Source organism: Providencia sp. wls1916 (assembly GCF_009706585.1).
Taxonomy (GTDB): Bacteria; Pseudomonadota; Gammaproteobacteria; order Enterobacterales; family Enterobacteriaceae; genus Providencia; species Providencia lanzhouensis.
In genome coordinates, this window is record NZ_WLUL01000023.1 from 1 (window position 1) to 230686 (window position 230686).

At 42.2% G+C, this 230686-nt stretch carries 225 protein-coding genes, 7 tRNA genes, 1 other RNA gene, 2 pseudogenes, 1 riboswitch and 1 other annotated feature (1 of these 237 cut by a window edge); of the genes and pseudogenes, 99 read left to right on the forward strand and 136 right to left on the reverse strand.

Annotated elements, in window-relative coordinates:
* Positions 1–917, reverse strand: a 917-nt coding sequence (locus GKR61_RS16265; RefSeq protein ID WP_154599984.1) for a YbgA family protein, incomplete at its 3' end; no start/stop codon positions are given.
* A 554-nt stretch (positions 918–1471) separates the two neighbouring features.
* On the opposite strand from GKR61_RS16265, the gene GKR61_RS16270 reads away from it, so the two are divergent.
* The 5 genes from GKR61_RS16270 (at position 1472) to GKR61_RS16290 (ending at position 7712) form a co-directional block, all read left to right on the forward strand.
* Positions 1472–4390, forward strand: coding sequence for a xanthine dehydrogenase family protein molybdopterin-binding subunit (locus GKR61_RS16270; RefSeq protein WP_154599985.1), 2919 nt, complete (start codon positions 1472–1474; stop codon positions 4388–4390).
* Positions 4387–4953, forward strand: coding sequence for a (2Fe-2S)-binding protein (locus GKR61_RS16275; RefSeq protein WP_036953454.1), 567 nt, complete (start codon positions 4387–4389; stop codon positions 4951–4953). The genes GKR61_RS16270 and GKR61_RS16275 overlap by 4 nt, the downstream gene beginning before the upstream one ends.
* Before the next feature lie 11 nt (positions 4954–4964).
* Positions 4965–6284: a cytochrome c gene (locus tag GKR61_RS16280; protein ID WP_108479000.1), complete on the forward strand. Its 1320-nt coding sequence runs from the start codon at positions 4965–4967 to the stop codon at positions 6282–6284.
* A 322-nt stretch (positions 6285–6606) separates the two neighbouring features.
* Complete coding sequence (locus GKR61_RS16285) at positions 6607–7053, forward strand: DUF3290 domain-containing protein (protein WP_036953459.1); 447 nt, start codon at positions 6607–6609, stop codon at positions 7051–7053.
* Between the two features lie 8 nt (positions 7054–7061).
* Complete coding sequence (locus tag GKR61_RS16290; protein WP_036953461.1) at positions 7062–7712, forward strand: DUF421 domain-containing protein; 651 nt, start codon at positions 7062–7064, stop codon at positions 7710–7712.
* A 57-nt stretch (positions 7713–7769) separates the two neighbouring features.
* On the opposite strand, the gene GKR61_RS16295 is transcribed toward GKR61_RS16290, so the two are convergent.
* On the reverse strand, positions 7770–8018 hold the full coding sequence (locus GKR61_RS16295) for an Arm DNA-binding domain-containing protein (RefSeq protein ID WP_108479001.1): 249 nt from the start codon (positions 8016–8018) through the stop codon (positions 7770–7772).
* 132 nt (positions 8019–8150) lie between these two features.
* Between GKR61_RS16295 and ttcA the strand changes: the two genes are divergently transcribed.
* Complete coding sequence (gene ttcA / locus GKR61_RS16300) at positions 8151–9092, forward strand: tRNA 2-thiocytidine(32) synthetase TtcA (protein WP_262362058.1); 942 nt, start codon at positions 8151–8153, stop codon at positions 9090–9092.
* A 267-nt stretch (positions 9093–9359) separates the two neighbouring features.
* Here the strand turns inward: ttcA and zntB are convergent, their stop codons facing one another.
* Both zntB and GKR61_RS16310 read right to left on the reverse strand, forming a co-directional pair.
* A complete protein-coding gene (gene zntB / locus GKR61_RS16305; RefSeq protein ID WP_036953465.1) occupies positions 9360–10343 on the reverse strand; it encodes a zinc transporter ZntB in 984 nt (327 codons plus the stop codon).
* Between the two features lie 361 nt (positions 10344–10704).
* Positions 10705–12327, reverse strand: coding sequence for a peptide ABC transporter substrate-binding protein (locus tag GKR61_RS16310; protein WP_154599986.1), 1623 nt, complete (start codon positions 12325–12327; stop codon positions 10705–10707).
* A 460-nt stretch (positions 12328–12787) separates the two neighbouring features.
* Here GKR61_RS16310 and tpx point away from each other — a divergent pair, with 460 nt between their 5' ends.
* Positions 12788–13288: a thiol peroxidase gene (tpx, locus tag GKR61_RS16315; protein WP_036953469.1), complete on the forward strand. Its 501-nt coding sequence runs from the start codon at positions 12788–12790 to the stop codon at positions 13286–13288.
* An 87-nt stretch (positions 13289–13375) separates the two neighbouring features.
* Here tpx and GKR61_RS16320 read toward each other — a convergent pair whose 3' ends face one another.
* The 8 genes from GKR61_RS16320 to pspA all read right to left on the reverse strand — a co-directional run bounded on the left by GKR61_RS16320 (position 13376) and on the right by pspA (position 20122).
* A complete protein-coding gene (locus tag GKR61_RS16320) occupies positions 13376–13750 on the reverse strand; it encodes a hypothetical protein (RefSeq protein WP_036953471.1) in 375 nt (124 codons plus the stop codon).
* 273 nt (positions 13751–14023) lie between these two features.
* Positions 14024–14455, reverse strand: a complete 432-nt coding sequence (locus tag GKR61_RS16325; RefSeq protein WP_230083173.1) for a hypothetical protein — start codon at positions 14453–14455, stop codon at positions 14024–14026.
* A 1-nt stretch (position 14456) separates the two neighbouring features.
* Positions 14457–16022, reverse strand: coding sequence for a transcriptional regulator TyrR (tyrR, locus tag GKR61_RS16330; protein WP_036953551.1), 1566 nt, complete (start codon positions 16020–16022; stop codon positions 14457–14459).
* A 231-nt stretch (positions 16023–16253) separates the two neighbouring features.
* On the reverse strand, positions 16254–17309 hold the full coding sequence (locus GKR61_RS16335; protein ID WP_036953473.1) for a YcjF family protein: 1056 nt from the start codon (positions 17307–17309) through the stop codon (positions 16254–16256).
* Complete coding sequence (locus tag GKR61_RS16340; RefSeq protein WP_036953475.1) at positions 17306–18703, reverse strand: YcjX family protein; 1398 nt, start codon at positions 18701–18703, stop codon at positions 17306–17308. Before GKR61_RS16340 ends, GKR61_RS16335 begins: the two co-directional genes overlap by 4 nt.
* 92 nt (positions 18704–18795) lie before the next feature.
* Positions 18796–19152: an envelope stress response membrane protein PspC gene (pspC, locus tag GKR61_RS16345; RefSeq protein WP_036953477.1), complete on the reverse strand. Its 357-nt coding sequence runs from the start codon at positions 19150–19152 to the stop codon at positions 18796–18798.
* Positions 19152–19382, reverse strand: a complete 231-nt coding sequence (gene pspB / locus GKR61_RS16350) for an envelope stress response membrane protein PspB (RefSeq protein WP_036953478.1) — start codon at positions 19380–19382, stop codon at positions 19152–19154. Before pspB ends, pspC begins: the two co-directional genes overlap by 1 nt.
* A 74-nt stretch (positions 19383–19456) precedes the next feature.
* Positions 19457–20122 carry a phage shock protein PspA gene (pspA, locus tag GKR61_RS16355; RefSeq protein ID WP_006660058.1) on the reverse strand — a complete coding sequence of 222 codons (666 nt, stop codon included), beginning with the start codon at positions 20120–20122 and terminating at the stop codon, positions 19457–19459.
* Between the two features lie 285 nt (positions 20123–20407).
* On the opposite strand from pspA, the gene pspF reads away from it, so the two are divergent.
* The 6 genes from pspF to sapF all read left to right on the forward strand — a co-directional run bounded on the left by pspF (position 20408) and on the right by sapF (position 27104).
* Positions 20408–21409: a phage shock protein operon transcriptional activator gene (gene pspF / locus GKR61_RS16360; protein WP_154599987.1), complete on the forward strand. Its 1002-nt coding sequence runs from the start codon at positions 20408–20410 to the stop codon at positions 21407–21409.
* Between the two features lie 372 nt (positions 21410–21781).
* Entirely contained in the window at positions 21782–23467 is a 1686-nt protein-coding gene (sapA, locus tag GKR61_RS16365; RefSeq protein ID WP_036953483.1) for an ABC transporter substrate-binding protein SapA, read from the forward strand.
* Positions 23464–24429, forward strand: coding sequence for a putrescine export ABC transporter permease SapB (gene sapB, locus GKR61_RS16370; RefSeq protein WP_036953485.1), 966 nt, complete (start codon positions 23464–23466; stop codon positions 24427–24429). The genes sapA and sapB overlap by 4 nt, the downstream gene beginning before the upstream one ends.
* Positions 24416–25306: a putrescine export ABC transporter permease SapC gene (gene sapC, locus GKR61_RS16375; RefSeq protein WP_108479008.1), complete on the forward strand. Its 891-nt coding sequence runs from the start codon at positions 24416–24418 to the stop codon at positions 25304–25306. Before sapB ends, sapC begins: the two co-directional genes overlap by 14 nt.
* The gene (gene sapD / locus GKR61_RS16380; protein WP_154639907.1) at positions 25306–26301 is read left to right on the forward strand and encodes a putrescine export ABC transporter ATP-binding protein SapD; all 996 of its coding nucleotides are present in this window, start codon (positions 25306–25308) and stop codon (positions 26299–26301) included. The genes sapC and sapD overlap by 1 nt, the downstream gene beginning before the upstream one ends.
* A complete protein-coding gene (gene sapF / locus GKR61_RS16385) occupies positions 26301–27104 on the forward strand; it encodes a putrescine export ABC transporter ATP-binding protein SapF (RefSeq protein WP_036953493.1) in 804 nt (267 codons plus the stop codon). Before sapD ends, sapF begins: the two co-directional genes overlap by 1 nt.
* A 49-nt stretch (positions 27105–27153) precedes the next feature.
* Here the strand turns inward: sapF and GKR61_RS16390 are convergent, their stop codons facing one another.
* Positions 27154–28020, reverse strand: a complete 867-nt coding sequence (locus tag GKR61_RS16390; protein WP_036953496.1) for a DUF817 domain-containing protein — start codon at positions 28018–28020, stop codon at positions 27154–27156.
* Positions 28021–28310: 290 nt separating this feature from the next.
* Between GKR61_RS16390 and gstA the strand changes: the two genes are divergently transcribed.
* Entirely contained in the window at positions 28311–28925 is a 615-nt protein-coding gene (gstA, locus tag GKR61_RS16395) for a glutathione transferase GstA (protein ID WP_036953499.1), read from the forward strand.
* Between the two features lie 86 nt (positions 28926–29011).
* Here gstA and pdxY read toward each other — a convergent pair whose 3' ends face one another.
* From pdxY to anmK, 4 genes are all read right to left on the reverse strand, one after another.
* The gene (gene pdxY, locus GKR61_RS16400) at positions 29012–29875 is read right to left on the reverse strand and encodes a pyridoxal kinase PdxY (protein WP_154599988.1); all 864 of its coding nucleotides are present in this window, start codon (positions 29873–29875) and stop codon (positions 29012–29014) included.
* A gap of 111 nt (positions 29876–29986) precedes the next feature.
* Complete coding sequence (gene tyrS / locus GKR61_RS16405; protein WP_036953505.1) at positions 29987–31261, reverse strand: tyrosine--tRNA ligase; 1275 nt, start codon at positions 31259–31261, stop codon at positions 29987–29989.
* A 160-nt stretch (positions 31262–31421) separates the two neighbouring features.
* On the reverse strand, positions 31422–32075 hold the full coding sequence (gene pdxH, locus GKR61_RS16410) for a pyridoxamine 5'-phosphate oxidase (protein WP_036953508.1): 654 nt from the start codon (positions 32073–32075) through the stop codon (positions 31422–31424).
* Positions 32076–32095: 20 nt separating this feature from the next.
* Positions 32096–33220, reverse strand: a complete 1125-nt coding sequence (anmK, locus tag GKR61_RS16415; RefSeq protein ID WP_230082496.1) for an anhydro-N-acetylmuramic acid kinase — start codon at positions 33218–33220, stop codon at positions 32096–32098.
* Positions 33221–33745: 525 nt separating this feature from the next.
* Between anmK and GKR61_RS16420 the strand changes: the two genes are divergently transcribed.
* A complete protein-coding gene (locus GKR61_RS16420) occupies positions 33746–34213 on the forward strand; it encodes a glycine zipper 2TM domain-containing protein (protein ID WP_036953512.1) in 468 nt (155 codons plus the stop codon).
* Between the two features lie 455 nt (positions 34214–34668).
* On the opposite strand, the gene slyA is transcribed toward GKR61_RS16420, so the two are convergent.
* On the reverse strand, positions 34669–35103 hold the full coding sequence (gene slyA, locus GKR61_RS16425) for a transcriptional regulator SlyA (protein ID WP_036953515.1): 435 nt from the start codon (positions 35101–35103) through the stop codon (positions 34669–34671).
* Between the two features lie 507 nt (positions 35104–35610).
* Positions 35611–35850 carry a DUF1289 domain-containing protein gene (locus tag GKR61_RS16430; RefSeq protein WP_036953518.1) on the reverse strand — a complete coding sequence of 80 codons (240 nt, stop codon included), beginning with the start codon at positions 35848–35850 and terminating at the stop codon, positions 35611–35613.
* A gap of 184 nt (positions 35851–36034) precedes the next feature.
* Between GKR61_RS16430 and gloA the strand changes: the two genes are divergently transcribed.
* Positions 36035–36442 carry a lactoylglutathione lyase gene (gloA, locus tag GKR61_RS16435; RefSeq protein WP_036953521.1) on the forward strand — a complete coding sequence of 136 codons (408 nt, stop codon included), beginning with the start codon at positions 36035–36037 and terminating at the stop codon, positions 36440–36442.
* 128 nt (positions 36443–36570) lie between these two features.
* Positions 36571–37215, forward strand: coding sequence for a ribonuclease T (rnt, locus tag GKR61_RS16440; RefSeq protein ID WP_036953524.1), 645 nt, complete (start codon positions 36571–36573; stop codon positions 37213–37215).
* A gap of 90 nt (positions 37216–37305) precedes the next feature.
* Here the strand turns inward: rnt and GKR61_RS16445 are convergent, their stop codons facing one another.
* The gene (locus GKR61_RS16445; RefSeq protein WP_036953526.1) at positions 37306–37653 is read right to left on the reverse strand and encodes a Grx4 family monothiol glutaredoxin; all 348 of its coding nucleotides are present in this window, start codon (positions 37651–37653) and stop codon (positions 37306–37308) included.
* 599 nt (positions 37654–38252) lie between these two features.
* On the opposite strand from GKR61_RS16445, the gene sodB reads away from it, so the two are divergent.
* Entirely contained in the window at positions 38253–38831 is a 579-nt protein-coding gene (gene sodB / locus GKR61_RS16450; RefSeq protein WP_036953529.1) for a superoxide dismutase [Fe], read from the forward strand.
* A gap of 88 nt (positions 38832–38919) precedes the next feature.
* Here sodB and cydH read toward each other — a convergent pair whose 3' ends face one another.
* Positions 38920–39003 (reverse strand): cytochrome bd-I oxidase subunit CydH, encoded by an 84-nt coding sequence (gene cydH / locus GKR61_RS18060; RefSeq protein WP_108479009.1) that lies wholly within the window; start codon positions 39001–39003, stop codon positions 38920–38922.
* A gap of 267 nt (positions 39004–39270) precedes the next feature.
* On the opposite strand from cydH, the gene purR reads away from it, so the two are divergent.
* Positions 39271–40296, forward strand: a complete 1026-nt coding sequence (gene purR, locus GKR61_RS16460; RefSeq protein ID WP_006660078.1) for an HTH-type transcriptional repressor PurR — start codon at positions 39271–39273, stop codon at positions 40294–40296.
* A 15-nt stretch (positions 40297–40311) separates the two neighbouring features.
* Here the strand turns inward: purR and punR are convergent, their stop codons facing one another.
* Positions 40312–41217 (reverse strand): DNA-binding transcriptional activator PunR, encoded by a 906-nt coding sequence (gene punR, locus GKR61_RS16465; protein ID WP_154639908.1) that lies wholly within the window; start codon positions 41215–41217, stop codon positions 40312–40314.
* Positions 41218–41339: 122 nt separating this feature from the next.
* Here punR and punC point away from each other — a divergent pair, with 122 nt between their 5' ends.
* From punC to GKR61_RS16480, 3 genes are all read left to right on the forward strand, one after another.
* Positions 41340–42563, forward strand: coding sequence for a purine nucleoside transporter PunC (gene punC / locus GKR61_RS16470; RefSeq protein ID WP_036953535.1), 1224 nt, complete (start codon positions 41340–41342; stop codon positions 42561–42563).
* Between the two features lie 173 nt (positions 42564–42736).
* Positions 42737–43492, forward strand: coding sequence for a helix-turn-helix transcriptional regulator (locus tag GKR61_RS16475; protein ID WP_036953538.1), 756 nt, complete (start codon positions 42737–42739; stop codon positions 43490–43492).
* 24 nt (positions 43493–43516) lie between these two features.
* Positions 43517–43789 (forward strand): putative quinol monooxygenase, encoded by a 273-nt coding sequence (locus GKR61_RS16480; protein ID WP_036953541.1) that lies wholly within the window; start codon positions 43517–43519, stop codon positions 43787–43789.
* A gap of 81 nt (positions 43790–43870) precedes the next feature.
* Here GKR61_RS16480 and GKR61_RS16485 read toward each other — a convergent pair whose 3' ends face one another.
* Positions 43871–44548 (reverse strand): riboflavin synthase subunit alpha, encoded by a 678-nt coding sequence (locus GKR61_RS16485; protein WP_154599989.1) that lies wholly within the window; start codon positions 44546–44548, stop codon positions 43871–43873.
* 282 nt (positions 44549–44830) lie between these two features.
* Here GKR61_RS16485 and GKR61_RS16490 point away from each other — a divergent pair, with 282 nt between their 5' ends.
* The 6 genes from GKR61_RS16490 to GKR61_RS16515 all read left to right on the forward strand — a co-directional run bounded on the left by GKR61_RS16490 (position 44831) and on the right by GKR61_RS16515 (position 49233).
* Positions 44831–46204, forward strand: coding sequence for an MATE family efflux transporter (locus GKR61_RS16490; protein ID WP_036953546.1), 1374 nt, complete (start codon positions 44831–44833; stop codon positions 46202–46204).
* A 159-nt stretch (positions 46205–46363) separates the two neighbouring features.
* A tRNA-Val gene (locus GKR61_RS16495) sits at positions 46364–46440 on the forward strand.
* A gap of 41 nt (positions 46441–46481) precedes the next feature.
* Positions 46482–46558 (forward strand) — tRNA-Val (locus GKR61_RS16500).
* A gap of 42 nt (positions 46559–46600) precedes the next feature.
* A tRNA-Val gene (locus tag GKR61_RS16505) sits at positions 46601–46677 on the forward strand.
* 448 nt (positions 46678–47125) lie between these two features.
* Positions 47126–48538: a pyruvate kinase PykF gene (pykF, locus tag GKR61_RS16510; RefSeq protein WP_036950412.1), complete on the forward strand. Its 1413-nt coding sequence runs from the start codon at positions 47126–47128 to the stop codon at positions 48536–48538.
* 458 nt (positions 48539–48996) lie between these two features.
* Complete coding sequence (locus tag GKR61_RS16515; RefSeq protein WP_004263789.1) at positions 48997–49233, forward strand: major outer membrane lipoprotein; 237 nt, start codon at positions 48997–48999, stop codon at positions 49231–49233.
* Between the two features lie 107 nt (positions 49234–49340).
* Here the strand turns inward: GKR61_RS16515 and GKR61_RS16520 are convergent, their stop codons facing one another.
* The 9 genes from GKR61_RS16520 to ydiJ all read right to left on the reverse strand — a co-directional run bounded on the left by GKR61_RS16520 (position 49341) and on the right by ydiJ (position 60190).
* The gene (locus GKR61_RS16520) at positions 49341–50396 is read right to left on the reverse strand and encodes a L,D-transpeptidase family protein (protein WP_036950414.1); all 1056 of its coding nucleotides are present in this window, start codon (positions 50394–50396) and stop codon (positions 49341–49343) included.
* A gap of 250 nt (positions 50397–50646) precedes the next feature.
* Entirely contained in the window at positions 50647–51063 is a 417-nt protein-coding gene (gene sufE, locus GKR61_RS16525; protein ID WP_154599990.1) for a cysteine desulfuration protein SufE, read from the reverse strand.
* A 72-nt stretch (positions 51064–51135) separates the two neighbouring features.
* A complete protein-coding gene (gene sufS, locus GKR61_RS16530; protein WP_036950418.1) occupies positions 51136–52374 on the reverse strand; it encodes a cysteine desulfurase SufS in 1239 nt (412 codons plus the stop codon).
* Positions 52375–52378: 4 nt separating this feature from the next.
* On the reverse strand, positions 52379–53686 hold the full coding sequence (sufD, locus tag GKR61_RS16535; protein ID WP_154639909.1) for a Fe-S cluster assembly protein SufD: 1308 nt from the start codon (positions 53684–53686) through the stop codon (positions 52379–52381).
* Positions 53661–54407, reverse strand: coding sequence for a Fe-S cluster assembly ATPase SufC (gene sufC, locus GKR61_RS16540; RefSeq protein WP_036950422.1), 747 nt, complete (start codon positions 54405–54407; stop codon positions 53661–53663). The genes sufD and sufC overlap by 26 nt, the downstream gene beginning before the upstream one ends.
* A gap of 45 nt (positions 54408–54452) precedes the next feature.
* A complete protein-coding gene (gene sufB, locus GKR61_RS16545) occupies positions 54453–55952 on the reverse strand; it encodes a Fe-S cluster assembly protein SufB (protein ID WP_036950424.1) in 1500 nt (499 codons plus the stop codon).
* A gap of 16 nt (positions 55953–55968) precedes the next feature.
* Complete coding sequence (gene sufA / locus GKR61_RS16550; RefSeq protein ID WP_036950521.1) at positions 55969–56337, reverse strand: Fe-S cluster assembly scaffold SufA; 369 nt, start codon at positions 56335–56337, stop codon at positions 55969–55971.
* 383 nt (positions 56338–56720) lie between these two features.
* On the reverse strand, positions 56721–57137 hold the full coding sequence (locus GKR61_RS16555) for a hotdog fold thioesterase (RefSeq protein ID WP_036950426.1): 417 nt from the start codon (positions 57135–57137) through the stop codon (positions 56721–56723).
* Complete coding sequence (gene ydiJ, locus GKR61_RS16560) at positions 57134–60190, reverse strand: D-2-hydroxyglutarate dehydrogenase YdiJ (protein WP_154639910.1); 3057 nt, start codon at positions 60188–60190, stop codon at positions 57134–57136. Before ydiJ ends, GKR61_RS16555 begins: the two co-directional genes overlap by 4 nt.
* Positions 60191–60444: 254 nt before the next feature.
* On the opposite strand from ydiJ, the gene ydiK reads away from it, so the two are divergent.
* Together ydiK and rprA are read left to right on the forward strand one after the other, a co-directional pair.
* Positions 60445–61560, forward strand: coding sequence for an AI-2E family transporter YdiK (gene ydiK / locus GKR61_RS16565; protein WP_154639911.1), 1116 nt, complete (start codon positions 60445–60447; stop codon positions 61558–61560).
* Between the two features lie 233 nt (positions 61561–61793).
* An RNA gene (gene rprA / locus GKR61_RS16570) (antisense sRNA RprA) lies at positions 61794–61903 on the forward strand.
* A gap of 341 nt (positions 61904–62244) precedes the next feature.
* Here rprA and ppsA read toward each other — a convergent pair.
* Positions 62245–64623, reverse strand: coding sequence for a phosphoenolpyruvate synthase (gene ppsA / locus GKR61_RS16575; protein WP_108479015.1), 2379 nt, complete (start codon positions 64621–64623; stop codon positions 62245–62247).
* A 281-nt stretch (positions 64624–64904) separates the two neighbouring features.
* Here ppsA and ppsR point away from each other — a divergent pair, with 281 nt between their 5' ends.
* The 4 genes from ppsR to GKR61_RS16595 all read left to right on the forward strand — a co-directional run bounded on the left by ppsR (position 64905) and on the right by GKR61_RS16595 (position 70193).
* Entirely contained in the window at positions 64905–65747 is an 843-nt protein-coding gene (ppsR, locus tag GKR61_RS16580; protein WP_036950523.1) for a posphoenolpyruvate synthetase regulatory kinase/phosphorylase PpsR, read from the forward strand.
* 136 nt (positions 65748–65883) lie between these two features.
* Entirely contained in the window at positions 65884–66933 is a 1050-nt protein-coding gene (locus tag GKR61_RS16585) for a 3-deoxy-7-phosphoheptulonate synthase (RefSeq protein ID WP_154599993.1), read from the forward strand.
* 271 nt (positions 66934–67204) lie between these two features.
* A complete protein-coding gene (locus GKR61_RS16590; RefSeq protein ID WP_154639912.1) occupies positions 67205–69331 on the forward strand; it encodes a TonB-dependent receptor domain-containing protein in 2127 nt (708 codons plus the stop codon).
* 490 nt (positions 69332–69821) lie between these two features.
* Positions 69822–70193, forward strand: a complete 372-nt coding sequence (locus GKR61_RS16595) for a helix-turn-helix domain-containing protein (RefSeq protein WP_006813273.1) — start codon at positions 69822–69824, stop codon at positions 70191–70193.
* A gap of 83 nt (positions 70194–70276) precedes the next feature.
* Here GKR61_RS16595 and GKR61_RS16600 read toward each other — a convergent pair whose 3' ends face one another.
* The 11 genes from GKR61_RS16600 to btuC all read right to left on the reverse strand — a co-directional run bounded on the left by GKR61_RS16600 (position 70277) and on the right by btuC (position 81323).
* Entirely contained in the window at positions 70277–71293 is a 1017-nt protein-coding gene (locus tag GKR61_RS16600; RefSeq protein WP_036950440.1) for a lipoate--protein ligase A, read from the reverse strand.
* A gap of 74 nt (positions 71294–71367) precedes the next feature.
* Positions 71368–71853, reverse strand: a complete 486-nt coding sequence (locus GKR61_RS16605; protein WP_036950443.1) for a C40 family peptidase — start codon at positions 71851–71853, stop codon at positions 71368–71370.
* A 142-nt stretch (positions 71854–71995) separates the two neighbouring features.
* Positions 71996–72403, reverse strand: a complete 408-nt coding sequence (arnF, locus tag GKR61_RS16610) for a 4-amino-4-deoxy-L-arabinose-phosphoundecaprenol flippase subunit ArnF (RefSeq protein WP_036950445.1) — start codon at positions 72401–72403, stop codon at positions 71996–71998.
* Positions 72400–72747, reverse strand: a complete 348-nt coding sequence (arnE, locus tag GKR61_RS16615) for a 4-amino-4-deoxy-L-arabinose-phosphoundecaprenol flippase subunit ArnE (protein WP_036950448.1) — start codon at positions 72745–72747, stop codon at positions 72400–72402. Before arnE ends, arnF begins: the two co-directional genes overlap by 4 nt.
* On the reverse strand, positions 72744–74402 hold the full coding sequence (gene arnT, locus GKR61_RS16620; protein WP_036950450.1) for a lipid IV(A) 4-amino-4-deoxy-L-arabinosyltransferase: 1659 nt from the start codon (positions 74400–74402) through the stop codon (positions 72744–72746). The genes arnE and arnT overlap by 4 nt, the downstream gene beginning before the upstream one ends.
* Before the next feature lie 7 nt (positions 74403–74409).
* On the reverse strand, positions 74410–75303 hold the full coding sequence (arnD, locus tag GKR61_RS16625; RefSeq protein WP_154600263.1) for a 4-deoxy-4-formamido-L-arabinose-phosphoundecaprenol deformylase: 894 nt from the start codon (positions 75301–75303) through the stop codon (positions 74410–74412).
* Complete coding sequence (gene arnA, locus GKR61_RS16630; protein WP_108479020.1) at positions 75303–77288, reverse strand: bifunctional UDP-4-amino-4-deoxy-L-arabinose formyltransferase/UDP-glucuronic acid oxidase ArnA; 1986 nt, start codon at positions 77286–77288, stop codon at positions 75303–75305. The genes arnD and arnA overlap by 1 nt, the downstream gene beginning before the upstream one ends.
* Entirely contained in the window at positions 77288–78280 is a 993-nt protein-coding gene (gene arnC / locus GKR61_RS16635; RefSeq protein ID WP_036950457.1) for an undecaprenyl-phosphate 4-deoxy-4-formamido-L-arabinose transferase, read from the reverse strand. The genes arnA and arnC overlap by 1 nt, the downstream gene beginning before the upstream one ends.
* Positions 78280–79425, reverse strand: coding sequence for a UDP-4-amino-4-deoxy-L-arabinose aminotransferase (arnB, locus tag GKR61_RS16640; RefSeq protein ID WP_036950459.1), 1146 nt, complete (start codon positions 79423–79425; stop codon positions 78280–78282). The genes arnC and arnB overlap by 1 nt, the downstream gene beginning before the upstream one ends.
* A 124-nt stretch (positions 79426–79549) precedes the next feature.
* Positions 79550–80317 carry a vitamin B12 ABC transporter ATP-binding protein BtuD gene (locus GKR61_RS16645; protein ID WP_036950460.1) on the reverse strand — a complete coding sequence of 256 codons (768 nt, stop codon included), beginning with the start codon at positions 80315–80317 and terminating at the stop codon, positions 79550–79552.
* Between the two features lies 1 nt (position 80318).
* Positions 80319–81323 (reverse strand): vitamin B12 ABC transporter permease BtuC, encoded by a 1005-nt coding sequence (gene btuC, locus GKR61_RS16650; protein ID WP_154600264.1) that lies wholly within the window; start codon positions 81321–81323, stop codon positions 80319–80321.
* A gap of 141 nt (positions 81324–81464) precedes the next feature.
* On the opposite strand from btuC, the gene GKR61_RS16655 reads away from it, so the two are divergent.
* On the forward strand, positions 81465–82622 hold the full coding sequence (locus GKR61_RS16655) for a Rho GTPase-activating protein (protein WP_036950464.1): 1158 nt from the start codon (positions 81465–81467) through the stop codon (positions 82620–82622).
* A gap of 75 nt (positions 82623–82697) precedes the next feature.
* Here GKR61_RS16655 and ihfA read toward each other — a convergent pair whose 3' ends face one another.
* The 13 genes from ihfA to GKR61_RS16720 all read right to left on the reverse strand — a co-directional run bounded on the left by ihfA (position 82698) and on the right by GKR61_RS16720 (position 92812).
* Entirely contained in the window at positions 82698–82994 is a 297-nt protein-coding gene (gene ihfA / locus GKR61_RS16660; RefSeq protein WP_004263721.1) for an integration host factor subunit alpha, read from the reverse strand.
* 4 nt (positions 82995–82998) lie between these two features.
* Entirely contained in the window at positions 82999–85386 is a 2388-nt protein-coding gene (gene pheT / locus GKR61_RS16665) for a phenylalanine--tRNA ligase subunit beta (protein WP_036950467.1), read from the reverse strand.
* 14 nt (positions 85387–85400) lie between these two features.
* On the reverse strand, positions 85401–86384 hold the full coding sequence (pheS, locus tag GKR61_RS16670) for a phenylalanine--tRNA ligase subunit alpha (RefSeq protein ID WP_036950469.1): 984 nt from the start codon (positions 86382–86384) through the stop codon (positions 85401–85403).
* Between the two features lie 118 nt (positions 86385–86502).
* Positions 86503–86633: a sequence feature (Phe leader region), on the reverse strand.
* Positions 86583–86627 carry a pheST operon leader peptide PheM gene (pheM, locus tag GKR61_RS16675; protein ID WP_126437459.1) on the reverse strand — a complete coding sequence of 15 codons (45 nt, stop codon included), beginning with the start codon at positions 86625–86627 and terminating at the stop codon, positions 86583–86585. (Overlaps the previous feature by 45 nt.)
* Positions 86634–86753: 120 nt before the next feature.
* Positions 86754–87110, reverse strand: coding sequence for a 50S ribosomal protein L20 (gene rplT, locus GKR61_RS16680; protein ID WP_006659451.1), 357 nt, complete (start codon positions 87108–87110; stop codon positions 86754–86756).
* Positions 87111–87154: 44 nt separating this feature from the next.
* Positions 87155–87352 carry a 50S ribosomal protein L35 gene (gene rpmI, locus GKR61_RS16685; protein WP_004263702.1) on the reverse strand — a complete coding sequence of 66 codons (198 nt, stop codon included), beginning with the start codon at positions 87350–87352 and terminating at the stop codon, positions 87155–87157.
* A 93-nt stretch (positions 87353–87445) separates the two neighbouring features.
* Positions 87446–87985, reverse strand: a complete 540-nt coding sequence (gene infC / locus GKR61_RS16690) for a translation initiation factor IF-3 (RefSeq protein WP_071992133.1) — start codon at positions 87983–87985, stop codon at positions 87446–87448.
* Positions 87986–88272: 287 nt separating this feature from the next.
* Positions 88273–88812, reverse strand: a complete 540-nt coding sequence (gene infC / locus GKR61_RS16695; protein WP_071992134.1) for a translation initiation factor IF-3 — start codon at positions 88810–88812, stop codon at positions 88273–88275.
* A 3-nt stretch (positions 88813–88815) separates the two neighbouring features.
* Positions 88816–90744: a threonine--tRNA ligase gene (gene thrS, locus GKR61_RS16700; protein WP_036950480.1), complete on the reverse strand. Its 1929-nt coding sequence runs from the start codon at positions 90742–90744 to the stop codon at positions 88816–88818.
* A gap of 284 nt (positions 90745–91028) precedes the next feature.
* Entirely contained in the window at positions 91029–91184 is a 156-nt protein-coding gene (locus GKR61_RS16705) for a hypothetical protein (protein ID WP_154600265.1), read from the reverse strand.
* A 121-nt stretch (positions 91185–91305) separates the two neighbouring features.
* On the reverse strand, positions 91306–91668 hold the full coding sequence (locus tag GKR61_RS16710) for a hypothetical protein (RefSeq protein WP_036950482.1): 363 nt from the start codon (positions 91666–91668) through the stop codon (positions 91306–91308).
* A 182-nt stretch (positions 91669–91850) separates the two neighbouring features.
* Positions 91851–92300 carry a methyltransferase family protein gene (locus tag GKR61_RS16715; RefSeq protein ID WP_036950484.1) on the reverse strand — a complete coding sequence of 150 codons (450 nt, stop codon included), beginning with the start codon at positions 92298–92300 and terminating at the stop codon, positions 91851–91853.
* 113 nt (positions 92301–92413) lie between these two features.
* Positions 92414–92812 (reverse strand): hypothetical protein, encoded by a 399-nt coding sequence (locus GKR61_RS16720; RefSeq protein WP_036950486.1) that lies wholly within the window; start codon positions 92810–92812, stop codon positions 92414–92416.
* Positions 92813–93355: 543 nt separating this feature from the next.
* Here GKR61_RS16720 and GKR61_RS16725 point away from each other — a divergent pair.
* Positions 93356–94060, forward strand: a complete 705-nt coding sequence (locus GKR61_RS16725; protein WP_036950488.1) for a MarC family NAAT transporter — start codon at positions 93356–93358, stop codon at positions 94058–94060.
* Here GKR61_RS16725 and GKR61_RS16730 read toward each other — a convergent pair.
* On the reverse strand, positions 94054–94713 hold the full coding sequence (locus tag GKR61_RS16730) for a transglycosylase SLT domain-containing protein (protein ID WP_036950490.1): 660 nt from the start codon (positions 94711–94713) through the stop codon (positions 94054–94056). The two genes, GKR61_RS16725 and GKR61_RS16730, sit on opposite strands and share 7 nt — an antisense overlap.
* A 369-nt stretch (positions 94714–95082) precedes the next feature.
* Between GKR61_RS16730 and GKR61_RS16735 the strand changes: the two genes are divergently transcribed.
* From GKR61_RS16735 to GKR61_RS16755, 5 genes are all read left to right on the forward strand, one after another.
* Entirely contained in the window at positions 95083–95994 is a 912-nt protein-coding gene (locus tag GKR61_RS16735) for a metal ABC transporter substrate-binding protein (RefSeq protein WP_108479028.1), read from the forward strand.
* Positions 95995–96885 carry a manganese/iron ABC transporter ATP-binding protein gene (locus GKR61_RS16740; RefSeq protein ID WP_036950494.1) on the forward strand — a complete coding sequence of 297 codons (891 nt, stop codon included), beginning with the start codon at positions 95995–95997 and terminating at the stop codon, positions 96883–96885.
* Complete coding sequence (locus GKR61_RS16745; protein WP_108479029.1) at positions 96882–97772, forward strand: metal ABC transporter permease; 891 nt, start codon at positions 96882–96884, stop codon at positions 97770–97772. The genes GKR61_RS16740 and GKR61_RS16745 overlap by 4 nt, the downstream gene beginning before the upstream one ends.
* On the forward strand, positions 97765–98631 hold the full coding sequence (locus GKR61_RS16750) for a metal ABC transporter permease (protein ID WP_154600266.1): 867 nt from the start codon (positions 97765–97767) through the stop codon (positions 98629–98631). The genes GKR61_RS16745 and GKR61_RS16750 overlap by 8 nt, the downstream gene beginning before the upstream one ends.
* A 435-nt stretch (positions 98632–99066) precedes the next feature.
* Positions 99067–99936, forward strand: coding sequence for a fructosamine kinase family protein (locus GKR61_RS16755; protein ID WP_036950500.1), 870 nt, complete (start codon positions 99067–99069; stop codon positions 99934–99936).
* A gap of 134 nt (positions 99937–100070) precedes the next feature.
* Here the strand turns inward: GKR61_RS16755 and GKR61_RS16760 are convergent, their stop codons facing one another.
* Positions 100071–100610: a YniB family protein gene (locus tag GKR61_RS16760; protein ID WP_154600267.1), complete on the reverse strand. Its 540-nt coding sequence runs from the start codon at positions 100608–100610 to the stop codon at positions 100071–100073.
* A gap of 301 nt (positions 100611–100911) precedes the next feature.
* On the opposite strand from GKR61_RS16760, the gene hxpB reads away from it, so the two are divergent.
* From hxpB to GKR61_RS16785, 5 genes are all read left to right on the forward strand, one after another.
* Positions 100912–101577 (forward strand): hexitol phosphatase HxpB, encoded by a 666-nt coding sequence (gene hxpB / locus GKR61_RS16765; RefSeq protein ID WP_036950504.1) that lies wholly within the window; start codon positions 100912–100914, stop codon positions 101575–101577.
* Positions 101578–101768: 191 nt separating this feature from the next.
* The gene (locus GKR61_RS16770; protein ID WP_036950506.1) at positions 101769–102359 is read left to right on the forward strand and encodes a metal-dependent hydrolase; all 591 of its coding nucleotides are present in this window, start codon (positions 101769–101771) and stop codon (positions 102357–102359) included.
* A gap of 166 nt (positions 102360–102525) precedes the next feature.
* The gene (locus GKR61_RS16775; RefSeq protein ID WP_154639913.1) at positions 102526–103917 is read left to right on the forward strand and encodes an L-cystine transporter; all 1392 of its coding nucleotides are present in this window, start codon (positions 102526–102528) and stop codon (positions 103915–103917) included.
* 283 nt (positions 103918–104200) lie between these two features.
* Positions 104201–104590, forward strand: a complete 390-nt coding sequence (locus tag GKR61_RS16780) for a YkgJ family cysteine cluster protein (protein ID WP_036950513.1) — start codon at positions 104201–104203, stop codon at positions 104588–104590.
* Positions 104591–104802: 212 nt separating this feature from the next.
* Positions 104803–105111, forward strand: a complete 309-nt coding sequence (locus tag GKR61_RS16785; RefSeq protein WP_036950515.1) for a hypothetical protein — start codon at positions 104803–104805, stop codon at positions 105109–105111.
* A 154-nt stretch (positions 105112–105265) separates the two neighbouring features.
* Here the strand turns inward: GKR61_RS16785 and GKR61_RS16790 are convergent, their stop codons facing one another.
* Positions 105266–105589 carry an AzlD domain-containing protein gene (locus tag GKR61_RS16790; protein WP_080675622.1) on the reverse strand — a complete coding sequence of 108 codons (324 nt, stop codon included), beginning with the start codon at positions 105587–105589 and terminating at the stop codon, positions 105266–105268.
* Positions 105586–106260, reverse strand: a complete 675-nt coding sequence (locus GKR61_RS16795; RefSeq protein ID WP_154600269.1) for an AzlC family ABC transporter permease — start codon at positions 106258–106260, stop codon at positions 105586–105588. The genes GKR61_RS16790 and GKR61_RS16795 overlap by 4 nt, the downstream gene beginning before the upstream one ends.
* Before the next feature lie 71 nt (positions 106261–106331).
* On the opposite strand from GKR61_RS16795, the gene GKR61_RS16800 reads away from it, so the two are divergent.
* Positions 106332–106901, forward strand: a complete 570-nt coding sequence (locus GKR61_RS16800; RefSeq protein ID WP_036950519.1) for a helix-turn-helix domain-containing protein — start codon at positions 106332–106334, stop codon at positions 106899–106901.
* A 27-nt stretch (positions 106902–106928) separates the two neighbouring features.
* The gene (locus tag GKR61_RS16805) at positions 106929–107105 is read left to right on the forward strand and encodes a DUF2526 family protein (protein WP_108479034.1); all 177 of its coding nucleotides are present in this window, start codon (positions 106929–106931) and stop codon (positions 107103–107105) included.
* Between the two features lie 160 nt (positions 107106–107265).
* Here GKR61_RS16805 and GKR61_RS16810 read toward each other — a convergent pair whose 3' ends face one another.
* From GKR61_RS16810 to crcB, 3 genes are all read right to left on the reverse strand, one after another.
* Positions 107266–108450, reverse strand: a complete 1185-nt coding sequence (locus tag GKR61_RS16810) for a M20 family metallopeptidase (protein WP_154600270.1) — start codon at positions 108448–108450, stop codon at positions 107266–107268.
* An 80-nt stretch (positions 108451–108530) separates the two neighbouring features.
* Complete coding sequence (locus GKR61_RS16815; protein WP_036983683.1) at positions 108531–109754, reverse strand: hypothetical protein; 1224 nt, start codon at positions 109752–109754, stop codon at positions 108531–108533.
* Between the two features lie 596 nt (positions 109755–110350).
* Positions 110351–110731 carry a fluoride efflux transporter CrcB gene (gene crcB, locus GKR61_RS16820; protein WP_006659423.1) on the reverse strand — a complete coding sequence of 127 codons (381 nt, stop codon included), beginning with the start codon at positions 110729–110731 and terminating at the stop codon, positions 110351–110353.
* 108 nt (positions 110732–110839) lie between these two features.
* Positions 110840–110909: riboswitch (Fluoride riboswitch) on the reverse strand.
* 144 nt (positions 110910–111053) lie between these two features.
* On the opposite strand from crcB, the gene fetA reads away from it, so the two are divergent.
* The gene (gene fetA, locus GKR61_RS16825; RefSeq protein WP_108479036.1) at positions 111054–111707 is read left to right on the forward strand and encodes an iron efflux ABC transporter ATP-binding subunit FetA; all 654 of its coding nucleotides are present in this window, start codon (positions 111054–111056) and stop codon (positions 111705–111707) included.
* Between the two features lie 9 nt (positions 111708–111716).
* Entirely contained in the window at positions 111717–112502 is a 786-nt protein-coding gene (gene fetB / locus GKR61_RS16830; protein WP_036953670.1) for an iron efflux ABC transporter permease subunit FetB, read from the forward strand.
* Positions 112503–112558: 56 nt separating this feature from the next.
* Here fetB and GKR61_RS16835 read toward each other — a convergent pair whose 3' ends face one another.
* On the reverse strand, positions 112559–113608 hold the full coding sequence (locus tag GKR61_RS16835) for a LacI family DNA-binding transcriptional regulator (protein ID WP_036953673.1): 1050 nt from the start codon (positions 113606–113608) through the stop codon (positions 112559–112561).
* A 238-nt stretch (positions 113609–113846) separates the two neighbouring features.
* On the opposite strand from GKR61_RS16835, the gene GKR61_RS16840 reads away from it, so the two are divergent.
* From GKR61_RS16840 to GKR61_RS16850, 3 genes are all read left to right on the forward strand, one after another.
* Complete coding sequence (locus tag GKR61_RS16840; protein ID WP_036953676.1) at positions 113847–114575, forward strand: SDR family oxidoreductase; 729 nt, start codon at positions 113847–113849, stop codon at positions 114573–114575.
* Between the two features lie 36 nt (positions 114576–114611).
* A complete protein-coding gene (locus GKR61_RS16845) occupies positions 114612–116234 on the forward strand; it encodes an FGGY-family carbohydrate kinase (protein ID WP_036953679.1) in 1623 nt (540 codons plus the stop codon).
* 578 nt (positions 116235–116812) lie between these two features.
* Complete coding sequence (locus GKR61_RS16850; protein ID WP_036953682.1) at positions 116813–117100, forward strand: hypothetical protein; 288 nt, start codon at positions 116813–116815, stop codon at positions 117098–117100.
* Positions 117101–117153: 53 nt separating this feature from the next.
* On the opposite strand, the gene GKR61_RS16855 is transcribed toward GKR61_RS16850, so the two are convergent.
* Together GKR61_RS16855 and GKR61_RS16860 are read right to left on the reverse strand one after the other, a co-directional pair.
* Complete coding sequence (locus GKR61_RS16855) at positions 117154–118047, reverse strand: endonuclease/exonuclease/phosphatase family protein (RefSeq protein WP_036953685.1); 894 nt, start codon at positions 118045–118047, stop codon at positions 117154–117156.
* A gap of 222 nt (positions 118048–118269) precedes the next feature.
* Positions 118270–119304: a LacI family DNA-binding transcriptional regulator gene (locus GKR61_RS16860; RefSeq protein WP_154600272.1), complete on the reverse strand. Its 1035-nt coding sequence runs from the start codon at positions 119302–119304 to the stop codon at positions 118270–118272.
* 236 nt (positions 119305–119540) lie between these two features.
* Here GKR61_RS16860 and GKR61_RS16865 point away from each other — a divergent pair, with 236 nt between their 5' ends.
* The 3 genes from GKR61_RS16865 to GKR61_RS16875 are packed head-to-tail and all read left to right on the forward strand — an operon-like array spanning position 119541 to position 121563.
* Positions 119541–119987 (forward strand): PTS sugar transporter subunit IIA, encoded by a 447-nt coding sequence (locus GKR61_RS16865; RefSeq protein WP_036953691.1) that lies wholly within the window; start codon positions 119541–119543, stop codon positions 119985–119987.
* A gap of 20 nt (positions 119988–120007) precedes the next feature.
* On the forward strand, positions 120008–120295 hold the full coding sequence (locus GKR61_RS16870; RefSeq protein WP_006659412.1) for a PTS sugar transporter subunit IIB: 288 nt from the start codon (positions 120008–120010) through the stop codon (positions 120293–120295).
* Between the two features lie 11 nt (positions 120296–120306).
* Positions 120307–121563 (forward strand): PTS ascorbate transporter subunit IIC, encoded by a 1257-nt coding sequence (locus GKR61_RS16875; RefSeq protein ID WP_006659411.1) that lies wholly within the window; start codon positions 120307–120309, stop codon positions 121561–121563.
* A 59-nt stretch (positions 121564–121622) separates the two neighbouring features.
* Here the strand turns inward: GKR61_RS16875 and GKR61_RS16880 are convergent, their stop codons facing one another.
* Positions 121623–122429, reverse strand: coding sequence for a bestrophin-like domain (locus tag GKR61_RS16880; protein ID WP_036953694.1), 807 nt, complete (start codon positions 122427–122429; stop codon positions 121623–121625).
* 253 nt (positions 122430–122682) lie between these two features.
* Positions 122683–123453, reverse strand: coding sequence for a type I methionyl aminopeptidase (map, locus tag GKR61_RS16885; RefSeq protein ID WP_036953699.1), 771 nt, complete (start codon positions 123451–123453; stop codon positions 122683–122685).
* Between the two features lie 300 nt (positions 123454–123753).
* Between map and GKR61_RS16890 the strand changes: the two genes are divergently transcribed.
* Positions 123754–124173 carry a hypothetical protein gene (locus GKR61_RS16890; RefSeq protein ID WP_154600273.1) on the forward strand — a complete coding sequence of 140 codons (420 nt, stop codon included), beginning with the start codon at positions 123754–123756 and terminating at the stop codon, positions 124171–124173.
* A gap of 68 nt (positions 124174–124241) precedes the next feature.
* Here GKR61_RS16890 and GKR61_RS16895 read toward each other — a convergent pair whose 3' ends face one another.
* From GKR61_RS16895 to GKR61_RS16970, 16 genes and pseudogenes are all read right to left on the reverse strand, one after another.
* Positions 124242–125444, reverse strand: a complete 1203-nt coding sequence (locus GKR61_RS16895; RefSeq protein WP_036953711.1) for a nicotinamide mononucleotide deamidase-related protein YfaY — start codon at positions 125442–125444, stop codon at positions 124242–124244.
* Between the two features lie 131 nt (positions 125445–125575).
* On the reverse strand, positions 125576–126775 hold the full coding sequence (gene fabV / locus GKR61_RS16900; RefSeq protein WP_036953705.1) for an enoyl-ACP reductase FabV: 1200 nt from the start codon (positions 126773–126775) through the stop codon (positions 125576–125578).
* Between the two features lie 98 nt (positions 126776–126873).
* Complete coding sequence (locus tag GKR61_RS16905; protein WP_036953708.1) at positions 126874–127032, reverse strand: hypothetical protein; 159 nt, start codon at positions 127030–127032, stop codon at positions 126874–126876.
* A 242-nt stretch (positions 127033–127274) separates the two neighbouring features.
* Positions 127275–127361 (reverse strand) — tRNA-Leu (locus GKR61_RS16910).
* A gap of 105 nt (positions 127362–127466) precedes the next feature.
* Positions 127467–127553: transfer RNA gene (locus GKR61_RS16915), tRNA-Leu, on the reverse strand.
* 7 nt (positions 127554–127560) lie between these two features.
* Positions 127561–127634, reverse strand: a tRNA-Cys gene (locus GKR61_RS16920).
* A 25-nt stretch (positions 127635–127659) separates the two neighbouring features.
* Positions 127660–127735: transfer RNA gene (locus GKR61_RS16925), tRNA-Gly, on the reverse strand.
* 164 nt (positions 127736–127899) lie between these two features.
* Positions 127900–128448 (reverse strand): CDP-diacylglycerol--glycerol-3-phosphate 3-phosphatidyltransferase, encoded by a 549-nt coding sequence (gene pgsA / locus GKR61_RS16930; RefSeq protein WP_006657588.1) that lies wholly within the window; start codon positions 128446–128448, stop codon positions 127900–127902.
* Between the two features lie 56 nt (positions 128449–128504).
* Positions 128505–130337 (reverse strand): annotated as a pseudogene (uvrC, locus tag GKR61_RS16935) (excinuclease ABC subunit UvrC).
* A complete protein-coding gene (locus GKR61_RS16940) occupies positions 130304–130990 on the reverse strand; it encodes a LuxR C-terminal-related transcriptional regulator (RefSeq protein WP_036951262.1) in 687 nt (228 codons plus the stop codon). The pseudogene uvrC and the gene GKR61_RS16940 overlap by 34 nt, the downstream one beginning before the upstream one ends.
* Positions 130991–131219: 229 nt before the next feature.
* Positions 131220–132452, reverse strand: a complete 1233-nt coding sequence (gene pepT, locus GKR61_RS16945; protein ID WP_154600274.1) for a peptidase T — start codon at positions 132450–132452, stop codon at positions 131220–131222.
* A 16-nt stretch (positions 132453–132468) separates the two neighbouring features.
* On the reverse strand, positions 132469–134022 hold the full coding sequence (locus GKR61_RS16950) for an AbgT family transporter (protein WP_154639914.1): 1554 nt from the start codon (positions 134020–134022) through the stop codon (positions 132469–132471).
* A 292-nt stretch (positions 134023–134314) separates the two neighbouring features.
* Positions 134315–134722, reverse strand: coding sequence for a phosphate-starvation-inducible protein PsiE (gene psiE / locus GKR61_RS16955; RefSeq protein WP_187129826.1), 408 nt, complete (start codon positions 134720–134722; stop codon positions 134315–134317).
* Between the two features lie 223 nt (positions 134723–134945).
* On the reverse strand, positions 134946–135356 hold the full coding sequence (locus tag GKR61_RS16960; RefSeq protein WP_036951268.1) for a GFA family protein: 411 nt from the start codon (positions 135354–135356) through the stop codon (positions 134946–134948).
* Between the two features lie 61 nt (positions 135357–135417).
* Positions 135418–136947 (reverse strand): DUF3999 family protein, encoded by a 1530-nt coding sequence (locus GKR61_RS16965; protein WP_230083174.1) that lies wholly within the window; start codon positions 136945–136947, stop codon positions 135418–135420.
* Between the two features lie 2 nt (positions 136948–136949).
* Positions 136950–139706 (reverse strand): DUF2339 domain-containing protein, encoded by a 2757-nt coding sequence (locus tag GKR61_RS16970; protein ID WP_336426641.1) that lies wholly within the window; start codon positions 139704–139706, stop codon positions 136950–136952.
* 507 nt (positions 139707–140213) lie between these two features.
* Here GKR61_RS16970 and GKR61_RS16975 point away from each other — a divergent pair.
* Positions 140214–141137 (forward strand): AEC family transporter, encoded by a 924-nt coding sequence (locus GKR61_RS16975; RefSeq protein ID WP_036951272.1) that lies wholly within the window; start codon positions 140214–140216, stop codon positions 141135–141137.
* A gap of 176 nt (positions 141138–141313) precedes the next feature.
* On the forward strand, positions 141314–142291 hold the full coding sequence (gene glpX, locus GKR61_RS16980; RefSeq protein ID WP_272537374.1) for a class II fructose-bisphosphatase: 978 nt from the start codon (positions 141314–141316) through the stop codon (positions 142289–142291).
* Between the two features lie 79 nt (positions 142292–142370).
* On the opposite strand, the gene dtpA is transcribed toward glpX, so the two are convergent.
* Positions 142371–143840: a dipeptide/tripeptide permease DtpA gene (dtpA, locus tag GKR61_RS16985; protein ID WP_272537369.1), complete on the reverse strand. Its 1470-nt coding sequence runs from the start codon at positions 143838–143840 to the stop codon at positions 142371–142373.
* Positions 143841–144860: 1020 nt separating this feature from the next.
* On the opposite strand from dtpA, the gene GKR61_RS16990 reads away from it, so the two are divergent.
* Positions 144861–145922 (forward strand): tetratricopeptide repeat protein, encoded by a 1062-nt coding sequence (locus tag GKR61_RS16990; protein ID WP_036951279.1) that lies wholly within the window; start codon positions 144861–144863, stop codon positions 145920–145922.
* Positions 145923–145964: 42 nt separating this feature from the next.
* Here GKR61_RS16990 and GKR61_RS16995 read toward each other — a convergent pair whose 3' ends face one another.
* The 4 genes from GKR61_RS16995 to GKR61_RS17870 form a co-directional block, all read right to left on the reverse strand.
* Positions 145965–146447, reverse strand: a complete 483-nt coding sequence (locus GKR61_RS16995) for a glutathione peroxidase (protein ID WP_154600278.1) — start codon at positions 146445–146447, stop codon at positions 145965–145967.
* 24 nt (positions 146448–146471) lie between these two features.
* Positions 146472–147023: a helix-turn-helix transcriptional regulator gene (locus GKR61_RS17000; RefSeq protein WP_036951284.1), complete on the reverse strand. Its 552-nt coding sequence runs from the start codon at positions 147021–147023 to the stop codon at positions 146472–146474.
* 608 nt (positions 147024–147631) lie between these two features.
* Positions 147632–148636: a Rieske 2Fe-2S domain-containing protein gene (locus tag GKR61_RS17865; protein ID WP_195848400.1), complete on the reverse strand. Its 1005-nt coding sequence runs from the start codon at positions 148634–148636 to the stop codon at positions 147632–147634.
* The gene (locus GKR61_RS17870; RefSeq protein WP_272534316.1) at positions 148633–149571 is read right to left on the reverse strand and encodes a GNAT family N-acetyltransferase; all 939 of its coding nucleotides are present in this window, start codon (positions 149569–149571) and stop codon (positions 148633–148635) included. Before GKR61_RS17870 ends, GKR61_RS17865 begins: the two co-directional genes overlap by 4 nt.
* On the opposite strand from GKR61_RS17870, the gene GKR61_RS17990 reads away from it, so the two are divergent.
* Positions 149560–149766, forward strand: a complete 207-nt coding sequence (locus GKR61_RS17990; RefSeq protein WP_230083175.1) for a hypothetical protein — start codon at positions 149560–149562, stop codon at positions 149764–149766. The two genes, GKR61_RS17870 and GKR61_RS17990, sit on opposite strands and share 12 nt — an antisense overlap.
* Positions 149767–149768: 2 nt before the next feature.
* Here the strand turns inward: GKR61_RS17990 and GKR61_RS17015 are convergent, their stop codons facing one another.
* From GKR61_RS17015 to dpiB, 3 genes are all read right to left on the reverse strand, one after another.
* Positions 149769–150923, reverse strand: a complete 1155-nt coding sequence (locus GKR61_RS17015; protein WP_108479050.1) for an ATP-grasp domain-containing protein — start codon at positions 150921–150923, stop codon at positions 149769–149771.
* Positions 150924–150987: 64 nt separating this feature from the next.
* Positions 150988–151668 (reverse strand): two-component response regulator DpiA, encoded by a 681-nt coding sequence (dpiA, locus tag GKR61_RS17020; protein WP_036951294.1) that lies wholly within the window; start codon positions 151666–151668, stop codon positions 150988–150990.
* On the reverse strand, positions 151661–153298 hold the full coding sequence (gene dpiB / locus GKR61_RS17025; RefSeq protein ID WP_108479051.1) for a sensor histidine kinase DpiB: 1638 nt from the start codon (positions 153296–153298) through the stop codon (positions 151661–151663). Before dpiB ends, dpiA begins: the two co-directional genes overlap by 8 nt.
* A gap of 371 nt (positions 153299–153669) precedes the next feature.
* Here dpiB and citC point away from each other — a divergent pair, with 371 nt between their 5' ends.
* The 8 genes and pseudogenes from citC to GKR61_RS17065 all read left to right on the forward strand — a co-directional run bounded on the left by citC (position 153670) and on the right by GKR61_RS17065 (position 161738).
* Positions 153670–154722, forward strand: a complete 1053-nt coding sequence (gene citC, locus GKR61_RS17030) for a [citrate (pro-3S)-lyase] ligase (RefSeq protein WP_036951299.1) — start codon at positions 153670–153672, stop codon at positions 154720–154722.
* An 18-nt stretch (positions 154723–154740) separates the two neighbouring features.
* Positions 154741–155037, forward strand: coding sequence for a citrate lyase acyl carrier protein (gene citD / locus GKR61_RS17995; protein ID WP_036951301.1), 297 nt, complete (start codon positions 154741–154743; stop codon positions 155035–155037).
* Positions 155037–155933 carry a citrate (pro-3S)-lyase subunit beta gene (gene citE, locus GKR61_RS17040; RefSeq protein WP_006657569.1) on the forward strand — a complete coding sequence of 299 codons (897 nt, stop codon included), beginning with the start codon at positions 155037–155039 and terminating at the stop codon, positions 155931–155933. The genes citD and citE overlap by 1 nt, the downstream gene beginning before the upstream one ends.
* 11 nt (positions 155934–155944) lie before the next feature.
* Entirely contained in the window at positions 155945–157471 is a 1527-nt protein-coding gene (gene citF / locus GKR61_RS17045) for a citrate lyase subunit alpha (RefSeq protein WP_108479053.1), read from the forward strand.
* 3 nt (positions 157472–157474) lie between these two features.
* On the forward strand, positions 157475–158020 hold the full coding sequence (gene citX, locus GKR61_RS17050) for a citrate lyase holo-[acyl-carrier protein] synthase (protein ID WP_154600281.1): 546 nt from the start codon (positions 157475–157477) through the stop codon (positions 158018–158020).
* Positions 158001–158894 (forward strand): triphosphoribosyl-dephospho-CoA synthase CitG, encoded by an 894-nt coding sequence (gene citG / locus GKR61_RS17055; RefSeq protein ID WP_154600282.1) that lies wholly within the window; start codon positions 158001–158003, stop codon positions 158892–158894. The genes citX and citG overlap by 20 nt, the downstream gene beginning before the upstream one ends.
* Positions 158895–159164: 270 nt before the next feature.
* A pseudogene (locus tag GKR61_RS17060) lies at positions 159165–160599 on the forward strand (anion permease).
* An 83-nt stretch (positions 160600–160682) separates the two neighbouring features.
* Positions 160683–161738, forward strand: coding sequence for a 4-oxalomesaconate tautomerase (locus GKR61_RS17065; RefSeq protein ID WP_154600283.1), 1056 nt, complete (start codon positions 160683–160685; stop codon positions 161736–161738).
* A gap of 48 nt (positions 161739–161786) precedes the next feature.
* On the opposite strand, the gene GKR61_RS17070 is transcribed toward GKR61_RS17065, so the two are convergent.
* The 4 genes from GKR61_RS17070 to GKR61_RS17085 all read right to left on the reverse strand — a co-directional run bounded on the left by GKR61_RS17070 (position 161787) and on the right by GKR61_RS17085 (position 166300).
* Positions 161787–162920, reverse strand: coding sequence for an AAA family ATPase (locus GKR61_RS17070; RefSeq protein WP_036951316.1), 1134 nt, complete (start codon positions 162918–162920; stop codon positions 161787–161789).
* Positions 162917–163627: an RNA ligase family protein gene (locus tag GKR61_RS17075; RefSeq protein ID WP_036951319.1), complete on the reverse strand. Its 711-nt coding sequence runs from the start codon at positions 163625–163627 to the stop codon at positions 162917–162919. Before GKR61_RS17075 ends, GKR61_RS17070 begins: the two co-directional genes overlap by 4 nt.
* Positions 163628–163845: 218 nt before the next feature.
* Complete coding sequence (locus GKR61_RS17080) at positions 163846–164667, reverse strand: VanW family protein (protein ID WP_154600284.1); 822 nt, start codon at positions 164665–164667, stop codon at positions 163846–163848.
* A 316-nt stretch (positions 164668–164983) separates the two neighbouring features.
* On the reverse strand, positions 164984–166300 hold the full coding sequence (locus GKR61_RS17085; RefSeq protein ID WP_336426642.1) for a CitMHS family transporter: 1317 nt from the start codon (positions 166298–166300) through the stop codon (positions 164984–164986).
* Between the two features lie 608 nt (positions 166301–166908).
* On the opposite strand from GKR61_RS17085, the gene GKR61_RS17090 reads away from it, so the two are divergent.
* Positions 166909–168000, forward strand: a complete 1092-nt coding sequence (locus tag GKR61_RS17090; protein ID WP_154600285.1) for an NADH:flavin oxidoreductase/NADH oxidase — start codon at positions 166909–166911, stop codon at positions 167998–168000.
* Positions 168001–168090: 90 nt separating this feature from the next.
* On the opposite strand, the gene GKR61_RS17095 is transcribed toward GKR61_RS17090, so the two are convergent.
* Together GKR61_RS17095 and GKR61_RS17100 are read right to left on the reverse strand one after the other, a co-directional pair.
* Positions 168091–168411, reverse strand: coding sequence for a lipoprotein (locus GKR61_RS17095; RefSeq protein WP_036951331.1), 321 nt, complete (start codon positions 168409–168411; stop codon positions 168091–168093).
* Between the two features lie 274 nt (positions 168412–168685).
* On the reverse strand, positions 168686–170158 hold the full coding sequence (locus GKR61_RS17100) for an anion permease (protein WP_036951333.1): 1473 nt from the start codon (positions 170156–170158) through the stop codon (positions 168686–168688).
* 697 nt (positions 170159–170855) lie between these two features.
* Here GKR61_RS17100 and cutA point away from each other — a divergent pair.
* Both cutA and GKR61_RS17110 read left to right on the forward strand, forming a co-directional pair.
* The gene (gene cutA / locus GKR61_RS17105) at positions 170856–171203 is read left to right on the forward strand and encodes a divalent-cation tolerance protein CutA (RefSeq protein ID WP_036951336.1); all 348 of its coding nucleotides are present in this window, start codon (positions 170856–170858) and stop codon (positions 171201–171203) included.
* Positions 171204–171561: 358 nt separating this feature from the next.
* Entirely contained in the window at positions 171562–171909 is a 348-nt protein-coding gene (locus GKR61_RS17110) for a carboxymuconolactone decarboxylase family protein (RefSeq protein WP_036951341.1), read from the forward strand.
* Positions 171910–171954: 45 nt separating this feature from the next.
* Here the strand turns inward: GKR61_RS17110 and betA are convergent, their stop codons facing one another.
* From betA to betI, 3 genes are read right to left on the reverse strand one after another with little or no spacing between them, the layout of a single operon-like run.
* Positions 171955–173622 (reverse strand): choline dehydrogenase, encoded by a 1668-nt coding sequence (gene betA, locus GKR61_RS17115; RefSeq protein ID WP_154639916.1) that lies wholly within the window; start codon positions 173620–173622, stop codon positions 171955–171957.
* Between the two features lie 33 nt (positions 173623–173655).
* A complete protein-coding gene (betB, locus tag GKR61_RS17120; protein ID WP_154600287.1) occupies positions 173656–175134 on the reverse strand; it encodes a betaine-aldehyde dehydrogenase in 1479 nt (492 codons plus the stop codon).
* A gap of 21 nt (positions 175135–175155) precedes the next feature.
* On the reverse strand, positions 175156–175758 hold the full coding sequence (gene betI / locus GKR61_RS17125; protein ID WP_036951954.1) for a transcriptional regulator BetI: 603 nt from the start codon (positions 175756–175758) through the stop codon (positions 175156–175158).
* 209 nt (positions 175759–175967) lie between these two features.
* Here betI and GKR61_RS17130 point away from each other — a divergent pair, with 209 nt between their 5' ends.
* The gene (locus tag GKR61_RS17130) at positions 175968–178010 is read left to right on the forward strand and encodes a choline transporter (RefSeq protein ID WP_154600288.1); all 2043 of its coding nucleotides are present in this window, start codon (positions 175968–175970) and stop codon (positions 178008–178010) included.
* Positions 178011–178084: 74 nt separating this feature from the next.
* On the opposite strand, the gene GKR61_RS18000 is transcribed toward GKR61_RS17130, so the two are convergent.
* Positions 178085–178447, reverse strand: a complete 363-nt coding sequence (locus GKR61_RS18000; protein WP_230083176.1) for a hypothetical protein — start codon at positions 178445–178447, stop codon at positions 178085–178087.
* Positions 178448–178751: 304 nt separating this feature from the next.
* On the opposite strand from GKR61_RS18000, the gene GKR61_RS17140 reads away from it, so the two are divergent.
* Entirely contained in the window at positions 178752–179192 is a 441-nt protein-coding gene (locus GKR61_RS17140) for a GNAT family N-acetyltransferase (RefSeq protein ID WP_036951356.1), read from the forward strand.
* Between the two features lie 252 nt (positions 179193–179444).
* Here GKR61_RS17140 and GKR61_RS17145 read toward each other — a convergent pair whose 3' ends face one another.
* Both GKR61_RS17145 and GKR61_RS17150 read right to left on the reverse strand, forming a co-directional pair.
* Entirely contained in the window at positions 179445–180161 is a 717-nt protein-coding gene (locus GKR61_RS17145; RefSeq protein ID WP_036951358.1) for an RNA polymerase sigma factor FliA, read from the reverse strand.
* 392 nt (positions 180162–180553) lie between these two features.
* Entirely contained in the window at positions 180554–181708 is a 1155-nt protein-coding gene (locus tag GKR61_RS17150) for a FliC/FljB family flagellin (RefSeq protein WP_108479067.1), read from the reverse strand.
* A gap of 476 nt (positions 181709–182184) precedes the next feature.
* On the opposite strand from GKR61_RS17150, the gene fliD reads away from it, so the two are divergent.
* Genes fliD through fliT form a run of 3 tightly spaced genes read left to right on the forward strand, consistent with a single transcriptional unit; the run spans position 182185 to position 184403 of the window.
* Positions 182185–183621 (forward strand): flagellar filament capping protein FliD, encoded by a 1437-nt coding sequence (gene fliD, locus GKR61_RS17155; RefSeq protein WP_154600290.1) that lies wholly within the window; start codon positions 182185–182187, stop codon positions 183619–183621.
* Positions 183622–183625: 4 nt separating this feature from the next.
* Positions 183626–184024, forward strand: a complete 399-nt coding sequence (gene fliS / locus GKR61_RS17160; protein ID WP_006657543.1) for a flagellar export chaperone FliS — start codon at positions 183626–183628, stop codon at positions 184022–184024.
* A complete protein-coding gene (gene fliT, locus GKR61_RS17165; RefSeq protein ID WP_036951364.1) occupies positions 184014–184403 on the forward strand; it encodes a flagellar protein FliT in 390 nt (129 codons plus the stop codon). The genes fliS and fliT overlap by 11 nt, the downstream gene beginning before the upstream one ends.
* 129 nt (positions 184404–184532) lie before the next feature.
* Here the strand turns inward: fliT and def are convergent, their stop codons facing one another.
* Complete coding sequence (gene def / locus GKR61_RS17170) at positions 184533–185039, reverse strand: peptide deformylase (RefSeq protein WP_036951367.1); 507 nt, start codon at positions 185037–185039, stop codon at positions 184533–184535.
* A gap of 563 nt (positions 185040–185602) precedes the next feature.
* On the opposite strand from def, the gene GKR61_RS17175 reads away from it, so the two are divergent.
* The 3 genes from GKR61_RS17175 (at position 185603) to GKR61_RS17185 (ending at position 188231) form a co-directional block, all read left to right on the forward strand.
* Positions 185603–186085: a DUF4822 domain-containing protein gene (locus GKR61_RS17175; protein WP_154600291.1), complete on the forward strand. Its 483-nt coding sequence runs from the start codon at positions 185603–185605 to the stop codon at positions 186083–186085.
* Positions 186086–186371: 286 nt separating this feature from the next.
* The gene (locus GKR61_RS17785; protein WP_230083177.1) at positions 186372–187508 is read left to right on the forward strand and encodes a YadA C-terminal domain-containing protein; all 1137 of its coding nucleotides are present in this window, start codon (positions 186372–186374) and stop codon (positions 187506–187508) included.
* A 258-nt stretch (positions 187509–187766) separates the two neighbouring features.
* Positions 187767–188231 (forward strand): DUF1097 domain-containing protein, encoded by a 465-nt coding sequence (locus GKR61_RS17185; protein ID WP_270103941.1) that lies wholly within the window; start codon positions 187767–187769, stop codon positions 188229–188231.
* Positions 188232–188326: 95 nt separating this feature from the next.
* Here the strand turns inward: GKR61_RS17185 and GKR61_RS17190 are convergent, their stop codons facing one another.
* The 4 genes from GKR61_RS17190 to fliE all read right to left on the reverse strand — a co-directional run bounded on the left by GKR61_RS17190 (position 188327) and on the right by fliE (position 190083).
* A complete protein-coding gene (locus GKR61_RS17190; RefSeq protein ID WP_154600292.1) occupies positions 188327–188686 on the reverse strand; it encodes a hypothetical protein in 360 nt (119 codons plus the stop codon).
* 10 nt (positions 188687–188696) lie between these two features.
* A complete protein-coding gene (locus GKR61_RS17195) occupies positions 188697–189110 on the reverse strand; it encodes a hypothetical protein (protein ID WP_036951373.1) in 414 nt (137 codons plus the stop codon).
* 24 nt (positions 189111–189134) lie between these two features.
* Entirely contained in the window at positions 189135–189554 is a 420-nt protein-coding gene (locus tag GKR61_RS17200) for a hypothetical protein (RefSeq protein WP_154637410.1), read from the reverse strand.
* Between the two features lie 217 nt (positions 189555–189771).
* Positions 189772–190083: a flagellar hook-basal body complex protein FliE gene (gene fliE, locus GKR61_RS17205; protein WP_036951378.1), complete on the reverse strand. Its 312-nt coding sequence runs from the start codon at positions 190081–190083 to the stop codon at positions 189772–189774.
* 250 nt (positions 190084–190333) lie between these two features.
* Between fliE and fliF the strand changes: the two genes are divergently transcribed.
* From fliF to fliR, 13 genes are all read left to right on the forward strand, one after another.
* Positions 190334–192025, forward strand: a complete 1692-nt coding sequence (gene fliF, locus GKR61_RS17210) for a flagellar basal-body MS-ring/collar protein FliF (protein WP_154639917.1) — start codon at positions 190334–190336, stop codon at positions 192023–192025.
* The gene (gene fliG / locus GKR61_RS17215; RefSeq protein ID WP_006657530.1) at positions 192022–193014 is read left to right on the forward strand and encodes a flagellar motor switch protein FliG; all 993 of its coding nucleotides are present in this window, start codon (positions 192022–192024) and stop codon (positions 193012–193014) included. Before fliF ends, fliG begins: the two co-directional genes overlap by 4 nt.
* On the forward strand, positions 193007–193738 hold the full coding sequence (gene fliH / locus GKR61_RS17220; RefSeq protein WP_036951383.1) for a flagellar assembly protein FliH: 732 nt from the start codon (positions 193007–193009) through the stop codon (positions 193736–193738). Before fliG ends, fliH begins: the two co-directional genes overlap by 8 nt.
* Entirely contained in the window at positions 193735–195099 is a 1365-nt protein-coding gene (gene fliI, locus GKR61_RS17225; RefSeq protein ID WP_036951385.1) for a flagellar protein export ATPase FliI, read from the forward strand. Before fliH ends, fliI begins: the two co-directional genes overlap by 4 nt.
* Before the next feature lie 11 nt (positions 195100–195110).
* The gene (gene fliJ, locus GKR61_RS17230) at positions 195111–195554 is read left to right on the forward strand and encodes a flagellar export protein FliJ (protein WP_036951388.1); all 444 of its coding nucleotides are present in this window, start codon (positions 195111–195113) and stop codon (positions 195552–195554) included.
* Positions 195555–196970 (forward strand): flagellar hook-length control protein FliK, encoded by a 1416-nt coding sequence (locus GKR61_RS17235; protein WP_036951390.1) that lies wholly within the window; start codon positions 195555–195557, stop codon positions 196968–196970.
* A gap of 162 nt (positions 196971–197132) precedes the next feature.
* A complete protein-coding gene (fliL, locus tag GKR61_RS17240) occupies positions 197133–197618 on the forward strand; it encodes a flagellar basal body-associated protein FliL (protein WP_036951392.1) in 486 nt (161 codons plus the stop codon).
* A 5-nt stretch (positions 197619–197623) separates the two neighbouring features.
* Positions 197624–198631, forward strand: a complete 1008-nt coding sequence (gene fliM / locus GKR61_RS17245; RefSeq protein ID WP_036951396.1) for a flagellar motor switch protein FliM — start codon at positions 197624–197626, stop codon at positions 198629–198631.
* Positions 198624–199040 carry a flagellar motor switch protein FliN gene (gene fliN / locus GKR61_RS17250; RefSeq protein WP_036951399.1) on the forward strand — a complete coding sequence of 139 codons (417 nt, stop codon included), beginning with the start codon at positions 198624–198626 and terminating at the stop codon, positions 199038–199040. Before fliM ends, fliN begins: the two co-directional genes overlap by 8 nt.
* Before the next feature lie 2 nt (positions 199041–199042).
* Positions 199043–199540: a flagellar biosynthetic protein FliO gene (gene fliO / locus GKR61_RS17255; protein WP_036951402.1), complete on the forward strand. Its 498-nt coding sequence runs from the start codon at positions 199043–199045 to the stop codon at positions 199538–199540.
* 12 nt (positions 199541–199552) lie between these two features.
* Positions 199553–200296: a flagellar type III secretion system pore protein FliP gene (gene fliP, locus GKR61_RS17260; RefSeq protein ID WP_154639918.1), complete on the forward strand. Its 744-nt coding sequence runs from the start codon at positions 199553–199555 to the stop codon at positions 200294–200296.
* A gap of 8 nt (positions 200297–200304) precedes the next feature.
* Positions 200305–200574: a flagellar biosynthesis protein FliQ gene (gene fliQ / locus GKR61_RS17265; RefSeq protein ID WP_036951410.1), complete on the forward strand. Its 270-nt coding sequence runs from the start codon at positions 200305–200307 to the stop codon at positions 200572–200574.
* A gap of 2 nt (positions 200575–200576) precedes the next feature.
* Positions 200577–201356 (forward strand): flagellar biosynthetic protein FliR, encoded by a 780-nt coding sequence (gene fliR / locus GKR61_RS17270; protein WP_036951417.1) that lies wholly within the window; start codon positions 200577–200579, stop codon positions 201354–201356.
* A gap of 67 nt (positions 201357–201423) precedes the next feature.
* On the opposite strand, the gene GKR61_RS18005 is transcribed toward fliR, so the two are convergent.
* On the reverse strand, positions 201424–201567 hold the full coding sequence (locus tag GKR61_RS18005) for a hypothetical protein (RefSeq protein WP_195848038.1): 144 nt from the start codon (positions 201565–201567) through the stop codon (positions 201424–201426).
* Positions 201568–201779: 212 nt separating this feature from the next.
* On the opposite strand from GKR61_RS18005, the gene GKR61_RS17275 reads away from it, so the two are divergent.
* Complete coding sequence (locus tag GKR61_RS17275; RefSeq protein ID WP_154600294.1) at positions 201780–202025, forward strand: hypothetical protein; 246 nt, start codon at positions 201780–201782, stop codon at positions 202023–202025.
* 184 nt (positions 202026–202209) lie between these two features.
* Here the strand turns inward: GKR61_RS17275 and GKR61_RS17280 are convergent, their stop codons facing one another.
* The 12 genes from GKR61_RS17280 to flgB form a co-directional block, all read right to left on the reverse strand.
* The gene (locus tag GKR61_RS17280) at positions 202210–202461 is read right to left on the reverse strand and encodes a helix-turn-helix domain-containing protein (protein WP_154600295.1); all 252 of its coding nucleotides are present in this window, start codon (positions 202459–202461) and stop codon (positions 202210–202212) included.
* Between the two features lie 572 nt (positions 202462–203033).
* Entirely contained in the window at positions 203034–203969 is a 936-nt protein-coding gene (flgL, locus tag GKR61_RS17285; RefSeq protein ID WP_036951436.1) for a flagellar hook-associated protein FlgL, read from the reverse strand.
* 49 nt (positions 203970–204018) lie between these two features.
* Positions 204019–205659: a flagellar hook-associated protein FlgK gene (gene flgK, locus GKR61_RS17290; RefSeq protein ID WP_036951438.1), complete on the reverse strand. Its 1641-nt coding sequence runs from the start codon at positions 205657–205659 to the stop codon at positions 204019–204021.
* A gap of 139 nt (positions 205660–205798) precedes the next feature.
* On the reverse strand, positions 205799–206779 hold the full coding sequence (gene flgJ / locus GKR61_RS17295; protein WP_036951441.1) for a flagellar assembly peptidoglycan hydrolase FlgJ: 981 nt from the start codon (positions 206777–206779) through the stop codon (positions 205799–205801).
* A complete protein-coding gene (locus GKR61_RS17300) occupies positions 206779–207894 on the reverse strand; it encodes a flagellar basal body P-ring protein FlgI (RefSeq protein ID WP_036951445.1) in 1116 nt (371 codons plus the stop codon). Before GKR61_RS17300 ends, flgJ begins: the two co-directional genes overlap by 1 nt.
* A 35-nt stretch (positions 207895–207929) precedes the next feature.
* Complete coding sequence (locus GKR61_RS17305) at positions 207930–208664, reverse strand: flagellar basal body L-ring protein FlgH (protein ID WP_036951448.1); 735 nt, start codon at positions 208662–208664, stop codon at positions 207930–207932.
* Between the two features lie 80 nt (positions 208665–208744).
* On the reverse strand, positions 208745–209527 hold the full coding sequence (flgG, locus tag GKR61_RS17310) for a flagellar basal-body rod protein FlgG (protein ID WP_006657513.1): 783 nt from the start codon (positions 209525–209527) through the stop codon (positions 208745–208747).
* A 47-nt stretch (positions 209528–209574) separates the two neighbouring features.
* A complete protein-coding gene (locus GKR61_RS17315; RefSeq protein ID WP_154639919.1) occupies positions 209575–210330 on the reverse strand; it encodes a flagellar basal body rod protein FlgF in 756 nt (251 codons plus the stop codon).
* Positions 210331–210345: 15 nt separating this feature from the next.
* The gene (gene flgE / locus GKR61_RS17320) at positions 210346–211614 is read right to left on the reverse strand and encodes a flagellar hook protein FlgE (protein WP_036951452.1); all 1269 of its coding nucleotides are present in this window, start codon (positions 211612–211614) and stop codon (positions 210346–210348) included.
* Positions 211615–211659: 45 nt separating this feature from the next.
* Positions 211660–212526 carry a flagellar hook assembly protein FlgD gene (locus GKR61_RS17325; RefSeq protein WP_036951454.1) on the reverse strand — a complete coding sequence of 289 codons (867 nt, stop codon included), beginning with the start codon at positions 212524–212526 and terminating at the stop codon, positions 211660–211662.
* A gap of 12 nt (positions 212527–212538) precedes the next feature.
* Positions 212539–212943 (reverse strand): flagellar basal body rod protein FlgC, encoded by a 405-nt coding sequence (gene flgC / locus GKR61_RS17330; RefSeq protein ID WP_036951457.1) that lies wholly within the window; start codon positions 212941–212943, stop codon positions 212539–212541.
* A 5-nt stretch (positions 212944–212948) separates the two neighbouring features.
* The gene (gene flgB, locus GKR61_RS17335) at positions 212949–213362 is read right to left on the reverse strand and encodes a flagellar basal body rod protein FlgB (RefSeq protein ID WP_006657508.1); all 414 of its coding nucleotides are present in this window, start codon (positions 213360–213362) and stop codon (positions 212949–212951) included.
* A 240-nt stretch (positions 213363–213602) separates the two neighbouring features.
* Here flgB and flgA point away from each other — a divergent pair, with 240 nt between their 5' ends.
* The 3 genes from flgA to GKR61_RS17350 all read left to right on the forward strand — a co-directional run bounded on the left by flgA (position 213603) and on the right by GKR61_RS17350 (position 215275).
* Positions 213603–214274: a flagellar basal body P-ring formation chaperone FlgA gene (gene flgA, locus GKR61_RS17340; RefSeq protein ID WP_036951461.1), complete on the forward strand. Its 672-nt coding sequence runs from the start codon at positions 213603–213605 to the stop codon at positions 214272–214274.
* A 246-nt stretch (positions 214275–214520) separates the two neighbouring features.
* Entirely contained in the window at positions 214521–214823 is a 303-nt protein-coding gene (flgM, locus tag GKR61_RS17345; RefSeq protein WP_036951464.1) for a flagellar biosynthesis anti-sigma factor FlgM, read from the forward strand.
* Positions 214824–214834: 11 nt separating this feature from the next.
* Entirely contained in the window at positions 214835–215275 is a 441-nt protein-coding gene (locus GKR61_RS17350) for a flagella synthesis protein FlgN (RefSeq protein WP_036951468.1), read from the forward strand.
* Between the two features lie 75 nt (positions 215276–215350).
* Here the strand turns inward: GKR61_RS17350 and GKR61_RS17355 are convergent, their stop codons facing one another.
* The 3 genes from GKR61_RS17355 to flhB form a co-directional block, all read right to left on the reverse strand.
* A complete protein-coding gene (locus tag GKR61_RS17355) occupies positions 215351–215488 on the reverse strand; it encodes a hypothetical protein (RefSeq protein WP_154600296.1) in 138 nt (45 codons plus the stop codon).
* Between the two features lie 257 nt (positions 215489–215745).
* Positions 215746–217842: a flagellar biosynthesis protein FlhA gene (flhA, locus tag GKR61_RS17360; RefSeq protein WP_154639920.1), complete on the reverse strand. Its 2097-nt coding sequence runs from the start codon at positions 217840–217842 to the stop codon at positions 215746–215748.
* Positions 217835–218986 carry a flagellar biosynthesis protein FlhB gene (flhB, locus tag GKR61_RS17365; RefSeq protein ID WP_036951475.1) on the reverse strand — a complete coding sequence of 384 codons (1152 nt, stop codon included), beginning with the start codon at positions 218984–218986 and terminating at the stop codon, positions 217835–217837. The genes flhA and flhB overlap by 8 nt, the downstream gene beginning before the upstream one ends.
* A 284-nt stretch (positions 218987–219270) precedes the next feature.
* Here flhB and yajD point away from each other — a divergent pair, with 284 nt between their 5' ends.
* A complete protein-coding gene (gene yajD, locus GKR61_RS17370; protein WP_006657500.1) occupies positions 219271–219618 on the forward strand; it encodes an HNH nuclease YajD in 348 nt (115 codons plus the stop codon).
* Between the two features lie 153 nt (positions 219619–219771).
* Positions 219772–219966, forward strand: a complete 195-nt coding sequence (locus GKR61_RS18065) for a CcdB family protein (protein WP_154600297.1) — start codon at positions 219772–219774, stop codon at positions 219964–219966.
* Positions 219967–220123: 157 nt separating this feature from the next.
* On the opposite strand, the gene GKR61_RS17380 is transcribed toward GKR61_RS18065, so the two are convergent.
* From GKR61_RS17380 to motA, 10 genes are all read right to left on the reverse strand, one after another.
* Positions 220124–220768, reverse strand: coding sequence for a protein phosphatase CheZ (locus GKR61_RS17380; RefSeq protein ID WP_036951478.1), 645 nt, complete (start codon positions 220766–220768; stop codon positions 220124–220126).
* A gap of 24 nt (positions 220769–220792) precedes the next feature.
* The gene (gene cheY, locus GKR61_RS17385) at positions 220793–221185 is read right to left on the reverse strand and encodes a chemotaxis response regulator CheY (RefSeq protein ID WP_036951481.1); all 393 of its coding nucleotides are present in this window, start codon (positions 221183–221185) and stop codon (positions 220793–220795) included.
* A 42-nt stretch (positions 221186–221227) separates the two neighbouring features.
* On the reverse strand, positions 221228–222295 hold the full coding sequence (locus tag GKR61_RS17390; protein WP_154639921.1) for a protein-glutamate methylesterase/protein-glutamine glutaminase: 1068 nt from the start codon (positions 222293–222295) through the stop codon (positions 221228–221230).
* Entirely contained in the window at positions 222292–223131 is an 840-nt protein-coding gene (locus tag GKR61_RS17395) for a CheR family methyltransferase (RefSeq protein WP_036951486.1), read from the reverse strand. The genes GKR61_RS17390 and GKR61_RS17395 overlap by 4 nt, the downstream gene beginning before the upstream one ends.
* A 158-nt stretch (positions 223132–223289) precedes the next feature.
* The gene (locus GKR61_RS17400) at positions 223290–224855 is read right to left on the reverse strand and encodes a methyl-accepting chemotaxis protein (RefSeq protein WP_154639922.1); all 1566 of its coding nucleotides are present in this window, start codon (positions 224853–224855) and stop codon (positions 223290–223292) included.
* A gap of 112 nt (positions 224856–224967) precedes the next feature.
* A complete protein-coding gene (locus GKR61_RS17405; protein WP_036951493.1) occupies positions 224968–226653 on the reverse strand; it encodes a methyl-accepting chemotaxis protein in 1686 nt (561 codons plus the stop codon).
* Between the two features lie 120 nt (positions 226654–226773).
* A complete protein-coding gene (gene cheW / locus GKR61_RS17410; protein WP_006662059.1) occupies positions 226774–227271 on the reverse strand; it encodes a chemotaxis protein CheW in 498 nt (165 codons plus the stop codon).
* A gap of 16 nt (positions 227272–227287) precedes the next feature.
* Complete coding sequence (cheA, locus tag GKR61_RS17415) at positions 227288–229498, reverse strand: chemotaxis protein CheA (protein WP_036951496.1); 2211 nt, start codon at positions 229496–229498, stop codon at positions 227288–227290.
* A gap of 92 nt (positions 229499–229590) precedes the next feature.
* Positions 229591–230526, reverse strand: coding sequence for a flagellar motor protein MotB (gene motB / locus GKR61_RS17420; RefSeq protein ID WP_036951498.1), 936 nt, complete (start codon positions 230524–230526; stop codon positions 229591–229593).
* 6 nt (positions 230527–230532) lie between these two features.
* A protein-coding gene (motA, locus tag GKR61_RS17425; protein ID WP_036951501.1) for a flagellar motor stator protein MotA crosses the window boundary here: on the reverse strand, positions 230533–230686 show its end. Its footprint extends 734 nt past the window's final position; the window shows 154 of its 888 coding nt (coding positions 735–888); the start codon falls outside the window, past its right edge — the gene reads right to left on this strand; it ends in the stop codon at positions 230533–230535.

The window sequence follows — 230686 nt, forward strand, 5'->3', positions numbered from 1 at the left end:
TCAGATAAATAGTGCGTAATTAATGTTAATGGAGCCAATAAAGGCTGTGTTCCTTGGCGGTATTCGAGGATTAACTTACTCAATGCTTGCCTTTGGTTTGATGTCAGATAACGTTTAAAGTAACCTTGGATATGCATAAGCACATTAGTGTGATTGCGCCTAGTCGCTTGGTGTTGTAATAAATTCATAAACTTATTTCGATACTCATCAAAATAAGAATCGATTGAATCCCATTCATTGTTACTAGCAACAAAACGACCAAGTTCTCGATAAAGAGGCTGTGAATGCGCCAATAAAAGGAGCTTATATCGAGTATGAAAGTCGATTAATGAGTGCCGATTGAAGGAGTTTTTCTTTAGTTCATTTAGCTCATGAAGAGCAAATACCCGTATAATAAAATTTTCTCGAATATGAGGATCGCTTAACCTGCCATCTTCCTCAACAGGCAACCAAGGCATTACTTTGAGTAATTGTTCAGTAAAAAGCCCAATTCCAGACTTTTTATTACCATTGCCAACTGAATCATATACTCGAACCCTTTCCAAGCCACAGCTAGGTGAGTTTTTACATACAATATAACCACTTAAATTTAAAAGCCCACTCAAATAAGTGGTCGAAAACTGAAGCATCTCTTCAGTTAAATCGCCTTCACGACCATCGCTGAACTTGAGTCTAACGCTATTTTCGTCAGATTTAACTAGCCTCAATGCAGGTCTAGGTGTTGGTAAACCAATCGCCATTTCCGGGCATGCTTGTTGGTATTCGAAATAATCTGATAACTCATCTACAGCAAAGTGAAAGCGCTTATGACCACCATCAAATCTAACGCTATCACCCAATAAGCATGAGCTAATACCTACTGTGATTTTTTTACCTGATGTATTGCTCTTATCGCTAGAGGTAAGAATATTAACCATCATTGCACCTTATATAAAATCACTTATATACAAAATTGATTTATAGTAATAATTGGAATTCATATTAGTAACATTGCACTTTATTTACTAGCTTTATAAACCACGACTCTATACTCTAATAAAATAAACAAAAAATCTCACAAATCTGAGGTTTTTAAGCTACCGACGTTGTAGTCACTCTTATCACAATATCGACATAATCATATGCTTTATATAATAAAATACATATTGATTTAATTATTCATTAATAAGAATTACTATCATTTAAATAAATTACATTCTAATAAAACTCAGTTATTTTATTCAATACTGTCATATTAAGATGACCCCAACAGTATTATTCACTTTCTTGTCTAAATCCCTTTACTCGTTCTTGATATATCAATACAGATACCCATACTATTTATGTAACTTACTGAGCTATCTGATATTAGCCATCAAATTGCGAACAAATTAAATCGAAATAAAACAATCTTATAATGCGTGGCTAAAAAATATTATTGACTTCCATTGCTCATAATAAAAACCCTAAAAATATAATCAGGGAGCACACTATGTCGGGTCATATTTCTAGACGTAACTTCATCAAACTAGGCACTATTGCAGGCATTGCAGTGATGGTGGGTAAGCTCCCTTTTGCGATAGCAATGGAGCTAGATTCTGACTCTCCATCAACCGATTGGATAGGTCAAAATGGTAAAGCACGCTTTCGTTGGGATGGTGTTGAAAAGGTCACCGGCCGTAAAAATTTTGCTCGTGATTACCGCGCTAAAGACATTCCTGGTTGGCCTAAAAAACAAAGCTATGCCTTTATGTTAAAAGCAACAGAAGCAGATAAAACCTTTGAAGGCATTGATATTTCAATGTTAGGTCCAAATTTACAGCCTGATAAAGTTGTTTTACAAGAAGACCTTATCCGTGATGGCTTAAATATTCCTCAAGACACCAGTATGGGAAAAGGCTTCTATGGCACCAATATTTTAGTGCCTCTAGGGGACACTCCACCGATTATTGGCCACCCTGTTGCCATCTTGATTTATCATGATTTCGATAAATACAGCACAGCACAGCGTATGTTACGTTTTGCGACAAACACCGTAAAATATGGAATGGTGACTGGACCAAAACCGCCCGCTAACTATGGTGCAGCGCGATATGTACGTATCGGTGGTGATACACCACTTTCACCTTCTATCTTTTCCCCTTATCAAGATTCAGGTATTAAAGGTGGGTTCGATGGCAATACACCTGTTTGGCCGCCATATGACCCCAAACATGCCATTTCTATTCCACCAGTGATCCGTAAAGATCGTGGTGGTGGTTTTATTCAAGCCCTTCATCAGGCAGAAAAAAGCCCTGATAAACAAGAAAAAGCAATGGATTACGCACGGCAAATTGAACAAGAAATCGCTGCAGCTCGCCAGAATCCCGATAAATTTGTGATTGAGCGCCATGGTTTTTCACAATCCATTGACCCTTGCGCAATGGAGCCTGATAACTGTAATACTTGGTATGACGCACAAACCAAAACACTGCATATTTTAACCGCGACACAGTCTCCTGCAGGAGTCGTCAACGCCGCTGCTGAGTTATCGAAGCACAACAAACATTTTTCTGTCGAGAACATTGTGTTATTAACAGGTTCTACCGTCGGTTATGGCTCAAAAGACTATTCGGTTTTTCCTTTCTATTCGATGGTCGCCAGTTTCTATGCTGATGGCTTACCTGTTCGTATGGCAAATGACCGCTATGAACAATTCCAAATGGGAATGAAACGCCACTCTATTGAGATGGATGTCACCATTATCGGTGATAAAAAAACGGGCAAATTTGATGTATTAAAAGGTACTTATAACTGTAATGGTGGTGGTCGTGAAAACCTCTCGGTTGCCGTATCACACGTTGCGGTACGTGGTGCCCAATCTATTTATTATTTCCCAAAATCTGACCTCACCGCTCTCGCCATGGCCACCCCGGCTGTCGAAGCAGGCTCAATGCGTGGCTTTGGTTCCTTACAGTCGATGGCAGTCACTGAATTGATGGTCGATGAAATCGCTCATAACCTCAATATTGACCCAATAGAACTGCGCCGCCGTAATGCCATATTAGAAGGTTATCCGAATACACAAGGTGGTGTAATCGCTGGTGACCCTCGCAATGTCGAAATGTTAAATCTTGCGGAAAAACACCCGATTTGGGTCGATCGTGAAAAAAATAAAGTCGATTATGAAGCAAAAAACCCCGGTAAGTTATACGGCGTTGGCTTTGCGCAAGTGCAGCAAGTTTATGGTTCTAGCGGTGTTCCAACGATTCTTTCTCTTGAATTTGATGCGAATGGCAAGCTAACAATGCGCCATTGTATGCAAGAGATTGGTACCGGTGGTACAACCGCACAACAAGTTATGGTATGGCAAGCACTCAGCAAAGCCCCTGATGTGGTTGAATTTGGGGTAACTGAATTTGCAGAACTACCACTCAAAACCAGTTGGGCAGATCAGAAAAAACAAGATGAACTGTCAAAAACTGATCCCTATTGGACACCTGCGCTGATCCCTGACATGAGTTCATCGAGCGGTGTTTATTACATTGGATTTGGTACACGCCAAGCGGGTCATTTTTTATTAGAAAATACCCTATGGCCTGCGGCCAAAAGCATTTGGAGTGAAGGTCCAGGCGGAGGAGCATTCAATGGCTTAAATGTTGAATTTGCAGATATTCGTGTCGGATCTGATGGTATTGGCGGTGGTGGGATGAAGCCCATTCCTTTTGACATTTTAGCCAAAAGAGCCCATGAGATGGGGCTAATCACCGGAGTTGCTGTTCACGGCTATTCAAGCTGGCAGTGGGCTCGCGCAGAGTTCGATATTCCAACTGTAGGATTGAAAAATCTCCCTCTCGATGCAATATCCGTTCGTTATGGCGAGGGTGCTCCACAAGAACTGAAAAAGCAGATGACAACTGGCGGTTACCATTTTATTAAACGTAAAATTGCCTATTACCCACCAACACAACGCGCAAAAGCTGACCCAACTACGGTCACACCAGCTTCCTGCCTCGTCGAGCTCAACGTCAATACTATGACGGGTGAGGTCGATATCATGCGCCACCATATGATTATGGATCCCGGTACAATGATTGTCCCTGAATTGGTTTCAGGCCAAATTCAAGGAGGTACCGCGATGGGTATTGGTCACGCATTGATGGAAGAATTGCCACTGTATGAAGATGGGCCAGGTAATGGAACATGGAACTTTAATCGCTATGTTCTGCCACGCGCAAAAGATGTTGCGGTTTGGCAACAAACCATTGATTACTTACCTCCCCTATCAGAAACTTCGCCACCAAAAGGCATGGCAGAACTGGGAATGATCCCTATCTTACCTGCGACGAGTAACGCATTAACCCATGCGACAGGTAAGCGTTTCTATGAATTCCCTATCACGGTAGATAAAATTAAAAAGGCACTCTCATGAAAATCAACCATGCCGTTCCGATTATTGAGCGCAAGCCACTAACACTGACCATTAACGGCCAGAAAATTGGTCCTATTGATGTCCCTGTTGGGATGCCAATGATTGAGTTTTTACATGAATACCTTGACCTCACAGGCACCCACTTTGGTTGCGGGCAAGGGATCTGCCATGCTTGCACCATTATGGAAATTCAGCCCGATGGCTCAACGGTTGAAAGCCGTACCTGTATCTTTGGTGCCCATTATTTCAACAATAAAAATATTGTTACCATCGAAGGGCAAGCCAAACTGGATGAACAAGGCAAAGTTGTTGAATTAACGCCAATTCAACAAGCTTTTATCGAAAACTTTTCGTTCCAGTGTGGCTATTGTGCCCCCGGTTTCGTCACGGGTGCGACGGTATTTCTTGATAAACTGAAGAAAAACCCAGTGAAACGAGACCAACTCGAACATGCGATTGAAGAAGCCCTCAATGAGCATATTTGCCGTTGTACAGGCTATGTTCGCTATTATGAAGCAGTGAGGAAAGTCGCTCTAGACACTCCTGGCTGCGTGATCGACTAGGGAGAAACCTCATGGCTAAATCCAGCTCTCTACGTAAAAGCATTTATATTATTATCTTATTATTCATCATATTAATGCTTGCGATCCTATTTGGTGCTTTTCGTACCTCCAGTATCGGTCCTGATTTAGATAAACCGCTGACCTCAGAAGAAGTCGCCAAATTGCTGCCAAGAGGGCAAGAGTTGGCAACTGCTGGTGATTGCTTTGGTTGCCACTCATTACCTGAAGGGCCATTGGCTGCGGGTGGGCGTGCCATCGGAACCCCTTTTGGTACCATTTATTCCACAAATATCACGCCTGATAAGCAATTTGGTATCGGTAACTATACCCGTGCTGATTTCCATCGTGCTTTGAAAGACGGAATTGGTAAAGAAAGAGGTAATCTCTACCCTGCCATGCCGTTTGTATTTACCCATATGACGACATCGGATGATATTGATGCCCTGTATGCTTATGTGATGTCACTTCCGCCAATCAATGTGCCAAACAAAGAAAATACAGGTGTATTTGTCCTACCCGTTCGCCCATTTATGAACTTCTGGACTTTACTTAATTTCCCTAAACAAAATGCGCCTCATGACCCACAACGTTCTGCCGAGTGGAACCGAGGAGCTTATATTGTTGAAGGTCTAGCACACTGTGGCGCTTGTCACTCACCACGTAATTTAATGATGGGTGTCGAGTTTTCACGGTCACTTCAAGGAGGTGAAGAAGCCGGTTTAGCCATCCCTGATATTACAGCCGAAGCGCTTTCCAAACATGGGTACGATACCGCCTCTTTGCGCCAATTCCTGCTTACAGGGAATGCCCCGCAAGGCTCTGCATTTGCAGATATGAGTACAGTGACTCATTTTTCTACTAGCCAGATGAATAAAAGCGATGTTAATGACATGGCAATTTATTTAATGACGGATAAACAAGGAAAAATACTTGGAGCCGACACTCCGCCAGCTCCATTGCCTGAGGCAAACTCACCAGACGTGGGTAATGTAAGTCAAATCATGGAAACGGGTCGGTTAATGTATATGTCTACCTGCGCAGGTTGCCACGGGATCACCGGAGAAGGAGTCCCTAATGGCATTCCAGCGTTAAAAGGTAATGCCATCTTAGCTATGGACAGCCCCGAAACCTTTATCAGTGTAGTGTTAACGGGTATTCCAACCACCACTTTCCCTAATGGGCAGCGTATGTATGCTATGCCAAGCTTTGCCGATGATTTAACGCCACAAGAAATGGCAGATTTAATATCATGGGCGCGCGCCGAATGGGGGGGGCAAGGTAAACCTGTCACTGCCGAACAAGTTGAAAAACTGAAAAAGGCGGCTCAGTAATCGCTCATCGCTTCTCTTCAAATGACTTATTTATTGAAGGGAAGCGACATTATTATTTTCATTACGATATTTGAATAAAATCTCCATTAATATTTTTGTTATCTAAAAACCTATCTTGAATTAATCCCACAAGCAGGTTTTCAAAATGCTTCCTTTGATAAATACTGAAACCATCGACAATTTTTAACTTCAACATAAAAATCAATGACAGATCTTGGGTAATGACTGACAACTCAAAATTAGATTTTAATATCAGAGCTAAAATGCGAATAAGTCACTATAATAAAGATGGATATAGTGAACAATCAGGAATGATTTTTATATGAATTTTTATGGGATAGATTACTTGCAAGCGCAGTCTAATATAAATGATTATTTTAAATATATTATTATTTTTGGCACTTTATTTGCTTTAATCGTTTTTTTCATCCTATATATGCGTCACCGCCTACAAACTAAATATCGGGATTTAACGATTATCGCCTTCTTATTTTTACTCTTCATTTCAGGCATTCAGTATCAAGATTATACCGATAGTCAAAATATACACTCAAAATCATCCCAAATGGTTAATTTCGTAAGGTTATTATCAAAAGAAAAAGGGGTTGATATAAATTCTATATTTTCTAACTCGGTACAATTATCCGATGGCATCATCATTAAAATTGATGACCGTTATTACCGTATTCATTTAAGCGTAGATCAACAAACTTACAGCTTAGAAAAAGTTTGGTTAACAAATCCCGAAATTAAAATCATAAAAAAATAAGGCATAAAATGATTATTTATACACCTATTATTATAAAGCTTGGATTAGGGATCCTATGCCTGATTGTTCAAATAAACCTCATGGGCAAAGGAAATTTAGCCCCTTCATCCGCAATGGATCAAGTTCAAAACTATGTTCTAGGCGGTATTATTGGTGGTGTCATTTACAATGAATCAATAACAGTACTGCAATTTATACTCGTGTTAATCATATGGACTTTACTTGTTTTTGCCCTTAAATTTTTAAAAGAGAATAATCCCTTTATTAAACGAATTATTGACGGCAAACCTATAACCTTGGTACATAATGGCAGCGTTAACGTTAAAGAATGTCTAAAAAACGGTGTTTCCGCTAATGATTTGATGTTCAAACTAAGATCAAATGGCATATACGAAATAGAGCAACTAAAACGCGTTGTTCTCGAACAAAATGGGCAATTGACTATTATCCAAAGTGGCGATGAGAATATACGTTATCCAATTATCGTCGATGGCTTAGCTAACCATGACTTACTCGAAATCATCGGCAAAGACATTGAGTGGTTAGAAGACAATATTTCGAAACAAGGTTTTAATAAAATCAGTGAAGTATATTTAGGTGAGTATTTGTCTGGTAGGATTAATTTATATGGATATGAAAGAAAGAATAACGCAGATTAAGTTAGATTCGCACCTTGTATAGCACTAACAGAACAGTTACCGCTTTTGGTATTTGGGTCATGCCCTGAAACCAAAATTGCTCGAAGCCTTGTCTTGTGGCTGTTTCATTGATAAATCAGGATATTGCCCTATTATCATCCTACTTAACTTACCTTCAAATCGGTAAGAGTATGACCATGAGATAGAACCTTTTTTGCTTACTAGTATCGAAAGCCCCCTACCATCTGCTATCATTACCGGCTTAGAGATTTCTTTACCATGAATGTTTTTTAGCTTTTTGTCTGTGAGTTTATTAATTTCTGACATATCAGTCTTATCCAATGTCTAGAATCTTATACAAAGTCTTATACACGAGTCAGTATAAGACTGGGTTAATTCAGAAACAACGAGAACGACAAAAAACAAAAAAGCATATATATTTCAAAAATTTAAATAGCAATCAGAAACAAGAAAGAACAACCGAGAATGACGACTAATAAAGAACAATACAACTTAAACAAACTCCAAAAAAGAATCCGCCGTGATGTTGGGCAAGCCATCGCCGATTTTAATATGATCGAAGAAGGCGACCGTATCATGGTCTGCCTGTCTGGGGGGAAAGATAGCTATACTCTGCTGTCTATTTTGCAAAGCCTGCAAAAAAGTGCCCCAATTTCATTCTCTTTGGTCGCTGTTAACTTAGACCAAAAACAACCAGGCTTCCCTGAACACATCTTGCCAGCTTACTTAGACGAACTCGGTGTTGAGTATAAAATTGTCGAAGAAAACACCTATGGCATCGTAAAAGAAAAAATTCCTGAAGGAAAAACCACCTGTTCCCTGTGCTCTCGTTTACGTCGCGGCATCTTATATCGCACGGCGACAGAGTTAGGTGCGACCAAAATAGCGCTCGGTCATCACCGTGATGATATTTTACAGACCCTATTTTTAAACATGTTCTACGGCGGTAAATTAAAAGGTATGCCACCAAAATTGATGAGTGACGATGGCAAACACATTGTTATCCGCCCTCTCGCCTATTGCCGCGAAAAAGATATTGAGCGTTTTGCTGAAGCAAAAGGATTCCCTATCATCCCTTGTAACTTATGTGGATCCCAGCCGAATTTACAGCGCCAAGTCATTAAAGAGATGCTACGCGATTGGGATAAACGTTACCCAGGGCGCATTGAAACTATGTTTAGAGCGACTCAGAACGTTGTATCATCTCACCTATGTGATACTGAACTATTTGATTTTAAAAACATTTCACATGGTGATGCCGTGATCAATGGTGGTGATATGGCTTTTGACCGTGAAGAATTGCCTGCTCAGCCAATGATTGATGAAGATGATCAACCAGACTACAGTGCTGACCGCTTAGATGTGATTGAAGTTAAGTAAGATAATAAAAATTGGTCCGCTACCTCTGGGCAAACTCAGGGGTGGCATCAGATTTTATGCAAAAAAAAGCCGATGTAAAATACATCGGCATTACAGTGGTCAATTATTCTGTATAAGAACTCAATATGAGAAAAACTACAATTATGGAGCACAACGTTCATCGCTCAACGTTGCATTCACCTGCGGGAGTAATATTGCCTTAAAACCCTATACCCTTTATTGATTTATCTCAAACTAGCACCCATTATCCAGAACAATTCACCTTTCTTATAGCCATCGACTTCTTTTTAACCACCAAAATACCGTAGCAATTAAGCAGGCGAGTAATAAACAGAACGCACTAAAGGCAAACTTGAATTCATTTCCAGGGATACCCCCTAAGTTCACACCAAATAAACCGGTTAAAAATGTGGTTGGTAAAAATATCATCGCCATTAATGACATGGTATAGATTCGACGATTCATCATTTCCGTCATCATATTCGTAATTTCATCAGACATAATGGCGGTACGTGCAATAAAACCATCTAAATCTTCAATACAGCGCCCTAATCTATCTGATATTTCTTGTAAACGACGTCTGTCGTTATCATCTAGCCATAATAATTTTTCAGCGGTTAATCGAGAAAACATATCCCGCTGCGGTGCCATATAACGGCGCACGACAATAATTTGTTTACGCAGTAAGGCTAATTCCCCACGCTCAGGAATTTCGCCATGTAATATCAAATCTTCCATTTCAATAAGACGTTCGTGAAGAGAGTCGGTGAAATCACTAATTTCATCGGTCATTGCATCCGTGACATCGGCAAGCCATTCACCGGTACTCTGCGCACCGACGCCTTGTTTAAGATCATCAATAACAGAATCTAATGAGTGAACACGTCGGTGACGGCATGAAACAATCAAGCGGCTATTCATAAAGATACGAAATGCCACCAATTGCTCTGGGCGCTGCCCTGCGGTGTTATTCAGGGTTTGTAGTGTCAGCAGAACGCCATCACCAATACGCACCATCCGCATACGATTCATTTTACCCGTCAATGATGACTTCACTTGGTCATTAAACAAATCAGTCTGTTGGATCCAGCTAGACGTCTCTTTATTTTTATAATCGTAATGCAGCCAAAATGGAGATTGCTGTGTTGCAGTGGCATTTAAATCGATAGGAAGAACACCGCCATCTCCATCTAACTGAAAGGCATGAACGGGGTTAGAGTGTTGAAATTGCGATCCATAGGTCGACGCCATGCAATTATCTCCTTAAATTGAAAAGTAAGGTATTTTTAGTTGATTAAAGGGAATATTGCAATGATTTCAATAACAAAATCAAAATACAAAGTTTAAGTAGGTGTTAAGCAAAGGAAAATAAAAGCATAAAAATAAGATGTTATGCAAGATTTATAGCCCAATGAAATTTCTCAATTTTTGCTAGAGAGATCCCATTTGATTGACACAAATTAGCAATAAAACCGCAAAGTTTTTTCCTATTATTAGCGCTGTAGTGTTTATTCCTTTTTGGTCCTCCTTCTGACTCTCCAGTGGAAGGAGTTTTTTTATTTTGGGTCTCCCAAAATTTAGCCAGCACACCTGCACTGGCTAAATTTCATTCTTAATGCTTAATCATATAGAAGCTATGGCTGTATGCCACATCCTCTGGATTTTCAATCGGATAACCTTTTAACCACGGTTTAATCAAACGCGCATTCGTATATTGATAGATTGGTGCAATTGGTGCTTCTTTTGCAATAATGGCTTCCGCTTGGTTGTAATACACATTACGCTGCGCATCATTCGTTTCAATGCTAGCTGAAGTCATTAGTGCGTCATATTGCGGATTATTAAACTTAGGAATATTGCCACTGTGTTGAGAAGTTAGCAGTGATAAGAATGTAGATGGCTCATTAAAATCACCAATCCAAGAAGCACGGATTACATCAAAATTTCCGGTGTTACGGCTATCAATATATGTTTTCCACTCTTGGTTAACTAACTTAACTTGCACCCCGAGTTTTTTCTTCCACATGGAAGCAATCGCAATAGCAATTTTTTGATGGTTTTCCGAGCTGTTATACAGCAACGTTAATTCCAAAGGATGCGCTTCACTGTACCCAGCCTGCTTTAATAACGTTTTGGCTTGTTGGTCTAACTCTTTTTGTTTATGAGTCTGATACAGCCCTTTTTCCGGCTTAAAACCTGCCGTCACATCAGGTGTAAAATAATTAGCGGGTTTTTCCCCTGTCCCTAAGACTTTGCTAGCAATCAATTGGCGGTCAATTGCCATTGATAATGCCTGTCGAACCCTGACATCATTGGTCGGCGCGCGCTGGGTATTAAATGCGTAGTAATAGGTACCGAGTTGATCCGGCGTAAAAACTTCGTTAGGAATATCTTGTAATAATTTTTGATAGCGCTGCTTAGGAAAGGATTCCGTGATATCTAAATCCCCAGCCAAATAACGATTAGTCGCGTGAGATTCTTGGTTGATAGGGACAAAAGTCACTTTGGTGATCACCGTATTTTTATGATCCCAATAGTGCGGATTTGGTGTTAATACGATTTTCTCATTAACAACACGGTCATTAAGTTCAAATGCACCATTTCCAACTAAATTACCGACTTTAATCCAGTCTGTGCCATATTGTTCAACGGTTCCGCGATGAACAGGAAATAAGCTGAAGTTTGCGGTTAATGACGGGAAATAAGGAACTGGCTTATTTAACACAATTTTCAGCGTGTGTTTATCGACAGCTTCCACCCCTAACTGTTCTGGTGGCAACTTACCATCGATAATATCCTGCGCATTATTAATTCCCGCTAATGCTGCAAACCAAGCAAATGGCGAAGTATTGGCTGGCGTGACTAAACGACGCCAACTATAAACGAAATCGTCAGCGGTAACAGGCTCACCATTCGACCATGCCGCTTCAGGGCGTAACTGAAAAATCCAAGTTCGATTGTCATCAGTGTGCCAATTTAGTGCGACACCCGGTATCGGCTTTCCATGATTATCTTGATTAACTAGGCCTTCAAACAAATCACGCATCACTTGAGCTTCAGTCAACCCAACAGATTTTATCGGATCTAATGATGCTGGCTCATCTTTCAGATGGCGTACAACTTCTTGATTTTCAGCTAAAACAGTACCAGCAGGAACCGTCGCACTGATAACCGGTGTAGAAAGGAAAAGTGATGAAATGAATACAGCTAAAGAGGTCAATGAACGTTTATGCATATTATTATTTCTATCTATTAATCAAAAAGAGGATCGCTCAGCGTTATTCGCTAAGCTTTGATGAATTAACCCATTACAAACTGCTAAATTGATATTTGACATGCCAAGGCATTAGCCGTGATAGGCGAATAACTCATTGACTTGATTGTCAGTTTAAAATTAGCTTTCACTTCATCATATAACAAGTAAAACACGGCACAAAGCGCTCTTTTTATCGTGTTGAATATGGTATTTTAGGATGATACATAATAAAAAACATAAACTCTTAATAGGGCTTATTACTTGTATAATGCAGCGTAACCTTCTTACTTATCATGCCGAGAAGGCAACAATGCAATTCGATCAATAATAGGATTTAAAAACAGAAATCTCAGAATGTGAAACTGGTAATAATTTGATTTTAAAAATCATTTAATATTTTCATCTTCTGTAACTCAACCTATAAACGGGAGAAAAACACATGTCACAGACAGTAAAACTCAAAGGCAATAGCATTTCACTTGCAGGTACTTTTTTACAAGCTGGCTCACAAGCTAAACCTTTCACTTTAGTTGCTAAAGATTTAAGTGAAGCAACCTTAGAAACATTCCAAGGCAAACGCAAAGTTCTGAATATTTTCCCTAGCGTAGATACCGGTGTTTGCGCCGCTTCTGTGCGTAAATTCAATCAATTAGCCAACGGTTTAGACAACACTGTTGTGTTATGTATCTCTGCTGACTTACCTTTTGCTCAAGCTCGTTTTTGTGGTGCAGAAGGCTTAGACAATGTGGTGACATTATCTTCATTCCGTAGTGATTTTGCCCAAGATTACGGCGTTGAAATGACCACCGGTCCATTAAAAGGTTTAACGGCTCGTTCCGTCGTTGTATTAGATGAGAATGACAAAGTGATTTACAGCCAATTAGTGCCTGAAATTACTGAAGAACCTGATTATGACAATGCGCTAAATAGCCTGAAATAATCGTATATTATGAAGAACCACAATCACCGATGCTTTCGGTGATTGTGGCTTCATTTGATAGGGGGTGAGGGGTTATCAATCATGCTTTTAATCAACATAAGCCCAAAATAGTGGTTTATGATTTTTCGCATTGACCACATTTGTAAAAATCATATTTCCTTTCATCATACTCACTAACGAATGCGACAACGTGCTTAATATCCGTTGAGCCTGCTCTTGGGTCACAGGGCAACAAGACGTGAGAATATCAATAATCAAATCCCTTGGTTTAACGCCATTTTTGACTAATACATCCCACGTAAAACGATTTTTTTTCGCTAAATAATTCGCAGCTGCCTTGTTCATTAAATAAAGTTCTGCGGCAGTATTTGCGGATTCAAACATATCACCTTGGTAGTGACATTTAGACATATATTCACGTAGCTTGAAATTGACAATAAAATTAATCGTAAATTGTTCCATTGCAACTCCTTAAAGGTATAAAACCCGCGTTGCTAATATTAATAATCAATGCACAACTTAAGCATTTTTTTATCGTTAATTTAAAAATTGAAGCTTTGCTCACCATTTTTATAGCAGAAAAAACAACCAATCCGCAATGATCAGGACGTCGTTTTACGATGAAAAATATGTAAATTTAGTTTAATCGAGTAAGCTCACTCCATTCTTTTAACTGATTTTGAATGAGTGAGCTTATTTATCTGGCATGTTTCATTGGAACTAACTGAATGGGCGTTAGTCAGGAAAATATCTTATTTCGAGCGAAGTGCCTTTATTATTTTGAATAAATTGGAGGTACGTTTCTCCCCCTGGAAAACTTTGCTCAATTTCTAGTTTTTTGTCCCCACTCCATCGATAAATAATAGACGGACAGTTATCATCCGAGCAAATCACTTCTTTGTTTTTGTTTGGTTCTAACTTAGCTTCTAAAAACTTTTTATCATCACCAAGCAGATTACGATATTCTTGATAAGCACTTAGTAGCGAGCTATTAGGGAAATGACACTGAGTTAATGCGCCATTTTCATACACATCTTCCATGGATTGCTCTGCATTTTTACAGAGTTTATCAATCAACTTATTATTCGGCTTTTCTTGTGCAACAGCACTAATACTCACACTCATTAATACGCTAAGTAGACCCAATTTAAACAGCTTTTTCATCATGTTAATCTTGCTCTTTCTTGGCACTGAGCCCGTATTCTCGCAATTTGTTCGCAATAGCGGTATGAGAAATATCTAAACGTTTAGCCAATTTACGCGTACTCGGATAATCACGATATAATCTCGCCAACACCGAGGCTTCATAGCGTTTGGTTATTTCATCCAGTGACCCATTTAATGTATCTAAAGCAATCGCAGGTGCGTTAACTGCATCAGGAAGTTGAATATCATCAACATCCAGAATATTGCCACTAAATTGCGACAGCCCCTGATATAACGCATTGCGTAATTGTCTAACATTACCCGGCCAATAATAAGAATTGAGTGATTCAATTAATGCCGGTGAAATTTTTGGCTCATCAATGTTCAATTCTTTGGCAAAATTAGACACAAAGACTTTCGTGAGCGGTTTAATATCTTCGCTTCGTTCTCTTAATGGTGGGATCGTGAGAGTTATAACATTCAAACGGTAATAGAGATCTTCACGGAATTTTTTCTGTTCCACTAGCTCAGGTAGATTCTTCTGTGTCGCACAAATCACGCGTACATTGACTTTGACCTCATGTTCTTCGCCAACACGCCTGAAAGTTCCATCGTTCAGAAAACGTAATAGTTTAATTTGCATTTGAGGGGACATTTCAGCAATTTCATCCAGCAAAACGGTACCGCCATTAGCTTGCTCAAAAAAGCCTTTTTTCCCTTCAACCGCATTTGGATAAGCCCCTGCTGCATAACCAAATAACTCACTTTCAACGACATCATCAGGCATTGAAGCGCAGTTCAATCCTAAAAATGGCGCATTACCACGAGCACTGTGTAAATGGCAGGCTTTTGCCAGAATGTCTTTACCCGTTCCAGTTTCCCCGACAAGCAGCAACGGTTCATCCAGCATAGCAACACGTTTAGCTCGCTCAACGACTTGGATCATCGCAGGACTGACCGCCACAATCTGGCTAAATCCACGGTTTTCAATATCAACTTCAGCCACTTGCTTACGTTGATTTTCAAGAATTGCCACGGATTTGAGTAAGATCACCGCACCTGTACAGTGAGATTTCCCATCTTCATCGGCGAGAATAATTGGTGTGACCTGCATTAAATAATCGCTGCCTTTGACCGAAATGCGTTCGGTGTAAGGTTCTGGTGACTCACGTTCAAACCAGCGGTGTAAACCATGGTTAGGGATTAACTGGGAGAAGGATTTCTGTTTGATTTTAGTTTCATCAACCCCAAAAAGTTGCAAGCTCATTGGGTTAACCAGCTCAATATTCAGTTTATTATCAATGGATAAAACTGGCTCAGGGAACGAATTCAGTAAAGCCCACACTGCTTTATGCTCACGTTCGGATGGCATAAAGTAGATACGACGAACATCAATTACCCCGTTTATGCGGCGGATCTCTGCCATTAGCGTACTGAAAACCTGAAAGTCTACAGGTGCAAAGTTCAGGTAAATTCGACGTTGAGCTGAAATTTCAATGCCTTTTAAGTCAATGTTTTGTAGAACTAAAAGATCAAGTAATTCACGCGTTAAACCGATACGGTCTTGGCAGGTCACTTCGAGGCGCATGATGAAACCTTTTGTAGAGAACATAATTACTCATATTTTAGCGTTAAACAGGACAGTAATACAGAGCCGTGTCACATATTGTTGACACTCGTCTAGTTTCTAATAAATATCAGCAGCATTTCTTTCTTTAATATGAGGATTGTTGATTAATTCGACAGGGTATTACCCTTTTAGACATGACTGGCAGAATGATTAAAACTGTCAACTCATCCTGCCAGTCAAATTTACAGCTTATGGATTTTCTTTTTTTGAGGGAATGGCATTTTTCAGCTGGCCAATTAATTGACGGCGAAAATCACCCAATTTCGGTTTGTCTTCTATCCAAGGTAATGGACGGCATAGCTCCATCGCCTTAATGCCTAATCGAGCGGTCAGAAGCCCAGCGCCGATTCCTTGTGCCGCGCGTGTCGACAACCGTGCGGTAATATCCTGAGATAACCAATCCATCCCGACTTCACGAATAAGTTCAGAAGCGCCAGCAAATGCAATATTAATCAGCACCATACGGAATAAGCGGATCCGACTATAGTAGCCCAGTTCGATGCCATAAATGGCTGCAATGCGGTTGATTAAACGAATGTTGCGCCACGCGATAAATGCCATGTCAACAATCGCCAATGGGCTGACCGCTATCATCAAGGCAGATTCTGCTGATGAACGGCTGATCTCTTTACGCGCTTGCTCATCCAGGATCGGTTGAACTAATTTACTATACAGTTCAATAACCTCGCGGTCATTATGCGAATCATGAACCGTGGCTTGCCAGCTTTGTATCGCAGGATGTTGCATCGGTAATGCAGATTGTTTGGCGAGCTTTTCACAGAATGCTTTACCCTGCCCCATGCCGTGGCTATGAAGCAATTCACGTGCAAAATCACGCTCCTCTGCACGTTCTCTGAGCCGATACAAGCGACGCCATTCGCCGATGACTGAACCCACACCAGCGACCACAATTAACCCCCCCGCTGCTGCGGTGCCTAACGCTGTCCAGTCTTGGGTTATCCATGATTGATGGATCCAAAGCCCTAATTGAGCGACAACGCTCACCCCAAAAATGCCTGCGGCAGCACCAACTAGCTTGCGCCAGAAACTGCGTTTAGGTTTTAAGGCCTCGTTGATAAGACTTTCAACTTCGCCATCTTGGCTATCTTGTTCTTCTTGTATATCAACCGGCACAAATTTTTCAAACGCTTTCTCATCAAAGGTTTGCGCTTGTTTTAATGGCTCCATGGCTGGCTTATCGGCTTTAGCGGCAAAGTCTACGCGCTGTTTTAGAGGTTCACTCATTTCAGTTTATCTCCTAACAAAAATTCCAAAGCACTGTCCATGCGAATATGTGGCAACGGTTGATCTAACGGTGTTGGCCGAGGGCGGAAATTTTCAAATTGAAAGCCTTGCTGTTGCCAAAACTGTTCATTAGGTAAACGCTTAGGGACATCCCCTGGGTAGAACGTTAAGGGTTGCCCATCGCTAAGTCGCTCACCTTTTAAAGCAGGTAATTTTTCACCCTTGTAGTCCACAATACCGCTTTCCGTCGCTTGAATAGACGCCAGCCCTACACAGTCCATGCTGATCCCTTCAAATGCTGCATTTTGCCAAGCATCTTGGACTAACTGCTGCAATAATGAGACTAAGTTTGCATGTTGATCGGGTGTGACGTGATCCGATTTACTGGCGGCAAAAAGTAGCTTATCAATACATGGAGAAAACATGCGTCTGAGCAATGTGCGTTTTCCATAATGAAAGCTGCGCATTAACTGCGTTAGCGCCATTCGCATATCATTGAAGGCGTCTGCGCCACTATTTAAAGGCTGCAAACAATCCACCAGCACAATTTGTCGGTCAAAACGCTGGAAATGATCCTTATAAAACCCTTTCACCACATGGTCACAGTAGTATTGATAGCGACGCTGTAATGCGCCGATATTGGTGTTTTTATCCGCTTGCGTTAACTGTTTTTCACCATATTTTTCGATGTTTGGCCATGGAAAGAATTGTAATGCAGGCGCTCCAGCTAACTCTCCAGGTAAAACAAATCTACCAGGTTGAATAAAGTGCTGTCCTTGTTGCTTACATTCATGCAGATATGCGGTGTAAGCATTGGAAATTTCAGCTAAGAGATTTTCATCGACAGGAGCTAATGGATCACATTTTTGGCAAAGTTGTAGCCATTCATTCGCGAGCTCCCCACGCTTACCTTTAAGTAGCACTTTCATTTGGCTAGACCATGTTAAATAATTCAGATCTAGCATCGGTAAGTCCAGTAGCCACTCCCCCGGGTAATCGACAATTTCTAAGTACAGGGAGGAGTTATCGACAAAATGGCGAACAAACGAATCATTTGAACGGTAATGAATTTTCAAGCGAATTTCGCTCACTCCACGGGTAGGCGTCGGCCATTGCGGCGGGTCGCCATAAAGCGATGCAATTCCTTCATCATAAGCGAAACGCGGAATTGACATATCGCGCTGTGGAATGCGTTTTACCCCTAGGATCCGTTTATCTCTCGCCGCTGAAAATAGCGGAAGGCGCGCCCCCGTGGTGGTGTTAAGAAGTTGGTTAACGAGAGAAGTGATGAATGCGGTTTTTCCACTGCGACTTAATCCAGTGACAGCAAGCCTTACATGGCGGTCAACGCTACGGTTCATTAAGTCAGTTAATTCATTTTGTAGCCGTTTCATAATGCTCCTAGTTCTCGCTCTCCCAATAAAAATATAAAGGGAATACAGTCATTAAACTCTATTCCCATTTATGTGATGGTGCAAATCAGTTGTTATAGATGACGAAACTTGCTGTTCACGGCATAAGTGTCCGAAGTGACATAGCGCTCCATTTGGCGCAGTTTCATTTCCCCAGCTTGTAGCTGAGCATCAATTTGGTTTAATAGTGTTGTCACTTCTGGTCCAATATCCTGTTCGCTTCGGTAACCGCTTGGCGCAGCTTCCACAAAGAAACACATCACCACATAGACAATCAAGGTCAATCCAAAACTCATAAACAGGGCAAGTACAGCTAATGCTCTGACCAAAGCAACCGGTAACTCTAAATATTCAGCGAGACCGGAACAAACACCACCAAAAACACGTTTATCCGTTAAGCGATATAACTTGCGGTTGCGTAGATTAGTCATTATTTTTGCCTCCAATTTGGGTGCTCGGCATCTAAAATATCTTCCAGCGTTTTGATGCGCTGCTGCATACGCGATGACTGCTCTGCCAATTGCATCAAACGCTGCACTTCATTTTCAGTAAGCTGACTTCCCTGCCCATTATTTTTCTTACTATAATGGAGCCACAACCAAATCGGCAGAACAAAAATGACAAAAATGATTAATACGAGAGACAGTAAAACGTAGCCCATCACATTTCCTTATTTATGGTTATTTAGCCTAGCGCACTGGCGCAATGAAATCACTGCGCCTTGCGTGTTGAATATTATTCGTCTTTATTGATTTTAGCTTTAAGCGCGGCTAACTGTGCACTAATTTCATCATCCGCTTTTAACTCAGCAAATTGCTGTTCTAAAGAGCGTTGTTTACCAATACCGTAGCTTTGCGCTTCGCCTTCCATATGGTCAATGCGACGTTCAAACTGTTCAAAACGCGCCATTGCTTCATCCAGTTTACCACTGTCTAACTGGCGACGAACATTACGGCTTGATTGTGCCGCTTCTAAACGTACGGTCATTGATTGCTGTTTTGCACGCGTTTCTTGCAGTTTATTTTCTAATTCCGTGATTTCGCCTTTTAAGCGAGTCAGCGTTTCATCAACAATAATCAGTTCATGTTTTAGCGTATCGACCATGGCACTGACTTTTTGTTTTTCAATCAATGCTGCGCGAGCTAAATCTTCTTTATCTTTGATTAATGCCAGTTCCGCTTTTTCTTGCCATTCGGCAATCTGTTTTTCGCCCATTTCGACGCGGCGCTCTAAACTTTTTTTCTCAGCTAAGGTACGTGCTGAGGTGGAACGGATTTCCACTAACATGTCTTCCATTTCCTGAATCATCAGGCGGATCATTTTCTGCGGATCTTCAGCTTTATCAAGCAGTGAAGCAATGTTGGCATTAATGATGTCGGCAAAACGTGAAAAAATACCCATAATTTATATCCTCTTGATGGATGTTATCTTTCTGTAGAGCCTCAACCCGATGTTGGCGTCCAACCAATACGTGATGCTCCATGAATATAAAATTGAAATTATTAAACCGATAATTATTTCAATCAAAATCTTTTACAACTCTAAGATAGCAATTGGCGTGCCAACTTTTTCAGAATGGCATAACCAACTAATAAATAACAAAAATATTATTTCGATACCTATCGACGGTTATTTGTACTATAGTTAACTATAGGTAAAATCAACCAAAACTTGGTAAAAATAACCATGAAAGAGACTAACAATACTATTCTTGGTGTATCGAGTAATTTCCTTGATGTCCTAGAACGTGCTTCCGAACTTGCTAAGCTAAATAAACCTGTCCTTGTTATTGGCGAACGAGGAACAGGTAAAGAGTTAATCGCGGATCGCCTTCACTATCTATCTCCCCGCTGGCAAGAGCCTTTTATCTCCTTAAATTGCAGCGGACTCAATGAGAACTTGCTGGATTCTGAATTATTTGGACATGAAGCAGGATCGTTTACCGGGGCCCAGAAACGCCATCAAGGTCGCTTTGAACGTGCAGATAAAGGCACATTGTTCCTTGATGAACTGGCAACCGCGCCGATGTCTGTACAAGAAAAACTGTTACGTGTGATTGAATATGGCGAATTAGAGCGTGTAGGCGGAAGTCAGTCATTAAAAGTCGATGTTCGTTTGGTCTGTGCCACTAACGCCAACCTTCCAGAATTGGCTCGCCAAGGACTTTTTCGCGCTGACCTGCTAGATAGAATTGCCTTTGAAGTGATTCGCATGCCGTCATTACGTGAACGTGTTCCTGACATTCTGTTATTGGCTGAGCACTTTGCCATTGGTATGGTACGTGAGCTAAAGCGTGATTATTTCACTGGGTTTTCTGACAACGCCCAGCAGACACTGATGCACTATTCTTGGCCAGGTAATATTCGCGAACTGAAAAATGTTGTCGAGCGTTCAGTTTATCGGCATGGGGAAAGTGACTTACCAGTGGATACGATTATTTTAGATCCCTTTGGTGAGAAACTAGCAGAGCTTCATGAGATACCCGCAGCATCATCAGAAAACTCCAAATTAGCACCCGTTTTTCCCTTTGACTTACGACAATGGCAATTAGAATCGGAAAAACAATATGTTGAAGAGGCGCTACGCCAAGCCAATTTTAATCAGCGTAAAGCAGCTCAATGCCTATCACTGAGCTATGACCAATTTCGAGGATTAATTAAAAAACATCATATTAGCTTGGAAAGCTGATTTTTATGCAAAAAAAAGCCAGCACCCGAGCTGGCTATATAACTAAAACACTGAAAGCAATAAAACACTGGAAGCAATGTGAGCAATGTCATGCCTTGTCTGCTAAAGCTAAGCACTCAAGAGACTGAGTTAATGATAATAGTTATTAGTATCATTTGTAAAGCATTTTAATGCGATTATTTCTCATTAAGATTAAATTAAAAATAATAGTAACCATTACAATTAGATATAACCTTATTGATTCTCATTTACAGTTAAAAATCTTCACTACCCACAGCGCTGTGTACAAAATATCACCACAAATTTTGCTTATACCCTGTTACCCTATTTTTACGCTACAATAAGGCAATTCAGGTCAACGATATTAGCTCTATGCGCCTTTTAACTCTTTGGTTTTTATTTACTGTTTCTCTTTCAACATTGGCAGAGCAAACAGACATAAGCTACAAAGACACCATTGCCAATGATGTCCCAGCCGATATTCGCCAAAATGGCTTTATTTACTGCGTCAATGGCATTGTCACCACATTTAACCCACAACTCGCCAGTAGCGGGTTAATTATTGATCCCCTAGGCGCACAACTGTATGACCGCTTACTGGATGTTGACCCCTTTACATATCGCCTGATCCCAGAGTTGGCTTCCCGCTGGGAAGTTTTAGATAATGGTGCGACCTATCGGCTACATCTGAGAAAGGACGTTAAGTTTCAAACCACACCTTGGTTTACACCAACGCGTAATATGAATGCAGATGATGTGGTATTCAGTTTTTCCCGCATGTTTGAAACCAGCAATCCTTACCATTTCATTAATGGCGGGCGCTACCCCTATTTTGACAGTTTGCAATTTGCGAGCAGCGTCGAAAGTATTAAAAAACTGAATAACTACACCGTTGAGTTTCGATTAAAATCCCCAGATGCCTCATTTTTATGGCACTTGGCGACTCACTACGCGCCCGTTTTATCTGCCGAATATGCGGATGAGCTTTCGGCTAGCAATCGCCAAGAGATGATTGATTGGCGCCCTGTAGGTACTGGACCATTCTATTTTGATGATTACCAAGCTGGACAGTTTGTCCGTTTATTGCGTAATAAAGATTACTGGAAAGGTGAACCACGCATGGAAGAAGTGGTGGTGGATATGGGAGCGGGTGGTACAGGACGCATTTCTAAGCTGCTCACTGGTGAGTGCGATGTCCTCGCCTACCCAGCCGCAAGTCAGTTAAAAGTGCTACGTGATGACCCTCGCCTGCGTATTTCCATGCGTTCGGGAATGAATATTGCGTATCTTGCGTTTAATACAAGCAAGCCGCCTCTCGACCAACTCAAGGTTCGCCAAGCAATTTCTTATGCCATTAATAATGAGCGACTCATGCAGTCCATTTATTATGGTACCGCAGAGACGGCATCATCGATTCTCCCTCGTGCATCTTGGGCATTTGATAATCAAACAAAAATAACCGATTACAACCCTGAACTTGCCAAACAAATGCTGCAGGAAATGGGGTTAGAAAAATTAAAATTGGAATTATGGGTCCCTGTCTCCTCTCAGTCTTACAACCCTAGCCCATTGAAAATGGCGGAATTAATTCAAGCAGACCTAGCCCAAGTAGGTATCGTCATGAGTATCCGTTCGGTGGAAGGTCGCTTCCAAGAAAATCAATTAATGGATCGCTCCCATGACATGACATTAGCGGGCTGGACAACGGACAGTAATGACCCTGATAGTTTCTTCCGCCCACTGCTCAGTTGCGCTGCCATTGGCTCACAAACCAACTTAAGCCATTGGTGTGATTCTAAATTTGATGACGTTTTGCATAAAGCATTACTGACACAAGAGCTGGCAGACCGCATTGATTACTATCATCAAGCACAACAAATTCTCGCGGAAGAACTGCCTATATTGCCATTAGCTTACTCGCTGCGTTTACAAGCTTATCGTTTTGATATGAAAGGATTGGTGATCAGCGCGTTCGGCAATACTTCATTTGCTGGCGTTTATCGCGAAATGCAGGAGCCGAAAAAAGCACCACCTCGGCAGCAGGAGCCGCAACTATGATCATCTACTCACTGAGACGATTTCTGCTATTGCTGGTGACGGTCTTCTTTTTATCACTGGTCAGTTTCAGCTTAAGCTACTTCACGCCCAATGCGCCTCTTAGCGGTGCATCACTCATTGATGCATATATCTTCTATTTTGATGGCTTACTGCATTTCGATTTCGGCGTCTCTAGCATTAACGGAGAACCTATCACCGACCAACTAAAAGACACATTCCCTGCCACCATGGAATTGTGTATTCTCGCCTTTTTATTTGCGTTGTTTGTCGGGATCCCGCTAGGGATGATTGCCTCATTTTGGCGAAACAAACCCGTTGATATTGCGATCAGCACTTTCGCCCTATTGGGCTTTTCCGTGCCTGTATTCGTTTTAGCGTTAATACTAACCCTATTTTTCTCGCTTCACTTAGGATGGCTGCCCGTTTCTGGGCGAATCGACCTACTTTATAACCTAAAGCCAGTAACAGGCTTTGCCCTTGTGGATGCGTGGCTTTCGGATTCGCCATACCGTAAAGATATGATTATCAATGTGTTAGAACATATGATCCTGCCAGTACTCACACTCGCCTTAGCGCCAACCACAGAAGTCATTCGCTTAGTCCGTATTAGTACGGATGAAGTGGCTAGCAGTAACTATGTTAAAGCCGCTGCTACTCGTGGGCTTTCTCGCTTTAAAATTATTCGCCGCCATATTTTTCATAACGCAATACCGCCAATTATCCCGAAATTGGGGCTACAATTCTCCACGATGCTAACATTAACCATGGTGACAGAATTAGTATTTAACTGGCCGGGATTAGGTCGCTGGTTGGTCACTGCAATCCGTCAAGGAGACTACTCAGCGATTTCTGCTGGCGTGATGTTAATTGGCGCATTGGTGATCACCGTGAACGTGTTATCCGATATTTTAGGCGCAATGATGGACCCGTTAAAACATAAGGATTGGTATGTCCTCAGATAATTTTTATCGTGAACAGAAAATGCCATCCCCGACACGGGTGGTGTGGAATATTTTCTCCTCCGACATACTGGCAATGATCGGCTTTTTTGGGGTGATTTTTTTAATCGTCCTCTGTTTTGCGGGCCCTTATTTAGCACCTTATGCCATCGACCAACAATTTTTAGGTTACCAAATTACGCCACCATCATGGTCACACTATGGTGAAGTGGCTTTCTTCTTTGGTACGGATGATTTAGGACGTGATATTTTAAGCCGTCTCTTAATTGGTACTAAATCCACATTCGGCTCAGCCTTGTTGGTCACTGCGATTGCGACACTAATCGGCTTAGTGTTAGGTTGCCTTGCGGGTATGACCCGTGGACTCAAATCCGCTGTCTTTAACCACGTTTTGGATACCTTGCTATCGATTCCTTCTCTACTATTGGCGATCATCGTGGTAGCATTTATGGGTGCCAGCTTAACCAATGCGATGCTTGCGATTTGCCTCGCGCTGATCCCCCGTATGGTGCGTACTATCTATGTTGCCGTGCATGATGAGCTAGATAAAGAGTACATCGTGGCGGCACGTTTAGATGGCGCATCAAACATCTTTATTTTGTGGTACACGGTACTGCCAAATATCACCCCTATTTTGGTCACTGAATTAACCCGCGCCCTCTCCATTGCAATTTTGGATATTGCGGCATTAGGCTTTTTAGATTTAGGGGCGCAACTCCCATCATCTGAATGGGGGGCGATGCTAGGCGATACGTTAGAGTTGATTTATGTGGCACCGTGGACAGTCATTTTGCCCGGCGTTGCGATTATGTCGAGTGTCTTATTTGTGAACTTACTGGGTGATGGACTGCACCGAGCGATTAATTCGGGGGTGGAATAATGCCATTACTTGATATTCGTAATTTAACTATTGAGTTTATGACAGCTAATGGTCCCGTCAAAGCCATTGACCGTGTCTCCATGACCTTATCTGAAGGAGAAGTTCGTGGCTTAGTGGGTGAATCTGGGTCAGGTAAAAGCTTAATTGCTAAAGCCATTTGTGGGATCACCAAAGATAATATCCGCGTGACTGCTGACCGTTTTCGCTTCCAAGACATTGACCTATTAAAACTCAGTCCACGTAAGCGTCGTCGCCTGATTGGTCATAATATTTCGATGATTTTCCAAGAACCGCAATCCTGTCTTGATCCTGCTGCCGATATAGGAAAACAGCTGATTCAATCTATCCCAGGCTGGACATACAAAGGGCGTTGGTGGCAGCGTTTTAATTGGCGAAAACGCCGCGCAATTGAATTATTGCACCGTGTGGGTATCAAAGATCACAAAGACATTATGCATAGTTATCCGTACGAGCTGACGGATGGTGAATGCCAAAAAGTGATGATCGCCATTGCGATTGCCAATCAGCCTCGCTTGTTGATTGCGGATGAGCCCACCAACGCGATGGAATCCACCACGCAGGCACAAATTTTCCGTTTATTAGATAAATTAAATCAAAACAATAATATGGGAATTTTGCTGATCAGCCACGATATGGAAATGATGTCTAAATTGGTTGACCGAATTAATGTCCTGTATTGCGGTCAGACTGTAGAAAGTGCCACACCGAATGATATTTTGCAGCGCCCCCGCCATCCTTATACTCAGGCACTGATTCGCTCTATTCCTGATTTTGAAAGCCCGATCCCTCATAAAGGTCGTTTAAATACACTCCCAGGAGCTATCCCTTCATTGGAGCACTTACCGATTGGCTGCCGTTTGGGACCCCGTTGCCCTTACGCACAACGAACCTGTATTGATGCACCACCACTACGCAGCATTAAGGGGCATCTGGTTGCCTGTCATTATCCATTGAATACCGAGGAACAACCCTAATGGAAACGTTACTTGAGGTACGTAACCTGACAAAAACGTTCCGTTTTCGTGAAGGGTTATTTCGTCGCCATGAATTACAAGCCGTCAAGCCGCTGAGTTTCAACCTACAAGCAGGGCAAACTTTAGCCATCATCGGCGCTAATGGTTCAGGGAAATCCACGCTTGCTCGTATGTTGTCTGGGGTAACGGAGCCTTCTGGCGGAGAGATTTTGATCCGTGGCCAACGGTTAAATTTTGGGGATTATAGCTACCGAAGCCAACGTATTCGCATGATATTTCAGGATCCAAGTACTTCATTAAACCCGCGCCAGCGTATTGGTCAAACCCTGGAATTGCCCTTAAAACTGAATACTAACCTTACTGGTATTGAGCGGGAAAGACGCATTATCCAGACATTACGCCAAGTAGGATTACTGGCCGATCACGCAGAATATTACCCACACATGCTAGCATCGGGTCAAAAACAACGGATCGCCCTCGCCCGCGCGTTAATTCTGCAACCAGAAATTATCGTGGCTGATGAAGCACTTGCCTCGCTAGATATGTCGATGCGTTCGCAGATAATCAACTTAATGCTCGATTTACAAGCTAAGCAAGATATCGCTTATATTTACGTCACCCAACATTTAGGCATGATGAAGCATATAAGTGACAAAATGCTCGTGATGGATAAAGGCGAAGTCGTTGAGCGAGGAAATACAGCGGAAGTTTTAGCGGCTCCGCTTCATGACGTGACGCGTCGTCTGATTGAAAGCCATTTTGGGGAGCCATTATCCATTGATGCGTGGCGACAAGATTTGTAATGTTCAAAAGACGGGGAAATAGTCTCCGTCTTTAACAAAAAGTTCGTGGCTAGCGCGCTATGGATACACAACTTTTTATGTGTTTGAGATGCACCACAATCGTGAAAGTCACGATCACCAGTAACGACCATGCCCCCCATTTCCCCGCATGTACCATTGACCATGCTCCGATTTGATTCGGATATTGCCAAACACCAAAGAACGTTCCGAAGTTTTCCGCCAGCCAAATAAAGAACCCTATCAGCATAAATGCAAGCAATAGCGGCATTTTACGTTCTTTATCTAATGGGGTATAAAACACCACACTGCGAGCATACAAACCAAATATAAACGCCGTTAAGTACCAGCGATAATCATCAATATAGTGATGGCTGAAAAAGTTAATATAAATGGCTAAAGCCACTAATGTCGCCATCCAATAAGGTGGATAATGTTCAATTCTGACATTAAAAAAACGCCATGATTGGATGATATAGCTACCAACTGCCGCATACATAAACCCAGTAAACAGTGGAACTCCCCAAAGTTTGGTATACGCCTCATCAGGATATTGCCATGAACCAATTGTCGCAGAGGTTTTGAATAACTCCATCATAAAGCCCACTAAATGGAATACACAAATGGCTTTTAGCTCATCCCACGTTTCTAACTTTGACCATACTAAAAATGCTTGAAAAGAGACTGCGAAAATCAGCAAAACATCATATCGAGGAATACCTAGAATCCCTTTCGCTGGCACTAGGAATAAAGCCAAAAAGAAGAATCCAGCAAACAGACAAGAACGAGCGTTAATTAAACCAAAAAACCAAAATTCCAGAATAAAGCGTTTTAATCCTTTACTACTATTCGGTTTATGAGCCATTAAGATGGCATCTAGCTTGGTTAAGTAATTAAGATTGTTAAAAATGGATGCCATTTTGACAGCTCATAAAATGTGACTAAGGATTGAGAGAATAGCTCAATGAGAGACAAAATTATAACAGAACCCTCTCAGAGACCTCTCCTGTAACATTCTTAATTTTAATGAATTATCAATTAAATAGATAATTCCCCAAAGAAATACTCGTCTATCGTAAGCTTGCCATATATTAGTGTGATTTTAGATATTGAGAGCCATCCCGCATCCTTTGGCAATTCTCTTTTTAAATCTGGTGTATACTTGGAAGAACAATAACGATGACCATTCTATGACTTAGGAGTTTTATGATGAAATTGTATTACGCTCCCGGTGCCTGCTCACTTTCTCCTCATATCATTCTGCGTGAAGCAGGATTAGATTTCAGTATTGTTCGTGTTAACTTAAAAGAGAAAATCACAGAAACGGGTGAAAACTTCTTAGAAATTAACCCTAAAGGTCAAGTTCCTACTCTTGTTTTAGATGATGATGAGCAATTAACTGAAGGCGCTGTGATTGTCCAATATATTGCAGATCAAAACCCAAATAGAAACTTGATTGCCCTGCCTGGTTCAATGAAGCGCTACCATCAGCTAGAAGCACTAAACTTCATTTCTACTGAGTTGCATAAGAATTTTGGCCCATTATTTGCGCCAAATACCCCTGAAGAATATAAAGATGTTGTTCGCGCAAATTTACTGAAAAAATTCCAGTATGTGAATGATATTCTGAAAAATCAGCCTTATTTTGTCGCTAAAAGTGATTTCTGTGTTGCTGATGCGTATCTGTTTACCGTCACCAACTGGACTCGTTTAGTTGGCGTTGATATCAGCGCATTAAGCCATCTGAATGAATATTGTGAGAAGATTGCGAAGCGTCCAAAAGTACAAGAAGCATTAGAAGCAGAAGGGTTACTGAAAAAGTAATCTATTGTATGAAATGCATTTACAAAAACAGCGCCATTCGGCGCTGTTTTTTATTACTATATTTAATAAGTTACTACTATGCTCAATCAGTCTAACTGAGTAGAGCAGAATTTATGTTGGGGGCTAACCATCAAATCTTGGGCTGCAACTAACTGAAGTTCATACTCACCCATTTCTTTGGTTTTCAGCATGACTTCATAGACTGCTGCGGCAACATGCTCTAAGCCTTTATCGAGGGGCTCACCTTTTAAGATATTGACCAACATTAAACCACTCGTTAAGTCGCCGACTCCCACAGGCTGTTTTTCACCAAAATCCACTAATGGGCGACTAACATGCCAACTGTGTTCCGCAGTGACTAAGATCATTTCAAATCGGTCTGCACGATAGCCAGCACGGCTTAAATGCTTAACTAATACAGTTTTAGGGCCTTGCTGACATAATTGACGTGCCGCTTGAACCGCTTGCTCTACCGTCGTGATTTTTTCATTCGCTAAAGTTTCTAACTCTAATAAGTTAGGTGCAATCACATCACTCGCCGCTAACGCTTGTTGGCAAAGAAACTCAGCGACACCTGGTGCAACGATGCATCCCTTCTCTGGATGTCCCATCACTGGGTCACAAAAATAGAGTGCCTGCGGATTCGCCGCTTTGACTTTTTGGACAATCGCTAGAATATCATTACCTTGCTCAGCAGAACCAATATAACCACTTAACACGGCATCACAGATTGCCAGTTTATGGATTTTTGCTAATCCTTCGACAATATCTGTCAAATGCTGAGCTGGAAATACTGAGCCCGTCCATTGTGGATACTGAGTATGGTTGGAGAATTGCACTGTATTAAGTGGCCACACATCTACGCCCATACGGCACATAGGGAATGCAGCAGCACTGTTTCCTGCATGGCCGAAAACAACATGGGATTGAATTGATAATACGCTTTTCATTGGAAACCCAGAGAATTGTTATGTCGAATGAAGAGAAATCAGTGAGTAGCCATTTGCCAATATGAATAGCCCGGAGATTTCCGGGCTATATATTACAAAGGTTCGTCAGAGCTATTTCCAGTTAACTAAGCAGTCATTTTTCTTACCGCGGCGGATAAGTGTATAACGACCAAATAAACGGTCAGCATCAGTGAATACATACATTGGTTCAGTTTGTTTCTGACCATTCACAGATACTGCATTTGAGCTGATTGCCGTTCTTGCTTGACCACGAGAAGGTACCAGTTCTGAATCAACTAATGCTTGCTGGAGATCTGCACCATCTTCTAGGGTGATGCACGGCATACCGTCTTGAGCTAACTGTTCAAAGTCAGCTTCAGTTAAATCAGATACTGCGCCAGAGAACAAACTTTCAGTAATGCGTTTTGCAGCCGCGAGACCCGCTTCACCGTGAACTAATTTAGTTACTTCTTCTGCTAATACATACTGTGCACGAGGCGCTTTACCGCTATTTTTATCTTCTTCTTCCAATGCGTCAATTTCACTTAATTCCATGAAAGTAAAGAATTTCAGGAAACGATAAACGTCAGCATCTGCTGTGTTAATCCAGAATTGGTAGAATTTATATTGGCTGGTTTTCTTCGGATCTAACCATACTGCACCACCTTCGGTTTTACCAAACTTGGTACCGTCTGTTTTGGTGATCAGTGGAACAGTTAAACCAAACACTTGGTTTTGATGCAGACGACGAGTTAAATCAATACCTGATGTAATGTTACCCCATTGGTCTGAACCACCAATTTGTAACTCAACACCCATTTCTTTATTCATGTTCGCAAAATCGTAACCTTGTAATAGGTTATAGGCGAATTCAGTGAAAGAGATACCTACATCATCGCGGTTTAAACGCTGTTTAACAGATTCACGGTTGATCATTTGGTTAACGGAGAAATGTTTACCAATATCACGTAAGAATGTCAGCACATCCATTTTGCCAAACCAATCATAGTTGTTAGCTAGGCGTGCACTGTTATCACCACAATCAAAACTAAGGAATGGTGAGACTTGGTTACGGATTTTTTCTACCCACTCTTGAACGGTTTCTGTGGTGTTTAATTTACGTTCAGTAGCTTTAAAGCTCGGGTCGCCAATAAGGCCCGTTGCGCCACCGACCAACGCCACAGGCTTGTGCCCGGCTAGTTGGAATCGTTTTAAACACAGCAAAGGAACCAGATGTCCCAAGTGCAAGCTATCGGCGGTAGGGTCGAAGCCACAATAGAGAGAGATAGGGCCCTGCGCCAGTCTCTCTGCTAACGCATCCTCATCCGTTACCTGGGCAACGAGGCCCCGCTCTTGCAATTGTTTAATCAGGTTATTGCTAGACATCAATGACTCCATCGGTTGAATTTTGTCTATCTATTTTAATGTAGAAAATTGACAAAATAAGGCTTAGCTCAAAGGCTCGCCAGTATGATTTGTCAATTTTCTTAAACGAGGCTATAGCATAAAGCGCATATCAATTAAGCGCCAGCTAAAAAACCATTTATTACGGGGCTAATCGGTCAATTACCCAGCCATCCGCTTCTCTTTGGTATAGAAAGCGGTCATGCAGGCGGTGAGCGCCACCTTGCCAAAATTCGACACTGTTAAAAACAACGCGATAGCCCCCCCAAAAACTCGGTAATGGAACCTCACCATTTTGAAATTTCTGCTTAAGCTCTAAAAATTTCCCTTCTAAGATTCCACGCGCCGAAATCCGTGAAGATTGAGCTGATGCCCAAGCGGCGATTTGGCTATCTTTTGGGCGGCTATGGAAATATTTCAGTACTTCAATCGGGCTTAAACGCTCAGCAACACCTGTAAAATGAACTTGGCGTTCCAATTGATACCATGGAAAATGCAAACTGATTTTATTGTTATGCTCTAAATGCTGTGCTTTACGGCTTCCCAAATTGGTATAAAAGACTAATCCGTTTTCATCGAAGTGCTTTAATAATACGATCCGTTGATAAGGCTGCCCTGTTTCATCAACTGTTGCCACACACATTGCTGTCGGGTCAGTTAATCGCGCTTCACAGGCTTGCTTTAACCAGCGCTCAAACAATGGAATAGGATCTGGCGTTAAATCTTTGCGTCTCAATCCACCTTTTGTATATTCACGTCGTACCGCAGCAAGATCGATCTCTTCAAGTTCGTTCATTTTACTGTCCTTTCAAGCGGTTATTTTATATCAACATTCGCGGGGTATATCGCACCTAATATACTGTCTCTGCTTGCGCCCGTTACTGATGCAAGGCTACCTGATAAGCCTGAAACTGTGCGAGCGGCAAGCCAAGCAAATGCCAGTGCTTCCATATCATCACCACTCAGCCCATATTTATCACTTGGCGCGACTTCAATCCCCGGCAGTAATGTTGCTAATCGCAACATTAAGAATTTATTTTGAGCGCCGCCGCCACAAACAATTAATCGCTCGCAGCCACCACATAACTTAACTTGATCCACTATAGATACGGCAGTCAATTCACACAATGTTGCTTGAACGTCTTCAGGAGATAGCAATTTAAAATGCGCCAAATGCTGCTCTAGCCATTGCATATTAAAATATTCACGCCCAGTACTTTTAGGAGCTGAACGTTTAAAATAGCTATCATTAAGCATCGCATTTAATAATGCCTGATTCACCGTTCCCGTTTTTGCCCATTCACCATCTTTATCATACGCTTGTTGCTTGTTACGCCAGACCCAAGTGTCCATTAACATATTACCAGGCCCTGTGTCATAGCCTTTTACATATGCATTTGGCAGCAATGCAGTAACATTAGCAATCCCGCCAATGTTAAGCACTATACGTTTTTCAGTCGGATGCCCTAATACGGCTAAATGAAATGCAGGAACTAGCGGAGCACCTTGTCCACCATAAGCCATGTCTCTGCGGCGAAAATCCCCCACAGTCGTTATTCCCGTTAATGCCGCTATGCGATTGTTATCACCAATCTGCATAGTAAATGGTGTTTCACTATCAGGTTCATGCCAAACCGTTTGCCCGTGACAACCAATCGCAATAATATCTTCGGGAGATAGACCCGTTTGATGAAGCAGCTGATTAATGGCATCGGCATATATTGTGCCAAGTTCTCTGTCTATTTTTCCCAATTCAGAAAGTGTTGTTTCTTGCCCTTGGCAAATATTGAGAATGCGCTTTTTCAGCTCAATCGGAAATGCGGCGCTCAAGCTAGCTTGCTCTGCAACAAACTTATCATTAATTGCAGCTAATACGACATCAACACCATCTAGGCTGGTTCCTGACATAACACCGATATAGCGACCCGATTTAATCATCATTATTCCCTTTAACGTGTCTATTCACTCGATGAGATAAACTAGGAAAGATTGTGCTTTTAGAGAAAAATTTGTCAACTGATCGATTCAATTTCTCGTAGCGCTTCGCAGGAATAATAAATAATTGATAGAAGAGATGAAAATAGTGAGCAAAATAGCAACAATGAGTCACTTTGCTATCTCTCATTTTTTTAAATTTGATTTATAATGGTTCATTCTGTAATTATCTGCTACACCTTAAGGTGAGTAGTTTTTATTACAGGTGAAAATCCCCTATTTAGCCTTTGCCATAAATTGATGTTCTAAAATAGTCAAAAAATAGATGATTCTTTAGCAAAGGGTGCCTTGAATTGGGATTTTGGGTGGAATTTGAGATATTTTACCTAGTGTTGATGAATTATTTAATTCAAAATTAGTAGTCTAGGCTCTGTTATCTAAAACAAATTTTTGATGTTGTTGTGCTTATGGTAAGAACAAATCTTCGATGCTACGTTACTGCCACGAACAGCAAGTCTCATAGGAGTTATTATGCTTAAGAAAGTTTTTGTAGGTGTTGCTGCGGTTGTTGCGTTATCTGGCTGTGTCAATACAAGTACGCTTTCTGGTGATACTATTTCAGCTCAAGATGCTAAACAAGTCCAAACTGTGACTTATGGTACCGTACTCAATGCACGCCCAGTTACCATTCAAGCGGGTGAAGATGGTAACGTAATTGGAGCAATTGGTGGTGCAGTTATCGGTGGTCTATTAGGCAATACCGTCGGTGGCGGTACTGGTAAAACGCTAGCAACAGCAGCTGGTGCAATCGCGGGTGGTTTAGCGGGTCAACAAGCACAAGGTGCCCTAAATAAAAGCCAAGGTGTGCAGCTTGAAATCCGTTTAGACAGTGGTAAAAACATTGTTGTGGTTCAGAAACAAGATCCTGCCGCTTTCCGTGTAGGTCAGCGTGTTATGATCGCAAACAGTGGAAATACAGTGACTGTGTCACCTCGATAATTTGACATAAGTTCAAGATAAAATGCGTTCACCGACTAATTAATCGATGAACGCATTTTTTATTTAAATCATAATTAGCGTTTTACTTTTTAGCTTATTAATAATGCTTTTTATCGAATCTGAGCTCTTTACTATCTTTTTGTCTATGAGTTCCATTGCGGGAATTTATTAAATTTTTGTGATTGATATCATTCAAGTAAAATGTAATTTATACAATTTGAATTCTCTATCTTTCTTGAGCCACATTTTTTATTCATATTTCTACACCCTAATATCCCATATATCTAAAAATTAACTCATAGTAGTGAAATACAAAGCCGCCTCACATAATAAAACCATGTAACTAGATAAAAGTACATATTATGTGAATGGTGGCTATAATTATTAGATTAATATATATTTATGCGAATTACATTCATAGAATGAAAAATCAATTATAAAATACAATTATTAGTCTATGAATCATTCTGTAAGCGTAGAATATTTTTCTCCAATCTTAGCAGTAATAAAGATAACTGACTTAGTTCATCATGACTAATATTACTTAAAATTTCTGTCCGAGTATTATTAATCACTTGATCAACCGTTTTGATGAAAGGCTCCGATTCCTCTGTGAGTTTGATTCTCTTAGCACGTCGGTCATTCGCACATGTATGACGAGAAATGAGCCTTTTTTCTTCTAATTGATCTAATGTTCTGACCAAGGAAGGTTGCTCAATACCAATTGCCTTTGCCAATTGAATCTGCGACTGCTCGGGCGGTAACTGGCTAATATTATGCAGTGTTACCCAATGTGTTTGCGTGAGTTTAAGTGGTTTGAGGCGATAGTCAATCAATGCTCGCCACATACGGACTACACGAGATAATTCAGTTCCAATTTGAGATTCCAATTTACCCTCCTTTATATAATTATAATGTCTAAAAAATATACCAAATACATATTATTTTTTGAATTATATATTAACTCCCTTTTATCTTTACAACCTTTTATTGAGCCAATACCTCATAAATACCTATATATAGTGAGCATCAATAAATCATTGAGTGATATACATCTTACTTTCCTCCATGATTTTTCATATAAAAACAATATAATCACTTAATAAGACAACCTATCAATTATCTTATTAATAAGAATAGCCTTACTCTTCTTTCGAATCTATCTATTTTAACCCTTATAGTAATTACAACTAACAATAAAAAATGCAATATCAAATAAACCCTTAAAAAACAAAGTAATATAGTTATTCTTAAAATTATGTCATTTACAGTTGATTTAAATGAACTTCATCATCATTTTGAATAAATAAAATTTTATTGAAATGTAACTATTGGAATTAATCTAAATGAATTAATTTTTGATTGAATTATCTTATTTTTAATAGTTTGATTATCAATCAAAATAGAGGTTGTTGAGGATCATTCATCTCTTCTTGAGCCACTTTCTTATTATTTAATCTTAAAAATCGCTGGCGACATAAACGGATGACATGACGTTTTTCTGCGTTAGTTAGCTGCAACCAACCAAAACGTTCATCTCGGGTTCGATAACAACCACGGCAATATCCCTGCTCGTTGGTCTGGCATATCCCACGGCAAGGGCTTGGAATATCAAAAAACTCAAGTTGTTCTGCCATCGTTAACCACCCGTAATATAAACATAAAATTATGATATACTCCCTCGAATTGAGTATAGCCATGATATGACTAAAAAATAAACCTCAATCGCTGTATTTAGTCATATTGCCACGTTATATTAATAGATAAATCGATTCGACTTTAAGCATTATTGCCTGAAGAATTTATAGGGAAACTACTATTATGCGCTTACTACATACCATGCTCCGTGTTACCGACATGCAACGCTCCGTTGATTTTTATACCAAAGTATTAGGTATGCGCTTACTGCGCACGAGCGAAAATACAGAATACAAATATTCTTTAGCGTTTGTCGGTTACAGCGATGAAAGTGAAGGTGCTGTTATCGAGTTAACTTATAACTGGGGCGTAACAGAATATGACTTAGGTAATGCTTATGGTCATATTGCATTAGGTGTTGATAATGTTGCTAAAACCTGTGAAGACATTCGTCAAGCAGGTGGAAATATCACTCGTGAAGCTGGTCCAGTCAAAGGTGGTACAACCGTTATTGCATTTGTTGAAGATCCAGATGGCTATAAAATTGAGCTCATCGAAAATAAAAGTGCGAGCAAAGGATTAGGAAATTAATCCCTCACATACATTTTATATTTTAGGTGGTGATAACCATCACCTAAAATATCTTCAGTATCTACCTGCAAAAATGCATTCCCTTTGGCATAATGAAAGCCAACCAGAAACTGTAAATTGAAAGCCTAATGTCTGAAAAAAATAACCCTAACTCACTGGTTAACCGCTTCCGGGGTTACTACCCTGTCGTTATAGATGTTGAAACTGGTGGGTTCAACCCTAAAACTGATGGTCTATTAGAGATAGCGGCCATTACACTCAAAATGGACAAAGATGGCTGGCTAGCCATTGATGAAACGCTGCATTTTCATGTAGAACCATTTGAAGGTGCGAATTTGGAGCCCTCTGCACTGGAGTTCACAGGCATTGACCCCACGAACCCCCTACGTGGTGCAGTGAGTGAATATGAAGCATTACATGCCATTTTTAAAACAATTCGAAAAGGTATGAAGAATACCGATTGCAATCGCGCGATCATGGTGGCTCATAACGCAAATTTTGATCACAGCTTTGTTATGAATGCGGCAGAACGCTCTGGGTTAAAACGTAACCCATTTCATCCCTTCGCAACCTTTGATACCGCCGCACTGAGTGGATTAGTTTTTGGACAAACCATTCTTGCAAAAGCTTGTGTCACCGCAGGTATTCCATTTGATGGCAAGCAAGCCCACGGTGCCCTATACGATACTAACCGTACCGCGCTATTATTTTGCGAGTTAGTCAATAAATGGAAAAAATTAGGTGGATGGCCACTACCTAGTGAGCCTCAATAACCTCGCCCCCTAAAAACAAAAAAACCGTATTAGTTTTAGGCTAATACGGTTTTCATCAATATAAGCATTAAAGCCTATTCAACCATTTAATTACTCAGTGATGGTTTCATCTGCTGGACGGTATTTGTCTGCAGTTTCTTTGATCAGAGCTTGTAATTCGCCGCGTTGGAACATCTCAACGATAATGTCACAACCGCCAACTAACTCACCATCAACCCATAACTGTGGGAATGTTGGCCAATTAGCATATTTTGGTAGCTCTGCACGAATATCTGGGTTTTGTAAAATATCAACGTAAGCAAAACGCTCACCGCAAGAAGACAGAGCTTGAACAGCTTGAGCAGAAAAACCGCAGCTAGGCAGTTTTGGAGAGCCTTTCATGTATAATAAGATTGGATTTTCTTTAACTTGGCGCTCAATTTTTTCGATAGTTGTCATTTTATATCCTAAAACGTGGGTGCTGATTTTGCAGTCACTGAGCCACTTTGAATCATTTGCAAGGCAACTCATTAGACAGAACACATTGACCGGTGTAATCGCCGGCATAGTCAAAACATCGCAAATTGTTCCGTGATTGTTTCATACAATATGCCAGTTTTATAAGGTGAATACTATAGCACTCCTATTTGCTGTACTCAAAAGGTGAAAAGCAAATAGCAACGTTTTCTTTTTACTATAAAAAATTCACTCTGGGTGTTTTTGCTGTGTAATCATGAGAGTTATTTGTTAATATATTAGCAAATTAATAACACTTGATGTATTTCCCTGCTCTTCAATGACAATAACGACACGCAGTGGAATAATTATTATGCAACTTACTAACAATTAAGGCATAAATAGCATCATGGAACAGGTTTTTTCTTACTGTAACCTGTATTCTGTTATGATAAATCATGACTTACAATGCGGCGCAATAGCTCACCACGGCTCGACGTCACTACACTAGAAGTAGATTAATTAATAGAAGTACATTTAATTTCGCTCATTTTACGAGCAAACACCCTAAACACTGAATAAAAGCAATCAAGGAGTACGCAATGTCTTTTGAATTACCAGCTCTACCTTATGCTAAAGATGCTTTAGAACCTCATATCTCTGCTGAAACCTTAGAATACCACTACGGTAAGCACCACAACACTTATGTTGTTAACCTGAATAACCTGATCAAAGGCACTAAATTTGAAGGTCTGTCTTTAGAAGAAATCATTAAAACTTCTGAAGCTGGCGTATTCAATAACGCGGCTCAAGTTTGGAACCACACTTTCTACTGGCACTGCTTGGCTCCAAATGCAGGTGGCGAGCCAACCGGTAAAGTTGCAGAAGCTATCAACAAAGCATTCGGTTCATTTGCTCAGTTCAAAGAGCAATTCACTGATGCCGCAGTTAAAAACTTCGGTGCAGGTTGGACTTGGTTAGTGAAAAAAGCAGATGGCAGCCTGGCTATCGTTAACACGTCTAACGCGGCAACACCAATTTCTGGTGACGATAAGCCAGTTCTGACTGTTGATATCTGGGAACACGCATACTACATCGACTACCGTAACGCACGTCCAAAATACTTAGAAAACTTCTGGGCGTTAGTTAACTGGAAATTTGTTGAAGAAAATCTGGCTTAATTTTAGTTCAGATCTAAAATGACTAAGGGCGAGTATAATACTCGCCCTTAATTATTTCTCATCCTTAGTAGATAGGATGGAAATGAAATCAGAAAATGTGCACAGCAAACAAAATAATTACAGCTAAAGAGCCAAACGCAGCTAGCAATCCATATTTAAAATCTGTATCCATGAGACCCTCTCATATAAAGAAATTGAATTATCAAATAACCATAAAATAAAAAGGTTATTTCAGTATACATGCACAAAAACGTAAAACCAGTGTCTATATCACATGTTATAACATCAATTATTTCTTTCGTTTTTGCGCTAGATCAGACAAAATCGACAACAAATCGCTAAATTATTGCCAGCAAAGGTACTATGCATCAATATGCAGGTAATTATTTAACTAGAATTATTTTAGAGACCAAGTTTTGGTTAGGAGTTTTTTCTTCTCATGGCAACAATTAAAGATGTGGCGAAACGTGCGGGCGTCTCTACCACAACCGTCTCCCATGTTATCAACAAGACGCGTTTTGTCGCTGATGATACAAAAACAGCCGTTTGGGCCGCCATCAAAGAGCTCAATTATTCTCCGAGTGCGGTTGCGCGTAGTTTAAAAGTCAACCACACCAAATCAATTGGTCTGTTGGCAACATCAAGTGAAGCCCCCTATTTCGCAGAAGTGATCGAGTCTGTCGAGAATAGTTGCTATGAGAAAGGCTATACTCTAATTTTATGTAACTCTCACAATAACTTAGGTAAGCAAAAAGCGTACTTGCAAATGTTGGCACAAAAACGTGTCGATGGGCTACTTGTGATGTGTTCAGAATACCCTGACACCTTGATAGGTATGTTGGAAGATTACCGAAATATCCCAATGGTCGTCATGGACTGGGGTACCTCTCGCGGGGATTTCACTGACAGTATTATTGATAACTCTTTCCACGGTGGTTACTTAGCGGGTCGTTACCTTATTGACCGTGGTCACCGTGAAATTGGCGTGATCCCTGGCTCTCTCGAAAGAAATACAGGTATTGGGCGTTTAACCGGCTTCAAAAAAGCCATGGAAGAAGCCAAAGTCACATTAAAAGATGAATGGATTGTTCAAGGGGATTTCGAGCCAGAATCAGGCTATAAAGCGATGATGCAGATCCTCAGTAACAAGCACCGCCCAACGGCAGTCTTCTGTGGTGGAGACATCATGGCGATGGGGGCAATCTGTGCGGCTGACGAGATGGGATTACGTGTCCCTCAAGATATTTCCATTATTGGTTATGATAACGTGCGTAATGCACGCTATTTCACGCCTGCATTAACCACAATCCACCAGCCAAAAGAGCGTTTAGGTCAAATGGCGTTTGCGATGTTGCTCGATCGTATTGTGAATAAACGCGAAGATGCGCAAACGATTGAAGTTCATCCGCGTTTAGTTGAGCGCCGTTCCGTGGCTGACGGTCCATTTATTGATTATCGCCGCTAAGTCTACCTCAGCACATCAGCTCGCAAACCACTCCGCGTTGAGCGTTTCGCTATCACCAAGATAGTCAAGAAGCCATCTCAACGCTGGAGATGTATCATTCTCAACCCACGTTAAGCAGCAAGGGCTTTCAGGAAACGGCTGTGCTAATTTCAGCTCAACAAGCTTGCCTTCTGCACACAATGGCGCTGCACGGTGCTCAGGAACCATTCCCACACACAGGCCATTTTCCAAACACGCTAAACCACTTTCCCAGTAAGGCACAACTAAGCGACGTTGGTTATCCAGCGCCCAAGTATCTCTTTTCGGTAAGCTTCTTGAGGTATCTTCTAAGCACAAACTTGGATATTCACGCATTTGATCATCTGTCAGTTTGCCCTGAATTTTTGCTAATGGGTGATCGGGGCTCGCAACACAACGCCATGACATAAAGCCCATATCACGGAAGCTATAGCGCTCTCCAATTGGTGAAGCACGGGTCGCTCCAATCGCAACATCCACACGTCCATCGGCTAAAGCACCCCAAACTCCATTAAACACTTCAGGGTGGATATACAGTTCAATATCAGGGAAATGACGATAAAAATCCAAAATCAGCTGTTCCGTACGCTGCGGTTTTACGATGCAATCAACAGCAATACTGAACTGTCCGCGCCATCCATTGGCGACTTGTTGGCATTGATGTCGAGTATCAATCATTTTTTTGATAACACTTCGACTTTCTTTAATAAAGATAGCCCCGGCTTCCGTCAATACCACATCACGGTGACGACGTTCGAATAGCGGAACTGCTAACCATTCTTCGACTTGTTTTACTGTGTAGCTGATCGCTGAAGGGACTCGATGCAGCTCATCCGCAGCACCACTAAAGCTTCCCGTTCGAGCAACTGCGTCTATGACTTCAAGTGCATGAGCTGACCACATTTTCTTTCCTTTCAAATTATTTGATAGCAGAGTCCAAATATTACCGTTTCACAACGTAAAAAAATAGCCTATACAATAAGATAACTATCAACATTATTTTAAATATAGATTAAGCAAAAACTATGACAAATACTGCGACAAAAAACTCCTCTGGATTTTTGATTTATCTTGCTGGCCTAAGCATGCTGGGGTTTTTAGCCATCGATATGTATCTGCCTGCCTTTGGTTCAATGCAAACAACCTTAAATACGACTGAAGGCGCTATCAGCGCATCATTAAGTATCTTTCTAGCGGGCTTCGCGTTTGCCCAGCTATTATGGGGACCCCTTTCAGATAAATTAGGACGCAAACCTATCCTCATTGTTGGGCTTTCGCTGTTCATTATTAGCTGTCTAGCAATGATTTGGGTCACCGATGCCACTCAGTTATTAATCCTTCGATTCTTGCAGGCTGTTGGCGTTTGTTCTGCTGCGGTTTTATGGCAGGCCCTCGTTATCGACCGCTATAACGAAGCTGATACCCAAAAAGTATTTGCCTCTATTATGCCTTTAGTGGCGCTTTCTCCTGCATTAGCGCCACTTTTAGGTGCCTGGGTGCTTGAACACAAAAACTGGGAATTTATCTTCATCGTGCTGATGATGGTGGGCGTTTTACTCCTGCTACCGACTTTGATGCTAAAAAAAGTGGCACCGAAAGTCATCGCAGAAGAAAACCAGCCACAAACCAAAGTTTCCTTTGCTACCTTGCTAAGCTCCCCTGTTTTCAGTGGTAACGTACTTGTGTACGCAGCATGTAGCGCTGGCTTTTTTGCATGGCTAACGGGTTCGCCGTTTATTCTACGCAATATGGGATTTAACCCTGCGGATATCGGCCTGAGTTATATTCCTCAAACACTGGCATTTATTGTCGGGGGATACGGCTGCCGCTTCGTATTAGCTAAAGTTCGCGCTGAAACGTTGTTCCCAATCTTGCTAGCAGGTTATGCCGTTAGTATGATTATTCTCTTTGTGATGGCGATTTATACGCAGCCAACATTAACCATGATTTTGGTTCCATTTTGCTTTATGGCAGCAATGAACGGAGCATCATACCCAATTGCAGTCGCCAAAGCCCTCAATACGTTCCCATCTGCTAGTGGTAAGGCTGCTGCACTACAAAATGCGTTACAGTTAGGGTTATGTTTCTTAGCCAGTTTATTAGTGTCTGCTCTTACATTTGACCCTTTACTCGCTACAACTGGTGTGATGGCATTTACTGTAATCCCAATGATTATAGGCTATTTCATGCAGCGTTGTGCCAGCAAATCCAATAATGCGATTAAGCACACTGAATATCAGCATGACTAATCGTTAGTTAACGTTATTTTTTGGCATCATAAAAATCAGTTCCGTTACTATTATTAATAACGGAACTGATTTTTAATAAATACGTTATTTGGTTAATATATCGTTTATAGAGTTAATTTTTTCCCTATAACACGCTATTATTAGCATATTCAATTATGACGTTTTGAAGAGCCATGCTGAAACAGTATTATCCTCCTGATGAATTAAAAGAATTTGTTAGTTCAGTTTTGATTATCAAGAAATTTACTGATGCTATTAAGATCTTCCCAGGCACAGGTGCTGAAATATGGGTTTCGACTGAAAATATCAGTATGTCGACTCACGAACATACATCCGTCAATCCATTTCAGTTAATCATCCCCAGAGTCAATATATTTACGGCTATCCCGAATAATGCCAGCGTGATGGTTCTACGTATTCGCCACGATGCCCTACGTTTTTTACTTCCCCAACGCACGTTAAATTATACGGATATCCCTACTCCGCTTAGCCAAGTTTGGAGTGATAACTGGTTTAAAGCATTGGCCAATTCTTCTTTTAAAGAGTTGAATTCGTGTTTTTATGTCACTAAAGCAACAAAAAAAAACCATTTTATTGACCAAGTTATCGATTCCCTTTATCGCAATCCAAATAAAAAAATTACCGAAATTGCCGATGATATTGGCTACAGCGCACGCTTAGTTCAAAAAGAGTTTTTAAAAGAATTTGGGATCACGCCAAAACGGTACCAGATCAATTGTCGCTTAGAGCAAGTGATGAAAACCATGGTAAAGGAACAAGATACTTATCGTTGGTTTGAAACGGGTTATTATGATCAATCCCACTTTTATCGCGATTTTAAGCGTTACTTTACCATGACACCGTCGGCGTTTTTAAAGTCAAATTATTCGCTTTTTTACAATACAAAAACAAAGTCTCCATTAAGATAGTTCTGAGTACATAAGGAGAATGGTATGAGTATTGTTGTATATGCCCAAATCACTACCGAAAAAAAGGACGGGTATTTAACGAAGAAAATCGTTAGCGAAATTGCCAAACGCAGCCGGATGGAAAAAGGATGTTTGCAGTATGACCTGATGGCAAAAGAAAATGGCTACATTGTGTTTGAAGAGTGGGAAAATGCACAAGCATTAGAAATGTATCAAAAAAGCGCTCATTTCAAACAACTTGTTGACGCGATTGAACGTGACAATGCCATTTTTTCGGTCAATTTTAGTGAGAAGTAATAGAATATTCCGGTGAATTTATTACCTACCGATTCAACAGATTATAGCTCTGCATAGAGCTATAATCTTATCAGGTCAAAACTAGATTGACGATTTTTCGCTATCTACTGAGTCATCACTCTCTTGTTTCTGCTTCAATAACATTTCTTGTTCTTTCTGATGCAAAACACGCTCAACAGTATCAACAATAGCTTGAGTTTGTGGGTCAATCTCAATGTTGACTTTATGACCCAGTCGTTTGCTACCCAGTGTTGTTCTCGCCAACGTTTCTGGGATCAAATGCACGCAGAAACGGTTGTTGATAACATCTCCGACCGTTAAGCTGATTCCATCAATCGCCACAAATCCCTTATGCAAGATATACTTCATCAAGGCTTTATCATAAATAGATAGCCAAACTTGATGATTATCTTCAGAGGTGAAAATCTTACTAATTTCTGCAGTGGTTACAATATGACCCGAAACCACATGTCCGCCAATTTCATCACCATATTTCGCAGCACGTTCAATATTAACCACATCCCCTTCTTTTAAGTCACCTAAATTAGTGAGGCGCAATGTTTCTTTGATTAAATCAAAGCTAACATTCTCCCCCTCAATTTTAGTCACCGTTAAACAGCAACCGTTATGCGCAACGGATGCGCCGGTTTCTAAACCCACTAATAATTCTGGCGTGAATTTCATGACATGAGTACGGAAATTAGCTCTTTCCGTGATTGAGATAATTGGAGCGGTTCCTTGAACAATGCCTGTAAACATAATGACTCTCAGTGCAGTGAATTAATGAACTCAGTTTACCTAAGAATTTTCAGAGATCTATCTTATTTGAGTGGTTATATTTATGCTGCCATCACAAAACATTTAAACGGTTTCTATACTAATCTGCTGTTTTATTATTCTTATCTATAACTATGTTGGATTGGTTACATAAAAGAGATAGAATAAGGGGTTAGCATTAACTATCTGATTTTTTAGTAAATCATAGATTTTCATTCCGCTTTTTTCTTTTTTTAATTCGAAACTTATTGTGAAGGTGTATGCGTGCAGAAATATATTACAGAAGCGCGTAGCTTGTTGGCTCTCGGTATCCCTATCTTCTTTGCCCAATTTTCCCAAACCGCCATGGGGTTTGTGGACACCATCATGGCGGGAAGTGTTAGCGAAATCGAAATGTCAGCTGTGGCTGTTGGTTTTTCTATTTGGTTGCCTGCTATTTTATTAGGGCAAGGTATTCTCATGGCGCTCACGCCAATCATCGCTCAAATGAACGGTTCAGGTCGCAGAAACCTAATTGGCGACCAAGTTCAACAAGGCTTGTGGCTAGCCTTTATTTTAGGCGTTAGTATCATGTTACTGTTATATAACAGTAAATTGATCATTAGCAACATGCCTCATATTGACCAAGAGTTAGCCGATAAATCGGTTCGTTTCCTACACGCGATTATGTGGGGAGCCCCAGGTTACCTATTTTATCAAGTGTACCGTAGCCAGTGTGAAGGGTTATCAAAAACCAAACCTGGCATGGTTATTGGTTTTCTTGGCTTGATGGTCAATATTCCAGTGAACTATATCTTCATTTATGGTCACTTTGGAGCACCTGCCTTAGGTGGTGTTGGTTGCGGCGTGGCGACAGCAACGGTGTATTGGGCAATGTGCCTGATGATGAGATGGTATGTTAAACACGCACCAAATCAGAGAGATATTCGCCCTGCTCAGCCATTAGGCGCACCAAATCCAGATATCCTGAAACGCATTATTGTGCTCGGAACACCGATTGGATTAGCGCTGTTTTTTGAGGTTACCCTGTTTGCGGTTGTTGCCCTATTGGTCGCTCCTTTAGGCGTTGTTGCGGTCGCGGGTCACCAAGTAGCGCTTAACTTTAGTTCTGTGATGTTTATGTTCCCATTATCAATGGGTATCGCTGTCACCATTCGAGTTGGCTATAACTTGGGACGTCAATCTACCGATGCCGCAAAAGTCTCTTCCTATACTGGTTTAGCGGTAGGATTAAGTTTAGCTTGCTTAACGGCCATCTTTACCAGTACGTTCCGCGAACCTATCGCCATGATGTATAACAAGAATCCTGAAGTAGTTGTTTTAGCATCTAGCTTGATGCTCTATGCAGCGCTTTATCAGCTTTCAGATTCTATTCAAGTCATTGGTGCTGGTGTGTTACGTGGGTATAAAGATACTCGCTCAATCTTCTTTATTACCTTTACAGCATATTGGATTCTAGGTTTACCGTCTGGCTATGTTTTGGCGTTAACCGACTTCATTACCGAACCGATGGGGCCAAAAGGTTTCTGGTTAGGATTTATTATCGGGCTCACCGCGGCGGCTATTGGTATGGCAACACGAATTTTGTGGATCCATCGCCAACCTGACAGTGTCGTTTTATTACGTTCAACGCGATAATTGGCGTAATTTTCAGCATTTTATGGTAAGGCGGTAAATGTTTTTCTGCGAATAGTTTTAAATACGAGCAAACTCTCGCAAAATTACATTTTCCCCTTGCCAGATTGACAGCAGAACGTTAATATTCGTCCCCGTCGTTAGAGCAGTAATAATTGATATGCGTCCGTAGCTCAGTTGGTTAGAGCACCACCTTGACATGGTGGGGGTCGGTAGTTCGAGTCTACTCGGACGCACCATTTAAATTCATCACTAGCGACAAACAAAGTTTCACCTCAGTGCGTCCGTAGCTCAGTTGGTTAGAGCACCACCTTGACATGGTGGGGGTCGGTAGTTCGAGTCTACTCGGACGCACCATTTGAATTTGTCATCAGTGACAAACCAAAGCTTCATCTCAGTGCGTCCGTAGCTCAGTTGGTTAGAGCACCACCTTGACATGGTGGGGGTCGGTAGTTCGAGTCTACTCGGACGCACCATTCTACTTATTCCGAATCATTATTTATCCTGAGCCCTACTTACCCTGATTAAAGTGCTTTTTTCAAATATCATATTTATCTTGATTGTGATTTTGTTTTCCCTTATTTTGTTGCGCAACCCACTTTCAACTGAAAATCTCGCTGTTGTTTGATCTTAATTACTTCTGCATCAAATTTAGCAAAATTTGATTTGTCTCACAGTTTGATGTTGTTTATAATAATCCCACAAGCTGAAAGGTTTCAACAAAGACAAATCAGCATGTTAGCTTTAATGAAAAATGTCATCTACACTATAATAAGAGTCAAAAAGTGACGTTTTTTAAATAACCAGATTTTGAATACCAGACTGTCGCCTATTCTTATAAATGAGTTGCGCAACATAGACTATCTTGCGCATTAAGCATCGGCGGCAATACCGATTTCCTTTATAACCATTAGATAGACTGCCATGAAAAAAACCAAAATTGTTTGTACCATCGGTCCAAAAACCGAATCAGAAGAGAAATTAACTCAGTTATTGGATGCAGGCATGAACGTCATGCGCCTTAACTTCTCCCACGGTGACTATGAAGAACACGGTCAACGTATCAACAACCTCCGCTCTGTCTGTGCAAAAACCGGTAAACAAGCAGCTATTCTGCTGGACACTAAAGGTCCAGAAATCCGCACCATGAAACTGGAAGGCGGCAATGATGTTTCTCTCGTTGCAGGTCAAACTTTCACTTTCACAACAGATACTTCCGTTATCGGCAACCAAGAACGCGTTGCAGTCACTTACCCTGGCTTAACCAAAGACCTGAAAGTGGGTGACACCGTTTTAGTGGATGATGGTTTAATCGGGATGACCGTAACCAACATCACTGCAACTGAAGTCATTTGCCAAGTATTAAACAATGGCGATCTTGGTGAGAAAAAAGGTGTTAACTTACCGGGCGTTTCTATTGGCTTACCTGCTCTGGCAGAAAAAGATAAAGAAGACCTCGTTTTCGGTTGCCAACAAGGTGTCGACTTTGTTGCCGCTTCATTTATCCGTAAACGTTCAGACGTTGAAGAAATTCGCGCTCACCTGAAAAAACACGGTGGCGAGAATATTCAAATCATCTCTAAAATCGAAAACCAAGAAGGTTTAAATAACTTCGACGAAATTCTTGAAGCCTCTGACGGTATCATGGTTGCTCGTGGTGACTTAGGGGTTGAAATCCCGGTAGAAGAAGTTATCTTCGCCCAAAAAATGATGATTGAAAAATGTGTTAAAGCTCGCAAAGTCGTTATCACTGCGACTCAAATGCTAGATTCAATGATCAAAAACCCACGCCCTACCCGCGCAGAAGCTGGTGACGTTGCAAACGCCATCTTAGACGGTACAGATGCTGTTATGCTGTCTGGAGAAAGTGCGAAAGGTAAGTATCCAGTTGAAGCTGTGACTATCATGGCAACTATCTGTGAACGTACTGACCGCGTTATGCCAACGCGTATTGAAAATCAAAAACCAACCCAGCGCTTACGTGTGACTGAAGCTGTCTGCCGTGGTGCCGTTGAAATGTCTGAAAAACTGGACGTGCCATTAATCGTTGTCGCAACTTATGGTGGTAAATCCGCAAAATCAGTACGTAAATACTTCCCTACCGCACCGATTCTGGCTCTGACAACTAACGAAGAAACTGCTCGCCAGTTACTGTTAGTGAAAGGCGTTATTCCGATGATCGTGGGTCCTTTCGAATCCACAGATGATTTCTATCGTGAAGGAAAACGTGCAGCGTTGGAAAGTGGTTTAGCGGTTGAAGGTGATGCCGTCGTGATGGTATCCGGAGCATTAGTACAAAGTGGTACAACAAATACCTCATCAGTACATGTTCTGTAGTTGTCTTGCATCACAGTTGTCCTGCATAATCTAGCGTGACATTAACCCTATTGCTTCACGGCAGTAGGGTTTTTTATTATCTGGAATAACTGAAATTTAGCAATCCGTGCGAAACATAATTTCAATAAGTTACGTTATGATCCGCGAAGATATAATTCACCCAGATTTTGATTACAAAGCATTTACAAAATAAATCATAAAACGATAACCATTCGCTCAAATTTCAAACTAAATAACCCTTAATTGAAATTTTTATTCGTTTTCACCCTGTTAAATATAAAGTATTTCTAGCAAAACTTTGAATTACGTACTAGCATAAGACTTAGTAAGTACCATACCCTAATTTACATTAGGTTGTTTTAAAGGGATAGAGGTAGCTTTAAGATAACGCTCTTAAGTCTATTTTTTGGTTACTTGCTTTTATATTTTCAAGATAAATCAATCTAGAGGGTAAAATAATGATTCGTACTAAAATTGTACTGGGCTCTATCGTATTAGCTTCAGCATTACTGGCGGGTTGTTCTAACAGCACTGAAGTGCAAAAGCTCTCTTCAGACGTGCAAACTCTGAACGGTAAAGTTGACCAACTGAGCAACGACGTTCAGTCTCTGCGTTCTGATGTACAAACTGCACAAGAAGAAGCAGCTCGTGCAAACCAACGTCTGGACAACCAAGTACGTACTTACAAAAAATAAGTCCGGCTTAATGTTATCTAGAAAAGCTTAATAGCTGAATTATTGTTGAGGGCCTATTTTATAGGCCCTTATTTTTTACTTCAAAACTCATTTAAGGTAGGCAGTCATTAGCTTTTAAATGACTGATATTTGGCAGGAATTGAAGACTTCACTTCTCCTTCAAACACAGGTTGTGGTTGAGTAATCGTGAATGGCGCAATTGGTTTTAATTGCTGATAATCGCGTTTCATCGATTCTGAATCATCCCCAACATTAACCCTTACTGGCAATCCTGAACGTCTAGACAACTCTGCTTGAACTTTTGCTTTATCAATGCCTGGGTTACTCGCTAAAAACGCTTGGAAATCTTCAGTCAGCTTGATTGGCATTGTCTGTGGGTCATCACTGTCTTTACGTGACAATGGCTGATGCACCTCAATGTAATAGCTACCATCTGGCTCTTTTGCATATTTAACTGGCTGATCGATAACTTGAACGCGCGTTCCTTTTGGTACGTTAGTAAACAGTGCTTTAATATCATCTGGGCGTAGACGAATACAGCCAGAGCTAACACGCATACCAATACCAAAATTGGCGTTAGTACCGTGGATCAAGTATTCACCACGACCATAAGACAGGCGTAAGGCATACAGCCCCATCGGGTTTTCTGGACCAGCAGGTACCACCGCCGGGAGTGTGATACCCTGCTGTGCATAATGTTTACGGATATTGGTGGTTGGTGTCCATGTAGGGTCTTTAATCAATTGGCTAATGGACGTCACCATTTCAGGTGTATCTCGTCCTAGCTGACCAATACCGATCGGATACACAGCCACTTTATGGCTATTTTCAGGGTAATAATAAAGACGCATTTCCGCTAAGTTAATCACGATACCGGTACGCGGTGTCGAAGGTAATAACATTTGAGCAGGAATAATCAGTGGCTTACCCACTTCAGGTAAATAAGGGTCTGTTCCAGGGTTCGCCTCTAACATCGCCAACAAACCAATCTGATAGTCGCTTGCTATAGCTTCCAGTGGGCGCCCATCGTTAGGCACCACATAGGTGATATTTTCCCCGATCAGGCGTGTGTTGTTATTGGGTAATGGATAATCTTTAGCCTGCGCTGGTGCCAGCACCGCACTCATGACAAACAGACTTACCGCCGTCAAAACTCTTTTCATACCTACTCCAAGGAAAATAAGATTCATTACAAAATTCAAACAATATCGCTCATAATAGCAACTATCTCGAATATCTTTAATACTTAATAAATATTTTAGTCTGCTAATAATTTGAATGTGAGCTAACTTTGTCTCGTCATTGTTAGTTTAGCAATAAAATACAGTGAGTTACTTAGGTATATTTTCTAGGATAAAAATAATAGGAAGAAAAGAAAAGTGTGGGAAATTCCGACAATTTCCCACTGAGTACTTAAAGAAGTTGGTGAGCTCGCGCTAAAATCGACTTAATCATGCCATTTAAACCTTGAGTCCGAGAAGGCGTAAGATGCTGCTCAAGCGCCAATTGCTGGAAAAAGTGTTTTACATCCACAGTAAGGATCTGTTCAGGTGTTTTTCCTTGAAAGAGAATAATCACAATCGCCACTAACCCTTTAACAATAGCGGCATCACTATCTCCGGCAAGAACAACATGACCATCCGGTTGTTTTTGCATATCAATCCACACTTGGCTTTGGCAACCTGCTATCAAGTTATCATCCACCTGTTGAGCTTCAGATAACGCAGGTAATCGCCCGCCCAGTTCAATCATATACAAATAGCGTTCTTCCCAATCTTGGCAACGTGCAAAATTGCGTAATAGCTTCGCTTCATCGGGTAATGCCGACATAATATTTCCTTCTCTCTATCTGCTACAATCTCTATTTGCTGCAATACGGTGACTTCGATATACCATCGGTATCTAGCCAAGTAATTGTTTAACACGCAGTAACGCATTATACAAAGCATCGATATCCTGCTTAGTCGTATAAACACCAATAGATGCCCGACACATCGCAGGAACTTGATAATGTTCCATTAATGGCATAGCACAGTGGTGCCCAGTACGAATAGCAATCCCATATCTATCCAGAAATGCCCCAACATCATAAGCATGATGTTCACCTAAATTAAAGGCTATCACGCCTTCACGTTGGTCATTCCCATATAAATGAAGGGAAGGCACTTGCTTAAGCAAATCCGTCGCATATTGCATCAATTGCTTTTCATACGTAAAAGTTTCGCTTAATCCTAACTCATTGAGATAGTCTAAAGCTGCGCCTAACCCAATGATACCACTAATATTTGGGGTGCCAGCTTCAAATCGCCATGGAATGTCCGCAAATGTGACTCCTTTTTTCAGGCTGACTTGGCGGATCATCGCCCCACCCCCTTCCCAAGGCGGCATTTTTTCAAGCAATGCCTTCTTGCCGTAGAGGATCCCAATACCGGTTGGTCCATATAGCTTATGGCCTGAACAAACATAAAAATCGCAATCTAGCGCTTGTACATCCACCTGTTGATGCATCGCCCCTTGTGCACCATCCACGAGGATGGTCAGCCTATTTCCATACCTCCCTGCAATTTCACGCGCTTGTGAAATCAATTTTTTCACCGGATTAACGGTACCAAGCACATTGGAAATATGAGTGAAACTGAAGAGTTTTGTACGCACATCGATGAGTTGTGCGAGCTGAGTGGCATCGAGGGTACCATCCTCAAGGATAGGCAGGATTCTGACTTCAAAGCCACGCTCTTGCGCCAACATAAACCAAGGAACAATGTTCGCATGGTGCTCCATTTCAGTGATAATAATATTATCACCTTGCTGGATAAACTGGCGCCCAAAGCTATTAGCAACAAGGTTAATCCCTTCCGTCGTCCCTTTGACAAACACTATCTCTTCAGGGGAGGCCGCATGCAAAAAATCCGCGGCTTTTTGGCGAACATTTTCCACCAGCGTGGTGGCATTCGCGCTTAACGTATGAACCCCACGGTGCACTGCCGCGTATTGATGCAACGTAAATTGACTCTCTGCATCCACAACCTGCTGAGGCTTTTGAGCACTCGCCGCACTATCTAAATAGACCAATGGATGGTTATTCACGGATTGCGCTAAGGCAGGAAAATCCTGCCTGACCGATTCAACATCAAATAACATCGGTTTACACCTCCGCTAAGCGTTGATGAATATTCGCCATCACGGCCTGTTTTAACCCATCGATGGTAATAGATTCGGTTAATTCAGCTGCGAATGCATTGATAATCATCTGTTTAGCAGCTTGACTATCAATCCCTCTAGAGCGTAGATAAAAGAGTTGCTCATCATCGATGCGCCCAACCGTTGCCCCATGACCACACTTCACGTCATCAGCATAGATCTCCAGTTGAGGCTTCGTGTCAATTTCCGCTTTTTCACCCAGTAACAGGGTATTGTTAGTCATTTGACCGTCTGTTTTCAGCGCGTTAGGGTCAACTTTGATCATCCCGTTGAATACCGCTTTGCTGCTATCCATGGCGATCACTTTATGCAGCTGTCGGCTATTACAATAACCCGCATTGTGTTCAAGATAGCTGCGTGTGTCGGCAATTTCATTACCTTGCGGCAACAACAGGCTGTTTAACTCGAATTCCGTATTTTCACCGTCAAGACGGCTACTTGTATGATGACGAGTTAGCCCTGCACCTAATAAAAAGCAGCTACTTTTCACTTGGCTATCACGCCCCACCACAATGTCATTATGAGCAAAGTGCTGCGCCTGTGGGTTTTCTGTCATCAGTTTGAAATGGGTAAACTGAGCGTTATCACCCACTTCAACCGTTAAACGCCCACCAGTAAGATGCGCTTGGTCATCTAAACTGACAAAGTGTTCAATCACTTGAGACTGGCTATTGTTCCCCAGAGTCAAATGATAGCGATATTGGCTCATGTTCATTGAGCTTGGATCATGGCTACCACTGGAGATATTCAGTAAATAGAGTGGCTTAGTCGCAACTTTATTGGCAGCTAACTGGATGATAAGCGGTTGAGCCGCTAGGCATTCCGTTAAATGTAAGAAAATCTCGCTGTTCACCGCATCTGGTAGCCAGTCTTGGCTATCGAGCAGAGAAACTTGAAATTCCCCCGTATCGACAGAGCTCAGTTCCGCATTGTAGCGCCCATCCACCAACACAACACGATAGGCATCGATAGCTAATGCGAGTGCGTCACTTAGCGGTGCCTGCTGTTCTTGTGAGCTAAAACGGTAGTGGGTATTTAACACGCTGTTTAACGGAGTATAGCGCCAGTCTTCATGACGAAAAGCGGGCAGCCCTACGTGTTTAGCAAGGCTCCAATGGGTTTGAGCGTGCTGAGATTTTCCACCTAATCCTTGCTCATATAGCGTTTCAAAACGGCGCATTGCCTGCTGATTTAAAGCATCAACCGCAGCGCGTTTTTCCGCTCTTTCACTGTTGGTCAATAAGCCAGCCATAGCCTTGCTCCTCCAGTTTTTTCGCTAAACTGAAATCACCGGATTTGATGATTTTTCCTTGATACAGGACGTGAACAAAATCAGGTTTTACATAGTCCAAAATTCGCTGATAGTGGGTCACGATAATAAATGAACGCTCTGGTGTACGTAGTGAATTCACGCCATTGGAGACGATTTTTAGCGCATCGATATCTAAACCCGAATCGGTTTCATCTAAAATACATAACTTAGGCTCTAACGCAGCCATCTGTAAAATGTCATTCCGTTTTTTCTCTCCACCGGAGAAACCTACGTTAACTGAACGAGTAAGCAGGTCTTGTGGCATATCCAACAATTCGATTTTATCTTCGATAAAATCTTGGAAATCAAAGCGGTCTAACGCCTCTTGCTGGCGATATTCGCGCACCGCATTCACTGACGTTTGCAGGAAAAATTGGTTACTCACACCCGGAATTTCAACCGGATATTGGAATGCAAGAAAAATCCCTTCACCCGCGCGTTCCTCTGGATCTAACTCAAGTAAATCCTTACCGTTGAATGTCACTTCACCACTATCAATTTGGTAATCTTCACGGCCTGCTAGGGTTGCGGACAAAGTACTTTTACCCGAACCGTTTGGTCCCATAATCGCATGAACTTCACCCGGTTTAATTTCCAGAGACAGCCCTTTTAAAATTTCATTACCTTCTACACTTACATGTAAATCTTTAATACTTAACATATCAACATGCCTTTAGCGCTCAAGCGCAACTAAACTCGGTTAGGATCAGCCCACACTGTGTTCTAAGCTGATAGCCAATAATTTTTGTGCCTCAACGGCAAACTCTAGTGGCAATTCTGAGAAAACATCTTTACAGAAGCCGTTAACAATCATTGAGATAGCGTCATCTTCGCTGATCCCACGTTGCAAGCAATAAAACAGCTGGTCTTCACCAATGCGCGACGTTGTCGCTTCATGTTCTAATTGCGCGGTATTGTTCTTCACTTCCACATACGGGAAGGTATGAGCGCCACATTGGGTACCAATCAGCATGGAGTCACATTGGGTAAAATTACGAGCGTTATGGGCACTCGGAAGTATTTTGACGAGCCCACGATAACTATTTTGGCTTTTACCTGCCGAAATCCCTTTTGAGATAATCGTTGAGCGGGTATTTTTGCCAATGTGGATCATTTTGGTGCCCGTATCCGCTTGTTGGTTACCGTTGGTCAGCGCGACAGAGAAAAATTCCCCAACAGAGTTATCCCCTTTTAAAATCACGCTTGGGTATTTCCACGTAATGGCAGAACCTGTTTCGGATTGTGTCCATGACATTTTGGAATTTTCCCCTTCGCACAGGGCACGCTTAGTCACGAAATTGAGAATTCCCCCCGTTTCGCTATCACCACCCGAGAACCAGTTTTGGACTGTCGAGTACTTCACTTCGGCATCTTTATGGATAATCACTTCCACAACAGCTGCGTGCAATTGATAGCTATCCCTCACTGGTGCTGAACACCCTTCGATGTAACTCACATAACTGCCTTCGTCGGCAATTAATATTGTGCGTTCAAATTGCCCTGTTTTTGCCGCATTAATACGGAAATAAGTCGATAACTCCATAGGGCAACGCACCCCTTTCGGGATGTAAACAAAAGTTCCGTCCGATGCCACGGCTGCATTCAGTGCAGCAAAAAAGTTATCGTGACTCGAGACGACGCTACCTAAATATTTTTGAACCAGCTCAGGGTATTCTTGAATAGCTTCGCTGAACGAGCAGAAAATGATCCCGTGCTTGGCTAAATCGCCACGGTAGGTTGTTGATACAGAAACGGAGTCAAAAATCGCATCTACCGCCACTTTACTGCCTTCACGGACAGGCACACCAAGCTGATTGAAGGCATCTTCCACTTCGCTCGTCAGGTAATTCGCTTCTTCCGCAGCGCCTGTTGATTGTGTCGCGCCTGGCTGTGAACCACAGGCATCATCACACGACCCGCAAGATGGCGCGGAATAATAGCTATAATCTTGGTAATCCAAATTTGGATAATGGGCTTTCAGCCAGTGTGGCTCTTCCATGCCTTTCCAGTGATTAAAGGCATCAAGACGAAATTGCAGCATCCACTCAGGTTCATTACGCTTCGCAGAAATAGCACGAACCACCTCTTCATTTAGCCCTTTTGCCATCTCATCGGTGGCAACTTGGGTAAAAAAGCCTTCTTTATAACGTTTTTCATCAAGCCAGCTTTGAACATCTTCGCCAACTTCTACATTGCTCTGAGACATAATCTAGCTTCACAAGTTAAACGCCGAAGCTTTCACCACACCCACAGGCATGTTGAGCTTTCGGGTTATTAAATTTAAAAATATGGTTAAGCCCTTCTTGGACATAATCCACTACCGTGCCATCAATGAATGGCATTGCTTTTTTAGGCACATACAAGTGTGCGCCATCGAGTTCAAACACTAAGTGGTCATCGGTTGGGTTTTCAATCATCTCGAAGACGTATCCAAAACCTGCACATCCCGACTGTTTCACGCCGAGGGATAGACCTTTACTATTCGGTGTTTGAAGAACTAACTTATTGATCTGTTTAGCGGCACTTGGGGTTAGGCTGACGCCCTGCCATGAATTTTCATCCAATGAAAATGTTTCTACACCACCAGTCATATTGACCTCACTTTTCTTATGGTTTTTCAGCCTGTTATCAGCGATTTCTTCTCTATATGACATGGTAATGATTACCCATATGACTTCAACCATTTGTTTTAAGAGGTTATAGCGATGAGAACGGTTTACTGACAGGATTTTAGTTTATGGAAATATCTAACCAATTAATAATTAAGAAATAAATCTCATTCATGATAATGTTTTTTATGTATTATTGAGTACATAAAAATAACACAAATTAATAAAGTGATATTCGGTTTAGTACCACATTCATTGAATGAGAATGAATAAATTAGATAAGTTATAAAGAATTGATATGAAAGATAAATATAGGATTGATACCCTCAAATAAACTGAGGGTATCAGAAGAAACAAACTGCTGATTATTCAAACAATACGGCAGTTGTTAAACGGGAGGTGCAACACAGTTGGTTTTTCTCGTTAAAAATTTCGATATTCCACACTTGCTGACGGCGCCCTAGATGAATCGGTTTGCATACACCTCTCACCACACCTTCTCGCGCTGCACGAATATGGTTTGCGTTAATTTCCACACCAACTACACGTTGATCACCTTCACTGCATAGGTAGCCTGCGATTGAACCTAAGGATTCAGCCAATACAACCGAAGCACCACCGTGTAGCAAACCAAAAGGCTGTTTGGTGCGATGGTCGACTGGCATGGTACCTTCAAGGTAGTCATCACCAAAGCCTGTAATTTCAATCCCTATATGGCCTAACATACAGCTTTCAGCCATTGCCGCCATTTGTTGCAAGTTAAATTGACGCTTCCAAATCATGAAACAATCTCCAGTAAGGCTTGAATTGGGTGTTTGATTGCCGTTTTTTCCATTCGTTTTACTTGGCTACGACAAGAATATCCCGAACTTAAGCAGCGTTCTAGGGGTAGTTTTTCTATCGCAGGTTTCCACGATAGATTGTAAATGCCTTTTGAATTCTCAAGGTTCGCGACTTCATGACCATAAGTTCCCGCCATTCCACAGCATCCAACACTCACATTAGTGAGTTTACGCCCGTAACGGGAAAACAGTGCAGCCCATTGGTTGGCGCTATTGGGTAATGCCGTTGATTCGGTACAGTGACCAAAGAGATACCAAGGCTGCTCATCAGTTCCGTCATTTTTGGTTTGTTCCGGTAATGAGATTAGCCATTCATGAGCCAGCATTACCGTAAATTGGCATTGCTCCTCACCTAAAATTTCATGATATTCATCGCGATAACACAGTACCAATGCAGGGTCGACACCCACCATCGGTAATTGCAGTTTAGCAACACGATTTAAAAAGTCTGATGTTTTACGTGCAGTTTTCGCAAAACGGCTTAAGAAACCTTTGATATGTTGTGCTTTGCCATTCGGTGAGAATGGGAGTAACACAGGCTTATAGCCTAACTTTTCGATCAGACGAACAAAATCCACCACCACTTTTGCATCATAGTAGCTAGTGAACGGGTCTTGCACCACGAGCACATGTTTTTCGCGCTGGCTAGCAGACATTCCTTCAAGTTGTTCTAATGTCAGGGAGGTCGCTGCATGCCCTGATAACTCCTGTTTCAGCGTCGGTTGAGAAAATAACGGTAAATCCACCATACCAATAGTGTGTTCGCTCAGTTTCTGAACCACCGTTTGACGCAAGAAGAAGTTAAAAACGCCCGGTGCTTTTGACATTAACGGAGCACTAGCTTCCACATTCGCCACAATATGGTCACGAACTGGTCGCAAGTAACGGCTATGATATAGCGCAAGAAATTTTGCCCGGAAAGACGGCACATCAATTTTAATGGGGCACTGAGTCGAGCACGCTTTACAGGCTAAACACCCAGACATTGACTCTTTTACTTCATGGGAGAAATCATAATCCCCTAGCTTCGCCCGCCATGAGTTACGCGTTTTTTCAATCAACCCACGTAACGATGGAGACTCGCTTCTCACGCCTTTTTCAATTTGCTCTGGTGTAACGCCCTGCTCCGCCAATAAACGCAGCCATTCTCGAACTAACGTTGCACGACCTTTCGGTGAATGCACGCGCTGGCGGCTAATTTTCATCGATGGGCACATTTGACTTTTTACATCAAAGTTGAAACAAAGCCCGTTGCCGTTACAATCCATCGCACCTCGGAACTCTTGGCGTATTTGAATTGGGATTTGACGATCGTATGTGCCGCGTTTGGTTGCATCCACCTGTTTCATTGGGGCATCGATACCCGCTGGTGGACAAATTTTTCCGGGGTTCAAACGGTTATAGGGATCAAATGCCGCCTTAATATTACGCAGCTCACCGTAAAGCACTTCACCAAAGAATTCTGGGCTATATTGCGCTCTGAAGCCTTTACCGTGTTCCCCCCACAGTAAGCCGCCATATTTTGCAGTCAAAGTAACAATTTCATCCGAAATTTGCTTCATTAACATTTCTTGCTGAGGGTCGCACATATCTAATGCTGGGCGAACGTGTAAAACACCTGCATCCACATGACCAAACATCCCATAATTTAGTTTATGGCTATCCAGTAGCGCTCTGAATTCCTCGATATAATCCGCAAGATGCTCCGGTGGTACACAGGTATCCTCAACAAATGGGATGGGTTTCGCGGCACCTTTGCTGTTACCCAATAATCCCACCGCTTTTTTGCGCATATTATAGATACGAGTAATATCAGCAAGGTCATGACAAACTTGGTAGCCAATCACGCCCGCTCGCTGACTCGCCATCAATTCATCAAGGCGCTGGCATAAGCTATCAGTCAAACGATTGATTTCATCTGCATCATCGCCACTAAACTCAACAATGTTCAGCCCAAGCATCTCTTTATTCGGTACATCGGTGATCAGCGATTTTACGGAGTGCCAAACAATATCTTCTTTCGCAAGATTCAAAACTTTCGAGTCGACAGTTTCTACCGAGAGTGCTTGCGCCTGCACCATAAATGGTGCGTTACGCAATGCGGATTCAAACGAATCATATTTGACGTTCACCAAACGGCGCACTTTCGGTAGCGGCGTAATATCCAACGTGGCTTCCGTAATAAACGCCAGCGAGCCTTCAGACCCTGTTAAAATTCGCGTTAAATCAAACTGAGTAAGGTCATCATTAAAAACATGGCGTAAGTCATAGCCCGTTAAAAATCGGTTTAGTTTTGGAAATTTTTCTTCAATTAACGGACGTTGCTCTAAGCAGCGTTCAAGTACAGTTTTATAGATACGCCCTTCGACTGAATCCTCTAACGCAATCGTTTGGGCGAGTTCGATAGGCATAGCGCGAGTATCAAGGCAAGCGCCACCCAAAACCATCGCTTTAACCCCTAAAACATGGTCTGACGTTTTGCCATACACTAATGATCCCTGCCCAGAAGCATCTGTGTTGATCATCCCGCCCAATGTCGCACGGTTACTTGTGGATAGCTCCGGAGAGAAAAAGTAGCCATACGGTTTTAGAAATTGGTTGAGTTGGTCTTTAATCACGCCAGCTTCAACTTTTGCCCATCCCTGTTCTGGGTTGATTTCTAAAATTCGATTCATATAGCGGGACATGTCCACTACAATCCCTTCGGTGAGTGATTGCCCATTAGTGCCCGTTCCCCCGCCGCGTGGCGTGAAACTTAATTCACGGTATTTGTCTTGCCCTGCGACGCGCGTAATGATTTGTACGTCAGCGCTGGAACGCGGGAAGATGACAGCTTGTGGTAATAGTTGGTAAATGCTGTTGTCAGTCGCCATGGATAAACGCTCAGCGTAGCTGGTGCCAGTATCACCAGTAAAACCTTGCTGTTGTAGCTCGTGCAGAAATTGGATAGCTAACTGACTAAGATGTGGTGCTTCAGATATACGCGGGATCATTATTAATCATGACTCTTGTTGTTGAGTAATCGCATTTGTCGTTATGTACTATCTTTAGTTTAAGTAGCACAATAGGCACAAGGTTTATTGGAGTGTTCCCTCGCAGCCTGTAAAGATAGCGCATCTGCCGGTGACATTGTCAGTAAAACCATATCACAATATCGTTTCTTTTAAGCATGAAAAATAATTACACTATTTTCACCTGTAAAAGCCCTAACCCCACAGAATTTTCATTTGTTAAGGATTGATCATTAATGGAAAAATCGCAAAAACGTTTGGATTTACCCAAACTCATCCTTGGACTGCTCTCCATTATCTTTATGATAGCGACCTGTTTTTGGGTCTTAAGCCCATTTATTTTAGGATTCGTATGGGCGGGGATGATGGTGATTGCTACTTGGCCAATTCTCTTACGACTACAAGCACGCCTATGGAATAAGCGCTGGCTTGCTTCGCTGACCATGGTTCTACTGATCTTCCTTCTTTTTGTTATTCCAACCAGTATTTTGATTGGCAGCATTATTCAAAACAGTGCGCCGCTTATCGAATTGGCGAAGTCACCGGCCAGTATCACCTTGCCGGATTTAGAGTGGCTGAATCAAGTGCCTATGGTCGGAGAGAAACTGTATTACGCTTGGCACAGTTTAGTAACAAGTGGTGGTAATGCGTTATTGGCTAAAGTACAACCTTATTTCGGTCAAGCCGCAGGATGGTTTGCAACGCAGGCCGTTAGTGCCAGCCGCTTCTTATTCCACCTCGTATTGATGCTGCTGTTTAGTGGGCTGCTCTATTATAAAGGCGAGCTGGTGACAATCGGTGTTCGTCACTTTGCTGTACGTCTTGCGGGCATCCGCGGCGATGCGGCTGTGGTACTTGCAGCACAATCTATTCGTGCAGTCGCACTTGGCGTAGTTGTTACTGCGTTAATTCAAGCCATTGTGGGTGGGGTTGGTCTTGCTCTATCGGGTATTAGCTATGCTGCCATTTTAACGGTCTTGATTTTTATCTGCTGTGTTGCACAACTTGGCCCACTATTAGTCATGGTACCTTCCGTTCTGTGGCTATTTTGGACGGGAGATACTACCTGGGCAATTATTCCCGGGGTTTGGGCGGCAGTGGTTGCCACTATGGATGGAGTGCTACGACCTTGGCTAATTAAAATGGGTGCAGATCTTCCTATGGTGCTTATTTTAGTGGGAGTTATCGGCGGTATCTTATCATTCGGTATGATTGGCTTATTCATTGGTCCTGTGGTGCTGGCTGTCTCGTATAGCCTGCTCAAAGCGTGGATGAATGAAGTGGCACCACCAAGTGAAAATTTAGAAGCCACCGAAAAATTCCTTGAAGAAGAATTCTTAATGAAGAAATAAATTTCATTTAATTCGAGAAAACATGTTTCATTTTGGACATGTTTTCTCGACTATCTATTCTCATTAATATTTAGAAACAATATTTAACACACTACTGTTAGTTTTTATCTTTAATTATGTTAATATTCTCCACATCGAATGAATAATCATTTGGGAACAATAAGTAATATGGTATTAAGAGTGTTCCGAGTGATTAACTTATTTAAACAGTTTAATATATCCCTGTTAATATCTCTTCGATAACGAATTAATAAGTTATGTTATTTAATTTCTAACGTAACTTACTTAACCAAATTGCTGTGTGTAGTCTTTGCCTGTCAGCCCATGATAGGCTTTTTTTTTTATCTCTATCTCCCCCACACTCCGCTTCTCTGTTGCATAGTTAATATAATATTCCAATTACTCTCTCTATACGTAATTACGCATAATTAGAGTAATGGATTTAATGGTTTTAATTATTTAATAACTTTTTATTTAACATTAATAATGAATCCATTTATGAGACTATAGTTTTATTTTGCTGAAAATCTGAATAATATATTATGAATATTTACGTAAATTAAACTTACATTGAGTTTAATTCTATCGCTGTAATAGGTTGTCTCTATATATAAACAAAGGTCGGCAAATAATAATTATTTACCGACCTTCTTATAATGAACAATCTAAAAATGAATAATTAAATTATTGATTTCCAGCGATTGTTAGCCAAGTGTGCACTACTGTGTCTGGGTTCAACGATAAGCTATCAATGCCCTCATCCACCAGCCATTGTGCAAAATCTTGGTGGTCTGATGGGCCTTGCCCACAAATACCGACATATTTGTTCTGACGCTTCGCAGCCTTAATTGCCATTGACAACATTGCCTTAACCGCATCATTACGTTCATCAAACAATTCAGATACAACACCAGAGTCTCTATCAAGACCGAGGGTTAACTGAGTCATGTCGTTAGAACCAATGGAGAAGCCATCGAAATGTTCAAGGAACTGATCAGCTAGCAGTGCGTTAGATGGGATTTCACACATCATAATCACTTTTAAGCCATTCTCACCACGTTTCAGGTCATGTTTTGCCAGCTCAGCAACCACCGACTCGGCTTGTGCTACTGTGCGAACAAACGGAATCATAACTTCAACGTTAGTCAGACCCATCTTATTACGAACGCGTTTAACGGCTTCACACTCCAGTGCAAAACATGCACGGAAGCTATCTGACACATAACGCCCCGCCCCACGGAAGCCCAACATAGGGTTCTCTTCCTTCGGCTCATATTTATCGCCACCAACGAGGTTGGCATACTCATTGGATTTAAAGTCAGATAAACGCACGATCACGCGTTTTGGCCAGAATGCTGCAGCGAGTGTTGAAATCCCTTCCGTCAGCTTGCTAACGTAGAATTCAACAGGGTCGTCATAGCCGACCATCATATTGCGGATTTCTGCTTGTAATTCTGGCGTCTGAGCATCGAACTCTAGCAGTGCTCTTGGGTGAACACCTATCATGCGGTTGATGATAAATTCGAGTCTCGCTAAGCCAACACCTTCGTTTGGTAAACACGCAAAATCAAATGCACGGTCTGGGTTACCGACGTTCATCATGATTTTGACGTTCAAATCAGGCATGTCGTTCACTTCTGAACTGTGGATTTCAAACGCCAATTTACCGTCATAAACAAAGCCAGTATCCCCTTCAGCACAAGAAATAGTGACATCTTGGTCTTCTTTCAGGCGTTCAGTTGCATCACCACAACCAACAACGGCAGGGATACCAAGCTCACGCGCGATGATCGCCGCATGGCAAGTACGACCGCCACGGTTTGTTACGATAGCAGCCGCTTTTTTCATGATAGGTTCCCAATCGGGGTCCGTCATGTCCGTCACTAATACGTCACCCGGCTGAATTCTATCCATCTCACTTAAGTTATGGATGACTTTAACCGAACCTGCGCCAATGCGATGACCGATTGCACGACCTTCAACTAAGACCTGCCCTTGGTCTTTCAGTTTATAACGCTCCATAACCTGTTGGTTAGAACGAACGGTTTCCGGACGCGCTTGAACAATATATAGACGACCATTATGACCATCTTTTGCCCATTCGATATCCATTGGACGACCGTAGTGTTTTTCGATCTGTAAAGCTTGACGAGCCAGCTCTTCCACTTCGTGATCGGCTAAAGAGAAACGATTGCGTAGTGCTTCTGGCACATCTTCAATCTTCACTTGTTTACCGTGCTCTTTACTGTCGGCATAGACCATCTGCAATTTTTTAGAGCCTAATGTACGACGTACAATCGCAGGCTTATTATTTTGCAGGGTTGGTTTATGGACATAGAACTCATCTGGGTTTACCGCGCCCTGTACCACCATCTCACCGAGACCATATGCGGAGGTAATAAACACGACTTGGTCAAAACCAGACTCAGTATCGATAGTAAACATAACGCCGGAAGAAGCGAGGTCAGAACGCACCATTCGTTGTACACCCGCAGATAACGCGACGCCACGATGGTCGTAGCCTTGGTGTACACGATAAGAAATAGCACGGTCATTAAACAGCGACGCAAATACATGTTTAATGGCAACCAATACCGCATCAATCCCTTGAACGTTGAGGAATGTCTCTTGCTGCCCAGCAAATGAGGCATCAGGCATATCTTCAGCGGTTGCTGATGAGCGAACAGCGAATGACGCTTCGGCTTCACCTTCAGATAATTGAAGGAAAGCTTCACGAATATCCTGCTCTAATGCTTGCGTCAATGGGGTATCAATCACCCATTGGCGGATCTGAGCACCGGCTGCCGCCAGTTGATTCACATCATCAATATCCGTTTCATCTAGCAGGTTGTAAATACGCTGGTTTACACCGCTCTGCTCCAGAAAATCATTAAACGCCTGTGCGGTTGTCGCAAAACCGTTTGGTACGGATACACCAAGATCGGACAAGTTGGTGATCATTTCACCGAGGGAAGCGTTTTTGCCTCCAACACGGTCAACATCGTTCATCCCTAATTGGTTATACCAAAGTACATTACACGGAGTAAGGCCATTTGTGGACATTGAAAGCGATCCTTTTATAGCAATTTAGTGACAGACAACAAATCGTAAAAAATCTCGTTGGCGAAAATTCGCCTCGCGAATAGACTAGCACAGACGTTATGGGAAGATGGACTGGTGAATCGTTCCATCAATTAATAAAATTTTTTTGTTCTAAAAATTGTTCAAAATTTGTCTATACTTCCCCCCATAAATGATTTTTAAATGTTTATTCACTTACAATATTTTCCAAAACTCAGAAAAAATACGATAAAAAGAAGCCAGTTATGAGCGAATTAAATTCTATGAGTAAAAATGCCAGCCAAGTTCAACGTACCGTTTTTTTCATCTCTGATGGCACCGCAATCACAGCTGAAACGTTAGGGCACGCCGTCTTATCTCAATTTCCATTATCCTTTATTTCTTACACTTTACCGTTTGTTACCACGCAAGCACGAGCGCTTGAAATTAAACAAAAAATTGACACTATTTATGCTGAAACAGCCCTTCGTCCACTGGTGTTTTATTCAATAATTTCCTCAGAAGTGAAAGAAATCATCACTCAAAGTGCAGGATTTTGTCAGGATATTGTGCAAAGTTTGGTCGCCCCAATACAGCGAGAAGTCGGGTTAGAACCGGAGCCAAAACTCAATCGTACTCACGGGTTATCCATGCAAAATATGAACCAATATGATGCCCGTATTGCAGCAATTGAATATACCCTCGCTCATGATGATGGCATTTCATTACGTAACCTTGAACAAGCTCAAGTAATCTTAATTGGCGTCTCTCGCTGCGGTAAAACACCAACAAGCTTATATTTAGCGATGCAATTTGGCATACAAGCCGCCAACTACCCATTCACTGCCGATGATATGGACAATTTACAGCTGCCTGCCGCATTACGTCCCTATACCCATAAACTTTTTGGTTTAACTATCAGCCCTGAACGCCTTGCCGCAATTCGTGAAGAACGCAGAGAAAATAGCCGTTACGCCTCGCTTCGCCAGTGTCGTATTGAAATTGCTGAAGTAGAAGCGCTATTTAGACAGAATAAAATCAATTACTTAAATACTACCAACTACTCTGTTGAAGAAATTTCAGCCAAAGTGATTGATACGATGGGATTACAGCGTCGTATTTTTTAGCAAAATAAAATATAAAAAATTATTCATTCAACCCAAGTTGGTGGTTTGAATTTGAGCCAGTTTCGTTTATTGTGACCTTAGTCACTAATACGGCTGTACAAAAAGGCTCAGCCGAGTAAAAGTTTTGAGAAACAAAATGCATAAAACAGATGAGTTACGAACTCAGCGAGTGGACAGTTTAATTACGCCACAAACACTCGCTGAGGAATTTCCGATATCCCAAGCAATCGCCGATAACGTGACAGCGTCACGTAAACGAATTGAAAAGATCCTATCAGGTGAAGACCCGCGTTTGCTGGTGATTGTAGGTCCTTGCTCTATTCATGACATTGATGCCGCAATTGAATACGCTAATAAGCTAAATACGTTACGCCAAAAATATCAAGATCGCTTAGAAATTGTCATGCGCACCTATTTTGAAAAACCGCGTACCGTTGTGGGCTGGAAAGGTTTAATTTCTGACCCGCACCTTGATAACTCATGCCAAGTGAACACCGGCATTCGTTTAGCGCGCAAGCTTTTGATTGAAGTTAATCAATTAGGATTAGCAACCGCTACTGAATTCCTCGACATGGTGACAGGACAATATATTGCGGACTTAATTAGCTGGGGAGCGATTGGCGCTCGTACCACCGAAAGCCAGATCCATCGTGAAATGGCATCAGCGCTCTCCTGCCCTGTTGGTTTTAAAAATGGTACCGATGGTAATATCAATATCGCTATTGATGCTATTCGTGCCGCCAAAGCGCAGCATATGTTTTTATCACCAGATAAGAGCGGGCAGATGACAATCTACCAAACCAGTGGTAACCCTCATGGGCATATCATTATGCGTGGTGGCAAGAAGCCTAACTATGAAGCGCAGTACATTTCACAAGCTTGTGAAAAATTAAATGAGTTTGGTTTAGCTGAGCATTTAGTGGTGGACTTCAGCCATGGTAACTGCCAGAAAATTCATCGTCGCCAATTAGATGTAGCGCAAGATATCGCTCAACAGATTAAGCAAGGCTCAACAGCAATTAGTGGTGTGATGGCAGAAAGCTTCTTAAAAGAAGGCAATCAAAAAATCTGTGCAGATCAGCCTCTAGTTTATGGTCAATCAATTACCGATCCATGTTTGGGTTGGGAGGACACTGAACAATTGATTGAAATACTGGCTGACGCAGTTAACTTCCGCTTTAAATAACCTTTTCATCCAAAAATGACACCTGCGCTTTAGCTTATTTTCAATCTAAAGCGCTTATTTTCATTTGCCCTCTAAATAACTCACTGCAAACACATTCATCTAAAGAAATAATTAACTATTTATTTTGAAAAACTCAGTATTATTAACTAAAAAATACTTGATGCCGCCATTTTATTATCGATAATGATTCTCGTTTTTAACTATAAGCCACCTCTGATATTTTTTATTATCTCGGTAGCCAGAATCATATTACTCAGGAAAGGATTTCCTAATGGCGTTTACATTGAGATCAGCATCAACTTCAGATGCTTCACACAGCAAAGTATTTTCTTTATCAACATTAGCCGTCGCCCTTGCTATGACTGGATTCAGTACCTTAGCCGCTAACGACGTGATCCACGTAACCACTACCCCTCTAAATAACGAAAAATTTGCCGTTGCCGAACAATTTGAGGTCATTGATACTACGGCACCAGAACAACAAACTGCCTCATCTGCTCTCGATTTGTTAAAGGGTCAAGCGGGCATTTTTGTGACTGGAGCAGGTAGTACCTATGGGCAGTCAGTGCAGATGCGAGGCTACGATTCACGTGGCGTAAAAATTATGGTGGATAATGTTCCCCAAGATTTTTATTCGGGCTTATTTGATGCCACCTTCATTGATCCATCATTGATCAGCAAAACTTACATTCATAAAGGCGCGTCTTCTGTACAACATGGAAGCGGCGCACTGGCTGGAACTATTTCCATCAAAACGTTAACGCCATCGGATATTCTTAAGCCCGACCGAAAATTTGGTGGTCGTTTATTCGGTGGAATGAATCGCAATGACCCCAGTTATCATGCGGGAGCCACGCTTTTAGGGCGTTTAGGTCCACTAGATGGCGTAATCAGTTACACCCAACGGAAAAAACAGCTAGCTGGATCGCCTGTTTCCAATAAGTATGACCATCGAGAATCAGTGCATAACTGGTTATTCAAAACAACGTGGTATGCGCTTCCCGCCTATTCTATCGGTTTGCATTACAAAGAATACCGCAATGATGCCATTGACTTAAAACAACCAGAAGTCATTGACACCCGTCAACCTAAATTTAAAAACTCCCCTCACCAGAGGGAAACCATACAAAAAGACATTATCATTGACCAAAATTTCACACCTAATAATCCATTGAATTGGCAGGCAAATTGGTCACTTTATTACACCAACCTTCATCTTTCACAATTAGATTTACAGAAAAAATCAAACATTTTTACGTCATACAGTTATGACACCGAAACGCGTAATCAATACACCTATGGAAGTCAGTTTTCTAATGACTTCTCCATTCATACGCCACGTTTAAGTCATCACGTTCAAAGCGGAGTTGATTATGTTCAGCAACATCAAGTGTCTAATGAATATGCTATAAGCTACCCCCCAGCCGAGATTTCGAATGCTTCTGCCTGGTTAATCGATGATGTAAGCTTAAAAAGCGTGCCTGTGACTTTGTCTGCGGGAACCCGTTTTACCCATTACAAAACTGCACGTGAAAATGTTGGCAAACAGCAGCACAATAATTGGTCATCGCGTTTTGCCGCTACCATCACACCAACGAGTTGGGTCAAATTACATTCATCCTATGCCGAAAGTTATCGTGCCCCACGTCTCTCTGAACTTTACAATAACTCTAACCATTTTACTGTTCCCCTACTCGGTCTTGTCTCTGATTTCCGCCCATCACCCGATTTAAAACCGGAGACAAATAAAACGGTTGAGGCTGGATTCACTTTCAGTTTTGATAATTTTGTTTTGCAGGGTGATGAACTGCAAATTGGCTCAACTTATTTCCATACAAAGTCAAAAAATCACATCGTGACCAGTGGTGATTTTAAGAAGGTCAGTGGAAACTGGTTCCCATCGCAAATATTCTTGGAGAATATTCCATCTGCGACGATATCCGGGTTTGATAGCCACATTCGATATTCAAATGAGTGGTTTGACTTCAATATCAACCACAATATCACTGACGGGCGAGAAAATGATACGCATTATTCCCTATCGGCCATTCGCCCTGAAACACTGATAATGCGTTTCAATGCACCAATTGCAAACAGTGACGTCAACGTGGGTTGGTCCGGTGAATTTACCGCAAAAACTAAATTCATGGGGAACTCACAATATCAATCATCGAACCAAAATACAGAGAACGGGTTAGATCGCAAACACCGTGAAGTGATTCAATATGCAGGTTATGGCGTACATGACTTTTACGTAAACTACAAAGCCGACCAATTTGTCAAAGGGCTAAATACCACCCTGACCCTGAAGAATGCGTTTGATAGAAACTATGTCTCTTCTATGGGCGTACCACAGGAAGGTCGTAATTTTTATTGGAATGTGAATTATCAGTGGTAATTAATAAGTAACTACATATTGAAATCAGGTTCATTTACCCCAATCTTAAATTTCATGGGTAAATGAACCTTTCAATACATCGCACTATTGTTAAGAAAACAATTTACCTCGGAATTTCCTGTTAATTGTTATATTACCTTGAGTTATTTTGTTCATAATAACATCAAATAAAATTTCAATAATTTACTTGGTTAATAAAATAGAACAGCACCAACAATAAATTTGAATAAGTCTATTAACAGCCTAAATAAAGCTATTTTTATCCAGAAAAATAATCATAATCAATTGAATTAAAAGATAAATTAACATTCATCTATGTATGTTTAGTTTTTCGCATTTCAATGAAAACTATCGTAACAATAGTTATTCTCATTCAAAAACCGCACGATTAGCCTATCGATATATCGGAAAAAAAGGAAGAATAGACCATAATTTCATGAGTTATTATTAGTTATTAATGAACAATAGCCTACTAGAGTAGGAGGTAGATATGTCAGAAAGTGTAGTCAATGAAATCATTAGATGGCTTGAAAGCCAATTACAACGCAATGAAGGCATCAAAATCGATACTATCGCGGATAAAAGCGGATATTCGAAATGGCATTTGCAGCGTGTATTTAAAGAACTTAAGGGCTGCACGCTAGGCGAATATGTTCGTAAACGTCGCCTGCTAGAAGCCGCTAAATCATTACGTGAAGGCAACTTACCTATTCTAGATATCGCGTTGCAATATGGCTTTAGCTCTCAAGCCACATTTACGCGTATTTTCAAGAAACATTTTGATACTACCCCTGCTAAATTCCGTCAAGCGGGTGAGTTACCAGAATGCAAAACTTTTATGACTTGCAATTGCCATCATTAAGCGCGCATTAGATTTTCGTTACACCCTCAAACACCCATTCCAACGAAATCTATATTTTGAGCCGATAATTATCGGCTCTTTTTTTATCTCAGCTCGTTAACGAGCCAATTTTCTAAATCTGCAAACTGTTCAGCCAATGCGGGCCACTGCGTCTTCATTTGAGTCATTAACTGACGGATGGTTTCCGCTCGATAAACTTCTCCCACCAATTGCTGGCTTAACCATTCTAATGGCGATGGATCGAGACTGTCGGTGAAAAATTGGCAGCGCGTGATCACGCCTTTTTCAATATCAAAATGAAACTCAATACCGCCCCATGGGAATCGAGTATCCGCCATGTGACTAAAAGCAGGCGCTTGCCCAAAGTTCCATTCCCAGCTACTTTGCTTCGCAAATGTCTCTGCAAAATTAGGTAAATCAGGGAGCTTCTCTGGTGAGATATATTCTGGCTCGACGGTTTCACCATAATAACTAAAGAAGCTATTTATGATCCCTTCGCACACTTTTTCATGAGAAATATCCGGTACTAGCTCATTTAAGTTGGCAACTCGAGAACGCACTGACGTAATCCCTTTGGCTTGCAGTTTTTTAGGATCAGGATTGAGGTAATTTGCTAAACGACTTAAATCGGTATTAATCAGTAAAGTACCGTGGTGAAAGCCACGATCTTTAGTTTCACGGTAGGCTGAGCCTGAAATTTTTCGTGGACCATTTTCGGTTTCGAGGACTAAATCATTACGCCCAGAAATTTCAGCGTGGATCCCGACTTTTGCCAGCCCATCCACAATAATTTGCGTTGAAATGGTTTTATCATATTCCGGTTTCCCTGCCATAAAGGTAAAACAGGTATTGCCTAAATCTTGAAATACAGCCCCGCCACCACTGCTACGACGCGCTAATCGAACATTATCTTGTTCCATTTTGCGAGTGTTACACTCTTTCCATGGGTTTTGAGCGCGCCCGATAACCACCGTATCGGCATTACGCCATAGGAACATCACGCGTTGGTCAGCTGACATTTGACGGAAAATAGTCTCTTCAACCGCTAAATTAAACCAAGGATCGAAGGATTCAGAAATAAATAAACGTAATGTAGACATTCGGCTATCCTAAAAGCAAAACTTGCTCCTAAGATAGCATAATCACTGAAGAATTAATGAGGAATGAAGCGAAATTAGATGCGCCGTGCCTGCCAAAACACTTTTCGCCAATAGCTATTATCCATCGATGAACGCATCACACCTTTACTAGTAGATGCATGGATAAATGTGTTATCAGTATCGTAAATCCCAACATGCAGACCGTTTTCCCCTGATCCCGTTTTAAAAAATACAAGGTCACCCGGCATTAAATCCGATTTATCAATACGCGTACCTAAACGCGTTTGGTCAACCGTCGTACGCGGGACTTCAATCGCAAAGCGATCACTGAATGTTCGATAGACAAAACCCGAACAATCCACACCATTTTGGCTCATGCCGCCATAGTGATACGGCGTGCCATACCACTGGCTTAGCTGGTCTTTGAGCTGCGCGATAGTCATTATGGGATCAGACAATTGGGTTTTCATTGGCGGTGCTGACGTCCGTTTTACGGATGAAGAGCAGCCAATCAACACGAGGCAACACAGCAATGGTAGGTATTTGAGATTCACTATCATAGCGTACCTTATAGATAACCAGCGGGCATAGATAACCCCAAAATAATAACCTTAAGTGATATCTTAATACGCGAGACTATAATGTACAATGATCAACAGTGCAGCGCATAAAAAATAAACACCTAAGGCTAATTATCTGATGCTATTTAGCTTTTTTCGTTAAAGGCTTAGAAGGTCGACTGATCAGCCATACGCCTAGCAGAATAAATGCAATCCCCGCCGCTTTTAACGCCGTTGCGGGTTCATTGAACCATGGCAACACCACCGCCAATATGTAAACGAAAACATAGCTGAGGCTGATAAGCGGGTAGGCTTTATTAAGCGCGATATATTTTAACGCAAATAGCCAACACAGCATCGATAACGCATAGCAGACTAACCCGACAAAGATAACCCCTAAACTTGCCGCATTATCTGCCAGCCATTCTAGCTGCAACCAGTGCCAACCTAGAGAGAACGATGGAAGCTCAACAACTCCCGCTTTCAGGCTGAGCTGTGCGACGGTGACTAATAGCGCACTACCGAGTACCCATAAGTATCCTTTATTCATACACTTATACTCATCAGTAGTATTCCCATCATGATTGAGGCAACCCCGAGCCAGTGGTTTAGCCCCGTTTGCTCATGGTAGACAAATTGCCCTATCAATGTGACCAAAACGAAATTAATACTGAGCATCGGGTAGGCAATACTGAGTGGCATTGTTTCCAATAACTTTAGCCAAAACAGCATTCCCAATCCCAACATTAATACCGCCAGCACCAGCCAACGAATGGCGGATGCGGCTTTATTATGTTTGTCTCCTTGCCAAACGACGACCGCTTGCTTTTGGGCTATTTGCCCAATGCAAGTCAACACGCTGACAAGAAGTAATAGAAGTAATTGCGCTATCATTGTTTATGGTAAACCACTATCGCCATACGGGAATTCTTAATGACTTCATCCGGCTTCGGAATGTCTGGCAACCCTTCTTTTTTACCTAACAAGAACACCACGGTGACCTGCCCTTCTTGGCGAGCTTTTGCCAGCCATGCAGCAAATTCATCCGGTTTAACCAAACGATGCGCACTGTCTGGGTATTCCAAGCCATAGGTTAATTCACCGCTGCTATTATAGAGATAAATATTGGAATTTTTGGTTTCCCATGCCAGCCCCGCAGCTACGCCGACGTTACTTGCCATCAAATATTGACTGTTCATCAAGAGATCATGATTTTGATGAATAAAATTCTGCGGTAACTTCGAATCAATAGTGTTATTTGGTAATGCACTACCAATACATAAGCTGACCGCCAATGAACAAGATGCCGCCCACAGCCAATATTTCGCATTTAATACGGTACAGAGATAGCCGATGATCGCCCAAATTGAAAACGCCACAACCCCCAGCACCATTTTTGACCATTCATCATGCTCATATAGGGGCTTTTTGATCACACTGCTGACGATAATCACCGCTATCACGGCGGCAATCCCGATAACAATGTTAATAATTCCGTTGGCTTTCAATGCCTTCATGGTGCCATTACGTACACAATCCACACCATATTTCGCCATTAGCAGCGCCAATGGCGCCATAAACGGCAGCATGTAAGTCGGTAGTTTTCCGCGTGAAATACTGAAGAAAATCACCGGAACTACAAACCAACATAGTAAAAAGAACATATCTGGGCTAGATTTACGCTCTTTCCATCCTTTAATTAATGAGCCAGGTACTAAGCCCATCCACGGAATAGCCCCAAGCAAAATAATCGGAATGTAGTACCAGAATGGCGCAACATGCTGAGCATCATCCGCCGTAAAGCGTTTCACATGCTCAATCCAAAAAAAGTAATTCCAGTAATCCGGTTCTTGTTTGGCTATGGCCAATGCCCACGGCAAGCTGATGATCACCGCAGTAATAATCGCTAATGGACCATATTTAAGCATTTCAAGGAAACGTTTTTGATACAAGGTGATAGGTAGCATCACAATGACAGGAATAGCTAAAGCTAAAAAGCCTTTGGTCATAAACGCCATACCACAGGCCAGCCCAAGAGCTCCCCATGCGGCGAGTTTGGTCTTAACCTCTCGAGCTTTCATCGCCCATAAGCAACAAAACATACTGGCGGCTATCCATAACGATAGCATCGGGTCAAGAACGCTGTATGTCCCTACTGCAAACACCAAGAACATCGAGATGTAGATGAAGCTTGCCACATAGGCAACATGGCTGTTACGCCACATCATTTTTGCCATGCGGTAAACCAGCAGAGTGCTCAATAAAATACAGAAGACAGAACCAAAACGAACTGCAAAGTTTGTGTCACCAAAAATCATTTGGCTAATATTGTTGATCCAATACCCCGCTACTGGTTTCTCAAAGTAACGAATATCCAGCATGTACGGCACTATCCAGTCACCGCGTTGTAGCATTTCGCGACTGATTTCCGCATAACGGGTTTCATCCGGCTGCCAAAGTAAACGACTGTTTAACGGCAACAAATAGGTCAAGACAAAAAAAAGAGCCAGCAGAGAGGCTCCTACTTTGCTCGCTCGGTTATTCAACATGGGTATTTTATTCCTCTTCTTGGCAGCCCAGCCAACCTTCTCGTCCCGGGAATGGGGCGCGAACCACTCTTCCTTTTGGAAGCGTATTGATGTCTTCAGGCAACAATTCACTCAATGTACAGAATTGGATTTCTTCTTGCTTAATTCGTTCCAATAATTGTGAAAATTGTTGTGACTTTGACATTCCTTCCACTTCCGTATGGATAGTGTAAACCGGAACACCTTGGTCATCTTTTATTGCTTGAAGAATAAAATCATTAAATTCTTCGTCTGTTACTACTGTACCGACGACTTCATCGTAGGTCGGCAACGTCACTGGAATTTGTACTGTTCCCAACGAACCATCGCGTAGAATAGGTCTAAATGGGAATTTTCCACGGCAGTCACTATTGTAGTCGAAATCAAACCTTTGTTTAACTTCGAGTACACGCTCGTCACCACGCCACCCTGCAACCGCAGAACAAGTGACTCGTTGACCTGTCGCGTGCTGCAATGCATCGACACCCAATTTCACTTGTTCAGTGAGTTGAGCTTCGCTCCATTTAGCCACTTTGGCTTGCCATCCTTGATGATCCCATGCATGTAAGCCGACTTCATGCCCAGCATCCAAGGTTTGTTTCATCAAATAGCCTAAATCTTTGGCGATTTTTTTACCTGGCCACGCAGTACCCGCCAGTAAAATATCTAAACCATACAAAGATGCCGCATTCGACCGTAGCATTTTCCACAGAAATTTAGGACGCAAAAGGCGCCATAAATGGCGCCCCATATTATCGGGTCCTACACTGAAGAAAAAGCTGGCCTGAATATCATGCTCTTTGAGCACTTTAAGTAATTGAGGAACCCCTTTCAATGTACCTTGATAGGTGTCCACATCGATTCTCAAGCCAACTTTTTTCATTATTTTTTGCTTTCCAGCTCTTCTACAGCACCCTGTAAGAAGAAGTCTAATGTTTCTTCAATGGTATCTTTCATGTCGATAGTCGGAACCCAGTCAAGTAAACGACGTGCGTTTTCAACACTTGGTTTACGATGCTCGACGTCTTGGTAACCTTGACCATAGTAGCTAGCGCTTTCGATTTCACGGAAGCCAGCAAATGGAGGGAACTTGCTACGAGCTGGGTGTTTTTCGAAGCTTTCTAACAGCATTTCCGCTAACTGACGAATACTTGCTTCGTTAGTTGGGTTACCGATGTTGATGATTTGACCATCACATTTGCCGTCTTTGTTTTCAATGATGCGGAACAGTGCTTCGATACCATCTTTGATATCTGTGAAGCAGCGTTTTTGTGCACCACCATCGACTAACTTGATTGGTGAACCTTCAACTAAGTTCAGAATCAACTGAGTAATCGCACGTGAGCTACCAATACGCGCAGAGTTCAGGCTGTCTAAACGTGGCCCCATCCAGTTAAATGGACGGAATAAGGTGAATTTCAGACCTTCTTTCGCGCCGTATGCCCAGATTACTCGGTCAAGTAACTGTTTAGATACAGAGTAAATCCAACGTTGTTTGTTGATTGGACCAACGATTAGGCGAGATTCGTCTTCATCAAACTCTTTATCATCACACATACCATAAACTTCAGAAGTTGATGGGAAGATGATGCGTTTGTTGTATTTCACGCAGTAACGAACAACTTTCAGGTTTTCTTCGAAGTCTAATTCGAATACACGCAGTGGGTTACGGGTATATTCGATTGGCGTAGCGATAGCAACCAATGGCAGAATAACGTCACATTTTTTGATGTGGTATTCAATCCACTCAGTGTGGATGCTTACGTCACCTTCGATGAAGTGGAAGCGTGGGTTACCGATGAAGCGTTCAATTGCAGATGAACCAATATCCATACCATAGATATCGTAGTTGTCATCTTGTAACAGACGCTCAGTTAAGTGGTTACCGATAAAGCCGTTCACACCTAAGATCAGAACACGTTTACGACGCTTAACTTGCGCAGTTGGTTTAGCACCAACACGAACGTCAGTGACGATGCCCATTTCATTAGCTAGACGGTTGCCTTGCATGTATAAACCGGTTTCGCTTTGACCACTCACGATTTCCAGTGCGCCTTGACCACATGCGATACGCAGTGGGTCGCTAGATAATACGGTACCCGCAGCTTTACCTTGGTTATCGTCTAATACACGAGCACGCCATACGATCATTTTACGTGCACCTAAATAGGTGAACGCGCCTGGGTATGGTTCAGTCACTGCGCGGATCAGGCAGCTAATTTCTTTCGCGCTACGGCTCCAGTCGATTTGACCGTCATCAGCACAACGACGACCGAAGTAGCTTGCTTGGCTCTCATCTTGAGCAACAGTTTTATAGCTGCCCGCTTCGATTAATGGCAGAGTTTTATCTAACAGAACTTCTGCTGCTTCACGAACTTTCGCGTGCAGAGTCAGAGCAGTATCAGTATCCGTGATAGCCACTTTTTCTTGCGCTACGATGTCGCCAGCATCAGCTTTAGCGACCATTTTGTGCAGCGTCACGCCTGTTTCGCTTTCACCATTTAACAGTGCCCAGTTGATTGGTGCACGACCACGGTATTTAGGCAGTAAAGAACCATGCAGGTTGAAAGCGCCTTTCGGTGCTAATGCTAACAGTTCTTCGCTTAACATATCGCGATAGTAGAAAGAGAAAATCACATCAGGTTTCATCTCACGAATACGTTCAATCCACAGTGGGTGGTTAACGTTTTCTGGAGCGAAAACAGGAAGTTCCATATCTGCACTGACACGAGCTACAGAAGAGTAAAAGTGGTTTTCATTTGGATCATCAGTGTGTGTAAATACTGCCTGAATATCAAAACCCGCTTTCTCAAGCGCTTTTATCCCTACACAGCCAATATCATGATAGGCAAAAACAATAGCTTTCATTAGTTTTCTTCCTGATTTTTGTCGGTTTTAAGGTCTGCACCGACGACTTTTTGAATAAAATAACGAGGTCTCGCGCGCACATCATTATAGATCCTACCGATGTATTCGCCCAATAATCCCATAGCAACAAACTGCGCGCCGATAAACATAAAGAGTATCGCAAACAGTGTAAATACGCCGTCAGCTGCCCAGCTCGCACCGAACAGTAAACGTAAAACAATTAACAACACTGCCAGCACAAAGCCACCAGCAGCGATAATGCTACCAACCACGCTTAACAGACGCAGAGGCGCAGTCGTTAAACAAGTTAATAAGTCATACATTAAATTAATCAGCTTCATAAAGCTGTATTTTGAATCACCAAACTCGCGTTCAGCATGCGCTACATCAATTTCGATGGTTCTACGCGCAAATGTATTCGCTAAAATAGGAATAAAGGTGCTGCGCTCATGGCATTGAAGCATCGCTTCAATGATATGACGGCGATAGGCACGCAGCATACAACCGTAGTCACCCATTGAACGACCAGTCGCCTTGGTGATCATCGCATTGATCATTTTTGATGCCGTTTTGCGGAACCATGAATCTTGACGGTTAGCACGACGAGTTCCAACAACATCATAGCCTTGGGCCGCTGTTTGCACTAAACGAGGGATCTCTTCCGGTGGGTTTTGTAAGTCCGCATCAAGAGTGATAACTAAGTCGCCATCCGCTTGATTGAAACCCGCCATGATCGCAGAGTGTTGACCATAGTTGCGGTTTAAAATGATCGCAATGACATGGTTATCTGGATTTTCAGCCGCCTCAACCAACATTTTTGCAGAACGATCGCTACTTCCATCATCAACCAAAATTAACTCATAAGCTTGAGTCAATTGTTTACAGGATTTAATCGTACGTTCTAACAGCTGAGGCAGACTTTGCTCTTCGTTATAAACAGGGATTACTACTGAGACTTTTTTAATCTCATCAAATTCATCAGCTAATGACACTATTTTGACTCCAAAAGGACTGTATTAATCGCACTCACTACCCGTTCAACATCCGCGTCAGTCATGTCTGGGAACAGAGGCAATGAGCAAAGCGTTGCACTATTCCATGTTGATTCTGGTAATGACAGCTCTGGGTATTTTTCGCGGTAATATTTTTGCGTATGAGCTGCACGGAAATGTAATCCCGTACCAATATTATGCTCTTTCAACTTCTCCATAAATGCATCGCGGTCAATGCCACATACAGACTTATCAACACGCACCATAAATAAGTGGTTGGCGTGTAAATGTGGGTATTCTGGCACAGATAACATCTGTAATGGAGAGTCTTTCAGTAACTCACGGTAGCGTGCCGACAGTTCCGCTCGACGCTGGTTTAAATACTCAACGCGGGATAATTGTACTACTGCAATCGCCGCATGAATATCAGATAGGTTATATTTGAAACCCGGCTCAACCACTTCTGCTTGTGGTTTACGACCTTGCATTTGGCGATCAAACGCATCGACGCCTAAACCGTGGAATTTTAATGCACGAACACGCTGAGCAAGTGCATCGTCATCAGTGGCAACTAAGCCACCTTCCGCACAAGTCACATTTTTGATTGCATGAAATGAGAAAATGGCCGTGCCCTTCTCACCAATCCACTCATTTTTATAACGTGTTCCAACCGCATGAGCCGCATCTTCAATGAGGAAAACGCCCGCTTTTTGTGCGATGGCACGTAGGGCATCTAAATCACAGGGGGCACCAGCATAATGAACAGGGATTATTGCCTTCGTTTTGCTCGTTAAGGCTTTTTCTACTGCTTCTGGCTGAATCATGAGGGTATCACGATCAACATCAATCATAACTGGCGTTGCACCTAGCAACTCAATCATATTGATAGTTGAAACCCATGTTTGTGACGGAGTGATAACCTCATCACCTGGACCAATACCCAGCGCCATCAAAACAACATGCATACCAGCAGTTGCCGATGCAAGGGCAATCGCATGCTTGCAACCATAACGTTTGCAAAAATCTTCCTCTAATTGATGATTCTGTGGGCCTGTCGTGATCCAGCCTGAACGCAGAACGTTTTCTACTGCCTTAACCTCTTCATCCCCGATTGCTGGTTTTGAAAACGGAAGGAAATTGCTCATATTGTTTGTAGCCTAGTTTCATTATAAATAGGATATTCTAGTTAAAATTACTTTAACCGAACCTCAACACCAGTCATCATTACTGCAATCATTGCCGTGAGACGGGCAATAAGAACACGATTAGCTAATTAGTATGATCGTTAATTTGCCATACTTTATTCAATGAGCTCTGATTGAGTTTTATATCAGCCATAAATACATCTGACAAATGACTTTCTGTCATGACATTGTCAGGCTCACCTGCATAGATAATTGTGCCTTTCTTCATCATCCAAATTCGACTTGCATTTTTATAAGAATGACTAAGATTATGTCCACTCATTATAACTGTTCCTGCGCAATGACAAAAACATTTCACCCATTTATCTAGCATTCCTTGCTGAATAATATCTAAATTGTTTATTGGTTCATCAAATAAGATTATTTTTCCGCTCAAACAGTCCCTATCCCATACCTGCAAAAATACAGCAACTATCCTAATTCGCTGCCATTCCCCACCAGATAATTGGTTAATAGGCTTAGATAATAATGGAGAAAGCTGGAAATCTTCACATAATTCGCTAAAAATCATGGGCGGAACGACATGCTGCTCAATAAACAAGGATAAGTATTGAAACACTTTTAAACTCGGTAAAATTCCTGTTTGCTGTGTGAGATACGAACGATACCTTGCAACATCCTGAACAGCATAATCTTTCAGATTGACACTATTAAATAAAATCGTTCCTATGTAAGAAGTGCAGCCAATCAACGCTGAAAGTAACGTACTTTTTCCTGCCCCATTGGCACCTAATAGGTGTATCTGCTCCCCTGCAAAAACGGACTGGTTAATATCCCGTAATCGGTTTTTCACACTCAGATTTTGCGTTTCAATTATCACTGTTTTATTCATATTACTGTCGCCATGTATGATTTTTGACGAGAAGGTAAATAAAAATAGGAGCACCCAAGGTCGCGGTAATCACGCCAATCGGAATTTCAGCATTGTCTATCAGTAATCGGGACAACAAATCTGCAATTAATAAGCATAGCGCCCCAGCAATTGCACAGGCTGGTAATAAAAAACGGTTATCGGTGATCCCACTTAGCCTTAATATGTGGGGGATCACTAATCCTATAAAACTAATTGCCCCCGCAATTGCCACATTGAGCCCAATTAATATTCCGGTAATGATAATTAATATTAATCGCCAGCGATGCGTAGAAATACCCAATTGATAGGCTTGAATATCCCCCAGTAATATATAATTTAAAATTTTTCCCTGAGTTATTGCCCAAAATAAAAACGGTAGGCAAGCAATGACCAATCCTATTTGACGCCAATCTACACCACTGAAGCTGCCCATCATCCAATACAGTAATTGGCGTAAATCTAAATTACTGCTCATGTAGACCATCCATGTCATACACGCACCGCTGATCACGCCAAGCGCAACGCCAACTAATAATAAGCTGGCATTATTCAAATGTTGATGGCGAGCAAAATAGAGTAAAATACCGGTGAGGACTAAAGCACCGAGAATGGCACTTATGCTAACTAGCCAATAATAGGTAATACCCGATGAGAGCAATACGGTAAAAACAACCGCCACTCCAGCACCATTACTGATCCCTAGCAATCCAGGCTCCGCTAATGGATTCTCAAATAACGCTTGCATGATGGCGCCTGTCACCGCCAATGATGCTCCAATGGTGATCACCGCAAGGAGCCGAGGTAAGCGAATTTGCCAGACAAATAATTGTGCTGAATCATCCATCCATTGGCTTGGCCAATACCAAATTTCCCCTGCACTGAGCGATAGCATTGCAATGATAAAAAGACTCAGTAACAACAGCATTATCAACCCCATATCGGATTGAAATTGTTGTTTTTGTAATTGTTTCAAGGAAATAGTCATTACATTTACAATAATTATCTTTTGTTAAAAAAATAAGCGCGTTTTATATAAGAGAGAGCATAAGAAAAAATTTAAACTGCTGCCAATTTTAATTTTACTTCTACTTCTACTTCTACTCTTAACCATAATAAAGGTTTACATATGAAACCAAACACAGTTAGCTCCTTTTCTAAACCGCAACTCTCTGCAAACAACATAAAAGAGACTGACCAAACTGAGAATAAGGCTAGCAATCACTTTAAAACATCGCTAAAAAAAGTAACTCAATCGTTTGTTAGCTTTTTTTCTTTATTTTTTAGTTCCCAAAGCAAACAAACCAGCAAGAAACAAATCGTTTTAAGTGAACCCTTTGTTATGATTAGCCAACCAAACAAAGATACACCCGCTCGCACCGTTTCCTTTGCAGATGAAACTTCCGCAAAAAACTTATCACCTCAAGATGAAATCATTCCCCAAGATGGTTTAACAGGGCATACCGTAGCCGATGCTGCACGAGCCGCTGCATTACACATAATTGCACAGCATAAAGCCCAGCGAGCAGAAAAAATACGAAAAAACGAAATAACTAAGTTACAACAAAGCAATGTGGAACTTATTAATAATTATGATCGTCTCTCTGACATAGATAGAGAGAAAAACCGTGCCATTAACCTGCTAGGTAGTACAATTCTTAAGCATAACGAGTATTCAAAAAGTGAAGGTATATTTCGTACTGAAGGCAGCAAAAATGCCGTCAGCGAACTCGTTAATAAGATAAATGACCCAGAAAGTGCTCATTACCATCTTACACAACTAGAGCACTATCCTTTAACAACATTAGCCAGCGCGTTTAAAAAAATAGCAGGCGAATCACTCAGAAAAACGAGCAACATTGACTTCAAATCAGATATTTCATTTGATGACTTACAAGCCTGTGCTGATGCAGTAAAAAATAAAGAAGATGTGACCCAACAAATTAAAAGTAATGAACAATTAAAAAATAGAGCCCTTTCGATTTTAAAAAACTGTGACAATAGGATCTACAGCGCATTAAATCGCCTGGCACCACCACCATTAACATTACAGCTTGTTACTCGCTTTTGTGCTCTTATTTCCAATAATGAAGCATCTCATAAAATGTCCATCAGAAATTTAGCTGTGATTTTCGCACCACACTTGATAAACACAAGCAACACACCGCAACATAATAGCCAGGATTCTCTTACTGAGCTCCGAAAAGAAGCTGAAGCGACTAAACTAGCTGAGAACTATATTGCTGCGTTAATCCATCAAGAGAAAAATATGTTTCACCACATTTAAAAGTGTGTCTATTACTTAAAAACAAAAGACCGCCTAGGCGGTCTTTTTTATTACTCTGCTATTCAGAGAATAGGATTACTCTTTTGGCGTTGCTTTTTCCACACGGCTTTTTAATTTTTGGCCTGGGCGGAAAGTAACAACACGACGAGCAGTGATTGGAATATCTTCCCCAGTTTTAGGGTTACGACCGGGACGTTGATTTTTATCACGTAAATCAAAGTTACCGAATCCAGATAATTTAACTTGCTCACCGTTTTCTAAGGAAAGGCGAACCTCTTCAAAGAAAGTTTCAACAAGGTCTTTCGCATCACGTTTGCTAACACCCAGTTTTTCAAACAAATTTTCTGACATTTCAGCTTTAGTAAGCGCCATAAGTTTAGTCCCTCAAGGAGGCTTGGAATCGCTGTTTTAACGCAGCAACACACAGATCAACGGTCGCGGTAATCTCTTCTTCTTCCATGGTACGCTGAGTATCTTGGAAGACGAGACTGATAGCGAGACTCTTATAACCCTCTGCTATCCCCTCACCACAATACACATCAAATAAGTTTATGCCAACTATATGATTTATGCCAACTTTTTTACATTCTGCTAAAACTTCGGCAGCTGCTACAGTTTCTGGCACAACCACAGCAATGTCACGACGGTTCGACGGATAACGCGAAATCGCTTTCGCTTCTGGAATAACACGCTGTGCGATTGCATCAGTACGAACTTCAAACACGACTGTACGACCATTTAAATCGAGTTTACGTTCTAGTTCTGGGTGAACAACACCGATAAAGCCAATATGTTCATTTTCCAGATAAATCCCAGCACTTTGCCCAGGATGTAGTGCTGGATGTGCTTCAGATTTAAATGTAATTTGATTTAGTTTTCCAGTCAATTCAAAAACAGCTTCAAGATCACCTTTTAAATCAAAGAAGTCAACAACTTGTTTATCTAATGACCAATGTTCATCGAATTTGTTGCCCGTGATCACACCCGCCAGCATGTTTTCCTGACGAATACCATATTCTGCTTGATTATCAGGCGTAAAGCGCAGACCTGTCTCAAATAAACGAATTCTGTTTTGTTGACGATTTTGATTATAGACCACAGTGCCTAATAAACCAGTCAGCAGAGACAAACGCATGGCGGACATATCAGCTGAGATTGGATTTGGCAGAGAAAGTACTTCTTCCTGCGGGTGTAATAGGCTCTGAATTTTAGGGTCTACGAAGCTGTAAGTAATCGCTTCTTGATAACCACGGTCAACTAACATCGCTTTAATACGTTTCAGCGGTAAATTAGCTTCTTTATGGTCAGTCATAATCAAATCAGCACGCAGCGGTACATCTGGGATATTGTTATATCCGTATACGCGAGCGACTTCTTCAACTAAATCTTCTTCGATTTGCATATCGAAACGCCAGCTTGGTGCCACCACATCCCAGCAATCTTCTGAAACTTGGACTTGGCAACCTAAACGTTTCAGGATATCGGTCACCGTTTCGTCTGCAATCACGTGACCGATTAAACGGTCTAATTTTTTACGCGTCAGCTTAATATTTGCTGGTTTTGGTAAATGTGCTTTGCTAGAAACGTCAATGATTTCACCGACTTCGCCACCACAAATATCGACGATCAATGCTGTTGCACGTTCCATCGCTTTAAATTGCAGCTGCGAGTCAACACCACGTTCAAAACGGTGTGAAGCATCAGTGTGCAGACCGTAATTACGAGCACGGCCTGTGATAGCCAGTGGTTCGAAGAATGCGCATTCTAATAAAATGTTCTTGGTTTCAGTGTTAACACCTGAGTGCTCACCACCAAAGATACCCGCGATACCCAAAGCTTGAGTTTCATCGGCAATAACCAGCGTGTCAGATTTCAAAGTCGCTTCAGTACCGTCTAGCAGTACTAGCTTCTCTTCATCTTTCGCCATACGCACAACGATTGCGCCATTTAAACGATCTAAATCATAAGCGTGTTGTGGCTGACCTAATTCCAACAGAACATAGTTTGTGATATCAACCACAGCATCAATAGAACGAACACCGCCACGACGTAGTTTTTCTTTCATCCACATTGGCGTTGGTGCGCTAACATCGATATTTTTGATAACACGACCTAAGAAACGTGGACATGCAGCAGGCGCTTCAACACGGATTGGGAATGTGTCTTTAATTGTGCTTGCCACTGGGCTGATTGCAGGTTCAACTAAATCTAATTTATTGATAACCGCGACATCACGCGCCACACCTAAGATACTTAAGCAATCTGCACGGTTTGGTGTAATGCTGATTTCAATCGCGTGATCATCTAATTTTAGGTATTCACGGATGTCAGTACCGATAATAGCGTCTTGCGGTAACTCAATAATGCCACTGTGATCATCAGAAATACCTAGCTCAGAGTATGAGCACAGCATGCCTTCAGACGGTTCGCCACGTAATTTCGCTGCTTTAATTTTGAAATCACCCGGCAATACAGCGCCGACGGTTGCAACGGCAACACGTAAGCCTTGGCGGCAGTTTGGTGCGCCACATACGATATCTAATAAGCGATCGCCGCCAACATTCACTTTCGTGACACGCAGTTTATCTGCGTTAGGGTGTTGTCCACATTCAACAACTTCCCCCACAACAACACCATGGAATTGACCGGCAACGGTTTCAACGCCATCAACTTCCAGACCAGCCATGGTGATTTGGTCTGATAATTCTTCACTGCTTACCGCCGGGTTCACCCATTCGCGTAACCATAGTTCACTGAATTTCATGAGATAGACCCGCCTTATTTAAACTGTTTGAGGAAACGAAGATCGTTTTCGAAGAATGCACGAAGGTCAGAAACGCCATAACGCAACATGGTTAAACGCTCCATTCCCATACCAAATGCAAATCCAGAGTAGACCTCAGGGTCAATACCAACATTGCGTAATACATTAGGGTGCACCATACCGCAGCCTAATACTTCCAGCCATTTGCCGTTTTTACCCATAACATCAACTTCAGCAGAAGGCTCAGTGAACGGGAAATAGGATGGACGGAAACGAACTTGAACTTCTTCTTCAAAGAAGTTGTTCAGGAAGTCATGAAGTGTGCCTTTTAAGTTGGTAAAGCTAATGTCTTTATCAACAATCAGACCTTCAGTTTGGTGGAACATTGGGGTGTGAGTCTGGTCGTAGTCATTACGATAAACGCGACCTGGTGCAATAATACGGATTGGTGGTTGCTGACCATTCATCGTACGGATCTGCACACCAGATGTTTGAGTACGTAATAAACGTTTTGCATCAAACCAGAAAGTATCGTGATCAGCTCGCGCTGGATGATGAGCAGGAATGTTCAGTGCATCAAAGTTATGGTAGTCATCTTCGATTTCAGGCCCTGTCTCAACAGAGAAACCTAATTCACCAAAAAATTCTTCAATTCGCTGAATGGTGCGAGTTACTGGGTGTAATCCACCATTTTCCATACGGCGACCTGGTAATGAAACGTCGATTTTTTCTGATGCTAAACGTGCATTCAGAATATCGGCTTGCATTGCATCTTTACGGGCGTTCAGTGCATCTTGAACTTGGACTTTAGCTTCATTAATCACAGCCCCTGCTGCTGGGCGTTCATCCGCAGGCAGATCACGCAACGTTTTCATCTGGAGTGTGAAGTGGCCGCTTTTGCCTAAAAATTCAACACGCACTGACTCTAACGTCGCAACATCTTGGGCCTGTTCAATGGCTGCTTTTGCCTGTGCAACCAATTCAGCGAGATGTGGCATTGTTTCCCCTTTATGACCACTCGGTCTTTTGCTAGTTATTCACTAAATTTATCATCACAATCATATTAATAAGATGTGAATACCTGACTGATTTTACTGTATTTTCTATCAAACCAAAAACAAAAAAGCCTCCTAACGGAGGCTTTAGCGTAACTTTTCGTTTCTATTCTACTCGCTATACGCAAAAGCCCCCGAGATTCAGGTGCTAAAGTAAAAAAAGAAACGAAAAATTACGTTGTTCATTAAAATAGTCTCAAAAACACAAGGTTAAGGTTACTAATATAGACTGAAAGTATTAACACAAGCTGATTTTTAATACAAACATTATAAATGAAAAGAGGAAGTTTCCTTCCTCTCTTCAAGCAAACATTAAGCTAAAGCGCCTTTTGCTTTTTCAACTAAAGCAGTGAATGCTGCTTTATCGAAAACTGCGATGTCTGCTAAGATCTTACGGTCGATTTCAATTGAAGCTTTTTTCAAGCCATTGATGAAACGGCTGTAAGACAGACCGTTCTGACGAGCCGCAGCGTTGATACGCGCGATCCACAGTTGACGGAACTGACGTTTACGTTGACGGCGGTCACGGTAAGCATATTGACCAGCTTTGATTACCGCTTGAAACGCTACGCGGTAAACACGTGAACGTGCACCATAGTAACCTTTCGCCTGTTTCATGATTTTCTTGTGACGTGCACGTGCGATTACACCACGTTTTGCGCGAGCCATAGCTATCTCCTATCGTCTTTATTCTTAATTAACTAAATGTTTACTTATGCGTAAGGCAGGCAAGCAACAACCAGACCCAGATCGCCCTTAGATACCATTCCTTTCGGACGTAAATGGCGTTTACGCTTAGTAGACTTTTTAGTCAGAATGTGACGAAGGTTTGCATGCTTACGCTTAAAGCCACCGCCTGCAGTTTTTTTAAAGCGCTTTGCTGCGCCACGTACAGTTTTAATCTTTGGCATTTCTTTTATTTCCAACTTCGCATTGTGATTAACTACGAATTAATTAGGCGAATAATACTCACATTACTGTGAAACTATTACTTGGTTGCCTAACTATTTCTTCTTCGGTGCCAGCACCATAATCATTTGACGCCCTTCAATCTTCGAAGGGAATGATTCAACAGATGCTAACTCTTCCAAATCAGATTTGATGCGATTAAGCATTTCCATACCGATTTGCTGGTGAGCCATTTCACGACCACGAAAACGCAGTGTTACTTTCGCTTTATCACCATCTTCTAGAAAGCGAATCAGGTTGCGTAGTTTGACCTGATAATCACCTTCATCTGTACCAGGGCGGAATTTAATTTCCTTCACCTGAACAACTTTTTGTTTCTTTTTCTGTTCTTTTTGAGACTTGCTCTTCTCATAAAGGAATTTGCCGTAATCCATAATACGACAAACTGGCGGTTCAGCATTTGGGCTGATTTCTACGAGGTCAACACCTGCTTCTTCAGCTTTTTCAAGCGCTTCACGCGCGCTCATGATGCCTAACTGTTCGCCGTCTAAACCGGTTAAACGGACTTCAGGAACACGAATTTCATCATTAATACGATTTGGTCGTGTTGATGGGATTCTTTTTCCGCCTTTAATACTTCATTCCTCCAACTGGATAAAGAGATTTGCTACATTCTCTAAAGCAAGCGCCTCGGTAATGCCTTTTTAAACAACTTATTACCCAAACGCGATATTCTTTTTTAGCTTTAACTCGAACAAGGCGAGTTTTACAAAGCGATTCGACCGCGGATTTTACTGCTTATTGTGAGATTACTCAAGCAGATATTCAAATTATTCACTAAGGATCATGTAAATAACTGGGTCTATCAATAAAAAAACGCGAGTGAGGTGCAATCCCCACTCGCGTTCTTAATCATGACCTATTATTTTTTCTTAGGTCCCATCACCATAATCATTTGGCGCCCTTCAATACGTGAAGGGAATGATTCGACGACGGCGAGCTCTTCCAAATCAGCCTTGATGCGGTTAAGCATTTCCATACCGATTTGTTGGTGAGCCATTTCACGACCACGGAAACGCAGTGTGATTTTCGCTTTATCACCATCTTCTAAGAAACGAATGAGGCTACGTAATTTAACTTGGTAGTCTCCTTCATCTGTTCCTGGACGGAATTTAATTTCCTTCACCTGAACAACTTTTTGTTTCTTTTTCTGCTCTTTCTGAGATTTACTCTTCTCATAAAGATACTTGCCGTAATCCATGATTCGACAAACTGGTGGCTCTGCGTTTGGGCTGATTTCGACTAAATCAACACCAGCCTCTTCCGCTTTGGCAAGTGCGTCACGCACACTCATTACACCAAGTTGTTCACCGTCAATGCCAGTAACACGAATTTCAGTTGCACGGATCTCTTCGTTAATACGATTCGGACGTGCTGTTGGGAGTTTTTTTCCGCCTTTAATACCTTATTCCTCCATCTGATTGAGCTGACGACTGCGAATTTCTTCCTGTAGTTTAGTCATGAATTCGTTAACATCAAGGCTGCCTAAATCTTTACCACGACGGGTACGAACAGACACTTTACCTGATTCAACTTCTTTCTCACCACAAACCAACATGTAAGGAACACGACGCAGGGTGTGTTCGCGGATCTTAAAGCCGATTTTCTCGTTACGTAAGTCCGCTTTCGCACGAATGCCAACACTTTGCAGCTTGCTAACTAATTCTTGAACATAGTCTGCTTGACTATCTGTAATGTTCATCACAACAACTTGTTGTGGTGCTAACCATGTTGGGAAGAAACCAGCATATTCTTCCGTTAAGATACCGATAAAGCGCTCTAATGAACCCAGAACCGCACGGTGGATCATAACTGGCGTAATACGCTCATTATTTTCGCCAACATAAGAAGCATTTAGACGACCCGGTAAGAAGAAGTCTAATTGTACAGTACCGCATTGCCATGCACGGTCAAGGCAGTCATACAGTGTAAATTCAATTTTCGGGCCGTAGAATGCACCTTCGCCCGGCTGGTATTCGAACTCAATACCTTTCGACTTCAGCGCATTGGCTAAGTCTGCTTCTGCTGTATCCCACATATCGTCTGTACCGATACGTTTTTCAGGGCGAGTAGACAGTTTTACAACGATTTTTTCGAAACCGAAAGTGCTGTAAACGTCATAAATCATCTCAATACAGCTAGTCACTTCGCCCAAAATTTGATCTTCAGTACAGAAGATATGGGCGTCGTCTTGGGTAAAGCCACGTACGCGCATTAAACCATGCAGTGCACCTGATGGCTCATTACGATGGCAGCTACCAAATTCTGCCATACGCAGTGGTAAATCACGATATGATTTTAACCCTTGGTTAAAGATCTGAACGTGACCTGGGCAGTTCATTGGTTTAACACAATATTCACGGTTCTCAGATGAGGTTGTGAACATTGCATCTTTGTAGTTTTCCCAGTGACCTGTTCTTTCCCACAATACGCGGTCCATCATAAATGGGCCTTTAACTTCTTGGTAATTGTAGGATTTTAGTTTGGTACGTACAAAAGTTTCCAGTTCACGGAAAATTGTCCAACCATCGTTATGCCAGAATGCCATACCCGGCGCTTCTTCCTGCATATGATATAAATCTAATTGCTTACCAATTTTACGGTGGTCACGCTTCGCCGCTTCTTCTAAGCGCAGCAGATATGCAGCAAGCTGCTTTTTATCTGCCCATGCAGTACCGTAAATACGTTGCAGCATTTTATTATCGCTGTTACCGCGCCAGTATGCCCCTGCCACTTTTTGTAATTTAAAGTGGTGACAGAAACGCATATTTGGTACGTGTGGACCGCGACACATATCAATATATTCTTGGTGGTGATATAAACCTGGGCGATCATCTTGGCTAATATTTTGATCCAAGATTTCAACTTTATAATCTTCGCCACGGTTTACGAATGTTTCACGAGCTTCTGCCCAAGAAACACGTTTTTTAACCACATCATAATCTGTTTTGGCAAGCTCAAGCATACGCTTTTCTAGCTTGTCCAAATCTTCCTGGGTCAGCGTATAGTCAAGGTCAATATCATAATAGAAACCGTTGTCGATAACTGGACCGATTGCCATTTTGGTATTTGGCCACAATTGTTTAATTGCATGACCTAATAAGTGAGCACAAGAGTGACGAATGATTTCTAGACCATCATCATCTTTACTCGTGATAATTGACAGGTTTGCGTCATGCTCGATCAGTTCACAAGCATCTACCAGCTCACCATTAACACGACCAGCTATACATGCTTTTGCTAGACCGGCGCCGATATCGCGAGCCACATCCATGACAGAAACTGCATGGTCGAATTGACGCTGACTTCCATCAGGAAGAGTAATAACAGGCATTAAAAAATCCTTATCAGCAGTGGTGACCCACACGAAAGATCACTTGCTTGATTATTCCAAAGTTTATAAATCAATACGTTACTGACGATTTCTCACTTCACTATGCGAGATAGGTACACAATTATGTACACATTATATAAGCTAAAGCAGATATAATTGATAACGCAATTATGCACATCGCTAGCAACTCAACTCGTAATCATAACACAGACATATTTTATGGCGATAGCCAGTTGTTGATTATTGTAGCGCTAAAATTACTGATGCTCAGGGCTCATTAACGTTTAATCCGCCATCATAATAAGAATATTATGACCATAGCCATTGCAATCCGTTCTCACTGCATATTCAGGTAACCATTCAATACGTGATTTTGAACGCGATAATGAAATATTTAGGGTTGTGGGATGCTCTAACGCGGTAATTATTACTTTTTTCATCTCTCACCACACTTTTTCACGATAAATCGTTAAGGGGAGAAAAATATCATTCCATCATCCTGTGAAAAAAGACAAAAAGGCTACCCAACATGACTTTGAATAGCCTTATTACAACAAAACGTTACCAACAACCGCGATGGTTGCCGCGCCCACCCCATCCACCATCACGATATGGGCGGTTATATTGTTTGTCTTCTTCGTTTCGAAGTTGCAGTGATAAATCATCAAGCTCTTTCACCAGCGTTTTTACTTTCGGGTCATCATCTTTGGCGCCAGCATCGTACAGTTTGTTCAATTCAAAACGCTTATCATCAAACTCTTTCGCTAACTTAGCGATTTCATTGTTTTGGCGATAATTGTTCTGATGGTAATTGTTTTGATAGCGGTGATCATAGTTTCCATTGCAGTAAGGGCATGCTACAGCTGATGCCGAATACAGTAATACTGAAGAAACGATAGCACCTAATAACACTTTTTTGTTCACGGCAATAACCTCACAAGTCTATGGGTTATACCAGTTTATATGTACAAAAAGGAAACCGCCTTGAAAAATATCAAAATTCGCATCGAAAGCTAAATCAATAGATAATAACATCAACAACTCAACATTAAATAGGTGATATCACTTATAAAAAATAAACAACCAACAGATTAAACCAAGATGAATTATAGCCAGCGTCGTGTTTGCTGAGTATAAGTACGCCACTCCTCTTTAAAACGTTCAGATAAGAATTTTTCTTCTTGGGGAATGGTGTATAAGTCAGTAATTAACCAAAAGACCAAACCTGAAACCAAAAAATAAGGTGAATGCGAAAACAAAGCGAAGCTTAAACTCATCGAGGTAAAAGCAAGATATAACGGATTACGAGATAACCGATAAGGGCCCCTAGTAATAAGAGAAGATGCGGGGCTAATAGGATTTGGTGAGGTTTTTTGCTGAACAAAATAATATAAACTTGCGCCAATCCAGCCGAAAGCCTCTAAGGCAACCAGGATGCCGATAATCCCCATCCAACCAGAAAAACTCCAGAAAAAGCCCTCTTTGATATGCAGATAATAAGCAGCAAATCCATTAAGTACTAACCAATTCACAAATGGAAGTTTAAATATGCTCATCACAGATCCTAAATTGATATTCATATGGTAAGCATATCATGGATAAAACGATAAGAATTGGCACCGATATCAATAATATTCAATAACACAGTGTAAATGAATACTCTGTTATTTTATGAACGGTATCCTAAAGAAAAAACGCTTTTTAGACCTTCAAGATTGGCATACTCTTGTTGGCATACGGAATTACGCACATCGCTGGGTAAATTATTTAATCTGGCTTGAATATTAGCAATTTGCTCTTCTAATCCATTCATTCCCTTCACTTCAACAACGTCTGCATTTGCTTGCAGATAATCTGCAAAACTTCTTAAATTATTTTCTAAATTATCACACGCATTATTCGCCAATCCGTTTTGTACCATAAAGGAATTAACTGAATCTGGTAATAATTGAGAGAGCGAAGGAAAAATAGATTGTTTCCACATTTGTGGGAACAGGATCAGCACAGCGGCAATAGCCAAAACAAGCAGCATTGATGAAGTAACTAATGGTGACAGTAACTTTCTCATTGGCTATCCTAAAATTCTATTTAACATGAAATTTAGAATACACAATAAACCGTAAAGCAGTTTTTAAAATAAAAAAGAGTTTGTAAAGAATATTCCAATTATATTACCAAGAAATAAGATTATCGTCTGACAATAATCTTTTAACGAATTTACATAACCTGTCAGTAAAACAGATAGCACTGTATATACTCACTAACAAATGAACATAAACCCCCTCTAGCAATAATGCCCTTGACCTTTTTATCTCACATAAAAAGGTTTTTTTTTGCTCAAAATATTGAATGTTTTTAATCCAGTGACATACCCCTTTGTTATTCAACAAATAATTACACTTATTCACACATGAATCGGGATGTTATCCACAGTTAATGTGAACAACTTTGTCATTCATTAAGTAAAAAGATTACGCAATCTCACGTAAAAAAATCTCTTTGTCCTAAATTTGGTGGGAGAATACCCTTCTGATTCCACAAATTAGTAACAATGTTTGTTATAGTTCCAACGAGAAGCCATTCTAGATTAATTTGGAGGGTAATTTTCGACATGCAAGATATTTTACAACTTTTTCAAGCCGTTAGCCTTGGCTTAGTTTTACTCCTTCCACTGGCTAACCCACTGACCGCCATTGCCGTGATGCTCAGTATTTCCGCCAACATGACCAAAGAACAACGTGACCACCAATCACTGCTGGCTGCAATTTATGTCTTTTGTATCATGCTCGTTGCTTTCTATGCTGGCCAATTAGTCATGAACACCTTCGGAATTTCGATTCCTGGGCTACGTATTGCGGGTGGGCTTATTGTTGTTTTTATTGGTTTTGGGATGCTATTTCCTAATTCAGATAATAGTGAAGATAACAATAATGTCTCCACTGACGATTTAAGTGTTCCCAAAAAACGTCAAGGTAACCAAAATATCGCATTCGTCCCTCTCGCAATGCCAAGTACTGCAGGCCCTGGTACCATCGCGATCATTATTAGTTCCACCGCTTCTTTGCAAGGGGATATTGGTTTTGCTCCATGGGTTATCACTGTCGCACCCATTATTGTTTTTCTGATCGCCAGTGTGATTGTTTGGATTGGGCTACGGGGAGCGACGTCAATTATGAAATGGCTAGGGAACAGTGGGATTGATGCAATTGGGCGGATAATGGGTTTTTTATTAATTTGTATGGGAGTGCAATTTGTCATCAACGGTATCGTTGAAATTATCGCGCAGCTCCCACACTTAATGACGGAATATCAGTAATTCACCGCTAATGCATTATACGCATTCTTAACTTTCCACAAATAACGTGGAGCCTGCGGCGCGGGGTGTTTAGACTGAACATGTTGATAAAACTCTTCTGGTGATAAGTTATTTATCATCGCAATAGCTTTAGTTTTATCATTATCAAATGTTCTTAGTAATGCCCCGGCCCCATTCACGTAAGCCACAACGGTCGCATAATACATAGTTTGCGGGTGGCTAATACCCGCCAAATGTTGTTCTTTGAGAATACGAATATAGGTTGTACCGATATCAATATTCTTACGTGGATCTTTTAAATCGTTAGAACTTGGTTCACCAGAACGCCCTTGATAACGATATGCATCACGCCCTGCTGTTGACGCTTTAATTTGCATTAAACCAATGGCATTAGATTTACTCACCACTTCTGGTCGGAAGTTAGATTCTACTTCAATAATGGCTCTAATCAGTGTTTCATCCACACTATAACGATTCGCGGATTCACGAATAAACTCATCATATGGAGTTCGTGGATAACTAGTATTGGCTGTCGTATTTGGCATTTGATTGCGATTATCTAGCATTCTTGTTCTGTTCGCTGTTTTATTGGGATCACTTGAGCAACCTGCCAATAGCAAAAGTACAAGCGCACTGCCGACCATTTTTTTCACTGTTGTATCCTCTGCAAATTAAAACACCAAAAGAATAGCTAATCTTTAGAAAAATAATACATTTTTTACTTAACTTTTACTTCTGGACGTGTTTTAGTCATGTTAAATAATAATGATAGCCAGCAACTCATCGATTACAAAAATATCCCTTTTACCATTTAACGGGATTTTTCATAATTGATATTGATAATCATTATCAATTGGGATATAAATACTATCAGCCTGAAAGACCATACTCATTGTAGAGTCAAATAGGTCAATATAAATGAGAAAATACATTCAAGCCCAATAACATACTTATTTAGATTAACCATTTAATGAGATTAATTTAGTTCATAGAACTCGCGACCCAACGTTAGGATCTATTTTATGACAAACTGTTTATTCCGATTATCAACGCTATTACGTACCACATTCATTGCATTAGCTGCCGTTTTATTTGTCAGCCAACCTGCTTTGGCTAAAAAATTTAAAGTGGTCACCACATTTACTATAATACAAGATATTGCTCAAAATGTAGCCGGTGATGCCGCAATTGTCGAATCCATCACTAAACCGGGTGCAGAAATCCACGGTTATCAACCGACACCAAAAGATATTATGAAAGCCTACGATGCTAACCTTATCTTATGGAACGGAATGAATCTGGAAGTTTGGTTCCAGCGTTTCTTTGAAAACCTTAAAGATGTGCCTGCAGTTGTCGTCACTGAAGGCATTGAACCTATGCCAATCCGTGAAGGGGAATATAAAGATAATCCTAATCCTCACGCTTGGATGTCACCTGCTAACGCACAAATTTATATCGAAAATATCCGTAAGGCGCTGGTGAAATATGACCCAGAAAACGCCGACATTTATAATGCTAACGCGAAAAAATATTCCCAAGAAATTGCGGCGCTTGATGCACCTTTACGTGAACGTTTAAATCGTATTCCTGAAGATAAGCGTTGGTTAGTGACCAGTGAAGGCGCATTTAGCTACCTCACTAAAGATTATGGCTTTAAAGAAGTCTATTTGTGGCCAATCAATGCTGAAGAGCAAGGCTCACCAATGCAAGTTAAAAAAGTGATTGATACAGTTCGTGAACACAACATTCCCGTTGTTTTCAGCGAAAGTACCATTTCAGACAAGCCAGCTCTGCAGGTCAGTAAAGAAACTGGCGCGAAATACGGCGGAGTATTATACGTCGACTCGCTATCAACCGCTGAAGGCCCTGTACCAACATACATAGATCTGCTGAACACAACCGTCGATACTATCGCAAAAGGATTTTCACAGTAAATGAGCCATACAAATCAATTTGAACATCCGACTCTGGTTGTTGATGACGCAACTGTCACTTACAACAATGGTCATACCGCGATTTATGATGCAAGTTTCAATATTCACGGTGGCTCCATTTGCGCCCTTGTAGGCGTGAACGGAAGTGGTAAATCAACACTGTTTAAAACCATTATGGGATTAGTCACACCATCGTCTGGTAGTGTGACCCTCAATGATCAGCCGATTAAAGCGGCATTAAAAGAGAATGTGATTGCCTACGTTCCACAAACAGAAGAAGTGGATTGGAATTTTCCAGTGCTAGTTTCTGATGTGGTGATGATGGGGCGTTATGGCAAAATGGGCTTCTTTCGTATTCCTAAAAAGGAAGACAAAGAAGCCGTAAAAATGGCTTTAGAACGCGTAGATTTAGCGGGTTTGGAGCATCGCCAAATTGGTGAACTTTCTGGTGGTCAGAAAAAACGGGTGTTTTTGGCTCGCGCCCTCGCCCAGCAAGGTAAAGTTCTATTACTCGACGAACCCTTTACAGGGGTCGATGTAAAAACAGAAAATGCCATTATTGACCTACTCCGCAGTCTGCGCGATGAAGGTCATTTAATTCTAGTCTCAACCCATAACTTGGGAAGTGTGCCTGAATTTTGTGACCATGTGATTTTAATAAACCGCACAGTGTTGGCGAGTGGTCCAACAGAAACCACCTTTACTCAGCGTAATCTACAAAAAGCATTTGGTGGCGTACTGCGTCATATTAACCTGTCTGGTCAAGAGCTTCACGACGATGATGACCCACGCTCTGTCACGGTAATTACTGATGATGAACGCGCCGCCGTCTTCTATGGTCACGATCACGATGCACCGGTTAGAAAAAATCAGCCTAAGGAATCTGAATGATTGAGTTGTTACTGCAACCCTTTGAGTACAACTTTATGGTTAAAGCCATATGGGTGAGTGCCATCGTCGGAGCGGTGTGTGCTTTCTTATCAGCTTATTTAATGCTCAAAGGTTGGTCGTTGATGGGAGATGCCCTCTCCCACTCTGTTGTGCCCGGTGTGGCGGGCGCTTATGCGCTTGGATTACCTTACGCTGCGGGGGCTTTTTTTACAGGTATTCTCGCCGCCCTCGCCATGACATTTGTTAAACATCTCACCCGCTTACGGGAAGATGCCGTTATCGGCTTTATCTTTTCCACCTTTTTTGCGGCGGGGTTATTAATTGTTTCGTTGAACCCAACCTCAGTAAACGTGCAAAGTATTATCTTCGGTAATATTTTGGGGATCGCCGATGCTGACGTGCTTCAAGTCGAGATTATCATTGCCGTTTCATTTATTGTCCTGATGTGCCTATGGAAAGACTTACTGGCCGTGTTTTTTGACGAAAGCCATGCGCGTTCCATTGGCTTAAACCCACTACGCCTAAAAATCATTTTCTTCACCTTATTAAGCGCATGTACCGTTGCCGCACTGCAAACCGTTGGGGCGATATTGGTCATTGCGATGGTGGTTACGCCAGGTGCCACTGCCTATTTACTGACAGATAAATTTAAAACATTGCTAATCATTTCCGTCTCTATCGGTACTGCCACCAGCGCAATTGGTGCCTACCTCAGCTACTTTTTAAATGGGGCAACGGGCGGGCTAATTGTTACGTTCCAAACAGTAATTTTCTTACTGGCATTCTTCTTTGCTCCAAAACACGGGCTGTTTGCCTCTCGTCGCAAAGCCCGTAGCGAAGTCGCTGACTTGCATCACCGTAAACAGCAAGGAGCCACCCATGAGTGATTTTATGGACTTACTGATGGATCCTTTCGCATTTCCATTTATGCAAAAAGCCTTGATTACGGCGATTGTTACGGGAACCGTCTGCGCTATTTTATCCTGCTTTTTAGTCTTGAAAGGTTGGTCATTAATGGGAGACGCCATCTCCCATGCAGTATTACCCGGAATTATCATTGCATCACTCATTGGCATTCCGCTTGCTATTGGGGCTTTTGTTTCGGGGCTATTTTGCGCCGTTGCTACCGGCTATTTAAAAGAGAACAGTCGAATAAAAGAAGACACCGTCATGGGTATTGTCTTCTCGGGTATGTTTGCTGTCGGCTTGGTAATGTTCGCAAAAATTGATACTGAACAACATCTTACCCATATTTTATTCGGGGATATTTTGGGGGTCACCGACGAAGAATTTAAACAAATCTTACTGTTTGCGGGGATAACCATTGCGATTATCTTACTCAAACGTAAAGACTTTATGCTGTACTGCTTTGACCCAAATCAAGCACGTGTTATCGGCTTGCCGGTTAAATGGCTACATTACGGATTACTTTCTCTATTAGCTTTAACCATCGTGGCATCACTGCAAGCTGTCGGGATCATTCTGGTGATTGCAATGTTGATTTCACCGGGGATCATCGCCTTTGTTCTATGCCGTAGCTTTGGTTGGATGTTGGTGATAGCAATTATCGCTTCAGTCACCTCCAGCGTGCTGGGTACGATTGTCAGCTTCCATATTAATGCGACAACAGGCCCAACGATTGTTGTGATCCAAGCGGGCTACTTTGTTATCGCCCTGCTCTATAGCAAATTAATCCTCGCGCGCCGCAAATCCCATAGCACACGCCAAGATTTGCATACTGCCTAATGATATAAAGCTGAATACGGTGAAAACCTATTCAGCTCAGGCCATTGACAAACCCATCAGGTTTGGAAATGGCTCGTTTGGGTTGTAAAATTAACGAGGAAAATCAATTTATTGATTTTCGCCTGATAACACAAAGAGGGAAAACCACGCTTTTATCCCTCTTTGTCATCAACCTCAGCTGAATACGGTGAAAACCTATTCAGCTTTTTCTTTCTTCTATTCGACTCTCTTTTATCTTGAAGTTTACTCTATATAAAAGAAGAAACGCGATATCCATCCATTATCGCCGAAATCAATCCTCTCCCAATTCTTGAACAAAATCAGCCATCAATCATTTCGAAATAAGGCGTAATTATTAAACAATGATCACTGTTAATTCCTAAATTGACGCTATAGTATGGTATGAGTGAAGACCAAATCACAGCGAGGTGGATCATGTGGCAAGCGATGAATCGTTTATTAATTGAACACTTTGGTGAGGCAGAGCTGCGAAATAAAGTGATTCTCTCTGGTGGGGATATTCATCACACCTTAAGAATCGATTATGGTGAGCATACGGTGTTCGTAAAACAAAATCGCCGCGAGTTTCTCCCTCTTTTTAAACAAGAGGCAGAGCAGCTTGAAATGCTAGCGAAAAGCCAAACCATCACCGTTCCCAAAGTCTACGGCTTGGGTAGCAACAAGCACCACAGCTTTCTTCTCCTCGAATATTTCCCGTTAAAACATTTTGATAGCACCAATGCCTGGCATTTTGGTCAACAATTGGCGCGATTACATCAATGGGAAGAACAGCCGAGCTATGGGTTCGACTTTGATACTATGCTCAGTACCATTGTTCAGCCTAATGGGTGGGAAAAGCGTTGGAATGCATTCTTTGCAGAAAAACGTATTGGTCTTCAATTACAAATTGCATCTGAGAAAGGCATGGTTTTTGGTGATATTCAACAACTCGTGGATATTGTTAAACACCGCTTATCCGGTCATCAACCTCAGCCCTCTTTATTACATGGGGATCTGTGGCCTGCAAATTGTGCGGTCACCAACCAAATGGATGGCGTACTCTATGACCCTGCTTGTTATTGGGGTGATCGGGAATGTGATATCGCCATGTTACCATTATATAAAGAAATTCCGATTCAAATTATTGATGGGTACCAAAGTGTTTGGCCATTACCAGCGGGCTTCTTAGACAGGCAACCAATCTATCAACTCTATTTCTTACTCAATCAAGCCAATATGTTTGGTAATGAACAGAGCTATCTGCACGCTCGCAGCATTATTGATAATTTACTAGACGACGAATAACTACGAGTCAAATAGACGGAAATAAGAGATGCACAGCGGCGGAGTAAATACCGATGCTGTGCATTTTCATGATGGGAAAACATCAACATGACGGGCACTATCAACATAATGAAAAGCGGCCACATCATGAAAAACTACCAATTCAGAAGTTTCAATACAAAATAAATGGCGATCCCTAAAACAATCGGCCAGAAATACATCAAAAAGAACTGTTTGAAAATAGTATGTCGAGGAATAGTGACTTTGGCTTCTAATTCTTCTTTGGTCACTTCACTGCCTTTTGCATTTTCAAGAATGACATGATCTTCAATACTTTCGCGAATGAATTTAATTTGTCGATACATGCGTAAACCTGAAGCACTTAAAGCAAGCCCCACAAAGATGAAAATAAAAATAACAAAAAATCCGATGCAGCTACCTGAAAAACCATGGCTCACTTCAGGGACTGGTGAATTATTCCAAAATACATTGAGAAACGGCGTACTTTGTCGAGTCATCTCCGCCATTAATTTAACAAAATCATTGGCAACTGCATTAATTCCTTCGCCTTGAATTCCTTTCAGAGCCGCTAATTTAATTAGCGATGTCAATGTGGAAATTAACGCCATAAAAAATACGATCCAGCCCAAAATACGTTTGCCAATCGCAAGAGAATTTGCCTTGTGGTAATTCATTACAACTATTCCTTAAAGTTTTTTTCTACGCTAATCATAGCCGATAATATTTGCTGGCTCCAAATTTCTATAAAAAAATGATAGTTAAAAACCGAGTTTCGGATTATTCAAAAATTGAATTGAATTCACATCAATAACTAAACTCAAATTTCTAATAAAATCATGTGATAGCACATATATCTCTATAACCCCAAGTCATAGCTTGTTAGAATCGTTTCAGAAACCAAAATGACTGTGATTAAAGTACAGCGACAATCCCCACCCTCTTTTTAAGCGGGTATCTAAATGAATGGAGTTTGCTATGTATCATAAATTACCTATCCAATCTGTCATCTTTGACATGGATGGTTTGCTGATTGACTCGGAACCTTTTTGGGAACAAGGGGAAGATGAAGTTTTTGCAGAGTTAGGCGTCGATTTGTCCATTAAGCACACTCTTCCTGACACTCTAGGTTTACGTATCGATCACGTTGTTGAACTTTGGTACAACGCATCTCCTTGGCAAGGTTGTAGCTTAGAAGCAACAAAGCAGCGTATTATTGACCGCGTTATTGGTTTAGTGGAAGAAAAACGCCCATTACTGCCTGGTGTACAGCATGCACTTGAACTGTGCCGCTCAATGGATCTAAAAATCGCTTTAGCATCTGCATCTCCAGATTATATGCTAGAAAAAGTGCTTAACTTATTTGATATCCGCCATTATTTTTCTGCCGTCGTTTCAGCAGCAGACTTGCCATTAAGTAAGCCTCATCCCGAAGTTTATTTAAAAGCAGCCGCTGAGTTATCCACCAAGCCTATCCATTGTGCTTCTTTAGAAGACTCCTTTAATGGAATGATTTCTGCAAAAGCGGCAAGAATGCGTTCTATCGTCGTGCCTGATAGTAAGCATTTCAATGACCCACGCTGGGGTTTGGCTGATGTTAAAATCGCCTCATTGAACGATTTACGCCCAGAAAATTTACGTTAATCTTAAATAAGTTAACGGAACTCGATTTCCCTTACGTTTTTCACGTAGGGGAAATTTAAAAAAGTATAAAAATCTACGGTTATTAACTAATAAATAAGAGTTTTTTTAACTCTCCCCCACTACCATATTTCCTACAAACCCTTTATACTGCCCGCCTACTGTATAGATAAACAGATGGTATTTTATCCACCATGACTGCTGAAGGGCATCTGCTTTTTTCCGTCGCCTCACTTGTAATGGCTCATAAATTGCAAATTACCCCAGAGTTCGCTCAGGGTGATTGGTTGCATATGGTGCCAGGAGTGTTGCTAGGTGCCTTATTGCCGGATATTGACCATCCTTCATCTATTCTCGGGCGGCTTTTTCGTATTATTTCACTACCTATATCAAAACTGTGTGGGCATCGAGGATTCACTCACAGTCTGATCGCTTGGCTAATCTTACTGATCAGCAGCTACCAATGGCTACCTCACTATTGGGACTTACCTAGCGACCTTATCCAAGCATTTTTATTAGGTTATATGAGCCATTTAGTGGCTGATATGCTGACTCCATCGGGGGTTCCCTTTTTATGGCCTCTGCCAACACGTTTTTGTTTTCCCATCTTACGCGGCAAGTCCAGTAAACGCGGAGAACGCTTTATTGCTGTGCTTTTGACCGTCTGTGCTGTCTTAATTCCAACAGCCCATCCCGCTGATTGGTTCCAGCAAATTGAAAACGCACTAAATTATTTTAATAATCAGATAAATATACACTTACCGACAAAAAGCTCACTTTTGTAATATACTGTAAGCATTAATCAACCTAAATTATAACTTTTGATTATAAGTAATGACTAACTTCAACTGATATCATATAACCAGTTGTTAGAAGAAATGAAATCCTTATACCTATTAAGGATTAACAACAAGAATCATTATGTAAAATAATTACAATTTGGAGTGCGGAATGAATATTCCTCTGATTATCAATGTGCTCGTTTTCGTAGCACTTTTAATACTGTTAGCAAAACTCGGATCGAATGGTTGGAGCCTGTCCAAAAAAGTTTTACTGGGTCTCGTATTCGGTGTTGCTTATGGTGTCGGACTTCACCTTGTGTATGGTTCCGGTCACCAAACGGTAAAAGACTCCATTCTTTGGTTTAATATCGTCGGTAATGGTTACGTTCAACTGTTACAAATGGTGATTATGCCTCTGGTGTTCGCCTCTATTCTGAGTGCGGTCGCTCGACTTCATAAGGCATCTTCTTTAGGGAAAATTAGCTTTTTAACCATTGGCACACTGCTGTTTACCACAGCCATTGCTGCTTTAGTGGGTATCTTGATCGCAAACCTGTTCGGCTTAACCGCTGAAGGTCTGGTTCAAGGTCAATCTGAAACTGCACGTCTAGCGGCCATTGAAACAAATTATATTGGTAAAGTCTCAGATTTAACGGTTCCTCAGTTAATCCTGTCCTTTATTCCGAAAAACCCGTTTGCTGATTTAACGGGTGCAAGCCCAACATCTATCATTAGTGTGGTTATTTTTGCTGCCTTCTTAGGGGTAGCTGCGCTGCAACTGTTTAAAGATGATAAAGAGCGCGGTGAAAAAGCATTAGCGGCTATCGATGTGATGCAAGCATGGGCAATGAAACTCGTTCGCTTAGTCATGCGTTTAACCCCATACGGTGTGATGGCGCTGATGATCAAAGTGGTCGCAAGCTCTAACTTAGCCGATATTATTAACTTAGGAACTTTCGTCGTCGCATCCTATGTCGCGCTAGCTATTATGTTTGTGGTTCACGGCATCTTCGTGGCGACAACTGGCTTAAATCCAATCAAATTCTTTAAGAAAGCGGGCCCAGTACTGACATTTGCATTCACCAGCCGTTCGAGCGCAGCCAGTATTCCACTGAATATTGAAACGCAGACTCGCCGTTTTGGTGTGCCAGAATCTATCGCAAGCTTCTCGGCGTCTTTCGGTGCAACTATTGGCCAAAACGGTTGTGCAGGTATCTACCCTGCGATGTTAGCAGTGATGGTCGCTCCAACCATGGGGATCAACCCATTTGATCCACTATGGATTGCAACCTTAGTCGGTATCGTGACTATCAGTTCTGCCGGTGTTGCCGGTGTGGGTGGCGGTGCAACCTTCGCCGCACTGATTGTACTGCCAGCAATGGGATTACCAGTCACGTTAGTTGCGCTGTTAATTTCGGTCGAACCTCTGATTGATATGGGTCGTACTGCTCTGAACGTAAGTGGTTCAATGACAGCAGGTACCGTCACTAGCCAGTTAATGGGCGAAACGGACAAGTCAATCTTCAATCAAGATGACGATGGTGATTTAAAACACGTTTAATCGCCCTAATCTCCTAACACTCATTGAAACCTGCCCGTCAAACGGCAGGTTTTTTTGTATCTGCTATTTTCTGTGTTCGACATTTTATCAAACTGCAACAGATTGAAATTTTTACTTTATTTCGACTTGATGGGAAATACTGGGTTTTTAATCTAAAAAATATTGCCAATACGTAAAGCTGCGTAACATAATAGTGACTGAGCAACATTTTCTTAGGCCTCCTGCCTGTGTTGCGTCTCCCGTTTCCTACGGGAACTATCAACTTCATTGTTAGATTTTTTATATGACCAATATTATTCATATACTAAAAACTGATCCTTCAGATAATCCCTGTGTTAGCTGTGGTGCTTGTTGTGCTTACTTTCGTGTCTCATTTTACTGGGCAGAAGCTGAGGCTGGCGGTGGTTCAGTTCCTCAACATTTAACAGAGCAAATCACCCCTTTTATGAGCTGCATGCAAGGTACAAACCAAAAACCTAATACCCGCTGTACTGCACTTGGTGGCACCGTCGGGGAATGTGTTTCTTGCTCTATTTATGAACAGCGCCCTACGCCATGCCGAGAATTCGAACAATCGTGGCATAACGGCATTCACAATGAAGCCTGCGACCGTGCTCGCGCAGCCTATGGTTTACCTCCTCTCGAGCCACAGCAACCGCAAATCGCGTGCTAACCGTCAATGACCCAGAGATTTTTCTGGGTTATCTTCTTTACCTTCACATAATCTTCTCTACGTAAAATAATCTCATTATTTTCAATAAAATGTGCAAAGAAAGGATAAAACGTGCAGGAAATATGGAGCTTCAGTCAAAGCAGGTAAAAGCCATTGCGAGGGAAATCTAATTGATGAATTATCCTCTCATCACGTTAATGAGGAGATAAAAGATGAACAAATTAAACCAAGGTTTACTTGCTGCCGTTTTACTGTCTGTCGGCTTTGCCGCCGCAGCCGCTAATGTTGATATGAATAAATCACCACGCCATCACAGCGGAAATCATCATAATATGGTGTATAGCGTGACTGAACAAACCACCAAACCTAATGAAACCTTGAAAAAACTGGCAAACGATACACCTAAAATTGAAGATGGCAAACGCTACATGGTGAAAATGTCTGTCGTGGAAGTGCCTGAATTCAAGCCAGCACAACCGATGCCAATGCCGGTTCCTGCTACGGCGCCCGTAGCTAAATAAGAATGAGTCAACCTAAACCATAGGCTGTGCCTGTTACACTGATAACATCAACCTTTTGGCATTGTTAGTTAAAAATCAGTATCTTAATGGACACAATAACGTTTAGGTATATCCCTAATTTTAGCCTCTAATGCCATAGGGGCTTTTTTTTTAACTAAAATAACCCGCGTAATACCGCTGTGACTATCGCAGCCGACAAAACAATCACAATAAATGGCTTGCGGTACCAAGTCAGAATACCTGCCACCACCACCCCAATTATTTTCGGTAAATCCGATAATTCATTGCCTGAAAAGAGCGTTGAAGTCATCGCGACTGAAAATAAAATCACAATAGCAGCAGCTGAAAATAGGGCTTTATTTTGTTCTGTTAAATTGACCCGCCCTTTTAGCAATGCGCCGGATGCCCGCATTAAGTACGTCCCAACCGCTAAAATAAAAATCCCACTGACGATTAACCAAGGATGTTCCATCATCATGATTTCCTTATATAGATAACTAAACTCAACAAGGCCAGTAAAACGGGGATCCCCGCCGGTAATACCGGTGTTGTTACCACAGCAACTACAGCCCCGACTATCGCCGCGAGTCTTAAGCGCTTATCTTTCAACGCGGGTAAACTCAGCGCTAAGATAATGGCGGGAAACATGGCATCCATCCCTAGTGCATGGGTATCTTGAATAAAGCTTCCTAGAATTTCTCCGATGACCACACCAGCAGGCCAACAGATTAAAATTCCTAATCCGCACAACCAAAATGCGGCGGTTTTCTCGCGTTCGCTGTCTTGTGCCAAGCCAAAAACCACACTTTCATCATTCATAATGTGATATCCCAGCAACGATTTTGCCCCTTTTCCCGTTAATTCACTGACGGCAAAACTGAATGGAATATGGCGCGAGTTGACTAATAGCCCAGCTAAGGCAGCTGACAGAGGGCTTCCCCCTGAAAATACCACGCCAATAAACAGAAACTCGGATGCACCCGCTAGCACAAAAATGGACAGCATCAACGGTACCCACCAATCAAAACCTTGTGAATGAGCTAATGCACCGTAGGAAATTCCCACAATTAAGTCTGCAATACACACCAGTGCAATATTTTTCACTGTGCTATTATGGAGAATAGAAAACTGAAATTTAGATGTCTGCATAGAACGACCGTTCGATATAAAAAACATTCGTTCATTATGTCGTTGCTTTAGGCTAAGTGCAATCAAATAGGATGTTAAAGTTGACCTTATTCACGCCCCCTATCGAATTAATCTCAAAATCATTGGCTTGTGAAAGGCAAAAAAGTGGGCTTTCTCTCTCTGAACTTGCGCGTAAAGCGGGGATCGCAAAATCCACACTATCCCAATTGGAATCCGGTAGCGGCAATCCCAGCATTGAAACCCTATGGGCATTATGTGTTGCGCTGGATATTCCATTTTCACGTTTAATTGAAGAAAAACGCGCAGCAGTGACTGTGATCCGCCATGGTGAAGGCACCCCAGTGAGCGCAGAGCACGCAAACTATTTGGCCTATTTACTCTCTTCTGCACCCCCTAATTCTCAACGGGATATTTATACGGTTGTTGCACAGCCCGGCCGAGATCGCGTTTCAGAACCCCATATGCATGATGTCACTGAGCATATTATTTTGATGTCAGGCAGAGCATTAGTTGGGCCACTCGACAACCCTGTTGAGCTCAATGTCGGTGACTATATTCACTACCGAGGTGATGAACCCCACATTATGCGCGCACTTGAACCAAACACCATGGCAGTCATGGTGATTGATAAACAGAATTAATTAGCCCAATACGCTGGAGGATTTACTGTGAATTACTATCAAGAAATAACAAACAAAGTCGCCTTATTGCTAGATGAAAACTCCGTTCATAATATGAATGAAATGCTAATGCAGCTTTCTCATGATGATAAGCTAACCCAAGAACAACGCTTTGAGCTGCAACAACGCCTTAGAGACGCCATTTTTGTTCACCATAATTCGTAATTAACGTTTAATTAAATGGGATTTGGCGGTTAATATCTCGATTTAAAATACAAAAGAAAAGCCTGAGCAATCTATTTATTACTCAGGCTTGATTTAATAATCTATTATCATGATGTGAAACCCTAACAGCCTATTTTCTGCACTAAGTCCCATTATTTTATTAGAACTTATCTTGCTGTAAATAAGACCATGCATATTGCGCATACAGTTCTGCACCTGACGCCATCACATCTTCATCAATGTTAAAACAGCCATGGTGATGCGCCCATTGGGTATCTTTTTCTGGGTTACCTGAACCTAATAATGCAAAACAGCCCGGAATGTTTTCCATATAAAAGCTGAAATCTTCCCCACCAGGGGTTGGTCTTTCTGCCATTAATGCATTTTCACCAAATGCTTCGCTGATCACCGACTGCGCCAGTAATGCACTGCGCTCTTCATTAATCACTGGCAGCGTACCGTAGATATAATCCACTTCAGCAGTGGCGCCGTACATCGCGGCAGTATGTTCGGCGTAACGGCGGATTGCCGCTTCAATGCGAGTACGGGTTTCAATATCAAAGCAACGTACCGTTCCATCTAGCACTGCATTCTCTGCAATCACATTGAATCGGGTGCCTACTTCCATTTTGCCAATAGTCACAACGGCTGAGTCTAGAGAAGAAGTTTCACGGGAAACCACCGCTTGCAAATTCATCACAAATGACGAGGCAACGATTGCGGCATCAACGGTCGCTTCCGGCATCGAACCATGCCCACCTCGCCCTTTAAACTTCACGACCAACAAGTCCGCAGAAGCGAATGTCCCGCCAACATTACATGATATTTTTCCTGATGGCGTCGTAGACCAGATGTGCATACCAAACACGTTGTCCACATTGTCCACTGCACCTTGTTTTATCATCGCTTTCGCACCCTGCGCTATTTCTTCAGCAGGTTGAAAAATCAGGCGAATATTTCCTTTTAACTCATCGCGCACTTCATATAACGCTTTGGCTGCGGTTAATAACATCGCGGTATGCGCATCATGCCCACATGCGTGCATCTTCCCTTGATTTGTCGATTTATACTCAAGGGAATCATTCAATTCCTGAACAGGTAATGCATCGATATCCGCACGTAAGGCGACCGTCTTTCCGGGTTTACCGCCTTTAATGTCCGCAATAATTCCGGTAGGTTCAGTGAGGCGATACTCAATACCAATTTTTGCCAATTCTTCAGCAATACGCTTCGTGGTTCTCACTTCCTCAAAAGGCAATTCTGGGTGTGAGTGAAGGTCACGACGAAAAGCAATCATCGCTTCTGTGTGTTTTTTAATGGATGCTGTGATGCTGTTATTGACCATTTTTCTGTCCTTTTTCTATTCTTTTCGCTTTCTTAAACTATTATTTTTCAGCGTGTTAAATTCTAATATTCTATTTATCGTTATGCCGCAACAGGCACAATGTAAGCGACCATTATCCCCGCTAATACCACAGAAACCATCGTGACAGAGATAAAACCGCCAACTAACATTGGCCCTAACATATGGCTAGTTAAAATCTGGCGCTCTTTTTCGTCTTTGGTCAGTGCGTTAATGGCTTCATTGGTAATGATATAATCCGCGGGGAAACCATACAGCGCCGTCAATGAGACTGCGAAAGCCATCTCTTTTGATACCCCTAGAATTTTTCCAACAATCCAAGACGCGATAAACATGCCGATGACCGCTGCCACAATCAACACTACCATTGGGTAGACTAATCTCAACAACATATCCGGTGTCGCATGATTTAACGTATCAAAGATAAATAGCATTAATGCCATGATAGCAAAGCCAAAACCGTTCGCTTTCTGCAGAGGCTGCCTTTCTAAAAAGCCCATCGACGAGGCAATAACACCAAATAATAAGCACAAAACAAACGGACTGATGCTCACATAAGGTGCAGCAACGGTAGAGACTAGATAGGCGAGATATCCCACCACCACTAAGCGTAAAAATTGGAAATAGCTGGTGTTATAGTGGCTCGGAATTCGCTTGAACATGCGAGGCATTGCACTTTCAGATGCCAGTGTTTTGACTTCGACATCATCCGAACCGTCAACGGCCAATGACTCTTTCCAAGTACCATTGCGATACTGCTCAAGCACTCGGCGACCTTCACGTTTCAACATGATGGCCGTGAGTGGATAACCGGCAAAACCTTGCATCACATAAATTAAGATGGCAAATACTGAGAGATCCACCAGCCCAGCTTCCGCAGCACCTTTTGACATAATTAATGAAGAGACGATGCCACCGACTAATGGCGGGATTGCCACTAATACTGTATTTAAATCAAATAACGCCAGACCTACTCCATAAATAAAGACAATAATCCCCAAAATACCGGATAACGAAATTAAGATAGTCTTCCATTGGTGTAATAGTTCTTTCAATGAGAGCAATGTACCCATATTGGTAATGAGTAAATACATCAACATCACGGCGACAACCTTTGGTATTCCCGCAATGCTCACAATATCTTTAGGAAAGAATGTCCAATAACCTAAAAGGAATAATACAGCGCAAACAAACACCGATGGGATCCATGCTTTTGTTCGTACTGCTATGGCATCCCCGATGTACAGTATCCCGACAATTAATAACAGAGCTAACATTTGTGACATAAGTTTTTCCCCGTATTTATTATTTTTATTTATTTCTGTTTTAGTTATTTAATCTATTAATTTTGATATGTCAGATTTATTCATTCAAAATAAAGAACAGAATAAAGCAAAATAGAACATATCCATCCAAGCCATTACATTTAAACAACAATTTCATCATAACATTGAATAAACAGATGTATAGATTAAGTTACAGTGTAAGACTAAAAATACACTAGTGAAAAACTGTAGATTAAAAAGTCATATATGAGGGAAGATAATGAAAATGCAGAGCGATAGTTTCGTATTCAGCTCCGTTTTTAATAGGATATGTTTTATGCTTTATATTCGATGATAATTCATACTTTTTCAGCTTAGGGAAAACGATAAATTTATAATCTATTGCCCTGAAATATATTTTTATGCATTCACAATTTTGATGCAGTTATATCACGATAAAAATTCATCATTATCACCATTGGTAACATATTCTGCTTTATTTCGTGATTCTCTTTTTTTGCTCAAAATAGAAACAAAAATAGCCTATTCACACTTAGGGATAGGCTATTAATCGTACGAAAATAATCGGTGGAAAATAAATACTTAATTAAAATCTATTATCCTTGAGAAAGCATGTTATGGCACAACATACCGAGCAGCGTAAATAATAAAGCCCCGAGAACATGAATCGCGATCGTGCTAAATGCCACCACCAATTTCCCTTCTTGCAGCATCACCAACACCTCCAACGAAAATGTTGAAAACGTCGTAAACGCCCCACAAAAGCCTGTAACAATAAACAGTTTGTAAGCAGGGTTAATATTGGCGCTCGCAAAGTAAGAGACAGCAAAACCAATGATAAAGCCGCCAACTAAATTGACGAAAACAGTACCAAATGGAATGTGAGGGTGCAGATTATTCAGTTTTAAGCCAATCAACCATCTTAACCAGCCACCTAAAACGGAACCTAAAGCAATAGAAATGAGGGATGCATACATTACCACTTTCCTTACAAGTTAGATGGGAATAAATGCAAGGAAAATCTCCTGCAGACATTTATGCCCTAAATTCGGGCACATAACCTACGCGCCCATTCAAATGAAAAGGTTTACGTAGGCATCATCAGTCCACATCAAGGACGGTTAAACTAGGAGGAATGCCATCTCCTAACGAGACGTTGATTAAAATAATAAGGCAACTATTTTCTTCATGCAAATCTAATTTGCCAAACCTATTCCAGATAACGCGGTGTCTATTTACCCTAAATTGGCGCATAATATCCGTAATATCGATAATAGAATTAGATGGATTAGGTCAAATATGGAAACAAAACAGCCTTTATTACAGCTTAAGAATATCGGTTTTCAGGTTGGTCAGAAGATAATTTTAGATAATGTGCAGATTGACCTATACCCAGGTGAATTTAAATTGATCACGGGTCCTTCTGGTTGTGGCAAAAGTACATTATTAAAAATTGTCTCTTCACTCATCCCGCCAAGTTGCGGTGAAATTCTATTTGCTGGCGAAAATATCAACGCAATTGCACCAGAGAAATATCGTCAACAAGTCTCCTATTGCACTCAAACGCCCACACTCTTTGGTAATACCGTGTATGACAATCTCTTTTTTCCTTATCAAATACGGAATAAACCATTTGATAAACAAAAAATCCTCGATGATTTAAGCTATTTTTCACTACCTGATACCATCCTAGAAAAAGGCATTAATGAGCTTTCAGGCGGCGAAAAACAGCGAATCTCATTGATCCGTAATTTACAATTCTTGCCGCAAATTTTATTACTGGATGAGATTACTAGTGCCTTAGATGAACAAAATAAAATCAAAGTGAATGAGCTTATTCATCAATTAGCGGTCAAGAATAATATTGCCGTCCTCTGGGTGACTCATGACCAAGATGAAATTGGCCATGCTGACGATATTATTACCCTTCCCGTACACCATAGCGAAAAATAGGAATTAATCGTGCATCAACCTACTATTTCCAATGAGTCGCTCGCATTTTCTATCATGTTAGTCTTAGTAGCTATTTTTATTAGCCATAAAGAGAAGCTCTCTCTTGAAAAAGATATTATTTGGAGTACGTGCCGCGCCATTGTTCAGCTATTAATTGCGGGTTATATCCTCAAATATATTTTCCACGTTGACCATAAGGCACTCACTGTTTTATTGGTGCTATTTATTTGCTTTAACGCCGCCTGGAATGCGAAAAAACGTAGTAAATACCTCGATAAACTATTTCCAACCGCGTTAATTGCGATTACTTCAGGCACATTTTTAACCTTGCTAGTATTAATTCTCACTGAAGCTATCGCGTTTACCCCAATGCAAGTGATTCCAATTACAGGGATGATTGCCGGGAATGCCATGATTGCCGTCGGACTCTGCTTCAATAACTTAGGACAGCGCTTTAATAGCCAACAACAGCAAATTCAAGAAATGCTCAGCTTGGGCGCCACACCTAAAATTGCTTCTGCCTCGATTATTCGTGAAAGTATTCGAGCGTCATTAATTCCTACGGTGGATTCCGCCAAGACGGTTGGGATAGTGAGCTTGCCCGGTATGATGTCAGGGCTAATTTTTGCGGGGGTCGATCCTTTGCAGGCTGTTAAATACCAAATTATGGTGACATTTATGCTATTAGCGACGGCAAGTCTCTCCACGATTTTGGCGGGGTATTTAACCTACGTAAAATTTTATAATCAGCGCCATCAATTGCGTTTAGATGCTTTAAATAAAAGCATTAAATAAAAATATTAAGTAGACCAAATCAGGCTTAACATTTCTGCTTTAAGCCTGATTTTATTTTATTCTGTTTTTCCTATCATGACAGGCATCACCTCAATCAGCTGAGGCTGGCTTTCTCCCGATTCTATCAAGGCGAAAATTTGCTCTAGCATAGCGGGAACATCCTGTTTAACCATCTCAATATCATTCCCAAGTAATGCAACAAATGGATCCCAGTCAAAACATCCCATCGGCGGCTGATGCGCACCCGTATGACCTTCTTTCATTAACCACCTCATCACCCCTTCCAATGAAATGGTCGAGTTGACAAACAACCCACAAAGTTCAATGTCTGGAGGTGTTCCTTTTTGTAACAACGAATGCTGGGAAGAATATATGGAGAGTGCTCGTTCGGCTTTTTCTGGTGCATAACCACAAGTCAAAATATGGTGTTGAGGAACCTCTATATTCAAAGAATTGTGAGCATCGATAAACCCTCGAATTCGCTCTCGAGTGTTATGCTCCTCTTCCCGTCCCCCCACAAACACCAGCGATTCTGAGGATGCGGCTCGTTGCTGCCTTTTCTGTAAAATATTGAGCGTTAACTGCTTTGCACCTTGATAGTTATCGGAAATCACCGAAGGAGCCAATGTACCAGGTAAGTCCAAATTGAGTGTCGGCACACCTGATGCGTGGCAGATTTGCGTAATTTTATCAGGATCGGTTGCCCCAGTTGAAATCAACCAATCCACTTGATATGAAAGCATTGCCTTTGCGGCTTCTAACTCTAATTGGGGATCACGGCGTGTACAGGTAATGATAGGAAATAACCCGCGTTCACGCGCCATCTCCTCAAAATGCTCCACAATCGACCCGAAATAACGGTTATCATATTTAGGAACCAACATCCCAATAATTTTGGATTTATTACTGCGTAATAGACTCGCTTGCTTATTCACCGAATAGTTTTGCTCTTGCGCTATTCGCATAATTTTTTCAGCTAATTGAGCACTAATACGCCTTTTTTGCCAATTTCCATTTAATACAGCGCTAACGGCACTGGCTGAAACCCCTGCCAATTCTGCAAGGTCATAGATCGTGGTTTTCTTGTTTTGTCTGATCTTGCTCACAAATTTATGCCTCCATTTTTTCCTAGCTTGACACCAAAGCGTAAAAGTCGCAATACTGCTCCATCGATTGAGCGACATCGAAATTAACCTAGAATCGAGTTGATATGGCGATTTGCCTGCATTCTCACTCACTGAATACATTCCGCCAAATCCCCTCGTAACTTATTAAAATTAAATTAATTTCTAATACTCAGTTTGACTTCCCTATTGATTAACTAACTTATCCGGAGTGAACATCATGGCTATCTCATTAGAAAACAAAGTTGCCGCCATCACAGGTGCGGCTTCTGGTATTGGACTTGAGTGCGCACGTACCCTACTCAAAGCTGGCGCGAAAGTTGTTTTAATTGACCGTGCCGAAGAGCGATTAAATCAGTTAGTTGCCGAATTAGGCGACAATGCTATTCCTCTGGTTGTTGATTTAATGAAACCAGAACAAGTGGATGGCATGTTGGACGCCATTTTAGCCAAAGCGGGTCGCCTAGATATTTTCCACGCTAACGCAGGTGCTTATATCGGTGGTCCTGTCGCAGAAGGCGACCCAGATGTTTGGGATAAAGTATTAAACCTCAACATCAATGCCGCATTTCGCAGTGTACGCGCCGTTCTCCCACACTTTATTGAGCAAAAATCAGGGGATGTCCTGTTTACTAGCTCAATCGCAGGTATGGTGCCCGTGATTTGGGAGCCTATCTACACCGCGTCTAAATTTGCAGTTCAAGCGTTTGTCCATTCAACTCGCCGCCAAGTGTCCCAACACGGAGTTCGCGTTGGGGCAGTATTACCAGGTCCTGTTGTCACTGCATTACTGGATGACTGGCCAAAAGAAAAAATGGAAGAAGCATTAGCTAATGGCAGCTTAATGCAACCTATCGAAGTCGCTGAAGCGGTTCTCTTTATGCTGACTCGTCCAAGAAATATCACCATCCGTGATCTTGTGATCCTGCCAAACAGTGTTGACCTCTAGTTTTTACCGATAACCATAAAGATTGTGAGAGGACATATGAACAGCCCTACGCAAAGTAAAAATGACGACGTCGTCATTGGTATTGATGTCGGTACAGGCAGTGCCCGTGCAGGTATTTTTGATCTGCATGGCAACATGCTTGCGTCAGCTAAACACGATATTACGCTCTACCGTGATGGAGCCAATTTCGTAGAGCAATCAAGTAACGAAATCTGGAATGCCGTTTGTTATTGTGTGAAACATGCAATGGCAAATGCCAAGATTGATGCGAAACGTGTCGCAGGAATTGGTTTTGATGCGACCTGCTCTCTGGTTGTTTTAGATAAAAACCAGCAACCTATTTCTGTCAGCCCGAGTGAGGATCCTGAACGCAATATTATTGTTTGGATGGATCACCGCGCCACAGAACAAGCTGAGCGCATCAATAGCCTAAAACATCCAGTATTGAATTATGTTGGGGGGAAAATTTCTCCTGAAATGGAAACCCCAAAAATTCTTTGGTTAAAAGAAAATCGCCGCCAAACTTATGATAATGCGTGGCAATTCTTTGATTTAGCAGACTTCCTAACGTGGAAATCAACAGGCTCTTTAGCGCGCTCTACATGCACAGTAACCTGTAAGTGGACTTACTTGGCACATGAAAAACGCTGGGATGCTGATTATTTTCGCCAAATTGGTCTCGCTGAATTAGCGGACGAAAACTTTGCTCGCATTGGTCAAGAAATTGTCGAACCAGGCACACCAAACGGAAGCGGCTTAACCGCCCAAGCGGCTGAACAAATGGGACTGTTGGTTGGGACGCCAGTTGCCGCAGGGATGATTGATGCTCATGCTGGTGGAATTGGTACAGTTGGGGTGAATGGTGATGCTACTGCAAATATGGCATATGTTTTCGGTACGTCTTCCTGCACGATGACCACCACCCAAGACCCGGTGTTTATCCCTGGTGTTTGGGGACCTTATTATTCTGCAATGGTCCCGGGAATGTGGCTCAACGAAGGGGGACAAAGTGCTGCCGGTGCGGCAATTGACCAACTACTTTCGTTACATCCGATGGCTACACAAGCCAAAGTGATGGCAAAAGAGCAAAGCAAACCATTACCCGTTATGCTGGCGGATAAGGTATTAGAAAAATCAGGTACCCCATCTCAAGCAGTTGAATTAGCTAAAGGTATTCATATTGTTCCTGAATTTTTAGGCAATAGAGCCCCCTTCGCCGATCCCCACGCGAAAGCCATCATAGCGGGCTTAACCATGGATAACAGCTTTGATAACTTACTTGCCTTCTATACCGCTGGCGTTTGCAGTATTGGCTATGGATTGCGACAAATTATTGATGCTCAGGCGCAATCAGGCGCCGTTATCCAAAACATCGCTATCAGTGGTGGTGCTGGTCAGCACCCTCTGATCCGCCAACTTCTAGCGGATACCTGTGGTGTTCCTGTGATTTCAACTCAAGCGGATGAACCAGTATTACTGGGCTCTGCTATTTTGGGTGCTGTCGCAGGAGGTGTTTGTGAGAATGTTGCACAAGCAATGGCTCAATTTGCAAATATTGATTTAACATATCAGCCTAATGAGCAATTTAAATTACATCATCAAACTCGGTTCACTTCTTTCCAGCATTTACAACAATGTGCTAGAGAATTGAAAGGTTAAATATTGTATTTCAGCATATTATCAAGGGAATAAGTTTATCTTATTCCCTTTTTTATTAGGGAGAAATTAAATAGGTTTATTTAATCAAATAAAATACATTAATATAATTTAATTGAGCGAAATCGCCTATATTATTAATAGGGAAATCCAATGATAAACAATTTTAAGAATTACATGATACTTTATTTTAACACTTTCACTCACCGAACAAAAAACACACAAAAAGCCCGTGAAATATAGGGGGAAAGCAAAGCTACTTAGCAGCAAAACCCAAAATAATGACTATATTCATATATTTTAATATGATAGAAAATTATTAACATTTAAATAAATTAGATTATGATTTTCATTCTGCAATGTTCTTTCAGTGAAATAAATCGCTAACATAATGATATAATGTACAATGCTATTTAACCTTTAATTTAAAAACCAAAAACTAAAATTATCCGACTAATTTTGATAAAATATTTATATTAACTTGTGTACTATTTCCAGCATCGAAAATAAGTTAAAAAATCGAAAACCGATATCAGGTTGAAAAACCAAAAACGGGTCAAAAAAACAAAACAGGGCTCACAATGACAAATACTCAGCTACTGTTGTTGGCAACCAACAACATCAAAAATAATACCGAACTCAGCCATTCTCAAGAGTCCTATGTTTATCAATATTACTATGAAAACGTCGCCAATAAATTCTCGACAATTAAAGAATTTATGTATGAATTCATTATATTAACTAAACCCGCCTTAGAAAATGAAGCGGATTTTCACGCATTAAGCTCACGCATTTACGCCGCTATTGAAGAGTACTTAGGGATAGCTCAAGTCCGTTATATTCAGCGCCAAAAATTACTGCAAAAGTAAGTGATTCTAATAAAAACAGACCTCAAATAGAGGCCTGTCCACTATCCCAATAACTACTGTTCTTGTAACTCAAGTTCTGCAATAACCGGCAAATGGTCACTGACTTTTGACCATTGAAAGTCTTTACTGTCTGTTGGAATTGTCATGGTTTTCACATCCCAAACCTGACCTTTATAGGTAAAGATATGGTCGATATCTATGGCAGGGTTAACAGCAGGCCATGTGCGATAATTCACCCCTTTTTTCTCAACTGGATCCCAAAAATAGCTGATTTCCTGAATAGGTTGCTCTTTTGCGGTTGAGTTAAAATCCCCTGCGAGGATTTTGATGGAGGCAGCAATATTATCAAAACCTGTTTCGGTATCACCAATCGTCGCATCGAGAATATGGCGAACTTGACCTATGCGGATGGTAGGATCTTTCTGCCAGTCTAAGTGAGTTCCCATGATAATAATGGGTGAGTCAAAACCAGGTTTTGTAATTTGTGATAATAATACCACTCGCTGCTCTGCTCCGCCTGATGGTAAATTCACAACTTGGGATTTCTCAATTTTATATTTTGATAAAATTCCTACACCATATTCACCACCATCAAAATCGAGTGCCTTACCAAACGCAAAATCCATTTTGTTTGCTTTGGCAATTTCCTCTAGTTGGTTCACTTTCTTACTACGTGCAGTTTTATTGTCAATTTCAGTTAAGACAATAACATCCGCATCAATCTTAGCGATCGCTTTGCTCAATTCATCTAAATTAGCGACATCCGCCGCCAACTCATTTTTACCAATATTATAAGTAGCAACTTTGATCGTTGGTTTATTTGCAGAATACACCTTATTCGGCGTTCCACCATTTTGTACCATTAAAACTTCAGAACCTGTTGTTGCCGCTGTCGCACCACACGAAACTAAAATTGCGGCAGACACGAGTGTTTTTATTGATTTCATAATGTACTTATCCCCAGTGTAATAACTATCTCAAGTTAAACAAAGCATCTATCTCTGCGTAAAATCCGAACATGCACGATAGATATAAGGAGGAAATTAGCACAGAAGAATAAATAAACAGTGACCTCTACAGCATTCTTATTTCGAGATTAAAAATAACTTTTGACCTTTACGTGATTCTGTGACCGAATACACAATATAGTGCAACAAATACATTGATTTCTAGCCACTTTGTCTTGCCTCAAATTTATAAGGGAAGACAATTTCATCCTGAACATCGGCAAAACTTTCTTCCGTATCCCCTAACCATTTTAAGAGTTTTTTCGCGGTCTCTCGCGCCATTTTACTGTAATCAATGCGCACTGATGTGAGCGATGGATGAATATGATCACAATTTTCCGACCCTTCAACGCACACCACTGCCAACATCTTCGGAATTTTGATTAGGCGCCGCTGACATTCAAACATGACCCCTAACGCTATCATTTCATGGCTACAAATCACGGCTTCTAATTCTGGTTGACGGGTCAACATTTCACTAATCGCCTGCCGACCAAAGTCCATGGTGGCCACATACGGCGTCGTAATACTTTGCTCAGCACTTAAGTTATTCTTTAACAGTGTGTTATTCCAACCACTCAGTTGTTGCCCCTGCATTTTGCTGTCCATTTGTGCACCAATATAGCCAATGCGCTGGTGACCTTTTTGCAGCAAATAGTGTGTAAGAAAACTAACCGCTTCACCTAAATTGTTTTTTATATTGAGTGTAAAGCGATGAGCAGGATCCCCCGTCACGTTAATTACGGGGATAGGTAAATTATTCAGAGTCCCCAAGGCACTTTCAGAATTCATTGCACCAAAAATCACTAATGCGGCAGGGCTACTTTGCAACAGCGTGAGTAACACCTCAGACTCTTTTTTATGCTGATAATCGTGACTACCAATCACCACTTGATAATTATTTTTATTCAAGACTTCTTGTAAAGCTTGCAGAAAAACTGAGCTTGCATTGTCTCGTAATGATGGGATCAATACTGCAATTGTTCGGCTTTGACCTGACGCTAAAATGCCCGCAGCGGAATTGGGAATGTAACCGAGCTCCTCAACAGCTTCATTGATTTTCTCCCTCAATTTATCCGAGACTAACTCCGGTGTCCGCAAAGCACGCGATACCGTCATTGAACCGACTCCCGCATATTTCGCGACGTCTTGTAATGTGACTCTGCCTGTATTCTTTCTTTTTCGGGTTTTCTGCATGAAATTACTTTGTTTCGTCTAAACTTATTATTCAACGACGATAACTTATCACAGCTCCGATTTGTTAATTAACTGCCAAATGCACTAAAAATGATTTTATTAACGATATTTAGCCAAAATGATAGCGCTATCACGAAAATGAATAATTCAGCTAGATAGCGCTACCATAGATCACTACTATTCATTCCATTACTAAAACATCTAATAGAATTTCTTTTTTACCAGGAGCCAAACCAATGCTAACTACGTTACTAACCCCGAATGTGGTTCAGGTGGTTGACAGCGCCAATGACTGGCGTGATGCAATAAAAATTGCCTGTAATCCCTTAATTAATAATAAGTTCATCGAACCTCGTTATATTGATGCCATCATTCAATCCCACGAAAAAATCGGCCCTTACTATGTATTAGGCCCAGGTATTGCAATGCCACATGCCCGCCCTGAAGACGGAGTTAACCAGTTATCTCTTGGTTTAACCGTCATCAAACAAGGGGTTGAGTTTGGTTCAGAAGGTAACGATCCAATTAAGTTATTGATTGTTCTTGCAGCAACAGACAGCAACAGCCATATCGGTGCGATTGCAAAACTGGCTGAACTTTTTGATAACCAAGAAGATATTGATAGCATCATGCAATCAGAAAACGTAGATGACATCCTTAACATCATCGCTAAATATGAATAATTGAGTCATAGGTAAATATTATGAAAATCACTGTTGTTTGTGGAAATGGTTTAGGTACAAGTCTAATGATGGAAATGAGCATCAAGACAATTTTAAAAGACCTACAAGTTGCGGCTGATGTTGACCACGTTGACTTAGGTTCAGCCAAAGGTACTGTCAGCGATATTTTTGTCGGCACTACAGATATCGCAGAACAATTAGTTGCTCAACAAGTTGGCGGTGAAATTGTTGCTCTGGAAAATATGATTGATAAAGTCGCGATGAAAGAACGTCTGAGCGTGGCTTTACAGAAACTCGGCGCGATGTAACCGGAGGCTTCATGGAATTCTTTCGTTTTCTGATGCAAGATGTGCTTTCTGAACCGGCGGTACTCGTCGGCCTGATCGCACTTATCGGTCTGATTGCTCAAAAGAAACCTGTTACTGAATGCATTAAAGGCACCATCAAAACCATCATGGGTTTTGTAATTTTAGGCGCCGGTGCAGGGTTAGTTGTCAGTTCTTTAGGTGATTTTTCCGCAATTTTTCAACACGCATTTGGTATCAATGGTGTCGTGCCGAACAACGAAGCAATCGTGTCTATTGCACAAAAAAGCTTCGGTCGTGAAATGGCAATGATCATGTTCTTTGCGATGTTAATCAATATCTTGATTGCTCGCCTGACCCCATGGAAATTTATCTTCCTGACAGGTCACCATACTTTATTCATGTCCATGATGATTGCGGTTATCTTAGCGACCGCAGGTATGGAAGGAACTATGCTCGTTGCTGTCGGTTCACTAATTGTTGGTTTCTGTATGGTGTTTTTCCCTGCGATTGCACACCCGTACATGAAAAAAGTCACCGGTTCTGATGATGTAGCAATTGGTCACTTCTCCACGATATCTTATGTGTTAGCGGGCTTTATCGGTAGCAAATTTGGTAATAAAGAACATTCTACTGAAGATATGAATGTGCCAAAAAGCTTACTGTTCCTGCGTGATACACCTGTCGCTATTTCGTTCACTATGTTCATCATCTTTATCATTACTTGTTTGTTTGCAGGCAGTGATTTTGTTCGTGAAGTGAGCGGTGGTAAAAACTGGTTCATGTTCTCGTTGATGCAATCTATTACTTTTGCAGCGGGTGTTTACATCATTCTGCAAGGTGTGCGTATGGTTATTGCCGAGATCGTTCCTGCATTTAAAGGGATCTCTGATAAATTAGTGCCAAATGCAAAACCTGCATTAGACTGCCCAGTGGTCTTCCCTTACGCACCGAATGCTGTGTTAGTTGGCTTCTTAAGCAGCTTTGCAGCGGGTGTATTAGGCATGTTTGTTTTGTATGCACTGAACATGACGGTAATTATTCCGGGAGTTGTACCACACTTCTTCGTAGGTGCGGCGGCTGGGGTATTCGGTAACGCTACGGGTGGACGCCGTGGTGCTATCCTTGGTGCCTTTGCTCAAGGTCTGTTAATTACCTTCTTACCTGTATTCTTACTGCCAGTCCTCGGCGACATCGGTATTGCAAATACGACCTTTAGTGACGCTGACTTCGGCGCTATCGGAATTTTATTAGGTATTATCGTTCGATAATCCTTCAACCCTCTGAGTTTATACTCAGAGGGTTTTCCATCATTCCTGCACTGCCTAACTTACTTTCCCAGCCAAGCACCATCCTTAAATAAGAAGTCCTGCAATAAAAGTAAATCATCCGGCGTAACATGGATCACCCCTTCTCCTGGGATATCAATTTCTGCAATCATAAACAGCGCCAATGTTGTCAAAGATGGCAGAATAACAATAAGCCAGTTTTTACCTTTTGTTCCTCGAATGTTATAACCTATCAAGACATTCGAGCAGACAGCGAAAAATATCAGTAAGAACCAAGCAGCATTCGGGATTTGGTGTCGCCAGCTAGCCATAGTTTTTTGTTGAGAAACATATAAATCACCAAACGCCGATAAAACTGAAGAGACCACAGGGTTCGGCGATTCTTGAGCCTGTTTCACACCGATTTCCCAGAGTTGCCCTTGTTTAGTCAGAGATGTCATCCGCCATTGGCTGTTTTCATCACTCACTCCCGATTTAAAAAACTCGATGCGCGCTTCAAGATATTGTTGAATAAGCAATGAGGCTTCTGCTCGTTCATCACCGCTGAGTAATTGTGCTCGTTGATAAGCATTTCCAATCGCAATTGCTTCGTTTTCTTCTGTTTGCTGGCGGTTGTTATAACCATTGATGGAAATCGATAATACAAAGCCAATCAACAGACCCAATAACGACAAAATCGCGCCTAAAATAATTTTTGCCTCATCATCCGCTAGCTCTTCATGAGCACTGCGGCGTTTAAAAATATATTTTCCAATATACGCAGAAATAATTAATAAAACGAAGGTGACAATAAATAAAAGAATAGAATCAATGGGCGTATCGTTAATTAACTCAGAGAGGTTAAACATGCGTGGCACCAAAAAAGTTTATTTGCCGATATATAACACGATCAAATGCGGAATATCTATGTAAATTACCTTTTTGGTGGGTATTTTAGTAATAAGCTTCAGATCTGTTACCCAATAACGATAACCCAAGTTGAAATGACATCAATAAATGAATATTTTCAGAATTTAAGTATTAAATTTAATGAAAAAAATCGCCATATTCCATTTATGGTGAATATGGCGATTTGCAAAACTGTATTAGAACTAAATCGAATTAGCGCTCTTCGTCACGCAAAGTCAGTACTTCATAACCATCTTTAGTGACCAAGATGGTGTGTTCCGACTGCGCAGAAAGCTTTTTATCTCGCGTCACGACCGTCCAACCATCTTTTTTTGTTTTTATTTTCATGCCACCTTGGTTGATCATTGGCTCTATGGTGAATGTCATACCTTCTTTTAGAACCAAACCGCGTCCACGGGTTCCATAATGTAATACTTGCGGATCCTCATGCATTTTTCGACCAATACCATGCCCACAATATTCACGAACAACGCTATAACCGTTTGATTCCGCATGATGTTGGATAGCTGATCCAATATCACCTAACGTAGCACCTGGTTTTACCTGCTTGATCCCTTCCCACATTGCATTATAGGTATCTTTCACTAATTTTCGGGCAAGTGGGGAAGCCTCTGGCATCACGTACATTTTACTTGAGTCAGCAATAAAGCCATTTTTCTCAAGGGTAATATCCACATTAATAATATCTTTTGGCTTTAAGATTTCATCGACTTTTGGCACACCATGGCACACGACTTCGTTAATTGATGTATTTAGAACATATTGATAACCATATTGGCCTTTACTAGCAGGACGCGCTTGAAGTTCATTCACAATATAGCTTTCGACTTTGTCGTTAATTTCCATTGTGGATATTCCGGGAACAATAAACTCATCCAACATTTTAAAAACGCTAGCAAGCAATCGACCAGATTCTCGCATTAATTCTATCTCTTCAACATTTTTAATCGTGATATTGTCCATTGAATTTCCTTTAAACTGCCGTTCACGTATTCAGCTTTTCGTTAAATAATGTGCTAAAAATCTAACTTAACATAAATTGGTTATGACTATAAATTGGTATGATCATAACGTATCAATTGCTCCCATTAAAGCACTCCACTATTGAAAGGCACAAAACGGCATAAAATAAATACGTGATGACTTGCTAAGCTTCAAGGATTGTCTTAGTTACAGCTAGAATCATTGCTGCTAAATTACTAAGTAGAAAATTTAAATTTCTTACATTATTCATCAGTTATTGAGACTAATTTGAGGGAGCAAATGAAAAAATATTTACTGAGTATTAGTTTAGCCGCAAATGCTGTTTTACTCGTTGTGCTGATCTCTGTCGCTGTGATGCTATTTAATTTAAAAGCGAAGGTGGATAACGCAATTCAACAAGTAAAAGATGGTGAATATATTGAGTTGGCCAAAGATAATATTTTACCTGATTCTTTAAAAAATCTGTCTAAGATTGATGTCACAGATAAACCTTGCGACTATTTTTATCAGAATGTGGATGTGTTTATCGAATATTTGAAAGATAACCCAGACATTGCAGGCGCAGATATTTATGCCAATCAAATTACCGCATTAAAACGTAAAATTGAAAATGCCCCTTCTGTTTTTCAAGATAAAGCCTGTGAAAAAGGGATCTCTGGGCTTAATTTTATGATTGAAACTATCTCACCCACTGAATAATAGATATTAGCCACCCTCTTTTCATTGAGGGTGGTTTTGCAAATAATCCTAGCGGTACATTAATTACTTTAGTTAACTTCCATCACTTGAATTTGCTCTAACCATTCATAATCCCCAATGATTGGGCGACCATCTAGCCAACGAGATAACATATCCAACATCAACATCACGCTAACCTGCTGTTTTTCCAGTTCTGAGTGATTGCGAGGTAAATAATTTACACACTGAGCATAACTGCCTGTTGGGGTGGATAATGCTAAAGATAAAGTTCCATCATAATATTCGCCAATGACTAAACCAATCTCACGCTGATTTAGCGACCGATTATTCTTTGCAGTTTGGACTAAGGCTGCCAAATCTGAATGCGTCGCTAATTTTTCAATATTTCCTTGAGTGACAGGCACTTTTGCTGCATTCAATGTCCAATAGAGTAAGCCGGCACTGAACTGTTCGTGTGTCACAACTGAAAGCTGTTGTTGTTCAAGTGATTCTCGCACTAACGCGCCAATACCTTCGGTACCTTCAAATACTTTATTGTCACCAACACCCGCTTTCACGACTTGCCAGATTTGCTCCATCGCATCGCGTTGATTTGCAGGTCCGGTCAATTTTAATTCAATGATTGGCATTGAAGAACGGTAACCCAACACACACTCTTTTGGTAGCTCAATTGGGTCAAACTGCCTTGCAAGACTGCTTTCACTGCGACCAAAACTGGTTAGACGTAAACAAATAGGTGGCTCTGGTAACGTAAGTTTTTGACGTAAACGAGGAATGATCTGTTCATTGATCATAACTTTAAACTCAGAAGGGACGCCCGGTGTAAAAAAGAACCAACAATCATTAAGATACAGCGTAAAACCACAAGCAGTTCCCACTGGATTATCAATAAGTTCGGCATTGGCGGGTAACATGGCCTGCTTACGATTAGTTGCCGGCATTTCGCGCCCTCGAGCAGTGAAATAGCTCTCCATTACCGCAATCCATTCAGGATGCTCAACAAGCGGTACACCCGCAGCCGTTGCAGCCGCTAACGCACTGAGATCATCACTCGTAGGGCCTAATCCACCATTAACAATAACCACATCGGCATGATGGCTACGCTCAATAAATGTTTCCACTAAGCTATCAAGAGAGTCACCGACCGTTGTACGGCTATGCAGCGGTAATCCTTGCTGGAACAAACAATCCGCTAGCCACGCCGCATTGGTGTCAATAATTTGCCCATGCAGCACTTCATCACCGGTACTTAACATTTCTACAATCAACATCCCTGCTCTCCCTTTTTGAGGCTCACCATGAAAAGCCAATTTGGTCATTATTATCCTAGAGCGAAAAAAATAAAACCCCGAGAACCGGTTTACCAGTGCTCGGGGTTTTCAGCGAAATAGATAGCTATCTATTAAACTAATTCTTTCACTTCAAAATTAGCTTCGCCGCTTAAGTCTGCTTCGTAATCAACGCCATCTAAGCCAAATCCGAATAAACGTAAGAATTCAGCTTTGTAGCCTTGATAATCAGTCAGTGCATTGATGTTGTCGTCGTTAAGCTGTTTCCAGATTTGACGACAAGTTTCTTGCACATCATCACGCAGTTCCCAGTCATCCAGGCGCAGACGGTTTTTCTCGTCAGTTTCTGGTGTTTCACCGCTGAATAATTTAGTTGCGAACAGACGTTGAATTTGCTCGATACAACCTTCATGAATGCCCTGCTCTTTCATGATTTTGAACACGATTGAGATATAAAGAGGCATTACAGGAATTGCTGAAGATGCTTGAGTGACCACAGATTTCAGTACAGCAACATGTGCGGAACCGCCTTTCTTCGCCATTTTTTCATTGATAGCATGGGCTGCGCGATCTAAATCTTCTTTCGCTTTACCTAATGTACCGTGCCAGTAGATTGGCCACGTTAAATCAGTACCGATATAGGAGTAAGCAACGGATTGAGCATTGTCAGCCAGAACACCAGCATCCGCTAATGCGTTCATCCACAATTCCCAATCTTGACCGCCCATCACTTTCACGGTGTCTTCGATTTCTTGCTCGTTGGCAGGTTCAACAACGGCTTCGATCAGCACATCTTTGTTGGTATCCAGCGCAACAGATTTGTACGGTTCACCAATTGGTTTTAATGCTGAACGTACAACTTCACCCGTTTCAGGCATTTTACGCACTGGAGAAGCCAGTGAATAAACCACTAAATCGATTTGACCTAAATCTTGTTTAATCAAGTCGATTACGGTTTGACGGCATTCATTGGAGAATGCATCACCGTTGATGCTTTTCGCATACAGACCCGCTTCTTTCGCTGCTTTGTCAAAACCAGCGGCGTTGTACCAGCCTGCGGAACCTGTTTTGCTCTCACTGCCCGGCTTTTCAAAGAAAACACCGATGGTCGCTGCACCGCTGCCAAAAGCCGCATTGATGCGTGAAGCCAGACCATAACCAGTGGATGCACCAATTACCAGAACCTTTTTCGGTCCATTTTTCAGTTCACCACGAGATTTCACATAGGCAATTTGCTCACGAACATGGGCTTCGCAGCCTGCTGGGTGAGCTGTAGTGCAGATAAAACCACGAATTTTAGGTTTGATAATCATAGTAATTTTTCTTGGTAGCTTACAATCGAACACTAATATACCTGATATTCATCTTATACTTAAGATGTATAGGCAAGAAACATAGTGAACAGACCAGTTTATTTAGGATTTTGACTCTTTTCGTGCTGTTCCACTTGAGAAAAAGCGAGCGATTTCAACCAATCAGCAAGTAATGGCGTGGTCTTTATCGCATCTAACATCGCACGCTCATGCTTGGTTAAGCGGACAACCACAATTTCAGTTTTCATATTAGACATCACCCTCTCCTTTTTCTAAAACGCAGATATTGGCACAGTTCAGGGTGGGATAGGTCTGACTTACTTATTTTTACTTAGTCTTTCGGGATCTTGATAAAAATGGGAGAAAAATGACAAAAAATTGGATTCGTAAAATCCATTGAAGAGCCAATAATTATTTTTATATTCAAACGCAAAAAAGCCACCCAATGGGTGGCTTCTTCTTTTTCTAACTTACTGATTAAATTCAGTTAAGTTTTGTATGGTGCCCAGGGCGGGACTTGAACCCGCACAGCCTTACAGCCGAGGGATTTTAAATCCCTTGTGTCTACCGATTTCACCACCTGGGCCAAATTTTTAATACTGCTTTACTGCTTATCTAGTAGCTAAGTTTTATTAACTAACTAGTTTAAATCTTTAAAGTAAAATGGACCTATTGGTCCATTCACTAAATATGGTGCCCAGGGCGGGACTTGAACCCGCACAGCCTTACAGCCGAGGGATTTTAAATCCCTTGTGTCTACCGATTTCACCACCTGGGCTAGAATTTGGAGGCGCGTCCCGGAGTCGAACCGAGCTACACGGATTTGCAATCCGGTGCATAACCGCTTTGCTAACGCGCCTTACACCCTAGTCTTTTTCAAGATTTGGAGCGGGAAACGAGACTCGAACTCGCGACCCCGACCTTGGCAAGGTCGTGCTCTACCAACTGAGCTATTCCCGCTTAAGCTTCACTTTTCAGTTTCTGCTCTCAAACTGGCTGATTTACTTATTTATTTTCGTAAACCACGTTGCCGTTCGATGCGTTGCATTCTACTGATTTCACCTATCGAGTCAATACAATTATTGAAATAATTGGATCGTTCGCTGTTTTTTCAATCATTTCGATCACGCTTCGCTCAAATCGCCCCACGCAGCCTTTAAATATTGGAACATTGACCAGAAAGTCAGAATTGCAGCCACATATAAAAGTGCAATAGACAGATGTTCGATCAGCGGATTTGGACGCCATAATAAGCCCACCAGCGACATCATTTGCGCGGTAGTTTTGAACTTACCAATCCAAGAAACAGCCACACTGCTGCGCTTACCAATTTCTGCCATCCACTCTCTGAGTGAAGAGATAATGATTTCACGGGCAATCATGGTTGCTGCGGGTAACGTTACATACCAAACATCGTAACTTTCAGTCACTAAGACTAATGCTGTCGCAACCATAACCTTGTCTGCAACAGGATCGAGGAAAGCACCAAACTTGGTCGTTTGCTTCCATAGACGCGCTAAAAATCCGTCGAACCAATCCGTCACAGCGGCGATCACAAAAATCAGCGCACAAGCAAAAGGTCCCCAACTGACAGGAAGATAAAACGCTAATACAAAAAACGGTATCAGGATGACACGGAATAAGGTCAACCACGTTGGTATATTTAATTTCATCGCGCTCACTAACTCTTTGTCCAAGACGGATACCTTAGTATGTTGCCCTAAGATATCTACTGTTTCAATGCATTATAAATCTTTTCTGCCAGCGCGTATGAGATCGAGGGCACTTTTGCGATCTCTTCTATGCTCGCATTACGCAAAGGTTGTAATCCTCCCATGTACTTCAATAACATTTGGCGACGTTTTGGCCCTACGCCTTCGATAGATTCAAGCGCACTGGTATTTTTCACTTTCGCGCGGCGCTGGCGATGCCCCGTAATCGCATGGTTATGCGACTCATCACGAATATGCTGGATCACATGTAATGCTGGCGAATCAGGCGGAAGCGCAAAACCTTCACCTTCGGGTTTTAAAAACAACGTTTCCAACCCAGCTTTACGATCGCTACCTTTAGCAACCCCAATTAATAAAGGATGGTTTTTATCCCAATCCACTTCAAGTGAATCAAAGACATCCCGCGCTTGACTCAGCTGCCCTTTACCACCATCAATAAAGATAATATCGGGAACTTTGCTCTCATCCAGATGTTTACCATAACGGCGAGTCAGCACTTGGTGCATCGCCGCATAATCATCCCCAGGCGTGATCCCCGTAATATTATATCGACGATACTCTGATTTCACAGGACCCGTTTTATCAAACACCACGCAGGAAGCCACGGTTTGCTCGCCCATCGTGTGGGAAATATCGAAACACTCCATGCGCGAAATATTTTCTATATTCACGACTTTTGACAGCGCAGCCATGCGTTGTTGAATCGTCGACTGCTGCGCCAGTTTGGTAGATAACGCAATGGATGCATTGGTTCGAGCCAGTTTTAAATAACGAGCACGGGTGCCTCGTGGCTGACTTTGAATATTAATTTTACGACCGGCAATGCCAGACAACGATTCCGCCAGTAACTCTTTTTCCGTCAATGGGAAATCAATTAATATTTCCCCTGGCAATGTGCGATTTTCACTGCCTTGTAAATAGAACTGCCCTAAGAAGGTTTGCACTACTTCTTCTAATAAAGTCCCCGCCGGAATTTTTGGATAGTAGCTGCGACTGCCCAAAACCTTTCCTTGGCGAATAAATAGAACATGAACACAAGCTAATCCAGAATCGAATGCGACTCCAATAACGTCGAGGTCATCATCACCGCCTGACACATATTGCTCTTCTGTTACCGCACGCACGGCTTGAATTTGGTCACGAAAACGTGCAGCATCCTCAAAACGTAGCTCTTGGCTAGCTTTTTCCATGCGCTCGACTAACCCAGTTAAGACTTGCTTGTCCTTCCCCGTTAAGAACAGACGGACATAGTTGACTTACTGATCATACTCTTCATCCGTCACTAAACCTTTCACGCAAGGTCCTAAACAACGACCAATTTGATACTGTAAACAAGGTCTTGAACGGTTTCTATAAACGCTATCTTCACACTGGCGAATGGGAAACAGCTTTTGCATAACCGCTAAGGTTTCACGTACCGCATAAGAACTTGGGAATGGACCGAAATATTCACCTTTCCCATGTTTCGCACCTCGGTGGCTTGAAATTCTAGGATGTGTTTCGCTACTCAGAAAAATATAAGGATAAGATTTATCATCTCGTAGCAAGACGTTATAACGAGGCTGATACAGCTTTATATAGTTATGTTCCAGCAGTAGCGCCTCAGTTTCGGTATGGGTTACCGTCACATCAATAGAGGCGATATGCTTGACGAGTTGCTCTGTTTTACGGCTACCGACATTCTCACGGAAATAGCTCGATAACCTTTTTTTCAGATCTTTCGCTTTCCCAACATAAATCACGGTTCCCCCAGCGTCATACATGCGATAAACGCCGGGTTGGTTTGTGACTGTTTTTAAGAAAACTTTTGGATCAAACTGTTGTTCCACCCTGATGAACCCTGTTTTGCGGTGATTAAACCATAACCGATTGCTATATGTGTTAATTCTACATCACTACTGATATTAAGTTTACCAAACATTCGATATCGATAGGTATTTACCGTTTTAGGGCTTAAAGATAATGACTCCGCAATATGCTTAACCGGAAGCCCTCTGGTGATCATGAGCATAATTTCCAGCTCTCTTGCGGAAAGCAATTCATATATATCTAGCTGTTCACGTTGATTTAATCTTTGTAAAGCCAGTTGTTGAGCAATATCAGGAGAGATAATTCGTTGACGCGCATTCACGATTTGCAAGGCTTCAATTAGCTCTTCTTCTGCAATACTAGCGCTCAGTATGCCAAAAATGCCAATATCCAACGCTTTCACAACAAACATATCATTATGACGCACATTGAAGATAATGAGCCCTACATCAGGTTGAGTACGACGGATTGTCGTGAAGGTTTTCAATGAATCGAAATGGCAATGTTCTCGATTAATCAAAATAATATTTGCTTTATTTTGCCGGTTCCACGTGATCACCGGATCTAAAGAAGGAAACGTTGCGACAACTTTATAGCGAGTATTTCGAGTGAGTATCGCTTCAATACCTCGAATCGAAATATTACTATCATCAATAATTATTATATTAATCAAATACCTCTCCTATTACTTGCAGCCATAATGGGATGATAATAAATGAAAAAATTAATAAGTCATATCTTCTTTTTAAATCAATATTTAAAACTATTATTCTAGTTATAATTCATTAATTAACATTTAAAACTTGAATGAGTTTCTTTCAAAAAAATAGCCGCTAAATAATTAGCAGCTATCGGTTTTAATACTCTGACTTTTAACGAGCTAAAGCTAAATCCAGTATGAACTACTTTTGCCCAACAAGGCGGCAAATAGTTTCAGACACTAAATAGCTCTTCTCAAATGAAGTTATTGGTAAAAACTCAAAGCGAGAATGGAAGTTATGCGCACCCGTAAAATAGTTTGGTGTCACAATTCCGCGAGCAGACAGCGCTGAACCGTCAGTGCCTCCACGCATTGGAATGATATTTGGCTCGATATTATGAATTTTTAACGCTTCGAGAATAATATCTACCGCTGTACGATCTTCACCGATTGAATCGCTGATATTGCTATACACATCATCTATTTTGAATTCCACTTTCGCTCGTGGATGACGAGTACGAATCAGTTCAATACTTTCAGCAATGAAACGCTTACGAGCTTCAAAACTTGGGCGGTCAAAATCACGGATCGCCATTTTGATTTTTGCTTCATTCGGGTTTGCCGCTAAATCTGTGATATAGAAGTAACCTTCACGGTGCTCAGTGTGTTCCGGCGTATCGAAACGATCGAAACAACCAATAAAATCATGTGCCACACGAATTGGGTTTAACAATACATTTTTCGCTGACATTGGATGAGCGGTGATCCCTTTAATTTCCACTTCAATAGAAGCCGCATTAAAGGTTTCAAAAACCACCTCTCCGAGCGCACAGCAATCGATGGTGTAAGCAAAATCCACTTTGAAGCGAGAAAGATCCATGATTTTGGAGCCACGAAGACCAATTTCTTCATCTGGCACAAACGCCACATAGATATCGCCGCAATCAAAATCTGCGTTTTGCAGTTTATCCATCAGCTCCATGACAACGGTAATGGCCGCTTTATCATCCGCGCCCAGAACACTGGTGCCGTCACTGAAAATAATTTCATCGCCCACATAAGCGGCGGCTTCCGGGTGTTCCGCGGTTTTAAACCACACATCTTCCTGCACATTCAGGCATAAATCCGCACCTTCATACTTCAAGGTTTGCGGCTTGATCACCGGAGATAAACCGACATCAACAGTATCTAAGTGAGCCACAAAACCAATTTTAGGGGCATTGGGTTTATTACCTGGGCGCATTCCATATAAAATGGCATGTTCATCAACATACACATCTTTCAAGCCGTAGCTCTCTAATTCTTTCGCCAGAAGATTTGCCAGTTCACGCTGGCCTTCTGTGCTTGGTACAACAGAACTTGCCGCATCACTTTGGCTTTCAATAGCCACATAGCGATAAAAACGTTCTTCTAATTTCTTACCTAATTCTTTCATTTCACATACCTTTTACTTATTGCGCAGGCTGCCATGTATAACCACTGTCAAAACCAATTGGAATATTAAATGCCCAGAACAGATACAGTGTCGCTGTTAAGGTAATTAATAAACCGATAGTGAATGGGATCATCATGGAACATAAAGTTCCGATACCTGCATTTTTATAATATTTCTGGCAATACATTAAAATCAGCGGATAGAACGGAAACATTGGCGTACTCACGTTCATCGCAGAATCACTCACACGGAAGGCTGCTTGGGTTAATTCTGGCGAAATTCCGACAGCCATTAACATTGGTACTAAAACTGGTGCCATAATCGCCCATTTTGAGGTCGCTGACGTGATCATGATATTTAACACGGCAGTTAATAAAATCACCCCGAATACCGTCATCCCAGATGGCATATCTAAAGTTCGCAGTAATTCCGCCCCCGATAAGGCTAATAATGTACCTAAGTTAGAATGTTGGAACGAATACAGGAATTGCGCTGCAAAGAAAGCAAACACAATAAATGGGATCAGTGACTTGGTAATATTTTCCATCGCCTTAACCACATCTTTGGTCGAGGTGAAAGATTTAGTCATATAGCCATACACTATGCCTGGCAATGCAAAGAAGATGAACAATAATGGTACAACAATCTGCATAATTGGTGCTTTCGGGCTGGTTAAGCTGCCATCTGGGCCTCTTAATGGTGAATTTTCAGGCCATAACAGCGCAAATAACCCCACGCCTAATGCAATCACCATTAATCCCGCAACACGGAATGCGCGGTGCTCTTGCGGTGTGATTTTACCTAAATCTTGCTCAGCATCAGTATCAACATCAGATTTGGTGATTGGAGCGTTTTTATTTAACCACGGCTCTACGATCTTTTCGGTGATAAACCAGCAAGTAAAAATAACGCCGAAGGTTCCGCCCAAGCTAAAGAAATAGTTACACAGTACATTTACACTGTAGCCTGGCGCTAACATTTGCGCGGCATCTTGCGTAAAGCTCTGCATAATCGGGTCAATAATCGATGGCGTATAACTTGCCGTGAATCCCCCTGCTAAACCAGCGAATGCCGCTGCAATTCCCGCTAAAGGATGGCGACCACTGGCATAGAACATCATTGCTGCGACTGGCATCAAAATAACGTAGGCTGAATCAGAAGCAACGTGAGAGACAATCCCGACGAAAACAACTGTTGGAGTCAACATTTTAGGTGAAATAAAAGAAAGCATTTTTTTCAGCGCGGTATTAATAAAGCCGCTGCTTTCTGCAATCCCAATACCTAAGGTTGCAACAATTGTTATTCCGAGAGGAGGGAAATTAATAAAATTTTTAACCGCTGATGTCACAAATAATATGATTTCTTCATACTGAAACATATTAATAACGGAAATTTTTTCTTTAGAAATAGGATGGTGATAACTGAAATCTACAAATGAGAGTAGATAGGATAAAAACCAACATATTACTAGGGCGTAAATAAATAGCATTGTCACATCTGGCATAACGTTACCGATGCGCTCAACGCGATTTAAAAAACCCTTTTTCTGGGGTAGTGTTTTAGTTGTCATAGTTGCAAGTTACTTATGTTATTAGAATAGAAACTTTATCACAGTAAATAACCCATTTAGAAAAGTAAAACACTTTCTTACTTTATTTTAACAGAATAAAAATCAAGTAATCCTTCTAGTTAATAATGCTTATATTATTAGTTTTATTCCAAACCCAATTGCCTGAAATTTTATTTTATCTTATGTTTAATCTCGTTTTATATTGTTTAAGTCATTTTTTTATTTATTTAAGCTCACGCTAAAAGAAATGATTATTATTCCCTTTAGCGTGATTGATAAATTAATCTAAAGATTATTCTCGTTTAAGTTTTTCTGTATTAGCAATATAAAGTGCAACAACTAAAACTAAGATAGCGCCAGCATGCAGCAACGTAGTCATCGGATCACTATGGTCGACGATAATTAGGCGGATAATTGCCGTGATACCAATATAGATAAAATAGCGTAATGGGAAATGATAACCTGACATAAAGTACTTTATAATCAAAGCAATAAACTCAAAGTATAGAAAGTAAATGACAATTCCTTCTAAAAGTTCATACGCTTTAGCCTCTTGGTTACCTCCAAACATTAATGATGCCATCGTAAATGTTTCTTTTGCTAAAAAGAAAACTAACACCGCAGCAAGCACAATTAAACCTGCGTTAAGAACCCATTGTAATACCCAAGCGATATTACTAGCATGGCGCATTCCTTTCATATTATTCATTAATCATCCCTCAGGTTACTCTCTCTACGTTTAAAATAGATAATTTATCCTTTTCTATTTACCTTAGATTAAGCATAACCTTTCAACATTATGTAAAAAAACAAAATAGAATGGCTTAATTATAATTGAAATTTCTGACGCTGACATTACAAATGAATGTTTAGATTACCTTAAGATAAATAGCAGGCAATAATACCTGCTATAAGATTGGAGTTTAGGATTTGTTGGTAAACAGGTTTAATATATCTTGCTCAGTTAGCATTGGCGTCTTTTCAACAAAATTATAATAATCCGGCTTACAATCAATATAAATCTGTGTTCCCATTTTAGCACTTTTGCTTTCTTCAAATAGTGGGGCTGAGAGGTAATACGTTGACGGTGAATGCAAATGATAAAATAGATGCGTACCACACTGCTTACAGAAAGCCCTTTCGGCCCATTCCGATGAAGCGAAACGAGTAATAAACTCTCTACCTTCAATTTCAGGTTCGCCTTCATAGCCGATGGTCATTCCAGGACCACCATTCCATTTTAGGCACATGCCACAGTGGCAAACATGAACGGTATCGATAGGCTGATTGATAGTCAGTTTGACTGACCCACATAAACACTGTCCTTTAGGCATGATCCTGTCCTCTATTGATGCTGTTAGATTCAAAAAAGGGAACCTTAGGTTCCCTTTTTAATTAAAGATCGTCTGGATTGGATTTATTTGATGACCCAACCTCTTTGAAAAGATACCAACAGAAATAAAGCAGCGCGAAAATACCGACAACAAGTAACATCCATAGTGCGATAGTCATCCAATGTAAACCTTCTTCCACTGGCTTATCTTGGGTTCTTTTTTCCAAACCACCTAATTCCAATATTTTACCTGTCGTTGTGATTTCAGGGAAATCATCCATCACGTTTTCAACGCTTTCATTTTTACCAATAAGTTGAGTGTAGTTAACATTATCTAAGGTGGCTTGTTTATTTCCCCACACAAGCAAATAAGGCGAAGCACCTTGTATATTCACAATTAGATTTACCGCATCACGCAACCCATAAATCGTAGGTGGCAGTTCATCCCAGCTACCTTTTAATGCAGTTATTCTGAGTCCCTTAATTTGCTTATCGTGGATCATTAAATTCGGATTGCTCGCTTTATCACCATCATTGATTTGGTTGAAAACCATCACATTCGCCAACAATTTCCATTCCTCATCACTATTGGCAATATATTCTACTTTCAGCGGTACTACGCGATTTGATTGTTGTAGTTTAATGCTGATTTCATTCAATGGCTGCGGCGTTGGCAAGCGATAAATCACTTGTTCTCGAGTGATTCCATCGTTTGTCACTTCAAAGAGAAAAGATTCCTGACGATGGAAAGAGTTCATCACATACTGCAATCCCGTCACAGATTTAAGAAGTGGAATTTCATGTTCTTGAGCGCTGACCGTCACTAACATTAGGTATGGTGCAATAGGCCCAGTACTTTCCCCTTTTAATAATTCAATCGTATTACTTGCCACAACGCCAGAGTCTAATCTCAGGCTCATCACAGGCTGATTCGATGCTATATTTACCCAATTTTTCTTATCCGTACTGTAATAAACAAAAACTTTGGCTTGCCAGTCCTGATTGTTCTGATCCCAACCTAAATTTAAAGTCGATAAAACACCGTTGTCCTTGAATTGATCACGCGTCAGTAAATAGGCTTGATAGTTGGTTTTATCTTTTCGTTGTAAATTCGGCAATTCAATACGGGTTGTTTTTCCTGGCTCAGCTTCGACCAGAATATATTGGCTATCAAATTGCTCATCGTCGTTAGGATTCACATTATCTGCACGAGTGACTAAACGTTGAAAATTAAATTTAACATTGGTCGTTGCAATAGATTTATTAGTATCAAAAAATAACGCTGTTGGAATTTCATTTCCTGTACCATTAAAAACACGAATATCTTGCAGAGTATCTGGATACGCAGATCCCATATAAGCAGCTGCGGGCAGCTCTAACCAATAGAACGGACTGTTCCTATCCGGTGTGGTCAGTTCTTTTCCTTGATAAAAATCGTAAGGACTTGCTTGCTTAGAATCATTAGCTTTAGAGTCATTGGCTTTAGAATCGCTAGCATAGCTTCCAAATGATAATAAGCATATTAAGGAAAAGAGAGCGCCCCATGCACATAATGTTGTTATCTTTTTCACGGCTATTTTCATGCAGTTCATCACTATTTATCCTGTACCTCAATGTCCGTTTTATGCTTTGGTGGTAATGGGGAGAAATACCCCACAACCAAGATCAACACCGCCACGGCAATAAAGGAGACCGCACGGGAAATGCCATCCTGCCCATACACATCAATAAGAAATAGTTTTGCAATCACACAAGCGAAAATCGCTGCACCACCAAACCACCATGTTCGACTTTTCTTCACAGCTGCAATCACCATGCAAAATAGCGCGGCTATTGCCCAGCTAATGGAAAGAACCGTTTGAACGAGACGCGAATCAAATAAGATATTCTCATTCCAAGGAATATTCGCAAAATCAGCCGTCGCACGAAGAATGATGCCGTTATACCAGAAGATAGCTAATCCAATGATCACCATCATCAGACCTTTCACTACCCCAATTTCAATAGGCGTTATTTTTCTTAGCTTCGCGATAAAACCTTTACGCATCAATAACAGTGCTGCAATGCTAAACAGCCCTGCTTCATCTAACGGGTTAACTAATGGAACGTAACTCCAAAACGTGAGTTTGCCATCTTCAAAGTTTGACCAACATGAAAGCACCACCATTACAGCCATAAGTGGTAATAAACTATACCAATACAGCAAGCCTTTACGGCGCATTGGTACAAATTTGTTATGTTGTAACCAGTAAAGGATTAATACCACTAAGGTTATCGACATAATGTAAATGAAGTAACCCAGTTCGTGCATTCCCCACGGAAGGTTAGCCACAAACCAGTTAACTTGCGTCGCACCAAACCCAATAATTAACCATAGATTGACAACGTGCATTCCACGTCGAATATACAGGTTTTGGGTACGATAAGCGTGCATCACATACAGAACTGAACTGCCCAAGATCACAGGCCAAATCAGCGAACCCTCACCACGCCCCATCGGATTTTCTGCATAAATAAAATCTAATGTTAAATAGTAATAAGCCACTGCCCATAATGAGAACTGGCATAAAACTAATGGTATCCAATTGATTTTTTGACCGCCAAGACGCCAGCACCACGCGGAGATCAGCACTACCGCCAAAATAATTAAGCTTTCCGTTTCGCTGTTCCATGACAGCATACCAGTAAATTCAGGCACCCAGGCTAACCAGACTAATAACCCGAGGATCAAAAAAGCATAACTAAGCGCGGTAAAATAGCTCGCCTCTTTCTGGTGCACATGAAATAACCCGCCCGCAAAGAAGCAAGCGGCTATCAAGCTTGGTAGCATGTAAATAACATTATCGTTCCAATAATAATATGGATAATCGCTTAATATTATTAAAGCACTAACAGCAATGAGCAATGACGAGACCAACGCTAATTTTTTATGCCCTTGATTGAGGGCAAACCACAACATAGCAAAGCCTTGCAATGACCAAACAATCGTTGTCCATTCAAATGATAAGGCGAGTGGTACCGCCAATGTGACGAAGCTAGCCCCAATAATGATATTGCCTAGAGCCATATTCTTGCCAGCGGCATTAAAGCGTTTATGAAGCTGTAAGCTGGCAATGAGATACAGTAAGCCAATAAGTAGAGAAATAAATGCTGGCAATAATCCGATGCCATCCGAAATAGCAAATTGCAAGGTAATGCTCATTAATGGTGGGAAAAATAATAGCGTATTATCGACAACGAGCTGTTTATTATGTTCGAAACGTAAGGCGAATAGCTGAGTTAATACGTTGAATACAATCAAGTTAGCAATAATAAATAGCTGGCATGATAGATAATAATCATAATGATAATTGTCCATTCCCCATAATATTGCCACGCCATAGGTCATAAACATGCCAACTAAATTTAACGGACGCCATGCTTGCCAGAAGCTAATAACTAAAATACCTATCGACAACATTAAGTAATAGGAGAATAAAACGATATGGCTACCGCCCCCAGTGGACAGTAATATTGGCGCTAAATAACCACCTAAAGACGCTAAAATTGCTAAGCTAATCGTACGCTGTAATAATGCCAACCCGATACTTGCACAACAGATGATTAGCATCGCCACAAATGCGAACCCATAAGGGATCATGGTGTATAACTTGAAAGCGGCAAAAACGGTAATGTATAAGCAACCGATAGCGCCACCTTGTAATATCAGGCCAAATAATGCCTTTTTCGTGCGTAACCACCAACCTATACCCAATAAAACTAAACAACCTGCTGCACTGAAGACGAGCCTTAGTTCAGGTGAAATAATCTCATTTTGTACGCTGTAATTCAGTAAGTAAGCAACACCTAAAAATAATAATAAAATTCCTATCTTCGCTAGTGGATTACCTGTCACTAACCACGTGAAGAAATGTGCAAAAATGGATTTATCTTCTGCTTTATTCTGAGATGATGCAGGCTGGCTTGGCTTTGGTTTATCAAAACGGTTTGGATTAATTGCTATCGGGTTAACTGCATTAGCTTGTTTGTCGCTGGAAACTGCCATCGGTTGCGGCATAATTTGAGGTGCTTGGGGTAGAGGATCTTGGGCTACAATTTTAAGTGCATCCACTTGATTCTCATTATGTTGGGTATCAACTTGATGGGATACTGGATTTTCTTCATTAATAGCATGTGTAGACTGATGACCATTATCACGGGTCATTTCAGCTTCTAGAGAGGCAACCTTTTGGTTTAACTGGTTAATTTGATATTGCATTCGACCAGTACGATTAATCGCAATGATAGCCAGTACAGGGGCAATTATCACAAACGCAATTAAAATGAGCCCGAGGAGTATCCATGTATCCACAAATAGGTTTCCTTCTTTAATCCAACGCCAGTAACCCAAGATTAGTTAACAGGATCTTAGAATACACAGTATCAATCGACATTATTCAATAATCATCCTAGTTTAGAGACGAATAACTAAATTGCCAACAGTGGGTAACAAACTGTTACAAAATAACTCTTTTTAAGAGTATTCACGGATTAATCTATTATATCATCTTATTATTTAACTATCATAAAATGATAGTACATTTTTAATATTTTTAGTCTCTAAGAGCACATTTTCAAATGATTTTTTTCTCGCTACTGAATCCCCTATTACTTTATTAATAACTTATTAATTTCAATAATCCATTTTTGATACTTTCTATTTATTAGAGAAAATATGCAGATAATAGGTGTTTTTTCGTGTGATTATGTTATTAATTTATAGACAAAATCACCAATAAGTTATTTAACAAATAACGACTGTCTTTTATCGATATATTTAAAAAATATGTATTATCCTAAATAACGCAAAGGAATACCTATGTTATTACATATAATACTTGAAGCCCTAAGCCCCATCGTACTCGGTCTTGCCGTAGGGTGGTTATCGGGTAAATATGGCTTCGTGAAACGGGAATATTCGCAAGCGTTTGCTGACTTTGTTGTCAAAATCGCCTTACCATTCGCATTATTCCTTGCTGCCGTTCAAGCCCCACCTTCAGTTTTACTGAATGTTGATTACTTGATAGCGCTCGCAGTCGGGTTAATTGCATCCTATGTCATTGGTTTTGTAGTCGGTAAAGTATTTTTCCGCCACAATAAAACCGATGCTGCGATGCAAGCATTGTCTGTTTCATTCCCGGATATGGCGTACTGTGGACCACCGGTTTTACTGGCAACTGTCGGTTCATCCGGCTTAATTGCCATGGTTCTCGGTAACTTAATTTATACCGTCATCATAATTCCATTTACCTTATTGATGATCAGTGGATCCGCGAATGGTAACGGTATTCTGAAATCTGTCGGTAAAGCCGTTATTCAACCATTAGTTTTCCTGCCTGTTTTAGGGGCAATTCTGGCAATTTGTGGCGTAAAATTACCTGAAATTCTACAAAACTCAGTCAATGAACTCGGGAAAACGGCAGGTGGTGTGGCTCTCTTCTTCCTCGGTTTATTGCTTTCAGGTATTAAACTCACAATCAATAAAGAAATTATCTTTAACGTTTTTGTGAAAAACTTTGTACAGGCGGCGCTTATTCTTGGAACCGGCCTCGCATTAGGATTACAAAGTGATTTATTAAAAGCGGCATTTATTATCGGTGTGTTACCGACGGCAACAGCTGTACCAGCGTTAGCTATCAGTAATAAAGCCTATACTGAAACCTCTGCGGGAACCGTATTACTCAGTACCATTGCGGCATTGATTTCAATTATTGGCGGGATCACCATCGTCGAAATGCTGTAATGCATCTTTGATATATCACATGGCGGGGTTCGCTCCGCCCTTTCCATCAGCTTAACTCCCCCTCTCCAAACTCAATAAAACGCCGTTTTATTCGCCAAAAAATTACCAAGTTGATCGCAAAAAACGTATCATAGGCGCGATAATTTTTTAGTCCTAGGAATCACACCAAAATGAAAATTAGCGATGAACTCGCGTCTGCTATCGCATCAGTGACGGAAGTTGCCGCCATTGCCGCGTTTGAATGGGTAGGGAAACAAGATAAGAATGCAGCGGATAACGCTGCGGTTGAAGCCATGCGAAATCGACTTAATGAGATTGATTTTCATGGAAAAATCGTAATTGGCGAAGGGGAAATTGACGAAGCCCCAATGCTGTATATTGGTGAACAAGTCGGCAAGCAATCTAGCGAACATCATTTAGATATCGCAGTCGACCCCATTGATGGCACCCGTATGGTGGCATGTAATGAGCACAATGCGATTGCCGTTTTGGCGGCAGCCCCAACAGGAACATTACTGCAAGCCCCCGATATGTATATGGAGAAAATGGTCGTCGGCGCAGCAGCAAAAGATTCCGTTCACCTAAAAAATCCATTAGAGAAGAACCTCGAATTTCTCTCTGCCGCATTGGATAAACCCATTTCCATGCTCAACATTGCCATTCTCGATAAACCTCGCCACCAGCACATTATTAAAACCATCCGTAATTTTGGCGCTAATGTCATCACTATCCCTGATGGCGATGTTCTGGCATCACTACTGACAATCTTACCTGAGCACCCTATTGATATGATGTATGGTATCGGCGGTGCACCAGAAGGCATTATTAGTGCAGCCATTGCCCGCGCATTAGGTGGCGACATGCAAGCTCGCCTTGTTCCACGTAACAAAGCCAAAGAAGACACCGAACAAAATAAACTGTTAGCGGCGCAAGAAGCCATTCGTTGCCAACAGATGGGCATCGAAATTGGGGAAATTTTAACGTTGGATATGATGGTGAATACGTCCGATGTAATTTTCTCGGCAACTGCTATCACCCCAACAGTACTGATGAATGGTATCTCGAATGATCTGCATAGCCGCAGCGCGAGCACCATTTTAGTCAACGGCAATAACCGCTCCATGAAGTTAATTAGTAATCGCTATTTTAAATAGCGGATGCTTTGAATCATCATGCATTAAAAAAGGGCGATATTTTTATCGCCCTTTTCAATTTTATCACTGACAGAATAAATTAATGCTGTTCTTGCGTCATACGGTTTAATAACGGCGCGGTGAATACCATCACAATAGCAATTGCACCCGTTACCAGACCAATCTTCATAAAGACATCGCTGTAGACAGCCAGTGATTCTACTTTGCTGGTGATCTCACCTTGAGGTGCAGCCGCCATAGAAGCAACATAACCCGCGATAAATGCCGCCGCAGAGTTAGTTAAGAACCATGCGCCCATGATAAAGCCCATCAGACGCTGTGGAACTAACTGTGCCACCATCGCCAGACCCAGACCTGAAATCATCAGCTCACCGATACTTTGGAAACCGTAGCAAATAACTAACCATTGAACAGAAACAATACCCGCTTCGTTCGCGAATTTTGCGCCTAATGGCAGCACTAAGAACGCCGCAGAACACAGTAACATCCCGATAGCGAATTTATGTGGCATCGGTAAGTTATCGCCCATTTTGTTATAAATTGCCGCCAAAATTGGGCTACCAATCATGATCCATAATGGGTTTAAGGCTTGGTACTGAGCAGGTTCAATCGCAAAACCGAAAACTTCATGCTCCACGTTATGCAGTGCGAAGAAGTTCAGTGAGGTTGGCATTTGGCTATAGAGTACGAAGAAAACAATTGCTTCGAGCATCAGGATCAATGCGACCACCATACGGCGACGAGCAATACCTTTAAGTGCCATCATCTCTTTGATAAAGATAACTAAAATACCCAGAGAAATCACCGCCAGTGCCGCACGTGCAATACCTAAGTTGTGCAGTAACCAGTTTGAAATCGCAATCAGTGCAACCACACCGACGATAGTCATCAGTAATTTGGAGATCACAACAGGCACAAAGTCCGGTTTTGAACCGTGGTCTGCGACCCATTTTTTGCACATGTAGAAGTTAATTAAGGTGATGATCAGGCCCACTACGCTGAGGGAGAATGCGACATCCCAGCCGTAATGTTTGGCTAACCATGGCGTTGCCAGCATTGAGAAGAATGAACCAATGTTAACGGACATATAGTACATGGTGAATGCACCGTCCAAACGTGGGTCATTTTTGTCATAACAAGTGGATAATAATGATGATGGGTTCGCTTTAAACAGACCGTTACCTACCGCGATGGTAGCTAGACCGAGGTAAACCATCGACACATCATGCCCAGAGTAGGCAACGAAGGCATAACCGACAATCAACACTACCGTTCCAAGGACAATCGCGCGCTTAGTCCCTAAAACTTTATCCCCTAACCAACCACCGATGGCAACGAAGCCATAAACCAGTGCAGAGAATGCCGCGAATAGCGTGATAGATTCCGCTTCCGACATGCCAAGCACTTGGCTGAGATAAATTGGGAGGATCCCCTGAAGACCGTAGTAACCAAAACGTTCCCAGAGTTCGATAGAAAAGATGAGATAGAATGAACGAGGTTGCTTAAACGCGTTAAGACTGACTTCCTCTTTGTTATTTGTTGTGGACACAAGTTACCTCTAATACAACCTGTACGTATGCAAAAAAAACCACGGGACGCTGTCTGCACCCTCGCATTGTTATGGTCTCAAGAATTCAAGCTTTAGAAGATTCACTTTTGGTAGGAGGAGTATCAATCCCTGACCTCAAAACAAACAAAACTGTGTGTAAATATTGTTTATGAATCGCGAACATAAAATTCAATGAGTTAAAGCATATTTGATTATTTATTCAGCATTACAGCGAATATATGCCAATCCAAACAGAATAATCAATTAAGCAATATATGCTATTTATGCACCAAAACTAAAGAATTAGCTAGTGTTAATTACTACATCTATGGATCGTTATCGTGATTAACTTCAATTTTTTAAAAAATCATGAAATTATTATCGCCCATTAAATAATCACCTGTTCACTATATGTTAAGCATATTGTTCTATCTTTAATCATTTTACTCGCAGAGTAACACCCTATACACACTACAAACATACCGCGCGGCACCCTGCGGATATTTCGCCTTCGTGATAATAAAAACTGAATAGAAAATGAATTTAGATAGGTGATTATTTATTGATGTCACTATTACGTGTTTATTTATCGAACGAAATAGCGGAGTGAAATAAAAATAAAGCGGTATTTGCAAGAAGAGTCATATTTTATGCAAAAAAAAGCCCAGCGACTAAAACTGGGCATAATGCATTCTATTAAGGATCGTACTACTAATTCAAACTACACGATATAGATGCATTATTGCATTACTTCATGTAAAGAAATGAATGTTGAGGGTAAATATATGAATGTTTACACAAGCAAACAGTGATATATATGTAATTAAGACCCTTGATAGACTTAAAAGGTTCATCTTTTTTTTAATTATTTTTAATCTTTTTTATAACATCATGATTTATCTTCGTTTAATGCGTAAAAATAATTTTCAGAATAGCAAGAATGGCAATTGCACCGCTAACAGCAACCCGTTAACCTATCCACTAGGAATAAATGGCTAAAATTCATCCCAAGGAAGCTCAGTGAAACAGTTTACCTTCCCCTTCATTATCTTTTGCTCGCTTTTTATTAACATGAGCCATGCTAAAACTGTCGCCCCTGTTGCACCTTCTTCAATTGTGGATGAAAAAACACTCACGCAATTAGCCGATAGCGGGCAAGCTGAAGCTCAGTTTAATTTAGCGATGTTTTATCAATCTCATGGTCAGTTAGATAAAGCCGCCTATTGGTATAAACTTTCTGCCAGTCAAAATTTTACCAAGGCACAAATCAACCTCGCCCTGATGTACCAGCAAGGGGCTGGCATCGGTAAAAATCCCAAAGAGATGTTGCTTTGGATGGAAGCGGCAGCCAACGCAGGCGACCCTATTGGTCAAATGAATATGGCGGAATATACTCTAGAAGGTATTCCAAACCTGTTAGAGAAAAATCCACAACAAGCATTAAGCTGGCTAGAAAAAGCCGCAGCACAACAGTTACCCGCAGCGCAGCTAACTTTAGCTTATTGGTATGAAAAAGGCGTAATCGGAGATAAAGATCCCCAAAAAGCCAATCAAATCTACCTCGCACTGGCTGAGAAAAATCAGCCACAAGCGCTCTATTTATTAGGTTATCAAGCAGCAACGGGGATGTATGACAAAGTCAATTACCCCGCTGCGTTTCAGTATTTTACGCGCTCTGCGGAATTAGGTTTCTCTCCCGCACAAAATAGCTTAGGTATGCTCTACTTAGCAGGGCAAGGCACCAAACGCGATACCGCTTCCGCCATTAAGTGGTTAACCCAAGCCGCTCAGCAAGGGGAAGTGTCCGCCCAGTTTAATTTAGCGTTAATTTATGCTCGAGGTGATGGCATCACCGCTGACCAAGCTAAAGCCTGCCAGTGGTTTATCAAGGCCGCCAACCAACGCAGCCGCGATGCACAGTATGCGAGCGGAGCGTGCTATCAATATGGAATGGGCGTATCGCAAGATGATACGAAAGCCTTATATTGGTATCGGCTCGCCGCGAAACAAGGCGACGAGCGCGCCCAAAAGAAAGTGATGATTATGGAAAATGAGTTACAGAATTCGGGGACAGGGAAATAGCCCTAAGATTATCTGCGTGAAATAGCTAGAATGTCCGAATGCTCAAATTCCAAGTGCGGCAACTATCGCCGCTTCCATTTTTTCAGGGGTCGTAAACGGAGCGAAACGCTTTAGCGGTTTACCATCGCGTCCAATCAGGAATTTGGTGAAATTCCACATAATCCGGGCACCCAGCAGCCCCGGCAACTCACTTTTTAGATAACGAAATACTGGGTGCGCTGCACTTCCATTGACGTCTATTTTCTCGAACATCGGAAAGCTCACACCGTAATTAATGTAACAGGTTTGCTCGATTTCCTCTGCGCCGCCAGGTTCCTGTTTCCCGAATTGGTTGCAAGGAAAGCCAAGCACCACCAAACCCTGATCTGAATATTTTTTGTAGAGTGCTTCAAGACCTTCGTATTGCGGTGTAAAACCACAATGGCTAGCTGTATTTACAACTAAAACCACCTTACCCGCGTAGTCCGCCATAGAAATGCGCTGCCCACCAAGGCTCGTTGCTGTTAGTTGATAAAAGTGGGTCATCGTAACGTCCTCAAAGATCAAATATTATGAAATAAGTGAATATGCGATTGATTCTACTTCTTTAATGTTTCCAAATGACCGCATTCTTAACGCAAGGTTCCACTTACTCAATATATGTGCATTACACACCAACTGTTCTCGAGCCTGAACGCCTTTACTGTCGAGGCGGCCGCTATCATTCAACCATTTAGCAACGTCTGACCAATCCCAAAGTGGTGATTGACCACTAATACGTTGGATAGGACAAGGGAAATCACCTTTACCTCGTGAGCCGTCTTTTAGTAAAGCAATGGCTTGGCGAGTTAAACCGGAAAGTTGGGCAATATCACTCAAACCAACTAGAGCCGAGTCCACCGACTCAACGACAGCCCCAATACCTGCCGTTTCAATGTCATTAATCGCTGATTTGATTGCTAAATCTAAGCTTTTCGCTTCTCTGTCAAATTCTAAATACACTGAACTACCGTAGTAGCAAATTAGCGCATCATCACAGCCGTTGGTATACAGAGCACCCGCAAGTCCCTCTGTCTCCATTTGAACACCTGATAACGTTAGGGTGAAATTGTAGAGTTCCATTCCGCTCTCCTCATCAAAAAGGCGGTTACCCGCCTTGCCTTAAACAACCGGATCAACCCTTAGGTTTCCTCGGGGTACAGCGGTCAACCATTCTACGGATTTGCTTTGCGTGCACTTCCGGATTTTTGGGTGTGCTGTTTACGCTCATCGCGTGAGTTCGTCCATGATCAGCATTTCCACATTTAACAGTACAGAAAGGATGCCCCGTCGCGTCTTCAACGATCCAGCCCTTTTCCTCTGCATAACGGAGAGCCTCACGTACTTCTTTGTTAGGGTGCTTTTTGCTCATCAGCCTCCTGGTGCGCTAATAATATACAAATCGTTGACACACGTCAACGCCATGAATAGTGTTGACGTATGAACATTCCCATACCGCGTATTTACTATCACACTGTACTGGTACGAAAATATCATAATGAGACTTATTCTCATTAAAACTTCTGCAATTATTTCTTTTGAAACCAATGAGTAGTGCTGAGTAATACAATTGAAGGCTTATACTTGAGAAAAATGATGAGATGGGGTTGATGGCACTGAACCTATGAAAAGAGCCTTTTTATAGGCTCCAAATATGTCTGGAAAGCATATACAATATTCCTCGCTGTGACTTAAAGCCGAAAACAGAACTTCCGCTCCTCAAACATCAGCGGCTCACCATCTTCAAGTAATTGGCGAATACTTGGCCCTAGTAGATCTTGCTCACCATCGAGCGGTGTCGGTAAGGTTCCTTGAAAACGCAATTTATTGGCGCTGACTTTTTCCAATATTTGGCGGTCTTGACGGAGGATCACGCGGAATAACTTGCTCAATACATAACGTTTAATGACTGCCGGAAGCTTGCCCTGCCGAGTCGCTATTCGTGCAAATAGGCGTAACTGCTCATTTCCACAAGGTACTAACCAAGCGCTAACCAGCAGATTGAGCTCGTCACTACGGTCACGGTACTCAATTTCTGCCAGACACGGCAGACGAAAACGCCCCATACTGACACCGCGGTCACGTTCAAACAATCGAGAAATAAATCCTGACTGTTTGCCCTCTTCGCTATACACGGCTTCGACGCCATCAGCCAGAGGGCGAACTCGGACGCTGATTTGTTGCCGTTGCCGGTCGTGACGGATCCAGCCAGAGTGAACAAAATGGGTGTGAAAACCATCGAGAAAATTCTCTGCGGCGTCTTGCAGCGAACACTGCACTTCATCGGTGATCCAAAATGTATCGACTCTCTGCGAGTTATCGGAAGGAGCAACTGGCGGGATCTGCGGACGCTCCATGCTCAGGCTAATCCAAACTAGCCCGTGAGCTTCGCAACAAGGAAAACTCTCAAGCAGCGGCTTACTTCCCGCCGCAAGTTCAGTACCAGGCACTCGCGTACAACGCCCATCGGCAGAAAACTGCCAGCCATGATAAGGACATTCAATCAGCCCATCACAAACTTTTCCCGCGCTCAATGGTGCAAAACGATGCGGACAACGATCGGGTAGCGCAGCAGCATGCCCGTCATTGTCGCGAAACAGCACCACCGGAGTGTCATGTAGCTGGCAAGCCACCGGTTGGTTTCGCAATTTGTCGCTGATAGCCACAGGCCACCATTGATGTTCAAACGGCTTCACAGTTTTAGCTTCCTCATCATCGGCACACCGATACCATGTAACAGAGCACTCAGCACCTTCCATACAAGGCGTCGTCCCCAAGATAAATGGGCGACGTAGACTAGGCTGTATTCGATCTGCGGCTCACCACCCCGCAAGCGCTTGAACTCAGCCGCGCCAGAGCTAAAATTCAGCACCTGACGACGCTCAGCCGCTTCTTGCAAGCACAAACGAGTCAATTGTCGATACAGCCCAAGCCGTTGGGGTAACGCGGTGTCATAACCCACTATTGGCGTGCTGATCACAGTGGAAGATGAAAACCAACCCAATGCGCCGTCAATACGCCCTTCTGCGTTACGTAAAGCGCGGATTTCTAGCCAACCCTCACGCTGTCCCTGCTGCATCCATTGCGCACTATAATGGGGATTCAGTGTGCAATATTTATCCAAATAAAGCAGGTTATAAAGATGCTCTATTCTTTTGAAATCGTCATCATTCAATTCGTTACCAGGTACGACGGTATATGGGCTGCGTCGCAATAAAGTGGCATCCAGCCGAGTATTGTGGTGTTTGAGAAACGGCGCTTGCTCCCCTGCCCGACCATCAAATAAGTAAACTTGTCGGCTAGGTATACACAAGTATCCGTGATTTTGTAGGCTTTGGCGCAATGCACGATTACTGAAATCATTAAGCGAACGAAAACCAATTCCATGCTCAGGAAAGTTTTGCCTCAGCAGTGCCGTGATTGCCGGTAATTCAGTAACATCCCAATCATCTGGATAAAGATTGGTCGATAGTAACCAGTTGTTTACCTGCACCAATTTGTTGACCTTACCCGCATTTAGTAAGCGTTCGACAGCTTGAGTCAGCAGCTTCAACGGCCAAGTCAGATAGGGGTGACCAAGGCGTTTGATTTCCTCGCGGGCATAACCACTGTAGGCTGTTTGGGGGGACACCACATAGCAGTTGTCGTCGGGTTCATTGCCGTCCGTGATACTGACCGGAAATTGCTGCGTCCTCGTATCGAGCAACACCATTTTCGTGCTGACATTACCTATCAAGCACTCGCTGGCACAAGCACGCACATAGCACCGAGCCAAGCTATCATTCGAGCTAGCGTTCTCACTAACGATTTGATCTTCGAACAATAATCTCATGGCGTACGCTCATCTAGTGGCTGACCATTCCATTCAATATCTGCCGTAGATGCCGTTAATAATCCACAGCGTCGAGATACCGCCCGAGCAACAATTTCCGTGAGGCTTCCGACTTGTGTTATCAACGGCCACCAGTCACCTTTTTGCACGATAACATCGCGAGCGGCGGCATAATCACGCCAGAGCGTCGGGCTAAGGGCTCGTCGTGGTGCGGCAAATAACAGCATCGCCAATGCGATCATTCGAGGCTCTAATGTCGGTTCAAGGATCTGCTCGGATGGGTGACTCAAGCTATTCACTAGTAACCGTCGCTGGTTGTCGAACAAGTGCACACCACTGGTCGCTCTTGGGTTGCACTCCAGCACATGGAAACAACCATTTTTGTCTTGAATAAAATCGAACCCTACTTGTCCGTTATAGCCGGTCTCTCGTCCAAAATACTCAATAAATTGTCGTACCTGTTCTGGTGCACTCGGTTGGAAATAGATCCCTGAGCCACGGCCCACTCGATAGCGTGGGTGATAACAGCTGTGGGCGCGTAGATCACCATCAACCAAGACACTAAAACTGCAAAACTCCCGTCCTTTGATAAATCGCTGCGCTACCCAAGGCTCAGTCTGAGTGGGCTGTATTTTATTTAGCTGTTGGGCTGATGGACGGATCAAGGTTTGTGAGGCAAAGCGCGAATACGCAGGTTTGAATACCCAGCTTGCAGCATCGCCCGCGAAGGCGAGTAATGCTTGGCTGTCTGTCAGTAAATGGGTTTCAGGAGCGGCTAAAGACCAACCGTTCGTCATGGCTGCAAAATCCCCTTTATGATGCAAACGATGCAACAGTGGAAAGTCACTGGTTAACACCCGACACAACGGCTGCAAGCGTTCAAGACCGTAGGCCAAATAAAACACTTCTTCGCAAGTGGGTAGCAGTAGGTCGATATGTTGATTTTCGATCGCCGCCGCAAGGGCTTCAACCCAAACTATCGGGTTCTGTCGAGGTTCAGGTAAGCGGATATAATGTTGCACGGAGCAACTAAAACGGCTCAGCGGCTGGCTGAGCGAATCACCGACGCTGACAGTCCATCCTGCCTCATTAAACGCTCGCGCCCATTCTAGACAGGCCGGCGCACGAGCGCCAAGGATCAGTACGTTCATAACAACCTTTTGGGAAATTGACGCAAACACCTTCACGCAGACTTCAATCGTCTACCTACGGCAACTAATGACTACCCCGATATATCCGCTGGGGGCGCCCTACTTTGCCGTATTCAATTTCCGCTTCAATCTTACGTTGGGCTAAACAATACTCTAAATAACGGCGGGCGGTAGTGCGGCTTAATTTTATGGTTTCTGCAATCGACTCTGCCGTATATTCCGCATCGGGTACTGCAAATAACGCGAGCACTTTATCAAGCGTAATAGCATCAATCCCAGTCGGTAGCTCTTCTTTGCTCTCACCACGGGCATAGGTATTAAACATGTCATCAATCTGGCTTTGATTGGTTTTATTGGCGCCCTGCAAAACCGATTTACGCTGAATATAGCGATCTAACGTTTGCCCTAAACGCTCATAAGCTATCGGCTTAACCAAATAATCAAATACTCCTAGACGAATCGCCTCAGAGACTGTCTCCATATCACTAGCGGCGGTGGTGAATACAATATCCGCACTATTGCGCTCCTGAAGTAGTTCATGAACTAAATCAATTCCTTTCCCGTCAGGTAAATAGTTATCCAACAGAATCAAGTCAGGCTTCATGTACTCAATCATTTTTCTTGCTTCCGCAAGATTGCCCGCAAGCCAGACTTTATCACAAGCAGGATAAGCTTTAATGTACTCCGCGTGCATCTCCGCAAGGAGCAGTTCATCTTCGACAATGAGGATTTTTATCTTAGCCATTTTGCGTCTTCACTTTCGGTATAAAAATAGAGAATACAGTACCATACGGTTGATTATCTTCAATGATCACCGCCCCATTACATCGATTGACATAGGAGGCCACCAAAAATAGCCCTATGCCATGTCCATCGACAGCATCCGTTTTTGTTGTTGTTCCGCGTTCAAACCATTTATCTTGCAGCTCAAGGGGAAAACCACATCCTTGATCAGCAACTTCAATCACAATCTCATTATTTTCATCTGAGATATACAGTTCTACCTGCTTATTACCCGCTTCGTTCTTTAAACTTGCCTCAAAGGCATTATCTAATAAATTTCCTAATACAGCACAGAGTTCCGTGCTATTTAATGAGTTAGGTAATTCACGGAGTTGGCAACCCGGCACAAAAATAAGCTGTAATCCTAATTCTCGCGCACGGTGATATTTACCAAATAACAACCCAGCCACTTGTTTATCTGCAAATTGCTCTCGCAGTGAATCTATTAATTGTTGCCGAGATTCCGATTCCCCCTTAATTAACGCCAAGGCTTGGTCGTACTCTTTCATTTGCAGCAAACCACTTAAAGTAGAAATCCAATTTAAATGTTCGTGGCGCAATGTACGCAAATTATCCACATATTGGCGAACTTGAGAAAGCTGCGCATTTAAGGATTCAATATCATTTTGGCTACGGAAGCTGATCACCGCTCCCGCCAGCAACTCACCATCCATAATGGCAACTCGGCTGGCTATCACATTCAACCCATTGAACTCGCAAACTATATCATGATGGTTTTTCGCGATTTCTTTCGTGAAAAAGCCTGCGGGAGAAACATACTCAGAAACCGGTTTACCGATTAACTGTTTAGCTGACTCACTCAGCGCCAACATTTTTCTAGCATTATGGTTGATATTGATAATTTTCCCATAACGGTCGACGGCAATAATGCCTTCAAACACCGCATCAAAAATCCCCTTTTGCACCAACACTAATTGGGTTATTTCTTCAGGTTCCATGCCAAGCATTTGCCGCTGAATTAATCGGGCGAATGCCCAAGATAGAAATAGCAAAATTACCAACACCCCTAAAAATGTTGCTGACGTTTGCACAAACACTTCAGCTAATGAGGTATCTATTTTGGTGGTGAGATAACCAATGGAAACAACGCCAATGACTTTACCGTTTTCATCAAAGATAGGTGTTTTTGCACGTACTGCATTCCCCATGGAGCCTTCGCCTTTAATAAAATAGCTTTCACCATTTTCTAGCGCCCCCGGTTTATTCCATTGCATTGGGTAGCCAATCTTTTCGCTATTTGGATGATATAAACGAACGGAATGTTCATCACCAATAACGACATAGTCATAACTGGAATCTTGATTGAGCTTATCGGCAATAACTTTTAGCTTAGGAATATCTTTATCTTTTACAGTACTGACGATGCCATCTAATGAAGCGATCATTTTGGCTTGGCTCATGGCGAGTACGCGAATGTTCGCCATCATGCGGTTTTCTGTGGTATCCGTAAAATATTTGCCTAATCCAAGCGTCAATAACACTGAAGCTAGTAACAATAGAAGAAAGACTCTTCCTGAGAATGAAAAAATATTCCCTTTTTTAAATGGGATCTGTGAAAACTCTGTTTTCATCTCGTCTCTCTATAACTCGCTAAAAAGTAAAATTATTGTTACACGCAAAAATACCAATAATGAAGATAAAAGATAACGTAGTCCGCTTAGTAATGCACATAATATTAATTAAACACATTAAAACCACTGAGTAAAGTTCATAACTCGTAATTAAAAACATTAAAACCATTAAACAAATACAAACTCATTTTAGAAACATGAAATAGGTCAAATATATTATATGCAGGGTATTTAATATGAATATTGAAAAGGATAATTAAATAAAAATTGAGAACTTAGGTAATTAACGGCAAGCCAAAAATATTTATTTAATTAACTTTAACATTAGCAACATTTTTAATACATCTCTAAATGAGATGCAGGATACCATTATGTTCGACAGCATAACGTTTAACCAAGTAAAACGTCATGAGAACAGAAAACTCAATGATATCACTCAGTTTTTAAAAGAGAATGATTTAGACATTGATGCCAGCGTTGACGTCTTTATTACGATCACACGTAACGAAAGGTTAATTGCCTGTGGTGGTCTCGCTAAGAATGTCATTAAATGCGTTGCTATTAGCGATGAAGTTCGTGGTGAAGGTTTAGCCTTAAAATTAGCGACTGAATTGGTAAATCTCGCTTACGAGAATAATACTACTCACCTATTTATCTATACCAAATACCAAAATGAAGAGCTATTTCATCAATGCGGGTTTCATACCATTGCTACTGTGCCCAATGTAATGGTTTTAATGGAAAATAGCTGTTGTTATTTAAATCGCTATATTAAAAGTTTAAAAGCCCAATATAAAGCAGGAAAAAAAATTGGCGCTATCGTGATGAATGCCAACCCATTCACATTGGGGCATCGTTACTTAATTGAACAAGCCTCAAAGAACTGTGATTGGCTACATTTATTTGTCGTCAAAGAAGATACTTCCCGTTTTCCGTATAAAGTTCGCCTGAAATTAATTGAAGAAGGCACAAAAGGAATTAATAACCTCACCATTCATAAAGGTTCAGAATACATTATTTCACGGGCTACATTCCCTTGTTATTTTATTAAAGACATTACTGTAGCCAACAACTGTTATACAGAAATCGATATTAAGATTTTTCGCCAATATATTGCTCCGGCGCTGGGAATTACCCATCGTTTCGTCGGCTCAGAACCATTTTGCCAAGTCACTAACCAATATAACCAAGACATGCGCTACTGGCTGGAAACCGACGAAATGCCATTCCCACCCATTGAACTGGTCGAATTCCCGCGGACAGTGATCGACGGCACGGCGGTTTCCGCCTCGCAAGTTCGAAAACTGCTCGCTAAAAAAGATCTTGCGGCGATCAAGCCGATTGTGCCCCCTGCCACGTATCACTATTTACAAGAGATGCTCGCAGCGCAGACACCGTCGCCTACCCCCGCACTACAAGCTTGAATTAGTTATAGGTGAAATATGAAAATACTACACGCAGCGGTTGCCGGCACACTCGAATCCAGTGATGTCATGGTACGAATAGAGCCTCTTGAAGACACTCTTGAGGTCTCATTGCAGATCACCAGCAGTGTTGAAAAACAATTTGGTGATGCCATCAATGCCATCGTGCTTGAAATGATTGAAAAATACGATATTCAAGGCGCTGAAATTGTGGTGGATGACAAAGGTGCATTGGAGTGCGTTCTACGCGCTCGCCTCGAAGCCTTACTGGCTCGCGCCTGTGATCTCGATGCTCTGCCATGGGAGGATAAATAATGACACCGGAAAGAAAAAGCCGCACTCGCAGAAGTATGCTGTTCGTCCCAGGTTCCAATGCCGCGATGCTCAGTAACTCCTTTATTTATAAAGCCGATGCCCTGATGTTTGACCTCGAAGACTCCGTCACCATCCGAGAAAAAGACACAGCGCGTCGTTTGGTGTATCACACACTGCAACACCCGTTATATCAAGATATTGAAACCATTGTGCGCGTTAACGCCCTCGACTCCGCTTATGGGGTTGCTGACCTCGAAGCCGTTGTTCGCGGTGGTGCCGATATTGTGCGCTTACCGAAAACCGATACCGCACAAGATATTATTGATATTGAAAACGAAATTTTACGTATTGAAAAAAGCTGTGGGCGTGAAGAAGGTAGCACCGGGTTACTCGCGGCTATCGAATCCCCGATGGGGATCACTCAAGTAGTGAATATTGCTCACGCTTCTCCAAGATTAATAGGCATCGCATTAGGTGCCGAGGACTATGTCCGCAATTTGCGCACCGAGCGGTCTCCAGACGGCATTGAACTCCTCTATGCTCGGTGCGCCATTTTACAAGCTGCGCGTTCGGCCGGTATTCAAGCCTTTGATACCGTTTATTCTGACGCCAACAATGAAGAAGGCTTCCTCAAAGAGGCCGCTCTCATTAAACAGCTTGGTTTTGATGGCAAATCATTAATTAACCCAAGACAAATTGAGTTACTGCATAACTTGTATGCCCCAACCCAAAAAGAAGTCGACCATGCACAGCGTGTGGTAGATGCCGCTGATGCCGCAGAACGAGAAGGCAAAGGCGTCGTATCCCTCAACGGTAAAATGGTAGACAGCCCTGTAATTGAAAGAGCCCGCTTAGTGTTATCGCGCGCGGCATTATCAGGCATTCGGGAAGAGTGAGGCAGAACATTATGACAACCAATACATTGCGTCAGGCTCGCGTATCAGCCTACTTAGCACCTAAAGACGATGAATTACTGCGTGAATTCAAAGATATCGGCAAAGTTCAGCAGCAAGTTCAAAAACCGCGCAACCGCAAACTGTGTGATGACCTGCAAGTGGCTATCCGCCGCTCAGGATTAAAAGATGGCATGACCATCTCTTTCCACCACGCTTTCCGTGGCGGTGATTTAACCATCAACATGGTGATGCAAGTGATTGCCGAAATGGGCTTTCGCAACCTAACCTTGGCATCAAGTTCACTCAGCGCGTGCCACTCGCCACTGGTTGAACATATACGCCATGGCGTCGTCACCAAGATTTACACCTCCGGGTTACGTGGCCCATTAGCTGAAGCCATTTCTCGTGGCGAATTAGCGGAGCCCGTGCAAGTTCACTCCCATGGTGGACGTGCCAACCTTGTTCATAGCGGTGAATTAAAAATCGACGTGGCATTTATCGGCGTTCCGTCTTGTGACGAATATGGAAATGCTAACGGATATACGGGCAACGCAAGCTGTGGCTCACTGGGTTATGCCAAAATCGACGCGGAGAATGCCAAAAAAGTGGTCATGCTGACCGAAGAATTTCTGCCTTATCCACATAATCCATCCAGCATTAAGCAAGATGAAGTGGACTACATTGTCAAAGTTAAACGTGTGGGGGATGCCGACAAAATCGGTGCCGATGCCACTCGCATGACCTCCAACCCGCGTGAGTTATTGATAGCGCGTACCGCCGCTGATGTGATTGAAAAATCAGGCTTCTTCAAAGAAGGATTTTCACTGCAAACCGGTACTGGCGGGGCTTCACTGGCGGTTACTCGCTTCCTCGAAGATAAAATGCGCCGTCATCATATCCATGCAGGCTTCGCGTTAGGTGGGATCACCTCCACCATCGTTGATCTCCATGAAAAAGGCTTAATTAAGAAGTTACTCGACGTGCAAAGCTTTGACCGCGCTGCTGCCGAGTCTCTCGCGCGTAACCCAAATCACATTGAAATCAGTGCCAACCAATATGCATGCTTTGATTCTAAAGGCGCCTCAGTGGACATGCTCGATGTGGTAGTACTCAGTGCTTTAGAGATTGATACTCGCTTTAATGTCAATGTGTTAACAGGCTCAGATGGAGTTATTCGCGGTGCATCTGGTGGACACAGCGACACGGCGGTGGCGGCGAAACTGTCTATCATCGTCGCGCCGTTAGTACGCGGTCGTATCCCAACCTTGGTAGACGATGTGCTGACTTGCGTGACGCCGGGTTCTAGCGTCGATATTTTGGTGACTGACCATGGTATTGCCGTTAACCCAGCACGCCCTGAGCTGAAGCAACAGCTAGAAAGCCAAGGCATCAAAACCGTTTCTATTCAATGGTTGCGTGAACGCGCCCAATTATTAACGGGCACACCAAACCCTATCGAATTTACCGATAAAGTGGTGGCCGTGGTGCGTTATCGTGACGGTTCTGTGATTGATGTTGTCCATCAAGTGAAGGAGTAGAACATGTTTTACCCACTGCCTGATACCCAAGAGCAATTTGACATTTCCTTACCTGACTTGCTGGCGAGCCGTGATGCCCGTCAGGCTCGTCAGCAAGAGTGGATTGGTCTCCATCAGGTAACCTTGATTTCATTTACTGTCGTTTTTCCGGGACCGGTTAAAGACAATCAACTGGTCAGAGACATTTTTAATCAAGGCTTAAATGCGCTTAAGCAAGTTGCTTCATGCAGGCAGTGGGTACTTTTATCACAACAATCATTCCCTTTCGTTACCGGACCGGAATGTTTAGTCGCCGTCAATGCCGATGCCCTTGAGGTCAAAAAAGCCTTAATGGAAGCGGAAGAATTATCCCCCGTCGGCCGACTTTGGGACTTTGATGTTTTTGATGCAAATGGCGTTTTATATTCTCGCAGCCAATTCAATTTACCGACTAGGCGCTGCTTGATTTGTGACAATGAAGCCAAGGTATGTGCGCGCCAACGCAGCCATTCCCTTGAAGAGATTTTGCGTCGTATCGAGGAGTTAGCCCATGCTCCAGCAAAAAATTAACCGAGAACGTACGTTAAATGATGACGTAGTGAATCACTACAGCCAACTGGCTTGGCAAGCAATGCTTGCTGAAGTCAATTTAACCCCTAAACCGGGTTTAGTAGATAAATGCAACACTGGCGCCCATAAAGATATGGCACTGACCGATTTTCATTTAAGTGCCAATGCAATTGCAAAATTCTTTCCGCAGTTTTTGCGTGCAGGTTATGAACATTGTCAATTACCAATTAATCAGCTACTTCACCAAATTCGCGGTATCGGTATCAATTGTGAAAAAGCGATGTTTTGTGCCACTCAAGGCGTGAACACCCACAAAGGCTCAATTTTTTCATTAGGTTTAGTGCTCACTGCAGTGGGACGTTTATTCGGGTTACAGAAACGAGTTACGCCTAACGCAATCAGCCAAGTTGTTTCTGACATGTGCCAAGGATTAACCGCTGAGCTGCAACAGCCCGCAGAGCACCCAACAGCAGGGCAACGTTTATTCCAAGAGTATGGATTCACTGGCGCTAGAGGGGAAGCAGAGCAAGGTTATCAACTGGTGATAGCCCACGCACTGCCCCATTATCTGAAACAACTGGCAGATGGTAAACAGGCTGATATCGCCCTACTCGATACACTGATTTTACTGATGAGTCTCAATGACGATACCAACATCGCCAATCGCGGTGGAATGGCAGGGCTTCTGTGGATAAAACAGCAAGCAACCAGCTTGTTACATCAAGGAATTCAAGACGAACAGGATTTAAGCAAAGTCCAACAATTTGACTTGCAGTGTATTGAAAAAAATCTAAGTCCCGGAGGCAGCGCAGATTTATTAATTTTGACGTGGTTTTTTGCGCGATTACCTGCGAATGCTTATTTAGCTTCATAAATAAAAGCAATTTAAATATTCATTAAAAAAGGAATAAACATCACAAAATTGATTAATTAAAACCAGAGAAAATAATTTTTAAATAAAAACTGATTTTGCTTTTCAATCATTAATAACATTTCTGTCAATAAGCGTTAACCAATAGTTTTATTTAAAAAATAACACTATTCAAGATACCGCTATATCCAGAAATAGGTTTCCACACATTTTAGATATTCGTTTTATGTGATTTAAGAAATTTAAAGTTTTATATTCTTGAAGGATTAGCCTATGCAAAAAGATAAAATATGGAAGCTATTAGTTTTAATAGCCATTCCAATAATCATAGCCTTAATACCGACGCCCGCAGGGCTACCGAGTATTGCATGGCTGTTATTTGGTTTGTACCTTGCCGCCATTGTGGGACTAGTATTAAAACCTTATTCCGAGCCTGTGATCTTGCTAGCCACGATTGCTGCCAGTGCGGTGATCATCGGTGTAACAGGCACTAAAGACGTCAAAGTTGGCGAAGTACTGAGTGGTTACTCATCCGGTACAACGTGGTTAGTTTTCGCCGCGTTCACCTTGAGTGCTGCGTTCGTCATCACCGGCTTGGGTAAGCGCCTCTCCTATATTCTTATTGGAAAATTAGGTGGCACCACTCTTGGGCTGGGTTATGTCACCGCTATCCTGGACTTGATTATCGCCCCAGCAACGCCGTCTAACACCGCGCGTGCCGGTGGGATTGTCTTCCCTATCATCAACAGTGTGGCGGTTGCATTAGGGTCTGATCCTGAAAAAAGCCCCCCGTAAAGCAGGTCACTATTTGCTGGTGAACGTGTATATGGTGACCAAAACCACCAGCTATATGTTCTTAACAGCAATGGCACCAAACGCACTGGCATTAGCGATGATGACCGACATTATGGGTATCCATTTAAGTTGGGGGGGCTGGGCATTAGCCGCTGCCGTGCCGGGCTTAATCATGTTGATCCTCACTCCGTTGATTATCTACAAACTGTATCCACCTGAATTGAAAAAGGTGAATAACAAAGAAATCGCAGCGAAAGGCTTAGCGGATTTAGGTCCAATGACCGTGCGTGAAAAACTGCTAAGCATTATCTTTGTGCTGGCGTTATCCGGCTGGATATTTGCAGATAAAATCGGTGTGAGCGCCTCAAGTGTCGCCATTGCCGTGATGGCATTAACGCTGATCCTCGGTGTCGTGACTTGGGATGATGTGTTGAAGAACAAAGGCGGCTGGAACACCCTGATTTGGTACGGTGGTATTATCGGGATGTCCGGCGTGCTCACCAAAGCAGGCTTCTTCAAATGGTTAGCTGATGTGATGAGCGAACACCTCTCCTTTGGTGACCAAGCGATGTTAGCGTTCTTTGTCATCATGTTTATCAGCGTCGCGATTCGTTACCTGTTCGCCTCTGGTGGTGCCTATGTGGCGGCGATGGTCCCTGTTTTCGCCACCGTTGGTATGGTTGCAGGCGCACCGCCGATGCTGTTAGCGCTGGGTCTGCTGTTCTCTAACGCTTACGGCGGCAGCTTAACCCATTACGGAGGCGCGGCAGCTCCAATCGTCTTCGGTGCAGGCTATAACGATATTCGTTCTTGGTGGATCATTGGTGGGATTATCGCGTTCCTCAGCCTATTAGTTCACATGACTATTGGTTTAGGTTGGTGGGAAATTCTTATCAACATGGGCTTAATCTAATCGCCCTTACCCCATAAAAAAGATGGAGTGCAATATAACGCACTCCATTTTTCTTACGGTAAGGCGTTCAAAAAGGACGCGTGATGAAACAAATTCCTTGTACATTAATGCGCGGAGGCACATCAAAAGGTGTCTTTCTCCTCGCTGACTCTCTCCCGACCGACATTCAACAACGTGATGAACTCATTTTAGCCATTATGGGATCCGGTCATCCTTTACAAATCGATGGTATTGGTGGCGGTAGCCCGCAAACCAGTAAAGTCGCCATCATTAGCCCATCAACGCACCCAGATGCAGATGTTGACTACCTTTTTGCGCAAGTCGCCATTACTGAGCGTATTGTCGATACCGCTCCTAACTGTGGCAATATTCTGTGTGCGGTCGGGTCATTCTCGTTAGAAAAAGGGTTAGTACCTATCACTGGAGATGTGACCACCGTCAGGGTGCGTAACGTCAACACCAATACCTTTATCAACGCCACCATTCAAACCCCCAATGGGCAAGTGGAATATAACGGTAAGGCAACTATTGCCGGTGTTCCCGGTCAGGCTGCCCCTGTTGGTTTAACCTTTCTTAATGCCAGTGGCACCAAAACAGGGAAACTGTTCCCTACCGGAAATGTGGTCGATATCATTGATGGTGTTGAAGTTTCTTGCCTCGATATGGCAACGCCCGTGGTACTTATCGATGCCCCACAACTTAATAAAACGGGATATGAAACGGCGGATCAACTTGAAGGCGATAACGAGTTTATGCAAAAACTGGAGCATCTTCGTCTGCAAGCTGGCGCCATGATGGGGTTAGGGGATGTGAGCAAAAAAGTGATCCCCAAACCGATTTTGGTCTCCCCTGCGATTCACGGCGGCACCATTAATGTGCGCTACTTTATGCCCCATAAATGCCATGGCGCATTAGCGGTAACGGGCGCAATTGCTATTGCCACCGGCTGCGTGATTTCAGGTACCGTTATCGAGCGTTATCTGCAAGGTGATGTGGATATGCAGAAGATTGCCATTGAACATCTCAGTGGCAAATTTGAGGTAGCACTAAGTAACCCGACGGATAAACCGGAAGGCATTCAAGCTTCTATTATTCGTACTGCTAGAAAATTATTTGAAGGAAAGGTTTTTGTGCCATGATGGCGAACTGATTGTCCTGCCTCTTTGACAGAGGCAGGATGATAAAACTTACTTCACCGGCTCACTCAAAAATTCACCATTGATAAAATAGGAAACTTGATGAGCTTCATCAGGGGTCGGTATTTCCAGTTTCCCCGCCATTCTTTCCATCACATTTTCCGGAACCGCATATTTGCGCTGACGATTTTGCTGCTGCCACTGCTTATACGGCACTTCCAGATAAATCAGATGCACTTTGGCTTGGTAGCGAGCAAATAGGCTAATCATGCTTTCGCGCAGTGAGGCACTTAGCGATGTCGCATTCCAGATAAAATCTTGTTTACTACGCAAATAAACTTTCGCCTGTTCTTTCGCTTGCTGCGCGACCCAACCTTGGGCATTTTTATCCGCTGGGCTGATTTTATGAATTCGGCGAATTTCATCCAAGCATACCATCGGCGTTTGTGGGTAATGTTGTTGAATAAAATGGTCTTTCCCCATTCCCGGCAAGCCACACAGCATAATCACTTCGCTACCGTCTTCATCAAATGGTTGATAATCCGGCGTCCCACGCTGAGTGTGGAAATAGTGAAAACGCCCCGCCAATGACGCGAAAGCTTTCGGCTGATCCCAGCAATCATGCTCACGGCAAAACAGTTCAAATAGCTCGATGCGAGCTAATAAGTCCGCTTTGTCTTCACATTCACGCCCGATAGCATCCGCTTTCGCTAACATACACAGCAAAGACATTTCGACCCGTAATGAGGCGGCGTATAACGCTCGCTCTGGGTCAGGCTTATCCATCAACCATAATGGCAAACCGTGAAAGCGTACTAATGTGGCAATCTGCTCGCGGACAGCAAATGGCGTTTCCACTTCACGAAACAGGATATGGCGAGCGGATAACTCGCCTTTTTTTGCGTGTCCTGGTGAGCGAATACGCCCCTCTTCTTCTCGAGTGGTGCTGCGCTTTTCCACATCGTGCAAGAGCGCAGCTGTCCAGACAATCTGCTGTTGCGCTTCAGGTAATTGCTGATATTCCGGTAAGCCTTCCAGCGCAGCTAATACCATTTGAGTATGGATAGCCACATCCCCTTCCGCATGGTGTATCGCATCTTGAGGGACGCCATGCATATCACGCACAAATTCAAACTGTTCAGCAAGTTGTGACCATTCTCGTTGTTTTGTTAGTTGCCAACTCATTGGTCATCTCCTTGCATTTCAAACGCTAATCTTGCGCGCTGCCAATTTCGTTTCCAGTGGATATCGGTTTTTACATGGTTTTTGCGCACATACTTAAAAACGTGCTGGATAAAATCATCCACGGCAAAACCTTGGCGATTACGTGTCACTATACCTTCCATACTGCACGGTTTTCCGGTATGGGTATCCCGTGCAATAAATTGGCTATCTTCCCCTGCCGCGGCGATTAATCCGCTGCTGTACTGCTGAGCAGTGAGGGTTTTATCGATAGCCAAATGAAGCTCAGGTACGGTTGGGAAATCAAACAGTGATGCGTAAAACTTCACTTCATCCCAACTTAGCCAATAATCCCCTTGGCGCACCGCAAACACGTAAAAATAATCTTCGATATGTTGATATTCGATGGAGTGCACGGCATACAGATTTTCGCCAAACAATTCGATATCACCCAGATCGTCTTTAATTAATTGCCAACGCTGACGGATTTGCTGCGACCATGCCGACTGGGTCGGAGCGCCGTGAGAACGGGCAAATACGCCGTGACGATTCAGGCAATTATTTTCACCATCGAGTTTTTCAGTATGAACCAGTTGTTCAATATTTTGGATGTGCGCCCACCAATCGCTATTAATACGATCGTCGCTGGTGGTGCCAGGTGAGAACGGATAGTGATACGTTCTACCATACTTCCTTGATTGCATATTCATTATGCTTTCTCTACAGAAATAACAAAAAATAACAAATCTTTTGCAAGATTTGCCTCTGCGATAATTGAGAAATCAAGTGTTGGTATTACATATCTAGTCCGCGAGACGGCCTCATTTTGGATGTTTTATCAGAAAAACAGCAAGAAATAACTTAGTTGGGGGATTCTAAACGAATTAATTAGGTAAAAGCCAGTAACATATTCCTAATTATGCTCGTATTAACCCGCATCACTCAATTGAGATTCATCCAGTGGGTATTTCACCACCACTTTATTGCGGTATAAACAGCAGTCGCTGAGTGTGAGCGGTTCTTGCCCTTTGGTGGTGATTTGCTGCCAAATTTCATTATGGCGATAAATCACGCCGTGCTCCCGAACAAACTTATGATTTTGTTGGTAAATATGGTATTTATTTTCGCGGGGTTCTGAACACAGTAGCTCCCCTTCAATTTGGTGCTCACCAATTTTAAACACTAACTGAAATATCGCTTGAGTGGGGTTATACAACACAAGGTCGATATAGTTATAGAAGATAGCGGCACCCGACCCAAATGGCAGTACTCGTCCTTCATCGGGAAATGGATCAAAACTGTGGTTAGCGCGTTCCACCACTTGTAATGGTGAATGCAGCGCCATCCAGTGGATTAAATTGCTGAGTTGGCAAATTCCTCCGCCAATTCCGCTGCGGGCTTCTCCGTAAGAAAGTTCCATTCCTTCCACAAATCCGCGTTTAGCCGTGGGTTTTCCCACAAGGCGACAAAATGAGAAGTATTCCCCCGGCGAGATGGTAATGCCGTTCATCGTTTCAATCGCAATTCCGAGGTTTATCACTTTGTTATGTTGTAGTCGAAGGTCTGATTGCCCCAATTTGCGGATAAGGCGCGATGTGTGTTTATGGTAACGGTATTCCAGCGGTTGCTCCGCTAAATTGCGGGTATATTTGCGCCCTGAAAATGCCCAGTGCCAGCGCCTAAGTAGCCGCTTTTGATTCACGCGCAGCCAATACAAGATAGGATGATAGGAAGAAAGTGGTTTGCGCATGTCGAGCCTTATAGGTTTCAGATAATAAAGGTATCTTCACATAATTCCCTCATCATCAATATAGTCACTGTCCGATAATCGATGATCCTCTTAGCAACTATTTTATCTCACTGTTTTTTATCTTTTCAGACTTCAGACTTCAAATTTCAGATTCTAGCTTTTAGCATTTTCCTTAGCTTCCCCAAACATTGGCTCTATGGATTTTGTGCTGTAGCAAGGCGGCAAGTGCAGCTAATCCCTAGGAGCATACATAAGTATGTGACTAGGGTTAGTAAGCGAAGCCAACACCGCTACAGCGCAAAAGACGACGAGCAGATCAATAGAGACCTAAAACCCCCCCGACGGCTAGCGTAAAGAAACTGAACACCCAAATCCACCCAAACGAATACCGCAAATGACGCCCCATATCAATTCCCGCCAGCCCCATAGCCAACCATGCTGCCGGTGAGAACGGGCTCACAAACGTACCGGCGTTATTCCCTATCGCCATGGCGTACACCACCGCTGAAGGATCAACCCCTGCCGTCGCAGCAATTTGCTGAATAATTGGCAGCAATGCAAAATAGTAAGCGTCAGTACTGGTGAAAATATCCATTGGTACGCCGAGGATACCCACAAAAATATGAATTTTTGATACCCATTCCGTTGGCAGAATTGATGTCAGATCCATTGCGATGGATTTCAACATTCCACCATCGGATAAGATGCCGAGAAACGCGCCCGCTGCAAGAATAATGGCCACCATACCTAACGCCTGTGGGGCGTGCAGGGAGAGCACCTTCATCTGCTCTTTGGGATTTGGGTAGTTAATTAATAACGCCAAAGAAAGCGCAATCATAAATACGTATGGAGCTGAAAGTAGCCCGAATGCTAAACAGATAATCGCCCCTACAATTAATCCACCATTAATTAATGGCTTTTTAGGTTTATGGGCAATATCAACCACATCTGCGATTTGCTCACTTTCGCCTAACAGTGAATCCATTTGATACGGCGTAGTGCCATTTAACGCGGCCGCAGCAATGCGACGCTTTTCACGCATTCCCATAATAATGGCAAATACCACCGCGCCACCCATACCAATCAATTGCACGGGAATTAAACCTTGCCATAGTGTAGAGGCATCGATACCTGTTACCGCTGACGCACGACCTAATGGTCCACCCCACGGCACCATATTCATGATCCCCATACTTGCGCACATCAGCAGCAACATTAGGTATGGACTCATACCTAATTGTCGGTATAGCGGTAATAATGCAGGAATAATAATTAAAAATGTTGCGGCGCCAGAGCCATCTAAGTGCACTACCCCCGCGATTAGCGTAGTCATGATACAGACGATAATCACATTACCACGGGTCATTTTGACCATCATGCGGATCAGTGGGTCAAAAATATGTAAGTCCTTCATCATGCTGAAGAACAAAATGGCAAACAAAAACATCGCTGCCACTTCTGCCACTTTATTAATGCCGCTTTCGAAAAAGACCGAGATTTCACCAATAGAATATCCCGCTAACAGTGCACCAATAAAAGGAATACAAGACATTGCAATAATTGGGCTAGCTTTACCCATCATCAGTAAAGTGACGATTGTCACGATGATTAAAATACCAATAATTGTTAACACATTGACCTTCCTTTTTAGAATTATATTTTCACAGGCTAATACACGTTGTTGAAAATAAAACTGCTACACTTTTACAGTTGTAATTTTATTTTCATATCCATTACTCTTTTTACATAAAACTAATATTACGTAGGGCTATCGTTGCTTATATAAATCCCTTATTTAGGTTGCAAGATGAAAATTGTTTTTTTGCGGCAACAATATTCATTTAAAGGTAAAGAAAATCATTGAATAAAATAAAAACCCAGTGTGAAAATCTATTAGCACCATAAAAACCATAAAACCAAATTAAGTTTATCATGCTTGATTTATCATGGGGTTAACAAAGAAATGGGGAACTAAGCGAGTATTTATCATGATTTGAAATGACACATTGCAATATATCTACATTCTATCCCTGGTTCTTTTATTTATAATAAAAAATAGCAAGCAGAGATTTATACTTTTTATTCTTTTCCTCAAAATTATCTTCACGTTATTGCTTTTTCAGCTTGCTTATAACGAAAAATTTTTTTGAATCCCTAAATTTGCCGTTTTATCACAAGAATGCTCTTACTTTTTTTGTATACTGTCAGAATTATCTTAAGTTTCGTTATAAGGAAAAAGGAATGAGTTACCTATTTTCACCTGCTAACTTAGGTCAAGTTCAGCTAACTAACCGTATTATTGTGCCACCTATGTGCCAATACTCCGCACATGAAGGTCTCATCAGCCCTTGGCATCAGGCTCATTATATGAACCTTGCCTTATCCGGCGCTTCCCTTGTGATTGTCGAAGCTAGTGCTGTAAACCCCGATGGACGAATTACTTACCAAGATTTAGGATTATGGAATGACGCTCAGATGCAGGCGTTCAAAACCCTATTAACGAATATCAAGAGTTTTGCCAATGCAAAATTAGGTATTCAAATTGCCCATGCAGGCAGAAAAGCATCCTGCGCACTACCGTGGGAAGGCGGGCAAAACTTAGCGCCAGACGATCTACATGGTTGGCAAACCGTCGCACCATCCGCTCTGCCTTTTGGCGACAGCTATTCACCAAAGGCTCTCACCGTCAATGAAATCCACGAAATAACGCAACAGTTTGTTGATTCAGCAAAACGTGCTGAACAAGCAGGTTTTGATTTAATTGAGATCCATGCGGCTCATGGCTATTTACTGCATGAATTCCTATCTCCTATCTCCAACCAACGACAAGATGAATATGGTGGCAGTTTTGTTAACCGTACTCGATTTTTAGTGGATGTGTTCCGTGAAGTACGTGCGGCGGTCAATCCAAATATTGCTGTCGGTATCCGTATTTCTGCAACAGATTGGGTTGCAGGGGGCTGGGATCTGGCTCAATCCATCGAACTCACTGAAGTGCTAGAAGAATTAGGGTGCGATTATATCCACGTTTCTTCCGGTGGATTATCAGACAAGCAACAGATCCCGGTCAGCCCAAATTACCAAGTACCACTGGCGCAAGCTATTCATGAACATACCGATATGCCAGTTATTGCTGTGGGGCTGATCACCGAGCCTCACCAAGCGGAAGCGATTATTGCGACTGGGCAAGCTGACTTTATTGCGATTGGTCGTGGCATTTTATATGAACCACGCTGGCCATGGCGTGCCGCCAGTGTGCTCAATGAACAAATTAATGTGGCACCACAATATTTACGCTGTGCTCCACATCAATTTAAACAGCTATTTAAATAAGCGTTGATTTAAAAACCTATCCTAAAAACAACAAAGCCACGGGATTTTTCATCACCGTGGCTTTATTTAACAATGACTAAAGTTATTCAATTAACGCGCGTTAGTTGCACACTCTTGAACAAATGAAATCATAGTTTGTTGGAATTCAGGCGCAGCAGCAGGTGATTTTTGCAGTTCACTGTCTAAACGCTTAAATTCTTTTAAACCATATTTTTCAACAGTTTTATCATAAGCACAGCCACAGATTGCGCTAATAGCTTGTGCTGTTTCTGTATCAGATTCGCCCGCTGCTTTTACACAGTTGTTTACGAACTCAGAACGATACTCTGCAATCTCTTTTTTCTCGTCTGAACACGCTGACAACAATGCCATCATACCCGCCATACCCAATACTAATGCTGTCTTTTTCATTTTTAACCTATTTATCTTTGTTTATATCGGATTACATTAAAACCCTACAACATGCCTTAGTATTAATCATAGCTGCTTTAAATTAAAAAATCTTGTTTCTATTGAATATTTAATTGCACTATTTATTTCAATAAATTCACTAATTTAAGGTTTAAATTTTATGTTTCCTCTCTCAGTAAAATATAATTTCACTCACAGTCAATAGAGGACAAAAAAGCCGGAAGATAATTCCGGCTTTTAGTGAATACCTATTTTCAATTAATATTCAATGGCATTACCAGTAACCCAGGAATTTCCACCAAATACTTCCTAAACTGATCCAAATAATTAAGTTAACAACGCTCATCACAAAGCCCGCTTTCCACCATTCGCCCAGTGTGGCATAGCCCGAACCGAAGATAATTGGTGCCGTACCCGTGCCGTAGTGAGTTAATGACATCATTAAGGATGAGGAGAATGCTAAGGTTAAACCTAACAGCATTGGCGGTGCACCTAATGCAAGACCCGCCGCAAAGAAAGCCCCGAACATTGCGGTAATGTGCGCAGTTGTACTGGCGAAGAAATAGTGAGAGTAAACATAGATTAGTACCAAAATTAAGGTACCCCAAACCCAGCTAATTCCCATGCTATCGATAGAGCTTCCTACCGTGACAGACATCCACTTAATAAGACCTAATTTACCTAAGAAGCTAGCCATCATCACCAGTGCGGCGAACCAGACAACGGTATCCCATGCCCCTTTATTTTTCAGGACATCATCCCAGTTAATAACCCCTGTGCCCAATAATACGCTCAGACCAATAAAGGCTGCCGTGGTTGCATTCACGCTGAATGATGGACCAAACAACATTTCAGGAACCCCTGCCCACATCATTAATAACAGGATAAAAACCCCTAATGTGATCATTTCAGGCAATGAAATTGGTCCTAATTGCTGTAAACGTTCTTTGGCAAAATTAGGAGCATCCGGTGTAGAGGTAATTTCTGGCTTATACATAAAGTAGATAACCAGTGGCATTAAAATCAGAGAAACAATCGCCGGTACAAATGCCGCAATCGCCCACATTCCCCAAGTTAGCTCATTACCTTTACCCGCTTCGCTGACAATTAAGCTGACAATCAGCGGGTTCGGTGCCGTTGCTGTAATAAACATCGCGGAGGTAATTGGGTTGATATTATAGTTCACTAAAGAGAGGTAGCGCCCTATTTTCCCGGAAGTACCGTCTTCTGCCTTAGAACCAAAACTGTCTGAAATCGAACGCATAATCGGGTGAATAATTCCCCCGCCTCGCGCAGTGTTACTTGGCGTCACAGGCGCAAGAATGGTTTCTGCAATGGCCAGCGAATAAGCAATCCCAATGGTTTTTTTACCAAACAGTGAAATAACGTAATAACCTATACGCGCTCCCAGCCCCGTTTTATTCAAGCTCATGGAGACCATGATGGAAATACCAATCAGCCAAATCAGGTCATTAGAAAAGCCACTTAATGCATCTGCAATCGCGCCTTTTGTAGATTCAGGATTGGTGACCCCAGTCGCGGCCACCAAGGAAATCGCAACGATAGAAACACCACCAATCGGTAACGCTTTACCGATAATCGCAGCGATAGTTCCGACAAACAGGGCTAATAAATGCCATGCATTCGGATTAACACCTTCAGGAACAGGAATAGCAAACCAGATAATTAACGTAATCGCGACCGCGATTAAGGTAGGTATCGGTTTTAACGGAGTCAGTTTATTCATAAGGGTATCCATACAGTTTTTGAGATGGAATGACAGAGAAAGTGCAATATATATTTTTTTATTCTCAGTCGATGTTAGCAAATAATCACCTGAAAATATTGATCGTTATCATTTGGTTACTGAGTTTCATATGAATTTCAAGCCATTATGTAACAAAATGTAATTGAAATTCACAAACAGTCACACACCCTTAAAATGAGTTAAATGTGGCGGTGAAATAAAAACGAGTAACAGTTATGTATAAAAACGTCACTAACTCTTCCATCGGATTAAAGCGATTAAATATTAAAATATTTCCCAAAACTCAATTAATATACAAAAATTCAATAATTATTGATATTTACCTATCTAAAACTTAATGCTGAATCGAATTACTCATAATTAATCAAGAATAGCAATAAAGCCCCTTGTAAATAGATTTACTTTCGTTTAGTAGAGCGAATGAAAATCAACCAGGCTAATTGATTAATGAAATTATTTAGCTCAAGCCTTAAGCTATTAGGGTACATATATTGCTATCTCATGGGCAGCCAATTCATTACCCAATAAGATAATCGTTATCAGTAATAATCATCTCCACATTAATCACGTACTTCTCTATTTGTATCATTATGTGACTACGTTTTCTTACGGGCAGCTGAACTAGAATGAATCAGGCTACTCATTTAAATAAGCCCTTTAAATAAAGGAGATTAAAATGACATTTGACGATACTCATTATAAGAGCCAGCAACAACCTTGCATCGTTTTAAGCACGACTAATAGCCAAGAAAGTGCCATAAAAATTGCACAGCACCTGTTGAATAACCATCTTGCTGCCTGTGTTTCATTATTACCCGAAATGAAATCAGTCTATTTGTGGAAAGGAAATGTGACAGAAGATAAAGAAATTCTATTACTGATAAAAAGCACGATTGGTAATCAGCAAGCGCTATTTGATGCAATCAAGGAAATTCATCCCTATGAAATTCCTGAGTTAATTCGTTTAGACCCTAACCAAGTTGAGGATAACTATTTACAATGGCTAGTTAATTCTGTTCGTTAATATTAACACTTCCATATTATTTTTAGTTTATATTCCTTTTTCATATAGCAAATTTTGATCATTTTTATTAGCTGGTCAGCTTTGGTAAATACAAAATTAGTGTTATATAAGTAGTCTCGCTTAATATTTATTTTCCTCCTTCGTTTGGAGGATTTTTTTGTCAAATTGACAGTAATAGCGTTAAATTTCAGATCAAACATCTAAATATGAATCTTTCAATTTAATACACCATCCTTTATTAAATAAAAAGTATAAATCTGTTTTATATCTTATTTCGAATATTTTCCTTGCTCAATGTTACCCTTAAATTATATTAAAATATATATTATTTAATCGCATAATGTAAGACGGAGAAACAATGTCAAAGTTTACTGAAATCAATCAAAACCTACTGCAAACCATGCCGGAGCTGGCTCAATTTATTCCTGAAGTCATGATGCATTTTTCTAACTTAATTGCAGCTGCCTCGACAGAGGGAGTTCTGGATAAAAAAACCAAAGAGCTGATTGCGATTGGTATTGCGGTTGCCAATCGCTGCGATGGCTGCGTTGCTTTTCATACAAAAGCTTTGGTCGATTTAGGAGTAACCCAACAAGAACTTGCTGAAACTTTAGCTGTTGCCATTTTTATGGGGGGAGGCCCTTCAGTTATGTATGCAACTCAGACATGGAATGCGTATAAAGAATTTACCAACCATTGCGAATAAGCATGTACAAAGGGTGAGGATGCCCCCTCACCCATAAACCACGTTTTAGCCCGCTCTAACCACCTGGCTACCAGCGTTAAAATAGGGAGCCTGGCTGGGTGCTAATGGCTCTCGACCGCGAATTTTGTCCGCTATTTTTTCCGCAATCATAATGGTTGTGGCATTTAAATTGCCTGTAATAATCAGCGGCATAATGGATGCATCAATCACTCGTAGGTTATCAATCCCATGGACACGCCCTTCACCATCGACGACCGCCATAGCATCCGAGCCCATTTTGCACGTTCCACAAGGATGAAACGCAGTTTCCGCGCGTTCTCGTACAAACTGATCAAGTTGCTCATCGGTGACAATATGCTTGCCGGGGCTAATTTCCTCACCTCGATACGGGTCTAACGCGGGTTGAGCCATAATTTCCCGCGTGATACGAATCGCTGCGCGAAACTCTTCCCAATCCTGCTCACAAGACATGTAATTAAACAAGATGCTAGGGTGTTGATGCGGGTCACGAGATTTTATCTGCACTCGACCTCGGCTAGGTGAACGCATAGAACCCACATGTGCCTGAAAACCGTGTTGATTCACCGCATTACTACCATTGTAGTTAATCGCCACCGGCAGAAAGTGAAATTGAATATTTGGCCATGCAAATTTTTCACTGCTACGAATAAACCCACCCGCTTCAAACTGATTACTGGCACCAATACCGGTACCTTTAAATAACCACTGCGCACCAATCATCGGCTGATTAAACCATTTCAATGCGGGATACAGGGAAACGGGTTGCTTACATTCATATTGCAAGTACATTTCCAAATGGTCTTGCAAATTTTCACCCACACCTTCCAGATAATGAACGGGAGGGATCTCAAACTGCGCTAATACCGCTTTAGGGCCGACACCGGAGCGCTGCAATATTTGCGGGGAGGCGATAGCCCCAGCGCATAATAAGACTTCTTTGCGCGCCTTCGCCACCTGCACTTGCTGATGCTTTCCTAAATAATACTTCACAGACACCGCTTTTTTCCCTTCAAACTCAATGGTATCCGTAGTGGCATGGGTAACTATCGTCAAGTTTTTACGGGTGCGAGCTTGGTCTAGATACCCTCTGGCGGTACTCGCACGACGACCTTTTGGCGTCACCGTACGATCCATCGGACCGAACCCTTCTTGCTGGTAACCGTTTAAATCCTCTGTTTTCGGATAACCCGCTTGAACGCCAGCTTCAACCATCGCGTGGAATAGCACATTATTGTGGGATTTTGGCGTCGTCACACTCACGGGGCCTTGATCGCCGTGGTAATCATTTCCACCAATATCGCGGGTTTCTGCTTTACGAAAATATGGCAAACAGTTGGCATAAGCCCAATCTTCAAGCCCCGGTGCTTGCGCCCAGCCATCAAAGTCCATGGCATTTCCACGGATATAGCACATGCCGTTAATCAATGAAGAGCCGCCAAGCCCTTTACCGCGCCCACATTCCATACGGCGGTTATTCATATGGGGCTCAGGCTCTGTTTCATACGCCCAGTTATAACGGCGCCCCTGAAGTGGGTATGCTAATGCCGCTGGCATTTGTGTGCGAAAATCGAACCGGTGATCCGGTCCTCCTGCTTCAAGGAGCAGCACAGTAACATCAGTATCTTCTGTCAGGCGGGTAGCAAGAACGTTACCGACTGAACCAGCACCGATAATAATGTAGTCATAGACCATTGTTATCTCCTCTGTTTCAGTCAAATTAAGTGATTAAAAAATGGATGAAAACTCTCCGAGTTCAACTTGAATGGATTTGATTTGAGTGTAATTTTGTAGCGTCATCAGACCATTTTCGCGCCCTACACCAGAGTGTTTATAACCCCCCACTGGCATTTGCGCAGGGGATTCTCCCCAGGTGTTGATCCAACAAATTCCCGCTTCTAATTGGTGAATAACGCGATGAGCACGGGCGAGATCTTGCGTGACAATTCCTGCGGCTAAACCATAAATCGAGTGATTTGCTCGCTCAATGACCTCGTCTTCTGTGAGGTAGCTTAGAATGCTCATTACAGGACCAAAAATCTCTTCTTGGGTGATTTGCATTTCATCTGTGCAATCAGTAAACACCGTCGGTGCCACATACGCGCCGTTTGCCAGCGACTCAGTCATCAGACGCTCACCACCACATAACACGGTCGCCCCTTGCGCCTTACCAATCTCGATATAGCGCAGCACATTGTCCAGATGCTTGAAGCTGACTAAAGGCCCAAAATTGGTATTTTCATCGGTTGGTGAACCAATACGAATGCGAGCAACGCGCTGTGCGATTTTGGCTTCAAAGGTGGCTTTCAGGTTTTCTGGGATAAACACCCGCGTCCCATTGGTGCACACTTGCCCAGAGCTGTAAAAATTTGCCATCATGGCGATATCCGCGGCTTTGTCTAAATCGGCATCATCGAAAATAATCAGCGGTGATTTTCCGCCCAGCTCCATGGTGACCTCTTTAAGGCTTGAGCTAGAGGCATTCGACATTACTTTTTTCCCCGTCGGGACGCCGCCGGTAAATGAGATTTTGGCAATATCAGGATGCTCTGTTATCCATTGACCCACTTCACCGCCCATTCCCGTTACCACGTTAAACACCCCCGCAGGTAAGCCCGCTTCAGTGTAGATTTCCGCCAGCTTTAATGCGGTTAATGAGGTAACTTCGCTGGGCTTAAATACCATGGCGTTACCCGCTGCCAGTGCCGGTGCGGATTTCCATAACGCAATTTGAATGGGATAGTTCCATGCGCCAATCCCCGCAACAACCCCCAATGGTTCACGACGAGTATAGACAAACGAGGTTTCACGTAGCGGAATTTGCTGCCCTTCTAGAGCGGGGATCAAGCCTGCATAGTATTCAAGAACATCCGCGCCCGTCACAATATCCACAAAACGCGTTTCAGAAAGCGGCTTCCCTGTATCGAGGGTTTCTAAATAGGCGAGTTCATCATTACGTTCACGTAAAATATCTACAGCACGGCGCAAAATACGTGAACGTTCCATCGCGGTCATTGCCACCCAAATTTTTTGCCCCTGTTTTGCACTCTCCACCGCCCAGTGAATATCGTCGATACTGGCTGACTGCAAATGCGCAATCACGTCGCCATTGGCTGGGTTTATTGCCTCAAACTGCCCGCATTCAGGTTGTGAACTGTCGACATATCCGCCATGAATGTAAAGCTTATGAATCGGTGGATGTTGCATAACGTCTCCTTTGAAAAATAGTTAGGTCGAATGGTCTCCTGCACGTGCCAATTGCATATCGATATATTCGTTAGTGATGCTGAGCGCTTCCGTCACAGGAAAAGACTCATTGCTCAGCGCACTGCGTAACCATAATCCATCAATCAAGGCAGCCAGACCTTTAGCAGCACGGCGTGCGGCAGGTTTACTTAGCGCTCGTCCAAACTCATAGCTCAGGTTTGAATATAAGCGACGGTCATTCACCCGCTGTAAGCGGTTCAGATTTGGCTGATGCATACTGCTCGCCCAAAATGCTAGCCACGTTTTCATTGCGGCTTCACTGATTTGAGTGGAATCAAAGTTCCCTTCCACAATTGCCTGAATTCGCGCTTTAGGATTTTCACCACTCAATAATCTGAGTCGCATCGCAATACCAAACCCGAGTTGATACTGGATATGGCGCATGGTGGCCTCCAATAAACCACTCTTATCACGGAAATAGTGGCTAATAATCCCAGTAGAGACTCCCGCTTTACGGGCGATCAGCACAAAGCTGGCTTCTTGCATTCCCACTTCGTTGATGACAGCTAAAGTGGCCTGAATTAACTGCTGTTTACGTATCGATTGAACGCCTATTTTCGGCATGGCATGAAGACCTAATAAGACCATTGAACCCATTCATTAAACGATTTTTTAATTGAATGTTCAATCAATATTAACTATTGTTTACAACAATTCATTTACAAATAACTCGAGGAGATACCCGTGAAATTTTAAATATTTACTAATAATTCAATGCATTAGTAAATAATCTAATTTTAAATTTTCATCCAGATAAAACTGTGGAACTGCCAATGACAAATTCAAAAAGTCCAAAAAATGGGCAGAAAGACCAACTTAATCACGTTGTTTTTTTTACCTCCGCCGCCTTAATACTGGCGTTTTCTTTTTTCACCATCCTGATGACTGACACCGCAAATAAATGGATTGTTGCAACACTGGGTTGGGTGTCAAAAACCTTCGGCTGGTATTACTTACTTGCCGCCACCTTGTATATCGTTTTTGTGATTTTTATCGCCACCTCGCGCTTTGGGAACATCAAACTGGGACCAGAACAATCCAAACCGGAATTTAGTTTGCTCAGCTGGTCAGCGATGCTGTTTGCCGCGGGGATCGGCATTGATTTGATGTTTTTCTCGGTGGCTGAACCGGTCACTCAATATATGTTACCGCCAACAGGTGAAGGCGAAACCCTTGAAGCGGCTCGTCAGTCGATGGTGTGGACACTGTTTCACTATGGACTCACGGGCTGGTCAATGTACGCCTTGATGGGCATTGCGCTCGGTTACTTTAGTTATCGATATAATTTGCCATTAACCATCCGTTCTGCCCTATATCCGATTTTTGGTAATCGAATTAACGGACCGATTGGTCATACCGTCGATATTGCCGCCGTGCTCGGGACGATTTTCGGTATCGCCACCACCCTCGGTATTGGCGTGGTTCAGCTCAATTACGGGCTAAAAGTGCTGTTTGACCTTCCCCAAGGGCTAACGGTGCAAGGCGGGCTGATTTTCCTTTCGGTAATCATGGCGGTCATTTCCGCCACATCGGGGGTCAATAAAGGGATACGTATTCTCTCGGAACTCAACGTACTGCTGGCATTAGGACTGATCCTGTTTATCCTCTTTGTGGGGGATACGGAATTTCTGCTCAATGCGCTAGTACTCAACGTCGGGGATTATGTGAACCGTTTTATGGGGATGACCTTGAACAGTTTTGCGTTTGATAGACCGACTAACTGGATGAATAGCTGGACGCTATTTTTCTGGGCATGGTGGGTAGCATGGTCGCCTTTTGTTGGGCTGTTTTTGGCACGAATTTCCCGTGGTCGCACCATTCGCCAGTTTGTGATTGGCACACTAATCATCCCTTTTGTCTTCACACTACTTTGGCTCTCTATCTTTGGTAATAGCGCTCTGTATGAAATTATTCATGGCAACAAAGCGTTGGCTGAAACGGTATTAGAGGCCCCCGAAAAAGGGTTTTATTCCCTACTCGAGTTATATCCGGGGTTTGGATTAACCGCCTCCGTTGCCACCATTACAGGGTTACTATTTTACGTGACGTCCGCGGATTCTGGCTCATTAGTGCTGGGGAATTTCACCTCAAAACTGAGCGATATTAATCACGATTCTCCTAATTGGCTGCGAATTTTTTGGTCAGTAGCCATTGGTTTACTCACTCTCGGGATGTTAATGACCGATGGAGTGCCCGCCCTGCAAAACACCACCGTGATTATGGGGTTGCCGTTTAGTTTTGTGATCTTCTTTATTATGGCAGGGCTGTATAAGTCATTGCGGTTTGAAGATTATCGCCGCGTCAGTGCCATTAATACCAATGCCCCTGCGCCGCTGTATGGTAATGAGCCCATTAAGTGGAAACAACGTCTGGGACGCGTGATGAATTTCCCGGGCACCACCTATACCCAACGGATGTTAGATTTAGTCTGTATTCCTGCGATGCAAGATGTAGCTAAAGAATTGGAATTGCGTGGCGCGAAGGTGGAATTTGCGATCTATCCTCTTGCCGAAGAAGAGCGACTTAACCATTTAGAGTTAGTGGTCGATTTAGAAGAAGAGCAAAGTTTTATCTATCAAATTTGGCCACGCCGCTACACGGTGCCAAGCTTTACCTACCGCGCTCGTTCCGGTAAATCCCACTATTACCGCCTTGAAACTTACTTGTGGGAAGGCACCCAAGCTAACGATTTAATGGACTACACCAAAGAGCAGGTGATCAGCGATATTCTTGACCAGTATGAGAAGCATTTGAATTTTATTCATTTAAGCCGCGAAGCACCGGGAGCAACATTGACCTTTCCCGAAGGAAATTGATACGGAGCTGATTATTTAAACAATATAAAAGGCGCTCAAAAAGCGCCTTTTGTTTGCAACACGGGGAATACTAATTATTCATTCTGATATTTTTGCTCTAGCATGGATTGAAGCTCGCGCGGGTTGTTCATCCACGATAAATGCCCCGGACAGCCTGCTGCCGTTGGGTTGATATCACAAGGGCGGATGTGATTGAGCAAGGACTTTTCATCTTCATCCCGTTGTTCGAGTAGCGATTGGTAGCTACGATCTTGCTGAGCAATTTTTAATTTAGGGTCAAATTTGAACTTCTGCTCTTCCCGCAGTGAGTCCACTCCTTGGTAGTTTTCATGATATAGGCGATCAACGGGTGATTTTTCTTTAAATGACAAGTCGGTGGCAAAGCCAAAAGGAGCACAGAAAACAAGAAAAAAGACAACAATAACCTTTTTGAACATATGGATACCTACTGTAAATGCATAATTTGGCATTATATTCACTTACAACCCATTGGTGTATAAAATCCATTATTGATTTTTAAATATTGTTATTTATTAAATAGTTGGAATTAATTAATCATAAAATCAATTGTTTGAATACTCATTAATACCCATAGTGATTATTTCTGCATTTTTATCTATTGCTTTCATTACTCTTCATCAAATAGCGCAATGTCATCACGCAAAAACACAAAGAAAAACAGGCAATTTTCATGATTTCGAGCTAAAACTATATTAGCGTTTTTATTTATGAGGGAATGACATGGAGCCAGTGAATAGCCACATTACATATAAAGTGAACCATTCGATTTCGGTGGATGATTTTTTGAATTTATTGAAGCAATCCCCACTGGATACGTTTGTGCCCACTGACGATGTCGCATTGCTGGATTCGATGTTAAATAATGCGGATTTGTTGATCAGTGCTTGGGTGGATGAGCAGGTGGTGGGTTTCGCTCGCGCGATCACGGATTTTAGTTTTTGCTGCTATATCTCTGAAATTGCGGTAGATACTCAGTATCTTCACCAAGGTGTCGGTAAGCATTTGCTGCGCCTCACCGCCGAGGAGCTTCCCCCCGAGTGTCATTTAATTTTTCGCTCCACCCCCGACTCCCAAAACACCTACCCCAAACTCGGCTTCAATCCCTGCCCCAACACCTGGCATATCTCCGCCAAAAGCTTTCTAGACAAAATGAAAAGCTAGTTTTTATTTTTTCTTAATTTCGTCCTTGTTTTTGATTTGGTTTTGTCCTTTATTACGACTCCCCCAATGCTCTAAATAATTTGGTTTTAGCTTTAGTTTTGGTTTTTCCCTTGACCTTCCCCAAACATAGCTCTAAATAATTCGCGTTGTGATAAGGCGGCGAATACGCTAAGCCCTGGGAGCATACACAAGTATGTGACTAGGGTTAGCTTATGAAGCCAACACAGTCACAGCGTGAAGTATGACGAGCATTTAAGTCCTCAGCTTAGAGCGCAACCGTTTGATGGCCTGACTGTGAAGCTGACTCACTCTCGACTCCCCCACCTCCAGCACCGCACCAATCTCTTTCAAATTCAGTTCTTCTTGGTAATACAGCGTCAGCACCATTTTTTCGCGCTCAGGCAATTGCTCTATCGCCGCCACGATTTGATCTTTTAGGCTGGATTCCATCAGTAAACTCAGTGGGTTGCCGCCATCGTCTTCATCCATTGAAGGTTCGCAGCTTTCCCCGTGCACTTCGTGCCATTCATCGTAAGAGAACAGTTGGCTATTGTTGGTATCTAGCAGCACTTGGCGATATTCCGCCAAATCGATATCCAGCGCTTTGGCAATTTCTGGCTCCGTCGCACTGCGCCCAAGGCTTTGCTCAAGTTCACCAATGGCTTTGGTCATTTCTCGCGCTTGGCGACGTACGCTACGAGGAACCCAGTCACGGCTACGCAGTTCATCGAGCATGGATCCGCGGATCCGCTGCACAGCGTAAGTGGCAAAAGAGGCACCTAATGAGGCATCGAAACGTTCTAATGCGTGGAGTAAACCGATGCCCCCCGCTTGGATTAGGTCATCGATATCAACGCTGGCAGGAAGTCGGACTTGCAGTTTTAGGGCTTCATGGCGTATTAGAGGGTAATAACGCTCCCATAGGCTATTTTTATTAATGACACCTTCGGCAGTATATAAATCACTCACAACCTGAATCACCCTTCAAGTTTTAACTAAAGGTAGCCATTATCTGTGTTACGCGTAATTTCAATCCGCAGAGTAAGGCACTAAATCAGCCGTTATTCTTTTTATCCTAAATAAATTTGATGGAGCCCAATATTTTTTGATTCTATTTTTTGCTTTTGCTTTTGGCCTTGCCTTTGACCTTGTTTTTGATCTTTGTTTTGACCTTAACAATGCCAAAGCGCGCCCTAAATAATTCGCGTTGCAGCTAGGCGGCAAGCTGAATTATCCCTAGGAGCATACTGAAGTATGTGACTAGGGTAATTTAGTGCAGCCAACAACGCTGCGGCGCGAAGTATGACGGGCATGAAAAAGGCCAGCATTGCTGGCCTTCAATATCATTAACCAATCACGAATTAACGTAACAGGCTTAACACACCTTGTGGAACTTGGTTAGCTTGCGCTAACACTGCAGTACCTGCTTGTTGCAGGATCTGACCACGGCTCATGTTAGAAACTTCTGTAGCGAAGTCAGCATCTTGGATACGGCTACGTGCTGCGCTCAGGTTGTTAACAGAGTTGTTCAGATTGTTGATAGTAGATTGCAGACGGTTTTGGATAGCACCTAAGTCTGAACGGAAGCTATCAACTTGCGCTAATGCTTTGTCTAAAGTATCTAATGGTTTGAACACTGATAACTCTTTTTCAGTCATCGCGGTGCTGCCGTTAGTAAATGTAATTTTTGCAGGGTCAGTTGCAGGTGTTGTGCCATCAGCAACAGCGTAAGTTGTTTCTACGGTATGCTCTTTACCGTCATCACCTTTACCTACGATATAGACTTTCTTGCCATCCGCTTCGCCGTTAGCATCTAATTTTTGATATACTTTCGCGTCGGTAAATTTAACACCAGTCGCGCCATCTGTATCAAAGGTCATTGCTTTTAAAGCAGTATCTGTATTACCAGCACCAACAGCTTGACCACCAGGGCCCTTCATTGCATCAAAGTCAGATAAAGAAATTTCTTTACCCATTGTTTTACCAGAACTTGCATCAAAACCAGTTAAACCTAAAGTTTCGCTGTCTACTTTTTTCAGACCGATAGAGATAGTTTCTTTATCGTTAGTACCCACTTGAACACTCATGCTAGTGTCTTTAGTTAATACTTTTACGCCGTTAAACTGAGTTTGTTCAGAGATACGGTTGATCTCTTCCATACGAGCTTGAACTTCTTTATTGATAGACTCGATGTCGCTCTTAGAGTTAGTGCCGTTTTGTGCTTGAACAGTCAGTTCACGAACACGTTGTAAGTTATCGTTGATTTCGTTAACTGCACCTTCAGCGGTTTGTGCGATAGAGATACCGTCGTTTGCGTTACGTGCTGCTTGAGTTAAACCTTTAACGTTTGCAGTGAAACGGTTAGCGATTGCTTGGCCAGCAGCGTCATCTTTTGCGCTGTTGATACGTGAACCGGAAGATAAACGCTCAATCGCAGTACCCAGTACGCCTTGTGAACGGTTTAAGTTGTTCTGAGTAGTCAGAGACAGAATGTTAGTGTTAATGACCTGTGCCATAATGTATGTCCTTTATTATTCAATATATTACAGTGTTAATACTCTAAATAATTCAGGCTGTATCTAGGCGGCCAGCGAAGGTATCCCTAGGAGCATACTGAAGTATGTGACTAGGGTGACTGAGTGCAGCCAACACCGATACAGCGTGAAGTATGACGAGTATTCTGTTAAGAAATTTTGTCAGCAAATACATTATCGGCGGCGCCCAAAACCCCTTTAGCCATTTTTATAAAAATTTTTCACGCCTATTGGCAAAAGCGCGCTGGAATCAGCTTTTTTCACACTAAATTTTTTATTAAACTCTTCGATTATGGTTAGTATCCTTATCATTTTTATTCAATAAGCCTAATTACCTGCTTTTTACGGTTTAACTCCTTCCATTATTATTTCGCAGAATAGTCTAATATTTTTCCCCAATTCGCCGATAAAGGACTAAATACGAATTTATTTTCAGGGTTTATATTCAGGAGAGATTTATGGCAGGCATATCCACACTCGGTATCGGGGCTAACTTAGACTTAAATGTGCAAATGGATCAATTAGAGGCAATGGAAAGGCGCCGTCTCGACCCACTAACACAACAGAAAGCCAGCTATGATGCGCAAATCAGTGCATTTGGTAAAATGCAATCTTCATTAGAAAAACTGAAAAAAGCGGCGGAAGATCTCAAAAAATATCAAGATATCAGCACCACTAAAGTGAGTGGTGAATATAAAGCCTTTGATGTAAAAACTGATGGTAAGGCTATTGCGGGTGTACATGATGTTAAAGTCAATCAACTGGCAAAAGCACAAACTATTGCAACAAAAGGTGTTGATGATAATAAAAAATTATTAGGTAACGGCGCAGCAGAGCGCACAATTACCATTACCCAGCCTTCACAAAAAGAAGATAAAGATAAAATTGTTATCAAACTCGATAATGAACATACTTCATTAATCGAAATTGCGGACGCCATTAATAAAACCGATAAAGGCGTTTCAGCTTCCGTTATTAAAGATAAAGACAATCAATACCACTTAGTGGTTACTTCGAAAAAAGCCGGAACCGATAACCGAATTAGCATCAATGTGGAAGGTGATAGTAATTTAGCCGCCATGTTAAACGTTCAATCTGAAATTGATACAAATGGCAAAGTGACATTAAACACTGATGCTACTACGGGTATGGATCAGAAAGTTCCACCACAAAATGCACTATTAACTATCGACGGTTTTGATCTTGAATCACAAACCAACGAAGCCAAAGACTTATTTCCTGGTTTAACTCTGTCTTTAAAGAAAGAGAGTGAAGATGGTAAATCAGAACATTTAATTATCTCTGAAGATATTGAACCGGCTAAAGGCAAAATTAAAGCGTGGGTGGATGCCTATAATGAATTCCAAACCTTAGCCAAAGAGCTCACTAAATATACCCCAACCGAAAAAGGTACTGCACCGGATAAAACCAATGGACCATTAATTGGCGATTCCACCTTACGTGCAATTCAAAGCACCTTACGTACCCAAGTGCGTAGTCCACAAGATAGCGGCGAATTAAACCTGCTGAATAAAATGGGGATTAAACAAAAACTGGACGGTACGTTAGAAATCGACAATAAAAAACTCGATGCTGCCCTAAAAGATAACCCATCAAGCGTAAAAGTTTTCTTTGCCGGCGACGGTGAAAAAACTGGATTTGCTACCGAAAACTTTAATTTCTTAAAGGATACCTTAGATAGCAAAGAAGGTACGCTGCATAACGCCACAGATGGCGTGCAGAAGAAAAAGAAAAGCATCGATAAACGTATCGAGCAAACCAATAAACAAATTGAAAACACCATGGATATCTATCGTCGTCAATTCCAAAACCTCGATAAGATGATGAGTTCATTAAATAGTACGACTAATTCATTAGGCAGACTTTTAGGTTAACCGCATGTATCAACGTAAAGCTAATCAAGCCTATCAGCAGGTCAGTTTGGAGAGTGAAATCGCCAATGCGACCCCGTATCAACTGATCCAAATCCTGTTTAAAGGGGCCTTAAGTGCCCTTAAACGGGGGGAAATTTTTATGGAGCAGGGAAACATTGCTGAAAAGGGTAAAGAAATCTCAAAAGCAATCGACATCATTGACACGGGATTAAAACAATCGCTAAATTACGAGGCTGGTGGCGAACTTGCTGAAAATTTAGCAAGTTTGTATGAATACATGACGCGGCAATTGCTCCGCGCCAACATAGAAAACAACGTGACTTATGTCCAAGAAGTTTACCAATTACTCTCCGATATCGCCTCTGCATGGCAACAAATCGGTGCAAATGTGGATGAAAGATAACCAGGTGGACAATAAAAATCCTCTCTATTTACTTGAAATATATCGTAATGTCTTAATATTAAGTGAAAACTTAGTTTCGCTCGCACAATCAGGGGAATGGGAGTCATTAATCTCCCGAGAAACTGAATATGTCCTTGCCGTTGAGAATTTAACGGCTCTGACTCAAGAATATGAGCAGGAACAACCTATTACTGACGACTTTGTGCAGTTACTACACCAGATCATTGAAAACGAACGAGTGACAAAAGAACACTTACAAAATCATTTGAATTTTTTAAGTAAAGAAATCAAACAGCTCGACCAACAAAAGGTATTGAATAATAGCTACGGCCAATTTGATCAACCCGATGCTCCAAGGGTTATTAAACCTCTCGAGTAAACGGTAAAGTGTCAGGCAGTTAACCTGACGCTTAACTTAATAGGACAACTCAATTGGCACCAAGAACACAATAGCAGCTCCCCGAATCACACTTGTTGGGTCTCGGGAAGCCGTAAAATAGATGGGAACTTACTGCTGTTTTAATCTTTGCTGCTTTTTGAGCTTTTTCAACAACATATTGCGCTTTAACGTGGATAAGTGGTCGATGAACACTTTACCGTTTAAATGGTCAATTTCATGTTGCATGACAATCGCTAAAAACTCGTCACTGTCGACAACAAACTCCTTGCCGTCACGGTCAAACGCCTTCACCTTCACACGCAAAAAGCGTGGCACATCTGCGTAAACATCCGGTACGGATAAACAACCCTCTTGATAGCTCGTCTCCCCTTCGCTCTCAATAATTTGTGGGTTGATAAATACCATTGGCTGATTACGCTCTTCCGAAATATCAATCACCATAATGGCTTTGGTTTCGGCGATTTGCGTTGCCGCTAGCCCGATACCGTTATCAGTGCTGTACATGGTTTCAATTAAATCATCGACCAATGTTTGTACTGATGCGAAATCCGTAACAGGACTGCACTGAATACGCAATCTTTCATCTGGAATTTCAATAATTTCTCTTACTGCCATAGCTAAAATCCTGTTGATTCAATTACTTTTACTCAAGCCCATTTGTTTTTACTTAAACCTATAAGTTAAAGTATCGCCCTTTTTTTGCCCACAAAAGATGCAAAAAATGGCAAAGTGGCTTGGAGATGAAAATTTCACAGAAAAATAACATGATCTAAGACAAAATACATCTGAAATCACCAGAAAATTCTCCGTATAACCCCTTTCTACAGGCAAAATCCAACGTATTTGATTGAAATCAGACAATCCGTATAAACAAGTATTTGTAAATTTTTCATGGTAAACCGACCAAAATATAAATCTGAATTAACACTGATTAGATAGCTTAGCTATAATTTTATTTCGACTTTCTATTTAATACTGTTTTTAACAGAAAAATCACATGGGATAAGCCGAGTTTTGTTTGCTGGAGCCTCTTTTCTTTGAATACATAACCCAACATAAGCTTACGTTTTTAATACTTAATCATAATTCTTACCTTTGCTTTGCTCGCTGTTTAATTAATGATGAAGACCTGTTCGATTTTGTTACTCACATTTCTAATCTTAATAAATGGAGTTCTTATGAAATTAAAACCGATTATTGCCGCCCTGATTGTGATGTCTACAACTACTGCTTTTACAGCTCAAGCTAACTCAACGGCGCCTGTTGCAAAGCAAGCTGTTAGCGCAAAAAAAGCCAATGCCTATGAAGAGATTATGATTGATAAAGTCTGGGTAACCACTCAAGCTGTCGATCAAGATAAAAAAGACGTGCCAGCAACAGATAAACAAGTGGCAAACTTCTTTGGGCTTGCAGAGTATTACCCAGATGGTACTTTTAAGATGCTAACCCTTGAGGGTGCGCCAAAAATGCAGGGTGATTGGTCATTCAGCGAAGATGGTAAAACCCGCTCATTAACTGCAAAAGATGACAAAGGTGAAGTCCTGTTTACTCGTGTAGTTGAAAACGTGACCGTGACACCGGAAGAATATACTTACCGAATTTACCCATCACAGGATGATAAAACCAAATATTTTGATATCGTCCATAAAGTGAAGAAATAGCTTATACCATGATTGGGGAATGTATTTAATATTCCCCTATTTCTCAGTTATTAGCTTGATAAAGATTAATTTTTAAATTACTTTAAAGCATCCCAGAATTACACTTCATTCCCATCATCAATTCTATTGTACTAATCTTAATCCAACACGATTTTCCCGAACCAATTAAATTAAAAAACAGATTTTACCCACCAAAACATATCTCTTATTATTCTCTCCCGAACATAAGTATCGACTTATATAAATCTCGATATTTATTCCTTTTACGTTATATGGATATTTCGTTATGAAAAAAAAACTATTAAGTGCTGTTAGTATAGCTATAATTTCTTCATTATCTACTCAGTCATTCGCAATAGCTAATAACTATCAAGATGCTATAAATGCCCCTTATGATTACCCTGAGCACCGATATGAGGATAATAGAACCACTCTTGAGTTCGAAAATGATAAAAAACTTAATGATAATATTAATAAATATACTGAGATAGCCGAAAGCATGGCGCCTGTTGTTGATGTTCTAGCGTATGCAATCGAAACATCATCACCATTAATTAAAAAATTATCCTCATTAAAAGAAAAAGAACCTGCTAGCTTGCCCCCTATTACTTTAACTAACTCATCAATATCAGCAAATCCTCTATCCAGAGCCCCAAAGAGTAACCTTGCCCATTTAGAGAATAAAATCGAAGATAATAATCATGCAATTAATTTATTAAACATGTCTATTAATGATTTAAGCCAAGAAAATAATAATCAAGAAAAAAACATAGCTGAAAAAGGAAATTCCATTAAGAAATTACAAAGCTCTTTATCTGATTTAGAAAAAAACTTTGATGATAGTGACATGAAGAATAAAAAATATGTTGATGATGAAGTTTTTAGAAGTGAAGCTATTACAACTTTATTAATTGATGACACAAACAAAAAACATGAAACAGATACCAAACAACTGAATATTGCCATAGAAAAGCTCGATAAAGACATTAGAGAAAGTGATCTAATTACAAGCCAATTAATTGAAGATGCAGAAAAAAATAGTAAAGCTCATGCTGATTTAATTTTACGTAATCAACAAATGCTTAATATCGACCGTTTTGATAAACTCGACAAACAAGAAAAACTTCAAACACAGCAGTTCAATCAAATAAATACCCGAGTTGACCAAATGGAAAATAAAATCCACCAAACAGCTCGTGATGCAAATGCCGGTATTGCTTCAGTTGCTGCAATGACCAATATTCCTTACACCACCAACACACGTTTTAGCGCCGGATTAGGCTTAGGTAATTTTAAAAATGGTAACGCCATCGCAGCTGGAGCTCAGTATCAAGTTAAGCAAAACTTAAATCTGCGTAGCTCTATTTCCTGGAATAACTCGGATAGAGCCGTTCTCGGTGCAGGTATTGCTTACGGTTGGTAATCTTTAACCAATAACTATCTTTATTCTTCTCGCCATATTTATTAGCATCAATGTAAATTGATGCTAATTTTTATTTAACGATTAATCATCAATATCCCTATTCAATTTTCCAAAATTGAATTTAATTCACCGTTCTCACTTTTAACTCATACATTATGTCTTTTCTCTGTGCTGATTATCCATCATTTAATTGCAACAATTAAAATCCCTCTATACAATGCTCTGCTTTCTCAAATTCTTATTTATAAAGTCATCATTGTGAAACTACTTTTTTCTCTGTCATTAACGACTGCTATTCTTTCTGGGTTATGGGCATGGGTTGCTGATGTATTTGGCTTGATTAGTTGGGCTGGATTTTTAGGATGTACCGCTTATTTTGCCTATCCGAAAGATGGTGTGAAGGGTTTGCTGGTGACAGCATTAACAGCGTTAAGTGGTGTTGTTTGGGGATTAGTTATTATTCATAGCGATAAATTCACCCATGATCTGCCTAATTTTGCAGGCTACTTTGTGACCACAGTTATCGCTTTTGTCATGTGTTTTCAAGCCCAAAAATCGTGGCTTGCCTATATTCCAGGAACCTTTATTGGTGCCTGCGCAACCTTTGCAGCACAAGGAAATTGGCAATTGACTATCCCGTCACTTATTGTCGGCGTTTTATTTGGCTACGCCATGAAGCAAAGTGGTCTCTGGCTAGTCAAAAAACTGGATAGAACTTCCTGATGTATAACGTAAACCTATTTTTAATCAGAAATATCTAAGCGACTTATAAAAATGAGGGTAATAATTACCCTCTTACTATCAAAACAATTTACATTTTATTTATAGGATATTGATGCTGCACTGATTTTATTTGATGAACAGCTGGTTATTTTAATATTTGAATTTGATAAATATGCAGTATTCATCAGCTGGAACATTGCTCTACCATACTCGTTCCCAACCGATTCCAATATAGATATTTCCTTTGTATCCGCATCTCCATCACGTAGAGTTATTGTAAAAAAAGCCCTTTTATTAAATACATCTTGCTCACCTAATGTAATAGTAGAAATTCTTTTTTCTTTGTTGAGGTAGGCATTACAATTATCTGAAAATGCCTTATTTATAATATTCTGATTTGCCATTGAAAAACTTGAAGACAACACACAGACTAATAAAATTATTTTTTTCTTCATGATATAAATCCTATTTTGTGAAGTTATTTTTTAAATGATTTACACACCCTGATGAATAAGAAAAAATAGTATGAACTGATAAATCTGGAAGAATAGCCATATACACAAAACCATCATCATCGAAATTTAAATTACAAAGAAAATAGTCATTAGTTTTATATTTGTACCCAGATGCTGTTTCTATTTCAACAGTCCAGTAATCAAAATGAGATAAAAAACCGGTCTCATATGGAAATGAATGTCCTAATTTAGTTGTGCTCATATTTTTTAGGTTACTGTAATCAGCAGTAATATTAAGCATACTATGAGGATAGTCTGTAGAGTGCGTGACACTAACAGATTTTAGCTCCTGCAAAGAGCAGTTCATCACATAGAAATAACCAGTATGGTTAGTTGCAAGTGATTTTTCTATTACGTTATCCATTTGCCTCCAATTTTTATTAAAAAATTAATTATGGCAACCACCTGAATTTGAGAATTTTATAAACAACCTAAAATCTTTTGCTATATTAATAATCACAATGCCATTATCCCAATGTCGTATATTACAGGCTTGTTTTCTATAAGATATAGTTTTTCCTGTTGACATTTTGAAATCAACATCCCAATAATCCGTATGACTCCATGCCATTATCGTGTATGTAAATTCACATCCAAACTCAGCCATTTCCAAATGCTCTAGCTTATCAATTCGTTGTGTCGATTTATTACCTTTCAATCCTGAATAATAACTAACAACAATAGAATTAATAGTTTCACCGCTACTATTTAATATAAAGAACGCACCTTTTTTAATAACACTTTCGTACTCCTTTTTATTGATAATATTATCTCGCCCGTGATTTTCACTAATATCATTATCATTCATAACATACCCATTATTATTGAACTCATAAAATAAACACTAGTTTAGTGTATTACCCATTCACCCTACATGAGTAAGAAATAGTTATATTAAAAATGACAAAAAGAAATAATAATAGATTAACTTATTTATTGATGCTTACTTCGCAATTTAAAAACAAATAAAAAACGCAGGCATTGCCTGCGTTTCGTATCAATACATAAATATTAAAGAATGATAATCACACTGGCATTGACATGATCTCTTGATACGCTGCTACCAGCTTATTACGCACCTGAATGCCCATTTGTAGGCTCAAGCTGGCTTTTTGCATATCGACCATCACATCATTTAATGAAACATCCGGCTTACCGAGGGTAAAATCTTGCACTTTCTGTGCAGATTGTACACGGGTTTCATTGATTTGGTTCACGGATGCCACTAAATGATCGGCAAAACCCACCGGCTCTACAACGGGTTTGGTATTATGTGCCGCTTGAGTTGCCACCACATTTAATTGGGAAACCACCCCTTCAATCGCTTGAATCGTCATTCTGTTCTCTTCGGTTAGTCGATAAGTTGAGCAAAAAATTGCCGTCACGAATTTTAGTTTGCCTACCCTACCACACCGTTTTTTACTTGAAGCCGATAAATAACACCAAAATTATAGGCTGATTCCGTCATTAGATTGCATCAAGACAATAAATAATAGCAGCGTAAAAAAATGAGGTTACGAAGAGGGAAATAAGATTGTTTCACCAAACGTATATTCATCCGTTTAGTTTGCATAGCAGGGAATATTTATGAGTACCGCATCTAAAGATACGGGGGAGGCCAAAAAAGGTTTTGCCTCACTGATCGAAAGCATCAAAGCCGACCCTAAAATACCATTAATTATTGCCGGTGCTGCTGCGATATCTATTATTGTCGCCCTGCTCCTCTGGTTTCGTAGCCCTGACTACCGTGTGCTACTGAGTAATCTGAGTGCAAAAGATGGTGGCGATATTGTCGGTCAATTGACCCAGATGAACGTCCCTTATCAAATCGCGGATAATGGCAGCGCTATTCTTGTGCCTGCTGATAAAGTCCATGAATTACGTTTGAAACTGGCGCAATCAGGTTTACCGAAAGGTGGCAATACCGGTTTTGAACTGCTTGATAAAGAACAATTTGGTATCAGCCAATTTAGTGAGCAAATCAACTATCAGCGCGCCCTTGAAGGCGAGCTGTCTCGTACCATCGAATCCCTCAGCCCCGTTCAAAGCGCCCGAGTCCATTTGGCTATCCCTAAACCAACCTTATTTGTCCGTGAACAAAAACTGCCGACCGCCTCGGTCACTGTCGGTTTATTGCCAGGCAGAATGTTGGATGAAGGGCAAATCAGCGCTATCGTTCACATGGTTTCCAGCAGCGTGACCGGCTTAACTGCCGCCAACGTGATCATTGTCGATCAAACGGGTCGCCTGCTGACCAACAACGACAACAGCCAACAATCTGCCAATAGCGCACAAATCAAAATAACCAAAGAGATGGAGGCTCATCTTAAAGAGCGCATTGAAGATATTCTGTCGCCATTAGTCGGTCGTGCCAATATTCACGCGCAAGTCACCGCGCAAATGGATTTTTCAAAAGTTGAGCAGACTTCTGAAGAGTACAAACCAAATCAAACTCCTGATGCCGCTGCGGTACGTTCTCGCCAGAATAGCGAAAGCCTACAAAACAGTAATGGCGGTCCAAGTGGCGTACCGGGTGCCTTATCTAATCAACCTGTTAGTGCACCAAGCGCACCGATTGATGCTAATAAAGAAAGCACCGATGGAAAAACCGCAGGGAATACCCGTAATGGTACTCTCAATACTCAGCGTGATGAAACCACAAACTACGAAGTGGATCGCAAAATCAGTCACACACAGCGCCAAATTGGTGTCGTTGACCGACTGTCTGTTGCGGTGATCGTCAATTACCAATCCCAAGAAGGTGAGAAAGGTCCAGAAATGAAGCCGCTCCCACCGGAAATGTTACAGCAAATTGATGCATTAACCCGTGAAGCGATGGGCTATTCTGCGCAGCGTGGCGACTCCATCAATATCACTAACTCCTTATTTACTGACGATACGCCAGTGGTTGAAGAGCCATCGTTATTGAATAACCCACAGGTGATTGGTCAAGCTTTAGATTACGGCAAAATCTTGCTGATTGCGTTGATTGCGTGGTTTATGTGGCGCTTTGGTATCAAACCTCAGTGGGTGAAATATCGCAAAACCCAACAAGCGCAAATTGATGCTGAAATGTCCATTGCCAATGCATCTCAAGTTAAAGCGCCGTTCGTGGTGGAAGAAGAAATTAGTGAAGATATGGACGAGAAAACCCGTCGCCGTCTTACTCGCCAACGTGTTAGTGCTGAAATTCAAAGCCAGCGTATTCGTGAAATGGCAGAGAAAGACCCACAAGTTGTGGCAATGGTTATCCGTCAGTGGTTAGGAAAATCCCAATGAATTTAACTGGAACAGAAAAAAGCGCCGTGATGTTGATGACACTCGGCGAAGATCAGGCAGCTGAAGTGTTTAAGCACCTGAATCCCAAAGAAGTTCAGCAATTGAGTATGGCGGTGTCCAACATGCGCCAAATCTCCAACAACGAACTGGCGGAAGTGCTCACCGAGTTTGAAGAGTCGGCAATTCAGTTTGCCGCCTTAAATATCAACACCAACGACTATCTGCGTTCGGTGTTGGTCAAAGCCCTTGGGGAAGAACGTGCTGCCAGCCTGTTGGAAGATATTTTCGAGAAGCAAGAGACCACCTCGGGTATCGAAAGCCTCAACTATATGGAGCCACAAACGGTTGCCGATATTATTCGCGACGAGCATCCACAAATCATCGCCACAATCTTGGTTCACTTAAAACGCAACTTAGCGGCCGATGTTTTAGAACTGTTCGAAGAGCGTCAGCGTAACGACATTATGCTGCGTATCGCAACATTTGGTGGTGTTCAGCCAGCCGCATTAGCTGAGCTGACCGAAGTTCTGAACAACCTGCTAGACGGTCAGAACCTCAAACGCAGCAAAATGGGTGGCATAAGAACCGCGGCAGAAATTATCAACCTGATGAAAAATCAGCAAGAAGAAAGCGTTATCGATGCCATGCGTGATTATGATGGTGAGCTGGCTCAACGCATTATCGACGAAATGTTCCTATTCGAAAACCTTATCGAAGTGGACAACCGCAGTATTCAGCGCATTCTGCAAGACGTGTCTACCGACTCGCTGGTTATTGCCCTCAAAGGCAGCAACCAAGCTCTACGCGACCATTTCCTCAACAATATGGCAGCGCGTGCAGCCGAGATTGTTCGCGACGACCTGGAATCTCGAGCACCAGTCCGTATGTCACAAGTGGAAACCGAGCAGAAGGCTATTCTGATGATTGTTCGCCGCTTAATGGAGAAAGGCGAAATCGCGATTGGTGGTGGAGACGACGTGTATGTCTAATACATCCAAAAATAATCAGCAGTGGCAGCCTTGGCAGTTACGGGAACTTAATCAATGGGATCTGAATTCATCGGCTATTCCGCCGTTGAATGACGTTCCTGAGCCAAACACGCCGAAAGTCCCTTGCTTAGAGCCAAAAGAAGTGCTCGAGCAGATCAACTTGCTGGATAACATCAAAGAGGATGCCCAGAAAACGGGCTTTCAACAAGGCTTTGAAAAAGGTCAAAAAGAAGGTTATCAAGCTGGTTTTACGGAAGGCTTACGTTCTGGTGAGCAGCAAGGGAGCGAGCAAGCCCTCGCCCTTCAGCAACCGGTGATTGAAACATGGCAGAAACTGTTATCAGAATTTCACTATTCGCTGGATACTTTTGACACCGTCGTTACCACCAAATTACTGCAAATCGCGCTAACTGCCGCGAAGCAAGTGTTGGGGCAATCTACTGTGTGCGATGGTACCGCGCTATTAGAAGAAATTAGCCATTTAATGCAACAAAAACCAATATTTGCGAGCCAGCCTGAACTGCATGTGAACCCGAATCATGTGGCGCTTATCGAACAACACTTAGGCTCATTGTTAGACTTGAATGGCTGGCGCTTAGTCGCCGACCCAAGCCTGCATATGGGTGGCTGTCGCGTGGTCGCTGAAGATGGTGAAATTGATATGACCGTAGCCACTCGCTGGCAAGAATTATGCCGCCTGTATGCACCGGAGAGCTTGTCATGACTGCGAGACTCGGCCGTTGGATAGCGTCTCTTGATGACTTAGAGTCACGCATGAAAGGCATTCCGATGGTACGCCGCTATGGACGTTTGACCAAAATTACAGGTCTCGTGATGGAAGCCGAAGGCATTAAGATGCCTTTAGGCGCCACCTGCTATATCGAACGCATTATTAATGGTGGCACTGACGAAGTTGTCTGCGAAGTGGTTGGCTTTAACGGCCCTCGCATGTTGTTGATGCCGCTCTCCGACCTCGAAGGTATTTCCCCGGGGGCGCGCGTGTATGCGCAAACTTCGGGAGAAGACGGACAAACGAGTCGCCTGCTGCCACTCGGCAATGAATTACTTGGGCGCGTATTAGATGCCCAAGGCACTCCATTAGATGGCAAAGGACCACTGGAAACCAAACAACGGGCGCCGCTAATCACACCATCCATCAACCCGCTAGAGCGTACACCAATTCACGATATTTTAGATGTGGGCGTACGAGCGATTAACTCGCTGTTAACTGTCGGCCGCGGTCAACGTATGGGGCTGTTTGCAGGCTCTGGCGTCGGTAAAAGCGTATTACTCGGCATGATGGCGCGTTTCACTCAAGCGGACATTATTGTCGTTGGATTGATCGGTGAGCGTGGGCGCGAAGTTAAAGACTTTATTGAAAATATCTTAGGTGCTGAAGGGTTACGCCGTGCCGTTGTCGTCGCTGCGCCGGCTGATGTTTCACCGTTACTGAGAATGCAAGGGGCATCTTACGCTACCCGCATCGCAGAATATTTCCGTGATCAAGGTAAAAGCGTATTGCTTATCATGGATTCACTCACACGCTACAGCATGGCACAGCGTGAAATCGCGCTTGCTGTCGGTGAACCTCCGGCAACCAAAGGCTATCCACCGTCCGTGTTTGCAAAATTACCTGCATTGGTTGAGCGTGCTGGTAATGGTAAAAACGGCGGTTCGATTACAGCCTTTTATACTGTATTGACCGAAGGGGATGACCAACAAGACCCGATTGCCGACTCCGCTCGCGCTATTTTAGATGGGCACATTGTTCTGTCGCGCTCATTGGCAGAATCTGGACACTACCCTGCCATTGATATTGAGGCGTCCATTAGCCGTGCAATGACGGAGCTTATCGCTAAAGAACATTATCGCAAGATCCAGCGCTTTAAACAGCTCACATCCAGCTATCAACGCAACCGTGACCTGATTAACGTCGGCGCTTATGCCATGGGCAGCGACCCAATGCTCGATACCGCAATTCAGTATTACCCAAGAATGTCGAAGTTTTTACAGCAAGATATTGATGAACGTTGTGATTATCAAACCGCTTGTGAACAACTGGCTCATGTTGTTCCCAATGAATAACGAGGAATGCGATGTCCAATAGTCATGCATTAGCGACCTTACTGAGCTTAGCAGAAGATGCCTCAGAGGAAGCGGCTAAAGTCCTTGCTCAAGTCCGCCAAACGCACACGCAAATGGCGGAGCAATTGCACATGTTGGAAAACTATCAGTCGGAATATCGGCAGAAATTAAACCAAACATTGCACACGGGCATGGACTCGGACAAATGGCAAAACTATCAGCAATTTCTTGTGACCTTGGAGCTAACTATTGAGCAGCAACAGCAACAGTTAACGCTCTGGGAACAACGTGTCAGTGACGCCAATCGTCATTGGCAAGAAAAACAGCAACGCGTCAATGCGTTCGATACCTTGATCCAGCGTGCAGAACACACTCAAAGCCAACGTCAAAATCGCTTAGAGCAGAAACAGATGGATGAATTTGCTCAACGCGCGACTTTACGGAGAACCCAATAAATGGACGTCAATGCAAACCTGTTACCGGTCCCCCCTACCGCTAACTCCGCGAAGGAACAGCCGCGAGACAAGCAGATTGATGAAAATCAAGCACCTGCCGTACCCTTTCAGGCAGTTCTTGAAAACCAGCAATTACCAGAAAAAAATAGTGATAGCGCCCCAACGCTTAATGGCACTGCTAACGAAACGCCTTTGAATCAACAGATCAGTGAGCAAAAACAATCTGATGCAGCCACTGCCGCCTCAGAAAAATCCACTGACGCGCCATTAGCAACGGACAAAATCGCGACCACAGAAAATCAGTTAACTCAAAAACAACAAGCTGAAAATACCTTAGCGCAGCTGAATTTCCGCCGTGACCTCAATGCACAATCACCACTACAAGCGGAGCTATTAACGGGTAAACAAAGCGAGGAACACGCCTTAATTAGCCAATTAAAACAAGCCATGGATGAGCGTATTCAAGCGGCCGCTAACCCACAAATCAGTGCGGAGAAACCCTCTGCAACTCCGTTCACTCAAACACTGCAACAACTGACAGATGTGGCACGTAACGTGGCGCCATTTGATGATAAAACCTTGGCTGGAGCACAATTGCAGCTTGCCGGGGAAGCTGATGAACCGACACTCGCTTTAATGAGCAAAAAAGAAGTGGGTGAACGTCGTGACCAGGCGCTATTTGCGCTGGATAATCCACGCACAATCCCAACGAAAGATCTGAATCAAGATGCGATGTCGCTCGGTAAAAAAGCGCCAGGCACAGAATCATTGTCACAAATCGCCAGTGCAACGGCTGAAAATACCCAGAATCTTCAAAACAGTGCTAAAGGGGCTTTTAGTGTTCAAACTGAAAGCAGCGCATTTAACAATACAGCGACGCCTTCTGTAACGCATGTAGCCGGTATTATGGCGACACCATCTGCCACACCAATGCCAACGGCAACGCCTGCAATGCCAACGCCAACCATGAACCTTGCTGCGCCATTTGGTACTGAAGCTTGGCAACAACAACTTAGCCAACAAATGCTGTTTTTCTCTCGCCAAGGGGTTTCTCAAGCGCAAATTCGCTTACATCCTGAAGAGTTAGGTTCCCTAAATGTGCATTTACGTATCGAAGATAATCAAGCCGTGATGCACTTTGTTTCTCCACATAGCCATGTTCGTGCTGCAATGGAAAGCATGATGCCAGTCCTGCGCAGTGCATTGCAGGAAAGTGGTATTCATTTAGCGCAAGGCTCTGTGGGGCAAGATAATTTTAGCGGTCAATCAAACGCGGAACAGCAATCTCGCCAACATGATGGGCAAATTCAGCCAACCCATCCAACAATGGGCGCGGTTGGTATCAGTGAATCTCATGCCAGCGTGAGTGGGGTTAAATTGCCAACACATCAAGGTGGAATTAATACCTTTGCCTAAGAAATAATCTAATGGCGGTAATTTCAGGTCTAAAGCGTCGAGTTACCGCCTTTTTGTTTCGTTTTTCACTCCTTTAACTCTTCCCAATCTAGGGATAATGCTAGAGATCATAAAGTATAAAACTCCGTATGGGTTTGGCATTTACAACAGGAATTTTGCAACATGTCGTCTTCACGCAATCAATCTAAACGTTCGAACAAAGGGTTAATTTTACTGTTTGCCCTCATCGCCTTAGCCGGTGCAGGTTTCGGTGGTTACAGCTGGTGGACGACAAAACAAGAGGCGCAGGAGACTGCGAATGGGGAAGAAAAACGCCCCAATATGCCTCAACCGATTTTTATGGAGTTAGAACCGTTTACCGTTAACCTGCCAGGGGTAAACAATGCGGCAGATCGCGTGCTCTATATCCACATCACCTTACGTCTAGCGAATGAAAAGTCGCGTAAGCAACTTCATGAATACCTACCAGAAGTGCGTAGCCGCCTACTGTTATTGCTGTCAGAACAGCAATCTAAAAACATGGGCACTAACGAGGGTAAGTTGCAATTAATGAAAGATATTAAGGGGACACTCACCCCTACCCTGATCCCAGGCGATACCGATCAGGATATTTCAGACGTGTTATTTACTACTTTTATTCTGCGATAAGACCCATGAGCGATAATATTTTATCTCAGGCTGAAATTGATGCGCTACTCAATGATGACGCGCCATCAAGCGAGCAGCCATCCACGGATCTTCAAGGCAAAGACAACGTTCGCCCTTATGACCCGAATACCCAACGTCGGGTATTTCGCGAGCGTATGCAGTCCTTGGAAATTATTAATGAGCGTTTTGCCCGTCAGTTTCGTATGGGGTTATTTAACATGTTGCGCCGCAGCCCGGATATTACGGTTGGCGCCATCAAAATCGAACCTTATCATGAATTTGCGCGTAACTTGCCAGTTCCAACCAACCTAAACTTGATCCACATGCCACCGCTTCGCGGCACCGCATTGTTCACTTTCGAACCTGCGTTAGTGTATATCGCCGTGGATAACCTGTTTGGGGGAGATGGTCGATTCCCTGTTCGTTCAGAAGGCAAAGAATTTACCAATACAGAGCAACGTATTATCAACCGTATGCTGAAGCTGGCTTTAGGCGCTTACCGTGATGCGTGGAAGCCAATTGCTGACGTGGAAGTCGAGTATGTGCGTTCTGAAATCCAAGTTAAATTCACCAACATCACCACTTCCCCGAACGATATCGTGGTGACAACCCCGTTCTTAGTGGAAATTGGTAATACCGTCGGTGAGTTCAGTATCTGTATTCCTATTGCCATGATTGAACCATTGCGTGAACGGTTAATTAACCCACCAATGGAGCAAGGGCATCAAGAAAATGAAGCGTGGGTAACCAATTTAGTCACGCAAGTAAAACGTTCAGAACTTGAACTGATTGCCAATTTGGTTGAGATCCCGCTGCGTATTTCTCGCTTACTGCAATTGCAAAAAGGGGATGTGCTCCCTATCGAGAAACCTGACCGTCTTATCGTCAATGTTGATGGCGTGCCAGTATTAACCAGTCAATACGGTACCCAAAACGGCCAGTATGCGCTGCGTGTGGAACATTTGATTAATCCTGTTTTAAACACTCTAGATGAGGAAAGTACCAATGAGTGAGGCGAAGAATTCTCTTGATGCATCAACCAACCACAATGAAGAGGATCTGTGGGCTGAGGCGCTGGAACAGCAAAAACAAGCGGAATCCGCCTCCGCAGGTATGCAAAATTTTGATAATTTCGACGGACAAAATCCATTAAATCAATTATCTGATGTCGATATGATCATGGATATTCCAGTTCGCCTATCGGTGGAACTGGGTCGCACCAAGATGACGATTAAAAAATTGCTGAGCCTGTCTCAAGGTTCTGTGGTTTCTTTAGATGGCTTAGCCGGTGAACCATTGGATATCCTGATCAACGGCTATTTAATTGCCCAAGGTGAAGTGGTCGTGGTGTCTGACAATTATGGTATTCGTATCACTGACATCATCACACCATCAGAACGTATGCGCCGCTTGAGCCGTTAAAAATGTCTGACGAAACAGCCACACCTTTGCAAACCGAGGCATCCTTGCAGACACCAGCTTCACAGATTGATTCGGCGCACACTCAAAAGCCTTTTTTGACCAGCACCGTCAGCAGCGAAGGTAACTCTGCACAAGCTATCAACCAAAATGATAGCTTAGCGCAGATTTCAGGGGCACTTGGCGGGATCATTTTACTGATCTTACTGGGTGCATGGCTGTTTAAGACATTTGGGTTTGGACGTAATCCGCTTGTTAAGCAGCAACTGATTAATGTGAAAGGTCGTTGTACTCTGGGTGGCAAAGAGCGCGTTGTCGTGGTGGAAGTGAATAACGAATATTTAGTGCTGGGCGTCACATCACAATCCGTGAATTTGCTGCACCAGTACCCTGCACCACTAGAAAATGATGTTGTGAACTTTGCCTCTGAACCGTTAACGTTTCAGTCGATTTTCAAGAAAAAACAGGATGCTGCTAACGCTGTGGCACCTGAAAAACAGTAACCGGAAGCGCCCATGTCACCTTTAAAACCTGCTGTCATTATCAGCGCTCTGTTACTTGTTCTGCCACAATCTGCCTCTGCGGCATTGCCTGCCGTGATCAGCCATACATTGGCCGATGGTGGTCAATCCTGGTCGTTGCCCGTTCAAACGTTACTGTTTTTAACCTTGCTGGGTTTTATCCCTGCGATGTTACTGATGATGACCAGTTTTACCCGTATTATCATCGTATTAGGGTTACTCCGTAACGCCCTAGGTACACCGTCAGCGCCACCAAACCAAGTCTTATTGGGCTTAGCTTTATTTCTCACATTCTTTGTGATGTCCCCGGTTGCCGATCAGGTTTATCGCGAGGCATATCAACCTTTTAGCGAAGATGAAATTAGCCTAGAAACCGCATTAGAAAAAGGCACTGCGCCACTGCGTACCTTTATGCTAGGGCAAACTCGGGAATCTGATTTAGCGCTGTTTGCGCGTATCGCCAAAGTGGGTGATATCCAAGAGGCCAAAGATGTGCCAATGCGCATTTTAATTCCGGCGTTTATTACCAGTGAGCTAAAAACGGCATTCCAGATTGGTTTTACTATCTTTATCCCATTTTTGATTATCGACTTAGTGGTTGCCAGCGTATTGATGGCGTTGGGGATGATGATGGTGCCACCTGCAACGGTTTCATTGCCGTTTAAGCTAATGCTATTTGTGTTAGTCGATGGCTGGCAGTTACTACTCGGTTCCCTTTCCCAAAGCTTTTTTAATTAGGAGCGCATATGACACCTGAATCTGTAATGGCAATGGGAACGGAAGCGATGAAAATCGCATTGATGCTGGCGGCGCCTTTGCTGTTAGCTGCTCTAGCAGCGGGTTTAATTATCAGCCTGCTACAAGCGGCTACCCAAGTAAACGAAATGACATTGTCGTTTATTCCTAAGATTTTATCGGTAATTGCGGTATTAATCATCGCGGGACCTTGGATGCTAAACCTGCTTACGGACTATATCCGCACATTGTTTAGTAACTTACCGTTTATCATTGGCTGATCATGTTAACCATTACCAGCGAAACCCTCACGCTATGGTTAAGCCAAGGTTTTTATCCTTTTGTTCGCCTGTTAGCCCTGTTTGGTACCGCCCCGTTTTTTAATGAAAAACAAGCTATCAGTAAGGTGCGCATCGCCCTCGCCTTTTTTACCGTTTTAGTCATTTCTCCACAATTGCCTGTCGCAACCATTCCACTATTTTCAGCGATGGGATTATGGGTGTGTGTACAACAAATCGTGATTGGTGCCGCCATGGGATTAACCATGCAGATGGCTTTCGCCGCGGTACGTCATGCGGGGGAAGTGATTGGTTTACAGATGGGATTGTCATTCGCGACGTTCTTTGACCCGACTGGCGGTCCCAATATGCCGATCCTCGGACGAATTTTAAATTTAATCACGCTGCTGCTGTTTTTGTCGTTCGATGGGCATTTGTGGCTGATTTATATTCTGACAAACTCATTTGAGCTGATCCCTATCCAAACTGCTCCTCTTCACCGCGATGGTTTCTGGGTGTTTTTGCAATTTGCTAATACCATTTTTATCAATGGGTTAATGCTCGCCCTGCCGTTTATTACGCTGTTTTTAATTCTCAACTTGTCCCTCGGTATTCTAAACCGAATGACGCCGCAGTTATCGGTGTTTGTAGTAGGTTTCCCCCTTACATTAACTATCGGTATCAGTATGTTGGGGCTGATTATTTCTATCCTACCACGCTATACAGAACGCCTGATCCATCAAGCGTTTGAGCAGCTGTCGTTGATGTTTAATTTGTGGGTTTGATATGACCTACGGACTTCTAAGCAGCAGGTCACTCAATTAATGTTAGCCATTCATTTTACTCAATCTACTAGCTTTCAAAAAAGTCATTTTCGTCTTCTAGCTCTAATATAACTATCTCCACCGACGTATTACTTCGCTCTTCTATTTCGTAAGCTCTGCGATATTCTGGATCTTGTATCCATTCACTATGTAACTCAGCATGCGTTTTCATTTCTTCCTCCAAAAATATTGAAATAAAGCATAATTAGTTAGTTTGATAAATTTTGAATTTTTATTAAAATGACATAACATTAAATCACCTTTAATTTACATATAAAAACGAATCTAAAATTTTAGTTTGAAAAAAAATAATAAATATTGCTAGATTTATTTCACTTAAAATTAGCGCTTTCCGATATAACCATTAAATTAGGGAACATATTTATGATGTTAAATAGAATCACTATATTTATTAATCAATTAATTTACCCTGTTATTGGTACACGTTACTCTCGCCAAAATTACGAGCATACAATCAAATTAATAGGACACTTAATTGAAAATGATCCTGACAATCCACTAGTAGAAATCATGTATACTATCATTGAAGATTATGAAGAAAATGCTGCTCAATCTTCTAACTTTAACAATATGTTGAAAACTGAACCAAGCCAGAATCTCATAGCTTAATAAAAATTAAAATCCATTTAATTCTTCATCAAAGAATATTTATTTTCTATACATTAACCATACTGTTAATAATTATTAAATTTTCTCATCATCAATTACTGAGGGAATATTAATTTCAGTCCGTTTTACCCTATTTCTATAGGGTCGCCATTCATAGCAACAACAATGTTTGAATTCTCGACACTTACCATTCCCTGTTCCAGCCTAGGTCTTCACTTAATGTTGAACCTCGCTCTACGACACGAAGCTCCAATTCTAAGGAGGCAAGAATTTTAAATAACGTTCCAAGTCTTGTTGACTCCGGTTTGCTTTCAAAATCAGAGACCGTGGCCTGCTTAATTCCCACTAGTTCAGCAATTTCTGCCTGAGTCAATTTACTTTTTTTACGATGTTCACGAATTGTAGTAGATAGCATAACGGGAGTTGTTATTTTCATTTTACCTCCGACATAGTCATTTTTTATCCCCGCAAGAGATAAAAGAAAATTATCCCTTATAGGGGATAAATCAAGAATATCCTCCGTAAGGGATAAAATACGTTCTATGGTGATAAATATAAAAAAGTTATATCGGGTAATTAACTGGATGCGCTATTCATGTTTTTTATATTTATACATCTAAGCTGCCTGTATGGCAGTGAAAATTAACTCGTCTAGCTGCGCTGCTGCATGACTTTCCTAAACTGCCTGTACGGCAGTGAATATCCGTTCTCGCTCTCGCAGCCAATTACTCTGTTTCTAAGCTGCCTACACAGCAGTGAACAACAGTAGCTTGTTTATTAAATAACAAAAACAAAGGTCAAATTCATCGTGACAAATACTATAAGCCAACAACAGAAAAATAAACTCTGTTATTTCGAACGAGAAAAGCGGAAATATAGATTGGAATATAAATATTAAAACGCTAAAAAATTAGGCGAGAAAAATCAGAAGGGAAAATTGAAAATAATCTCAGAAGAAAACCCGCACCCGATACACATGCCACTGCTACAGGGTGCGGTAAAAATCAATTAACGGCCACCAAATAATGACATGCTGTTTAGATCTTTGAAAATATCTTGAGAAGCTTGGAACATCGCCTTCTCTTTATAATAATCCGTTGTGGCTGCGGTCCAGTTAGTCTCTAACAACTCACTTTTACGTGCCGAATTCTGGATTGAACGGGTATCCGCTAAGAAATCAAGTTTATCAATTTCTTGCAGCTGCAAACCCTGCTTCGCTTCGATATTGGAAATTTGATCCAATGCCGCTTTGATACCACGGTTAGCCGTGTCCATACCCGCTTGCGCTCTATCTAAATCCGCTTGCGGTGCATTTTCTTGTGGAATGCCCAGCGCTTTGATGCCTTCGTTCAATGCTTTAAACACATTGACCATACCCGCACCATCAGTTTCAAACACTTGTGCGCCTGTGAAATAGGTAGTCATTTCACGCTCACTCGCAACGTTCTGAGTGATAGGCTTATCGCCACCGTGATACAGCACCTCACCGTCAGCATCAATTTCAAATGGCGGCTTATCGGATTTAAAACCTGCAAAAATATAGCGACCATTACCGTCGGTGGTGTTACCCAGTGCAACCAATTGATCTTTTAGACCAGTCAGTTGCTCAGCCAGTGAGTTTCGGTCTTTATCACTCAGAGCACCTTGGTTAGAGGCTTGAATGATAGTAGTATCGATTTGCGTCGTGACATCCGTCATTTGAGTCAGAATACTCATTTGCAGCGTCATACCAGTTTTAGCGAAACCACGGCTGGTCACATACTGCTGGTTACGGTTTTCAGACTGGTTAATACGCACGGCTTGGGATGACGCTTGCGGGTCATCCGAAGGCTTATTTACGCGGTGTCCTGAAGCTATTTGGCTCCCTGCCTCCATCCAACGAGATTGGGCGCTATTCATGTCCTGCAAGCGTTGATGGAAAATCATATTGGTACTTAAACGCATCGCTTAAATCCTTATTAAATTCTGATTAAAACCCAGTATTTTTAATTAATTAGAACGCACGCATTAATGCATTGAATAAATCATCAACCGTCTTTAATACCTGAGCATTAGCATTAAAGAATTGCTGGATTTTTTGCATCTGAATGCTCTCTTCATTCATGTTGACCCCTGAAATTTCTTGCTCTTGGCGATAGAAACTTTCGGTCATTTTATTCTGGGTTTCAGAATCAATTTGCGCTTGCTTAGTGCGGCTTCCCACATCATTGACTAATGTTGCGTAAAAATCAGAGAACGTCGAGCCACCATCAATCAGTTTTTGATCTTGCAGCTTAACTAACTCTTTGATGTTTTCGTTATCTCCTGGACCACCATCTTTGCTGCCGGCTTTTGCAAACTGCGAAGAATCCGTCACTAGCGTTGACATACTGTTAATCACGCCATTCATCGGTTTAACGACGAAAGTATCTCCTTGTGCAGGAGAATTGGTCGTGATTTTGAGTTCAATACCTTCAAATTTCAGTGAGCCTGGAGTGCTAGTATCAACTTTGACGTCAACGCCATCCGGTAAACGGGTCACATTCCATTTGCCGCCATCAAAACGCATTTCATAGTTTTTGCCCGTCACTTGAGAAACATCGCTGTAACTCAGGTCAAAGTCAGTTTTGCCGGTATTGTAGGTGTTGCTGACCACAGAGCCTTTACCAATCGCGAAAAAGTCTTTGCCAGTTTCGCCATTAGAATCAAAGCCTTTTTGATGAATTTCATTAAATTTAGTCGCGAAAACTAACGCTAATTTATTGATTTTTTGATAAGCAGGGTCGAGCACTTCTTGGCGTGAACGCAAAATACCGCTCAATTCACCGCCTTTGAACGCTTCGTCAGGGATTTCACGAACTTGGTCATTCGCACCCACAAAACCAATACTAAAACGGCTGTCATCTTTTGAAGATGGCACCGCTTCTAAGCGGTTAGCTTTTTCGCCCGTGACTAACGGTAAACCGTTGGCAAAGGTCACGTTGTAGTTACCATTTTGCTCGATAACTTTAACGCCAACTAGCGAGTTAACTTCATTCACTAAGCGGTCACGCACATCCAGCAGGTCATTAGGCTCTGAACCGCTGACGGAGCGCACGCGCGCGATTTGTTGGTTTAATCCCGCAATTTTTTCTGCGTAGATGTTGATATCTTTCACCTTATTTTCAATTTGGCGGTTGATATCACGTTCCATCTCTTGCAGTTGCTTATCAGCTTCTTTGAATTGAGAAACTAACGCGTTGGATTGACCTAAGAAAACATCAAGCAGCGTTTTGTCGCTCGCATCACTGCTAGCTGCATCCAGCGCAGTAAAGAAGCTTCCGATGCTACCAGACAAGTCTTCGACATCGTTTGTCAGCAAATCATCAACTTTGTTGCAGTTTTTCACATACGCTTCGAAATCACCGCTACGCGCGCGGGATTGGCTATATTGCGCATTAACAAATTCATCAAACTCACGGCGAACATGGCTGAAATAGGTGCCGTTACCAAAATAACCATTAGGTGTCATCGTACCGGGATTCTCCCCGAAAACAGCACTTTGGCGGTGATAGTAACCTACGCCGGCGTTCGCTAAGTTGTTAGAAATAACACTTAACCCGCCTTGCGCAGCGTTCACACCACTGAGCGCATTATTCATTACATTGTTCAGCATAAGCTTTTCCTATTCTTGGGACTGAGCGCTTTGATTGGCTGACTCAATCTCAGCGCTAGCCACTCAAAATTTTTCACTTATTTATTTATCGGAAAATTGGCGCAAATGTTTAGCGCAAACTTTGATTTATTGCGACACTTTAAAAGATATCGTTTAAGTCGATGTTATAAGCTTGAATAGCCCGTGACGCCGAGGTATTCGCCACACTGCCCGAACCACGAATCTGGTTAATTAACGTGATCAGCTTGTCTGAATATCCAGGGTCAGTCGCATACCCCGCTTTATGAAGTCGACGTGCGGCAATTTCAGGGGTTGCGGCGTGTTTAACGTCTTTATAGCGAGGATTTTCCGTTAACAGGCTGATATAGTCGGAAATCGCCTCTTCATAGGAACCATAAACACGAAAATCATCGCGCATTTTGATAGTTTTGCCGTTGATCACTTCCGTGGTCATAATATTCGTGACCGGTCCTTGCCAATTTTTACCCGCTTTAATACCGAATAAGTTATGGCTGGTTTTGCCTTCCGCCGTCAAAATTTCGCGTTTTCCCCAACCGCTTTCTAATGCCGCTTGCGCCAGAATTAAGAAATGAGAAATACCGCTTTTTTCACTGGCATTTTTAGCAGGCTCAATCAGTTGATTGATAAAATTGCTACTATTGAGTGATAAGGATTTGATTTGCTTAAATGGCGATGCCAGTGCATCCCCCATGGCAGGAGCGAATCGTCGTACCATTTGCTCTAAAGCAAACGGCGGTAACGATTGTAGATCCTGCTCATTGAGTGGCATAAAAGCGCCTTGTGCAGGTGAACTTGGCGATTGGTCACGGGTCAGTTGCTGATACATCATTTCCCCAAAACCAAGCCCTTTTTGGGCAAGATCTTGGGCAATTTGCTGGTCGTACATACTGGTCATCATGCGCGTTTGGTCACTGGAAAACATGCCATCCTGCGGTAATGCTGAACGCATACTCTTGAGCATCATTTCCACAAATGTCGCTTCCAGTTGCTGCGTCACTTGACGCAGCCCTTGTTCTGGCGATTTGTTTAATTCGCCTTTTAAACTGGTGAGCGACTGGACATCATACGCAGCCCCTTGTAATAACTGCATATCGCTCATTAGATGATCTCCAATTTCGCACGTAAGCAGCCAGCACTTTCCATCGCTTGCAGAATAGACATCAAGTCTGTTGGCGTTGCCCCTAACGTATTGAGCGCTTGGATAACTTGGTTAAGCTGAACGCTTGCATTCACTTTCTGTAGCGCCCCACCTTGCTCTTTCACGCCAATATTTGTGTTACGAGTGACCACCGTTTGTCCACCAGCAAATGGCGTATTCGGTTGGTTAACTTGGGTTTGACGGTCAACCGTAACAGCTAAGCTACCGTGCGCGACCGCGCAACTGTCTAAGGTAACACTGCGGTTGATCACCACAGAGCCGGTGCGTGAATTCAGGATAACTTTGGCTTCTGCCATCGGTGTGCGCACGTTCAGCTCTTGAACTCGTGATAAAAAGCGGACTTGGTCTGTATTATTTGCAGGAACGAGTAATTGAACAGTTCGTGAATCTAATGCGCGTGCTGAACCCATTCCACCCAGACGGTTAATCGCATCTGAAATGTCTTGCGCTAATGCGAAACTGTCTTCGTTAAGTTGCAGGTTGATAGCACCACTTTGCCCAAAGCTACTGGCCAGTTCACGCTCAATCGTTGCACCATCCGTAATACGCCCACCATTAAGCTGATTGACTTTTACACTGCTTCCACCCGCGCTAGCCCCTGCGCCGCCCACTAAAACGTTACCTTGCGCCATCGCGTAAATTTGCCCATCAACCCCTTTTAATGGGGTCATCAGCAAGGTTCCACCACGTAAGCTTTTTGCGTTACCCATCGAGGAAACAACAACATCCACCGATTGACCAGAGCGACCAAATGGCGGCATCTTCGCCGTGACCATAACTGCGGCAACGTTTTTCAGCTGCATGTTGGTGCCTGGTGGAACGGTAATGCCCATTTGGGACAACATGTTATTTAAGCTTTGAGTGGTAAAGGGCGTTTGCATGGTTTGGTCACCCGTTCCATCCAATCCAACCACTAAACCATAACCAATTAATGGGTTATCTCTCACCCCTTGTACTGTGGTGAGATCTTTAATTCGTTCGCTGTAGGCAGGAGCAACAAATAGGCTCCCGAAAAGGCAAACAAATGAAATGAGAACGAATAATTTGTTTTTCATTGATTTTTCTCGGCTATTAGCTGACGGATATTCACTTAGTAAGGGGATACATTTAAGAAGAAACGCTGTAACCACCCCATTGTTTGGGATTCGTTAATATAGCCATCACCAACGTATTCAATCCGAGCATCAGCCACTTGCGTGGAACTTACATTGTTATCTGCGCCAATCGTGCGCGGGTTCACCACGCCGGAGAAACGAATAGATTCCGTTCCCTGATTAATCGCAATGCGTTTTTCACCCACGACATGCAAATTGCCATTTGCTAATAACTGGTCAACGGTCACTGTAATTGTGCCTTTAAAGGTATTGTTGGCATTTGCGCCACCTTTACCGTTAAAATCGCTGTTTCCCTTCACATCAATTTCTGTGTTGCTACCGCCTAACCAACCTTGCATAAATCCAGGCAGAATCGCTGCCAAAAATCCGGTTTTTCCGCTACGGTTTGCATTTGCCGACGAGTTTTTACTCGCACTCACGTTCTCTTGTAGGTTGATCGTTAAGATGTCGCCAACGTTACGTGGTCTTCTGTCTTCAAATAGCGGCTGGTAGCCGTAGTAAGCAGGTTGAGCACTTTGAAAAATAGCACCGTTAGGAGCGGGTGCTGTGGGTGCAGTCGGTACTGCACTGGTTTGTGTGTCCACCAGCGGGCGTGGCTTAATATGTGCACAGCCATTTAATGTGACCGCCACTGCCGCAACCAAACAGACGGATTTTATGGTCTGTAACACTGTTTTTTTCCGCTTAGGAACAATACCGTTTTCAATCATCATGCGACTCTTTTGCTACTGGATACCTTTGTCATCACGAAAGGCAGTTCACAATGTTATTCATGAACTGCCATCCTTACTTACAGCTGTGTCAGACGTTGCAGCATTTGGTCTGATGCAGAAACTGCCTTGCTGTTAATTTCGTATGCGCGTTGAGTTTGGATCATGTTCACCAACTCTTCGGCAACGTTAACGTTTGAGGTTTCTAACATGCCTTGATACAGCAACCCTGCGCCATTAGTACCCGGAGCACTCTCATTCGGTGCACCTGAACTTGCGGTTTCCATATACAGGTTTTCACCCATGCTTTCTAAGCCAGCATCGTTAATAAAGGTGGTTAACGTGATTTGACCGATTTGCTGTGGTTGGTTATCCCCATACACGGTGACAGAAACCGTACCATCACGGGCAATACTCAAGCTGTTGGCGTTTTCTGGGATCATGATCGCCGGAACCACTTGATAACCGCTCGATGTCACTAACTGACCATCTTGGTTACGCTGCAAAGCACCATCACGGGTGTAAGCATCAGTACCATCTGGCATTTGAACGTGTAAAAAGCCTTGACCTTTGATAGCGATATCCGTGGTCGTGCCAGTTTTGTTTAAGTTACCTTGGCTATGAATACGTACGGTCGCCACTGGGCGCGCACCTGTACCCATTTGTAAACCTGATGGTAATGAAGTTTGTTCTGAACTCATCGCACCCGGTTGACGGATGTTTTGGTACAGTAAATCTTCAAATACCGCACGTTGGCGTTTAAAGCCATTAGTGCTGACGTTTGCCAAGTTGTTGGAAATCACGTCAAGGTTAGTTTGTTGAGCATCAAGCCCTGTTTTTGCAATCCATAAAGAGCGGATCATAGTCATTCCTTACTAACATTTGCCGACTAGCGGCTAGCTGTTAGTGATTAACTGATAGTAAGTAGTTGATTGGCACGCTGCGCATTTTCGTCTGCGCTGTGGATCACTTTCATTTGCATTTCAAAATGACGAGCATTGGCAATCATGGAGACCATGGCTTCAGCGGCATTGACGTTACTTCCTTCAATCACGCCAGAAGTCACGATAGCACGCTCGCTCATGGGTAATCCTTCGCCATTCGCTGCTTGTGCCTGAGGAGATAAATGGAATAATCCATCTTCGCCACGGACTAAGTCTTGCGGCTGCGCTTCAACCACTTTGAGGCGGCCAATCTGTCCCAACATGGTTGGTGGATCGGTTGCCAGCAAAGCCGTAATGGTGCCATCGTTACCAATGGTTAATTCCGCGTTAGGTGGCACGTTGATAGCCCCGCCATCCCCTTGCAACACACGCTCACCAATCATTAATTCACCGTCTGGCGAAATTTGGATGTTACCGTTGCGGGTATACGCCTCCGTGCCATCGCCTAAAGCGACTGCCAAAAAGTGTTTATCATTCAACGCAACATCCATCGGTCTACCGGTATAGTTCAGTTGACCTTGGCTCATATCCGCACCCGGTGTTGATGCAACAACTAGCGTACGCATCTGCTCGGTATCACCGTGAATAGGCACCGCGCGCATCGCTGACAGTTGAGCTTTAAAGCCCGCTGTTGAAACGTTCGCAATGTTATTCGAAACAATACTTTGGTTTTCAAGCGCATGACGCGCCCCGCCCATTGCGGTATAAATGACATGATCCATCGCCAGCCTCTAGGATTAACGTAAGTTAACCAGTGTTTGTAACATCTGGTCTTGGGTCTTAATGGTTTGGGCATTGGACTGATAGTTACGCTGCATTACGATCATGCTGATCAGTTCTTGGCTCATATCCACGTTGGACGATTCCAGCGCACCACTGGTCAACTTACCGAATTGACCTACACCCGGAACGCCATCCATTGGGTTACCAGAAGCATTTGATGCCGCCCAAACGTTACCACCTTGGGAAACCAAACCGTTCGGGTTAGCAAATGCGGATAACGCAATTTGACCCACAACACGTTTTTGTTGGTTGGAGTAGTTAGCAACAATCAGACCGTTATCTTCGATTTTGAAGGTGGTGTATTCACCGGCTGGGTAGCCGTTCACATCGATAGCACTGACTGAAGATTCGCTCACTTTTTGTTGACGAGTTTTGCCCAAATCGACTTGTAGAGTACCATCATTCGCACCATTTAAGCCTTTGAATGGGAAAGCAAACGTTGTTGGTAATTGAACCGTAGTATCTGGGTCACCAGGGTTTGGACCTTTGACTACTTTTTCAGTCATTAGCTTACCGTTACCGTCAAATTCTAGCTCCCCCAGCTTTTCAGCTTTGGTTTCACTAGAATCTTTAGCGTATGCACTCCATTTGTTATCTGCATCCTTCACAAAATAAACAGAAATTTCATGGGTGTTACCTTGGCTGTCATAAGCTGTCATGGTCGTGCTGAAGTTATATGTCGCGATATCATCAGGCTTGTTTGGATCAAAAGGCTTATCTTTAACTTTATCTTCTGAGTTCAGGTTGATGGTTAACTTAGCTAAATCAGATTGCTTCGCATCCATCATATCCGTTGGGATATTCATTCCAGCCGGAACACCGCCGCTTTGCACAGTGATGTTACCTTTCTCATCCACGCTTGCCGGATACCCAGTCACTACCATGCCTTGGTTGTTGACTAAGTTACCGCTTTTATCACGCAAGAATTGACCGTCACGGCTGTAATAAACATCACCGTTTTGGTCTTGAACGCGGAAAAACCCGTTACCGGAAATCGCAACGTCGGTTGCTCTATCAGTACGGGTAATTGGACCATCTTTGAAGTTTTGAGTGACCGCTGCGACGTTCACACCTAGCCCAACACCGGAGCCGGCAAACATATCAGCAAACGAGGTTGTTGCCCCTTTAAAACCGTTAGTTGCGGAGTTGGCAATATTGTTACCAATCGAGTCTAGCCCCGCTGATGCTGCATTTAAGCCACTGACTGCTTGTGAAAAAGACATATTTTCTCCATGAATATTTGGGGAATAAAAGTTTGGGGAATAAAATTAAGATGCGGGATACACTTTAAAGATGCTGCTTAGTGGCACACTTTGCCCTATTCCAACATCCAGTAATGGTGCATCTGAGCCAGGTGTGACACCATTGACACGGGTATAACCGAGTTTGGTGACCTCAATTTCAGACCCCATCCTGACGGCTTTCACATCAAAGAAATATTTCCCTTTCGGATCGGCAACCACATTGCCGTTGTTATCGCGACCATCCCATGCCATATCGTAAATATCGGGTTTCACTTCTGAGTCATAGGTGATAGTGCGGATTACGGTGCGGTTTTTGTCTCGAATGGTAATTTCAACGCTATCGGCCATCTTCGGTAGGAAGAAGCCAAATGGCGATGAAATGTAATCAGTTTGCGGCTCTTCAGTACCTTCTCCGCCTTCATTACCCTCTGTTGCGCCAAAATTACTGAGCCCAAAATTAGATGGGCTATTCGCGCTAATCACATCGTCAGGTAATGGGTTCGCTGGCTTAGCTACATTGCTATTTTCGCCACTACTCTCTTTTTTCAGTGGTGCCAGCACAATTTCATTGCGCGGGATAAGCACCCCTTTGCCCACGAGTTGCGTTGCCTGTAATGACTGCCCAGACCCTATCTGTTGCGAAATCCCTGTCACACTATCACTGAGCTTATTCATGCTCTCAAGTGTAGCGATTTGAGCTAGTTGCCCCGTTAAATCCGCGTTATCCATTGGTTTGGTCGGGTCTTGGTTTTTCATCTGCGTGACAATCATGGTTAAAAATGTGTCACGCATATCATCACTTTGACTTTTCTTTGGAATGTTACTGGCTGCAGCTGCTGGCCCAGCAACTGTGTTATCCAAAGAATCATTCATTGATGCAGAAATTCCCATTGCGCGCCTCCGTTACTGACCTAGCGTTAAGGTTTTCTGTAGCAATGTTTTTGCGGTATTCATGACTTCTAAGTTGGCTTGATAGCTGCGCGATGCGGAGATGGTGTTGATCATTTCACCTACGGTATCGACGTTAGGCATCTTCACGTAGCCTTTTTCATCTGCAAGAGGATGACCGGGCTTGTATTCCATACGCGGAGGAGCAGGATCTTCGATTAATTCACTCACACGAACGCCACCGACTTGATTGCGACCTTGTGGCGCCATTTGAAAAACCACTTGCTTCGCACGGTACGGTTCACCATCAGGACCCACCACACTTTCTGCGTTCGCCATGTTACTCGCGCTAACGTTTAGACGCTGAGATTGCGCGGTTAATGCAGAAGAGGAGATATCAAAAATACTGAGTAGACCCATAACCCTTACCCTTGTTGTAGAACGGCCAACATACTTTTGACTTGGCTATTGATGAATGTAAGATCGGCTTGATATTTCAATGTGTTATCAGCAAATTGGCTGCGCTCAACATCCATATCAACCGTATTTCCATCCATTGAAGTTTGATAAGGCACACGATATTTCAGATCCAATGCAGCAGGCTTCATATCATGTCCTTCAATATGCCCTTTGGCTGTCACTGCCAGTGAAATACCCTTTCCTTTCACCACGCCTTTATCCATCGCTTGTTGTAATTGACGATTAAAATCAATATCACGCGCTTGATAACCAGGGGTATCCGCATTGGCGATGTTAGAAGCCAAAACAGTCTGTCTTGCTTCTCTTATGGACAAAGCCCGTTGCTGAAAAGCAAAGGTGGCATCTAATTTATCAATCATGGTTTCCTCAATGGATTTAAGTTAATTCCTAATCGATTTAGACGAAAATTAAGAATTTTTTAATTGCAGTTTTTATAAACGCAAAGTTTGAATATAGAAATTCGATGCTCATATTAGCTGGCAGATAAAAAATCTAATGGCGAGATAAAGGCAAAATAATTGACCTATTTGCCTCATTCATTATTGACGATGTAGGTAAACTTCAAGGGTAAAAAGGTATGGAATGAAAAAGGAAATGGGATGATGAAAACTGTTTTTTCAATTAAATATATTTTAATTATCAGTATATTAAATCTATTTTCTTTTTCTGCGCAAGCATCTCTCCCACAAGATATTGACCAGTATTTCCGTAAAATTCATGGAAAGCAAAATAGCGTTTCAATTGAAATAAAAACCCCAATTGATAAATGGCCAAATTGTGATAAGCCGCAAATTGGCTTACCAAGTGGGGGTCGTAATATGGGAAATATCTCACTTCCTGTGCAATGCGATAAGAAAAAACAGTATTTACAGCTGACGGTGAATGTCACTGGGCAATATTATGTTGCCACCCGTAATATTCAACGGGGAGAAACCATTGAATTTGTGGATATTGGCACCAAAAGAGGGCTTATTCACCAATTGCCATCTGGGGCATCTACCGACAAGATGGCGCTGCGTGGCACGTTAGCCCTTCGCAATATTACCGCAGGGCAGACGTTTACTAGCTCAATGGTTAGGCGCCCTTGGGCTATTAAGGCGGGTCAAACCGTGTATGTATTTGCCACTGGCAATAACTTTTCCGTTAAATATGAAGGTCGAGCCATTAATAATGCCGCCATGGGTGAAAATATTCGAGTTCGACTTATCAATGGGCAAGTGGTTAATGGTGAAGCTCAAGAAAATGGCAGTGTTCAAGTAGCGCTTAACTAACTTAATTTAAAATTAAATCATCAAGTTATAGCGTGATAATTTTCTGTTTTTGAAGTGAATTACAGGTATAATTTTTGCAATTCGTCTGAAGTAGTTAAACATGCAGTTAATTATCAGAATTTATATCGCGATTTAAGTGAAATTACCTATCTCATTGGTAATTTGAAAGCTAACCGAATATTAAAGGTTCATTAATATCTGCCGATAACCTTCTATATCAAAAATATCGGGAACAGGAAAAATACTATGGCTATTGAGCAAACATCTGCAATCTCTGCCTTGACTCAGGTAACCACTCGCGATCCACAAGAAACCGCAGCGCTGGTTCGTGAGAAAAAAGTCTCCGCAAATGAAGCCGTTAAAGAAAGCTCTTTTGCACCGAGTGAGTTACAAAAGAAATTACTTCAACCTCAAGCTTCTGATATTGATGTCGCTAAAGTTGAAAAAATCAAACAAGCCATCAAAGACGGCACGTTAACCATGGATGCAGGTAAAATCGCTGATGGTATTTTACGTGATGCCCATGAATGCATGCTTTCTATGAAATAAACTGAACGACTATGAACGACGAATTATTACTACTATTAGAACAGCAGCTTGGTCATTTGCAATCACTGGAAATTGTGATGAAGAATGAAGAGTTATTATTGGGTTACCATCGTGTGCCACCTTCTCCATTTCAGGAAACGACGGAGCAAAAACGTTTTTTAGTTGCCGCTATCAGTCATGGTGAGAACCACCGTTTACAACTGGAAGAGCAAGCAAAAATCGTTGCACCTTATGAAGGTAACCCAGTGCTCAACCATACTTGGAATACGATTAAAGACCTAACGACCCAACTAAAAGATTTAAATTATCGTAATCACCAAATGCTTCAACTGCATATTGAGCTGAATGCACAACGTCTAAATTTTGTGAAAAAGCATAATAATCAGTCAACTTACGGTGCCGATGGCTTAGAATCTAAACGCCCTGCGTTAGGAAAGAAAATTTCAATTTAGATTTCTGACTAAACCTGTTTTCCTCGCCCCCATTTTTATCTGGTTAAATGATCAGAGTCTTTTGGTTTATTAAATTTAGCCTTTTGGTCGATTAGATTTCACCTTTTTTGCTTCTATTCTCGCCTTAATACGTTTCACAACATCTCCATCTGTAACCCCGATTTTTTCTAGTCCTTTAGCAAATTCCAATAATTCCTTCAATGTGTCTGCCATATTCTTTACACCATGATTATGTATAAGGTATCGATGCACATTAATGATTAATATCTAACATTTTTCGGCTCATGTTAGTGAGACTTGATGCTGTTCGCAGCGTTCGGTTTAAAGTCTGCAAAGACCTTAACTGTGCTTTTGTATAAAACTAATGCACGAAAAAATAGGCAGTGAGTGAGGAGTTATGACACTCATCTCACTACACTGCCTATTGTGATACTTATTTGCGTTTCGTTAACTTGAAATCAATCGACTGTTTATGACCCACTGATCATCGATGTCATTCTAATCTTACGGTGATCTGTCATTTCTAAATTGGACATCACCACTAATTGCGGCAAACTACGACGCAGGAAGCGAGATAAAATCAGCCTCAGGGCATGATTCACTAACAATACGGTTGGCGCCCCCATCGCTTCTTGATGCCCCACTGCTTCTTCAGCTTGAGTTTGAATAAACTGGGCTAAGTTTGGCTCTAAGCCACCGCCATTCTTTGCGGCTTGTAGCAGGATTTGCTCTAACTTCGCATCCAACCCAATCACTTGGATCTCTTCAGCGCTACCAAACCATTGCTGGGTAATGGCTCGTCCTAAAGCAATACGTACCTGAGAGGTAAGGTAATCAGTGTCTTTTTGTTCACCATTTTCACCTGCCATTTCAGCCAGCGTTTCAATAATGGTGCGCATGTCACGGATCACCACATCTTCCATGAGTAGGTTTTGTAAAACGCGGTGCAAGATGGTCAGTGAAATGGTGTCAGGGATCAAATCATCCGCCAGTTTTGGCATTTCTTTTTTCACTCGGTCATACAACATTTGGGCTTCTTGGCGACCGAACAGAGTGCTCGAGTATTGCAGTAAAATCTGGTTAAAGTGCGTTGCTACCGCGGTACTTGCAGAAACGACGGTATAACCTTGGATTTGTGCTTGTTCACGTAAATCGTCATCGATCCATATTGCAGGTAGACCAAACGCAGGTTCTTTAGTCATATCTCCTTGTAAAGTTCCCGCCGCATTACCCGGATCAATCGCTAAGTTACGTCCAGGTTGAGCTTCTCCGCGCCCCACCTCAGCCCCTTTGATAAGAATGCGATATTCACATGGGGATAACTCTAAGTTGTCGCAAATATGTACCACCGGAGGTAAGTATCCGACTTCCTGAGCAAATTTCTTACGTAACCCACGAAGTCGACCCAATAGCTCCCCTTGTTGATCGTTATCAACCAACGGAATTAAGCGATAACCGACTTCCATTGCCAGTAAATCTTCTAACTGCACATCATCCCATGTTGCTTCGACCACTTTATTGGCTTCTTGGAAATGTTGCGCTTGGCTATCATCCATCACTTTTTCTGGGTTACGTGAGCGTTTTACCAGATACCAGCCTAATGCAGCCAATGCCGCAGTAAACAGTAGGAAAACAAAGTTAGGCATCCCTGGAATAAGACCAGTCAACCCTAACACCCCAGCACTGAGCCACATCACGCGCGGATTATTGAACAGTTGAGTGACCATCTGCTCACCGACATCTTCATCGGTTGCAACGCGAGTGACGATAACCCCCGCTGCCGTTGAAATGATCAATGCTGGAATTTGGGCAACTAGACCGTCACCAATGGTTAATAAGGTATAAACGCTCGTTGCATCACCGAGGGTCATATGGTGCTGACCCACACCAACAATCAGACCACCGATGACGTTTATCACCATGATCATAATTCCGGCGACAGCATCACCACGGACGAATTTACTCGCACCGTCCATTGAACCGTAAAAATCGGCTTCTTGAGTGACTTCTGCTCGGCGTTTTTTCGCTTCATCATCATTAATGATACCGGCGTTTAAGTCGGCATCGATGGCCATTTGCTTACCGGGCATACCATCAAGCACAAAGCGAGCACCCACTTCGGCGATACGCCCCGCACCCTTGGTGATAACCATAAAGTTAATCAGAACCAAGATAATGAAAACAACGATACCAATGGCAAAGTTACCGCCAACCAGGAAGTGACCAAAAGCTTCGACAACACGCCCAGCAGCATCAGGTCCAGTATGACCATCCAGCAAAATAATACGCGTTGAAGCGATATTCAAAGATAGGCGCAATAAGGTTGCGAACAGCAAAATGGTGGGAAATGCGGCAAAATCCAATGTCCGTTTGGTGAACATCGCCACAAGCAGAACCATAATGGACAGAGCAATGTTAAAGGTGAACAACAAATCAAGCAAAAATGCCGGTAATGGTAAAACCATCATCGACAGAATCAGTAATATCAGCACGGGTCCAGCGAGGATTTGCCACTGAGTTCCTTGTAAGTTTTTCGGCAATTTTAAAAGTGCAGCCAAATTAGCCATCGCGATTGTTATCTCCAGCAAAATCCAGCGTCGGTGGCACTGGTAAATTCTTCGGTTTCTTTGGTTTCAGGCCACCTTCACGACGCCAACGGCGTAATTGGTAAACCCATGCTAAAACTTCTGCTACCGCTGCATACAGCGCAACAGGGATACTTTGTCCAATCTCCGCATGACGGTATAACGCACGCGCGAGCGGTGGAGCTTCAAGTTGTAAAATGCGGTGCTCTGCACCAATTTCTTTAATACGTTGAGCAATAACTCCTGCGCCTTTTGCCAAAACTTTCGGCGCCCCCATTTTTTTATCGTCATATTTTAGGGCGACAGCGTAGTGAGTCGGGTTAGTAACAATCACATCCGCACTGGGGACATCTGCCATCATTCGGTTACGCGCAATCGCTCGTTGTTGCTGACGAATTTTGGCTTTAATGTGCGGATCACCCTCTTGCTGCTTAAATTCGTCTTTAATTTCTTGGCGGCTCATCCGTAACTTTTTCAAGTGGGAACGAAATTGATAAAATACATCAAATGCCACCATCGGGATTAAGAGAAAGACAATTAAATAACCTGCAAAAATTACCTTCTCTAGTGCATTCGCTAATGCCGTTGTCGGTGGTTCCATCACCAAATGGAGTAGTGAAGGCCAACTTTGCCAGAGGAAAATGGATGCTCCTAACCCCACAAACAGTGATTTTAATATCGCCTTAAACAATTCAGATAAGGCATTCATAGAGAAAATTCGTTTTAATCCTTTGATTGGGTTTAATTTTTTCAAATCAAACTTAATCAATTTGCTATTAAATAACAGCCCACCCACCAGTGACGAAGCAGAGATCCCCACCAGCGCTAACCCCCCGATAATTGGGAGTAGAGCAAATAACGCCTCACTAACCACCCTCCCCAAATAACTGAGCATTAACCCTGTGTTTTGCAGGTAATGCCCGTCAAAGATAAATCCTTGGCGCATGATTTGTCGTAGCTGGTTTGCCAAATGCCCGCCACTTAACCACAGCAAACTGACTCCAGCCAACATCATCATGAGGGAGCTTAATTCTTTGGAGCGAACAATTTGCCCATCATCTTTCGCTTTCTGCTTTTTATGGGGCGTGGGTTCTTCTGTTTTTTCTACATCACTTTCGTCGGACACGTGACTTCCAAAAAATTAGCCTATACGCATAGTCGCTATAGCATGACAGAGTGTAAAAAAATCAATGGTGGAAAATAGACGTAGTTCGCAGGGGTTTTTTGGCTATTGAGCAATATGGCAACAACTTTGCGAAGCGCTTCGCAAAGAGGCAAATGAAAGGTAACAAGAGAAAAAGTCAAAAAGGATGACCTAAAAAATCACTTCCTATAATACCCGTGCTGTAAAATGGGGTATATTGACAGTATCAATATAAAACACTCTATTTATAGCAGGTGATATGCGTTATGGCTTTGATCCCTAAAAACTATGCTCGCTTAGAAAGTGGCTACCGTGAAAAAGCACTCAAGATTTATCCATGGATATGTGGACGCTGCACACGGGAATTCGTTTATTCGAATCTAAGAGAATTAACTGTTCATCATATCGATCATGATCATACCAATAACCCTGAAGATGGCAGTAACTGGGAATTATTGTGTCTCTTCTGCCATGACCATGAACACTCTAAGTATACAGAAGCCGACCAGTACGGAACGAATGTGGTTGCGGGTGAAGATGCACAAAAAGATGTGGGTGAAGCCACTTATAACCCGTTTGCAGATTTAAAAGCTATGTTGAATAAAAAGAAATAACTTTATCTCTGTTTTGTTTGCGCAGGTTTGAAAAGCTATTCAAGCCTGCGTTAATGCCCTATTAATATCCTCTTTTACCACCTCAACATTCCTCTCCCTATTCCACCATTATAATTTCATTTCTCGGCACGCTATCCAGTCATTCGTCAGCAATTGCAACTTATTCATGACCTAATAACACGCCTTATCATTCCATTATTTGATACACATCATCTACAAGCCGCCCTACCGATTCGACTTAACCCGATTATTAATATTGAAGGACAGCCCTATGTACTTATGACTCATTTGATGTCAGCTATCTCTAAATCCATGCTAGGAAAAGAGATTATTTGCATTGGGTACTAAAGAGATAAAATCAAAAACGCGATCTACTGGTCGATGGGTTTTGATGAAAAATTGCTAATAAAATAATGATGCACAACTACCCTAAATAGTTTGAGCCATAGCAAGCAGGTAAACTCAGCCAATAACGCTATAGCTCAAAATATCTCGAAGGAGCGAATTAGAAACCTAATTCATCTAACAGGTCATCCACCTGTGACTGTGATGCCATCACATTCACACCTTCTTTATTAATCTGAGGACCATTGAGCAGGCTTTCACTTTGAGTCTTCACTCGCATTTCTGGTGGTGTATTTTCCATCAGCAACGCTAATAGCTGTTTCTCTGCTTCTTCAACCACTTCCATCATTTTTTTGACGACTTGCCCCGTTAAGTCTTGGAAGTCTTGCGCCATCATGATTTCTAATAGTTCAGCTTTCGTCACTTCGCTATCTTGGATAACTTGTCCCAAAAATGCTTGAGTGGAGCCGCGTAACGCTTCAGAGACTTCACCGGACGCCGCCTCTTCCCACTGTTGCTGCAACGCAACCGCATTTTTGTTCATTTCCACTTGCAGCGGCTTGATAACATCAATGCCGTTGAGTGTTTTTTCTGCCGCTTGGGCTGTCATTTGCGCAATATAACGCAGGCGGTCTTTACCGTCTGGAATACTTGCTACTGCCTGCTGAACGCTTTTCTCTAAACCCAACTCACGCATACTTTCACGTAAGGTTCGCATCAGAGTTCCAATACGTGTAATGACGTGTTTTAGATCTTCGTTGCCAGTGCCATTACGACTGCCATTCATTGCTACTTGTTCAATCATCACTGTCTCCTTTACCGCCCGCGATTATTGCAGCCCCATTTTTTCAAACACTTTATTTAATTTTTCTTCGAGGATAGCTGCGGTAAACGGTTTCACAACATAGCCGCTCGCACCAGCTTGTGCTGCCGCAATAATATTTTCTTTTTTCGCTTCTGCGGTCACCATTAAGACAGGGATATGTTTAAGTGCATCATCACCACGAATGGTTTTGAGTAACTCTAAACCATCCATATTTGGCATATTCCAGTCAGCAACAACAAAATCAATATTCCCAGCACGGATTTTTTCGAGGGCATCAACGCCATCTTCCGCTTCTTCAATTTTGTTAAAACCAAGTTCTTTTAATAAGTTACGGACGATGCGACGCATAGTAGAAAAGTCATCGACAACCAGAAAGCTCAGATCTTTAGCGGCCATAACCACTCCTTCAAAAATACAATGATAAATAAACTGTCACCACTAAACGGTGACAGTAGAAAGTTTTGTTAATACGCTTGGGGCAATTTTCAGTAGATCCAGCACTTCATCTGCGGCATTCATTTCGATTGCAGCACGCGGCATACCAAATACGACGCAACTACTTTCGTTTTGAGCATAAGTGAAAGCCCCTTGTTGACGCAGGTTGAGTAAGCCCTTGGCGCCATCCATTCCCATTCCGGTCAGCAAAATACCAATACATTTACGTCCGACATGCTTAGCGACTGAGTCAAATAGCACATCGACGGAAGGACGATGGCGGTTAACCGGCTCGCTCTGTTCCAACACCACTTGATAACCTTTGCCTTTATCGGCAATCAACATGTGTGAATCACCCGGCGCAATATAGGCGCAGCCTTTTTGCAAAATCTCATTGTGCTCCGCCTCTTTAACTGTAAGTGCACACAGTTTATTTAAGCGTTCAGCAAAAGAGCGAGTGAAGCCTGCTGGCATATGCTGAGTGATCACCACTGGCGGGCATTCTCTTGGCAGCATCTCTAAAAATTGGCGGATAGCTTCTGTTCCACCAGTTGAGGCTCCCACGGCTATCACACGGTTGTTGCACACGTATGGCGTCAGCGGTTTAGCGAAAGTTGTCGGCTCAGCAACTTTTTTCTCTGTACGAGCAAAACGGTTACGCTGCGACATTTTAGACATTGCCGCTGCGCGAATTTTTTCACCGATCATATCGCGATAACTCATCATGGTTTCGCGAATACCAATCTGTGGTTTTGTCACAAAATCTACGGCGCCCAGTTCTAAAGCCTTTAATGTCACTTCAGAGCCTTTAGAGGTTAATGTGGAGACCATAACGACCGGAATTGGATGCAGCCGCATCAATTTCTCTAAAAAATCAATACCATCCATTCTCGGCATTTCAACATCGAGGGTGATAACATCTGGCTCCAGTTGCTTAATTAAGTCCCGAGCAACATACGGATCTGGCGCTGTGTCGACCACTTCCATATCAGTGTGACTGTTGATAATTTCACGCATTAATTGGCGCATGAGTGCAGAGTCATCGACGCACAATACTTTTATTTTTTTCATTGTCCTCTCCTCGCCGACGCTAAGCTGTAGACGGTCTGCCCATTGATCACAAACTGTTTTGTCAGTTGCGAAATATTTTCAGAGTGACCAATAAACAATAAGCCATCCGGCTTGAGCAGTGGCGCAAAGCGCTCTAGCAGTTTTATCTGCATTTCCTTGTCAAAATAAATCATGACGTTGCGGCAAAAAATCGCATCGAAGCGATGTTGTAATTGCCAATCGCCTTCCGTCAGGTTTAAGTAACGAAACTCAATCATGTTGCTAAGTGCGGGCTTTACGCGAGCAAACCCTTCATACTCACCCACCCCTTTCATGAAGTAGCGCTGCCGTTGCAGTGCTGTCAGGGTTTTGAGTTCTTCGATTCGATAGATCCCTTGTTTCGCTTTCTCTAATACTTCCGTGTCAATATCACTGGCAACGACCTTGGCATTGACAGCGTTGGCTCCCAGAACATCGCTCACTGTCATGGCGATAGAATAAGGTTCTTCCCCTGTCGAAGAAGCCGAACACCAAATATTGATATTGCTATTTCGACGGCTTTTTAAAAAATCTGTCAATGTCGCAAAGTGGTGAGGCTCTCGAAAGAATGCCGTTAAGTTTGTGGTCAGTGCGTTGATGAATGCTTGCCATTCCGTATTCAACGGTTCACGCTCTAACATCCGTAAGTAATCAGAAAAATTGTCGATATTACAGTCACGTAAGCGCTTTAATAAGCGGTTATAGACCATATTTTTCTTATTCATCGTAAGGACTATTCCAGACTTTTTATGAATAAATCGACAAACCCGACCAAACTCGTCATCAGTCAAAGGTTCTATCTGTGGTACTAATAGCATCGTACTTGTCGTCCTATTCAATAAAAACCGGCGAGGCAGCCGAAAGTGGCTGCCTAACTATCATCGTCTAACTTATGCGTTGTCTAACTAACCGCCTCTCCCTAGTTCAAGTTATCTAGATTGAGAGTTCATTATTCACGCTATCGCATGAATACCCATTACCGTCTAACTCGGGTCGACTGTTCTGGTAATTCGAAAAATTCCACAGTCTCGACCAAATTATTGGCTTGGTCTTCAAGTGCTGCTGTCGCACTGGTTGATTGCTCTACTAATGCGGCGTTTTGTTGTGTAACAGAATCCATTTGGCTTACTGCAATCGCAACTTGCTCAATACCTCGGCTCTGTTCATTCGATGCAGACGCAATATTGCCCATTAATTCAGTCACTTGGTTAACAGCGGCAACCAGTTCATTCATGGTTTGACCTGCTTCATTCACCAACTGAGAGCCCTGGTTCACACGCCCTACTGACTCGTCAATCAAGCCTTTGATCTCTTTCGCCGCTTCAGCGCTTCGTTGCGCTAATGCGCGAACTTCACCTGCAACTACCGAGAATCCACGACCTTGTTCACCCGCACGCGCCGCTTCTACTGCAGCATTTAATGCAAGGATGTTGGTCTGGAAAGCGATGCCATCAATGACACTGATGATGGCGCTAATTTTCTGAGAGCTATTAGAAATGGCAGTCATCGTGTCAATCACACCTTCCGTGATTTCACCGCCTTTTGTCGCTGTGCGCGATGCACTCACTGCAAGTTCGCTAGCTTGACGCGCATTATCGGCGTTTTGTTTCACTGTCGCAGTTAACTCTTCCATACTCGCTGCCGTCTCTTCTAACGAGGCGGCCTGCTGTTCTGTTCTTGATGATAAATTATTATTCCCTAAAGCAATCTCACGAATACCCGTATACATTTGGTCTGTATTAGAACGAATAGAGGTGACAGTTTTTGCCAATGATTGCTGCATGACTTTTAATTTTTCGAATACATCACCGATTTCATCACGGAAATTAATTTCAATATTCTGATTTAGTTTTCCTTCCGCAACGTGCATAAAGTGTTCACTCATGCTGTTTAATAGTGAAATGACTTTACGTTTTAACCACAGATGCACAACGGCAATCACACCGAAAATAATGACAATGACGGTAAAGAATGAAACCCATGCAAATTGGTTATAAAATCTTGCATCCGCAATAGAATCATTACTTTCATCATTTAAAACAGAGAGATAATTATTAATAACACTGATTAATTCATCTTGGTTTTGTTGTGCAGGCAGATTGATATAAGCCGCAACATCGTTGTTATCAAGATTGCCTTTCAATGCGTTTAACGTGACGACAAAGGCATTAAATTTCTCTTCCAATGCCGCTAAGTTTTCTTTTTCGCTTAGCACTGGCTGAGTTTTGAATTCGTTATACGATTTGTTAGCTGAAATTAAGTAGTTATCGAAAACAACGCGGGTTTCTTCGATTAATGGAACGTGGTCGCCTACTTTCATCAGTAAGGCAATTTGAGTCAGGCTATTACGTGCCTGCATTAAGTTTTTGCTGGTCTCTTCCAGTAATGCGCGTTTTTTAGAACCCATATCGATTCTTTCTAGCGCGTTTAATTCGCTGTTAACGATGCCAACAGAAACGCCGCTTGAGGTTAACTGCATGCCACAAAATAAAATCAGGAGTAAGTATAAGCTCACTGAAATTCGGATATTCTTTCCTAACATATTTAATCCCCTACTTATGCCAGCCAAAAATTTGGCCCTTTTTTAATTATCGAGCTTAAACATATAAAAGCGCTGCGAGAGAAACTCTCACAGCGCTCGAACAGATTTACCCTTAAAAGGTTTCCCAGTTATCGTCATCTTTATGATTTTTCGATGCGATTTTGGATAAATCTGGTGTTTTAACAATATTAGATACTGTTCTTGGTGCAGGTTGTGCGTTGCGTACTTTTGCTTGATCCATTGCAGGTAAACGGAAAATGGAGATCAACTGGGAAAGCTTAGCGACTTGCTCTTCCAGTACATTTGCAGCAACAGCGGATTGCTCAACGAGTGAGGCGTTTTGCTGAGTCACTTTGTCCATCTCTTCCACGGCAATACTCACTTGAGCAATACCTTTGCTCTGCTCATCAGACGCGGTTGCGATGTGCGTCATGATGTCAGTAACACGTGTGACTGAGTCGACAATTTTTGTCATTGTTTCACCAGCATCTTCTGCTTGGCGAGCCCCTACGTCTGTTCTAGAAACAGAGTCTTCAATCAAGCCTTTGATCTCTTTTGCTGCATCTGCGCTGCGTTGAGCAAGGCTACGAACTTCATCGGCAACCACAGCAAATCCACGGCCATGCTCACCAGCACGCGCCGCTTCAACCGCAGCATTCAATGCGAGGATATTGGTTTGGAAAGCAATACTGTCGATAACAGCGGTAATGTCAGAGATTTTTTGCGAGCTATCAGCAATGTTGCGCATGGTATGAACCACGTTAGACACCACTTTGCCGCCTTCTTTTGCAATAACAGAAGCTTGGCTTGCAAACTCGCTAGCTTGATGAGCATATTCAGTGTTTTGCTTAACGGTTGCTGTCAGCTCACTCATGCTAGCAGACGTTTCTTCTAAGCAAGCCACTTGCTGCTCGGTACGTGAAGATAAGTCATTGTTACCCGCTGCGATTTCAGTGGTTCCCTGATAGATAGTTTCACTACCATCCAGTACACCACGAACCGTATTGATCAGCTCTTGTTGCATGTGCTGAGCACCACGCGCTAACTCACCAATTTCATTGTTCGCTGAGGTATCAATTTTTGGCGTTAAATCCCCTGAAGCGAACACTTTAATGCGCTCGATCAGCGTATTTAATGGCTCAGTGATCCCTTTACGCACATAGCGATAGCTAATCACGCTGATCACTGCTAACAGTACGGATAAGATAACCAGCAAATACAGTGATTGGCGGTAATTGGATTCTGCATTCACGACTTCATTTTCAAAATCTGAAGAAATTTCAGCAAAATAGAGGCCAAATTGCTCTTCAAATTTGGCTTGTAACCCTGACGTTCTATGCGCATAGAAGCCGTTTAAATCCCCCTTCTCTGCATATTCCGACAGTTTGGTTAATGCAACACGATAATCCTCATAGGATTTTAGTAAGTTATCAAATAACCCCTTATCCACATCTGCGTTTGCCATCAACTTTCTGTAGCTGTCATACGCTTCATCGGCAGCTTTAAATTTACCTTTTGCTGAAGCAATAAGATCCGCAGCAGAGGCATCATCTTTAATGCTTAACTCTTCTAATAAATACGCGTTAATGGCGCGGTTTAAGTCAGAACGAGCTTGCAATAGATTGACCCAGCTTTGAGTCAGAACGAGTCTTTGGCGTTGGAGAGAATTCAAATAATTAATACTGTCGCTGTTATCGCCGAGTTTGGTAAACATCAAACCACTTGATACCAGCTGCAATAAAATAAATACAAAAATAACGGACAAAAGTCCTGATACGATTTTAATTCGACTGTACATGGTGTTTTACTAACATAGTGTTGTTGTAGTTTGGATATCGGACAGTTGCTCAAAAACTTTAGTCATTCACTTACCATTTTTGAGCAAATTATCAGCGTATTTAACGCATCTAATGACTCGTTATTCCGCGATATTGTCGATTAACGCCATCTCTTCACTGGTCAATAATTTTTCGATATCAACCAAAATCAACATACGTTCGCCTACTGTTCCTAGACCGGTCAGATACTGAGTGGATAATGTCACCGCGAAATCTGGCGGTGGTGCAATTTGCTCTTCATGCAACACCAGTACATCGGAAACACCATCAACCACAATTCCCACAACTCGGTCTTTTAAGTTCACAACGATGACGACGGTGTTGTCGTTGTAAACTACGTTTTCATGGGAAAACTTAATGCGCAGATCGATGATCGGAATAATGACGCCACGCAGGTTGGTGACACCTTTAATAAAGTCAGGAGTATTCGCAATACGAGTCACTTGCTCATAACCACGAATTTCCTGCACTTTTAAAATCTCGATTCCGTACTCTTCTTCACCAAGCGTAAAAATGAGGTAGCCTTCGCCATTCTTTTCTTCTTCAAGCTTGTTTAAATCGTCATCTAACATAGACATGGTATATAACCTCTATTTAGTGCATTACTGGTTGAGAAACAGGCTGTTTCTTATTAATCAAAATGTTGTTGTTCATTCTCTGCAATTCTGCGACGTCTAAAATCAGCGAAACAGAACCGTCGCCCATGATGGTTGCAGCGGAAATTCCCGGAATTTTGCGATAATTACTTTCGATATTTTTCACCACGACCTGCTGCTGCCCCACCAGCTTGTCAACCAATAAAGCGAAACGATGCCCCGCATTTTGGATGATCAGCGCGATACTATTGGCAAGATTTGGTTCGGCATTTTTGATAGAAAAGACGTGATGCAATTCGACCAGTGGTAAATATTCACCGCGAACGAGCAGCATTTTTTCTTCACCGGCAAGGCGATAGATATCCTCTGGACGTGGCTGTAATGTGCTAATAATTGCACTAAGTGGCACGATAAACACATCGTCAGAGACTTTGACTGACATACCATCAAGAATGGCTAAGGTTAATGGCAGTAAAATCCGAATGATGGTGCCTTTACCTTCTGTGAAACCGATTTGAATACGTCCGCCCATGTCTTGAATGTTTCGTTTAACCACGTCCATTCCGACACCACGCCCTGAAACATCCGTCACCACTTCGGCAGTAGAGAAGCCCGGCGCCATGATCAACATCGCGACTTCATCGTTGGTCATGCCATCGTGAACATTCATACCTTGAGAGCGAGCTTTTGCTAAAATTCGTTCGCGGTTTAGCCCTGCCCCATCATCACGCACTTCGATACAGATATTGCCGCTTTGATGTGCCGCAGAGAGCGTTAATGTTCCCGCTTCAGGCTTACCATTTGCCAAACGAACTTCTGGTTTTTCAATACCATGGTCGAGACTGTTACGGACAAGGTGATTCAGTGGATCGACGATGCGTTCGATAAGGCTCTTGTCTAATTCGGTTGAGCTACCTTCCACTTTCAGTTCGATTTTCTTACCCAGTTTAGAGGCAATATCGCGCACCATACGCGGGAAGCGGCTGAAGACATAATCCATCGGCATCATACGAATGGACATAACTGACTCTTGCAGAGCGCGTGAGTTACGCTCTAATTGAACGATAGAACTGAGTAAATCTGCATATTCGTTTTGGTCAACTTGTTGGCTATGCTGAGTCAACATTGACTGGATGATTACCAGCTCGCCGACTAAGTTGATCAGTTGGTCAACTTTTTCAACTGCAACACGAATACTGCTTGAATCCCCTTTGGGCTTCGCTGCAGCAGCTTTTTTAGTGGCTGCGGATGACGATGCTGAAGATGATGATGTCGAAGATGGCGCCGACGTTGGTGCCGCAACAAGTGTAGATGTCGGTACAACCGCTTGAGGCGCTTCAACTGGATCGGCAGGTGCTTCAACCATTGCTGCCAACTCTTCCACCGTTGCTTCCAGTTCTTCGAGAGTTGCAGCAACTTTACTTTTCTGGTTACTACCTTGTGTTGCACGCTGGCACTCTTCAAAACTGATTTCGCTATGCTGGATTTGAGACTCATCCACGACGAAACACAGTACCCCACAGATATCTTCGATATCGGTATTGGTCCCTAACCACGCTTTTAAGCTGGAATCACTTTTTTCAGAGCCAAATAAGCTACCGAATAAACCTAGTTCATCCGCTAATACATCTACTTCCGTCGATTTCAGACCGTTTAACGTAATGATGAAATAGTGAGAAAATTCGTTATTTGTCAACGCAGCATGAGTTTGCATCGCGGTTTCTGACGAGGACTCTTCTGTCGCAACATCGTCAGCCACAACACTGTCAGTCTCTTCGGTACTCATGCTAACAAGAGCGGCAACCTCTTCCGGGCCGACTTCGCTGACATCATGTTCAATGCTTTTGAGCACATCACAAATGCGTTTGAAAGTCTCATCATCCGGTAATGAGTCATTTTTATAGGCATCCAATTGGGACACCATCACGTCTTTTGCATCTAAGAAAACGTCAATAATATCTGGCGTTAATGTCAGCTCATCATGACGTGCCTTATCGAGCAAGTTTTCTAAGGTATGCGTGGTGTTTTGTAGATGAGTGAAACCAAAGGTTGCCGCCCCACCTTTAATTGAGTGGGCACTGCGGAATATGGCATTGAGCTGCTCGCTATCTGGGTCAATAGGATCAAGCTCAAGCAAATGCTGTTCCATATCCCTAAGCAACTCATCGGCTTCATCGAAAAATGTTTGATAAAACTCGGTAATATCCATGCTTTTTATCCAATTTCGCTTAAGTTTCACTTAACACTGACTGCCGGATAAGTCCGGCAGTAGTGAGATTCGGGTGATTATGGTTTTTGTCATTACTGTTTATCGGGTGACTTTGTCACCTTCACAGTCACGACATCACTGTTTGCCGGTATTGGCACATCTTCTGGGCCTTTTTTCAGCACATCGTTAATCGGTGTTGCGCCATCGTATTCATGTAAAATTTGATTTGTTTCATCTTCATTCAATACGATGATGCTGATCCGCCGGTTGACGGGTGCTAAGCCGTTTTCTTTGTCTAAATGGATGGATGAAGCCATCCCTACTACACGTAAAACTTTTCGCTCATCCATTCCCCCCATGATCAGCTCACGGCGAGAGGCATTGGCTCTATCGGATGAGAGTTCCCAGTTGCTGTAATAGGCTTCGCTGGCATACGGCAAGTCATCCGTATGTCCTGAAATACTAATGCGATTCGGGACATCATTGAGTAGTGGCGCAATAGCACGCAGAATATCGCGCATGTAAGGCTCGACGGTAGCAGAACCCACTTTAAACATAGGGCGATTGGCGCTATCTACGATTTGAATTCGTAAACCATCGTTGATCATGTCAATCAATAAATGGGGTTTTAATTCATTCAAACGCGGGTCTTGTAAAATCGCTTGCTCAAGATTTTCTTTTAATTTTTCAAATCGATAATTCGCATCACCGGAAATGATGTCATTTGGTTCTGGCATCACGTCACCATCACGAAAAATCGGATCTTTTCCACCACCGGGAATGGGGTTAGTGGCATCTCCGCTTTTCGTTCCTGGGTTGATGGCAGTACTGAGCGGAGTACGAAAATACTCCGCTATCTTGGTTAATTCTTGAGGACTGGAGATGGAAATCAGCCACATAACCAGAAAGAATGCCATCATCGCAGTCATAAAATCAGCGTAAGCAATTTTCCATGCTCCACCGTGGGCATGCTGCTGATGACCGCCTTTTTTCTTAACACGAATAATTTGAGGGCCATTGGCTGCCATTAGCGATTACTCCTCAGTAGTTTCTGTTGCGCGATTACCGACTTTGACTTCACGGACTTTGTCTTCCAGCTCAAGGAATGATGGTCTATCAACGCTAAATAAGACTTTACGACCAAATTCAACCGCAATTTGAGGGGCATACCCTTGCAACGAAGAGAGG

Bases quoted from the DNA above. Each gene is read 5' to 3' on its own strand.
- sodB (WP_036953529.1), top strand. From the start codon at position 38,253: ATGTCTTTTGAATTACCAGCTCTACCTTATGCTAAAGATGCTTTAGAA.
- fliR (WP_036951417.1), top strand. From the start codon at position 200,577: ATGTTAACCATTACCAGCGAAACCCTCACGCTATGGTTAAGCCAAGGT.
- GKR61_RS17235 (WP_036951390.1), top strand. From the start codon at position 195,555: ATGGACGTCAATGCAAACCTGTTACCGGTCCCCCCTACCGCTAACTCC.
- GKR61_RS17095 (WP_036951331.1), bottom strand. From the start codon at position 168,411: ATGAAAAAGACAGCATTAGTATTGGGTATGGCGGGTATGATGGCATTG.
- GKR61_RS16745 (WP_108479029.1), top strand. From the start codon at position 96,882: ATGATTGAGTTGTTACTGCAACCCTTTGAGTACAACTTTATGGTTAAA.
- GKR61_RS17195 (WP_036951373.1), bottom strand. From the start codon at position 189,110: ATGGATAACGTAATAGAAAAATCACTTGCAACTAACCATACTGGTTAT.
- GKR61_RS16705 (WP_154600265.1), bottom strand. From the start codon at position 91,184: ATGAAAAAAGTAATAATTACCGCGTTAGAGCATCCCACAACCCTAAAT.
- anmK (WP_230082496.1), bottom strand. From the start codon at position 33,220: ATGATGATTAAATCGGGTCGCTATATCGGTGTTATGTCAGGAACCAGC.
- GKR61_RS16285 (WP_036953459.1), top strand. From the start codon at position 6,607: ATGAATTTTTATGGGATAGATTACTTGCAAGCGCAGTCTAATATAAAT.
- GKR61_RS18000 (WP_230083176.1), bottom strand. From the start codon at position 178,447: ATGTTCAAAAAGGTTATTGTTGTCTTTTTTCTTGTTTTCTGTGCTCCT.
- GKR61_RS17150 (WP_108479067.1), bottom strand. From the start codon at position 181,708: ATGGCACAGGTCATTAACACTAACATTCTGTCTCTGACTACTCAGAAC.
- fliQ (WP_036951410.1), top strand. From the start codon at position 200,305: ATGACACCTGAATCTGTAATGGCAATGGGAACGGAAGCGATGAAAATC.
- sapD (WP_154639907.1), top strand. From the start codon at position 25,306: ATGCCATTACTTGATATTCGTAATTTAACTATTGAGTTTATGACAGCT.
- GKR61_RS16785 (WP_036950515.1), top strand. From the start codon at position 104,803: ATGAACAAATTAAACCAAGGTTTACTTGCTGCCGTTTTACTGTCTGTC.
- GKR61_RS17280 (WP_154600295.1), bottom strand. From the start codon at position 202,461: ATGAAAATAACAACTCCCGTTATGCTATCTACTACAATTCGTGAACAT.
- dpiB (WP_108479051.1), bottom strand. From the start codon at position 153,298: ATGAAAACAGAGTTTTCACAGATCCCATTTAAAAAAGGGAATATTTTT.
- yajD (WP_006657500.1), top strand. From the start codon at position 219,271: ATGGCTTTGATCCCTAAAAACTATGCTCGCTTAGAAAGTGGCTACCGT.
- sapF (WP_036953493.1), top strand. From the start codon at position 26,301: ATGGAAACGTTACTTGAGGTACGTAACCTGACAAAAACGTTCCGTTTT.
- GKR61_RS17355 (WP_154600296.1), bottom strand. From the start codon at position 215,488: ATGGCAGACACATTGAAGGAATTATTGGAATTTGCTAAAGGACTAGAA.
- GKR61_RS17315 (WP_154639919.1), bottom strand. From the start codon at position 210,330: ATGGATCATGTCATTTATACCGCAATGGGCGGGGCGCGTCATGCGCTT.
- betA (WP_154639916.1), bottom strand. From the start codon at position 173,622: ATGGTCTATGACTACATTATTATCGGTGCTGGTTCAGTCGGTAACGTT.
- fliL (WP_036951392.1), top strand. From the start codon at position 197,133: ATGTCGTCTTCACGCAATCAATCTAAACGTTCGAACAAAGGGTTAATT.
- fliS (WP_006657543.1), top strand. From the start codon at position 183,626: ATGTATCAACGTAAAGCTAATCAAGCCTATCAGCAGGTCAGTTTGGAG.
- GKR61_RS16950 (WP_154639914.1), bottom strand. From the start codon at position 134,022: ATGACAACTAAAACACTACCCCAGAAAAAGGGTTTTTTAAATCGCGTT.
- citG (WP_154600282.1), top strand. From the start codon at position 158,001: ATGCTCCAGCAAAAAATTAACCGAGAACGTACGTTAAATGATGACGTA.
- GKR61_RS17080 (WP_154600284.1), bottom strand. From the start codon at position 164,667: ATGCGCAAACCACTTTCTTCCTATCATCCTATCTTGTATTGGCTGCGC.
- ppsR (WP_036950523.1), top strand. From the start codon at position 64,905: ATGAGTAAAAATGCCAGCCAAGTTCAACGTACCGTTTTTTTCATCTCT.
- pspA (WP_006660058.1), bottom strand. From the start codon at position 20,122: ATGGGTATTTTTTCACGTTTTGCCGACATCATTAATGCCAACATTGCT.
- GKR61_RS16335 (WP_036953473.1), bottom strand. From the start codon at position 17,309: ATGAGTGAACCTCTAAAACAGCGCGTAGACTTTGCCGCTAAAGCCGAT.
- hxpB (WP_036950504.1), top strand. From the start codon at position 100,912: ATGTATCATAAATTACCTATCCAATCTGTCATCTTTGACATGGATGGT.
- GKR61_RS16590 (WP_154639912.1), top strand. From the start codon at position 67,205: ATGGCGTTTACATTGAGATCAGCATCAACTTCAGATGCTTCACACAGC.
- gloA (WP_036953521.1), top strand. From the start codon at position 36,035: ATGCGCTTACTACATACCATGCTCCGTGTTACCGACATGCAACGCTCC.
- GKR61_RS16965 (WP_230083174.1), bottom strand. From the start codon at position 136,947: ATGAACTGCATGAAAATAGCCGTGAAAAAGATAACAACATTATGTGCA.
- cheW (WP_006662059.1), bottom strand. From the start codon at position 227,271: ATGTCTATGTTAGATGACGATTTAAACAAGCTTGAAGAAGAAAAGAAT.
- sapB (WP_036953485.1), top strand. From the start codon at position 23,464: ATGATCATCTACTCACTGAGACGATTTCTGCTATTGCTGGTGACGGTC.
- cheA (WP_036951496.1), bottom strand. From the start codon at position 229,498: ATGGATATTACCGAGTTTTATCAAACATTTTTCGATGAAGCCGATGAG.
- GKR61_RS16740 (WP_036950494.1), top strand. From the start codon at position 95,995: ATGAGCCATACAAATCAATTTGAACATCCGACTCTGGTTGTTGATGAC.
- fetA (WP_108479036.1), top strand. From the start codon at position 111,054: ATGGAAACAAAACAGCCTTTATTACAGCTTAAGAATATCGGTTTTCAG.
- citE (WP_006657569.1), top strand. From the start codon at position 155,037: ATGACACCGGAAAGAAAAAGCCGCACTCGCAGAAGTATGCTGTTCGTC.
- rplT (WP_006659451.1), bottom strand. From the start codon at position 87,110: ATGGCTCGCGCAAAACGTGGTGTAATCGCACGTGCACGTCACAAGAAA.
- GKR61_RS17015 (WP_108479050.1), bottom strand. From the start codon at position 150,923: ATGAACGTACTGATCCTTGGCGCTCGTGCGCCGGCCTGTCTAGAATGG.
- GKR61_RS17175 (WP_154600291.1), top strand. From the start codon at position 185,603: ATGAAATTAAAACCGATTATTGCCGCCCTGATTGTGATGTCTACAACT.
- pgsA (WP_006657588.1), bottom strand. From the start codon at position 128,448: ATGAAATTAAATATACCAACGTGGTTGACCTTATTCCGTGTCATCCTG.
- fliD (WP_154600290.1), top strand. From the start codon at position 182,185: ATGGCAGGCATATCCACACTCGGTATCGGGGCTAACTTAGACTTAAAT.
- arnE (WP_036950448.1), bottom strand. From the start codon at position 72,747: ATGATAGCGCAATTACTTCTATTACTTCTTGTCAGCGTGTTGACTTGC.
- GKR61_RS16325 (WP_230083173.1), bottom strand. From the start codon at position 14,455: ATGATGAAAAAGCTGTTTAAATTGGGTCTACTTAGCGTATTAATGAGT.
- cutA (WP_036951336.1), top strand. From the start codon at position 170,856: ATGACATTTGACGATACTCATTATAAGAGCCAGCAACAACCTTGCATC.
- sapA (WP_036953483.1), top strand. From the start codon at position 21,782: ATGCGCCTTTTAACTCTTTGGTTTTTATTTACTGTTTCTCTTTCAACA.
- GKR61_RS17100 (WP_036951333.1), bottom strand. From the start codon at position 170,158: ATGAATAAACTGACTCCGTTAAAACCGATACCTACCTTAATCGCGGTC.
- crcB (WP_006659423.1), bottom strand. From the start codon at position 110,731: ATGTATGCATCCCTCATTTCTATTGCTTTAGGTTCCGTTTTAGGTGGC.
- GKR61_RS17300 (WP_036951445.1), bottom strand. From the start codon at position 207,894: ATGAAAAACAAATTATTCGTTCTCATTTCATTTGTTTGCCTTTTCGGG.
- fliF (WP_154639917.1), top strand. From the start codon at position 190,334: ATGAGTACCGCATCTAAAGATACGGGGGAGGCCAAAAAAGGTTTTGCC.
- GKR61_RS17075 (WP_036951319.1), bottom strand. From the start codon at position 163,627: ATGAATATGCAATCAAGGAAGTATGGTAGAACGTATCACTATCCGTTC.
- arnD (WP_154600263.1), bottom strand. From the start codon at position 75,303: ATGAAAAAAGTTGGCTTGAGAATCGATGTGGACACCTATCAAGGTACA.
- ihfA (WP_004263721.1), bottom strand. From the start codon at position 82,994: ATGGCGCTTACTAAAGCTGAAATGTCAGAAAATTTGTTTGAAAAACTG.
- citX (WP_154600281.1), top strand. From the start codon at position 157,475: ATGTTTTACCCACTGCCTGATACCCAAGAGCAATTTGACATTTCCTTA.
- GKR61_RS16585 (WP_154599993.1), top strand. From the start codon at position 65,884: ATGCATAAAACAGATGAGTTACGAACTCAGCGAGTGGACAGTTTAATT.
- GKR61_RS16860 (WP_154600272.1), bottom strand. From the start codon at position 119,304: ATGCAGAAAACCCGAAAAAGAAAGAATACAGGCAGAGTCACATTACAA.
- psiE (WP_187129826.1), bottom strand. From the start codon at position 134,722: ATGAAAGGAATGCGCCATGCTAGTAATATCGCTTGGGTATTACAATGG.
- flgG (WP_006657513.1), bottom strand. From the start codon at position 209,527: ATGATCCGCTCTTTATGGATTGCAAAAACAGGGCTTGATGCTCAACAA.
- GKR61_RS16815 (WP_036983683.1), bottom strand. From the start codon at position 109,754: ATGTCACAAATGTTAGCTCTGTTATTAATTGTCGGGATACTGTACATC.
- pdxY (WP_154599988.1), bottom strand. From the start codon at position 29,875: ATGAAAAGCGTATTATCAATTCAATCCCATGTTGTTTTCGGCCATGCA.
- citF (WP_108479053.1), top strand. From the start codon at position 155,945: ATGACAACCAATACATTGCGTCAGGCTCGCGTATCAGCCTACTTAGCA.
- GKR61_RS16905 (WP_036953708.1), bottom strand. From the start codon at position 127,032: ATGTCTAATATGAAAACTGAAATTGTGGTTGTCCGCTTAACCAAGCAT.
- GKR61_RS17130 (WP_154600288.1), top strand. From the start codon at position 175,968: ATGACAAATTCAAAAAGTCCAAAAAATGGGCAGAAAGACCAACTTAAT.
- gstA (WP_036953499.1), top strand. From the start codon at position 28,311: ATGAAATTGTATTACGCTCCCGGTGCCTGCTCACTTTCTCCTCATATC.
- dpiA (WP_036951294.1), bottom strand. From the start codon at position 151,668: ATGGCTAAGATAAAAATCCTCATTGTCGAAGATGAACTGCTCCTTGCG.
- arnT (WP_036950450.1), bottom strand. From the start codon at position 74,402: ATGTTGAATAACCGAGCGAGCAAAGTAGGAGCCTCTCTGCTGGCTCTT.
- rpmI (WP_004263702.1), bottom strand. From the start codon at position 87,352: ATGCCAAAGATTAAAACTGTACGTGGCGCAGCAAAGCGCTTTAAAAAA.
- sufD (WP_154639909.1), bottom strand. From the start codon at position 53,686: ATGGCTGGCTTATTGACCAACAGTGAAAGAGCGGAAAAACGCGCTGCG.
- GKR61_RS16655 (WP_036950464.1), top strand. From the start codon at position 81,465: ATGAAACCAAACACAGTTAGCTCCTTTTCTAAACCGCAACTCTCTGCA.
- flgB (WP_006657508.1), bottom strand. From the start codon at position 213,362: ATGATTGATAAATTAGATGCCACCTTTGCTTTTCAGCAACGGGCTTTG.
- GKR61_RS17090 (WP_154600285.1), top strand. From the start codon at position 166,909: ATGAGTTACCTATTTTCACCTGCTAACTTAGGTCAAGTTCAGCTAACT.
- tpx (WP_036953469.1), top strand. From the start codon at position 12,788: ATGTCACAGACAGTAAAACTCAAAGGCAATAGCATTTCACTTGCAGGT.
- pdxH (WP_036953508.1), bottom strand. From the start codon at position 32,075: ATGAACGAACTTGAAGAGATCGATCTTGCTGCGGTACGACGTGAATAT.
- GKR61_RS17065 (WP_154600283.1), top strand. From the start codon at position 160,683: ATGAAACAAATTCCTTGTACATTAATGCGCGGAGGCACATCAAAAGGT.
- GKR61_RS16875 (WP_006659411.1), top strand. From the start codon at position 120,307: ATGGAATTCTTTCGTTTTCTGATGCAAGATGTGCTTTCTGAACCGGCG.
- GKR61_RS16855 (WP_036953685.1), bottom strand. From the start codon at position 118,047: ATGAAATCAATAAAAACACTCGTGTCTGCCGCAATTTTAGTTTCGTGT.
- cydH (WP_108479009.1), bottom strand. From the start codon at position 39,003: ATGGATACAGATTTTAAATATGGATTGCTAGCTGCGTTTGGCTCTTTA.
- fliT (WP_036951364.1), top strand. From the start codon at position 184,014: ATGAAAGATAACCAGGTGGACAATAAAAATCCTCTCTATTTACTTGAA.
- GKR61_RS16750 (WP_154600266.1), top strand. From the start codon at position 97,765: ATGAGTGATTTTATGGACTTACTGATGGATCCTTTCGCATTTCCATTT.
- GKR61_RS16320 (WP_036953471.1), bottom strand. From the start codon at position 13,750: ATGGAACAATTTACGATTAATTTTATTGTCAATTTCAAGCTACGTGAA.
- fliJ (WP_036951388.1), top strand. From the start codon at position 195,111: ATGTCCAATAGTCATGCATTAGCGACCTTACTGAGCTTAGCAGAAGAT.
- GKR61_RS16430 (WP_036953518.1), bottom strand. From the start codon at position 35,850: ATGGCAGAACAACTTGAGTTTTTTGATATTCCAAGCCCTTGCCGTGGG.
- GKR61_RS17110 (WP_036951341.1), top strand. From the start codon at position 171,562: ATGTCAAAGTTTACTGAAATCAATCAAAACCTACTGCAAACCATGCCG.
- GKR61_RS17350 (WP_036951468.1), top strand. From the start codon at position 214,835: ATGAACGACGAATTATTACTACTATTAGAACAGCAGCTTGGTCATTTG.
- flgC (WP_036951457.1), bottom strand. From the start codon at position 212,943: ATGGGTCTACTCAGTATTTTTGATATCTCCTCTTCTGCATTAACCGCG.
- sufS (WP_036950418.1), bottom strand. From the start codon at position 52,374: ATGTTATTTGATGTTGAATCGGTCAGGCAGGATTTTCCTGCCTTAGCG.
- GKR61_RS16290 (WP_036953461.1), top strand. From the start codon at position 7,062: ATGATTATTTATACACCTATTATTATAAAGCTTGGATTAGGGATCCTA.
- GKR61_RS16645 (WP_036950460.1), bottom strand. From the start codon at position 80,317: ATGAATAAAACAGTGATAATTGAAACGCAAAATCTGAGTGTGAAAAAC.
- GKR61_RS17140 (WP_036951356.1), top strand. From the start codon at position 178,752: ATGGAGCCAGTGAATAGCCACATTACATATAAAGTGAACCATTCGATT.
- GKR61_RS16790 (WP_080675622.1), bottom strand. From the start codon at position 105,589: ATGATGATGGAACATCCTTGGTTAATCGTCAGTGGGATTTTTATTTTA.
- purR (WP_006660078.1), top strand. From the start codon at position 39,271: ATGGCAACAATTAAAGATGTGGCGAAACGTGCGGGCGTCTCTACCACA.
- fliI (WP_036951385.1), top strand. From the start codon at position 193,735: ATGACTGCGAGACTCGGCCGTTGGATAGCGTCTCTTGATGACTTAGAG.
- fliH (WP_036951383.1), top strand. From the start codon at position 193,007: ATGTCTAATACATCCAAAAATAATCAGCAGTGGCAGCCTTGGCAGTTA.
- GKR61_RS16515 (WP_004263789.1), top strand. From the start codon at position 48,997: ATGATTCGTACTAAAATTGTACTGGGCTCTATCGTATTAGCTTCAGCA.
- map (WP_036953699.1), bottom strand. From the start codon at position 123,453: ATGGACAATATCACGATTAAAAATGTTGAAGAGATAGAATTAATGCGA.
- GKR61_RS16850 (WP_036953682.1), top strand. From the start codon at position 116,813: ATGACAAATACTCAGCTACTGTTGTTGGCAACCAACAACATCAAAAAT.
- GKR61_RS16295 (WP_108479001.1), bottom strand. From the start codon at position 8,018: ATGTCAGAAATTAATAAACTCACAGACAAAAAGCTAAAAAACATTCAT.
- GKR61_RS17395 (WP_036951486.1), bottom strand. From the start codon at position 223,131: ATGCTATTAGTACCACAGATAGAACCTTTGACTGATGACGAGTTTGGT.
- sapC (WP_108479008.1), top strand. From the start codon at position 24,416: ATGTCCTCAGATAATTTTTATCGTGAACAGAAAATGCCATCCCCGACA.
- betB (WP_154600287.1), bottom strand. From the start codon at position 175,134: ATGCAACATCCACCGATTCATAAGCTTTACATTCATGGCGGATATGTC.
- GKR61_RS16475 (WP_036953538.1), top strand. From the start codon at position 42,737: ATGCTGAAACAGTATTATCCTCCTGATGAATTAAAAGAATTTGTTAGT.
- GKR61_RS17070 (WP_036951316.1), bottom strand. From the start codon at position 162,920: ATGAGTTGGCAACTAACAAAACAACGAGAATGGTCACAACTTGCTGAA.
- GKR61_RS16445 (WP_036953526.1), bottom strand. From the start codon at position 37,653: ATGACAACTATCGAAAAAATTGAGCGCCAAGTTAAAGAAAATCCAATC.
- GKR61_RS16795 (WP_154600269.1), bottom strand. From the start codon at position 106,260: ATGCAGACATCTAAATTTCAGTTTTCTATTCTCCATAATAGCACAGTG.
- arnF (WP_036950445.1), bottom strand. From the start codon at position 72,403: ATGAATAAAGGATACTTATGGGTACTCGGTAGTGCGCTATTAGTCACC.
- rnt (WP_036953524.1), top strand. From the start codon at position 36,571: ATGTCTGAAAAAAATAACCCTAACTCACTGGTTAACCGCTTCCGGGGT.
- GKR61_RS17400 (WP_154639922.1), bottom strand. From the start codon at position 224,855: ATGTTAGGAAAGAATATCCGAATTTCAGTGAGCTTATACTTACTCCTG.
- GKR61_RS16840 (WP_036953676.1), top strand. From the start codon at position 113,847: ATGGCTATCTCATTAGAAAACAAAGTTGCCGCCATCACAGGTGCGGCT.
- GKR61_RS17390 (WP_154639921.1), bottom strand. From the start codon at position 222,295: ATGAAAAAAATAAAAGTATTGTGCGTCGATGACTCTGCACTCATGCGC.
- GKR61_RS16725 (WP_036950488.1), top strand. From the start codon at position 93,356: ATGCAAGATATTTTACAACTTTTTCAAGCCGTTAGCCTTGGCTTAGTT.
- flgE (WP_036951452.1), bottom strand. From the start codon at position 211,614: ATGTCTTTTTCACAAGCAGTCAGTGGCTTAAATGCAGCATCAGCGGGG.
- GKR61_RS16895 (WP_036953711.1), bottom strand. From the start codon at position 125,444: ATGTTGATTGTAGAAATGTTAAGTACCGGTGATGAAGTGCTGCATGGG.
- punR (WP_154639908.1), bottom strand. From the start codon at position 41,217: ATGTGGTCAGCTCATGCACTTGAAGTCATAGACGCAGTTGCTCGAACG.
- GKR61_RS17405 (WP_036951493.1), bottom strand. From the start codon at position 226,653: ATGTACAGTCGAATTAAAATCGTATCAGGACTTTTGTCCGTTATTTTT.
- GKR61_RS16555 (WP_036950426.1), bottom strand. From the start codon at position 57,137: ATGATTTGGAAGCGTCAATTTAACTTGCAACAAATGGCGGCAATGGCT.
- GKR61_RS17380 (WP_036951478.1), bottom strand. From the start codon at position 220,768: ATGATTGAACAAGTAGCAATGAATGGCAGTCGTAATGGCACTGGCAAC.
- tyrS (WP_036953505.1), bottom strand. From the start codon at position 31,261: ATGTCTAGCAATAACCTGATTAAACAATTGCAAGAGCGGGGCCTCGTT.
- flgJ (WP_036951441.1), bottom strand. From the start codon at position 206,779: ATGAGCGATATGCAGTTATTACAAGGGGCTGCGTATGATGTCCAGTCG.
- pykF (WP_036950412.1), top strand. From the start codon at position 47,126: ATGAAAAAAACCAAAATTGTTTGTACCATCGGTCCAAAAACCGAATCA.
- GKR61_RS16280 (WP_108479000.1), top strand. From the start codon at position 4,965: ATGGCTAAATCCAGCTCTCTACGTAAAAGCATTTATATTATTATCTTA.
- GKR61_RS16890 (WP_154600273.1), top strand. From the start codon at position 123,754: ATGAAAAAATATTTACTGAGTATTAGTTTAGCCGCAAATGCTGTTTTA.
- sufE (WP_154599990.1), bottom strand. From the start codon at position 51,063: ATGTCGGCATTACCCGATGAAGCGAAGCTATTACGCAATTTTGCACGT.
- fliO (WP_036951402.1), top strand. From the start codon at position 199,043: ATGTCTGACGAAACAGCCACACCTTTGCAAACCGAGGCATCCTTGCAG.
- pheS (WP_036950469.1), bottom strand. From the start codon at position 86,384: ATGCCACATCTCGCTGAATTGGTTGCACAGGCAAAAGCAGCCATTGAA.
- arnB (WP_036950459.1), bottom strand. From the start codon at position 79,425: ATGAGCAATTTCCTTCCGTTTTCAAAACCAGCAATCGGGGATGAAGAG.
- citC (WP_036951299.1), top strand. From the start codon at position 153,670: ATGTTCGACAGCATAACGTTTAACCAAGTAAAACGTCATGAGAACAGA.
- GKR61_RS16880 (WP_036953694.1), bottom strand. From the start codon at position 122,429: ATGTTTAACCTCTCTGAGTTAATTAACGATACGCCCATTGATTCTATT.
- fliG (WP_006657530.1), top strand. From the start codon at position 192,022: ATGAATTTAACTGGAACAGAAAAAAGCGCCGTGATGTTGATGACACTC.
- sufB (WP_036950424.1), bottom strand. From the start codon at position 55,952: ATGTCTCAGAGCAATGTAGAAGTTGGCGAAGATGTTCAAAGCTGGCTT.
- GKR61_RS16755 (WP_036950500.1), top strand. From the start codon at position 99,067: ATGTGGCAAGCGATGAATCGTTTATTAATTGAACACTTTGGTGAGGCA.
- punC (WP_036953535.1), top strand. From the start codon at position 41,340: ATGACAAATACTGCGACAAAAAACTCCTCTGGATTTTTGATTTATCTT.
- flgL (WP_036951436.1), bottom strand. From the start codon at position 203,969: ATGCGTTTAAGTACCAATATGATTTTCCATCAACGCTTGCAGGACATG.
- GKR61_RS18005 (WP_195848038.1), bottom strand. From the start codon at position 201,567: ATGAAAACGCATGCTGAGTTACATAGTGAATGGATACAAGATCCAGAA.
- pspC (WP_036953477.1), bottom strand. From the start codon at position 19,152: ATGACTAATCTACGCAACCGCAAGTTATATCGCTTAACGGATAAACGT.
- GKR61_RS16960 (WP_036951268.1), bottom strand. From the start codon at position 135,356: ATGCCTAAAGGACAGTGTTTATGTGGGTCAGTCAAACTGACTATCAAT.
- ydiJ (WP_154639910.1), bottom strand. From the start codon at position 60,190: ATGATCCCGCGTATATCTGAAGCACCACATCTTAGTCAGTTAGCTATC.
- pheT (WP_036950467.1), bottom strand. From the start codon at position 85,386: ATGAAATTCAGTGAACTATGGTTACGCGAATGGGTGAACCCGGCGGTA.
- btuC (WP_154600264.1), bottom strand. From the start codon at position 81,323: ATGACTATTTCCTTGAAACAATTACAAAAACAACAATTTCAATCCGAT.
- GKR61_RS16780 (WP_036950513.1), top strand. From the start codon at position 104,201: ATGACCAATATTATTCATATACTAAAAACTGATCCTTCAGATAATCCC.
- thrS (WP_036950480.1), bottom strand. From the start codon at position 90,744: ATGCCTGTTATTACTCTTCCTGATGGAAGTCAGCGTCAATTCGACCAT.
- GKR61_RS17325 (WP_036951454.1), bottom strand. From the start codon at position 212,526: ATGGGAATTTCTGCATCAATGAATGATTCTTTGGATAACACAGTTGCT.
- flgK (WP_036951438.1), bottom strand. From the start codon at position 205,659: ATGCTGAACAATGTAATGAATAATGCGCTCAGTGGTGTGAACGCTGCG.
- GKR61_RS16775 (WP_154639913.1), top strand. From the start codon at position 102,526: ATGAATATTCCTCTGATTATCAATGTGCTCGTTTTCGTAGCACTTTTA.
- fliN (WP_036951399.1), top strand. From the start codon at position 198,624: ATGAGTGAGGCGAAGAATTCTCTTGATGCATCAACCAACCACAATGAA.
- ydiK (WP_154639911.1), top strand. From the start codon at position 60,445: ATGGAAAAATCGCAAAAACGTTTGGATTTACCCAAACTCATCCTTGGA.
- GKR61_RS16810 (WP_154600270.1), bottom strand. From the start codon at position 108,450: ATGGTCAATAACAGCATCACAGCATCCATTAAAAAACACACAGAAGCG.
- GKR61_RS16715 (WP_036950484.1), bottom strand. From the start codon at position 92,300: ATGAGCATATTTAAACTTCCATTTGTGAATTGGTTAGTACTTAATGGA.
- GKR61_RS16720 (WP_036950486.1), bottom strand. From the start codon at position 92,812: ATGAGAAAGTTACTGTCACCATTAGTTACTTCATCAATGCTGCTTGTT.
- GKR61_RS17275 (WP_154600294.1), top strand. From the start codon at position 201,780: ATGATGTTAAATAGAATCACTATATTTATTAATCAATTAATTTACCCT.
- pepT (WP_154600274.1), bottom strand. From the start codon at position 132,452: ATGAAAGAATTAGGTAAGAAATTAGAAGAACGTTTTTATCGCTATGTG.
- fliP (WP_154639918.1), top strand. From the start codon at position 199,553: ATGTCACCTTTAAAACCTGCTGTCATTATCAGCGCTCTGTTACTTGTT.
- GKR61_RS16995 (WP_154600278.1), bottom strand. From the start codon at position 146,447: ATGACCCACTTTTATCAACTAACAGCAACGAGCCTTGGTGGGCAGCGC.
- GKR61_RS16480 (WP_036953541.1), top strand. From the start codon at position 43,517: ATGAGTATTGTTGTATATGCCCAAATCACTACCGAAAAAAAGGACGGG.
- pspF (WP_154599987.1), top strand. From the start codon at position 20,408: ATGAAAGAGACTAACAATACTATTCTTGGTGTATCGAGTAATTTCCTT.
- GKR61_RS17200 (WP_154637410.1), bottom strand. From the start codon at position 189,554: ATGAATGATAATGATATTAGTGAAAATCACGGGCGAGATAATATTATC.
- GKR61_RS16605 (WP_036950443.1), bottom strand. From the start codon at position 71,853: ATGATAGTGAATCTCAAATACCTACCATTGCTGTGTTGCCTCGTGTTG.
- GKR61_RS16870 (WP_006659412.1), top strand. From the start codon at position 120,008: ATGAAAATCACTGTTGTTTGTGGAAATGGTTTAGGTACAAGTCTAATG.
- arnA (WP_108479020.1), bottom strand. From the start codon at position 77,288: ATGAAAGCTATTGTTTTTGCCTATCATGATATTGGCTGTGTAGGGATA.
- citD (WP_036951301.1), top strand. From the start codon at position 154,741: ATGAAAATACTACACGCAGCGGTTGCCGGCACACTCGAATCCAGTGAT.
- flgA (WP_036951461.1), top strand. From the start codon at position 213,603: ATGATGAAAACTGTTTTTTCAATTAAATATATTTTAATTATCAGTATA.
- GKR61_RS16975 (WP_036951272.1), top strand. From the start codon at position 140,214: ATGTTATTACATATAATACTTGAAGCCCTAAGCCCCATCGTACTCGGT.
- zntB (WP_036953465.1), bottom strand. From the start codon at position 10,343: ATGGCGTCGACCTATGGATCGCAATTTCAACACTCTAACCCCGTTCAT.
- GKR61_RS16520 (WP_036950414.1), bottom strand. From the start codon at position 50,396: ATGAAAAGAGTTTTGACGGCGGTAAGTCTGTTTGTCATGAGTGCGGTG.
- tyrR (WP_036953551.1), bottom strand. From the start codon at position 16,022: ATGCGCCTCGAAGTGACCTGCCAAGACCGTATCGGTTTAACGCGTGAA.
- motB (WP_036951498.1), bottom strand. From the start codon at position 230,526: ATGGCAGCCAATGGCCCTCAAATTATTCGTGTTAAGAAAAAAGGCGGT.
- GKR61_RS16340 (WP_036953475.1), bottom strand. From the start codon at position 18,703: ATGAAACGGCTACAAAATGAATTAACTGACTTAATGAACCGTAGCGTT.
- GKR61_RS17305 (WP_036951448.1), bottom strand. From the start codon at position 208,664: ATGATTGAAAACGGTATTGTTCCTAAGCGGAAAAAAACAGTGTTACAG.
- sufC (WP_036950422.1), bottom strand. From the start codon at position 54,407: ATGTTAAGTATTAAAGATTTACATGTAAGTGTAGAAGGTAATGAAATT.
- sufA (WP_036950521.1), bottom strand. From the start codon at position 56,337: ATGACTGGTGGTGTAGAAACATTTTCATTGGATGAAAATTCATGGCAG.
- GKR61_RS16310 (WP_154599986.1), bottom strand. From the start codon at position 12,327: ATGCATAAACGTTCATTGACCTCTTTAGCTGTATTCATTTCATCACTT.
- GKR61_RS16420 (WP_036953512.1), top strand. From the start codon at position 33,746: ATGCTTAAGAAAGTTTTTGTAGGTGTTGCTGCGGTTGTTGCGTTATCT.
- GKR61_RS16270 (WP_154599985.1), top strand. From the start codon at position 1,472: ATGTCGGGTCATATTTCTAGACGTAACTTCATCAAACTAGGCACTATT.
- fliE (WP_036951378.1), bottom strand. From the start codon at position 190,083: ATGACGATTCAAGCGATTGAAGGGGTGGTTTCCCAATTAAATGTGGTG.
- betI (WP_036951954.1), bottom strand. From the start codon at position 175,758: ATGCCGAAAATAGGCGTTCAATCGATACGTAAACAGCAGTTAATTCAG.
- GKR61_RS16800 (WP_036950519.1), top strand. From the start codon at position 106,332: ATGTTAAAGTTGACCTTATTCACGCCCCCTATCGAATTAATCTCAAAA.
- GKR61_RS16485 (WP_154599989.1), bottom strand. From the start codon at position 44,548: ATGTTTACAGGCATTGTTCAAGGAACCGCTCCAATTATCTCAATCACG.
- cheY (WP_036951481.1), bottom strand. From the start codon at position 221,185: ATGGCCGCTAAAGATCTGAGCTTTCTGGTTGTCGATGACTTTTCTACT.
- GKR61_RS16760 (WP_154600267.1), bottom strand. From the start codon at position 100,610: ATGAATTACCACAAGGCAAATTCTCTTGCGATTGGCAAACGTATTTTG.
- GKR61_RS17000 (WP_036951284.1), bottom strand. From the start codon at position 147,023: ATGGAACTCTACAATTTCACCCTAACGTTATCAGGTGTTCAAATGGAG.
- ppsA (WP_108479015.1), bottom strand. From the start codon at position 64,623: ATGTCCACAAATGGCCTTACTCCGTGTAATGTACTTTGGTATAACCAA.
- GKR61_RS16770 (WP_036950506.1), top strand. From the start codon at position 101,769: ATGACTGCTGAAGGGCATCTGCTTTTTTCCGTCGCCTCACTTGTAATG.
- def (WP_036951367.1), bottom strand. From the start codon at position 185,039: ATGGCAGTAAGAGAAATTATTGAAATTCCAGATGAAAGATTGCGTATT.
- flhA (WP_154639920.1), bottom strand. From the start codon at position 217,842: ATGGCTAATTTGGCTGCACTTTTAAAATTGCCGAAAAACTTACAAGGA.
- fabV (WP_036953705.1), bottom strand. From the start codon at position 126,775: ATGATTATCAAACCTAAAATTCGTGGTTTTATCTGCACTACAGCTCAC.
- GKR61_RS16735 (WP_108479028.1), top strand. From the start codon at position 95,083: ATGACAAACTGTTTATTCCGATTATCAACGCTATTACGTACCACATTC.
- flgM (WP_036951464.1), top strand. From the start codon at position 214,521: ATGGCTATTGAGCAAACATCTGCAATCTCTGCCTTGACTCAGGTAACC.
- GKR61_RS16390 (WP_036953496.1), bottom strand. From the start codon at position 28,020: ATGGCATCCATTTTTAACAATCTTAATTACTTAACCAAGCTAGATGCC.
- GKR61_RS16865 (WP_036953691.1), top strand. From the start codon at position 119,541: ATGCTAACTACGTTACTAACCCCGAATGTGGTTCAGGTGGTTGACAGC.
- GKR61_RS16595 (WP_006813273.1), top strand. From the start codon at position 69,822: ATGTCAGAAAGTGTAGTCAATGAAATCATTAGATGGCTTGAAAGCCAA.
- GKR61_RS16275 (WP_036953454.1), top strand. From the start codon at position 4,387: ATGAAAATCAACCATGCCGTTCCGATTATTGAGCGCAAGCCACTAACA.
- GKR61_RS16600 (WP_036950440.1), bottom strand. From the start codon at position 71,293: ATGTCTACATTACGTTTATTTATTTCTGAATCCTTCGATCCTTGGTTT.
- fliM (WP_036951396.1), top strand. From the start codon at position 197,624: ATGAGCGATAATATTTTATCTCAGGCTGAAATTGATGCGCTACTCAAT.
- GKR61_RS16845 (WP_036953679.1), top strand. From the start codon at position 114,612: ATGAACAGCCCTACGCAAAGTAAAAATGACGACGTCGTCATTGGTATT.
- GKR61_RS17190 (WP_154600292.1), bottom strand. From the start codon at position 188,686: ATGAAGAAAAAAATAATTTTATTAGTCTGTGTGTTGTCTTCAAGTTTT.
- pspB (WP_036953478.1), bottom strand. From the start codon at position 19,382: ATGGGCTACGTTTTACTGTCTCTCGTATTAATCATTTTTGTCATTTTT.
- GKR61_RS17785 (WP_230083177.1), top strand. From the start codon at position 186,372: ATGAAAAAAAAACTATTAAGTGCTGTTAGTATAGCTATAATTTCTTCA.